Origin of the sequence: Micromonospora inyonensis (assembly GCF_900091415.1) — a bacterium.
GTDB lineage: Bacteria > Actinomycetota > Actinomycetes > Mycobacteriales > Micromonosporaceae > Micromonospora > Micromonospora inyonensis.
The window spans coordinates 1,132,819-1,361,268 of record NZ_FMHU01000001.1 but is presented as its reverse complement, the minus strand read 5'-3'; the positions used below and the strand labels follow the sequence as shown (position 1 = coordinate 1,361,268).

Annotated in this window: 205 protein-coding genes, 5 tRNA genes, 3 rRNA genes and 8 pseudogenes (2 of these 221 cut by a window edge); 126 read left to right on the top strand and 95 right to left on the bottom strand. The window is 70.5% G+C overall.

Annotated elements, in window-relative coordinates; translation table 11 throughout:
- A protein-coding gene (locus GA0074694_RS06160; protein WP_176737797.1) for an NYN domain-containing protein crosses the window boundary here: on the top strand, window positions 1-601 show its 3' portion. The gene continues 53 nt to the left of window position 1, outside the view; 601 of the gene's 654 nt are visible here — the last part of the coding sequence; its start codon lies beyond the left edge, outside the window; its stop codon occupies window positions 599-601.
- A gap of 159 nt (window positions 602-760) precedes the next feature.
- Here GA0074694_RS06160 and GA0074694_RS06155 read toward each other — a convergent pair whose 3' ends face one another.
- Genes GA0074694_RS06155 through GA0074694_RS06140 form a run of 4 tightly spaced genes read right to left on the bottom strand, consistent with a single transcriptional unit; the run spans window position 761 to window position 7,193 of the window.
- Window positions 761-4,174 (bottom strand): DEAD/DEAH box helicase family protein, encoded by a 3,414-nt coding sequence (locus tag GA0074694_RS06155; protein WP_091453753.1) that lies wholly within the window; start codon window positions 4,172-4,174, stop codon window positions 761-763.
- Window positions 4,175-4,215: 41 nt separating this feature from the next.
- A complete protein-coding gene (locus GA0074694_RS06150) occupies window positions 4,216-5,418 on the bottom strand; it encodes a restriction endonuclease subunit S (protein ID WP_091453750.1) in 1,203 nt (400 codons plus the stop codon).
- On the bottom strand, window positions 5,415-6,932 hold the full coding sequence (locus tag GA0074694_RS06145; protein ID WP_091458735.1) for a type I restriction-modification system subunit M: 1,518 nt from the start codon (window positions 6,930-6,932) through the stop codon (window positions 5,415-5,417). The genes GA0074694_RS06150 and GA0074694_RS06145 overlap by 4 nt, the downstream gene beginning before the upstream one ends.
- Window positions 6,933-6,974: 42 nt before the next feature.
- Window positions 6,975-7,193, bottom strand: coding sequence for a hypothetical protein (locus GA0074694_RS06140; protein WP_245714717.1), 219 nt, complete (start codon window positions 7,191-7,193; stop codon window positions 6,975-6,977).
- On the opposite strand from GA0074694_RS06140, the gene GA0074694_RS32625 reads away from it, so the two are divergent.
- From GA0074694_RS32625 to GA0074694_RS06120, 4 genes are all read left to right on the top strand, one after another.
- A complete protein-coding gene (locus GA0074694_RS32625) occupies window positions 7,089-7,370 on the top strand; it encodes a hypothetical protein (RefSeq protein WP_245714757.1) in 282 nt (93 codons plus the stop codon). The two genes, GA0074694_RS06140 and GA0074694_RS32625, sit on opposite strands and share 105 nt — an antisense overlap.
- 794 nt (window positions 7,371-8,164) lie before the next feature.
- On the top strand, window positions 8,165-8,422 hold the full coding sequence (locus GA0074694_RS06130) for a winged helix-turn-helix domain-containing protein (protein WP_245714560.1): 258 nt from the start codon (window positions 8,165-8,167) through the stop codon (window positions 8,420-8,422).
- Between the two features lie 172 nt (window positions 8,423-8,594).
- Complete coding sequence (locus GA0074694_RS06125) at window positions 8,595-8,789, top strand: DUF397 domain-containing protein (protein ID WP_091453738.1); 195 nt, start codon at window positions 8,595-8,597, stop codon at window positions 8,787-8,789.
- Between the two features lie 102 nt (window positions 8,790-8,891).
- On the top strand, window positions 8,892-9,734 hold the full coding sequence (locus GA0074694_RS06120; protein ID WP_091453604.1) for an IS5 family transposase: 843 nt from the start codon (window positions 8,892-8,894) through the stop codon (window positions 9,732-9,734).
- Window positions 9,735-10,265: 531 nt separating this feature from the next.
- Here the strand turns inward: GA0074694_RS06120 and GA0074694_RS06115 are convergent.
- Window positions 10,266-10,568 carry a type II toxin-antitoxin system PemK/MazF family toxin gene (locus tag GA0074694_RS06115; RefSeq protein ID WP_281189695.1) on the bottom strand — a complete coding sequence of 101 codons (303 nt, stop codon included), beginning with the start codon at window positions 10,566-10,568 and terminating at the stop codon, window positions 10,266-10,268.
- A 26-nt stretch (window positions 10,569-10,594) separates the two neighbouring features.
- Window positions 10,595-11,014: a hypothetical protein gene (locus GA0074694_RS32620; protein ID WP_245714559.1), complete on the bottom strand. Its 420-nt coding sequence runs from the start codon at window positions 11,012-11,014 to the stop codon at window positions 10,595-10,597.
- Between the two features lie 97 nt (window positions 11,015-11,111).
- Between GA0074694_RS32620 and GA0074694_RS06105 the strand changes: the two genes are divergently transcribed.
- The gene (locus tag GA0074694_RS06105) at window positions 11,112-11,303 is read left to right on the top strand and encodes a hypothetical protein (RefSeq protein ID WP_091453732.1); all 192 of its coding nucleotides are present in this window, start codon (window positions 11,112-11,114) and stop codon (window positions 11,301-11,303) included.
- Window positions 11,304-11,319: 16 nt separating this feature from the next.
- Here the strand turns inward: GA0074694_RS06105 and GA0074694_RS32615 are convergent, their stop codons facing one another.
- From GA0074694_RS32615 to GA0074694_RS06075, 6 genes are read right to left on the bottom strand one after another with little or no spacing between them, the layout of a single operon-like run.
- A complete protein-coding gene (locus GA0074694_RS32615) occupies window positions 11,320-11,541 on the bottom strand; it encodes a type II toxin-antitoxin system Phd/YefM family antitoxin (protein WP_245714558.1) in 222 nt (73 codons plus the stop codon).
- Between the two features lie 34 nt (window positions 11,542-11,575).
- Window positions 11,576-12,301 (bottom strand): CDP-alcohol phosphatidyltransferase family protein, encoded by a 726-nt coding sequence (locus GA0074694_RS06095; protein WP_091458730.1) that lies wholly within the window; start codon window positions 12,299-12,301, stop codon window positions 11,576-11,578.
- Window positions 12,276-13,343 (bottom strand): iron-containing alcohol dehydrogenase family protein, encoded by a 1,068-nt coding sequence (locus tag GA0074694_RS06090; protein ID WP_091453728.1) that lies wholly within the window; start codon window positions 13,341-13,343, stop codon window positions 12,276-12,278. Before GA0074694_RS06090 ends, GA0074694_RS06095 begins: the two co-directional genes overlap by 26 nt.
- Window positions 13,331-14,062, bottom strand: a complete 732-nt coding sequence (locus GA0074694_RS06085; RefSeq protein WP_091453723.1) for a phosphocholine cytidylyltransferase family protein — start codon at window positions 14,060-14,062, stop codon at window positions 13,331-13,333. The genes GA0074694_RS06090 and GA0074694_RS06085 overlap by 13 nt, the downstream gene beginning before the upstream one ends.
- Window positions 14,063-14,121: 59 nt before the next feature.
- On the bottom strand, window positions 14,122-14,895 hold the full coding sequence (locus GA0074694_RS06080; RefSeq protein ID WP_091453718.1) for a helix-turn-helix domain-containing protein: 774 nt from the start codon (window positions 14,893-14,895) through the stop codon (window positions 14,122-14,124).
- Entirely contained in the window at window positions 14,892-15,341 is a 450-nt protein-coding gene (locus tag GA0074694_RS06075; protein ID WP_091453713.1) for an NUDIX hydrolase, read from the bottom strand. The genes GA0074694_RS06080 and GA0074694_RS06075 overlap by 4 nt, the downstream gene beginning before the upstream one ends.
- A 141-nt stretch (window positions 15,342-15,482) precedes the next feature.
- Here GA0074694_RS06075 and GA0074694_RS06070 point away from each other — a divergent pair, with 141 nt between their 5' ends.
- The 3 genes from GA0074694_RS06070 (at window position 15,483) to corA (ending at window position 18,629) form a co-directional block, all read left to right on the top strand.
- Window positions 15,483-15,923: an ester cyclase gene (locus GA0074694_RS06070; RefSeq protein ID WP_091453710.1), complete on the top strand. Its 441-nt coding sequence runs from the start codon at window positions 15,483-15,485 to the stop codon at window positions 15,921-15,923.
- Between the two features lie 97 nt (window positions 15,924-16,020).
- Window positions 16,021-17,115 (top strand): aminotransferase-like domain-containing protein, encoded by a 1,095-nt coding sequence (locus GA0074694_RS06065; protein WP_091453705.1) that lies wholly within the window; start codon window positions 16,021-16,023, stop codon window positions 17,113-17,115.
- Between the two features lie 365 nt (window positions 17,116-17,480).
- Window positions 17,481-18,629: a magnesium/cobalt transporter CorA gene (corA, locus tag GA0074694_RS06060; protein WP_091453701.1), complete on the top strand. Its 1,149-nt coding sequence runs from the start codon at window positions 17,481-17,483 to the stop codon at window positions 18,627-18,629.
- 100 nt (window positions 18,630-18,729) lie between these two features.
- Here the strand turns inward: corA and GA0074694_RS06055 are convergent, their stop codons facing one another.
- Window positions 18,730-19,482 (bottom strand): hypothetical protein, encoded by a 753-nt coding sequence (locus tag GA0074694_RS06055; RefSeq protein ID WP_091453697.1) that lies wholly within the window; start codon window positions 19,480-19,482, stop codon window positions 18,730-18,732.
- Window positions 19,483-19,566: 84 nt separating this feature from the next.
- Between GA0074694_RS06055 and GA0074694_RS06050 the strand changes: the two genes are divergently transcribed.
- A complete protein-coding gene (locus tag GA0074694_RS06050; protein WP_091453693.1) occupies window positions 19,567-20,097 on the top strand; it encodes a peptidylprolyl isomerase in 531 nt (176 codons plus the stop codon).
- 68 nt (window positions 20,098-20,165) lie between these two features.
- A complete protein-coding gene (locus tag GA0074694_RS06045) occupies window positions 20,166-21,077 on the top strand; it encodes a rhomboid family intramembrane serine protease (RefSeq protein WP_091458728.1) in 912 nt (303 codons plus the stop codon).
- Here GA0074694_RS06045 and GA0074694_RS06040 read toward each other — a convergent pair.
- Window positions 21,074-21,277 carry a hypothetical protein gene (locus GA0074694_RS06040; RefSeq protein WP_091453688.1) on the bottom strand — a complete coding sequence of 68 codons (204 nt, stop codon included), beginning with the start codon at window positions 21,275-21,277 and terminating at the stop codon, window positions 21,074-21,076. The two genes, GA0074694_RS06045 and GA0074694_RS06040, sit on opposite strands and share 4 nt — an antisense overlap.
- Before the next feature lie 170 nt (window positions 21,278-21,447).
- Here GA0074694_RS06040 and GA0074694_RS06035 point away from each other — a divergent pair, with 170 nt between their 5' ends.
- From GA0074694_RS06035 to GA0074694_RS06020, 4 genes are all read left to right on the top strand, one after another.
- A complete protein-coding gene (locus tag GA0074694_RS06035; RefSeq protein WP_091453685.1) occupies window positions 21,448-22,620 on the top strand; it encodes a thiolase family protein in 1,173 nt (390 codons plus the stop codon).
- A gap of 146 nt (window positions 22,621-22,766) precedes the next feature.
- Window positions 22,767-23,306, top strand: coding sequence for a hypothetical protein (locus tag GA0074694_RS06030; protein ID WP_091453681.1), 540 nt, complete (start codon window positions 22,767-22,769; stop codon window positions 23,304-23,306).
- An 81-nt stretch (window positions 23,307-23,387) separates the two neighbouring features.
- A complete protein-coding gene (locus GA0074694_RS06025) occupies window positions 23,388-24,083 on the top strand; it encodes a response regulator transcription factor (protein WP_091453678.1) in 696 nt (231 codons plus the stop codon).
- Window positions 24,076-25,542, top strand: a complete 1,467-nt coding sequence (locus GA0074694_RS06020; protein WP_091453675.1) for a sensor histidine kinase — start codon at window positions 24,076-24,078, stop codon at window positions 25,540-25,542. Before GA0074694_RS06025 ends, GA0074694_RS06020 begins: the two co-directional genes overlap by 8 nt.
- 74 nt (window positions 25,543-25,616) lie before the next feature.
- Here the strand turns inward: GA0074694_RS06020 and GA0074694_RS06015 are convergent, their stop codons facing one another.
- The 4 genes from GA0074694_RS06015 to GA0074694_RS06000 all read right to left on the bottom strand — a co-directional run bounded on the left by GA0074694_RS06015 (window position 25,617) and on the right by GA0074694_RS06000 (window position 30,242).
- Window positions 25,617-26,936, bottom strand: coding sequence for an MFS transporter (locus GA0074694_RS06015; protein ID WP_091453672.1), 1,320 nt, complete (start codon window positions 26,934-26,936; stop codon window positions 25,617-25,619).
- Window positions 26,933-28,162: an ATP-grasp domain-containing protein gene (locus GA0074694_RS06010; protein ID WP_091453669.1), complete on the bottom strand. Its 1,230-nt coding sequence runs from the start codon at window positions 28,160-28,162 to the stop codon at window positions 26,933-26,935. Before GA0074694_RS06010 ends, GA0074694_RS06015 begins: the two co-directional genes overlap by 4 nt.
- The gene (locus GA0074694_RS06005; RefSeq protein WP_091458726.1) at window positions 28,159-29,211 is read right to left on the bottom strand and encodes a pyridoxal-phosphate dependent enzyme; all 1,053 of its coding nucleotides are present in this window, start codon (window positions 29,209-29,211) and stop codon (window positions 28,159-28,161) included. Before GA0074694_RS06005 ends, GA0074694_RS06010 begins: the two co-directional genes overlap by 4 nt.
- Window positions 29,212-29,501: 290 nt before the next feature.
- Window positions 29,502-30,242, bottom strand: coding sequence for a class I SAM-dependent methyltransferase (locus GA0074694_RS06000; protein ID WP_091453666.1), 741 nt, complete (start codon window positions 30,240-30,242; stop codon window positions 29,502-29,504).
- 328 nt (window positions 30,243-30,570) lie between these two features.
- Between GA0074694_RS06000 and GA0074694_RS05995 the strand changes: the two genes are divergently transcribed.
- On the top strand, window positions 30,571-31,266 hold the full coding sequence (locus GA0074694_RS05995; protein ID WP_091458722.1) for a glycosyltransferase family 2 protein: 696 nt from the start codon (window positions 30,571-30,573) through the stop codon (window positions 31,264-31,266).
- Window positions 31,267-31,317: 51 nt separating this feature from the next.
- Here GA0074694_RS05995 and GA0074694_RS05990 read toward each other — a convergent pair whose 3' ends face one another.
- Window positions 31,318-32,196, bottom strand: a complete 879-nt coding sequence (locus GA0074694_RS05990; protein WP_091458724.1) for a transketolase family protein — start codon at window positions 32,194-32,196, stop codon at window positions 31,318-31,320.
- A gap of 64 nt (window positions 32,197-32,260) precedes the next feature.
- On the bottom strand, window positions 32,261-32,968 hold the full coding sequence (locus GA0074694_RS05985) for a transketolase (RefSeq protein ID WP_091453662.1): 708 nt from the start codon (window positions 32,966-32,968) through the stop codon (window positions 32,261-32,263).
- Between the two features lie 47 nt (window positions 32,969-33,015).
- Between GA0074694_RS05985 and soxR the strand changes: the two genes are divergently transcribed.
- A complete protein-coding gene (gene soxR, locus GA0074694_RS05980; RefSeq protein ID WP_091453658.1) occupies window positions 33,016-33,456 on the top strand; it encodes a redox-sensitive transcriptional activator SoxR in 441 nt (146 codons plus the stop codon).
- Between the two features lie 114 nt (window positions 33,457-33,570).
- Here the strand turns inward: soxR and GA0074694_RS05975 are convergent, their stop codons facing one another.
- Both GA0074694_RS05975 and GA0074694_RS05970 read right to left on the bottom strand, forming a co-directional pair.
- Window positions 33,571-34,548 carry an NAD(P)H-quinone oxidoreductase gene (locus tag GA0074694_RS05975; RefSeq protein ID WP_091453656.1) on the bottom strand — a complete coding sequence of 326 codons (978 nt, stop codon included), beginning with the start codon at window positions 34,546-34,548 and terminating at the stop codon, window positions 33,571-33,573.
- A gap of 9 nt (window positions 34,549-34,557) precedes the next feature.
- Window positions 34,558-35,097: an AAA family ATPase gene (locus GA0074694_RS05970; protein ID WP_091453653.1), complete on the bottom strand. Its 540-nt coding sequence runs from the start codon at window positions 35,095-35,097 to the stop codon at window positions 34,558-34,560.
- 95 nt (window positions 35,098-35,192) lie between these two features.
- Between GA0074694_RS05970 and GA0074694_RS05965 the strand changes: the two genes are divergently transcribed.
- The 4 genes from GA0074694_RS05965 to GA0074694_RS05950 all read left to right on the top strand — a co-directional run bounded on the left by GA0074694_RS05965 (window position 35,193) and on the right by GA0074694_RS05950 (window position 38,900).
- Window positions 35,193-35,279, top strand: a tRNA-Ser gene (locus GA0074694_RS05965).
- Window positions 35,280-35,524: 245 nt separating this feature from the next.
- Complete coding sequence (locus GA0074694_RS05960) at window positions 35,525-35,920, top strand: MFS transporter (protein WP_091453650.1); 396 nt, start codon at window positions 35,525-35,527, stop codon at window positions 35,918-35,920.
- Between the two features lie 85 nt (window positions 35,921-36,005).
- Entirely contained in the window at window positions 36,006-38,267 is a 2,262-nt protein-coding gene (locus tag GA0074694_RS05955) for a catalase (protein ID WP_091453647.1), read from the top strand.
- 99 nt (window positions 38,268-38,366) lie between these two features.
- Window positions 38,367-38,900: a YbhB/YbcL family Raf kinase inhibitor-like protein gene (locus tag GA0074694_RS05950; RefSeq protein WP_091453646.1), complete on the top strand. Its 534-nt coding sequence runs from the start codon at window positions 38,367-38,369 to the stop codon at window positions 38,898-38,900.
- Window positions 38,901-38,990: 90 nt separating this feature from the next.
- On the opposite strand, the gene GA0074694_RS05945 is transcribed toward GA0074694_RS05950, so the two are convergent.
- Window positions 38,991-39,704: a class I SAM-dependent methyltransferase gene (locus tag GA0074694_RS05945; protein WP_091453642.1), complete on the bottom strand. Its 714-nt coding sequence runs from the start codon at window positions 39,702-39,704 to the stop codon at window positions 38,991-38,993.
- A 214-nt stretch (window positions 39,705-39,918) separates the two neighbouring features.
- On the opposite strand from GA0074694_RS05945, the gene GA0074694_RS05940 reads away from it, so the two are divergent.
- Window positions 39,919-41,769: a DUF6311 domain-containing protein gene (locus tag GA0074694_RS05940; protein WP_245714557.1), complete on the top strand. Its 1,851-nt coding sequence runs from the start codon at window positions 39,919-39,921 to the stop codon at window positions 41,767-41,769.
- 40 nt (window positions 41,770-41,809) lie between these two features.
- On the opposite strand, the gene GA0074694_RS05935 is transcribed toward GA0074694_RS05940, so the two are convergent.
- A complete protein-coding gene (locus GA0074694_RS05935; RefSeq protein WP_425413607.1) occupies window positions 41,810-42,529 on the bottom strand; it encodes an IucA/IucC family C-terminal-domain containing protein in 720 nt (239 codons plus the stop codon).
- Between the two features lie 343 nt (window positions 42,530-42,872).
- On the opposite strand from GA0074694_RS05935, the gene GA0074694_RS05930 reads away from it, so the two are divergent.
- Window positions 42,873-44,405 carry a peptide deformylase gene (locus GA0074694_RS05930; protein ID WP_091453633.1) on the top strand — a complete coding sequence of 511 codons (1,533 nt, stop codon included), beginning with the start codon at window positions 42,873-42,875 and terminating at the stop codon, window positions 44,403-44,405.
- Between the two features lie 77 nt (window positions 44,406-44,482).
- Here the strand turns inward: GA0074694_RS05930 and GA0074694_RS05925 are convergent.
- Window positions 44,483-45,597: pseudogene (locus GA0074694_RS05925) on the bottom strand (globin domain-containing protein).
- 155 nt (window positions 45,598-45,752) lie between these two features.
- Here GA0074694_RS05925 and GA0074694_RS05920 point away from each other — a divergent pair.
- Window positions 45,753-46,523, top strand: a complete 771-nt coding sequence (locus GA0074694_RS05920) for a CPBP family intramembrane glutamic endopeptidase (protein WP_091458720.1) — start codon at window positions 45,753-45,755, stop codon at window positions 46,521-46,523.
- Here the strand turns inward: GA0074694_RS05920 and GA0074694_RS05915 are convergent.
- Complete coding sequence (locus tag GA0074694_RS05915; RefSeq protein WP_245714556.1) at window positions 46,484-47,173, bottom strand: hypothetical protein; 690 nt, start codon at window positions 47,171-47,173, stop codon at window positions 46,484-46,486. The genes GA0074694_RS05920 and GA0074694_RS05915 overlap by 40 nt on opposite strands.
- Before the next feature lie 713 nt (window positions 47,174-47,886).
- On the opposite strand from GA0074694_RS05915, the gene GA0074694_RS05910 reads away from it, so the two are divergent.
- The 3 genes from GA0074694_RS05910 to GA0074694_RS05900 all read left to right on the top strand — a co-directional run bounded on the left by GA0074694_RS05910 (window position 47,887) and on the right by GA0074694_RS05900 (window position 49,626).
- Window positions 47,887-47,977: transfer RNA gene (locus GA0074694_RS05910), tRNA-Ser, on the top strand.
- A 35-nt stretch (window positions 47,978-48,012) separates the two neighbouring features.
- Window positions 48,013-48,085, top strand: a tRNA-Arg gene (locus GA0074694_RS05905).
- Between the two features lie 326 nt (window positions 48,086-48,411).
- Window positions 48,412-49,626, top strand: coding sequence for a tyrosine-type recombinase/integrase (locus GA0074694_RS05900; protein ID WP_245714555.1), 1,215 nt, complete (start codon window positions 48,412-48,414; stop codon window positions 49,624-49,626).
- 95 nt (window positions 49,627-49,721) lie between these two features.
- Here GA0074694_RS05900 and GA0074694_RS05895 read toward each other — a convergent pair whose 3' ends face one another.
- The 3 genes from GA0074694_RS05895 to GA0074694_RS05885 all read right to left on the bottom strand — a co-directional run bounded on the left by GA0074694_RS05895 (window position 49,722) and on the right by GA0074694_RS05885 (window position 52,229).
- Window positions 49,722-50,084 (bottom strand): tyrosine-type recombinase/integrase, encoded by a 363-nt coding sequence (locus GA0074694_RS05895; protein WP_425413606.1) that lies wholly within the window; start codon window positions 50,082-50,084, stop codon window positions 49,722-49,724.
- Window positions 50,085-50,500: 416 nt separating this feature from the next.
- Complete coding sequence (locus tag GA0074694_RS05890; protein ID WP_091458715.1) at window positions 50,501-51,748, bottom strand: IS4 family transposase; 1,248 nt, start codon at window positions 51,746-51,748, stop codon at window positions 50,501-50,503.
- A 265-nt stretch (window positions 51,749-52,013) separates the two neighbouring features.
- Window positions 52,014-52,229 (bottom strand): transposase, encoded by a 216-nt coding sequence (locus GA0074694_RS05885; RefSeq protein WP_091453626.1) that lies wholly within the window; start codon window positions 52,227-52,229, stop codon window positions 52,014-52,016.
- A gap of 172 nt (window positions 52,230-52,401) precedes the next feature.
- On the opposite strand from GA0074694_RS05885, the gene GA0074694_RS05880 reads away from it, so the two are divergent.
- From GA0074694_RS05880 to GA0074694_RS33545, 5 genes are all read left to right on the top strand, one after another.
- Complete coding sequence (locus GA0074694_RS05880; protein WP_091453604.1) at window positions 52,402-53,244, top strand: IS5 family transposase; 843 nt, start codon at window positions 52,402-52,404, stop codon at window positions 53,242-53,244.
- A gap of 148 nt (window positions 53,245-53,392) precedes the next feature.
- On the top strand, window positions 53,393-53,767 hold the full coding sequence (locus GA0074694_RS32170; protein WP_218105643.1) for a hypothetical protein: 375 nt from the start codon (window positions 53,393-53,395) through the stop codon (window positions 53,765-53,767).
- Window positions 53,768-53,788: 21 nt separating this feature from the next.
- Complete coding sequence (locus tag GA0074694_RS32165) at window positions 53,789-54,007, top strand: hypothetical protein (RefSeq protein ID WP_218105642.1); 219 nt, start codon at window positions 53,789-53,791, stop codon at window positions 54,005-54,007.
- A 52-nt stretch (window positions 54,008-54,059) separates the two neighbouring features.
- Window positions 54,060-55,430 (top strand): DDE-type integrase/transposase/recombinase, encoded by a 1,371-nt coding sequence (locus GA0074694_RS05870; RefSeq protein WP_218105641.1) that lies wholly within the window; start codon window positions 54,060-54,062, stop codon window positions 55,428-55,430.
- Window positions 55,427-56,239, top strand: coding sequence for an ExeA family protein (locus GA0074694_RS33545; protein ID WP_091453621.1), 813 nt, complete (start codon window positions 55,427-55,429; stop codon window positions 56,237-56,239). The genes GA0074694_RS05870 and GA0074694_RS33545 overlap by 4 nt, the downstream gene beginning before the upstream one ends.
- Before the next feature lie 125 nt (window positions 56,240-56,364).
- Here the strand turns inward: GA0074694_RS33545 and GA0074694_RS05860 are convergent, their stop codons facing one another.
- The gene (locus tag GA0074694_RS05860) at window positions 56,365-56,670 is read right to left on the bottom strand and encodes a hypothetical protein (protein WP_091453618.1); all 306 of its coding nucleotides are present in this window, start codon (window positions 56,668-56,670) and stop codon (window positions 56,365-56,367) included.
- 72 nt (window positions 56,671-56,742) lie between these two features.
- Window positions 56,743-58,452, bottom strand: a complete 1,710-nt coding sequence (locus tag GA0074694_RS05855) for a hypothetical protein (RefSeq protein WP_141713984.1) — start codon at window positions 58,450-58,452, stop codon at window positions 56,743-56,745.
- Between the two features lie 88 nt (window positions 58,453-58,540).
- On the opposite strand from GA0074694_RS05855, the gene GA0074694_RS05850 reads away from it, so the two are divergent.
- From GA0074694_RS05850 to GA0074694_RS05840, 3 genes are read left to right on the top strand one after another with little or no spacing between them, the layout of a single operon-like run.
- Complete coding sequence (locus tag GA0074694_RS05850; RefSeq protein ID WP_091453611.1) at window positions 58,541-59,752, top strand: hypothetical protein; 1,212 nt, start codon at window positions 58,541-58,543, stop codon at window positions 59,750-59,752.
- A complete protein-coding gene (locus GA0074694_RS05845; protein ID WP_218105640.1) occupies window positions 59,749-60,123 on the top strand; it encodes a hypothetical protein in 375 nt (124 codons plus the stop codon). The genes GA0074694_RS05850 and GA0074694_RS05845 overlap by 4 nt, the downstream gene beginning before the upstream one ends.
- Window positions 60,120-61,493 (top strand): DUF6880 family protein, encoded by a 1,374-nt coding sequence (locus tag GA0074694_RS05840; protein ID WP_091453607.1) that lies wholly within the window; start codon window positions 60,120-60,122, stop codon window positions 61,491-61,493. Before GA0074694_RS05845 ends, GA0074694_RS05840 begins: the two co-directional genes overlap by 4 nt.
- Window positions 61,494-61,513: 20 nt before the next feature.
- Here GA0074694_RS05840 and GA0074694_RS30730 read toward each other — a convergent pair whose 3' ends face one another.
- The 3 genes and pseudogenes from GA0074694_RS30730 to GA0074694_RS05830 all read right to left on the bottom strand — a co-directional run.
- Window positions 61,514-61,723, bottom strand: coding sequence for a hypothetical protein (locus GA0074694_RS30730; protein WP_141713983.1), 210 nt, complete (start codon window positions 61,721-61,723; stop codon window positions 61,514-61,516).
- A 240-nt stretch (window positions 61,724-61,963) separates the two neighbouring features.
- Entirely contained in the window at window positions 61,964-62,806 is an 843-nt protein-coding gene (locus tag GA0074694_RS05835; protein ID WP_091453604.1) for an IS5 family transposase, read from the bottom strand.
- 144 nt (window positions 62,807-62,950) lie between these two features.
- A pseudogene (locus tag GA0074694_RS05830) lies at window positions 62,951-63,331 on the bottom strand (fatty acid desaturase family protein); the annotation flags it as partial.
- A 288-nt stretch (window positions 63,332-63,619) separates the two neighbouring features.
- On the opposite strand from GA0074694_RS05830, the gene GA0074694_RS30725 reads away from it, so the two are divergent.
- The 3 genes from GA0074694_RS30725 (at window position 63,620) to GA0074694_RS05820 (ending at window position 64,855) form a co-directional block, all read left to right on the top strand.
- Window positions 63,620-63,874: a hypothetical protein gene (locus tag GA0074694_RS30725; RefSeq protein ID WP_141713982.1), complete on the top strand. Its 255-nt coding sequence runs from the start codon at window positions 63,620-63,622 to the stop codon at window positions 63,872-63,874.
- An 85-nt stretch (window positions 63,875-63,959) separates the two neighbouring features.
- Window positions 63,960-64,391, top strand: a complete 432-nt coding sequence (locus tag GA0074694_RS05825) for a phage holin family protein (RefSeq protein ID WP_091458711.1) — start codon at window positions 63,960-63,962, stop codon at window positions 64,389-64,391.
- Entirely contained in the window at window positions 64,388-64,855 is a 468-nt protein-coding gene (locus tag GA0074694_RS05820; RefSeq protein WP_091453594.1) for a DUF3618 domain-containing protein, read from the top strand. Before GA0074694_RS05825 ends, GA0074694_RS05820 begins: the two co-directional genes overlap by 4 nt.
- 179 nt (window positions 64,856-65,034) lie before the next feature.
- Here the strand turns inward: GA0074694_RS05820 and GA0074694_RS31475 are convergent, their stop codons facing one another.
- The 9 genes and pseudogenes from GA0074694_RS31475 to GA0074694_RS05775 form a co-directional block, all read right to left on the bottom strand.
- Window positions 65,035-65,247: a hypothetical protein gene (locus GA0074694_RS31475; protein WP_091453590.1), complete on the bottom strand. Its 213-nt coding sequence runs from the start codon at window positions 65,245-65,247 to the stop codon at window positions 65,035-65,037.
- Between the two features lie 489 nt (window positions 65,248-65,736).
- Window positions 65,737-66,078 carry an ArsR/SmtB family transcription factor gene (locus tag GA0074694_RS05810; protein WP_091453587.1) on the bottom strand — a complete coding sequence of 114 codons (342 nt, stop codon included), beginning with the start codon at window positions 66,076-66,078 and terminating at the stop codon, window positions 65,737-65,739.
- Window positions 66,079-66,703: 625 nt separating this feature from the next.
- Window positions 66,704-67,168, bottom strand: coding sequence for a dCMP deaminase (locus GA0074694_RS05805; protein ID WP_091453583.1), 465 nt, complete (start codon window positions 67,166-67,168; stop codon window positions 66,704-66,706).
- Window positions 67,165-67,858: pseudogene (locus tag GA0074694_RS05800) on the bottom strand (RibD family protein). Before GA0074694_RS05800 ends, GA0074694_RS05805 begins: the two are co-directional and overlap by 4 nt.
- 35 nt (window positions 67,859-67,893) lie before the next feature.
- Window positions 67,894-68,667, bottom strand: a complete 774-nt coding sequence (locus GA0074694_RS05795; protein WP_245714553.1) for a site-specific integrase — start codon at window positions 68,665-68,667, stop codon at window positions 67,894-67,896.
- A gap of 346 nt (window positions 68,668-69,013) precedes the next feature.
- Window positions 69,014-70,078 carry an integrase core domain-containing protein gene (locus GA0074694_RS05790; RefSeq protein WP_245714552.1) on the bottom strand — a complete coding sequence of 355 codons (1,065 nt, stop codon included), beginning with the start codon at window positions 70,076-70,078 and terminating at the stop codon, window positions 69,014-69,016.
- A 36-nt stretch (window positions 70,079-70,114) separates the two neighbouring features.
- Window positions 70,115-70,288, bottom strand: a complete 174-nt coding sequence (locus GA0074694_RS34095) for an integrase core domain-containing protein (protein ID WP_425413605.1) — start codon at window positions 70,286-70,288, stop codon at window positions 70,115-70,117.
- Window positions 70,207-71,121, bottom strand: coding sequence for a helix-turn-helix domain-containing protein (locus GA0074694_RS05780; protein ID WP_218105639.1), 915 nt, complete (start codon window positions 71,119-71,121; stop codon window positions 70,207-70,209). Before GA0074694_RS05780 ends, GA0074694_RS34095 begins: the two co-directional genes overlap by 82 nt.
- A 32-nt stretch (window positions 71,122-71,153) precedes the next feature.
- Window positions 71,154-71,651: pseudogene (locus tag GA0074694_RS05775) on the bottom strand (transposase); the annotation flags it as partial.
- Between the two features lie 150 nt (window positions 71,652-71,801).
- Here GA0074694_RS05775 and GA0074694_RS31470 point away from each other — a divergent pair.
- On the top strand, window positions 71,802-72,125 hold the full coding sequence (locus tag GA0074694_RS31470; protein ID WP_176737795.1) for a hypothetical protein: 324 nt from the start codon (window positions 71,802-71,804) through the stop codon (window positions 72,123-72,125).
- 362 nt (window positions 72,126-72,487) lie between these two features.
- On the opposite strand, the gene GA0074694_RS33540 is transcribed toward GA0074694_RS31470, so the two are convergent.
- Window positions 72,488-73,348: a hypothetical protein gene (locus GA0074694_RS33540; RefSeq protein ID WP_281189691.1), complete on the bottom strand. Its 861-nt coding sequence runs from the start codon at window positions 73,346-73,348 to the stop codon at window positions 72,488-72,490.
- 336 nt (window positions 73,349-73,684) lie between these two features.
- Between GA0074694_RS33540 and GA0074694_RS05755 the strand changes: the two genes are divergently transcribed.
- The 10 genes from GA0074694_RS05755 to GA0074694_RS05710 all read left to right on the top strand — a co-directional run bounded on the left by GA0074694_RS05755 (window position 73,685) and on the right by GA0074694_RS05710 (window position 94,734).
- Window positions 73,685-74,443: a class I SAM-dependent methyltransferase gene (locus tag GA0074694_RS05755; protein WP_091453571.1), complete on the top strand. Its 759-nt coding sequence runs from the start codon at window positions 73,685-73,687 to the stop codon at window positions 74,441-74,443.
- A gap of 93 nt (window positions 74,444-74,536) precedes the next feature.
- Complete coding sequence (locus GA0074694_RS05750; RefSeq protein WP_091453567.1) at window positions 74,537-78,487, top strand: non-ribosomal peptide synthetase; 3,951 nt, start codon at window positions 74,537-74,539, stop codon at window positions 78,485-78,487.
- Window positions 78,484-85,131 carry a type I polyketide synthase gene (locus tag GA0074694_RS05745; RefSeq protein WP_091453563.1) on the top strand — a complete coding sequence of 2,216 codons (6,648 nt, stop codon included), beginning with the start codon at window positions 78,484-78,486 and terminating at the stop codon, window positions 85,129-85,131. Before GA0074694_RS05750 ends, GA0074694_RS05745 begins: the two co-directional genes overlap by 4 nt.
- Before the next feature lie 31 nt (window positions 85,132-85,162).
- Window positions 85,163-86,719 carry an ABC transporter substrate-binding protein gene (locus GA0074694_RS05740; RefSeq protein WP_091453559.1) on the top strand — a complete coding sequence of 519 codons (1,557 nt, stop codon included), beginning with the start codon at window positions 85,163-85,165 and terminating at the stop codon, window positions 86,717-86,719.
- Window positions 86,716-87,672, top strand: coding sequence for an ABC transporter permease (locus tag GA0074694_RS05735; protein WP_091453556.1), 957 nt, complete (start codon window positions 86,716-86,718; stop codon window positions 87,670-87,672). Before GA0074694_RS05740 ends, GA0074694_RS05735 begins: the two co-directional genes overlap by 4 nt.
- Window positions 87,669-88,466: an ABC transporter permease gene (locus GA0074694_RS05730; protein WP_091458709.1), complete on the top strand. Its 798-nt coding sequence runs from the start codon at window positions 87,669-87,671 to the stop codon at window positions 88,464-88,466. Before GA0074694_RS05735 ends, GA0074694_RS05730 begins: the two co-directional genes overlap by 4 nt.
- Window positions 88,463-89,923: an ABC transporter ATP-binding protein gene (locus GA0074694_RS05725; protein ID WP_091453553.1), complete on the top strand. Its 1,461-nt coding sequence runs from the start codon at window positions 88,463-88,465 to the stop codon at window positions 89,921-89,923. Before GA0074694_RS05730 ends, GA0074694_RS05725 begins: the two co-directional genes overlap by 4 nt.
- Window positions 89,924-89,939: 16 nt before the next feature.
- Window positions 89,940-91,292, top strand: coding sequence for a class I SAM-dependent methyltransferase (locus GA0074694_RS05720; RefSeq protein WP_091458707.1), 1,353 nt, complete (start codon window positions 89,940-89,942; stop codon window positions 91,290-91,292).
- Window positions 91,289-92,719: a class I SAM-dependent methyltransferase gene (locus GA0074694_RS05715; RefSeq protein ID WP_091453550.1), complete on the top strand. Its 1,431-nt coding sequence runs from the start codon at window positions 91,289-91,291 to the stop codon at window positions 92,717-92,719. The genes GA0074694_RS05720 and GA0074694_RS05715 overlap by 4 nt, the downstream gene beginning before the upstream one ends.
- Complete coding sequence (locus GA0074694_RS05710; protein WP_091453546.1) at window positions 92,716-94,734, top strand: condensation domain-containing protein; 2,019 nt, start codon at window positions 92,716-92,718, stop codon at window positions 94,732-94,734. Before GA0074694_RS05715 ends, GA0074694_RS05710 begins: the two co-directional genes overlap by 4 nt.
- Before the next feature lie 83 nt (window positions 94,735-94,817).
- Here the strand turns inward: GA0074694_RS05710 and GA0074694_RS05705 are convergent, their stop codons facing one another.
- Window positions 94,818-95,738: an NAD(P)/FAD-dependent oxidoreductase gene (locus GA0074694_RS05705; RefSeq protein ID WP_091458705.1), complete on the bottom strand. Its 921-nt coding sequence runs from the start codon at window positions 95,736-95,738 to the stop codon at window positions 94,818-94,820.
- 102 nt (window positions 95,739-95,840) lie between these two features.
- On the opposite strand from GA0074694_RS05705, the pseudogene GA0074694_RS05700 reads away from it, so the two are divergent.
- Window positions 95,841-96,938, top strand: a pseudogene (locus GA0074694_RS05700) (saccharopine dehydrogenase NADP-binding domain-containing protein); the annotation flags it as partial.
- A 214-nt stretch (window positions 96,939-97,152) separates the two neighbouring features.
- The gene (locus tag GA0074694_RS05695; protein WP_091458703.1) at window positions 97,153-98,868 is read left to right on the top strand and encodes an IS1634 family transposase; all 1,716 of its coding nucleotides are present in this window, start codon (window positions 97,153-97,155) and stop codon (window positions 98,866-98,868) included.
- 114 nt (window positions 98,869-98,982) lie between these two features.
- On the opposite strand, the pseudogene GA0074694_RS05690 reads toward GA0074694_RS05695, so the two are convergent.
- A pseudogene (locus GA0074694_RS05690) lies at window positions 98,983-99,465 on the bottom strand (transposase family protein); the annotation flags it as partial.
- 404 nt (window positions 99,466-99,869) lie between these two features.
- Between GA0074694_RS05690 and GA0074694_RS05685 the strand changes: the two are divergent.
- The 3 genes and pseudogenes from GA0074694_RS05685 to GA0074694_RS05675 all read left to right on the top strand — a co-directional run bounded on the left by GA0074694_RS05685 (window position 99,870) and on the right by GA0074694_RS05675 (window position 114,593).
- Entirely contained in the window at window positions 99,870-112,940 is a 13,071-nt protein-coding gene (locus GA0074694_RS05685) for a hypothetical protein (protein WP_091453543.1), read from the top strand.
- Window positions 112,941-113,203: 263 nt separating this feature from the next.
- Window positions 113,204-113,607: pseudogene (locus GA0074694_RS32590) on the top strand (leucine zipper domain-containing protein); the annotation flags it as partial.
- Window positions 113,608-113,744: 137 nt separating this feature from the next.
- On the top strand, window positions 113,745-114,593 hold the full coding sequence (locus GA0074694_RS05675) for a formate/nitrite transporter family protein (protein ID WP_091453540.1): 849 nt from the start codon (window positions 113,745-113,747) through the stop codon (window positions 114,591-114,593).
- A 107-nt stretch (window positions 114,594-114,700) separates the two neighbouring features.
- On the opposite strand, the gene GA0074694_RS05670 is transcribed toward GA0074694_RS05675, so the two are convergent.
- Entirely contained in the window at window positions 114,701-118,180 is a 3,480-nt protein-coding gene (locus tag GA0074694_RS05670; RefSeq protein ID WP_091453537.1) for an AAA family ATPase, read from the bottom strand.
- 421 nt (window positions 118,181-118,601) lie between these two features.
- Here GA0074694_RS05670 and GA0074694_RS05660 point away from each other — a divergent pair, with 421 nt between their 5' ends.
- On the top strand, window positions 118,602-118,937 hold the full coding sequence (locus GA0074694_RS05660; protein ID WP_245714549.1) for an FCD domain-containing protein: 336 nt from the start codon (window positions 118,602-118,604) through the stop codon (window positions 118,935-118,937).
- Between the two features lie 184 nt (window positions 118,938-119,121).
- Window positions 119,122-121,719: a rifamycin-inactivating phosphotransferase gene (gene rph, locus GA0074694_RS05655; protein WP_091453526.1), complete on the top strand. Its 2,598-nt coding sequence runs from the start codon at window positions 119,122-119,124 to the stop codon at window positions 121,717-121,719.
- A gap of 8 nt (window positions 121,720-121,727) precedes the next feature.
- On the opposite strand, the gene GA0074694_RS05650 is transcribed toward rph, so the two are convergent.
- The gene (locus GA0074694_RS05650; RefSeq protein ID WP_091453522.1) at window positions 121,728-122,267 is read right to left on the bottom strand and encodes a YwiC-like family protein; all 540 of its coding nucleotides are present in this window, start codon (window positions 122,265-122,267) and stop codon (window positions 121,728-121,730) included.
- 168 nt (window positions 122,268-122,435) lie between these two features.
- Here GA0074694_RS05650 and GA0074694_RS05645 point away from each other — a divergent pair, with 168 nt between their 5' ends.
- The 4 genes from GA0074694_RS05645 (at window position 122,436) to GA0074694_RS05630 (ending at window position 125,647) form a co-directional block, all read left to right on the top strand.
- Window positions 122,436-122,954, top strand: a complete 519-nt coding sequence (locus GA0074694_RS05645; protein WP_091453519.1) for a toxin-antitoxin system HicB family antitoxin — start codon at window positions 122,436-122,438, stop codon at window positions 122,952-122,954.
- Window positions 122,955-122,977: 23 nt separating this feature from the next.
- Window positions 122,978-123,823 carry a DUF4097 family beta strand repeat-containing protein gene (locus tag GA0074694_RS05640; RefSeq protein WP_091453516.1) on the top strand — a complete coding sequence of 282 codons (846 nt, stop codon included), beginning with the start codon at window positions 122,978-122,980 and terminating at the stop codon, window positions 123,821-123,823.
- Window positions 123,824-123,899: 76 nt separating this feature from the next.
- Complete coding sequence (locus GA0074694_RS05635) at window positions 123,900-124,868, top strand: ATP-binding cassette domain-containing protein (RefSeq protein WP_091453513.1); 969 nt, start codon at window positions 123,900-123,902, stop codon at window positions 124,866-124,868.
- Window positions 124,865-125,647: an ABC transporter permease gene (locus GA0074694_RS05630; RefSeq protein WP_091453509.1), complete on the top strand. Its 783-nt coding sequence runs from the start codon at window positions 124,865-124,867 to the stop codon at window positions 125,645-125,647. Before GA0074694_RS05635 ends, GA0074694_RS05630 begins: the two co-directional genes overlap by 4 nt.
- A gap of 84 nt (window positions 125,648-125,731) precedes the next feature.
- Here the strand turns inward: GA0074694_RS05630 and GA0074694_RS05625 are convergent, their stop codons facing one another.
- Entirely contained in the window at window positions 125,732-125,914 is a 183-nt protein-coding gene (locus tag GA0074694_RS05625; RefSeq protein ID WP_091453505.1) for a DUF397 domain-containing protein, read from the bottom strand.
- A gap of 21 nt (window positions 125,915-125,935) precedes the next feature.
- Entirely contained in the window at window positions 125,936-126,814 is an 879-nt protein-coding gene (locus tag GA0074694_RS05620) for a helix-turn-helix domain-containing protein (protein WP_245714548.1), read from the bottom strand.
- Window positions 126,815-126,958: 144 nt separating this feature from the next.
- Between GA0074694_RS05620 and GA0074694_RS30715 the strand changes: the two genes are divergently transcribed.
- The 7 genes from GA0074694_RS30715 to GA0074694_RS05600 all read left to right on the top strand — a co-directional run bounded on the left by GA0074694_RS30715 (window position 126,959) and on the right by GA0074694_RS05600 (window position 129,289).
- Window positions 126,959-127,186 (top strand): hypothetical protein, encoded by a 228-nt coding sequence (locus GA0074694_RS30715; protein WP_141713980.1) that lies wholly within the window; start codon window positions 126,959-126,961, stop codon window positions 127,184-127,186.
- Window positions 127,183-127,350: a hypothetical protein gene (locus tag GA0074694_RS31465; RefSeq protein ID WP_176737794.1), complete on the top strand. Its 168-nt coding sequence runs from the start codon at window positions 127,183-127,185 to the stop codon at window positions 127,348-127,350. The genes GA0074694_RS30715 and GA0074694_RS31465 overlap by 4 nt, the downstream gene beginning before the upstream one ends.
- Window positions 127,347-127,595: a hypothetical protein gene (locus GA0074694_RS05615; protein WP_091453502.1), complete on the top strand. Its 249-nt coding sequence runs from the start codon at window positions 127,347-127,349 to the stop codon at window positions 127,593-127,595. The genes GA0074694_RS31465 and GA0074694_RS05615 overlap by 4 nt, the downstream gene beginning before the upstream one ends.
- Window positions 127,596-127,623: 28 nt before the next feature.
- On the top strand, window positions 127,624-127,842 hold the full coding sequence (locus GA0074694_RS30710; protein WP_141713979.1) for a hypothetical protein: 219 nt from the start codon (window positions 127,624-127,626) through the stop codon (window positions 127,840-127,842).
- Entirely contained in the window at window positions 127,839-128,075 is a 237-nt protein-coding gene (locus GA0074694_RS05610; protein ID WP_091453499.1) for a helix-hairpin-helix domain-containing protein, read from the top strand. The genes GA0074694_RS30710 and GA0074694_RS05610 overlap by 4 nt, the downstream gene beginning before the upstream one ends.
- A 181-nt stretch (window positions 128,076-128,256) precedes the next feature.
- Window positions 128,257-128,994, top strand: a complete 738-nt coding sequence (locus GA0074694_RS05605; protein WP_091453496.1) for an SDR family oxidoreductase — start codon at window positions 128,257-128,259, stop codon at window positions 128,992-128,994.
- On the top strand, window positions 128,984-129,289 hold the full coding sequence (locus GA0074694_RS05600; protein WP_245714547.1) for a hypothetical protein: 306 nt from the start codon (window positions 128,984-128,986) through the stop codon (window positions 129,287-129,289). The genes GA0074694_RS05605 and GA0074694_RS05600 overlap by 11 nt, the downstream gene beginning before the upstream one ends.
- Window positions 129,290-129,410: 121 nt before the next feature.
- On the opposite strand, the gene GA0074694_RS05595 is transcribed toward GA0074694_RS05600, so the two are convergent.
- Window positions 129,411-129,854 (bottom strand): septum formation initiator, encoded by a 444-nt coding sequence (locus GA0074694_RS05595; protein WP_091453491.1) that lies wholly within the window; start codon window positions 129,852-129,854, stop codon window positions 129,411-129,413.
- A 103-nt stretch (window positions 129,855-129,957) separates the two neighbouring features.
- Between GA0074694_RS05595 and GA0074694_RS05590 the strand changes: the two genes are divergently transcribed.
- The 5 genes from GA0074694_RS05590 (at window position 129,958) to GA0074694_RS05570 (ending at window position 133,616) form a co-directional block, all read left to right on the top strand.
- Complete coding sequence (locus GA0074694_RS05590; RefSeq protein WP_091453487.1) at window positions 129,958-130,653, top strand: response regulator transcription factor; 696 nt, start codon at window positions 129,958-129,960, stop codon at window positions 130,651-130,653.
- Window positions 130,650-131,957, top strand: coding sequence for a sensor histidine kinase (locus GA0074694_RS05585; RefSeq protein WP_091453484.1), 1,308 nt, complete (start codon window positions 130,650-130,652; stop codon window positions 131,955-131,957). The genes GA0074694_RS05590 and GA0074694_RS05585 overlap by 4 nt, the downstream gene beginning before the upstream one ends.
- Window positions 131,958-132,058: 101 nt before the next feature.
- Window positions 132,059-132,550, top strand: coding sequence for a PepSY domain-containing protein (locus GA0074694_RS05580; protein ID WP_091453480.1), 492 nt, complete (start codon window positions 132,059-132,061; stop codon window positions 132,548-132,550).
- 235 nt (window positions 132,551-132,785) lie between these two features.
- Window positions 132,786-133,127, top strand: a complete 342-nt coding sequence (locus GA0074694_RS05575) for an ArsR/SmtB family transcription factor (RefSeq protein ID WP_176737793.1) — start codon at window positions 132,786-132,788, stop codon at window positions 133,125-133,127.
- Between the two features lie 3 nt (window positions 133,128-133,130).
- Window positions 133,131-133,616: an SRPBCC family protein gene (locus tag GA0074694_RS05570; RefSeq protein ID WP_091453477.1), complete on the top strand. Its 486-nt coding sequence runs from the start codon at window positions 133,131-133,133 to the stop codon at window positions 133,614-133,616.
- Between the two features lie 104 nt (window positions 133,617-133,720).
- Here GA0074694_RS05570 and GA0074694_RS05565 read toward each other — a convergent pair whose 3' ends face one another.
- Window positions 133,721-134,683 carry a methyltransferase gene (locus GA0074694_RS05565; RefSeq protein WP_091453473.1) on the bottom strand — a complete coding sequence of 321 codons (963 nt, stop codon included), beginning with the start codon at window positions 134,681-134,683 and terminating at the stop codon, window positions 133,721-133,723.
- The gene (locus GA0074694_RS05560) at window positions 134,680-135,444 is read right to left on the bottom strand and encodes a PIG-L deacetylase family protein (protein ID WP_091453469.1); all 765 of its coding nucleotides are present in this window, start codon (window positions 135,442-135,444) and stop codon (window positions 134,680-134,682) included. Before GA0074694_RS05560 ends, GA0074694_RS05565 begins: the two co-directional genes overlap by 4 nt.
- A 411-nt stretch (window positions 135,445-135,855) precedes the next feature.
- Here GA0074694_RS05560 and rsmI point away from each other — a divergent pair, with 411 nt between their 5' ends.
- The 3 genes from rsmI (at window position 135,856) to GA0074694_RS32155 (ending at window position 142,673) form a co-directional block, all read left to right on the top strand.
- Complete coding sequence (gene rsmI, locus GA0074694_RS05555) at window positions 135,856-136,734, top strand: 16S rRNA (cytidine(1402)-2'-O)-methyltransferase (protein ID WP_176737792.1); 879 nt, start codon at window positions 135,856-135,858, stop codon at window positions 136,732-136,734.
- Window positions 136,735-137,262: 528 nt separating this feature from the next.
- Window positions 137,263-139,215 carry an FHA domain-containing protein gene (locus GA0074694_RS05550; RefSeq protein WP_141713978.1) on the top strand — a complete coding sequence of 651 codons (1,953 nt, stop codon included), beginning with the start codon at window positions 137,263-137,265 and terminating at the stop codon, window positions 139,213-139,215.
- A complete protein-coding gene (locus GA0074694_RS32155; protein ID WP_245714546.1) occupies window positions 139,212-142,673 on the top strand; it encodes an MFS transporter in 3,462 nt (1,153 codons plus the stop codon). The genes GA0074694_RS05550 and GA0074694_RS32155 overlap by 4 nt, the downstream gene beginning before the upstream one ends.
- A gap of 105 nt (window positions 142,674-142,778) precedes the next feature.
- Here the strand turns inward: GA0074694_RS32155 and queD are convergent, their stop codons facing one another.
- From queD to GA0074694_RS05525, 4 genes are all read right to left on the bottom strand, one after another.
- The gene (queD, locus tag GA0074694_RS05540) at window positions 142,779-143,135 is read right to left on the bottom strand and encodes a 6-carboxytetrahydropterin synthase QueD (protein ID WP_091453460.1); all 357 of its coding nucleotides are present in this window, start codon (window positions 143,133-143,135) and stop codon (window positions 142,779-142,781) included.
- Window positions 143,135-143,782: a 7-carboxy-7-deazaguanine synthase gene (gene queE, locus GA0074694_RS05535; RefSeq protein WP_091453456.1), complete on the bottom strand. Its 648-nt coding sequence runs from the start codon at window positions 143,780-143,782 to the stop codon at window positions 143,135-143,137. Before queE ends, queD begins: the two co-directional genes overlap by 1 nt.
- The gene (gene queC / locus GA0074694_RS05530) at window positions 143,779-144,492 is read right to left on the bottom strand and encodes a 7-cyano-7-deazaguanine synthase QueC (protein ID WP_245714545.1); all 714 of its coding nucleotides are present in this window, start codon (window positions 144,490-144,492) and stop codon (window positions 143,779-143,781) included. Before queC ends, queE begins: the two co-directional genes overlap by 4 nt.
- Window positions 144,493-144,636: 144 nt before the next feature.
- Window positions 144,637-146,016, bottom strand: coding sequence for a cation:proton antiporter domain-containing protein (locus tag GA0074694_RS05525; RefSeq protein ID WP_091453452.1), 1,380 nt, complete (start codon window positions 146,014-146,016; stop codon window positions 144,637-144,639).
- 622 nt (window positions 146,017-146,638) lie between these two features.
- Between GA0074694_RS05525 and GA0074694_RS05520 the strand changes: the two genes are divergently transcribed.
- The 6 genes from GA0074694_RS05520 to GA0074694_RS05495 all read left to right on the top strand — a co-directional run bounded on the left by GA0074694_RS05520 (window position 146,639) and on the right by GA0074694_RS05495 (window position 154,032).
- On the top strand, window positions 146,639-147,649 hold the full coding sequence (locus tag GA0074694_RS05520) for a zinc-dependent alcohol dehydrogenase (RefSeq protein WP_091453449.1): 1,011 nt from the start codon (window positions 146,639-146,641) through the stop codon (window positions 147,647-147,649).
- A gap of 272 nt (window positions 147,650-147,921) precedes the next feature.
- Window positions 147,922-149,328, top strand: a complete 1,407-nt coding sequence (locus tag GA0074694_RS05515; protein ID WP_091453446.1) for an MFS transporter — start codon at window positions 147,922-147,924, stop codon at window positions 149,326-149,328.
- Window positions 149,329-149,539: 211 nt separating this feature from the next.
- Entirely contained in the window at window positions 149,540-150,472 is a 933-nt protein-coding gene (locus GA0074694_RS05510) for a WD40 repeat domain-containing protein (protein ID WP_176737791.1), read from the top strand.
- Window positions 150,473-150,518: 46 nt separating this feature from the next.
- Window positions 150,519-151,031, top strand: coding sequence for a mycothiol transferase (locus GA0074694_RS05505; protein ID WP_091453441.1), 513 nt, complete (start codon window positions 150,519-150,521; stop codon window positions 151,029-151,031).
- 800 nt (window positions 151,032-151,831) lie between these two features.
- Window positions 151,832-153,187, top strand: coding sequence for an aminotransferase class III-fold pyridoxal phosphate-dependent enzyme (locus tag GA0074694_RS05500; RefSeq protein WP_091453439.1), 1,356 nt, complete (start codon window positions 151,832-151,834; stop codon window positions 153,185-153,187).
- Window positions 153,188-153,201: 14 nt separating this feature from the next.
- On the top strand, window positions 153,202-154,032 hold the full coding sequence (locus GA0074694_RS05495) for an APH(3') family aminoglycoside O-phosphotransferase (protein WP_091453436.1): 831 nt from the start codon (window positions 153,202-153,204) through the stop codon (window positions 154,030-154,032).
- A gap of 175 nt (window positions 154,033-154,207) precedes the next feature.
- Here GA0074694_RS05495 and queF read toward each other — a convergent pair whose 3' ends face one another.
- The 7 genes from queF to GA0074694_RS05460 form a co-directional block, all read right to left on the bottom strand.
- Window positions 154,208-154,579, bottom strand: coding sequence for a preQ(1) synthase (queF, locus tag GA0074694_RS05490; protein ID WP_091453433.1), 372 nt, complete (start codon window positions 154,577-154,579; stop codon window positions 154,208-154,210).
- A gap of 7 nt (window positions 154,580-154,586) precedes the next feature.
- The gene (locus GA0074694_RS05485; RefSeq protein WP_091453426.1) at window positions 154,587-155,843 is read right to left on the bottom strand and encodes a DegT/DnrJ/EryC1/StrS family aminotransferase; all 1,257 of its coding nucleotides are present in this window, start codon (window positions 155,841-155,843) and stop codon (window positions 154,587-154,589) included.
- Window positions 155,843-157,822 (bottom strand): B12-binding domain-containing radical SAM protein, encoded by a 1,980-nt coding sequence (locus tag GA0074694_RS05480; RefSeq protein WP_091453423.1) that lies wholly within the window; start codon window positions 157,820-157,822, stop codon window positions 155,843-155,845. Before GA0074694_RS05480 ends, GA0074694_RS05485 begins: the two co-directional genes overlap by 1 nt.
- Window position 157,823: 1 nt before the next feature.
- Entirely contained in the window at window positions 157,824-159,092 is a 1,269-nt protein-coding gene (locus GA0074694_RS05475; protein ID WP_091453418.1) for a glycosyltransferase family 4 protein, read from the bottom strand.
- Window positions 159,085-160,110: a Gfo/Idh/MocA family protein gene (locus GA0074694_RS05470; protein ID WP_141713977.1), complete on the bottom strand. Its 1,026-nt coding sequence runs from the start codon at window positions 160,108-160,110 to the stop codon at window positions 159,085-159,087. The genes GA0074694_RS05475 and GA0074694_RS05470 overlap by 8 nt, the downstream gene beginning before the upstream one ends.
- Window positions 160,103-161,305 (bottom strand): 2-deoxy-scyllo-inosose synthase, encoded by a 1,203-nt coding sequence (locus tag GA0074694_RS05465; protein ID WP_176737790.1) that lies wholly within the window; start codon window positions 161,303-161,305, stop codon window positions 160,103-160,105. Before GA0074694_RS05465 ends, GA0074694_RS05470 begins: the two co-directional genes overlap by 8 nt.
- A 116-nt stretch (window positions 161,306-161,421) precedes the next feature.
- Entirely contained in the window at window positions 161,422-162,684 is a 1,263-nt protein-coding gene (locus GA0074694_RS05460) for a DegT/DnrJ/EryC1/StrS aminotransferase family protein (RefSeq protein WP_091453406.1), read from the bottom strand.
- A gap of 292 nt (window positions 162,685-162,976) precedes the next feature.
- On the opposite strand from GA0074694_RS05460, the gene GA0074694_RS05455 reads away from it, so the two are divergent.
- The 5 genes from GA0074694_RS05455 to GA0074694_RS05435 all read left to right on the top strand — a co-directional run bounded on the left by GA0074694_RS05455 (window position 162,977) and on the right by GA0074694_RS05435 (window position 168,876).
- Entirely contained in the window at window positions 162,977-163,801 is an 825-nt protein-coding gene (locus tag GA0074694_RS05455) for an Rmt family 16S rRNA (guanine(1405)-N(7))-methyltransferase (RefSeq protein ID WP_091453403.1), read from the top strand.
- Between the two features lie 36 nt (window positions 163,802-163,837).
- Window positions 163,838-165,085 (top strand): glycosyltransferase family 4 protein, encoded by a 1,248-nt coding sequence (locus GA0074694_RS05450; protein WP_141713976.1) that lies wholly within the window; start codon window positions 163,838-163,840, stop codon window positions 165,083-165,085.
- A gap of 14 nt (window positions 165,086-165,099) precedes the next feature.
- The gene (locus GA0074694_RS05445) at window positions 165,100-165,894 is read left to right on the top strand and encodes an SDR family NAD(P)-dependent oxidoreductase (RefSeq protein ID WP_091453396.1); all 795 of its coding nucleotides are present in this window, start codon (window positions 165,100-165,102) and stop codon (window positions 165,892-165,894) included.
- A 172-nt stretch (window positions 165,895-166,066) separates the two neighbouring features.
- Window positions 166,067-167,608 (top strand): GMC oxidoreductase, encoded by a 1,542-nt coding sequence (locus GA0074694_RS05440; RefSeq protein WP_091453388.1) that lies wholly within the window; start codon window positions 166,067-166,069, stop codon window positions 167,606-167,608.
- Between the two features lie 14 nt (window positions 167,609-167,622).
- Window positions 167,623-168,876, top strand: coding sequence for an aminotransferase class III-fold pyridoxal phosphate-dependent enzyme (locus tag GA0074694_RS05435; RefSeq protein WP_091453385.1), 1,254 nt, complete (start codon window positions 167,623-167,625; stop codon window positions 168,874-168,876).
- Between the two features lie 13 nt (window positions 168,877-168,889).
- Here GA0074694_RS05435 and GA0074694_RS05430 read toward each other — a convergent pair whose 3' ends face one another.
- The 4 genes from GA0074694_RS05430 to GA0074694_RS34090 all read right to left on the bottom strand — a co-directional run bounded on the left by GA0074694_RS05430 (window position 168,890) and on the right by GA0074694_RS34090 (window position 172,374).
- Window positions 168,890-169,696 carry a class I SAM-dependent methyltransferase gene (locus GA0074694_RS05430; protein WP_091453382.1) on the bottom strand — a complete coding sequence of 269 codons (807 nt, stop codon included), beginning with the start codon at window positions 169,694-169,696 and terminating at the stop codon, window positions 168,890-168,892.
- A gap of 7 nt (window positions 169,697-169,703) precedes the next feature.
- Window positions 169,704-170,861: a tRNA-ribosyltransferase family protein gene (locus GA0074694_RS05425; protein WP_091453379.1), complete on the bottom strand. Its 1,158-nt coding sequence runs from the start codon at window positions 170,859-170,861 to the stop codon at window positions 169,704-169,706.
- 67 nt (window positions 170,862-170,928) lie between these two features.
- Window positions 170,929-172,008 carry a tryptophan--tRNA ligase gene (trpS, locus tag GA0074694_RS05420; protein WP_091453375.1) on the bottom strand — a complete coding sequence of 360 codons (1,080 nt, stop codon included), beginning with the start codon at window positions 172,006-172,008 and terminating at the stop codon, window positions 170,929-170,931.
- 93 nt (window positions 172,009-172,101) lie between these two features.
- Window positions 172,102-172,374 (bottom strand): hypothetical protein, encoded by a 273-nt coding sequence (locus tag GA0074694_RS34090; protein ID WP_091453371.1) that lies wholly within the window; start codon window positions 172,372-172,374, stop codon window positions 172,102-172,104.
- Here GA0074694_RS34090 and GA0074694_RS34085 point away from each other — a divergent pair.
- The 5 genes from GA0074694_RS34085 (at window position 172,373) to GA0074694_RS05390 (ending at window position 179,235) form a co-directional block, all read left to right on the top strand.
- On the top strand, window positions 172,373-172,654 hold the full coding sequence (locus tag GA0074694_RS34085; RefSeq protein WP_091453366.1) for an SCO4848 family membrane protein: 282 nt from the start codon (window positions 172,373-172,375) through the stop codon (window positions 172,652-172,654). The genes GA0074694_RS34090 and GA0074694_RS34085 overlap by 2 nt on opposite strands.
- A gap of 646 nt (window positions 172,655-173,300) precedes the next feature.
- A 16S ribosomal RNA gene (locus GA0074694_RS05405) occupies window positions 173,301-174,815 on the top strand.
- A 353-nt stretch (window positions 174,816-175,168) separates the two neighbouring features.
- Window positions 175,169-178,277: ribosomal RNA gene (locus tag GA0074694_RS05400) — 23S ribosomal RNA — on the top strand.
- 79 nt (window positions 178,278-178,356) lie between these two features.
- Window positions 178,357-178,473 (top strand): 5S ribosomal RNA (gene rrf / locus GA0074694_RS05395).
- Together the 16S, 23S and 5S rRNA genes form the textbook arrangement of a ribosomal RNA operon.
- Window positions 178,474-178,518: 45 nt before the next feature.
- Window positions 178,519-179,235 (top strand): NADPH-dependent F420 reductase, encoded by a 717-nt coding sequence (locus GA0074694_RS05390; RefSeq protein WP_342670924.1) that lies wholly within the window; start codon window positions 178,519-178,521, stop codon window positions 179,233-179,235.
- Window positions 179,236-179,364: 129 nt separating this feature from the next.
- On the opposite strand, the gene GA0074694_RS05385 is transcribed toward GA0074694_RS05390, so the two are convergent.
- Window positions 179,365-181,200 (bottom strand): VanW family protein, encoded by a 1,836-nt coding sequence (locus GA0074694_RS05385; protein ID WP_091458687.1) that lies wholly within the window; start codon window positions 181,198-181,200, stop codon window positions 179,365-179,367.
- Window positions 181,201-181,361: 161 nt separating this feature from the next.
- On the opposite strand from GA0074694_RS05385, the pseudogene nudC reads away from it, so the two are divergent.
- Together nudC and GA0074694_RS05375 are read left to right on the top strand one after the other, a co-directional pair.
- Window positions 181,362-182,282, top strand: a pseudogene (gene nudC, locus GA0074694_RS05380) (NAD(+) diphosphatase); the annotation flags it as partial.
- 262 nt (window positions 182,283-182,544) lie between these two features.
- Entirely contained in the window at window positions 182,545-183,066 is a 522-nt protein-coding gene (locus tag GA0074694_RS05375) for a hypothetical protein (protein WP_091453356.1), read from the top strand.
- 55 nt (window positions 183,067-183,121) lie between these two features.
- On the opposite strand, the gene GA0074694_RS05370 is transcribed toward GA0074694_RS05375, so the two are convergent.
- Together GA0074694_RS05370 and GA0074694_RS05365 are read right to left on the bottom strand one after the other, a co-directional pair.
- Complete coding sequence (locus GA0074694_RS05370; protein WP_091453352.1) at window positions 183,122-184,792, bottom strand: DUF885 domain-containing protein; 1,671 nt, start codon at window positions 184,790-184,792, stop codon at window positions 183,122-183,124.
- 86 nt (window positions 184,793-184,878) lie between these two features.
- Entirely contained in the window at window positions 184,879-185,478 is a 600-nt protein-coding gene (locus GA0074694_RS05365) for a Uma2 family endonuclease (RefSeq protein ID WP_091453349.1), read from the bottom strand.
- Window positions 185,479-185,594: 116 nt separating this feature from the next.
- On the opposite strand from GA0074694_RS05365, the gene GA0074694_RS05360 reads away from it, so the two are divergent.
- Window positions 185,595-186,566 (top strand): DMT family transporter, encoded by a 972-nt coding sequence (locus tag GA0074694_RS05360; protein ID WP_176737789.1) that lies wholly within the window; start codon window positions 185,595-185,597, stop codon window positions 186,564-186,566.
- A 71-nt stretch (window positions 186,567-186,637) separates the two neighbouring features.
- Here GA0074694_RS05360 and GA0074694_RS05355 read toward each other — a convergent pair whose 3' ends face one another.
- The 3 genes from GA0074694_RS05355 to GA0074694_RS05345 all read right to left on the bottom strand — a co-directional run bounded on the left by GA0074694_RS05355 (window position 186,638) and on the right by GA0074694_RS05345 (window position 191,630).
- Entirely contained in the window at window positions 186,638-187,711 is a 1,074-nt protein-coding gene (locus GA0074694_RS05355) for a PHP domain-containing protein (protein WP_091453342.1), read from the bottom strand.
- A 133-nt stretch (window positions 187,712-187,844) separates the two neighbouring features.
- On the bottom strand, window positions 187,845-190,733 hold the full coding sequence (locus GA0074694_RS05350) for a glycosyl hydrolase (RefSeq protein WP_091453339.1): 2,889 nt from the start codon (window positions 190,731-190,733) through the stop codon (window positions 187,845-187,847).
- 159 nt (window positions 190,734-190,892) lie between these two features.
- Window positions 190,893-191,630, bottom strand: a complete 738-nt coding sequence (locus GA0074694_RS05345; protein WP_091453336.1) for a M23 family metallopeptidase — start codon at window positions 191,628-191,630, stop codon at window positions 190,893-190,895.
- A gap of 66 nt (window positions 191,631-191,696) precedes the next feature.
- Between GA0074694_RS05345 and GA0074694_RS05340 the strand changes: the two genes are divergently transcribed.
- From GA0074694_RS05340 to GA0074694_RS05325, 4 genes are all read left to right on the top strand, one after another.
- Window positions 191,697-192,083 (top strand): hypothetical protein, encoded by a 387-nt coding sequence (locus GA0074694_RS05340; RefSeq protein ID WP_176737788.1) that lies wholly within the window; start codon window positions 191,697-191,699, stop codon window positions 192,081-192,083.
- A gap of 92 nt (window positions 192,084-192,175) precedes the next feature.
- Entirely contained in the window at window positions 192,176-192,343 is a 168-nt protein-coding gene (locus GA0074694_RS31450) for a hypothetical protein (protein ID WP_176737787.1), read from the top strand.
- A 192-nt stretch (window positions 192,344-192,535) separates the two neighbouring features.
- On the top strand, window positions 192,536-193,057 hold the full coding sequence (locus tag GA0074694_RS05330; RefSeq protein ID WP_091453327.1) for a tRNA adenosine deaminase-associated protein: 522 nt from the start codon (window positions 192,536-192,538) through the stop codon (window positions 193,055-193,057).
- Window positions 193,058-193,305: 248 nt separating this feature from the next.
- The gene (locus GA0074694_RS05325) at window positions 193,306-193,752 is read left to right on the top strand and encodes a nucleoside deaminase (protein ID WP_091458684.1); all 447 of its coding nucleotides are present in this window, start codon (window positions 193,306-193,308) and stop codon (window positions 193,750-193,752) included.
- 86 nt (window positions 193,753-193,838) lie between these two features.
- On the opposite strand, the gene deoD is transcribed toward GA0074694_RS05325, so the two are convergent.
- Entirely contained in the window at window positions 193,839-194,546 is a 708-nt protein-coding gene (deoD, locus tag GA0074694_RS05320) for a purine-nucleoside phosphorylase (protein ID WP_091453324.1), read from the bottom strand.
- Window positions 194,547-194,621: 75 nt separating this feature from the next.
- On the opposite strand from deoD, the gene GA0074694_RS05315 reads away from it, so the two are divergent.
- A tRNA-Ser gene (locus tag GA0074694_RS05315) sits at window positions 194,622-194,708 on the top strand.
- Window positions 194,709-194,784: 76 nt separating this feature from the next.
- Here GA0074694_RS05315 and GA0074694_RS05310 read toward each other — a convergent pair.
- The 12 genes from GA0074694_RS05310 to GA0074694_RS05255 all read right to left on the bottom strand — a co-directional run bounded on the left by GA0074694_RS05310 (window position 194,785) and on the right by GA0074694_RS05255 (window position 204,146).
- On the bottom strand, window positions 194,785-196,059 hold the full coding sequence (locus GA0074694_RS05310; RefSeq protein WP_091453320.1) for a tyrosine-type recombinase/integrase: 1,275 nt from the start codon (window positions 196,057-196,059) through the stop codon (window positions 194,785-194,787).
- A 14-nt stretch (window positions 196,060-196,073) separates the two neighbouring features.
- Window positions 196,074-196,277: a helix-turn-helix domain-containing protein gene (locus GA0074694_RS05305; RefSeq protein ID WP_091453317.1), complete on the bottom strand. Its 204-nt coding sequence runs from the start codon at window positions 196,275-196,277 to the stop codon at window positions 196,074-196,076.
- The gene (locus GA0074694_RS05300) at window positions 196,274-197,620 is read right to left on the bottom strand and encodes a DUF3631 domain-containing protein (protein WP_091453313.1); all 1,347 of its coding nucleotides are present in this window, start codon (window positions 197,618-197,620) and stop codon (window positions 196,274-196,276) included. Before GA0074694_RS05300 ends, GA0074694_RS05305 begins: the two co-directional genes overlap by 4 nt.
- Window positions 197,617-198,513, bottom strand: a complete 897-nt coding sequence (locus GA0074694_RS05295) for a bifunctional DNA primase/polymerase (RefSeq protein ID WP_091458680.1) — start codon at window positions 198,511-198,513, stop codon at window positions 197,617-197,619. The genes GA0074694_RS05300 and GA0074694_RS05295 overlap by 4 nt, the downstream gene beginning before the upstream one ends.
- A gap of 283 nt (window positions 198,514-198,796) precedes the next feature.
- Complete coding sequence (locus GA0074694_RS05290; RefSeq protein ID WP_091453310.1) at window positions 198,797-199,036, bottom strand: hypothetical protein; 240 nt, start codon at window positions 199,034-199,036, stop codon at window positions 198,797-198,799.
- 133 nt (window positions 199,037-199,169) lie between these two features.
- Window positions 199,170-201,125, bottom strand: a complete 1,956-nt coding sequence (locus GA0074694_RS05285) for an FtsK/SpoIIIE domain-containing protein (protein ID WP_245714544.1) — start codon at window positions 201,123-201,125, stop codon at window positions 199,170-199,172.
- Window positions 201,122-201,502 (bottom strand): hypothetical protein, encoded by a 381-nt coding sequence (locus tag GA0074694_RS05280; protein ID WP_091453307.1) that lies wholly within the window; start codon window positions 201,500-201,502, stop codon window positions 201,122-201,124. The genes GA0074694_RS05285 and GA0074694_RS05280 overlap by 4 nt, the downstream gene beginning before the upstream one ends.
- A 144-nt stretch (window positions 201,503-201,646) precedes the next feature.
- Window positions 201,647-202,111, bottom strand: a complete 465-nt coding sequence (locus GA0074694_RS05275) for a Pycsar system effector family protein (RefSeq protein WP_091453303.1) — start codon at window positions 202,109-202,111, stop codon at window positions 201,647-201,649.
- 89 nt (window positions 202,112-202,200) lie between these two features.
- Window positions 202,201-203,076 carry an ABC transporter permease gene (locus GA0074694_RS05270; RefSeq protein WP_091453300.1) on the bottom strand — a complete coding sequence of 292 codons (876 nt, stop codon included), beginning with the start codon at window positions 203,074-203,076 and terminating at the stop codon, window positions 202,201-202,203.
- Entirely contained in the window at window positions 203,076-203,414 is a 339-nt protein-coding gene (locus GA0074694_RS05265) for a hypothetical protein (protein ID WP_245714543.1), read from the bottom strand. The genes GA0074694_RS05270 and GA0074694_RS05265 overlap by 1 nt, the downstream gene beginning before the upstream one ends.
- A gap of 112 nt (window positions 203,415-203,526) precedes the next feature.
- Window positions 203,527-203,895 carry an RRQRL motif-containing zinc-binding protein gene (locus GA0074694_RS05260; protein ID WP_091453297.1) on the bottom strand — a complete coding sequence of 123 codons (369 nt, stop codon included), beginning with the start codon at window positions 203,893-203,895 and terminating at the stop codon, window positions 203,527-203,529.
- Window positions 203,895-204,146, bottom strand: a complete 252-nt coding sequence (locus tag GA0074694_RS05255; protein ID WP_091453293.1) for a DUF6284 family protein — start codon at window positions 204,144-204,146, stop codon at window positions 203,895-203,897. Before GA0074694_RS05255 ends, GA0074694_RS05260 begins: the two co-directional genes overlap by 1 nt.
- A 293-nt stretch (window positions 204,147-204,439) precedes the next feature.
- On the opposite strand from GA0074694_RS05255, the gene GA0074694_RS05250 reads away from it, so the two are divergent.
- From GA0074694_RS05250 to GA0074694_RS05240, 3 genes are all read left to right on the top strand, one after another.
- Window positions 204,440-204,664: a helix-turn-helix transcriptional regulator gene (locus GA0074694_RS05250; RefSeq protein ID WP_091453290.1), complete on the top strand. Its 225-nt coding sequence runs from the start codon at window positions 204,440-204,442 to the stop codon at window positions 204,662-204,664.
- 128 nt (window positions 204,665-204,792) lie between these two features.
- Window positions 204,793-205,959 carry a hypothetical protein gene (locus GA0074694_RS05245; protein WP_091453286.1) on the top strand — a complete coding sequence of 389 codons (1,167 nt, stop codon included), beginning with the start codon at window positions 204,793-204,795 and terminating at the stop codon, window positions 205,957-205,959.
- Window positions 205,960-205,963: 4 nt separating this feature from the next.
- Window positions 205,964-206,512, top strand: a complete 549-nt coding sequence (locus tag GA0074694_RS05240; RefSeq protein WP_091453284.1) for a cysteine hydrolase family protein — start codon at window positions 205,964-205,966, stop codon at window positions 206,510-206,512.
- On the opposite strand, the gene GA0074694_RS05235 is transcribed toward GA0074694_RS05240, so the two are convergent.
- The gene (locus tag GA0074694_RS05235) at window positions 206,509-207,162 is read right to left on the bottom strand and encodes a hypothetical protein (RefSeq protein ID WP_141713975.1); all 654 of its coding nucleotides are present in this window, start codon (window positions 207,160-207,162) and stop codon (window positions 206,509-206,511) included. The genes GA0074694_RS05240 and GA0074694_RS05235 overlap by 4 nt on opposite strands.
- Window positions 207,162-207,545 carry a hypothetical protein gene (locus GA0074694_RS30700; RefSeq protein ID WP_141713974.1) on the bottom strand — a complete coding sequence of 128 codons (384 nt, stop codon included), beginning with the start codon at window positions 207,543-207,545 and terminating at the stop codon, window positions 207,162-207,164. The genes GA0074694_RS05235 and GA0074694_RS30700 overlap by 1 nt, the downstream gene beginning before the upstream one ends.
- Before the next feature lie 275 nt (window positions 207,546-207,820).
- Here GA0074694_RS30700 and GA0074694_RS31445 point away from each other — a divergent pair.
- Window positions 207,821-207,906 (top strand) — tRNA-OTHER (locus GA0074694_RS31445).
- Between the two features lie 64 nt (window positions 207,907-207,970).
- On the opposite strand, the gene GA0074694_RS05230 is transcribed toward GA0074694_RS31445, so the two are convergent.
- On the bottom strand, window positions 207,971-208,564 hold the full coding sequence (locus tag GA0074694_RS05230) for a GNAT family N-acetyltransferase (protein WP_091453278.1): 594 nt from the start codon (window positions 208,562-208,564) through the stop codon (window positions 207,971-207,973).
- 297 nt (window positions 208,565-208,861) lie between these two features.
- Here GA0074694_RS05230 and GA0074694_RS05225 point away from each other — a divergent pair, with 297 nt between their 5' ends.
- Complete coding sequence (locus tag GA0074694_RS05225) at window positions 208,862-210,100, top strand: cytochrome P450 (RefSeq protein ID WP_091453276.1); 1,239 nt, start codon at window positions 208,862-208,864, stop codon at window positions 210,098-210,100.
- A gap of 13 nt (window positions 210,101-210,113) precedes the next feature.
- Here the strand turns inward: GA0074694_RS05225 and GA0074694_RS05220 are convergent, their stop codons facing one another.
- From GA0074694_RS05220 to GA0074694_RS05210, 3 genes are all read right to left on the bottom strand, one after another.
- Entirely contained in the window at window positions 210,114-210,614 is a 501-nt protein-coding gene (locus tag GA0074694_RS05220) for a hypothetical protein (protein ID WP_425413604.1), read from the bottom strand.
- A gap of 32 nt (window positions 210,615-210,646) precedes the next feature.
- Window positions 210,647-211,261: a hypothetical protein gene (locus tag GA0074694_RS05215; protein WP_091453270.1), complete on the bottom strand. Its 615-nt coding sequence runs from the start codon at window positions 211,259-211,261 to the stop codon at window positions 210,647-210,649.
- A 190-nt stretch (window positions 211,262-211,451) separates the two neighbouring features.
- Window positions 211,452-212,420 (bottom strand): NAD-dependent epimerase/dehydratase family protein, encoded by a 969-nt coding sequence (locus tag GA0074694_RS05210; RefSeq protein ID WP_091453267.1) that lies wholly within the window; start codon window positions 212,418-212,420, stop codon window positions 211,452-211,454.
- 424 nt (window positions 212,421-212,844) lie between these two features.
- On the opposite strand from GA0074694_RS05210, the gene GA0074694_RS05205 reads away from it, so the two are divergent.
- Complete coding sequence (locus GA0074694_RS05205; protein WP_091453264.1) at window positions 212,845-214,644, top strand: NAD(P)/FAD-dependent oxidoreductase; 1,800 nt, start codon at window positions 212,845-212,847, stop codon at window positions 214,642-214,644.
- A gap of 494 nt (window positions 214,645-215,138) precedes the next feature.
- Here the strand turns inward: GA0074694_RS05205 and GA0074694_RS05200 are convergent, their stop codons facing one another.
- Both GA0074694_RS05200 and GA0074694_RS05195 read right to left on the bottom strand, forming a co-directional pair.
- The gene (locus GA0074694_RS05200) at window positions 215,139-216,275 is read right to left on the bottom strand and encodes a tyrosine-type recombinase/integrase (protein ID WP_141713972.1); all 1,137 of its coding nucleotides are present in this window, start codon (window positions 216,273-216,275) and stop codon (window positions 215,139-215,141) included.
- Between the two features lie 66 nt (window positions 216,276-216,341).
- Window positions 216,342-216,818, bottom strand: coding sequence for a hypothetical protein (locus GA0074694_RS05195; protein ID WP_091453258.1), 477 nt, complete (start codon window positions 216,816-216,818; stop codon window positions 216,342-216,344).
- A gap of 235 nt (window positions 216,819-217,053) precedes the next feature.
- Between GA0074694_RS05195 and GA0074694_RS05190 the strand changes: the two genes are divergently transcribed.
- The 21 genes from GA0074694_RS05190 to GA0074694_RS31440 form a co-directional block, all read left to right on the top strand.
- Complete coding sequence (locus GA0074694_RS05190) at window positions 217,054-217,380, top strand: hypothetical protein (RefSeq protein WP_141713971.1); 327 nt, start codon at window positions 217,054-217,056, stop codon at window positions 217,378-217,380.
- Entirely contained in the window at window positions 217,377-217,634 is a 258-nt protein-coding gene (locus GA0074694_RS05185) for a MerR family transcriptional regulator (RefSeq protein ID WP_091453250.1), read from the top strand. Before GA0074694_RS05190 ends, GA0074694_RS05185 begins: the two co-directional genes overlap by 4 nt.
- Window positions 217,631-217,903 carry a hypothetical protein gene (locus GA0074694_RS05180; protein ID WP_091453247.1) on the top strand — a complete coding sequence of 91 codons (273 nt, stop codon included), beginning with the start codon at window positions 217,631-217,633 and terminating at the stop codon, window positions 217,901-217,903. The genes GA0074694_RS05185 and GA0074694_RS05180 overlap by 4 nt, the downstream gene beginning before the upstream one ends.
- A gap of 182 nt (window positions 217,904-218,085) precedes the next feature.
- A complete protein-coding gene (locus tag GA0074694_RS05175) occupies window positions 218,086-218,865 on the top strand; it encodes a hypothetical protein (RefSeq protein ID WP_141713970.1) in 780 nt (259 codons plus the stop codon).
- The gene (locus tag GA0074694_RS05170; protein ID WP_091453235.1) at window positions 218,862-219,299 is read left to right on the top strand and encodes a hypothetical protein; all 438 of its coding nucleotides are present in this window, start codon (window positions 218,862-218,864) and stop codon (window positions 219,297-219,299) included. The genes GA0074694_RS05175 and GA0074694_RS05170 overlap by 4 nt, the downstream gene beginning before the upstream one ends.
- Window positions 219,296-219,739 carry a hypothetical protein gene (locus tag GA0074694_RS05165; RefSeq protein ID WP_091453232.1) on the top strand — a complete coding sequence of 148 codons (444 nt, stop codon included), beginning with the start codon at window positions 219,296-219,298 and terminating at the stop codon, window positions 219,737-219,739. Before GA0074694_RS05170 ends, GA0074694_RS05165 begins: the two co-directional genes overlap by 4 nt.
- Window positions 219,732-219,971 (top strand): DUF6011 domain-containing protein, encoded by a 240-nt coding sequence (locus GA0074694_RS05160; RefSeq protein WP_141713969.1) that lies wholly within the window; start codon window positions 219,732-219,734, stop codon window positions 219,969-219,971. Before GA0074694_RS05165 ends, GA0074694_RS05160 begins: the two co-directional genes overlap by 8 nt.
- Window positions 219,968-220,192: a hypothetical protein gene (locus tag GA0074694_RS05155; RefSeq protein ID WP_091453227.1), complete on the top strand. Its 225-nt coding sequence runs from the start codon at window positions 219,968-219,970 to the stop codon at window positions 220,190-220,192. The genes GA0074694_RS05160 and GA0074694_RS05155 overlap by 4 nt, the downstream gene beginning before the upstream one ends.
- Window positions 220,189-220,428 carry a hypothetical protein gene (locus GA0074694_RS05150; protein WP_091453224.1) on the top strand — a complete coding sequence of 80 codons (240 nt, stop codon included), beginning with the start codon at window positions 220,189-220,191 and terminating at the stop codon, window positions 220,426-220,428. Before GA0074694_RS05155 ends, GA0074694_RS05150 begins: the two co-directional genes overlap by 4 nt.
- Window positions 220,425-221,810: a hypothetical protein gene (locus GA0074694_RS05145; RefSeq protein WP_091453221.1), complete on the top strand. Its 1,386-nt coding sequence runs from the start codon at window positions 220,425-220,427 to the stop codon at window positions 221,808-221,810. Before GA0074694_RS05150 ends, GA0074694_RS05145 begins: the two co-directional genes overlap by 4 nt.
- 4 nt (window positions 221,811-221,814) lie before the next feature.
- Window positions 221,815-222,003, top strand: a complete 189-nt coding sequence (locus GA0074694_RS30695; RefSeq protein WP_141713968.1) for a hypothetical protein — start codon at window positions 221,815-221,817, stop codon at window positions 222,001-222,003.
- On the top strand, window positions 222,000-222,203 hold the full coding sequence (locus tag GA0074694_RS05140; protein WP_091453217.1) for a hypothetical protein: 204 nt from the start codon (window positions 222,000-222,002) through the stop codon (window positions 222,201-222,203). Before GA0074694_RS30695 ends, GA0074694_RS05140 begins: the two co-directional genes overlap by 4 nt.
- Window positions 222,200-222,580 (top strand): hypothetical protein, encoded by a 381-nt coding sequence (locus GA0074694_RS05135; RefSeq protein WP_091453214.1) that lies wholly within the window; start codon window positions 222,200-222,202, stop codon window positions 222,578-222,580. The genes GA0074694_RS05140 and GA0074694_RS05135 overlap by 4 nt, the downstream gene beginning before the upstream one ends.
- Window positions 222,580-222,867, top strand: a complete 288-nt coding sequence (locus tag GA0074694_RS05130; RefSeq protein WP_091453211.1) for a hypothetical protein — start codon at window positions 222,580-222,582, stop codon at window positions 222,865-222,867. Before GA0074694_RS05135 ends, GA0074694_RS05130 begins: the two co-directional genes overlap by 1 nt.
- 122 nt (window positions 222,868-222,989) lie before the next feature.
- Window positions 222,990-224,036: an HNH endonuclease gene (locus GA0074694_RS05125; protein ID WP_141713966.1), complete on the top strand. Its 1,047-nt coding sequence runs from the start codon at window positions 222,990-222,992 to the stop codon at window positions 224,034-224,036.
- A gap of 119 nt (window positions 224,037-224,155) precedes the next feature.
- Window positions 224,156-225,082, top strand: coding sequence for a hypothetical protein (locus GA0074694_RS05120; protein ID WP_141713965.1), 927 nt, complete (start codon window positions 224,156-224,158; stop codon window positions 225,080-225,082).
- 221 nt (window positions 225,083-225,303) lie between these two features.
- The gene (locus GA0074694_RS05115; protein ID WP_091453204.1) at window positions 225,304-225,609 is read left to right on the top strand and encodes a hypothetical protein; all 306 of its coding nucleotides are present in this window, start codon (window positions 225,304-225,306) and stop codon (window positions 225,607-225,609) included.
- A gap of 129 nt (window positions 225,610-225,738) precedes the next feature.
- A complete protein-coding gene (locus GA0074694_RS05110; RefSeq protein WP_176737786.1) occupies window positions 225,739-226,293 on the top strand; it encodes a helix-turn-helix domain-containing protein in 555 nt (184 codons plus the stop codon).
- Window positions 226,268-227,905 (top strand): hypothetical protein, encoded by a 1,638-nt coding sequence (locus GA0074694_RS05105; RefSeq protein WP_091453198.1) that lies wholly within the window; start codon window positions 226,268-226,270, stop codon window positions 227,903-227,905. The genes GA0074694_RS05110 and GA0074694_RS05105 overlap by 26 nt, the downstream gene beginning before the upstream one ends.
- Window positions 227,906-227,915: 10 nt before the next feature.
- Window positions 227,916-228,173 carry a hypothetical protein gene (locus GA0074694_RS05100; RefSeq protein ID WP_091453196.1) on the top strand — a complete coding sequence of 86 codons (258 nt, stop codon included), beginning with the start codon at window positions 227,916-227,918 and terminating at the stop codon, window positions 228,171-228,173.
- Window positions 228,170-228,450, top strand: the beginning of a protein-coding gene (locus tag GA0074694_RS31440; protein WP_176737785.1) for a hypothetical protein. Its footprint extends 2,587 nt past the window's final position; 281 of the gene's 2,868 nt are visible here — the first part of the coding sequence; the start codon lies at window positions 228,170-228,172; its stop codon lies beyond the right edge, outside the window. The genes GA0074694_RS05100 and GA0074694_RS31440 overlap by 4 nt, the downstream gene beginning before the upstream one ends.

The following is a 228,450-nucleotide window of genomic DNA, read 5'->3' as shown; positions in this document are numbered from 1 at the left end:
GAACAAGTACGGGCGCAAGCACATGTGGCTCGACGTCATCGAGTTGGTGCGCCAGCTCCGTCCGAAGGACGACGTCAAGCGCGTTCGCTACTTCTCCGCGATCGTGAAGGGCGAACCGGCGGCGGCTCAGAACCAACTCGACTACATCGAGGCGCTCAAGACGCGTAACGGCGTGCTCCTCGACGTTCATCTGGGCCGGTTCAAGGACCGCACAATCCGTGACTGCCGCCGTTGCGGCCAGCCCTACACCTGTCGCTGCGGTCGGACCTTCACGAGCTTCGAGGAGAAGGGAACTGATGTCGCCCTGGGCGCAATGATGGTCGCCGACGCTGCTCTCGGTGTCGCCGACACCACTCTCCTCATCAGCGCGGACACGGACCTCATCCCGGCGCTGGTCGCCGTCCGGCACGTCAGTCCCCAGCAACGGATCTACCTGGCCATGCCGCCTGGTAACACCAGGGCCTCGCGTTACCAGGCAGCCATTGGCGGCCTTGTGGCCTTCCCCATCGCGGAGACTGCACTACGGCGCGCCCAACTGCCCGCTATCGTGGCCCACTCGACAACTGGACGGTCCTACACCCGCCCCGCCAAGTGGTCTTGAAAAAGCGGCCACGATCCAACGTTGCAGGGCGCCAGAGGACAGGCACGGCAGAGTGAACTCACGAGGCGGCATCCTGGGCCCTCCTGCTACTCGGATGCGCCAGGATGCCGCACTTCGCGCCGAACGGACGCCCTACCGGCCGATCCGGAGGCTGTCGCGCTACGCCACCTCCCGGGCGGGGGCGGCGGTGTCCCGTACGGAGTCGAGGATCGCGATCAGGCGGTCCACGTCGGCGGACGGGAAGATCGACTCTGGGTCGGGCGCGATGTCGCTGAACGGGGACTCGTAGATCCGGTGGGGCTCCATGACGCCGTTCTGGGTCAGGTGGGCGATGATCAGCTCGATGAAGTGGAGCTGGTTCCCGGTGAGGGTGCGGCCGGTCAGGAACTCGCTGAACGCCTCGTTGGCCGCCTCCCGGTCGAGCCCGACCAGCGAGCGGATGAAGAGCCCCAGCCCGTTGGCCGAGTCGCGGGCCTGTTCGATGTCCTCGGCGCGGCCACCGCTGGCCACCAGCATCCGTTCCAGCTCGTCCAGGTCGGTGGGGGAGAGCGGCCTGTTCCGGCGGAGCTTCTGCAACGCCAGGTGGTCCTCGTGGGCGCGCAGGTACATGCGGGCCTTGGCCTGGAACCGCTCGAAGTTCGTACCGATGCTGATGTCGTCCAGCGAGACGACCGAGATCTCCCCCAACTCGTCGCTGAAGTCGGTGTAGACGATGGCCCGCTTCGCCCGCTCGATCAGCCGCACCAGCCCGCGCAGGCGGCGACGCATCAGCTCCAGCATCGGCAGGGTCACGTCCCGCCACCACTCGTCCCCGGCCACCTCGTCGAGGAGCCGCTGCTGCTCCCGGACGGCCGGGATGCTGGTCTGCTCCAGCAGCGTCGAGGCGATCAGCTGCACCTGCTGGCGCAGCTTGTCGTAGTCGGCGACGACCTCGAACTGGCCGAGCTGGAGGCGCAGCACCAGCAGGTCGAACCGCTTGGCCGCCTCGTCCTCGTCCAGCTTGGCGGTGGGCAGGCCGGCGAGGTTGCCGCCGATCTCCGCCACCGCTTCGGGGGTGAGCCGGTGCCAGCGCGTGAAGTCGAGGTAGTGCTCCACCAGCTTCCGCCTGGGGCGTACGGCGAAGTTGTCGAGGTGGATGGTCTCCACCCGGCCGTGCAGGTCGCGGGCCAGGTCCCAGCGCAGGCCCGCCTCGCTCTGCGTCCCGTCGGCCTCCGTCTCCGGGCCGGCGTCGGCGGGGAGCCGTTGGTCGAGGCGACAGATGAGGTCGAGCTGGGCCTTGAACAGCCGTTCGGTCAGCGACTGGCCCAGCCTCCGCTCCGCCTGCTCCGGGTTCTGGTTGAAGAACTCGAAGTTCCGGCAGAAGTCGAAGACGAGGAAGTCCTTCTTGTGCTGGCCGGGGCCGTAGAGGTCCGGGCAGAGCCGGGTGCCCCGACCGATCATCTGGAGGAACTTCGACTTCGACCGTACGGGCTTGCAGAAGACCAGGTTGACGACCTCGGGCACGTCGATGCCGGTGTCCAGCATGTCGACCGAGATCGCGATGTGCGGATCCTTCTCCGACTGCGAGAAGTCGTCGATGAGGCTCTGCGCGTACTCGGTCCTGTAGGTGATGACCCGGGCGCGGTGGCCGGCGTGGTTCGGGTACGCGTGGTCGAACCGCTCCTGGATGAAGTCGGCGTGGAACTGGTTCCGGGCGAAGATGATCGTCTTGCCGATCCGGTCCCCACCCGCCACCCGGTGACCGTGGGTCATCAGCGTCTTCAGGACGTTGTCCACGGTCTCCTTGTTGAACATCCACTTGTTGAGCGCGTCCGCGTCGACGGTGTCCGGCGGCCCGTCGTCACCCCAGTCGAGCGAGTCCCACTCCTCCTTCTCCTCCTCGCTGAGGTCGTCGTAGCGGATGCCGCGCCACTGGAAGTCGGTCTCGACGGAGAACGCGCGCGGCGGGACGAGGTACCCCTCCTTGACGGCCTCGTCGAGGTCGTAGTGGTCCGTGGGCACGCCGTCCTCAAGGTGGAACAGGCTGTAGGTGTTGCGGTCGATCTCGTTGCGCGGGGTCGCGGTGAGCCCGACCAGGAGGCTGTCGAACCAGGAGAAGATCGCCCGGTACTTCTGGTACACCGACCGGTGCGCCTCGTCGATGATGACCAGGTCGAAGTAGCCAGGCCCGAAGCGCCGTCCGCCACTCACCGTCTGGTTGATCAGGCCCATCATGGTCGGGTACGTCGAGACGTACACCCGGCCTTCGGCGTCCTTCTCGGTGACCAGGTTGACCGTGGCCGCGCTGGGCAGGTGCGCCTTGAACGCGTTGACCGCCTGGTTGACCAGCGCGTTACGGTCGGCGAGGAAGAGCACCCGCTTGACCCAGTTGGCCCGCATCAGCAGGTCGACCAGGGCGATGACGGTCCGGGTCTTGCCGGCCCCGGTGGCCATCACCACGAGTGCCTGCCGCTGCCGGTCCCGCTCGAACGCCTCGCCGATCTTCCGGATCGCCCGCTGCTGGTAGTGCCGCCCGACGATCTCCGACTTGATCTCTACGCCCGCGAGCGGCTTCCGCGTGGTCCGCCGCTGGATCAGTAGCTGGAGCTCGTCCTTGGTGTAGAAGCCCTGCACCGGGCGGGGCGGATAGGTCGTGTCGTCCCAGAGCCAGGTGTCGTAGCCGTTGGTGTAGAAGATGACCGGCCGCTGGCCGTACCGCTGCTCCAGACAGTCGGCGTAGAGCTTGGCCTGCTGCTGGCCGACGGTGGCGTCCCGCCGGGCGCGCTTGGCCTCGATCACCGCGAGCGGCTTGCCGTCGTCACCCCAGAGCACGTAGTCGACGAAGCCGGTGCCGGTGGCGTTGGGCATGCCGGTCACCGGGAACTCGCGGTCCTCCGGGCCGTCGAGCCGCCAGCCGGCCTCGGCGAGCAGCAGGTCGATGAAGAGATCGCGGGTCTGCGCCTCGTCGTAGTCGTGCTCGTCGGGGCGGGTTTCGTTGGCGGCCTTCGCGGCGGCGACCTCGGCGCGCAGCTTCGCCAGCTCGGCGTCGAGGGTGGCGGACCGCTCCCGCTCGGCAGCCAGCGCCGCGTCCTGGGCGGCGAGCTTGTCGGCGAGCGCCTTCAGTTCGGCCTGGCTCCGCTGCCGCACCTGGGAGGAGTCCTGCTGCGCGATCAGATTCGGGTCGAAGGCGAGGGCGTTCGGCGGGACCTGCGCCTGGTCGCGGGTGTAGTGCCGGGCGATCCAGTACGTGACGTGGAACAGCTCCCGCAGGACCGGCAACGAGTGGTCCTTCGTCACCGGGGTCCGCTCGTGCACGGCCCGATTGCCCTGCTTGCGGATGATGTCCATCTTGGCCTGGATGGTGTTGCCCACCAGGTTGCGCAGCGTCGGCTCGTGGATCTTCGCCGATAGATCGTTCCGGTACGGCCGCCGAAGTGTCGCGTCGGCGTCGAAGAGCCAGCCCAGCGCGAGTTCGAGGGTGCGCCGGGCGTAGAAACACGAGCCCCGCGGGTCGGCGACGGCCAGTCGCTCGGCCCGCAGGGCCTCGTCAAGCAGGTCGGGCCACTCGGCCCGCAGGAACGCGAAGTTGCTCACGACGTCAACCCCTACAGTGGACAGCCGCCGAGCATCTCACATCAGAGCAGCCCCCGGAAAGCCCGATCCTGCAACGACGCAAACAGCGCGTCCAACTCCGCCAAGCTTGCCCGATGTGCCGCCTTTAGGCGTTCCACGCCTCGAAGGCGTTCGACGAAAGCTTGCTGCAGAGCGAGTGGCGGCAGCACGATGGGCATGGCCTTGATGATTTCCATATTCAGCCCCGCCATGATCGCCCCCTTCGCTGACTGCAGAAGGTAACGCTGAGCGGTTGGGTGCGTCAGAAAATATTGATGAAGAAACTCGGGCAGACAGCGGCCAGGGTCCAGCGTGATGCAGCATAGGTGCTTGGTGTTGATGGCCCGTGGGATGTCATCTGGGACCACGGCGCAACGGCCGCAAGTTCCCATGATGGTAATCAGGACATCGCCGGGATGTACGGTAAACCGCGCAAGCTGCTCGTACTTCTCCTCGCTAATGAATCTCCTCTTGCCCCAGCGGAATTCATTATCAACCGCGTTGTCGATTCCAAGAACGGCAACACCTTGGTTGAGAAACTCGCTGTGCAGCAATTGGCTGCCGAACGGGCCGGTACGTATCGAACCCTTGCGCTGCTGGGCCACATCAGCAACCGCAACTGTCGGCCATTCGTTCGATGCTTCGCCCGCAAACATGTCGAGAAATATTGATTGAGTAAGGTTGTTTAGGTGGACTAGGGTCTCACGGCGCTTGGCGCGCAGTTCGTCCGCTCGATCGAGTACCTCCCCGATCCTCTGCTGCTCGCATATCTCAGGCATGGGGATGGAGAGACTGGCCAGAAAAGCTGCGGGCACTCGCCGTTGCCCTGCGCTGCCGGTCATTCGTTGCTCGCCGGCTATGCGAACTATTGGTCTTCTTAGGAAATGGAGGAGGTAGCGCGAATCGATCTGCGAACGGTTGGGTTTAATTACGTGGAACTCGGTTGAGCCAACGCCGATCGCTTGACGAATGGTGGCCTGCGCAATCTTCCCGTTCTCAAAGCAGGGCGTAATCTTGGCGACGAGGATGTCCCCATTGGCGAAGATTGTATAGCCTTTGCTCACATCACCGAAAAGCCGATCCTCGCCCCTCTCTGTGGATCCGGTCTGTGCGTTGACTGCGGACATTGGAATGAAGGAGATGGGTTCATCGGTTGCGGGACGAGCGGCGGGCTTTGGGTTGATAGCCGCGACGTCGGCGAGCTTGGAAAGTTGCAATGTCTTCATCCGAGCATTGCCTTCAAGTTGGAGATGCCCTGCCCAATATCAGACTCAAGGCGCTCTAGGTCCATCAGGATAGCTAGCGGAGCCCGGTACTCGACCTCCTCATGCACAATCTCCTTGTACTGGCTAAGGCTGAGGTTATAGCTCTTCTCCACGATGTCGGCCTTCGGCACGCAGAAGCTTTGTTTCGTCCGTGCCCGTTGCAACTCGTCACCGTCCCGCTGGAACCAGCGTGCCAAAGCGTCCGGGAGGTTGTTCTTCGCATGCTCCTCCTCGGCCAGCGCCATGTCAGGTAGCGGCCCGAGCTTTTCTGCTGGCAGCAACGGAACTCGCTTGTCGTCGAGACTCCAACCGTCGGCGGTTACCTCGTAGAACCACACGTTGTCAGTGCCGCCGCTATTGGTTTTGGTGAAAAGCAGGATAGCGGTGGAGACACCCGAATAGGGCCTGAAGGTGCCGCTCGGCAGCTTGACTACCCCGTCAAGCTTGTGGTCCTCAATCAAGATCCGCCGAAGTTCTTTGTGTGCCCTACTCGGCCCGGAGAGCACGCCGTCTGGGACGATCACGGCTGCCCGGCCGCCGGGCTTGAGGAGTCGGAGGAAGAGCGCGAGGAAGAGCAGCTCCGTCTGCTTGGTCTTGACGATCTGCTGGAGGTCCTTGGATGTGCTCTCGTAGTCGAGGCTGCCCTTGAACGGTGGATTGGCCAGGATTAGCGAATATTTATCCGACTCGTCGCTGACGTTCTCGGCGAGTGAGTCGCGGTAGTGGATGACCGGGTTCTCGATGCCGTGCAGCAGCATGTTCATGCTGCCGATCCGCAGCATCATGCCGTCGAAGTCGAAGCCGTGGAACATGCTCTCGTGGAAGTGCGTCCGCTGCTTTACATCGAGCAGTGCGTTCGGATGCACGCGCCGGACGTACTCGCCGGCCTCGACGAGGAAGCCGGCGGTGCCGCAGGCCGGGTCGCAGATCTCGTCGGTGGGCGTCGGTGCCATCATCTCGACCATCAGTTGGATGATGTGCCGTGACGTGCGGAACTGGCCATTGTGACCAGCCGTGGCGATCTTGCTGAGCATGTACTCGTAGAGATCGCCCTTGGTGTCCCGGTCCGCCATTGGGATCTGATCGATCATGTCGACCACGCGGGCGAGTAGCGCCGCGCTGGGGATGGTGAACCGGGCGTCCCGCATGTGCTGTGAGTAGGTCGACCCGTCGCTACCGAGCTGCTGGAGGTACGGAAACACCTTGTGAGCGACGATCTTGTACACCGTCTCCGGGTCGCGGTCCTTGAAGCTGGACCATCGGAGCTCTTCCTGATTCGGGCCGAACCTGAACGTGACCTGTGCGTTCGGGAAGCGCTCCGCCTTCTTCCTCTCCCGCGTCTCGATCTCGTCCAGCCGCTTGATGAAGAGTAGGTAGGTGATCTGCTCGATCACCTCCAGCGGGTTCGAGATGCCGCCCGACCAGAAGGCATCCCAGACGCGGTCGATCTTGCTCTTCAGTTCACCGGTTATCACGTGCCTCGTCCCCATGGCGTCGCGTCAGCTTGGCTCCACAGGCTAGCCCCTGTCCCGGCGAACCAGCGGAGGCTGTCCGGAAGGACGTGAGCCGACCTGACGACCACCCCGCCGAGGAACTGGGGCAGGAGTGGAGACCTTCCGCAGGCCGGCTTGTTGGACGAAGAGCTCTCGTCGAGTGACGGCGTCGCCCTTCTTGTTCAACTGGTACCCGTCGAGCCAGAGCCAGCCGTCGAACGTCGGTCGGTCGAGGACGCGGATGAGGCGGAACATGATCGGCTTCACGAACTGAACGCTGGCGGCGCGAGTGAGGTGGAGCAGGTCGCCAGCTTTGAGCTGTGCTACCGCTGGCGGAACCGGTACCACGCCGTGATCCGCGTTCGCGCGATCTGGACGTCCTGGCACCAGCCGCTGTCCGTGCAGTGCGGGCAGCGGTGATGCCGGTGGTATTCGAGCACGTACCAGGCGGTCTGAATCAGGAGCGGAGTCCGTCTCGCCGTCATGACCACAACCCCGCCCGGTATTCCCCGGCGAGGGTCAGCAACGGCCGCTCGGGCAGGTAGGTCACGGGCGCGACCCCGATCGCCCGGTACGCGCCTGCCCGCTTCCGATAGATCGTCGCGCCCAAGCGGCCGAGTGGGCTGGCTTGGCGGTTCCTGAGCGGCCAGAACTGCTGGGGCATCTTCCGCCACGCCCACCAGTTCGCAATCCGACGGCCAATCGGCGGAAGGTCAGGGTGCAGCACGACGCTACCGGCTTGCCCGTAGTTCACACCCCGCCAGCTACGCCCACAGCGAGGTAACCTGAAGCCGGCTCGTCGCCGACTCGCCTGACGGCTGCTGTCCGGGTGTGGGCGCATCCCGCGACCGCCGCAGCCGGGACAGCTCAACACTGATCCGCACTGGCGACACCAGCGTGACTTGACCTTGAACAAGAACAGGCCGGCAGCGAAGCCGAGTAGCGCCACTACGCCCAGAACGAGAAATGAGATCAATTTCCACTGCCTTCCTGGTCTCTGGAGGTCAAGTCCGGTTGATGAGTGGCGCAGCCATAACTGATTTCCGTCATGCGGGTGTCACCTGCCCGTGGGAACAGGCGAGTCGCCTGTTCCCACGGGCAGAGACGCGCTGGGTCCGCGTTTGCCGAACGAAGGACCGCTGCCTGACTCATGTTAGAGACCTTTAGTACCCAAGGCAATGTTGGTCTTGAAGCGGGGTAGGTGGCGTGGTCCGATGGAGGTGCCGAACGAAGGAACTTCCAACATGCCCATACCGACTGGCGGCTACCGCGAGGTAGCCGAGGACATCGCCGCGCGGATCAAGAGCGGCGAGTATGCCCCCGGTGACCGTCTACCGACGTACCGGGAGCTTTCCGACCTTTACCGGGTCAGCGTCACGACCGTGCAGCGAGCGGTGATCATCTTGCAGGACCGTGGCCTGGTCGTCGGGCTGCAAGGCCGGGGCCTGTGGGTAGCGGAACGGCAGGGGTGAGATTGTGCCCCTTCCTGAGGCAGCGCCAAGGGGCGGGCCGAAAACGCATTTTGGCAGCGCGCCGCCGCTCCGGCAGCCACACCCAGAGCCCGTCGCGCAGCACCGCCTCAGCCGGTTCACTCCGGACGATCAAGGATCGGATCAACGAACTTCGAGAGGTAGGCAAGACGGGATGACCCCTCGCGACCTGAGCCACGCAAAGTGGCGGAAGAGTAGCCGCTCCAGCGCCAACGGCCAGTGCGTCGACGTCGCGGACAACATCCCCGGTGCGGTCGCCGTCCGAGACAGCAAGGACAGGAGCGGCCCGGTGCTGGCCTTCGGCGCTGAGGACTGGCGCAGGTTCGTTGACTTCCTGAAGTACCACTAAGAGGTCGCGCGGAATGGTGGGTTGATCGGCGCGCCTGAACGGATGCAGGCACAGAACTGGTGATCATGAAGTTGCTGACGCTCCGTGATCACGGGAGGTTCTGTGCCTGCCATCCCAGCATGGCTGATCGAGCCGTTGTGGGTCCAGTTCGCCGCGCTGCTCCCCGATCGGCCGACCTACCAACCGACACATCCGCTGGGCTGTCACCGCAAGCGGATCGATGACCGCATCGTGTTCGACAAGCTGGTCCAGGTGTTGCGGTTCGGCTGCGCCTACGAGGCGATCGCCGATGCCACCTGTTCGGCCACCACGATCCGCGGCCGCCGTGACGAGTGGATAGAGCTTGGGGTGTTCGCCCAGCTCAAACAGATCGCCCTGGACGCCTACGACCGGCTCGTCGGCCTGGTCCTCGACGACATCGCCGTGGACGGCTGCATCACCAAGGCTCCCGGCGGCGGCGAGGCCGCCGGACGCTCACCGGTCGACCGGGGCAAGCAGGGCATGAAACGCTCGTTGATGGTCGACGGCTACGGCATCCCCCTCGGCCGGGTCCTGGCCGGCGCGAACCGACACGACTCACCCCTGCTCGGCCCCACCCTCGACCACCTCGACGACCTCGGCCCACTACCCCAGGCCATCACGGTGCACCTCGACGCCGGATACGACTCCCAGGTCACCCGCGCCCTGCTGGCCGAGCGCGGCCTGACCGGTGAGATCGCCCACAAGGGCGACAAGGCGCCCATCCAGGCGAGCCAACGGTGGCACGTCGAACGGACGAACAGCTGGCACAACGCGTTCAACCGGCTGCAACGCTGCTACGAACGAACAGAGAAGGTCATCGACGCCTTCTTCGACCTCGCCGACGCGATCATCACCGTCCGCAGCCTCATCCGGCGTGCATGGACCCTCTACCGGTGGAACAACCGACCCGCCCGCCGCCGATGATCAACAACCATTCCGCGCGACCTCTAACGCAACCAGGGAGGCGAGGCCATGGCGGAGATGAAGCCACGAGCGGCCAAGGGCGGCGCGGCTCTTGCCGCTTCTGGGAAGGGGATGGCGCGGAGTCGAGCGACCAAGCGTGCGGCAGCACCCGACAACGGGGCGCTGACCAGGAGCGGAGTTACCCTCACTCCCCAGTTGGAGGCAGAGCTGACGGCGGAGGCGGAGGCGGGTTACGACGTCGGCAAGCTGATGCCTCGCCGGGTGGGTAGGCCCTCTCTCTTCGGAGGGCGGCACCTCCCACAGGCTCAGCATTCGCGTCGACGACCAGACGTATCAAATGCTCCAAAAGGTGGCAATGCTGACGAATCGCCGGCCGAGTGAGCTCGTCAGGGAAGTACTGCAGGCCGCGTACCCGGTAAGCCGGTCTTGACCTGCATCCGGCCACGCCGCGCCCCTCCACCGTGGTCACGTCCGCGCAGGTGGTGTAGGTCTTGCGGAACACGGTCAGCAGTATGATCCGCCTGTCCTTGATCAGAGTCCGAGGATCTGTCGGACGCGCTCCTCGACGCGGCGGAGCTCGGCGGGTGCCAGCCGACCGAGGCGTCGACGTAGGCGGGGCTTGTCGACCGTGTGCAGGTCCGTGCAGTTCACGTATGACTGGTCGTATTTGGTCAGGCCAGCCTCCGGCCCGATCGGAACGTGGGTGACGGACGGTCCGGCGGTGCCGGTGACCAGCGCGACCGTGACTGACGAGAGCGGTTGGGCGATGCGGTTGACGGTCAGTACGACTGCGGGATGCGGCCCGATCGGCTGAGGCATCGCGCACACCCACACCTCACCTCGCAGGGCCGTGGCGACGCCTACCACTGGGTGTCGTCCGCCGCCTGGAGTTCGGCCTCGGTGGCGGGGGCAACGCCGGCGGGCAGGGGAGCCTGCTCACCTTCGTAGAAGGCACGGATCTCGTCCGCTGCCTGTGCCTCCGCTGCTTCCCGAACGAGGAGGCGGAGACCTTCCCGCAGGGCTTCGGAGGTGGAGCCCAGGTTCAGGTGCCGTACCACCATCTCCAGGTCGGCCACCTCGTCCGGCTGGAGGCGGACCTGGGCGATCTTCGTGCGGGAAGTCGGGTTCTTCGTCTCTGATCGCGCCGGACGGGCCTTAACCTGCTTGTTGCGTTTTCCCCCGGCGCCGGTCACGGCGCGCCGTGGCGTGGCCGCGTCCTTGGCCGACTTGCCTTCCTTTCCGCTGGTGCCGACTGGCGACTCTTGTCGTACAGGTGTCATACACCGATTGTGGTGCGCTCCGGCCGGCCCGTCAAACTTCCCTCGCCTACCTGACCTGCCCGGATACTTCCCCCACCACGTGGACCACACTCTGCATATGGAACGCATCGGTGTCCGGGAGCTGGATCAGAACACGCGCCAAGTGCTGAGGCTGGACAAGCTGGTGACTGCGGGCCGCGCCGTCGCCCCGACCAACGGTGGTCCAGTTCCGCTCCCGCCCAAGCTCGGGGACGAGAATGAGGACGTGGCCGCCATGCTCGCGGTCGGGCGGACCGAGGAGCGCTGGTGATTCATCCTGCGACGTCTCACCTGCGGGCGTCGGGGTGGATCAGGTCGTGCGTCTCCCCACCCCCGTTGCGCAGCTCCTCTACGGCTTCGTTCAGGCGGTGCGCGTTGGCGGGGCTGGCCATCAGATAGGCCGTCTCCTTCAGTGACGCGTACGTCAGCTCGACGTCGTACGCCTCTGCGGCCCCGGGCTCGGCCATGCGCCGGTCACGCATGACCGACCAGTTCATTCGGTCACTCACGACCTGGCCCTCCTTTGCTACGTGGTGCGCCTGATCAGCGCAACGAAGCATGGGCCGAGAAGGCGATGCTGGCCAGCAGGAAGCCGCCGTTGACCACGGTGAACGCGACTACCACCCAGAACGTCAGCGCTGGCGCGAAGGTCAGGACCAGGCCGGCCAGGAAGATCACCGCGCCGTAGTCGCGGACCAGCTTCACCAGGCGTACCGGCAGCGAGGTCGAGGTGACCATGCTGGCGGCGTTCGGCCCGGTCTGCATCACCGAGGTGACCAGGTTGACCATCCAGGTGCCGGCGAAGGCGGCCACCAGCCAGACCGGCGTTCCCGGGCGCTGTGCCACCGCCACCGTGCCCAGCGCGGTCACCAGGGCGATCTGGGCGGCCACGTCGCAGAGCACGTCCACCCGTGCGCCGGCCGCACTGCCCTGACCGGTCACCCGGGCGAGCTGACCGTCGGCACAGTCCAGGGCGTACGCCACCTGCCAGCCGACCAGCGCGACCAGCCCGACCACCCAGGCCGGTACGGACCCGGCGGCGACCCGGTCGGCGAGCGCCACCACGGTCACCGAGGCGGCCAGGCCGAGCACCAGGTTCATGATGGTCAGCGCGGTGGGGCGCAGGCCCAGTCGCTGGGCGACCAGCGCGAACACCGCGCCCAGCCACTGGCTGACCGACTCGCTGAACAGTCCGCCGCCCCGGTTGACCCGGTGGAAGTCGGCGACGGTGGGACGGGACGATTCAGTCAAGGTGGTCGCGGAGTGCACCGGCGTAGTCTGCCAGCCGCTCCCGCGTCTCGGTAGGCGACATCGCCAGGTGTTCGAGGATGGTGTAGCGGTCCGGCCGGGTGCGGGGCGCGTACTGCACCGCCTCGACGAACTGCTCGTCGGTCAGGCCCAGCCCGGCCGGGTCGACGGCCAGGCCGTGCCGGTGCAGGCAGCCGGCGAGCTGGGCGAAGCGCTCCGGCTCGTCGCGCAGGAAGGTGCAGAACAGCGCGCCGAGGCCGACCTGCTCGCCGTGCGAGGCGGTGCCCGGAAAGAGCCGGTCGATGGCGTGCGAGATCTCGTGGTCCCCGCCGCTCGCCGGACGGGTCGAACCGGCCACCGAGCTGGCGATGCCACCCAGGATCAGCGCCTCGGCGAGGGTGGTGAGGAAACCGTCGTCGGTGATCGTTCCGGGGTGGTTGACCAGCGCCTCCGCCCCGGTGCGGGCCAGGGTCACCGCCAGCCCGTCGACCGGCTCGTCGCGTACCCGGTGGGCCAGTTCCCAGTCGGCGCAGGCGCTGATGTTGCTCACCGCGTCCCCGATGCCGGCCTGGGTCTGCCGGTCCGGCCCGTTCTCCACGAAGTCCAGGTCGACGATGACCGCGATCGGCATGTGCACCCCGTACGAGCCCTTGCCGCCCTCGTGGTCCAGGGAAGCGGTCGGTGAGGCGATGCCGTCGTTGGCGAGGCTGGTCGCCACGGTCACCATCGGCATGCCGTACCGGGTGGCGGCGTACTTGGCGGTGTCGATGGTCTTGCCGCCGCCGATGCCGACCACCGCGTCGTAGTGGCGCGAGCGGAGCCGGTCGCCCAGCTCGTTCGCGGCGTCGATGGTGCCCCCGGTGACCGTGAACATGTCGGCGGAGCCCAGGCTGGGTTGGCACAGGTTGGCGATCTTCTCGCCCTGGCCGGGGCCGACCACCACCGCCACGTCACCCCCGGCGGAGATCCGCCGGTCCGCCAGCAGCGGGCCCAGGTCGGCCACCGCGCCCCGCCGGACCTCGATCACCAGGGGCGTGTTGACCGTACGGGCTAGTAGTGGCACGCGATCTCCCGCGCGCGGGCCAGGTCGTCGTGGTTGTCGACCTCCACCCAGGCGACGTCGCCGATCGAGGCGGCCCGGACCTCGCCCCCACGCTCGGCGAACTCCTGGTAGCCGTCCTCGTAGTAGAGGTTCGGGTCGCGCCGCCAGGTCGTCTCCAGGGCGTCGGCGAGCGCGTCGGCCACCTGCGGCTCGATCAGGGTCGCGCCGATGTACTCCCCGTACGCCTCGGTCGGGTCCATCAGCTTGGTGATCCGGGTGAGCTGGCCGGTGGCGTCGAAGGTGGTCTTCATCTCCTCGTCGGCGAGCTTCTTGACCGTGTCGACGGCGAGCAGGATGCCCGGACCGCGCTGGGCGAGCAGGGTCCGCTCCACGTCGACCGGGTGCACGGTGTCCCCGTTGACCAGCAGGACGCCGCGGGCGAAGTGCTCCCGGGCCAGCCAGAGCGAGTACGCGTTGTTCCACTCCTCGGCCCTGTCGTTGTGCACGAGGGTGATCGTGACGCCGTACTTCTCCTCCAGGGCCCGCTGCCGGGTGACGACCGCGTCGGCGGCGTAGCCGACCACGATCACGATCTCGGTCAGCCCCACCTCGGCCAGGTTGCGCAGCGCGATGTCGAGGATGGTCGTCTCCCCGTCCACCGGCACCAACGCCTTCGGCAGGGTGTCGGTGTACGGGCGCAGCCGGCGCCCCGCTCCGGCCGCGAGCACCATCCCGATCATCGGCGACATCCTCCCTGTTACGACTGGCGTCCCCGCTGGAGGATAGTCGGGGCGGACGGTCAGCCGGGCAGCGCGGCCAGGTCGGCGAGCACGGCCAGCCGCTCGTCGGGGGCCAGCACGGTGTACGGGCCGGCGGCCCGGCGGTCGGTCTCCTGCTCGATCGCCAGCCGCTCCGGCCCGTCCGGCAGGGTGCTCACGCTGGCGGCGGTGTGCCCGGCCGCGGTCCACGCCGCGGCGTGCGCGTCGGACCGGTGGTAGCGCAACGTGCCCAGCCGGTTGAGCAGCAGCACGCCCGGCGGGGTGCCGTCCGGCTCGTACGGCGGGGCCATCGCGCGGAACGCCTCGCTGGGCGCGGTGTCGTCGTTCTCCTCGACCACCACCAGCGCGTACGCCAGCAGCCGGCCGAGCGTCTCCACCAGCCGGAGCACCCGCTCGTCGTGCCCGGCCCACAGCTCCTCGGTGACCTCGCCGTGCACCTGGTAGATCTCGGCGAGGAAGGCGCCACCCCGGTCGGTGGCCGAGAAGGCGCCGTCGGGTCGCCGGTGGATCATGCCGTGCGCCACCTGCTTGTCCAGGGCGCGCTGGCAGGTGGCCGGATCCCGGTACCGGGTCACCGCGGTGAACCCGGCCGCCGTGACGGTGCCCCCGGGCGCGGCGAGCCGGGTGCGGAACTCCACCAGGAAACCGGTGGCAGCCGGCCCGCCGTACCGCTGGCTCAGCTCGGCGCCGCCGCCCTCACGGCCGGCGAGCATGCCGGCGACGAAGACCCGGTCCATCGCCGGGGCGACCAGCCCCGCGAACCGGTGCGGCGGGAGCTCTACCCCGTCGCTCACAGCCCGATCGAACGTAGGGCGGCGAACGCGTTCTCCGCGATCTGCCGGATCAGCCCGTCGTTGACGTCACGGTGCTCGTCCAGCACCGCCATCTCCTGCTCGGTGATCCACCGGAACTCGGTGTGCTTTCCCGCCTCCAGTCGGGGGCGGTCGAGGTCACCGTCGACCCGGACCAGGAAGTCGGTCTCCACCCGCTCGATGCCGTCGTTGCCCGTGTAGCGGTACTCGCCGACGAGACCGAGCACGTGCGAGACGGTCCAGCCGGTCTCCTCGAAGACCTCCCGGCGTAGCGCGTCCTCGACCTCCTCGCCCGGCTCCAGATGACCGCCCGCAATGTCCCAGGTGTTCGGGAAAAGCCGTCGTTCCGGGGACCGGCGCTGGATGAAGAGGCGGCCCTGGTCGTCGACGATCAGTGCGCCTGCGCAGCGTAGAGGCTCGGTGGACACGCCTTGACCCTAGCGAGGGATCAGCGTTCCGGCGACGCCCGGACGGCTCGGCCGGAGTCCGGGGTGTGGGCCGGAAATCGAGGGGTAGAGATAGCTGGTGGGTGCGGGGACAAACCGGTACCGCGCCGCCGGGAGGTCGCCATGCGTAGCGCCAGGGAACTCGTCGAGTCGCAGTACGCGATGCTCCGGCAGCGGGACCTCGCCCGGCTGCCCGAGCTGTACGCGGACGACGCCTTCTACTCGATGCCGGGGTTGACGGTGCGCCCGATCGAACTGCCGGCATTGCTGCGGGCCTGGTCGGGGGCCTTCCCCGACCTGCGTTCCGAGTTGACCGGGCTGGTCGAGACGGCCGGTGGGGTGGTGGTCGAACAGCGGATGACCGGTACGCACACCGGCGCGCTGCACACCGCCCTCGGGGCGGTCGCGCCGACCGGCCGCGCGGTGAGCTGGGACGTGGTCGACGTGGTCCGGGCCCGGCACGGCCTGATCGCCTCCTGGCGCTCCTACTTCGACCAGGGCCTGCTCCTGACCGACCTGGGCTGGCGGCCCGAACCGGCCGCCGACGCCACGCTCGCCGCCTGAGCTGGTCGGGGGCAGATCACCCGTCCCGGTGGCTCAGGATGCGGACATCGTCGTGCCGTCCGCGATCGGCCACCGGCCGCCCGTACGCTCAGTAGCCATGACCGCCGAGCAGCTGATCTCCTTCGCCCGTGGCGCTCCCTCGCTGGACATCGTCGATGTCGAGGGGCTCAAGGCCGCCGCCGTCCGCGCCTTCGACGTCGACCCCGCCGGGGTGACGGCGTACGGCACCTCCGTCGGTTACCCGCCCCTGCGGAAGTGGATCGCCGACAAGCACGGCGTGGCACCGGAACAGGTCCTGGTCACCAACGGCTCGCTCCAGGCCGACGCGTTCCTCTTCGACCACCTGGTCCGCCCCGGTGACGCCGTCGTGGTGGAGCGGCCGACGTACGACCGGACGCTGCTGAACCTCCAGCGTCAGGGCAGCGAGTTGCACGCGGTGACCATCCAGCCGGACGGCCTGGACACCGCCGAGCTGCGCAAGCTGCTGGAGTCCGGGGTGCGCCCCCGGCTGGCCCACGTCATCCCGAACTACCAGAACCCGGCCGGTGTCACGCTCTCCCTCGAGAAGCGTCGTGAGCTGCTCGACCTGGCCGCCGAGTACGGGTTCACGATCTTCGAGGACGACCCGTACGCCGACATCCGGTTCCGGGGCGAACCGCTGCCGTCGATGCTCTCGATGGACACCCGGGGTGTCGTGGTGCACGCCTCCAGCTTCACCAAGACGGTCTGCCCGGGGGTGCGGGTCGGCTACCTGGTGGGGCCGGCCGACCTGATCGCCGACATCGCGAAGAAGGCGACCAACCTCTACATCTCCCCCGGCATGGTCTCCGAGGCGATCGTGCACCAGTTCTGCGTCTCCGGTGACATCGAGCGTTCGATCCGGACGGTCAGCACCGCGCTCGGCGAGCGGGCCCGGGTGCTGGCCGAGTCGCTGCGCCGGCACATCCCCGAGGCGCGCTTCGTCGAGCCGGACGGGGGCTACTTCCTCTGGGTCGAGCTGCCGGAGGACGTCGAGGTGGACCGGCTCGCCCCGGCGGCGGCGGAGCGCGGCGTCGCGGTGGTGAAGGGAAGCGACTTCGTCCTCGGTGGCGGCCGGCACGCGCTCCGGCTGGCCTTCTCGGCGGTGACCGCGGACCGGATCGACGAGGGTGTCCGGCGGCTGGCGGAGGCCATGGCCGCCGTCCGGGGCTGATGGCTGCCTGCTACGCCAGGTCTCTGTCAGATATTTGACAATAGCTAACCTTGGGCCGGCTCGGGTCTCCCCCTCCGCCGGCCCGCAGCCCACAATGCTGCGAGCGTCCTTCACGTCGAACGGCCTGGTAGGCCCCGGTGCGGTCGTCCGCACCCCCGGCGTGACGGGCCTCGTGAGCACCATCCCCCGCCCCCGCAGGCGTCGGGTGGGCCGTGTCGCACCTCACCCCCTTCGAGGCGGCCGGCCCGCCCGACGCCGCCCCCGTACCCGGTCGGTGCCCGCTCCGGTTCCGCGTGACCGGCCCGGCACGTGCCGGCGGCGTACCCTCGAGCGCGCAGCGGCCGTGGGTGGGAGGAGGCACCGTCATGTCTGACCGGACCGATCGGGCCCGGAACACACCACTCGGCGCCGGCCGGGTCCTCCGCCCCCGGGCGTGGGCGGCCCCCGTCCGGGCGATGAGCCGGATCCTGAACACGGAGGACGCTCCCCGTCCGCCCCGGGACACCGGCCCGGACCGCAACGCCGTGGTCGACTGCGCCCTCTACGTCGAGGGGATCCGGCAGCCGGGCGACTGGAACTACACCGACGCGCTCACCGCGGCCCGCCGCCAGCCGCACGCCTTCGTCTGGCTGGGACTGCACGAGCCGGGCCTGCGGGAGATGACCGGCATCGCGGCCACGTACGGGTTGCACGAACTCGCCGTCGAGGACGCGGTCAAGGCCCAGCAGCGGCCGAAGCTGGAGCAGTTCGGCGAGGTCAGCTTCCTGGTGCTGCGTACCGCCCGGTACTGCGAGCACACCGAGCTGACCGAGACCTCCGAGGTGGTCGAGACCGGCCAGGTGATGCTCTTCATCGGGCCCGACTTCGTGATCAGCGTCCGGCACGGGGACGCCTGCCGTCTCGCGCCCGTCCGGGCCGACCTGGAGAGCACCCGCGACCTGCTGCTGCACGGCCCGTGGGCGGTGGCGTACGCGGTCACCGACCGGGTGGTGGACCTCTACCTGGAGGTCGCCGACCAGGTCGAGGACGACCTGGACGTGCTGGAGGCGGAGGTCTTCGACCGGCAGAGCCACGGTCGGATCCAGCGGATCTACCAGATGAAGCGGGAACTGGTCGAGTTCAAGCGGGCGGTGGTGCCGTTGCAGCGACCGCTGATGACGCTCACCGCCCAGGTCAACCGGGAGGTGCCGAAGGAGATCCGGCGCTACTTCCGGGACGTGCAGGACCATCTCAGCCGCACCGTCGAGCAGGTCAACTCCTACGACGACCTGCTGAACTCGATCCTCCAGGCGCGACTGGCCCAGGTCACCGTCGACCAGAACAACGACATGCGCAAGATCGCCGCCTGGGCCGCGATCGCCGCCGTGTGGACCGCCATCGCGGGCATCTACGGCATGAACTTCGAGAACATGCCCGAGCTGAAGATGACGTACGGCTATCCGGTCGTCCTGGCCCTGATGCTGGGCATCTCGATGGCCCTCTACCGCTGGTTCCGCCGCAACGGCTGGCTCTGACCCGTACCGCGACGGGGAGCGCCGGCGGTGCGGGGTGCTACCCCCCGCCTCGCCGGCGCCGCTTCCCGACGGCCGCGGCCACGCGCCGTCCGCTCGGGCGTCAGTGACGACCGCCGCTGGAGCTGTTGGTGCCCCCCATCGCCGTGCTGATGTCGTCGGCCGGACGACCCGAGACGTCCCGGGCCCCCTCGGCGACCGACGGCACCTTGTTGTTCGGGGTGACCGGCTTCGTGGTGGCGGCGTTGCCCGCACCGGCCACCGCCGAGCTGCCGGCCCCGGTCGGTCCGCCGGCGGACGCCGGGCCGGTGGCCGTGGTCGGGGTCCGCACCTCGATGGTCTCCACCTCGTCGCGCATCGGCTCCAGGGTGCGGTTCGGGTCGTACTCGGACCACTCCTGCTGGTCCCGACGACGACGCATCGCCATCGCGCCGGCCACCCCGGCCACCGCCCCGGCCGCGAGCAGACCGGTCATCAGGCCGCCGCGCCGACGGGCCTTCTGCTTCTTCTGCAGCTTCATCATCCGCATGTTCTTCGCCTTAGCCTTCCGGGCCATCGTGCCGGCCTGCGACGCGCCGCCACGGGCGGCCACGGCCAGCGGAGCGAGGGTGCCGACCGTCGAACCCCAGCCCCGGAGGGCGGAGTCGCGGACCACCACCACCCGGGGTGCCATCGCACCCCGGGCCGCCTGCACCCGGGGGCCGACGGAGTGGCCGACACCCCGGGACGCGTACGTGGCCGCCTGCATCAGGTGACCGACGCCCCGGTTGAGCTCGGCCCTGGCCAGCTGCCCCTGGGACTTACGCCGCCCGATTCCAAACACGGTCCCACCTCCTGGGAGTTGTTCCTTCGTCATCCTCCACCTTCGGATGCCTCCGCACTGCCAGATCGGGCACATGGGAGGATCCGCATGGAACTGACCGACGAGTGAGGAGTACCCGTGGCCGAGGCTGTCTACGCCACCTTGCACACCAACCATGGCCCGATCCGGCTGGAGCTCTTCTCCAACCACGCCCCGAAGACCGTCCGCAACTTCGTGGAGCTGGCCGAGGGCACCCGGGAGTACACCGACCCGCGCACCGGCCAGCCGGGCAGCGGGCCGTACTACGACGGCACCATCTCGCACCGCGTGATCAGCGGCTTCATGATCCAGATGGGTGACCCGACCGGCACCGGTCGCGGCGGGCCGGGCTACAAGTTCGCCGACGAGTTCCACCCCGAGCTGCGCTTCGACCGCCCGTATCTGCTGGCCATGGCGAACGCCGGACCGGGCACCAACGGCTCGCAGTTCTTCATCACCGTGGGCCCGACGCCGCACCTGAACAACCGGCACACCATCTTCGGCCAGGTGGCGGACGAGGACTCCGCGAAGGTCGTCGACTCGATCGCCACCACGCCCACCGGCCCGAGCGACCGGCCCCTCTCCGACGTCGTGATCGAGCGGGTCCAGATCGAGCGCTCCCCGGCCTGATCTCCCGTACGAGGTACCTTTGCTCGCATGACTGAGCGTGGCAGGTGCGCGGACGGGAGGGCGAGACCGTGAGCGAGTCACCGCCGACCACCCCCGTCTGCTACCGGCACCCCGGTCGGGAGACGTACGTCCGGTGCACCCGCTGCGACCGTCCGATCTGTCCCGAGTGCATGCGGGACGCCTCCGTGGGCCACCAGTGCCCGGAGTGTGTGAGCGAGGGCCGACGTTCGGTGCGACCGGCGCGCACCGCCTTCGGCGGCGGTGCCGCCGGTCGCCAGGGCTACGTGACCAAGGCCCTGATCTCGCTGAACGTGCTGATGATGCTGCTCTCCATCGCCTCCGACCGGGGCGGTGACTCCGCTGCCGGCGGTTCCGGCTTCGGCGGGTTGATGGGTGGCAGCACCCCGCTGACCGAGTGGGGCGCGGTGCTCGGCCGGGCGCTCTTCCCGGACGGCACCATCCAGGGGGTCGCCGAGGGCGAGTGGTACCGCCTGCTCACCGCGATGTTCCTGCACTACGGCGTGGTGCACCTGCTGCTCAACATGTGGGCCCTGTGGGTGCTCGGCCGCTCTCTGGAGGCGGCCCTCGGGCCGTTGCGCTTCCTGGCGCTCTACCTGATCGCCGGGTTGGGCGGCAACGTCGCGGCCTACTTCTTCAGCGCGCCCAACGCCGCCACGGCCGGTGCCTCCACCGCCGTCTTCGGCCTCTTCGCCGCGCTCTTCGTGATCATGCGCCGGCTCGGCCGGGACACCTCGGCCGTGGTGCCCATCCTGGTGGTCAACCTGGTGTTCACCTTCGCCGTGCCGGGCATCTCCATCGCCGGGCACCTGGGCGGCCTGGTCGCCGGGGCGCTGATGGCTCTGGTCCTGGCCTACGCCCCCCGGATGCGCCGCTCGACCTTCCAGGCCGCCGGCGGCGTGGTCATCATGGTGGCCCTGCTCGCCCTCGTCCTCGTGCGCACCGCTGACCTGCTTCCCTAGGGCTGACCGCCCGTACCGGCGGGGCCGGGGCGGTGCGCGTCCAGGAACGGGGCCAGGAGCGTGGCGACCTCGGCCGGGTCCGCGTCGAGGTCGTGCCGGCTGAGCAGCCCGAGCGCCACCAGTGTCCCGGCCCCGGCCAGCTTGACCAGCGGTAGTTTCACCGGTACGCGCCACTGCCGGTGGAAGGACCCTGGGTGCATCCGTCCAGCATGCCCGAGCGGGGTGGACGTCGCGACGCCACCGGGCCCCGTACGACGAACCGACCGCCGGACCCGTACGACCAAGCCCGGAGGCGACCGGTCACCCGGGGCGGACGGTGGGTCGTCGCGCGACGTAGGATCGAGGAATCTGAGGTTACCGGGGAGTAGACATGAGTGACGCGGTTATCGTCGGCGCGGTACGCACCCCCGTCGGGCGGCGCAAGGGCAGCCTGGCCGGTGTCCACCCGGTGGACCTCTCGGCGCACGTGCTCCGTGCCCTCGCCGAGCGGACGGGCATCGCCCCGGCCGACGTCGACGACGTGGTCTGGGGGTGCGTGTCCCAGGTGGGCGAGCAGTCCTGGAACGTCGCCCGCAACGCCGTCCTCGCCGCCGGCTGGCCCGAGTCGGTCCCCGGCACCACCCTCGACCGGCAGTGCGGGTCGAGCCAGCAGGCGCTGCACTTCGCCGCCGCCACCGTTCTCTCCGGTCAGGCCGACCTGGTCGTCGCCGGGGGAGTCGAGTCGATGACCCGGGTGCCGATGGGGGCCAGTGTGGCCGGGGGCATGCCCTTCAGCGACCAGCTCCGTGAGCGCTACCGGGGTGTCGAGGGCTTCGCCGACGACGAGCCGCTGCCGTTCAACCAGGGCGTCGGCGCGGAGCTGATCGCCGCGCGCTGGCGCTTCTCCCGCAGTCAGCTCGACGAGTTCGCCCTGGCCAGCCACGAGAAGGCCGCCGCCGCCCAGGACGCCGGGGCGTTCGACGCGGAACTGGCCCCGGTGGCGCTGGCCGACGGGGGCAAGTTCACCGCCGACGAGGGCATCCGCCGGGACACGTCGCTGGAGAAGCTCGGCGAGCTGAAGACCCCGTTCCGCGCCGACGGCGTGGTCACCGCCGGGTCCGCCTCGCAGATCTCCGACGGCGCGGCGGCGCTCGCCGTCACCACCTCCGAGTGGGCCAGCCGGCACGGCCTGCGTCCGCTGGCCCGCGTCCACACCGCCGTCGTCGCCGCCGACGACCCGGTCACCATGCTCACCGCGCCCATCCCGGCCACCGCGAAGGCGCTGCGCCGCGCGGGGCTGGGCATCGAGGAGATCGGGGTGTACGAGGCGAACGAGGCGTTCGCCCCGGTGCCCCTGGCCTGGCTGGCGGAGACCGAGGCCGACCCGGAGCGGCTGAACCCGCGCGGCGGGGCGATCGCCCTCGGCCACCCGCTCGGCGCGTCCGGTGCCCGGATCATGACCACGATGCTCCAGCACATGCGGGACAACGGCATCCGCTACGGCCTGCAGACCATGTGCGAGGGCGGCGGCATGGCCAACGCCACGATCGTCGAACTGCTCTAGCCGGCTCCGCGGCACGTCCACGCACACCACCGTCACGTCCGCCGCGGCGTCGCACCGGCTGTCCGATCCCGCCCGGTGTCGGACAGCCGGTGTGCCGCACCGTCGCGTGGAATTTCCGGACCACCCGGTGCGTCGTTGGTCAGCGCATGGACGTCTTCGATCGAACGTTCCTGCCCGCCGCCGCCGAGACCGGGCTCGCCGTGCAGACGGTCAGCCGGCACATGCCCGTCTTCCGTCGCTGCGTCCGGGCGGACGACGCGACGATCCTGGTCGCCCGCTGCACCCGCCCGGACCGTCCGGTGTCCGGGGAGTACCTGCTGCTGATGACCTACCAGCGACTGGTCGTCACCCGGCAGAGCCCGCTGCTGCACCGGCTCCACCTGCACCTGAACACCGAGCTGCGGCACCTGAGCAACGTCACCTGGAACCCGGATCCCCGGCTCCAGCGGGTGGAACTCTCCGCCACCGCGATCGACGGGGCGCGGGAGCGGTTCCTGATCCGGACGGACCACCCGAAGCAGGTGTGGCAGATCGACACTCTGCTCGACCACGCCTTCCGGTCCCGGTTGCGGCTGCCCCGGGCGGTCACCGCCGCCGGGGCGCCCGTCGCCGGCCACCAACCCGCCAACGGCAGACCCACCCCGGGCCGGCCCGTCACCGGCCGACGTCCCGCCGGACGGGGCTGACCCACCGCCGGGCGCGGGTCCTTACCGAACCCGAACACAACCTGTGGCGATCCACGCCGGACGGTCAGGAATCATGGCCCGGTGAGCGTCGACGCACCGCACCACCGTGGACTCGTCCTCGTGGTCGAGGACGAACCCGCCATCGCCGACCTGGTCCGGCTCTATCTGGCCCGGGACGGGTTCGGCGTCCACGTCGAACGGGACGGCCCGACCGGGCTGGCCGCCGCCCGCCGCCTCCGACCGGTCGCCTGCGTGCTGGACATCGCCCTGCCCGGCCTGGCCGGGACCGAGGTCTGCCGCCGGCTGCGGGAGGCCGGCGACTGGACACCGGTCATCTTCCTCACCGCCCGGGACGACGAGGTGGACCGGATTCTCGGCCTGGAACTCGGGGCCGACGACTATGTGACCAAGCCGTTCAGTCCGCGTGAGCTGGTCGCCCGGGTCCGGGCGGTGCTGCGGCGCGCGGCCGGGGTGCCGGACGGGGCGGAGCGGCCCCGGCAGGTGGGCACGGTCACCCTCGACCCGGCCCGGCGCACGGTCACCGTCTCCGGCACGCCCGTCCAGCTCACCTCGATCGAGTTCGACCTGCTCGCCCACCTGATGGCCCGCCCCGGACGGGTCTTCACCCGTGAGGAACTGCTCGCCGGGGTCTGGGGTTACGCGGCGCACGCCGGCACCCGGACCGTCGACGTGCACGTGGCGCAGGTCCGGGCCAAGCTCGGCGACGTCCGCGTGATCCGTACCCACCGGGGCGTGGGATACGCCGCCGATGGCTGACCGCCCCGCCGGCCCGCCCGGCGTGGACCAGCCGACCGGGGCGCTGCCGACGGTGACCGCGACCGGGCCGCGCCGATTCCGGCCCGGTCGTACCCTGACCGCCCGCGCGGTGCTGGTCACCTGCGCGGTGGCACTGGTGTCGGTGCTGGTCACCGCAGTGGTGGCGGTGCCGCTGGCGGTCCGCAACGCCCAGCGGCAGGCGCAGCACACGCTGGCCGCGCAGGCGCAGATGACCGTCGAGGTGCTCCGGTTCCGGCTGAACCGGGGCCGTCCGACCGACGACGAACGGCTGCTGCGCCTGTTGGCCAACCAGGACGTCGAGGCGTACCTGATCCGGGACGGGCGGGTCGACCGGCCCGGCCTGCCCCCGCAGGTGGTCGAGCGGGTCGCCGCCGGCCGGGACGTCTCCGTCCGGCGGTTCGTCGACGGCCGGCCGGCCCTGGTCGAGGGGCGCGCGCTCGGCGACGGCAACGGGGTGGTGCTCACCCGGTCCCGGGTCACCGGGCTCTGGCGGCAGGTGCTCCTGAGCATCTGGGTTCCGCTGCTCGCCGGGCTGGCCGCCGGGCTGGTCGCCGGCTGGCTGCTGGCCCGCCGCCTGGCCCGCCCGATCCGGCAGGCGGCCACCGCCGCCGCCTGGCTCAGCGCCGGGGACCGCGCGGTACGGCTACCGGTCGAACCGCCTGACGAGGTCGCCGAGCTGGCGCACGCGCTCAACGGGCTGGCCGAGGCGCTCGCCACCAGTGAGGGACGGCAACGGGAGTTCCTGCTCTCCGTCTCGCACGAGCTGCGTACCCCGTTGACCGCCGTCCGGGGGTACGCCGAGGCACTCGCCGACGGTGTGCTCGGCCCCGACCAGGCGGCGCAGACCGGGCGGACCATGCTGGCCGAGGCGGAGCACCTGGACCGCCTGGTCAGCGACCTGCTCGCGTTGGCCCGGCTGGAGGCGGCCGACTTTCCACTCGACCCGGTCCCGGTGGACCTCGTCCAGCTCGTCGCCGCGGCGGCGGACACCTGGTCGGCCCGGTGCGCGGCGGTCGGCCTGCCGTTCCGGGTCGAGGTGCCCGCCGGGCCGGTTCCGGTGTACACCGATCCGGGGCGGATCCGGCAGGTGGTCGACGGGTTGCTGGAGAACGCGCTGCGGGTCGTACCCCCGGGGGCGCCGGTGGTGCTCGCGGCCCGGCCGGCGGGTGTGGACCCGGTGACGGGCGGGGTGGTCGAGGTCCGGGACGGCGGGCCGGGCTTCACCGACGACGACCTGGCGGTGGTGTTCGAGCGGGGCGCCCTGCACCGGCGGTACCGGGGGATCCGGAAGGTCGGCAGCGGGCTGGGACTGGCGTTGGCCGCCGGGCTGGTGCGGCGGCTCGGCGGCACGATCACCGCCGGGCACGCCCCGGAGGGCGGCGCGACGTTCACCGTCAGGCTGCCCGGAGTGCCGCACCGGACCCGGCCATCGGTGTGACCCCGTCTGGTGGGGTGGTAGCAGGGGACCCCTGCTCACCACCAGGCGGTAACAGGGGTCCCCTGCTACCACCCTCAGCCGGACTGCGGCGGCCCGCCGCCCACCGACGCCGTGGCCCGGGGCGCCCCGTGGCCCGGCGACCGGGCGGGTGGCCCCGGCGGTGGTCGGGTGCCCTGCAACCACCGCGCCAGGACGATCACCAGCGGCGGGAGCAGCAGGCACTGGGCGGCCACGGCCAACCAGAACCACCCGGCGTTGCCGAGCCGGTCGAGGTACTGGTAGCCGATACCCCCGACGACGCCACTGACCAGTGCGCCGATGCCGGCGGCGAGCCGTTGCTGGCCGAAGACCACGGCGGGTGACCGGTCGGACATCTCCAGCGCCACGAGGTCGTTCTTGAGGAACAGCACGATCTCGCCGAGGCAGATGAGCAACGCGCCGGCCAGGAGCGCCGCCGGGTGGGCGACGGCGAGCACGGCCATGCCGGTGCCGATGGTGGCGAAGCCGACGCGCATCGCCTGGGGGTAGCGCAGCCGGCCGATCCAGTTCGACAGCGCCGGCTGGAGTACGACGACTGCCGCCGAGTACGCCATCAGCACGACGCCGTACCAGGTGGCCGAGGTTCGGGGCACCGCGTACACGGCGAGGAAGTGCTGGAAGAACATGAACAGGTAGAGGCTGAGCGCGGTGATGGCGAACGGCAGCACCGGTAGGCCGTCCAGCACCCGACGAGGCCGTTCGACCCGCGCGCCCGCCCGTGTGGTCCCGTCGGCGGGTTCGGCGTCGCCTCCGTCCGGCACGTCCCCGGCATCCCCGCCGGGCGGTTCGGGCGGCAGCCGGAAATGGCCGGCGGCAACCACCACGAACAGGCCGGTTACCAGGGCGAACAGCGTTGTGGAGGCGGTCATGACGAACGGTCCGGCGGCGAGCGGGCCGAGCGCGATGCCGGCGTTGAACGCCGACCCGCTGGCGGCGAGCAGCATGGGCCGGCGTTGCGGGTCGGCCCGGTGGATCAGGTACGCCTTGTTCGCCGGCAGGTAGAGCGCGGCACCGCAGCTGGTCAGCCCGAGGGCGACGACGGCCACGGCCGGCCAGCGCAGGCCGGGAACGAAGCCGGCGAACCCGACGGTGCGAACGACCAGCGCGAGCAGCATGGTGCGGCGTAGCCCGACCCGCTCGGCGACGGCGGCGCCGACGATGCCGCCGGCGAACTGGATCAGCGAGGCGACCGCGAGCACCACGCCGACGAGCGGTAGTCCGAGGCCGAGGCGTTGGTGCAGCAGGACGGACATGAACGGCAGGACGGCGAAGCTGGCCAGCGGGATGAGGAAGGAGCTGGCCAGCAGGAACCGCTGTGGCACGGTGAACGCCCCGAGGCCGGGAAGGCGGCTCACGGGCCGTCGCTGATCATCGGGCGTACCGCCCCGGCGGCGCTCAGCACCCGGTGCAGGGCGAGTTCGGCGGTGGGACCCTCGGCGAGCACGAAACCGATGCAGGCGCGCTGGTCGGTGAGGTGCTCGATGCGCTGGCCGGAGCGCGCTGTCGGGTACCACCGGGGCGTGCCCGGGAAGTCGGTCAGCGCGTCCAGGCCCCGTACGTCGGTCAGCGCACCGGCCCGGTCGGCGTAGACCGGGGCGAACGCGACCGCCGGTGCGGAGTCCGGGGCGTGTTCGGGGAGCGCGGGCGGCTGCCCGAGCGCCATCCGGACCAGCCCTTCGTACACGTTGGCGTCGAGCCGGCGGCACAGTGCCTCGCCGACCAGCGCCCCGCCGATCCGGCCGTTGATCTCGATCAGCTCCGGCCCGTCGCTGGTGAGCACGAACTCCACGTGGGCGAAGCCCTGCTCGTAGCCGACGGCGGCCAGGACGCTCGCCACCCACTCGGCGAGGGCGGCCAGGTCGGGTTCCGGGAGGGCGACCGGGTACGCGGAGGCCTCTTCCCGGACGAGGGGTTCGCGGGAGACCTGCCGGCTGAGGACGCCGAGCAGGCGGGTCCGGCCAGCCCAGGTGAGGGTCTCGGCGCTGTAGAGCGGGCCGGCGAAGAAGGGCTCGACGACGAGCCGGCCGGTGAGCTGTCGGGTCCCGGCGGCGGCGAGCGCGGCGCTAAGGTCCGCGCGGGTACGGGCGATCCACACGTTCCGGGACGAGGTGCCGGCCGAGTCCTTCACCACCAGCGGCAGCCCGACCTGTTCCCGCAGCGCGTCGACGATCCGCTCGCGGTCCGACCCGCCGGGTACGTCGACCGCGGTGGTCCGGCTGAGGCCCCGCTGGTGCAACAGTGCCCGCACCCGCTGCTTGTCCCGCAGCAGACGCCAGGTGTCGACCGGGGTGCCGGGCAGGCCGAACTCGGCCAGCAGGCCGGCTCCGGTGACGCCCCACGTGTCGGTGGAGTTGATCATCCCGTGCAGGTCGGGGATCTTGCTGAGGGCGGTGGCGCAGGCGGCGGCGTCGTAGGTGTCGACGTCGACGACGTCGAGCGCGTCGGGCCGCAGCCGGGACAACTCGTAGCGGTACCAGCCCCGGTCGTGGGTGAGCAGGCAGAGGCGTTCGCCGGCACGGTCGGCGGCGTCGACGAGCCGGCCCAGCCCGAAGGTGAGGGCCTCCAGCAGGACGATGGTCATCGGTTGCTCTCCGTTCCGGTCTTGCGCCAGGGTTGGCGTCGCCATTCGAGTACCGACCAGGGCAGCGCGAGCTCGGCCAGCGAGGTGATCTCCAGCGGTCGGGTGCGGGTGGGGTCGATCGCCTCGGCGTGCCGGGCGAAGACCCGCTCGACGTAGCGGTGACCGGTGTCCGCGCCGATCACCAGATGCATCCGGTCCGGGTGCCGCCGGGCCTCCCACCCGGCGGCGAGATATGTCGCTCCGGTCGAGAGGCCGGCGAACACGGCATGCCCGCGCAGCAGGTGGACCGCGCCGCCCATGGCGTGCCGGAAGTCGATCCAGTGGATCGTGTCGTACAGCTCGTGGTGCACGTTGTCGAACCAGACCGAGCTGCCGATGCCGGCGATGATCGCCTCGGGGTCGGCGAACCGGTCGGCGCCGAAGGTCACGCTGCCGAAGGGCTGGATGCCGACCAGCCGGACCCCACGGCCGAGCCCGCGCAGCGCCTCGGTCATCCCGCCCGTGGAGGAACCGGTGCCGACCGAGCCCACCACGGTCAGGTCGGCGTCGGGCAGCGCGTCGGCGATCAGGCCGGCCAGCTCGTGGTAGCCGAGGTAGTGCACCGGGTCGTGGTACTGACGCATCCAGTGCAGATCCGGGTTCTCGGCCAGCAGCTGGCGTACCCGGGCGACCCGTCGTTGCTGGTCGAGACCCAGGTTCGCGGAGGGGGGCATCTGGTCGACGGTGGCGCCGAGGATCTCCAGTTGGGCCCGCATCGTGGCGTCCACGGTGGTCGACGCGACGATGTGGCAGCGCAGCCCGTAGCGGTGACAGGCCAGGGCCAGGGCCAGGGCGTAGATGCCGCTGGAAGAGTCGACGAGGGTCTGTCCGGGCCGGATGGTGCCGGCGTCCAGCAGGGCGCGTACGGCACCGAGTGCGGCGTACACCTTCATCGTCTCGAACCGGGCGAGGATGACGTTGTCGGCGAGCCGGATCAGGGCCGGCGTCTTCAGTGCGTCGGTGACGTGGTCGTGGATCACCAGCGGGGTTCGGGTGCGGGTGCGGAGCATCGTCACAACCCTTCGATGGTGGTGGGGGCCGGCCGGCACCGGCTCGGTGGCGGGTACGGCGAGGTCGTGGAGGGTTTGCGAAAGCGGCCGAGCGGTTACCGCGACCGGCGAATCCATGTCCCGGACCAGTGGCGCGGTGGGTGGCGGACCGGGGGCGGTCACGAGTGGCGACCGGTCCCGCAGTCGTGGCGGCGGGCCGGTGGGATCCGCCGGAGGGCACGGTATGTCCGGCCGGGTTCTCGATCAGGTCGACGGTCGACGTCGTCGCACCGGCCCGGCGGCGGGAAGCCTCAGCGGGGACGCGTTCCCCGTACGATCAGCCGCTTCGCGTGGTTGTCGTAGGTGCTGCCGTCGAACCCGCCGAAGCACTCGATGTCGACGAAGCCGGCCTGTTCGAGCATCGCGCGCATCTCGGCGGCACTGTAGACGAACGAGACGATCGAGGCCTGGTGCACGGCACCGTCCCGGACCAGGGTCCAGTCGGTCCGCAGCCGGGTCCAGTCGTCGAGGACGGTGTCCCGCATGAACGCCACCCCGTCGGGGAGGTCCACCGCCTGCGGGCGGCCGACCCAACTCGCGAGCACCTCCTTGCCGAGCAGGTCCATCAGGATCTGCCCGCCCGGCACCAGACTCTCGTGGGCGTTGCGGAGGACCTGGAGGTTCCGCTCCGGTTCCGCGAAGTACCCGAAGGACGTGTACATGTTGATCACGACGTCGAACTCGCCCGGACGGACGTAGTCGCCCATGTCGCCCTGTTCCAGCCGGGCCTCGACTCCGGCTTCGGCGCAGACCGAGGCCGCCCTGTCGAGCATCTCCTGGTTCAGGTCGACACCGGTGACGGCGTGCCCGCGCCGGGCCAGGGGCACCACGTACAGGCCGGGGCCGCAGCACAGGTCGAGCACCCGGGTGCCCGGGGTGAACTTGAGCAGCGGTGAGTCGGCGACATTGGCCTCGGCCTCGACGGCCCGGCGCTCGGAGAACATCAGCTCCCCGAAACCTGACCAGAGTCCGTCGTTCTCGTACCACCGCATCGGTCGTACCCCTCTCCGCCGACGTGACAACTGACAGTGAAGTGCGTCGATATGCTACGCATGATGCGCTGCGGGATACCAGATCTGTGACATTACCCTCACGCAACGGAGTCGCGCCGCCGTCGATACCGCGTCCGCGTCGATCCCGCGTCAGCGCTGCGTGACGCCTCGGTCACGCAGTACCCACCACTGTCGCATCCATGCCGAGCAATTTCCGCCGGGTCGGGGTGACGGAGGGTGCCGGGCGCTTGACGCCGCGCCGATGCTGGCCGGCCGGGTCGACACGCTACGCTGTCCCCGACGTACAGTCGCCCCCGTGGAGAAGCCCGTGAAGCTGTCGATCCTCATGCCGGTCTTCAACGAGGAGGAACGCATCGCGGACGCCCTCAAACAGGCGTTGGCGGTCGAGTACCCGTGCGACATCGAGCTGCTCGTGGTCGACGACGGCAGCCGGGACGGGACAGCCGAGGTCCTCAGCCGGGTCGACGACGCCCGGCTGCGGGTGATCACCCATCCCCGCAACGCGGGCAAGGGCGCGGCCATCCGGACGGCGGTGGCCCACGCCGAGGGCGACTACATGGTCATCCTCGACGCGGACCTGGAGTACGACCCGCAGGACATCCCGAGGCTGCTCGCCCCGGTGCTCGACGGTCGCGCCGAGGTGGTCTACGGCAATCGCACCTTCGGCAGCCACAGCGCCTACAGCTTCTGGTACGTGATGGGCAACAAGGGCGTCACCACGGCCGCGAACGTGCTCTTCAACTCGTACATCGGGGATCTGGAAACCTGCTTCAAGCTCATGCCCGTCGAGCTGTACCGCTCGCTCGACGTGCGGTCCCGGGGGTTCGGCATGGAGGCGGAGGTGACCGGCAAGTTGCTACGCCGCCGGATCCGCCCGTACGAGGTGCCGATCAGCTACCGGGCCCGGGGGCGCGAGGAGGGCAAGAAGATCACCTGGAAGGACGGCGTCGAGGCGCTCTGGATCCTGGGCCGGGAGCGTACCCGCCGCCGCCCCCGGCCCTGACCGCGACACCACGCCGCCCCCGGCCCTGACCGCGACACCACGCCGCCGGCCTCAGCCCAGGAACGCGTCGACCGAACGGCGCAGCCCGGCCGCGTCCAGCCCGTGCCAGCGGCTGTGGTCGTCCGCCGTGCCGTAGCGGCGAAGGTCCTGCCGGCCGACCCCGAGCGCCAGCAGCCGGTGCGGCCGGTCGGCGAGGGCCTCGCTGACCATCCGGCTCGACGTGCCGGCCAGGTAGGGCTCCACCAGGATCACCTCGGTGCCGGCGAGTGCCCGCAACCCCGCGGTGTCGAAGGGGCGCGGCCGGTGGGTGTACGCCACCGTCACGTCCCGCCCGGCCACCGCTGCCAGGCTCTCGTCCAGCAACGGCCCGACCGCCACCAGCAGCGGCGCGCCCGGTCCCGCGTCCCGGACCACCCGCAGCGAACCGTCGCCGCCGTACGGCCGGCTGTTCGCCATCGTCGACAGGCGCAGGTACACCGCCCCGTCACCGGCCACTGCGGCGCGCAGCAGCGGCGGCACCTCGTCGGGGTGCCCCGGCACGTGCACGGTCCAGCCGTGCAGCGTGTCGATCAGCGCCACGTCCGCCGGGGAGAGATGGGTCCGCCCGGCCTCCGGCCGGTCGTAGGAGGCCCCGACGCTGACCAGCACCGCGGTCACGTCCTGGTGGTCGAGGTCCAGCTTGATCTGCTCGTACGCCCGCTCGACGAGGAACGGGGCGTAGGTGTGCACCACCGGGCGGAGCCCGGCCAGGGCCAGCCCGCCGGCCACGCCCACCATCAACTGCTCCCGGATGCCCACGTTGACCACCCGGTCCGGGTGTCGTCGGGACGCCTCGGAGAAGCTGTCCGCCGAGATGTCGGCGAGCACCACGGCGGTCCGCGGATCCTCGGCCAGCAGCTCGTACGCGGTGTCGACGAAGCGGTCCCGCATCACGGTCTCCGCCTCAGTCATGGTCGCCTCGACCACGGTCTGCTCGGCCACTGTCGTCACAGCTTCACTCCTTCTCGCCGACGACCGCGACGACGACGTGCGGCCGGTGGTGGTCGTGCCCGGTCAGGGCGGCGTACAGGGCGTCGTGGTCGTTCCCGTCGACAGTCGACGCCCGCCAGCCGTTGACGGTGAACCGGGTCGCGATCCCGCCGGGCCAGCCGTGCGTGGCGGACCGGTTGTCCACCACGATCCCGGTCAGCCCGGCCAGCCCGGTCGCGCCCGCGTACGCGATCGCCTCGTGGTTCGAGCCCTCGTCGAGTTCGGCGTCGCCGAGCAGGACGTACACCCTCGGGGTGAGCAGTCCCTGGGCCCGCAGGCCGAGTACGGTGCCCACGCCCAGGCCGAGCCCGTGCCCGAGCGACCCGGCCCCGATCTCGACACCGGGCACCAGGACCCGGTCCGGATGGCCGCCGAGGCGGCTCGCCGGGCCGTAGGCGTCGTCCAGCCACTCCGGCGGGATGAACCCCTTCGCGGCCAGGACGGCGTAGTAGCCCGCGACGGCATGCCCCTTCGACAGGAGGAACCGGTCCCGGTCCGGGTCGTCCGGCCGGTCGGGGGAGATCCGTAGGATCCGGTCGTAGAGCACCCAGAGGACATCGATGGTGGAGTACACGTTCGGCCCGAAGTCGTCCTCCTGGGCTGCGGCGGCCCGACGCAGCAGCGGCGCGACCGGCCCCGGGACGACGGGGGCGCTGGCGATGGTGACGGTCATACCGTTAGCCTGCAAGTTGAAGCTCACTTCAACTCAAGGGCGATGTGATGCAGGAGTCACTCACCATCGGTCAGCTCTCCGCCCGTAGCGGCGTGGCCCCCTCGGCCCTGCGCTACTACGAGCGGCTCGGCCTCATCCACGCCGAACGCACCGGCGGAAACCAACGCCGGTACGCCCGCGCCGAACTGCGTCGGGTGGCGTTCATCCGGATCGCCCAGCAGGTCGGCGTGTCCCTGGACGAGATCCGGGACGCACTGGACTCATTGCCCGACGGTCGTACCCCCAGCGCACAGGACTGGGCCCGGATCTCCGCCGCCTGGCGCAGCCGGTTGGACGAGAAGATCCGACTGATCAGCAGGCTGCGGGACGACCTGACCGGCTGCATCGGGTGTGGCTGCCTGTCGTTGCAGCGCTGCACCCTCAACAACCCGTCCGACAAGCTCGCCGGTGAGGGACCGGGCGCACGCCTGCTCCAACCCCGCCCCTGAAGTGGTTGCCGTGTAGTTCAGGTGGTTGCCGCGTCGCTGAGGTGGTTGCAGGGGCCCCCTCCTCATCAAAATGCGGTAACAGGGGACCCCTGCTACCACCTCACCCCGTGACCGTCAGCCGGTGACCAGCAGCACCTTGCCCAGGTGGTCGCTGGACTCCACCAGCCGGTGCGCCCCGGCCGCGTCGGACATCGGCATCCGCCGGTCCACCACCGGGCGGATCCGGCCCGACTCCACCAGCGGCCAGACCTGCTCCCGTACGCCCTGGACGACGGCCGCCTTCTCGGCGAGCGGACGGGACCGCAGTGCCGTCGCGGTCACCGAAGCCCGCTTGACCAGCAGCGTGCCGAGGTCGAGTTCGGCCTTCCGCCCGCCCTGCATGCCGATCACCACCAAACGGCCGCCGGTCGCCAGCGCCGCCACGTTCCGGCCGAGGTAGGCCGCGCCCATGATGTCGAGGATCACGTCCGCGCCCCGACCGTCGGTCACCCGGCGGACCTCCTCGACGAAGTCCTGCTCCCGGTAGTCGACGGTGTGCGCCGCACCCAGCTCGCGCAGCCGGGCGTGCTTGGCGGCGCGGGCGGTCACCACCACGGTCGCGCCGAGCGCCGCGCCGAGCTGGATGGCGAACGTGCCGATGCCACTGCCACCGCCGTGCACCAGCAGCGTCTCGCCCGCCGCCAGCCGGGCGATCTGCACGACGTTCGACCACACCGTGCAGGCCACCTCGGGCAGCGCGGCGGCGTCGACCGGGTCGACCCCGGCCGGCACCGGGAGCAACTGCCCGGCCGGTACGGCGACCCGCTCGGCGTACCCGCCGCCGGTCAGCAGCGCGCAGACCTCCTGACCGGCCCGCCAGCCGGTCACGTCGGGGGCGGTCGCGGCGACGACCCCGGCGCACTCCAGACCCGGGTACGCCGACGCTCCCGGCGGGGGCGGGTAATGCCCCTGCCGTTGCAGCAGGTCGGCCCGGTTGACCGCGCTGGCCCGCACGTCGACGATCACCTCACCGGGGCCGGGCTCCGGGTCGGGCACCTCGGTCCAGCGCAGGGCTTCGGGTCCACCGGGTACCGGGATCGTGATCGCGTGCATGAACCTGTCTTACCCGATCCGTCCCTCGACCCACGCCCGGGTGAGGATCTCCGTCACGGTCTGTTCCGGGGTCTGGTCGGAGGTATCCAGCCAGAGCCCGATCCGGGGCGTGTCGGCCCGGAACCCGGCGTCCAGGTCGGCGACCGGCCAGTCGCCGTACCCCTTCTTGGGCCGGTCCCGCTCGCGGACGGCGACCACCTCCGGGCGGGGTGCGAGCACCACGACCGCCAGCGGTCGGTGCCGGATCCGGTCGACCATCGCCGCCAGTTCCGGGCCGAGGATCACGTCCTGGCAGACCACGGTGAAGCCGGCGGCAGCGTACGTGTCGGCGGCCGAGGCGGCGAGGTCGTACCGGAGCCGGAGCTGCCGCCACGCCTCCTCCGACGGTGTGGCGGTCATCTCCTCCCGGCCCCTGACCACCATCCGGCGGAAGACGTCGCCGCGCAGGTGCACCGCGCGCGGCAGCCGGCGGGCCAGCAGCTCGGACACTGTGGACTTGCCGACCGCCATGATCCCGGTGACCAGTACCACGGACGGGGTGTCCCACATGCCGCGATGATCCCACGTTCGGGCGGGACGCCGACTCGCGACGCCGCCCGGTCATGGCAGACTAGGCGGGTCGCGTACCCCTCGGGGACGCGTCGGGAGGGTTCGCCTAGTGGCCGATGGCGCTGGTCTTGAAAACCGGTAGGGCAGCGATGTCCTCGTGGGTTCGAATCCCACACCCTCCGCCTCCCGAGCAGCACAAATGCCCCTGGGCCGGCACCGACACCGGTCGGGAGGCGGGTCTGCCAGCGAATCCGTCTCCCGTCATCCCACCCTCCTCCTGGCCGGTGCGGGGCTGAGCCGATCCTGGTCAGGCATCTTCTCCGGCGTCCGGGGCGGTGCGAGCGACGGCCGCTGCGGAATCGTGGATCACCGCCCGGGGGGAGAAAGCGACCGACAATTTCTTCCCATTATTCGGTGGAGCACCCGGGTGGCGAACATCGTCTTCGGCGCGAGCTTCATGGCCATGCCCCTCGCCCACGGGGTGCCGGGGATCGGCGCGTTACTCGCGGTCAACCTCGCTGCGGCGGTCTGGACCGCCGTCGTGGCGGCGACCTATCGCCAACGCGTGGGCGACCGGTCCCATCTCGGCCGCGTGAGCAGCGTCCTGCGGCTCGGCGTGGGGATCGCCTCGATCATCGGCGCGGGTGCCGCAGGGCTGATCGGTGACGCGATACCGCTCGACGGTCTCTTCTTCGGGCTGGGCCTGCTGGTGGTTCTCGTGTGTGGATCGGCGGTCCGAAGGCCCCGGCGCCACGGTTCGCCACCAGGTGACGCACCCGTCGGTTCGGAGGACCGCGTGCGTCCGCCAGGAGTCATGCGTTGACCTGGACAAACCCGATCGTTTCGCCGGGTTCTCCGGGGGTAGGGCGAAGGGGCCTGCCCACCGCGCTCCACGGAGGAACTTGTAGATGGATCCCCGCAAGCCTGCCAAGGCCGTCAAGCATGTCGTCGAGGCCGCCGCCGGGAAGGTGACCGACGCCCTGACTCCCGACATTCCCGGCGCGCCGGGTAGCGCCCCGCCGACCGTCGAGGAACCGACGACGCCCCGCGACCCGCTGCCGCCGAAACCGGAGCAGGGCACGCCGGACACCCGTACGCCGACCGGGGCGGCGACCGGCGTGCCCCCGGTCGCGAAGGGCCAACAGGGCGCCCACCTCACCACCGCTCAGGGCGCACGGCTGCGCGACACGGACCATTCGCTCAAGGCCGGTCCGCGTGGTCCGGTCCTGCTCCAGGACCACCACCTGCGCGAGAAGATCACCCACTTCGACCACGAGCGCATCCCTGAGCGCGTCGTGCACGCGCGGGGGGCCGGGGCGCACGGCGTGTTCACCGGCTACGGCAGCGCCGAGGGAGTCACGAAGGCCGGCTTCCTCGCCAAGGGGAAGGAGACTCCCGTCTTCGTCCGGTTCTCCACCGTCCTCGGCTCGCGTGGATCGGCCGACACGGTCCGCGACACCCGGGGCTTCGCGACGAAGTTCTACACCGACGAGGGCACCTTCGACCTGGTCGCCAACAACATCCCGGTCTTCTTCATCCAGGACGCCATCAAGTTCCCCGACGTCATCCACGCCGGCAAGCCGCACCCGGACCGGGAGATCCCGCAGGCGCAGAGCGCGCACGACACCTTCTGGGACTTCGTCTCCCTGCACACCGAGGCGCAGCACCACACGATCTGGAACATGTCCGACCGGGGCATCCCGCGCTCGTACCGGATGATGGAGGGTTTCGGGGTCCACACGTTCCGCCTGGTCAATGCCGCCGGGGAGACCGCGCTGGTCAAGTTCCACTGGAAGCCCAAGCTGGGCGTGCACTCCCTGACCTGGGAGGAGGCACAGCTGCTCGCCGGGATCGACCCGGACTTCCACCGCCGGGACCTGTACGACGCGATCGAGGCCGGCGCGTTCCCCGAGTGGGAACTCGGCATCCAGGTCTTCCCGGACACCCCGGAGGAGACCTTCGCCGGCATCGACCTGCTCGACCCGACGAAGATCGTGCCGGAGGAACTCGCGCCGGTGCAGGCGATCGGCCGGCTGGTCCTCAACCGGACCCCGACCAACTTCTTCGCCGAGGTCGAGCAGGTCGCCTTCCACCCCGGACACCTGCCGCCGGGCATCGACGTCACCAACGACCCGCTGTTGCAGGGCCGGCTCTTCTCGTACATCGACACGCAGCTGACCCGGCTGGGCGGGCCGAACTTCCCGCAGATCCCGATCAACCGCCCGCACGCGCCGGTCAACGACATGCTGCGCGACGGCTTCCACCAGCAGGCCGTCCACGCCGGGGTGGCGCCGTACCGGCCGAACTCGCTCGACGGCGGCAACCCCTTCCCCGCGGGTGTCGAGCAGGGGGTGTTCGTGGACGTCCCGGTGACCGTCGCGGAGGCGCCCAAGGTACGTGCGAACCCGATTTCCTTCGACGACCACTTCAGCCAGGCCCGGCTGTTCTGGCTGAGCATGTCGCCGGTGGAGAAGGAGCACATCATCCGCGCCTACACCTTCGAACTGGGCAAGTGCTACCACCAGGCGATCCGGGAACGGCAGCTGCAGAGCCTGGCCAACATCGACCCGGTGCTCTGCGTGGAGGTCGCCACCGGTCTCGGCCTTCCCGCGCCGCAGCCGGGCGTGCCGCTCGCCGACGTCGCGCCCAGCCCGGTGCTCTCCCAGGTCGGCCGGGAGTGGCCGGCCGACGGCCGGACGGTCGGCATCGTCGTCGACGCCGCCAGCGACCTCGACGGTGTCGCCGAGGTACGCCGGGCGGCCCTCGGTGCCGGCATGGTGCCGCTGCTCATCGCCCCGCACGGCGGCACGGTGGGCGACCTGCCCGTGCAGCGGACCTTCGCCACCGGGCGTTCCGTCGAGTTCGACGTCCTCCTGCTGGCCGGGGCACCGACGCCGGCACCGGACGCGATCCCGGCGCGCGACGACAAGGCGGGCGCGGCCGACTCGGTGACCGTGGATCCACGGGTGCTGCTCCTGGTCGAGGAGACCTGGCGGCACGCCAAGGCGATCGGCGCGTGGGGCGACGGGATCACCGTGCTGCGACAGGCGCGGGTCAGCGGCACCCCCGGCGTGGTGACCGGCGACTCCGGGCCCGAGGTCTTCGCCGCCGTCGGGCAGTTGGCAGCCGCGCACCGGGTGTGGGACCGGTTCCCCGCCTCGGTGGCCTGAACCGGCCGTCCGTGGCAAGGGCGGGGCCAGCCGTCGGGGCGCGGGCCGCAGCGGGGTAGGAAGATGACGGAAAGGCACCTTCAGTGAGAGGGATCACCGATGACCCTGGAACGACCGATCGCCCCGGACCCGTACGAGCTGCTGCCGACCGTGGGGTCGTTCACCCTGACCAGTGACGACGTGCCCAACGGCGAACCGATGGACGTCGCGTACGCGCACGACAGCGTCGGTGGTGGCAACCTGTCGCCGCAGCTCGCCTGGGCCGACTTCCCGGCCGGGACGAAGAGCTTCGTGGTCACCTGCTTCGACCCGGACGCCCCCACCGGCAGCGGTTTCTGGCACTGGGTGCTGGTCAACCTGCCGGCCTCGGTGACCGAGCTGCCCCGGGGTGTGGTCGAGAGCGACCTCGGCGGGGCGTTCAGCGTCCGCAACGACTACGGTCAGCACGGGTACGGCGGGGCCGCTCCGCCCGCCGGGGACCGCCCGCACCGGTACGTCTTCGCGGTGCACGCGCTGGACGTGGAGAACCTGGACGTCACGCCGGACGCCACGCCCGCGTACGTCGGGTTCAACCTGGCCTTCCACACCCTGGCCCGGGCGGTGATCCGCCCGACGTACCAGGTCAGGGTGTAGCCACCGGCGAGCGGAAGGGCCGCGTACCCGACAACGGGCGCGGCCCTTCGTGGTGGAGCCAGGCGGATCCGCCCCCGGGCGAACCGGCGGTCAGCCGGGGACGCGGGCGACGGCGAACACCGACTGGCCGAACGGCGGCCGGACGAGCTGCTCGGCGGCCTTGGTCACCGGCAGGACGGTGGTGTCGTAGACCTTGACCATCGGACCCTCCTTCGGCATCAACCGGAAGACCTTGGTGGCCATGAAGTAACCGATCAGGCCGAGCGCGTTGGCGTAGTGGATCCGCTCCACCCGCAGGCCGGCGCCGGTCATCGCCGCTCCGAGGGTCCGCTTGGTGTACCGGCGGACGTGGCCGGTGGCGATGTCGGCCGGGCTCATCGCGAACTGGAACGCCGGCACGATGATGATCACGGCGCCGCCCGGCCGGACCAGGTCCCGCATGCTGCGGAGCGCGTCGACATCCTCCTCGATGTGCTCGAGGACGTTGTACGAGACCGCCGCGCTGTACTCGCCGCCGATCTCGTCGTGCGGCAGGAGCATCTGCCGTACCTCGATGGTGGGGTGGTCGGCCAGGCGCTCCTTCAGCGCGACGAGCCGGTCGGGATCCGCCTCGGTGGCGGTGAAGCGGGGCAGGTGTGGTGCCCACTCCAGGGCGTAGTCCCCGAGCCCGCTGCCGATCTCGATGGGGTTGTCGCCGAGGTACGGCAGGGCGAGCTCGACGAACCAGCGGCGGTGGTTGACGGCTGTGGCCAGGCCCTCCAGCACCTCGGACTGCACGCGCTGGTCCCCAAGGATTTCTGCCATGCGTCGATTCCCTCACCATATGACTCGACCTGCACCCGGACCCGACAGAGTCAACCACCTGCGTCGTCGGTGGGGAAATCAGGCCACCGGCGGTGACCGAATACGGTTTCGATCGGGGGTGCGGGATCTGCTACCGGGCGAACCGGGCACATACTACGCCGGAACTCCGAAACGCACACCTTGCCGCCCTGCGCTGGCTACGCTCTGAATTGTCATGACTACTCCGGAGTCGGAGGTCGGTCGGGAGTGGTTCCTCCGCCCGGTGTCCTCCAGTGCGGCACGGCGGGACGACCCGGGTGGGCCGGCTGAGGGTGTGCGCCTGGCAGGCCGCCGGCTGCCGGACGCCGTCGCGGTGGCGAGCTTCGTGCTGTTGGCCTTCTGGGTGACCGTGCGATTCTGGACACACCCCGATCACGAGAGCCGGGTGAATCCCACCGATCAGGCCCAGTTCGAGTGGATGATGGCGCACGGCGCACGAGTGGTGACCGATTTCGCCTACCCGTTCGGTTCGGACCGGATGAATGTGCCGGAGGGCGTCAACCTCATGGCAAATACGTCCGTATTATCCGTTTCATTGCCAATGACCCCGGTCACCGTGCTGCTCGGGCCGCGAGCCGCCTTTCTGCTCTTTCTCACCGGCGCGATGATCGCCACCGGCACGGCCTGGTACCTCGTCATCTCCCGGGTGCTGATCCGGTCCCGCCTCGCGGCCTGGGTGGGGGCGACGTTCTGCGCCTTCTCCCCCGCGATGGTCTCGCACGCCAACGCCCACCCGAACATCGTCGCCCAGTACGTGGTCCCGCTGATCGTGTGGCGGACGCTGGCGCTGCGCGAACCGGGCCGGTGGACGCGCAACGGCCTGTTCCTCGGGCTCCTGATCATCTGGCAGGCGTTCCTCAACCTGGAGATCCTGCTGATGACCGCGGTGGGGCTCGGGGTGGTGGTCGCCGTGCTGGTCGTCCGCCGGCCCGACCTGCGGCGGTACGCGCGGCCCTTCCTCGCCGGACTCGGTGTCGCCGCCGGGCTCGCGCTCGTCGTGCTGGCGTACCCGCTCTACGTCCAGCTCTTCGGTCCCGGCGCGTACGAGGGCCTCTCCCGGCTGATCCGGGGCTACCGCAGCGACGTCGCCTCCTTCTTCGCGTGGCCCGGCGAGTCGCTGGCCGGGGATCCCCGTGACACCGAGCGGCTGGCGAAGAACCCGACCGAGGAGAACGCCTTCTTCGGTTGGCCGTTGGCGGTGCTGGTGCCCGCCCTGGTCTGGTGGATGCGGGACCGCGCCGAGGTGCTCGGTCTCGCCGCCGTCGGCCTGCTGTTCGCGCTGCTCTCCCTCGGACGTGAGATCCGCTACAACGGCCGGGACACCGGTGTCCCCGCGCCCTGGGGAGCGCTGGAGAACCTGCCGATCCTGCACTCGGTGGTGCCCACCCGGTGGGCACTCGGGCTGACCCCGGTCGTCGGCCTGCTCCTGGCGTACGGCGTCGCCCGTGTCCACGAGCTGGTCCGTCGTCATCCCACCGCCCGGCGGCAGATCCGGTTCGGCGCGGTCACCGTGCTGGCGATGGCGCTGCTGCCGTTGCTGCCCACCCCGCTGCCGACGGCCCGGCTGGATCCGGTGCCCGAGTTCGTCACCTCCGGCGCGTGGCGCCCGTACCTGGCCGGCGGGCGGAGCCTGGTCACCCTGCCGCTGCCCGACACCGACTACGCCGACCCGCTGCGCTGGTCCGCGGTGACCGGCCTGGAGATGCCGATCGCCCGGGGCTACTTCCTCGGCCCGGACCGGCGGCCGGACGCACCCGAGGGGCGGATCGCCCTGTTCGGGGCCACGCCCCGCCCGACCAGCAGCTTCTTCGCCACCGTCCGACGCACCGGTGCGGTGCCGCCGATCACCCCGCAGGACCGGGTGGCGGCCGTCGACGACCTGCGGTACTGGCGGGCCGGCGCGGTGGTGCTCGCCTCCCACCGGCACGAGGACGCCCTCCGGCGCGGGATGACCGAACTCAGCGGCGTCGAGCCGGTCCGCACCGGCGGGGTGTGGCTCTGGGACGTCCGCCCCCTGGTCGACTGACCGACCGGCGGCCGGCCCGGTCGGAGAGCGGTCGGGCCGGTCAGGGGCGGACGCAGCAGCCCTGGCAGTACTTCGGCTTCGGCAGGGTGAACGCCAGGCAGCAGGTGCGGCGCTGGACGGTGGGCTGACCCGACGCGCCGGGCACCAGGTCGACCAGGTCCCGGACGCCGAGCGCGCCGAGCACGGTGTCGACCGACTCCACCGCCGAGCCGGGCAGCGCGTCGGCGGCGCGCAGGATCCCGTGGGCGACGCCGGAGGCGACCGAGCCGAGCAGCGTACGGGCACCGATGCGGACCTCGGCCTGGATCGCCCTGATCAGCGGGTCGAGGTGGGCGTCGAGCAGCGACGCCCGGAGCAGCTTGAGGAGTTCGGCCTCGTCGGCGACCACCCGCACCTCGGGCGGGGCGGCCAGGGCCAGCGGGTCGGTCGGCAGCACCGCGACGGTCGTCGACCGGCGCAGCCCGAGCGTGACCAGGGGGCGGTGGTCCTCGAAGTGGAGCAGCACGTCGGCCGGGTCGAGCAGGGGCACCCGGCGCGCGGACGCCCAGCCGAGCACCGCCGGCAGCGCCGCCCAGTAGCTGTACGACTTCCAGGCCAGGGCAGCGCAGGCGTGCGGCGTGCCGCCCCAACGGTGGGCGGCTGCGGTCAGGAGGGCGGGCAGGTGGGTGCCGTCCACCAGGGTGGTGGCCGGGGACCAGCCGTACTCGTCGTCCACCAGCAGGCCGGGAGCGAGCCCGGGGAGGTCGTCGGTGCCGAACATCGCCCGCAGCGTCGTGGTGACCGGCGCGAGCGGCGCGACGACGGCACGGGGTGGGATCACCGCAGTCACTGTCGCGCCTCCCTCGCCCTGGCCTGCCGTATGAGCTAAGGCTAACCTAACTCTCGCCGTAGGGGGAGTGGTGGACGCACTGTCGTGTGCCATCGGTGGTGCCCGGCTGATACCCGGGGGTGCCAGCCGGAAACCCCTGCGACAAGGAGGGCATACCGGGCGCGCTGAGAACGGCTCGGCGGGTGTTGTCAAGGTCAGAGTCGGCAACGTGCCACTTCTGTGCGAAACCCGCCCGCCAAACGTGAAACTGATACTCCCGGCCATGAGGAAGCTGATGACGACCTCGCCCCTCGAACGGGCCGTCGACTCGTTCGCAGCCGAGCTCGGTCGGCACCGGAATGAGCGAGGGCTGTCCAAGAAGCAGCTCGCCACCCTGATGGGGTTCGACCCGTCGTACGTCAGCCACGTCGAGAGCCGCCGGCACCGCCCCACCGAGGACTTCGCCCGGCGCGCCGAGGCCGTCCTGGAGGCCGGCGGAGCGATCTGGCAGCGCTTCCGTGAGTACGACGACCTGCGGCACGCCCGCACCGCCCCACCGCACCGCGACCCGCCCGTCCCGGGCCAGTGGATGCCACCCGGCACGGGCCTGATCGTCGAGCACGAGTTCGCCAACCTGACCTACCGCGACGGCGTCTACCACTGCGTCGTCCGGCGCGCCCTCTACAACGCCGGCACCGAGCCGGTCACCCGCTACCTGGCCCGGGTGGCCGTCGACCGCTACCCGAACGATCCCGGCCGCTCCAACCGGCACCACCGGGACCACCCCCTCACCTTCGCCGAGCTGCAGCTGCGGGCATACCGGGACGACGGGGGCGAACGGGAGCCGATGCACTGGCGGGCCAAGCACGACCGGGACGCGTTCAAGGAATTCTGGCTCCTCTTCGAGAACGCCGACGGGCGCTTCCCGCTCTACCCCGGCGACCGGGCCACCATCGAGTACGAGTACTGCGTCGGGCAGGAGAAGTGGGGGCGCTGGTTCCAGCGCGCCGTCCGGGTGCCGACCCGGGCGCTCGACGTGCGGCTGGACCTGCCCGCCGTGCTCGAACCGCAGGTCTGGGGCTTGGAGACCTCGCTCTCGGCGGAGGAGGGGCCGCTGCGCACCCCGGTGCAGCGCCACGACGAGGACGGCCGGGCGATCTTCGACTGGGCGACGGAGAACCCGCCGCTCAACGCCCGTTACCGGCTCCAGTGGCGGTTCCGCAACCCGCCCGCCCCGGCCACGCCGAGCGGGGTGACGGCCGACCCGGCCCGTCCCCGGCCGAGCGATCGGATGCGGGCCGCCGGCATCGTCCAGCGCGGTGCCGACCTGCTCCGCCAACCCGTCCGGCAGTTCGACCTGCCCGAGGAGGGGCCGGTCGCCCGGGACGTGGTGGAACGGCTGATCGCCGCCCTCACCGAACTCGACGAACTGCACCGGTTCAACCGGGGCATCGGACTGGCCGCGCCCCAGCTCGGGCTCAGCTGCGCGGCGGCCGTGGTACGCCCGCCGGACCGCAGCGCCGAGCCGGTGGTGCTGCTCAACCCCCGGGTGGTCGACTCCTCCCCGGACACCGACGAACAGTACGAGGGCTGCCTCTCCTTCTTCGACCACCGGGGTCTCGTCCCCCGGTCGCTGCGGCTCGACGTGGAACACGCCCGCGTCGACGGAACCCGGCTGATCACGTCCTTCGAGTTCGGCATGGCCCGGCTGGTCGCCCACGAGATCGACCACCTGAAGGGGCGGCTCTACGTCGACCGGATGGCACCGGGCGTGCCGCTGGTGCCGGTCGAGAAGTACCGCGAGACCAGCCACGCCTGGCGCTACTGACCCGGCCGCCCGACGGGGTGCCGGGTCGCGTGCCCCAGGGGGCGGGGGCACGCGACCCGGCGTGGGGGGAGGAATGTCTAGAGGTTGCCGAAGGTGTCGTACCGGACGTGCTGCGGCGGCACCTGGTCGGCAGCGAGCGCCCGCAAAGTGGCCCGGACCATTCCGGCCGACCCGGAGACGAAGCAGTCGTGCGACGTCCACGGCCCGTAGCGGGTGACCACGTCGGAGATGTCGCCCTGCTCGCCGTCGAAGTCCGGGTCCGCGCTGCACGCCGGTGTCACCGACAACCACGGGTGCACGGCGACCAGCTCCTGCAACCCGGCCAGGGCGTACAGGTTGTCAGCGTGCCGGGCGCCGTAGAAGACGTGCACCCAACGGGTCCGGTTGTAGGTGGTCAACTCCTCGACCAGCGCCTTCACCGGGGCCAGCCCGACCCCGCCGGCCACGCAGAGGACGTCCCGCTCCGAGGAGCGGTCCAGGGTCATGCCGCCCATCGGCGCGGCGATCCGCAGCAGGTCGCCCGGCCTGACCCGGCGGACCAGGGCACCGGAGACCCAGCCGGCGCCGGGCGTCCGGACGTGGAACTCCAGGACGTTGTCGTCGTTCGGGGCGTTCGCGACGGAGTACGTCCGCCACACCCGGGGGTGGTACCGGGGGGCCTCGATGCTGACGTACTGACCCGCCCGGTACGGCAGTGGATGTTGCAGGGCCCGGACGGTCAGCACGGCGGTGTCCGGGCCGTACCGTTGGTGGGTCAGCACCTCGGCGTGCCAGAACGGAGGATTCTCGTCGGCCGCCGCGCCGGCCTGCATCTTCTCCGTGATCGCCGCGTACGCGTCCCGCCATGCCTGGTCGTACTCCAGGTTCCAGCCGTCCCCCCGGCGGTGCGCAGCGCGTCCAGCAGGGCGACCCCCATGGTGGCGTAGTTGTCGGCGGTGACGTGGTACTTCCGGTGGTCCCGGCCGAGGGCCCGCAGGTACTCGTCGAAGCTCTCCGGGTCACCGACGGCCTGGATGGCGGCGACGATCGCGTCGAGGATGCGGTCACCCTGGCCGCGCATCTGCACCGGGAAGAGCTTCCGCAGGTCGGGGTCGAGGAGGAACAGGCGGGCGTAGAAGTAGTCGCTGAGCCGCTCCCGGTCCCCCTCGACCAGGGCCCAGCTCTCCTTCAACAGCCGCGCGAAGTTCTCCATCGGCGCTCCCCTCGGCGAGACGGTGGATCGGGCAGGACCCAGCATGACCACGGAGCGTCGAGGGTGGTCGCACAGAATGTGCGATCGATTCGCGCTGGTCGGTACGACCTGCGGCGGCGGTGCCGTCCGGGACGGCGATCGGGCACAGTGGTGCGGTGACGGTTGAGCTCACCCGCCCGGTGTCCCACCGGGTCCTCGGCACCGAGACGCTGCTGGTGCTCGGGCTGTCGCTCGGGCAGTCCGCGGTCTACGCGATGGTCTCCCTGACCGCCAAGCTGACCGCCGAGGGGGGACTGTCCCGGCAGACCGCCGCGCTGAACACCTCCGCGTCACCCCGGCCGTACCTGGACCTGACGTACCAGGTGCTCGGCATCGCCTTCGCGCTGGTGCCGGTGCTGCTCGCCGTACACCTGCTCAACCGGGAGCCGGGCGACGCCGGACGGACCCTCGGTCTCGACGCCCGACAACCCGGCCTTGACCTGGCCCGAGGCGCCGGCCTGGCGGCGCTGATCGGCCTGCCCGGCCTGGCGCTGTTCTGGGCCGCCGCGCAGCTCGGGCTCAACGCCACGCTCGTGCCGGCCGCGCTGCCCGAGCTGTGGTGGACGGTGCCGGTGCTGATCCTCGCCGCCGTGCAGAACGCCGTGCTGGAGGAGGTGATCGTGGTCGGCTACCTGACCACCCGGTTACGGCAGCTCCAGTGGCGGCTCGGCGCGGTGATCGCCACCAGTGCGCTGATCCGCGGTTCCTACCACCTCTACCAGGGCTTCGGCGCGTTCGTCGGGAACGCGGTGATGGGCGTGATCTTCAGCCTCTTCTTCCTGCGGACCCGCCGCGTGATGCCGCTGGTCGTCGCGCACACGCTGCTCGACGTCGTGGCGTTCGTCGGCTACTCCCTGCTGCCCCGGGAGTGGTTCGACTGGCTCTGAGGCCAGCGGAGCTTCGGCTGGCGGTAGGCCGCGACCGCCCGGGCGGCCAGCCGCTCGACGGCAGCCGAGTTCCCGGCCGCCGTGGCGAGCACCGCCGCGCCGGGCAGCAGCCGCGACGCCAGCCGCAGCGCCAACCAGCCGGCTGCCTGCGCGGTGAGCGGAGCGGCCAGCCGCCACGCGGCTTCGGCCACCCGACCCCACGGCGGCTCGCCGTCGCCGGTCTCTGCGCGAGCGGCGGCGAGAGCCGTCCGGGCGCTCCCCGCGTCCGGGTGGACCCGGGTCAGCACCAGCAGTTCGACTGCCCGTTCCGGGTCGACCGGATCGCGGCCGTGCGCCGCCGCCAGGTGCAGCACCAGCCCGGACTGCGTCCAGAGCACCGCCGCCAGCTCGGCCAGGGGAGCGAAGAGACCGGCCACCGCGGCGGTCGCCCCACCCCACGCCGCCGTGCGGACGAACCGCCGGGTGGCGAGCCGGGCCAGGCCCGCAGAACCGATCTTCGGGTACGTCTCACGCAGCGCGGCCGTCCAGGCGGCGGCCTGCGGCCCGATCCGCTCCACCGCCGCCAGCGCCAGCAACTCCGGCGCGAAGGCCGGCTGCGCCAGAATCCGCTCCAGATCGACGGTACGGCCGGTCGACGGCCTGCCGGACACGTCGGAAGCCGGTGGCTCCGGCTTCGCCTCTGCCGTCGCGGCCCGGTCCGCCGGCTCCGGTGCCGTCTCCTCGGCGGCCTCCGCCTTTTTCGTGTTCCGCCGCGGGCTGACGGTCTGCTGTGCGGGTGCCTTCCTGGCAGCGACCTTCTTCGGAGCGGTCTTTCGCGCAGTGCCAACGGCTTGCTCCGCAGCGCCTGCGGTGTGTTTCACGTCACCTTCGGTGGGCCCGGCCGGGGGAGCGGGTGCCGGCTGCTCCGGCACCGCGCCCGCGCGCCGGCCAGTCCCGACGACCTTCTGGCGTGGCGCCCGGCGGGGAGGCGTGGTCGGCTCCTGGTCGACGGCTGGACCGCCCGTGTCCGGAGGCTGGAACAGCACCGTGGGAGCTGCCGCCTTCCGCCGTGACCGCCCCCGGGGTGGCTCCTCCGGCTGGTCCGCCCCCGGGACGGGGTCGGTCGGGCTGGGCGGCGCGGTGAAGGTCGGTTGGGGAGAACGGCCGCGACGTGTCGCTGCACGTGGCTCGCGGCGAGGCGGGTCGCTCGGCGGCTGCTCCTGCATATCGACGAAGCGTAGTCCCGATGGCAGCGGCGCGCAGCGTGAAAACGCTGGTCAGCGGCGAGGGACGGAAGGTCGACGCGGCGGGAGGGGGAAGTCGCTTTGCTCCCTGCCGGGGCGGGGCTGTATTCTCGGGCGGCGGTGGTCTGCTGGGCCACCGGGGAGACTTCGCCTAGTCTGGTCTATGGCGCCGCACTGCTAATGCGGTTGGGGTCTTAAAGCCCCTCCCGGGTTCGAATCCCGGAGTCTCCGCGCGAAGGCCGGGTGTGTAGACTGGCCGAGCACCAGCGCCCGTAGCTCAACGGATAGAGCATCTGACTACGGATCAGAAGGTTAGGGGTTCGAGTCCCTTCGGGCGCGCAAGTTTGACCAGGCAATATTTATGATTGCCGCTGACCTTCGGGTCGGTGTGGGTCGCATGTGGGTCACGTCTGTGACCCACATGTCGGGCCTGGTGGGGCCATGTTGACCTGGGCTTTCGGGGTTGATGCGCAGCGGATTCGCGGACGGATGATGCGGATCCGCCTCTTTGTCTGAGCTCATGATCCACCCGGTTGATGATCATGGTTTGCCTGCTGTCTAGCCTGTCCGGGTGTCTTGGGGGATGGGTGGCTAGGGCCAACGAGGCGGGCCTGGTGTACCGGCGGTGCGGCTGTCGGTGCGGGCAGACCGGTCGCCAGTTGGGTGTGCGGTGCGAGCGTCTGGCCGAGGTCGACCACGGCCGTTGGTACTTCGCCGTGCAGTTGACTGGTATTGATGAGCGGCGTGTCCGGGTGCGTCGCGGTGGTTTCGCCAGCCGGGCGGAGGCCGAGCGGGCCTGCTGGGTGCTGCGGCAGGTGCCGGGGCACGAGGCGGCGGGGATGTGGACGCTGAGGCGCTGGCTGGAGTTCTGGTTGTCGGAGAACGAGGGGCGGCTGCGTCCCTCGACCATGGTCAACTACCGCGGCCTGGTGAACGACTACCTCATTCCGCAGTTGGGTCACGTGCGGATGCGGAAGTTGCGTACCCGGGATGCGCAGCGGGCGATGGACCGGATCTCGCACCGCCACGTCCGAGGTGGGCGGCTGATTTCTGCGGGCACGCTGAACGGTATCCGTGCGGTGCTGCGAAGCGCGTTGTCCGCGGCGCGGCGGCAGGGGGTGATCGACCGGAATCCCGGTCGAGGGCTGCGGCTGCCGAACGGGGCGCGTCCACGGGCGGTGGTGTGGGACGCGGAGCGGGAGAAGGCCTGGAACGACACGGGAGTGCGGCCTCGGGTGGCGGTGTGGGGGCTGCATCAGGTCGGCCGGTTCCTGGAGGCCGTGCAGAGCGATCCGCTGTTCGCGTTGTGGTGGCTGGTGGCGTTGCGAGGGCCGCGCCGGGGTGAGATCGCCGGGTTGCGCTGGGAGGACATCAACCTGGTGGATGGCGAGTTGACCATCCGGGAGCAGGTGGTTGTCGTGCGTGGGGTGGAGCGGTTGGGTCCGCCGAAGTCGGCGGCCGGGGTGCGGACCTTGGCTTTGGACGAGTTCAGTGTGCGGTTGCTGACGGATCTGTGGCATCGGCAACGCCGGAGGTTCGGTTGGGTCGACCCGAAGCAGCGGGTGTTCCTGCACGAGGATGGGCGGCCGGTACGTCCGGACTGGCTTACCCGCCGCTTCGCGAAGCTGGTCAAGAACGTGGATCTGCCGCCGGTCCGTCTGCATGACCTGCGGCACGGCGCCGCCGGGATCGCCTCGGCCGCCGGGGTGGGCCTGAAGCAGATCCAGGAGGACATGGGCCATCACACCCCGTTGACCACGATCGAGACCTACATCTGCGTGTTCAAGCAGATAGCCAAGCAGGCGGTACGGGCGTCGGCGGAGCTTCTTCTACAGCATGTACGGGTCAGGGCGTCGCTGGCGGGGGCCTACCAGGCCTGATCTTCGAAGGCGGGTCGCTCCGGGTTGATGGCCTGCCTGGGAGCAGGAGAAGCGTTCCTGTTTCCCGGGCAGGCCGCCCGGTGGGCGAGGGTTGGTCAGCGAGCTCTGCGGGTGCGGCGGCCCGAGGACTTCGGCTGCATGTCGGTGTTGTCCTCGGCTCTTGGCGGCATCTGCTGGTCCCGTTTTGAGATGGACTCCGTCTTCGCGGTTTTGGCCGGGCGTCGCTTCCCGCTGTCGCGACGCTTGGCGGGCGGTCGCGTCTCGGCGCCGGGTGTGCCGGCGTTGAGGACGAGGCGGGCGGTTGCTTCGGCGGCCTTGTGTTGGGTGGCGGGGAGGCTGGTGGTGTAGGTGTCGGCGGTGATCCGGATCGTGGCGTGGCCGAGCTGATGTTGAATGGTCTTGAGGTCGGCACCGGCGGTGTGGGCGAGGGTGGCAGCACCGTGGCGAAGGTCGTGCAGCCGGATCGGCGGCAGCCCGGCCCGGTCGACCAGGAGCCAATGCCACGTAGCCTAAATTTGATCATGTTGTTGTGCTGGTCGTTTGTGCCCGGACGGGCTTCCGGCGGGTGTGGTGCGGCGGGCGGGTCAGCGTGTCCGGGCTGTGGTGTTGACGCCGGCTGGCTGGGCGGGTCTGGCCGGGTGTTTCTGGTAGTCCTTTCTGGCTGGTGGCGGCGGGCGGGTCCGCCGGTGGTGGGGGTTTGAGGCCCCAGAACCGGATGGTCGCTGGGCCGTCGTGGCGGATGCTGGCCGGTTCGTGGTGTTTCTTGACGCGGTAGCTGTTGTGGCGGGCTCGTTTGACCGCCCGGGGGCAGCTGCGGTGCCGGCGGGGCGGTAGCGGCTTGCGGCCCAGCTCGGCGAGTGCGTGGGGTAGGTGGTCAGTCCAGTCTCCAGGGGGGAATGCCCGCCGTCCCGGTGGCGGTACGGCGGGCGATTCGCAGCGCGCGGGTGAAGCTGATCCGGTCGGGGTCGAGGTCGGCGGCTTCGGCCGCGCGGGTGATCAACGCGGCGAGGGCGTGGTGGACGATCAGCCAGGCCCAGATTTCCTGGTAGGCCAGCTCCGGCAGCCTTGAGCGCAGCAGACGGCCCGGGCCGCGTAGGTGCGTCTTGAGCTGGTCGTTGCTGGTCTCTTCTTCCCAGCGCAGGTGGTAGGCCTCGGCCAGCTCGTCCGCGTGGGCCTCGGCCGGGTCGAGGACGGTGGTCAGCAGCACGATCAGCTCGCCGGTGCCGTCGCCGTCGCGGTCGGGCACGTCGTACTCGACCACTCGTACCAGATACGCCAGCTCAGGGGCCAGATCCTGCCCAGCGCGGGCAGCGGCGACGACGCGGTCCCGGCGGGCGCCGCGGATCTTCGGGTTGATCACCACGGACACATACGTGCCGTCGGCCAGCACCCGCACGACCGGCAGCCGCAGCCCGGTCGGCGCCCGCCACAGCAACGCCGCCCCGGTGCCCGCCGCAGCAGACCAGGCGTCGAAGGAGTAGAACCCCCGGTCGGCGGTCAGCAGCTCATCGCGGCGCAGCCGCGGGTACAGCCGCATCGCCAATGTCTGCTCCCCGGTGCCATAGCCGGACACCTCCCCGGCCAGGAACGCGTGCGTGCCGCACTCGGCCAACGCCACCACCCGCGCCTTCGGATACGCCGACCGGTTGCCCCCCGAGCCGGCGTAGCCGAACTCGGCGGCGTTACCCGGCGTGTCCGGCAGGTCCACATCGAAGCCGTCAATAGCAAGGACTCGCCACCGCCGCAGCCACGCCCCCCGCGTATCAGTCGTGCCCACCGGCTGCACCACCGACTCGAAAATCTCCTCCATGACCGGCGCGCCCAGCCGCTGCCGCGCCTGACTGATCCCCGACGCGGTCGGCACCGACCAAGCGGCGTCCCAGCAGCCGAACCGGGTCAACGCCCCGGTGACCTTCGTGGCGACCTCTTCGTAGTCATCCTCACCGAACAGGCACAACGCCATCGTCAGATAGGCCACCACATGCGGCGGAAGCTTCCCATCCGACCGCCTGGCCCCAACCCCAAACCGGGCCACCGCCGCGTCCACCGCATCCCGCGGCACCGCGGACACCAGCACCCCCAACGACACCTGATCCGCCGTCACCGCCACCGTCTCGGACATGACCGGCAAGCACACCAGCACCCGACCTGCCGGTCACGCCACCACGCCGACCATCCACAAAGACCCAGCACAACAACATGATCAAATTAGGCTACGTGGCATTGCGCCTAGGGCGTGCTCGGCCTGGCCGACAAGCACGGCCCCGAGCGGCTGGAGTTGGCCTGCGCCAAGGCGATCACGGCAGGTGACCCGTCCTACCGCATGATTGCTAGCGGACACTGAAAAATGGCTCTGACACGAACTTGGTGATCGTTATCCGTTGATGTCAGTCGTTGAGGAGGATTCGGCGGCGGAGGAGGTCGGGGTTGGCCCGGCCATACATCGCCCTTTTGATCATTCTGATGCGGTTCACGGCGCCTTCGACCGCGCCGGAGCTCCAGGTCATGGTCAGACCAGCGGTGACAGCGGTCCAGTCCTTGCGTAGCCCGTTGGCGAACGAGCGGATCTCGGGAGTGGATCCTTGTTCTGCCTGTTGACCCATGCATCGAGGCGGGCGCCACCCCGGGTGCGGACCAGGTCGGTGAAGCTGCGGGCTAGATTAACTGGCCTTAGAGGTCGCGCGGAATGGTGGGTTGATCGGCGCGCCTGAACGGATGCAGGCACAGAACTGGTGATCATGAAGTTGCTGACGCTCCGTGATCACGGGAGGTTCTGTGCCTGCCATTCCAGCATGGCTGATCGAGCCGTTGTGGGTCCAGTTCGCCGCGCTGCTCCCCGATCGGCCGACCTACCAACCGACACATCCGCTGGGCTGTCACCGCAAGCGGATCGATGACCGCATCGTGTTCGACAAGCTGGTCCAGGTGTTGCGGTTCGGCTGCGCCTACGAGGCGATCGCCGATGCCACCTGTTCGGCCACCACGATCCGCGGCCGCCGTGACGAGTGGATAGAGCTTGGGGTGTTCGCCCAGCTCAAACAGATCGCCCTGGACGCCTACGACCGGCTCGTCGGCCTGGTCCTCGACGACATCGCCGTGGACGGCTGCATCACCAAGGCTCCCGGCGGCGGCGAGGCCGCCGGACGCTCACCGGTCGACCGGGGCAAGCAGGGCATGAAACGCTCGTTGATGGTCGACGGCTACGGCATCCCCCTCGGCCGGGTCCTGGCCGGCGCGAACCGACACGACTCACCCCTGCTCGGCCCCACCCTCGACCACCTCGACGACCTCGGCCCACTACCCCAGGCCATCACGGTGCACCTCGACGCCGGATACGACTCCCAGGTCACCCGCGCCCTGCTGGCCGAGCGCGGCCTGACCGGTGAGATCGCCCACAAGGGCGACAAGGCGCCCATCCAGGCGAGCCAACGGTGGCACGTCGAACGGACGAACAGCTGGCACAACGCGTTCAACCGGCTGCAACGCTGCTACGAACGAACAGAGAAGGTCATCGACGCCTTCTTCGACCTCGCCGACGCGATCATCACCGTCCGCAGCCTCATCCGGCGTGCATGGACCCTCTACCGGTGGAACAACCGACCCGCCCGCCGCCGATGATCAACAACCATTCCGCGCGACCTCCTAGTGGGGTTGCGCTTGTTCGTGCGCGTCATCACCGTGAGGACGTTGATGCGGGTAGCGGCCCTCCCGGTGTTCCTTGGCCAGGCGCTCGGGAGGGCCGCTTGAGGTGCGGAGGCACCGGGTGATGACGGTAAACGACGATCCGGTTGGGGTCGAACGGCAGTTGGTGGTGGGTGAGCTGCGCTGTCCGGGTTGCGCGGGCCGGTTGGCGGGGTGGGGATGGGCGCGGCCGCGTCTGATCCGGGTTGAGTCGGGCGGCCGCTGGCTGGTGCGGCCTCGGCGTGCCTGCTGCACGAGGTGCGCGGCGACGCACGTGCTGCTGCCGGTCGGCGTGCTGGTGCGGCGGGCGGATGCTGTCGGTGTGGTCGGCCGCGCGGTGCAGGCCAAGGCGGCCGGGTTGAGTGCCCGCCCGGTCGCGGTGCTGGTGGACCGGCCGCTGGGGACGGTGAGGGGCTGGTTGCGGCGGTTCGGCGGGCGGGCCGAGCGGGTCCGGGCGTGATTTACCCGGCTGCTGGTCGCGGTGGCGGTCGATCCGCAGATTCCCGACCCGACCGGTTCGCTGTTTGCTGACGCGGTGGCCGCGATCACCGCCGCGGGGCGGGCGGTGGCGGGCCGGTTCGTGCTGCGCGAGGTGACGGCGTGGCAGGTGGCCGGCGCGGTTTCAGGCGGGCGTCTGTTGTCCCCGGACTGGCCACCGGAGTGGATCAACACGAGTTCGCCCTGGTCAGTAGCCATGTGAGGGGGCAGCGTCAGCACTTGTCGATCTTCACGGCGAGTGTTGAGGAGGTTTGTTGTTGACTACCGCGGATGATGAGGTCCGGGTGCGGGCCGACCGCGCCCGAAAGATCGCGTTGTGGCGGTATCAGCTGATCCGGGAGGCGGCTGATCCGGCGTATTCCAGCCGCCAGCGCGGGCGGATGGTGCGTGACCTGGCCGAGCGGGAGCATCCGGGGCCGTTCGGGACGCCGGTGCGGGTGGCCCGGGCGACCTTGGACCGGTGGATCACCGCGTGGCGCCGCGGTGGGTTCGACGCCCTGGTGCCCAGCCCTCGGCAGGCCACCCCGCGCACCCCGGCCGAGATCCTGGACATGGCCGCGGCGTTGAAGCGGGAGAACCCTGACCGGACCGCCGCGCAGGTGGCCCGGATCCTGCACAAGCACCTCGGGTGGGCACCGTCGGAGTCGACGGTGCTGCGGCACTTGAACCGCCTGGAACTGATGGGCCCGCCCGCCACGGCGGTGACCGTGTTCGGCCGGTTCGAGGCTGCCCGCCCCAACGAGTTGTGGGTCGGCGACGCCCTGCACGGCCCGCACGTCGGCGGGCGCAAGACCTACCTGTTCGCGTTCCTCGACGATCACAGCCGGCTGCTGGTCGGGCACCGGTTCGGATATGCCGAAGACACCGTCCGTCTGGCGGCCGCACTGCGCCCGGCCCTGGCCTCGCGTGGTGTCCCAGAGTCGATCTACGTGGACAACGGCAGCGCGTTCGTCGACGCGTGGCTGCTGCGGGCCTGCGCCAAGCTGGGCGTCAAGCTCGTGCACTCCACCCCGGGCCGCCCGCAGGGCCGCGGGAAGATCGAACGCTTCTTCCGGACGGTCCGTGACCAGTTCCTCGTCGAGCTATCCACACCCGACAGTGGTCTGCTGGCGCCGGATCTGGCCAGTCTCAACAGGTTGTTCACCGCCTGGACCGAGACCGGATACCACCGCACCACACATTCAGAGACCGGGCAGACACCCCTTCACCGCTGGCAGACCGCCGATCCGCCCCGGCTGCCCAGCCCGGCCGCGCTGCGGGAGGCGTTCCTCTGGGAAGCCGCCCGCACCGTCACCAAGACAGCCACCGTCTCCCTGCACGGCAACACCTACCAGGTCGACGCCGGCCTGGTCGGGCGGCGGGTCGAGCTCGTGTTCGACCCCTTCGACCTGACCAACATCGAGGTCCGGCTGGCCGGCAAACCCATGGGCCTGGCGATCCCGCACCACATCGGCCGCCACGCCCACCCCAAGGCCAAACCCGAAACGGCTGACCAGGCACCACCGCCGTCAGGGATCGGCTACCTGAAGCTCATCGACGCCGCGCACCAGGCCGAACTCGCCAACCGCGTCAACTACACCGCCCTGACCGTCACCAGCACCCCCGGAGAGGACACCCACCGATGATCGACCGCCTCCAGGCACACTACGGCTTCACCCGCATGCCGTTCGGCCGCGACCTCGCCCCCGGCATGCTGCACCGGCACGGCTCCCACGCCGAAGCCGTCGCCCGCATCAGCTGGTGCGTCGAACAACGCGTCCTCGGCGTGGTCACCGGCGAAGTCGGCGCCGGAAAAACCGTCGCCGTCCGCGCCGCCCTCGCAGCCCTCGACCAGGTCCGGCACACCATCATCTGCCTCGGCAACCCCACCACCGGCGCCCGCGGCATCCACCACGCCATCGTCACCGCCCTCGGCGGCGTCCCCCACCCCCACATGGCCATCCTCGTCCCCCAAGCCGCCGAAGCCCTCGCAACCGAACACGCCGAACGCGGCCGCACCCCCGTCCTCGTCATCGACGAAGCCCACCTGCTCACCCACAACCAACTCGAAGGCATCCGCATGCTCACCAACCACGACCTCGACCGCTGGTCACCCTTCGCCTGCCTACTCGTCGGCCAACCCACCCTGCGCCGCAGGATCAAACTCGGCGTCCTGGCCGCCCTCGACCAACGCATCGGCCTGCGCTACACGATGTCCGGCATGACCGGCGACGAGACCACCGCCTACCTGCGCCACCACCTACGCCTGGCCGGCCGCGACGACCCCCTGTTCTCCGACGACGCCGCCACCGCCATCCACCAAGCCAGCCGCGGCTACCCCCGAGCCATCAACAACCTCGCCATCCAAGCCCTCATCGCCGCGTTCGCCGACGACAAAGCCATCGTCGACGAATCCTCCACCCGCGCCGCGATCAGCGAGGTCACGGCCGAATAGACGCATCACAATGAGGACCACGACGTCACCATGACGACCAGCCCGTCACCATGGTGACCAACTGCCCCGCCCGGCACCCCCGGCGGGGCATTCTTCTGCCTACCCGTCCTCACCACGAACGACGGCTACATCCTCATCGAAAATGCCGGGCAACAGTCGAGGAGCCAGCCTAGTGCCGCGGCCGGGTCACTGCCGATCTGTTCCCGGGTGTCCGGCGCCTCGTCGTCGGCGTCGACTTCGCCGATGTCGATCATCGTGCCGTCGTCGAACGCTTGGACGGCGGTGTCGAGCAGGAGCGGGATGTGCTGCACCGTCACCTCGGCGGTCACGCTCCGGGCGTACCGGTATCCGGCCCGGCCCCGATCGGAGCGGCTGGCGGCTGGCGGCGGCTGCGGCGCGGGCAGGTCGAACAGGGTCAGGTCGTCGGACATCGGGCTCCCATACAGTTCACGGGTACGTCCGCTTCGGTCCAGGAAGGGCAGGCGGTGATGTTCGCTGTGGCGTCACCGGGTGACCGGCCGGCCGACGGATTCCAGGGCCGCGGCGTACGCTGCCGGGTCTGCGGCGTCGCAGTGTTGCCACACTTGCGCCAGCCGCCTGATCACCTGCTGCCGGGGTACCCCGGTCGCGCTCAACCGTCCGGCGACCTGCCAGACCTGAGCCGGCTCGTCGGCCCACAGTTGCTCGACGACTGTGACGCAGGCTGGCATGACGTCCGGCCCGGTGCCGTGCAACGCCTGTTCGATCGTCGTGAGTGCCTTGCGGTGCGAGGGGTCGGCCGCGTCGTAGTCGTCGACGTCGATCGTGGTCGACGACCCGCGTCGCCTGGGGTCGGGGCGCTCGAACGTGATCCCACCGCGGTGCCCGGGTTCTGGTACCGCGAACCAGCGCCGGTCCAGCGTCGTCTGGATGTCGTCGCCACCCGCCCGGTGAGCCGGTAGATCAGCCACATAGGGGAAGTGCGGGTTGACCCGCCGTTCGCTGCTCATCCGCTCGAACATCACCTGAACCAGGACCATCCGCCGCCGCAGGCGCAGCCGGGCCCGCCACGACAGCTCCCCGGACGCGGCAACCCAGGCGACCCACGCCTTGGCCACCCTCCGGGCGCTGCGCAGGACCACCTTCGGGGCGATCAAGGTACGCGGTAGGACCTCGCCGAACAGCCTGGTGGCGGTGATCGGCCCGATCCGGTCGGGTGGAAACCCGAGCACCTCGACGCTCGCGTCCACGACGCGTTCGACGAACATCCGGTCGGTCGCCGGGTGGCTCCACCCGTGCGGGTGCGCGGCGAGGAATGCCTCGACCAGCTCGGTACGGCGGCTGGCCGGCCACGCTTCGGCCAGCGTGGCGGGTGCCGCCTGCGCCGACGGTGCCTGGGACGCCGGCTCGCCGGCGGAAATGCCGAGCATCCGGCAGGTCAGCAGCGGCAGGTAGGCGTAGCACAGTTCGTCCGGCTCCGGCCCGCTGCGCAGCGTCGGGCGTTCTCGGGCACGCGATGTCTCGATCGCCGCCAGGACCAGGCTGCGGGCCCGCTGCGCGCCGATCGATTCGACCCGGCCACGGCCGGGCTTCCCGCGTCGCAGATCCGCGATGGTCCGATCGAGGTTGGCCGGCTGGGACACCATGGCGATCGCCGACACCACGCCGTGGAATGCCAGGTCGATCGTGACGGTGAGCCCGTGCCTGCGGTGGCCGTCCGCGTGCGCGAACTCGCAGAACACCTGGCTGCACTCGCCGAACTCGTCGGTCCACAGCCAGCACTGCCCGACCGTGGCTTTGCCCAGCAGGCCGGTCCAGGGCGGCAGCGGCGCCTCGGCCGCGGCGGTGGCGCCCTGACGCCTGCCGGCCCGGCCGGTCACCCGGCCGGCCGCCGCACCAGCTGCCCCGGCGACCTCGCGGGGACCCACCGCCGCGATCGCGGTCAGCAGGACCGCGCAGCCGGCACGGCCGTCTCGCTCGGCCTCGTCGATGAGGTCCAGCAGCAGCACGGTGAACACCTCGTCGGTCGGCACATCGCTGCGCATCGCCGAGATGTTGGAAGCCACCCAGACCTCGGCGTCCAACGCGTCCGCAGCCGCCAGCAACGCGGCGCTGTCGGCAATCGCGGCGGCGTACGCCGCGCGTGCCTCGGGAACGCGCAGCCGCCTGCCGGGGCCACCCCGACCGGGGCGCTGCGCCGGCAGCCCTCGGCGGCTGCCCTCTCGTCCGCCCATCCGGGCGAGCATGCCATGCGGCGCGCCGCGACCGGCAGCCGGCCCACCGGCCACGAGGACACATCGAGCGCTCTGACAGAATCGCCAGGTGAACCAGGGCATCCCGGGCTCCTCCGTCACCGCCGCCGACGACGATCTGCTCCACCGCAGCGCGCCGTTGAAGGCGGCACTCGTCGCCTTCGGGCAGAGCCAACGCTTCACCGGCGAGTTCCGTTCGGCCTACGCCAACCGGTTCGGCACAGCCAAGCCCGGCAACCAGGTCGACTACATCAACTTTCTGGACCGCTTCGTGCTGGAACACCGTTCCAGCGACGGCCGTACGGTCGTGGAACAGTTCGTCGCGTCCCGGCCCGACCTGCCGGAGGCCCAACGCGCCATGCTTCGCTGCTGGGTGACGGTCGTGGAGGGCATCTTCGAGGTCGAACGTCATGACGGCGACGCCGCCGTCATGGTCAACCTGGCCGACGAACTCACCTACCGGGTTCGCTCCAACGCGGGTCCGCAGTTACTCGAACAGCTCACCCCCGAAACGATCCTGTGGGCCAGATTGGTGCCGCTCGGCGAGGACTGGCTGCTGTCCGGGGCGCTCAACGCCGCACCGCTCGAAGCTCGCCGCGAGATGTGCCGGGCCGCGGCCGAGATGGCCAGCACCTGCCCGGCCGCGGTGTTCCGCAACCCGGACAAGATCGCCCTCGGCTGGGAGCTTCACCACCGGCTCCGCGGGCACTTCATCGAGTTCTTCGGTGCCGACCTGGCCATCGTCACCGGGCACGAACTCGCCGACCGGATGGCCGGGTTCTGGAACCACCACGCCACCCGGATCAGTGCTCTCCACAGACCGGCGTCCCAGGACGCCCCCGACGAAGAGCAGCCACCCTCGGTACCCCGGATGTCGATATCACCCGATCTTGAACAGGCCGAGACCGTCGGCGTCATGTTCGACGAGGTCGACGGGCTGTGGTTCCTGCCGGAGTACCGGCTCATACAGGAGGTGTTCGCCGACCCAGCCCTGATCACCGGTCGCCGCTACCGGGAGGCGGTCAGCGGGTACCTCAAGAGCCAGACCCTTCCCCCGATCGCGCTACGCAGGCTGGCCGAGCAGGATCCCGACCGGGCCGGCCGGGTCTTCGCCCGGCTGTTGGGCAAGCCCCGCTTCACCTGGCAGCGCGACGGCGAGGCGCTGCTGCGGCGGTACAAGGCGGGTTTCTTCGACCGAACTCCGCTACCCGGCGTCACCCCGCTGAGCAACCGTCAACGGGCATTCCTACGACCTCGCAGCGACGTGGAGGGACTCGGATGACGAGCATGGCGGACTTCACCGGCCGGTGGCGGATCGTATCGATGGAGTTGTGGGACACCGACGCCATCGACCTGGTGGCGCCCGCGTTCATCGAGTTCGACCGCGACCGGACCGGGCGGTTCGGGTTCATCGTCGTCGATGGGTGGATGGACTGCCGCGAGACGACCCGCGACGGGCGGCCCTGCGTCGAGTTCACCTGGGAGGGCAGCGACGAGGGCGACCAGGTCACCGGTCGTGGCTGGGCAAGCCTCGCCGACGACGGCACGCTCGATGGGTGGATCTTCTTCCACCTCGGCGACGACTCGGGCTTCCACGCGGCCCGCGCCGAACCCGAGCCGACCAGCACCCGTTCCCGCCGGAGGTCCCGGTGAGCACCAAGAGCAACCACCCGGATCCCGTGGAAGCCGAGATCGAACACGCCCTCGACCCGGGCCGGTTCGTGTCCGACCGCGGCTGCTTCCGGTTCGTCGACGGCCTCGAACAGGTCACGGCGACCGTCGGCCAGCTCGTCGCCGACGATGCCGAACGGGCTGCCACCCTGTACGAGACGTTCCTGGCCGGGTGCTATGAGAAGGCCGAGGAGGTCGACGACTCCAGCGGCAGCTTCGGCATGTTCGCCCAGAGCCTGATCAGCGGCTGGATCACCGCCCGCCAGGCCGCGCAGGCGTCCCCGCAGCAGACTACGGCCCGGCTGCTGGCCTGGATGGACGACGACCAGTACGGCTTCTGCCACCGGCTGGAACACCAGATCGCCACCGTCTTCGACGAGGCCGGCCTCGCGGCGTTCATCGACCAGATCCGCAGCCGGTTCGAGGCCGCCGATCAGGCAACTCCGGCCTCCGTCGGGTCGGACCAAGCCGACCGGGACGCGCGCCGGCGACGGGCCGAGACGACACGGTGGGCCGAGGTGCTGCGGTCGCTGTATGCCGCCGGAGGAGACCTCGACGCGTACGTCGAACTCGCCGAACGCACGGGCCTGACCGCCGACGATTGCCTCACGGTTGCGAACCTGCTGGTCTCCCGGGGCGACCCGGCCCAGGCGCTGGCCTGGGTGGAGCGTGGCCTGCAACTCGACGCCGAGCGGCCGTACCCGTCCTTCGCCGCGCACAGCCTCACCGAGCTCAAGCCGCGGCTCCTGGCCGACCTGGGTCACGGCGATCAGGCGCTGGAGACGGCCTGGGCCGACTACCGCAAGCACCCCGACCGGTACTCCTACGACCACCTGATGACGTTCGTCCCGCACGCTGAGCGCCCCGGCTGGCACGACCGAGCCATCACCGAGGCGCTGGACGGCGACCGCTACCTGCCCGCGGTGATCGAGCTGCTGCTGCACACCGACGAGACTGGACGCCTCGGGCAACTGGCCGCCCGCACCTCCGACAGCTCATGGGAGGGCGTCGGCCACCACGCGGCAGAACAGGCCGGTACCGCGCTGGAACCGGGCCACCCCGGTGAGGCCGCCCGGATCTGGCGGGCCGCGGGCATGCGTATCCTGGAGGCCGGCAAGAGCAAGTACTACGACGCCGCGCTGCGGTACTTCGACCACGCCAAGCGCTGCTACCAGCAGGCAGACCAGCCAGACCAGTGGCAGCAGGTCGTCGATGAGGTGTATGCGCAGCACGGCCGCAAGACGAGCTTCCTGCCAGGCTTCGATGCGGTGGTGACCGGAACCGACCCGACCCCACAGCCGTCCTTCCTCGATCAGGCGAAGGCCCGCTGGGGTCGACATGTCTCCGAATGATCAACTCGGCGCCGAACGCGCTACACGCCTTCCACCGGCAGCGCCGCTATCCTGCGCTGGTCGGCGACGGCCAGGCTCGATCCGGCACGTTCGATGATGTCAGTGACCGTGTGGCGCAGTCCGCAGGGCAGGATCAGGCGGTCGTCGACGGTGAGGTCGTACCCGCGGCCGCTACCAATTCGTCGGACAAGGTTTGCCCCTGGAGTACCGCTGGTCGTGACCGTCGGCATCCCGGTTAGCCCTGCCCGTCGGCGGCTCGGGATGCCCGCGTGGTGCTCCGGTGGTGCTCGAATGTTCCGTACCGAACCAGCACTACCGCAACTGTTCCAGCACTACGGCGACTTCCCGCCTGTCCGACCCCGTCACCTGATCGAGTGAACCGCCCGGACCAGGGCATACAAAAAGCTCCCCGACCGGACGGAGAGCTTGCCAATTGATACTCCTTAGAGGTCGCGCGGAATGGTTGTTGATCATCGGCGGCGGGCGGGTCGGTTGTTCCACCGGTAGAGGGTCCATGCACGCCGGATGAGGCTGCGGACGGTGATGATCGCGTCGGCGAGGTCGAAGAAGGCGTCGATGACCTTCTCTGTTCGTTCGTAGCAGCGTTGCAGCCGGTTGAACGCGTTGTGCCAGCTGTTCGTCCGTTCGACGTGCCACCGTTGGCTCGCCTGGATGGGCGCCTTGTCGCCCTTGTGGGCGATCTCACCGGTCAGGCCGCGCTCGGCCAGCAGGGCGCGGGTGACCTGGGAGTCGTATCCGGCGTCGAGGTGCACCGTGATGGCCTGGGGTAGTGGGCCGAGGTCGTCGAGGTGGTCGAGGGTGGGGCCGAGCAGGGGTGAGTCGTGTCGGTTCGCGCCGGCCAGGACCCGGCCGAGGGGGATGCCGTAGCCGTCGACCATCAACGAGCGTTTCATGCCCTGCTTGCCCCGGTCGACCGGTGAGCGTCCGGCGGCCTCGCCGCCGCCGGGAGCCTTGGTGATGCAGCCGTCCACGGCGATGTCGTCGAGGACCAGGCCGACGAGCCGGTCGTAGGCGTCCAGGGCGATCTGTTTGAGCTGGGCGAACACCCCAAGCTCTATCCACTCGTCACGGCGGCCGCGGATCGTGGTGGCCGAACAGGTGGCATCGGCGATCGCCTCGTAGGCGCAGCCGAACCGCAACACCTGGACCAGCTTGTCGAACACGATGCGGTCATCGATCCGCTTGCGGTGACAGCCCAGCGGATGTGTCGGTTGGTAGGTCGGCCGATCGGGGAGCAGCGCGGCGAACTGGACCCACAACGGCTCGATCAGCCATGCTGGGATGGCAGGCACAGAACCTCCCGTGATCACGGAGCGTCAGCAACTTCATGATCACCAGTTCTGTGCCTGCATCCGTTCAGGCGCGCCGATCAACCCACCATTCCGCGCGACCTCTAAACCCATGTCCAGGATCAGGGGTCAAGCTCCGCCTTCGGTGTTCGGATGGGCGTGGTGGCGGTTGTGCTTGTCCACCCACCAGCCGTAACTGATCCCGGTCAGCAGGTTGCCACAGATCAGACCGACCACGTCGTTCGCCAGCCGGGAGCGGAAGATCTGCCGATGTCCGGCGTCGTGACCGAGAAACGCGAGCTGCGCGAACAGCACTGCGGCGGTGGCGGCGGTGGCGGTCTGCCACCACGACTGCCCGAGCCGGACGAACATCACGCCCACTACCCCGAGGCAACCCAGCAGCACCGTTATCCGCATCGCGTAGCGGCCGGGCCGCCGGTCGAGGAGACCCGCGCCTCGGACCAGGCGTGAGAGGTCTGCGTAGTCACTGCCCCGCTCGCTGCGGGCGCCAAGATCCGTATCGCTCACCCTCGCTACTCCTGTACTCCACGCTGGCCGGCTCTGCCGGTTCTGCCGTCGGCCGGTCGCCAGGGGCGGTCCTTGTGTCGTGCCGCAGGGGGCAAACCAGCGGATCGCTGCTCCTGGTGCCAGTCTTACCCGCCGCCGTCCCTGCTCACGGAGAAACGACAGCTGGCCCGGCGGCCGAGAGGCAGATGGCGCTCGCGTTTTATGCGAGTCCGCCGATTAGGCACCTGGTAGCGGCGACAGAGTCCGACAATCAGGACCATGCAGGTTCGTTGGATTCAGGGAGCAGTGATGGCACGTAGGAGAAACTCTGCCGTCCGGCAAGCGCTCATTCTTGCTTTCGCGGCCGGGGCGCTGAGCGGCGTAGCGAGCACGCTGACCCTGCGCCGTCGCCGCGTCGGCGGCATCCGGTCGGAAGATGTCCACGGTCCCCTCATGGGGGACGTCGCCGGGCCGCTGGGCGAGACCACGGTCCCGCCCCTCGGGGGACGAATCGACGCCCCTCCGCAGGGAGCAGTCGGCATACCCGCGACCAACAACGGCTGACACCGCCGGTTCCGGGCAGCGCCACTGGCCGGTCAGCCATCGTGAGCGCTTCAGGCATCCGGCGTGAAAAGAGATGGGGGTATTGATGGCCGAACGTTCCGGCGGCGGTCCCGGCGCCGCTTCTACTGACACGCCGGTCGCCGAGTTGGTGCAGCGCGCCACGGAGCAGATCACCCGGCTGGTGCGCGACGAGTTGACGATGGCGCGGGCGGAGATGACCGCGAAGGGCAAACGAGCGGGCGTCGGCGCGGGGCTGCTCGGCGGAAGCGCCGCACTCGGTCTCTACGCCGGCGGTACTGCCGTCGCCACGCTCGTGTTGGCGTTGGGAGCGGTCATGCCCGACGCGCTGGCTGCCCTGATCGTCACCGTAGTTCTGGCCATCGCCGCCGCGATCGCGGGGCAACGCGGCAAGAAGCAGGTCAGCAAGGCCATGCCGGCCACACCGACAGCGACCCGGGACAGCGTACGCGCGGACGCCGAGGCGATACGCGGCGCGGCGACTCGGAGGCAGCCATGACGGCGGGAAGCGGTGACCTGGACAAGACCCGACAGAACGTTCAACGGACCCGCGCAGAGCTCGGCGAAACCGTCGCTGCCCTGGCCACCAAGACCGACGTCAAGACCCGCTTGCGGACCAAGGCCACCAGCGCGGCCGGCGGACTCCGGCAGCGCCTCACCCAGGCCGGCCAGTCGACGAAGACCACAGCGACCCAACTGGCCCGCACGGCGAGCCAGAAGGCCTCCCAACGCATCAAGCCCGTCACGCAGAAAGCCCAAAAAGCCACCACTGCGGTACGCGGCGCGGCGAAAGCCGGCGCGCAGACCACCGGCAAGGCGGAATCCGCCCTGGTCACCACCGCCCGCGGGGCGGCAACGAAGATCGGCGGCTCGGTACGTGGGAAACCGCTACCGGTTCTCGCCGCCGCCGGCACTGCGGTCACCCTCGCGGTCGTCGTCTACCGACGCCGTCGGCGCCACTGACCAGCAGCCCAGCGGCCAGCAACTCGCTGTCCTGCCAGGCCTGCAGGTGCACAGCGATCGGGTGGCGCAACAGGGCAAGCCGGAGGGAGATGTAGGTGAGGGCGGGTGGTCCACCGACCCGCCCGCCCTCACCGATCTCCCAGTAGCGACAGGAGCCACCGCTGTTGGGCTCCTGACCGTCACCGCCGTCGGCGGCTGGGCTGCGGGATGTTTGTCTCGATCTCTTCGTGACCGACATGCCCATCGATCGGCTGATCCTGGACCACCTCGTCCTTGGTCAGCCGGACACGTTCGACGGGCCCGCTGCCCTGCGACCGTGCGTCACCGGTATCGCCCGATCCGGCGATACAGGCGGAGGTGTACGCGGGGACCTCAAGGTCAGCGTGCCGCATCCGCCCGGGGATCGCCGGATCCGAGGGGGTGGTTCGCGATGATTACCGCCGTTCGTCCTCGTCCATAGCGTGGACCTGTCCAGCGCGAACCTGACCGACGCCAGGGAGCTCGCGGACCTGGCTTGCGCCAAGACCAATGACAGCATCTGATCGCCCGAGGGGATGGCCCGGCCGGCGCGTGCCGGACGGCACCGGCTGAGCCTGAACGATGTGGTCAACCGCAGGAAGACCCGGTTCGGGGACGACCCGACAGCCTGGCCGAAGTAGAAGATGCCGATCATGACGGCGTGCAGCTGTCCGATGGTCTGGACCTGCGACCAAGCGATCAGGAGCCCGGGGGCGGTGATCGAACCGAGGATCATAACACCAGGCGATGCGGGCTGCTGCGGCCAGGACGACAGTGAGGCCAGGCAACCGCCGCCTCGGTCTGCATCCGCTGGTGGCCGATCAGCATCAGGCTGCGAGGCCAAGGGCTGAGATTGTCACGTGTCAGCGGGTTCTCCGTGCTGATCGTTTGCGTGGTGGGGTCAGGAGATCTGCGATCGTCGCGATTGCGCTGGGCACCAGCCGGTAGTACACCCAGACACCGCGCTTCTCCCGTTCCAGCAAGCCTGCCTCGGTGAGGATGCGCAGGTGGTGACTGACCGTGGGCTGCGAGAGCCCGAGCGGTGCAGTCAGGTCAGAGACGGATGCCTCGCCCTCGGGGGCCGACTGGATCAGGCTGAGCAGCCGCAGCCGGGCGGGGTCCGCGAAGGCCTTCAGGACCCCCGCGAGCCGCTCGGCATCGGCACGTTTGATCGGCTCGCCAGCGAGCGGCGATATTTGCGGCATAGTAGTTCGAGTCGATACAGGTCCCACATATGCCATCCTTCCACCAGCAGAATCCACCCATGCGCATATCGGCGATACACGATGTCTGGTGTTGGAGATGCTGCTCGGCGGCTGCTCGGACGTCGGAAAACTGGCGCGAACGTACCGGGGCGCAGCCGGATTTCACGGATATCGCGAGACCACTTCATTGTGCTCGTGATCCACGACTCCGCCGGAGACTTGACCGAACCTGAGGAACCCGTCCCCAGCGTGGCCGTCGACAGCGACTGGGACACCATGCTCGACACCGCCCTGGCCGAACTAGGCCTCCCCACGCGACCGACCCCGGTGGCTGATGTACCGAGCTGGAACAGTCGAGTAGAACGAGGGACCCGCGGGCCGGCGCGTAGTCGTCCCGGTGTCGGGCGGCTCGCCTGGCGGAACCCTGCCTTTCCGAGGGCATGCAGCTGCGAGCCGGCTGTGTCGGCGGCGATGAGGGTGATCCCCTACCTGCCTGGCGGCGTCGCGGTACTCGGCCAGCGCGGAGCGCTGGCCGGTGACGTCGACGTGCTACACGCCGTCCTTGCGGTCTCTGCGGCCGATCCAGACTGCGCAATATCGCGTGCCGGGTCCGTCGGCGCTCCGGCTACCCGCCGATGCCGGGGAGGTGTGCGTTGATCGCTCTGACCTGGTCGGCGAGTTCGGGTATCTCGATGACCTCTGCGCCCGCCGTTTGTAGGAGTTCAACGCCGTGGCAGGTGACGAAGAGGGGTGGCTCGCGGAGGGCGAGGACGACTCGGGTGATCCCGGCGGCGATGATCAGCTCCGCGCAGGGGCGTGGACGGGACTTCCGGACGCTGCACGGTTCCAGTGATGTGTAGATCGTCGAGCCGGACAGGTCGAAGCTGGTGTCGGCGAGTTTGGCGAGGGCGGATTCCTCGGCGTGGACGTGGGAGTCGGTCTCCCGGGAGAAGCCTCGGCTGACCTCGTGTCCATGACGGTCGACGATGATGGCGCCGACGGCGTACGCGGTTTCCACGGCTGGGCAGAGGTGTGACAGGTCGATCGCGGCTTGCAGCCACTGCCGGTCGACGTGTTGCTGGTCGGTCATGCCTGGCCGCACCGGGGGGAGAGGGCGTAGCGCAGAAGGACGACGTCGCCGAGTTGGCGTGTCTCGACGAGTCGGGCCCGATTGTTGGGGTTCCAGGGGTAGGAGCCGTCGTTGACGAAGCGGGGTGCCGTCGAGTCGCCGACGAAGAAGGGCGCGATGACGAGGTGTAGTTCGTCCGCGAGTCCGGCGGCGAGGAACTGGGTGTGGATGGTGCCGCCACCTTCGATCATCAGCCGTTGGATGCCACGGGGACGCCAGGTCTTCCACGACACGCCGTGGGTCGGCCGGGTTGCCTGCGTCCACGACCGTGGCTACGCCGGCGAGCCGTTCCTGTGCCTTGTCCCACCCAGGGGTGGCGCAGTACACGATCTTCTCGGTGTCGCCGGCGCGGAAGAACTGCGCGTCCGGGTCGAGGTCTCCCTGGCCGGTCAAGGTGACCTTCGTTGGCGAGGCGGGCAGACCGCGTGCGATCCGCGAGTCACGGCGGGCCTGGGACCGAACGAGCAGCCGAGGGTTGTCCTTCCTGATGGTGTTGGCTCCGACGAGAATCGCGTCGCACTCGGCGCGTACGGCGTCGACGCGGTCGAAGTCGGCGTCATTGGACAGCAGCAGCCTCGCCGCGGTGGTGTCGTCCAGGTAGCCGTCGATGGACGTGGCGCAGCTCAGCAGGACGTATGGCCGCCTACTCACGGGGAAAGCTCCTCAGGTCGGTGGAGATGATCTGCTCAACGAGCTTGGTGAAATCCTCCGCCCCGGCGCAGGCCGCGAGCGCGGCGAACATGTCCCCGGGAAGCCATGACCGCAGGCTTACGTCGGCCCGCATACGGTCCATGACGTCGCGGGCTGTCCCGCCGCTTGCAGCGAAAGGCAGCATCTGCGGTGCGCTTGTCTAGGGCGACGGGTCGGCGTCCGGCGGCGGTTTTCGGCTCCCCCTCGACGACCTGATAGCCGGCAGTGGTGCGGTTGCGCTCGACGTACAGCACGCCGCGGTCGAGGTCGACCTCGGTCCACCGTAGCCCGCATACCTCGCCGCGGCGCAGGCCGCGCAGGGCGGTGAGCCACCAGAACGCGAACAGCGGGTCGTCGACCACGGTGTCGAGAAACGCGCCGAGCTGCTCGGCGGTCCACACGGCCACTGTCGGGTGCTCGCCGGTGGTCTGCCAGGCGCGGACGCGGTCGTCAGTCCAGACCTGGGCGTGGGGTTTGCGGTAGCCGGCGACGGTGATGCACCGGGCCGGGTTGCTCTCGATCAGTTCCTGTTTGACGGCGAGGTTGAGGGCTGCGCGCAGGGTGGTGCGTAGGTGCTGCATCGCGGAGGCGGACTGGGGTAGTCCTTTGGTGTTGGTGGTCTGGGCGATCTGGTCGAAGACGGTGCGCAGCAGTTGGGCGTCGAGGTCGGCGAGGCGGTACTGGCCGAGGTGGGGGATCAGGACGCGTTCGACGTCGCGGGTGTAGTGCAGGCGGGTGGTGTTTGCCCGCGACGAGTGAGACGAGATCACCAAACTGTGCTCAAGTGCTGAGCCACCTGATGCACCCACCGACCCGCTGCGCCCGGCCCCCGTGCCGGGCGAGGATCGCAACAACGAGGTCGGCTCGGGGATGTTCATCGCGCTGGCGTGGCTGCGCCCGGCCCCCGCTCGCCGGGCGAGGATCGCAACGAGGCTTTGGGTCCGTGCAGGTTCGCTGGCTGGGCGAAGGCTGTGCCCGGCCCCGCGTCGGGCGAGGATCACAACAGTGCGACGATGGGCGCGGAGCCGCGCTGCGACGGCCCGGCGGGAAGGTCTCTCACCCTGTACCGTGCCAAAACTCGTTCAGTGGCTTTGACCTGGCATTTTGAAGATCATTTCATGCCGCCCGGTGGTACTCGTTGGTCACCCCGCTGAGTCGTCGTCGGCGTCGTACGGGCTTGTCCATGGGGATTCTGGCGGCCGGGTCGTGGTTGGGTGGCCGCTGCTGCCGCCCTTGATGCGGCCGGTGGTCGTTGAAATGGTCGACGTACTCGCCGACTACGGCCAGCGCGTGCCGCTCGTTGTAGATCAACACGTGGTCGGTGCATTCGTCGCGGAGGCTGCGGCCCCAGCGCTCGATGAAGCAGTTGGCCCGCGGGGTGCGGGGCGGGGTCTTGACCACGGTGATGCCTTCAGCGGCGAAGACGTGATCGAAGGCGGCGGTGTACTTGCCGTCGCGGTCGCGGATGAGAAACCGGAACCGGTTGGCACGCTCGCCCAGCTCCATAGCGAGGTTACGGGCCTGCTGGACCACCCACTGCCCAGTGGGGTGCGCGGTGACGCCAAGAAGGTGGACCCGTCGGGTGGACACCTCCATGACCACCAGCGCGTACAGGCGCCGCAGCAGGATCGTGTCGAGGTGAAAGAAGTCGATGGGCAGAAGGCCAGTGGCCTGGTTGCGCAGGAAGGTGCGCCAGTTGGTGTCTGGCTGGCGGGGCGGCGGGCCGACCCGCCAGCCGGCCAGGATCCGTCGGATCGTGCCCGCTCCGATCCGATGGCCGAGCCGCTGTAGTTCGCCTTTGATTCTGCGGTGTCCCCATCGCGGGTTCTCTCTGGCCAGCCGTAGCACCATGTCCCGGATCTCGTCGCTGACTGGTGGTCGGCCGGGTCGGTTGGGGTAGGTCCAGTGGCGTCGTACCAGGCGGCGGTGCCAGTTCAGCAACGTGGCCGGGGTGACGATCCGATGTTCCCGTATCCGGCGGGGCAGCAGGCGGGCCAGGGCGGACAGGACCGCCCGGTCCGGCCAGGACAGCCGCAGCCGGCCGGAAACCTGCCGGCGGAGCACCGCTACCTCATGCCGCAGCGCGAGAACCTCGACCAGCAACGCCCTGTCGCCCCGGATCAACAACCCCAGTCCGCTGAACAGGCTGATCATTCCCAGGTACAGCATCCGCACGGTCATACCAGAGATCATCAGCCCGAGCCGAGAACTCCCGGCTCACAGCATGTGCGACGAGTTATGGCACGGCACACGCTGCTGCCGGCCTTGGTGTGGCCGGTGGTCGTTGAAGTGGTCCACGTACTCGCTGACTACGGCCAGCGCGTGTCGCTCGTTGTAGAGCAACACGTGGCCGATGCATTCGTCGCGGAGGTTGCGGCCCCAACGTTCGATGAAGCAGTTCGCTCGTGGAGTGCGGGGCGGGGTCTTGACCACTGTGATGCCTTCGGCGGCGAAGACGTGATCAAAGGCGGTTGGGTACTTGCCGTCGCGGTCGCGGATAAGAAGCCGGAACTGGCTGGCACCCTCACCCCGGTCCATGAGGAGGTTACGGGCCTGCTGGACCACCCACTGTCCGGTGGGTGCGCGGTAATACCGAGCAGGTGAACCTTCCGGGTGGACACGTCCATGACCACCAGCGCGTAGAGGCGTCGCAGCAGGATCGTGTCGAGGTGGAAGAAGTCGATCGCTGACAAGCCGGCGGCCTGGGTGCGCGGGAACGTTCGCCAGTCGGTGTCCTGCTGGCGGGGCGGCGGGCCGACACGTCGGTGGGCCAGGATCCTGCGGATCGTGCCGGCTCCGACCCGATAGCCCAGCCGCTGCAACTCGCCCTGGATTCGGCGGTGCCCCCACCGCGGATTCTCGCGGGCCAGCCGCAGCACCAGGTCCCGGATCTCGTCGCTGACCGGTGGCCGGCCGGGTCGGTTCGGGTAGGTCCAGCGGCGTCGTACCAGCCGCCGGTGCCAGGCCAGCAACGTCGCCGGAGTGACGATTTGGTGTCCCCGTATCCGGCGGGGCAGCAGGCGCGCCAGGGCGGACAGGATCGCCCGGTCCGGCCAGGACAGTCGCGGCCGGCCCCGAGCCTGGCGGCGGAGCACCGCCACCTCAGGCCGCAGCGCGAGGACCTCGACCAGCAGCACTTTGTCGCTGCGGATCAGTAGCCCCAGACCGCTGAACAGGCGGATCATTCCCAAGTACAGCAACCGCACGACCATACCGGCGATCATCAGCCCGAGCCGATAAAACCGAGCTCACAGCATGTGCGATGAGTTCTGGCACGGTACAAGAGCACGATCGTCGCGTCGATGTCCAGGACCAGACCGTCGACCCGCCGGCCGGCCACCATCGGCTGCGGCAGGTCACCGCGGGTGTCGGCGTGCTGGGCCCAGGCGATCTCGCGGGCTCGGGCCCGCGCGGCCCGCAGCTCGGCCAGCATCGGCTCGTCCAGTCGGGACAGCAGCCGCCAGGCGGTCGGGTCGGAGGCGACCGGCCCGAACAGGGCGGGCTGGTCCCGCAGCACCGCGAGATCAGCGATGGCCTCGCCGCCGTCGGCGAGCATCACCGCCAGGTCCACGGTGACACGGCCCGGATCGTGCCCGCCCTGCCGCTGCCGCATTCCTGCCAAGGCCTCACCGAACGCGCTGGTCAGCCCGGTCACGTCGGCCAGATCCGCAAGCAGGCGGGCACCGACGTGGCCCACCACGCCCCGTCCACCACCGGTGACCGCGATCTTCGGACGTGTTGCGGTAGCCTTCACCCAGCACGTGCCTTCCGTGACAGGAACATCGGACCCTCAGCAAGTCCCATTTTCCCTGATCAGAGAGGCACTTCTTTGCTTCCTGCCCACCCTGTGACCGCCCTTAACGAAGGGCCGAGGCTAGGCTGCCACGTTGAGAAAGAACTTTTCGTGATCGCCACCCGGGGCGCCGAACTGGCAGTTGACTACCCCACCGCCACCGTTGGTGGAGGCCGTAACCCCGAAGCCGACCAGGCGCAAAAACGAATTCGGAAACAACGTCGACTCGAAGGAGAACGAACCACCTGCCTGCGGGAGAAGCTTGAACGTCTCGTGGGTACCCACGTGGACCTGGCAGTTGACGGTTCCACCGCCCGGCCCCCGGGGATCTGCGGCAACTCGGCGGCGTCCATGCGCAGATACACGTTCGAAAAGGTCGCCGACGCGAAGGCGAACGAGCCGTCGGCCTGCGGGAGAACCTTGAACTTCTCGTAAGGTCCCGCGCCAAATTGGCAGTTGACGACCCCACTGCCAGACCCGTTCCAGGTCGTCACCCCGGTGCCGTCCATGCGCAGATACACGTTCGGAAAGGTCGTCGACAGGATCGTGATCGGTGTGTTTCCGGGCGCCGCGAGATCCGCCACTGACAACGGCATGAGAGGTCCTCTCCTTCTTCGGGAATTCTTACTCACGATAGTCGTACCGTCACGGAGAGATGAACCCTGGCGTTTGGCGAAGGGCGAACGTAACGACGATGGTGGACGGATGTGACAATACCGAAATGCAACACCATGCCGGGATTCTCCGAGCGGCGAGGACTGGCGGTTCCGGTTGGCCAGAGCCGAGGGCGAGCGCGATCAGCGTCGCGTCTTTTCCACCAGTTCCTCGCGCATGCTGCGGCCCCATCGTTCGACGAAACAGTTCGCCTTCGGTGTGCGCGGCGGTGTCTTCACCACCTGTACGCCCTCATCGGCGAGTGCGGCGTCGAACGATGCGGCGTATTTGGTGTCGCGATCGCGGATCATGAACCGGAAGTCGCTGGTGCGTTCTCCGAGGTCCATGAGCAGGTTGCGGGCCTGCTGGGTCACCCACGCCTGGGTCGGGTGCTCGGTCACGCCGAGCAGGTGGACCCGGCGGGTGGCGATCTCCATGACGACCAGCACGTACAGGCGGCGCAGCCATACGGTATCGACGTGGAAGAAGTCGGCGGCCAGCAGGCCGGTGGCCTGGGCACGCAGGAATGTCCGCCAGGTGGTGTCGGTGTCGCGAGGTGCGGGGCCGAGGCGGCCACGGGCCAGGACTCGGCGGATGGTGCCGAGACCGACGCGGTGGCCCAGTCCGAGCAGCTCTTGTGGCCCCAGCGGGGGTTGTCCCGGGCCATTCGGCGGATGAGCTGGCGGGTCTCGTCGCTGACGGGCGGTCGGCCGCCGCGGTGGGGGTAGGTCCAGCGACGTTGGACCAGCCGGCGGTGCCAGGCCAGCAGGGTCGCCGGGGCCACGATCCGGTGTGCGCGCACCGCACGGGGCAGCCGCCGGGCCAGCGCGGATCGCCCGGTCTGGCCAGGACAGGCGTGGTCGGCCGTGGACCTGGCGGCGCAGCACCGCGACCTCATGGCGAAGGGCCAGCAGTTCCGCGAGCACGACGTTGTCACTTCGGGCCGCGCGCAGCAGGGCGTCGAGCACGCGGATCGTGACCAGATAGATCAATCGAAACACCATGGTCACGAAGGTGCACCGAACTCACGAAGCCCTAGCTCACAGCAGGTGCGACAGGTATTGGCACCGTACAGGCTCTCGAAGTGCAGCCAGGCGTGTAGCAGGCTGGATGCGTCGTTGTCGCGTCGTCCGTTGTACCAGTGCCGGGCCTCGGTGACCCTACTTCCCCGGGTTCGTCGCGCTGTCCAAGCGAACAGGTCTTCGAACTTGGCTACGAAGTGCACTGGCTTCAGTGTTGGTCGATACGTCCAGACCGGCGTCCAGACCTCGGACGTCCACGCCCCTCGCCATTTCCGGGAACGATTGTCATAATCGGTGGACCTTCGAGTAGAGGAAGACATGGACGATCCGTACGCACGATCAGCCGAGTACATGGACATCCTCATCGCCGACGCCTGGGGGCTCTTCGCTCCCGGACTCGTCGAGGCCCTGAGTGGCCTCAGTGGCGAGACCGACGTCACCGTGGACCTGGGCGCCGGCACGGGACGCGGAGTGGAGACGATCTGTGCCGCCCTACCTGACAACTCACCGGTCCTTGCCGTCGAGCCCTCGCCCACCCTCCGCGCGGTGCTCCTCGCCCGAGCGCACGGTGACGCGCACCTGCGGGCGCGCGTCACCGTCTCACCGACCGACGCGCTGAACACCCCGCTCCCTGAGCGCATACGGGCGCTGGTGGCCATGAACATGATCGGGCACCTGTCGCCGGACGACCGGCGGGAGCTGTGGCGGCGGATCGTACCCCGGCTGATTCCCGGAGGTCGTGTGATCCTCAACCTCTCCCCGCCGACGCGCCCGGTCGGTATCACCAGAAGCCGGATGGCCAGCAGCAGCGTGGGCGACTTGACCTACGAAGGCTGGGCGAGCGCCGAGGTCGCGGGTGAACACCGGGTCAGGTGGCACATGACCTACCTCGTCCAACGGGCGGAAGGGCGGCCGGTGTCCGAAGTGACCGTGGACTACGACTGGTGGGTCATGGACGAGGCGGAGCTCAGCAAGGAGCTCACCGAGCACGGGCTGACCACGCGGCAAGTCGGCCATCCCGACGCCGGGCTGTACGTCGCGATCCGTACCGGGGGGCAACTTCGACACCAAGATTGAAACGGCTTTCATTTTCAACTATGGTTCCCGGTGCGCCGCCCGCCGTCCTCCCGGCGGAACGCTCCACACTGCCATCGCAGCTACGGAGACCGGATGAACCTGCCCCTGAAGCCCGAAGCAGCCCTCGACGACGTACTCGACTGCATCGCCGAGGTGCTCGGCACGGACCCAGGGCTGCTTGACGCGGAAACAGCGCTGACGGCCCTGGGTCTGGAGTCGTTCACTGCCGTACGGCTCCGCCGCCGGATCCGGGAGCGCACCGGACACGACCTTCCGCTGACGGCATTTCTCGACAACGCAACCGCACTGGACCTCGCCCGGCACTTGTCGGCGCCCGCCGGGCAACTGCTCAGCACTCCTGCCACCAGCCGGCAGCCGGAGGACCCGTCGGTCTTTCCCTTGACTCCGGTTCAGGAGTCCTACCTTGTCGGGCGGGAGTCTGGTCTGGTTCTCGGCGGGGTGGCGACCTTCTACTACTACGAATTCGACCGGGGCAGCGACGACGCGGCCGCGGACCTCCAGCGGCTCGAAGTCGCCTGGAACCGACTGGTCGACCACCACCCGATGCTGCGGATGGTGGTCGACCAGCGTGGCCGCGGGCAGATCCTGCCCTCAGTCGGTCCGTACCGCATCGGCGTCACCGATCTGCGCGACGCGGCGCCCACACAGGTGGCCGAGATGCTGGCCATGGTCCGGTACGACCGCTCCCACCAGGTACGCGCCGCCGGCCAGTGGCCGTTGTTCGACCTGCACGCGGCGTTTCTGCCCGACGGCCGCACGCGCCTCTTCGTCGGGGTCGACGTGCTGGTCACCGACATGGCCGGCTGGATGCTGCTCATGCGTCAGTGGGGACAACTCGTCGCCGACCTCGCCGCGTCCCTGCCCGAACCTCCCGCTGACTTCACCGACCTGCTGCGCGCCCGGGCGGTCGATTCGGAGTGGACCGAGCGGCGCGAGCGCGACCGGGCCTACTGGGCGGCCCGCGGTCCGGAGCTTCCTCCGGCGCCAGGCCTGCCGGTGACCCGCGCCGCCGACTCCACCGAGCCTCCCCGCTTCGCCCGGCACGCCGGCGGGCTCGACGCCGAAACTTGGCGGACGCTACGCACCCGGTGCGGCGAGCACGGGGTGACGCCAACGGCGGCCCTGCTGGCCGCGTTCGCGGTGGTCCTCGGGCGGTGGGGCGCCGGCGACCAGGTGTGCCTGAACACCACACTCTTCGACCGACCGGAGAGCCCCGAGGGTATCGACCTGGTGGTGGGCGACTTCACCACCACCGCCCTGGTGGGTACCCCGAGATTCGACCCGGCCTCGTGGAGCGGGTTCGCCGGGTACGCGACGGATCTCAACCGCCGGTTCTGGGAGGACCTGGACCACCGGTCGGTCTCCGGGGTGGAGGTGCTGCGGCAGCTCGGCCACGCCTCCGGCGCGCCGCCCTACCCGGTGGTGTTCACGAGTGGGGTGGGACTCGCCGGCGACGCGGCAGCCCCCGCGAGTTGGCTCGGCGAGGAGGTCTTCGGCGTCTCGCAGACCCCTCAGGTGCTGCTGGACCACATCGTGTGGGACGAGGGCGGTTCGCTTCGGGTCGCCTGGGACGCGGTCGTCGGCGCCTTTCCCGAGGGCTACCTGCGCGGCATGCTCGACGCGTACCTCCGGCTGCTGCACCGGCTCACCGAGGCCGCTGCCTGGAAGGACCCGAGCCTTGCCTGGGACCCCTTCGTCCTTCCGGTGGAGCCCCTGGACGTCGAGCCCTTCCCCGATAGCGGTCCGCTGCTGCACGATCCGGTGTCCAACGCCGCCCGCCGCGTGCCTGAGTACCCGGCCCTGTATGCGGGCGGCTCGGCGACCTCGCACAGGCGGCTGGCCGAGAACGTCGCGGCGACCGCCGCCGCTCTGGTCACGGCCGGTGTCCGGGCCGGCGATCTGGTCGCGGTGGCCGGTGAGAAGGGACCGGCCCAGATCGCCGCGGTCCTGGCCGTCAACGCCGTCGGCGCGGGCTACCTGCCGGTCGAGCCATCCTGGCCCGACGCCCGCGTGGCCGCGATCTGCGCGCGTGCCGGAGTGCGGCACGCGCTGGTCGGCCGGGGCGTACGGACCGGGTGGCCCGGGGGCGTCATACCGCACCGCCTGACCGCGTCCGGGCGGCCCAGCGCCCGAGCAGGGGAAGTCGTGTCCGGGCCGGCCACGCCGCCGCAGTCGCGACCCGACCCCGACGCCACCGCGTACGTCATCTTCACCTCCGGATCCACCGGCCAGCCGAAGGGCGTCGAGATCGAGCACCGGGCCGCGCGCGCCACCATCGACGACATCGTCGACCGTTTCGGCGTCAACTCCGGTGACCGGGTGCTGGCCCTGTCCGCGCTCAGCTTCGACCTCTCCGTCTTCGACATCTACGGTGTTCTCGGCGCCGGTGGCGCGCTGGTCCTGCCCGACCCGGTTCGACAGCGTGATCCGCAACACTGGCTGGAACTCGCCGAACGGCACGGTGTCACGGTCTGGAACACGGCCCCCGCGCTGTTGGAGATGCTCGTCGAGTACGCCGAGATCGAGCCGGAGGCGGCCGGTCGGGCCCTGCGCACCCTACGGCTGGTGATGCTCTCCGGCGACTGGATCCCGCTGACCCTCCCCGACCGGCTGCGTCGGCTCGCTCCGCAGGCACGGGTGATGAGCCTGGGCGGCGCGACCGAGGCGTCCATCTGGTCGATCACCTACCCGGTGGCGGATGTCGACCCGCAGTGGCGGAGCATTCCCTACGGCCGGGCACTGCGGGGCCAGTCCTTCCACATCCTCGACCCGGACGGTGGCCCGTGCCCGGTGGGCGAGCCGGGCGAGCTGTTCATCGGCGGCGATGGGCTCGCCCGGGGATACATCGGCGATCCGGAGCAGACGGCGCACCGCTTCGCCCGGCACCCGGTGCTGGGCGAGCGACTGTACCGCACAGGAGACCTGGGACGCTGGCGGGACGACGGGAACATCGAGTTCCTGGGACGCGTCGACCGGCAGGTGAAGATCCGCGGACACCGGATCGAACTCGGCGAAATCGAGGCCACGCTCAGTCGGCATTCGGGCCTGCGGCAGTGCGTCGTGGCCGCAGTGGCCGGCCCGGATGAGCGGCCCCGCCTGGCCGCGTACGTGGTGCCCAAGGCGGGACATGCCGCACCGCCGGCCGGTGAACTGGCCGAGACGCTGCGCGAACGGTTGCCCGACTACATGGTCCCGAGCAGGTTCCTCGTGCTGGAGTCGCTGCCGGTCACCCCGAACGGCAAGATCGACCACGCGGCGCTGCCGAACCCGTACCGGATCGAGGATGCCCCGCCGGTCACCCAACCGCCGCAACCCGCAGCCACGCCGCCCGCGCCCGCCCCGAACGGCCCGGACTGGGTCGGCCCGGCGATCGCCGAGGCGGCGGCGCTCGGCCTGGAGACCGCACTCGTCGTACGTCCGGGACGGCTCTCACCGGCGCGGGCCCTCGTCGCGTCGGCACGCTGGCTCGAGCGGGTCCACGCCGGGAGTAGCGCACACGCCGTCACCCTGGTCGAACGGATTCCCGCCGATGGTCTCATCGAACTCGCGTACCGACACACTGATCCGTCGCCGGCCGCTGACACCTCCCCGGTCCCGCAACCCGCCACGGTTACGCAACCGGCAGCTGCGGCCCCGGAACGGCCCGAGCCGGAGCCCGCAGGTCACCAGGTCGCCGGAGGGATGCATCCGGCGGACCCCGCCATCACCGATGCGGTCATCGCGGTCCTCACCGACCTGACCGGAGAATTAGTGCGGCCGGACAGCACGTTCGCCGCGGTGGGCGCGACCTCGCTCACGCTCGTGCTCACCTACCGCAGGCTGCACGAGAGCATCGCCCCGCGACTCGCACTCGCGGACGTGTTCGGCCATGCCACGGTCGCCTCCCTCGCCGCACACATCACCGCCCTGGCCGCCACGCAAGACCCACGAACACACGAGCCGGCGGACACTTCGGCGCCACCATCGGCCCGACGCTCGTCCCGGCTGGCCGCCCGTACCCGAGCTCAGGAGGTCGACCGGTGAGCGGGGCGGACAACCCGGCCGAATCGTCGATCGCCGTCACCGCTCTGGACTGTCGCTTCCCCGGCGCGCCCGACACCCCCGCGTTCTGGGACCTGCTGGTGTCCGAACGGCACGGCCTCACCCGGCACATCCCCGAGGACCTCGCCGAGCGAGGGGTACCCCGCCGGTTGCGCGAGCATCCCGCGTACGTCCCGGTCGGCGGCGTCATCGACGGCCAGGACCAGTTCGATCCCGAGCCGTTCGGGCTCAGCGACGCCGAGGCCGCGCTCATGGATCCGCAGCAGCGGCTGTTCCTGGAAGCGTGCTGGCGTGCCCTGGAAGCCGCCGGGCACGGCAACGGGATCGGGGCCGGAGCCGTCGGGGTGTTCGCCGGGGCGGCACACAGCGACTATCTGATGCGTAACCTGGCCCACCGCTACACCTCGTCCGCCAGTGACCCGGTCGGCAGTCTCCAGACGGCGATGGCGACCGTCGGGGACTACCTTCCCCTTCAGGTCGCTCACCGCCTCGGGCTGACCGGGCCGGCGATCGCCGTCAACACCACCTGCTCCACCTCGCTGGTCGCCGTGCACCTGGCCGCCCAGTCGTTGCTGGCCGGCGAGTGCGACACCGCGCTGGCCGGAGGCGCGTCGCTGATCGTGCCTCAGGGCCTGGGATACCTGTACGTTCCGGACGGCATCTTCTCCATCGACGGCCGGGTACGCACGTTCTCCGCCGACGGCACCGGGATCGTTCACTCCCAGGGGGTCGGTGTCGCGGTCCTGCGTCGGCTCGCCGACGCTCTCGCCGACGGCGATCCGGTGCTGGCGGTGCTGTACGGCTCGGCGGTCAACAACGACGGCGCGGACAAGACCGGCTTCACCGCACCGTCCCCGCGCGGCCAGGCACGCGTGATCGCCGAGGCGCTGGCCGTGGCCGGCGTGGACGCCCGCCAGGTCAGCTACGTCGAGGCGCACGGCACCGCGACCCGTCTCGGCGACGTCGTGGAGGTCGGCGCGCTGCGCCGGGTGTTCGGCTCCACGGGCCCGGCCTGGTGCGCCCTCGGCTCGGTGAAGAGCAACATCGGGCACGCCAACTCGGCTGCCGGCATCGCCGGGTTCGCCAAGACCGTGCTCGCCCTGCACCACGGGATCCTTCCGGCCTCCCTGGACGCCGAGCCGCTCAACCCGGAACTGCACCTGGACGGCTCACCGTTCACCGTCGCCGGCCGGACCACGGACTGGCCCGGGCCGCGGTACGCGGGCGTCAGCTCGTTCGGCATCGGCGGTACGAACTGCCACGTCGTGCTGGGCAGCGCACCCGCCGGGCGCGCCCCCGCCCCCGACCCGCGCCCGCAGTTGGTGCTGCTGTCCGCCAGCAGTGACAAGGCCCTGGCCACCAGCGTCGCGGCAACCGCCGACGCACTGGACAGCACGGCGGCCGCGCCGGCCGACGTCGCGTACACCCTGCACGAGGGACGCCCGGCCCGGCCTTGTCGCGCCGCGGCGGTCGTCACCGGCGAACGCGCCGCCGACCGGGCTGCCCTGCACACCGCGGCCCGCCGCGCGGTGGGCGCCACCGCCCCCCGGGTCGTGCTCGCGTTCCCCGGCGGCGGTGCCCAGTACCCGGGCATGGGCCGCGAGCTCATGGCCGACGAGCCGGAGTTCGCCCACACCGTACGGGAGTGCGCGGCACTGTTCGACGAACCCGGCCAGCCCCGGCTGGTCGAGCTGATCCAGGCCGACCGCGCCGACCCGGCCGCGCTGCGGCTCGCCCGCGACCCGGCGTATGGCCTGCCCGCGCTGTTCACCGTGTCCCTCGCCACCGCCCGGGTCCTCATCCGGTGGGGCGTACGACCGGACGTGGTGGTCGGCCACAGCCTCGGTGAGTACGTCGCGGCGGTGGTGGCCGGCGCGCTGCCGGTAGCGGACGCGGCGGCCCTGGTGCGGGTCCGCTCCCGTGGTATGTCCCGGACCGCCGGACAGGGCGCGATGCTGGCCGTGCCACTGGCCGAACCCGCGGTCACGGCGCTGCTGGCCGACCACCCCGAACTGGACTTGGCCGCCGTCAACGCACCCGACTCCTGCGTGGTCTCCGGGCCCGAACCCGCGGTGGCCGCGCTGGAGGCACGGCTGGCCGCGGACGGCCTGGAACCCACCCGGCTGCGGCTGGACGCCGCCGCCCACTCCCGACTCGTGGATCCCGTCCTACCCGAACTACGGGCCGCCGCCTCGAGGGTGGACGCGCAAACCCCGCTGGTGCCGCTGGCCACCACCCTCACCGGCAAATTCCTCACGTCCGCGCCCGACGCCGACCACTGGGTACCGCACCTGCGGTCGGTGGTGCGCTTCTCCGACGCGCTGACGACGGCCATCGGTAACTGGCCGGCCGTCGTCGTGCAGGCCGGACCCGGCGGCGGTTTGCTGCAACTCGCCCGCCGGCACCGGACGGCGAACCTCGTGGCGACCATCGCCACGTTTCCGGAGCCGGACGAGCCCGGCGGCGAACGGGCGGCACTGCTGACCGCCGCCGGTGAACTCTGGACCCGGGGGGTGGGGATCATCGCCGGGGCTCTGCACCGGCCCGGTCGGCGGCGGGTGGCGCTGCCCGGCCACCCGTTCGACCGGCGCCCGCTGTGGATCGACCAGCCCGAGCCGGACGCCGGATCCGCGACGGATGCGCCGGACGAGGACGAACCCTTCCAACTGCCGGTCTGGCAGCGCGTACCGGCGCCGGACGGCCCACCGGTCGTCACCGGTCGCTGGCTGCTGGACGGCCCCGACGACGACCCTCTGGTCGAGGCGGTGCGGGCACACCTGTCCGCCGCCGGCGCCCGGGTGACCGACCGGGCCGAGGTCGCCGCCGACCCGACGGTCCCGTGCGCCGGTGTGCTCGTCCTCGACCTCGCCCCGGACGGCGACGACCCCGCCGGGCGGGTGGTCGAGACGGTCCTGCGCCACGCCGAACTGGCCCGCCTCACCGCCACCTGGGCACACGACACCTGCCTGCTGCACGTCACCCGGGCCGTCCAGCAGGTGGAGAGCGCGGACCGGCCGAATCCGGCCGGCGCCGCCGGTACCGCCGTACCCCGGATCCTGGCGCAGGAATTCCCCGGCCTGCGGTGGCGCACCATCGACCTGCCGACGGCCGGGTCGCCGGCCGATCTGGCCCGTCGGGTCGCGCAGGAGGCGACGGACCTGACGGCCGGCGGGCGTGCCGGGGCGGAGGTGGCACTGCGCGGCACACAGCGCTGGCTGCGCACCCTGAACCCGTGGCGCCCCCGCACCAACGGACCGGAGGACCGGACGGACGCGGGCACCGCCCTGCTCATCGGCGGGCTGGGCGACGTCGGTCTCACCATGGCCGAACACCTGGCCGAGCGGGGTTGGCAGGTCGTCGTCACCGGCCGTACCGGCCTCGTACCGGACCCGCCGCCGGGCAGCCCGGCGGCCGAGCGGGTCGCGGCGATCCGACGGTTGACCGAGCGGGGTCTGCCGGTGGAGGTACGGGCGATCGACGCCGGGGACCCTACGGCCACAGCGGCGCTGCTGCGCGATGTCGTCGACCGGTTCGGCCGCGTGGACCTCGTGGTACACGGCGCGGGCGTGGTCGCCTCGACGGCGGTCGTCCCGCTGCGGGCCGTCGACCCCGAGGTGGCACATGGCCACGCGCGGGCCAAAGTCTCGGCCGCCGTGGCCCTGCGGCGGGCCCTGGCGGACCTGCCCGAGGGCACCCGCCCGGCCACCGTGCTGCTGATGTCGTCGGCGACGACCCTTGTCGGCGGCCTGGGCCTGGCCCCGTACGCCGCCGCCAACCGCTACCTCGACGCGCTCGCGGAACGGCTGGGCGCGCACGGCGGTACGGTCTGGCTCAGCGTGGCCTGGGACGGCTGGCGGGTCGGTCCGGGCGGCGCTGAGCGGGCCGTCGCGTCCCGTCACTCGATCGGGCGGCGGGACGGCATGCGGTCGCTGGACCGGCTGCTCGCCCTGGCTGGTCGCGGGCGTGCCCCCGCACTGGTCGCGGTTTCCCCCGCCGATTTGCGCCCCCGCCTCGTCGGCGGGACGACCGAGGTACAGCGACCCGCCGCGCCCATCGGACGGGACGTCCCGGCGGAGGGCGCTGACCCCCGTGGGAACGCGGAGGCGACCCTCGCCAGGATCTGGTCGGAGCTGCTCGGGTTCGAGGTGTCCGACCGGGACGCCGACTTCTTCGCCCTCGGTGGGCACTCACTGCTCGCCACCCGCATGTTGGCCCGGCTCCGCGACGAGCACGGCGTCCAACTGCGCCTGCAGGACCTGTTGGCCCGACCGACCGTCGCGTCGCTGGCGGTGCTCCTGGCCGGAGCGGACGGGCCGGGCCCGGCGGGTGACGCCGGCCCGTCCGCCGACGCCGACACGCACGTCGGGACGGAGTTTGAGGACGCCGGACCAGACGCGGAGGGGCCACGGGAGTTCCCGCTGACCCGGGTACAGCACGCATATTGGGTCGGCGGGTCCGGCGGCTACCGCCTGGGTGACGTGCCCTGCTCGTTCCACTTGGAACACGACTGCCCAGGGCTGGACGTGGGCCGGTACGAGGACGCGTGGAACGCCGTGATCGCCCGGCATCCGATGCTCCGCGCGATCATCACCCCCGAAGGCCGAAACCGGATTCTCGACCGGGTGCCCCGCTATCGCATCCGGGTGCGGGACCTGTCCACGCTCGACGAAGCCACGCGACAGGAGAAGCTCGCCCGGATCAGAGCGGAGATGGTCGGGCGGGAACCACGTCCGGGTCGCTGGCCGCTGGTCGACATCCGCGCCGCCCGGCTTCCCGGGGGGACCGTACGTCTCTTCGTCAACGTCGACGTGCTCGTCTGCGACACCGCCAGCTTTCTGCTCTGGGACCGCGAGGTCCGCGCCCGGTACGAGGATCCGGCCGCCCGGCTGCCCCGGGTGGGTACGACCTTCGCGGCGTGTGTCGCGGCGTTGGAGCAGCGGGCGCGGGGTCCGGAACGAAACCGGGCGGCGGACTATTGGCGGAGTCGGCTCGACCGCCTGCCCGGGGCGCCCGCGCTGCCGGTCCGTCCGGCACCACCGGGGACCCGGCCCCGGTTCGCGCGGCGCGCCGCCCGGCTGGAGCCGCCACAGTGGCAGGCGCTCCGGGCGGAAGCCGCCCGTCGGGGCCTCACCCCGACCGCGGTCCTACTCGCGGCGTACGCGGACGCGCTGGCCGCCTGGTCCGGGCAGGGACGGTTCGCCATCACCCTGACCCTGTTCGACCGGCCGCGGGTGCATCCAGACGTCGACCTGGTCGTTGGGGATTTCACGTCGCTGCTGCTGCACGAGGTCGACCGGTCGCGCCCCGGGACGTTCGCCGGGGACGCGGCCGAGGCGCAGCGGACTCTCTTCCGCGACCTGGACCATCGCGAGTTCTCCGCGCTCGAACTGTTGGCGGAGAAGTCCGCGCGCAGCGGCCGGACCGAGTCGGTACCCGTGGTGTTCACCAGCGCGCTGGGGCTGACCGACGCGCTCGGCGGCGAGCATGACCTGGACTGGATGGGCACACCCGTGTACGGGGTGAGCAGCACGCCGCAGACCTGGCTCGACCACCAGGTGATCGAGCAGCACGGCGCCCTGCTCCTGCAGTGGGACGTGTTGGCGGACGTCCTGCCCGCCGACGAGGCGGACCAGGTGTTCGCCGCGTACGTCGACCGGGTCCGGCGACTGGCAGGCACGGCCGAGGAGTGGCAGGCGCCACGGCCCGCACGGTCGGCCGTGGCCGGGCAACCGGCCGAAGCCGCGACGGGCCGGGGTGAGACCGCGCTGCTGCTGCGTGCCGGCGCCGCCAAGCCGCCGCTGTTCCTGATCCACCCGTCCGGCGGGGACGTGCTCTGTTATGGCGAACTCGTCCGGCTGCTCACCGACGACCGGCCGGTGGTCGGCCTGACCGACCCGGCCCTCACCGGCGGTGTCGAGCCGGAGGACATTCCGGCGCTGGCCGAGCACTACCTGGACGCGGTGCGCACGTACCAGCCGCACGGCCCGTACCTGCTCGGCGGTTGGTCGATGGGCGGCACCCTGGCCCACGAGATGGCCTGTGTGCTGGAACGGCGTGGCGGAAGCAGCGCCCTGCTGTTCATGGTCGACTCCAACACGCCGGACCGGATCAGGGCCCTGCACGGCCCGGGAGTTCCGGGCGCGGTCGCCGCGCTGCGCTACCTGCACTCGCTCGAGGCGTTTCTCGACCTGGATTTCGGACTCGGCCCGGCCGAGGAAGCCGAGCTGCTCGGCGGCACCGGCGACGAAGTCCGCGCCTACGTCACCGAACGGCTGCGTCACGCCGGCCTGCTCAACGCACGGGACAGCGCCGACCTCCGGCTGCGGGTCTTCGAACGTCACCTGCGGACGCTCGGCGAACACCGTGCGGGTCACCTGAGCGATCCCGACACCCGGCTGCTCCTCATCCGGGCGGCGCTGCCGTCACCGCGCAACAGCGGCGTCGGCATGGGTGTCGACGACGCGCCCGACCTGCCGGTCCTCGGCTGGCGCGGGCACGTGCGCGGCCCGGTGCACGAGGTCGTCGTCGAGGGGCACCACTACTCGCTGCTCACCGGGGACGCCGCCAAGACGATCGCCGGCCACCTGGACCAGGCACTCGCGGCACTGCCGAACACGCTCCGATAACCGCTTCCCCTCTCAGCCCATGGAAGAACCGATGCACATCGCTGTCCAGTCCCGCCTATCCCGGCGCAGACTGCTGCCCCTCGCCATCGCCGCCGCCCTGCTGGTGGGCGGGTGCGGCGCCGACACCACGACCGGCGGTTCCGCCGGCGAGTCCGGCACGCCGGTCGACGGCGGCACCCTGCGCTACGTCGTACCGGGGTCTCCGGCCACCGCCAGCAACGACCCGCACGGCGGACTCGGCAACGAGTCGGACCTCATGCGCTTCGCGCTGACCTACGACGTGCTGACCGTCCCCGGCGCCGACGGCATCCCGCAGCCGCGCCTCGCCCGATCGTGGAAGCCGAACCAGACCCTGGACCGGTGGACGTTCCACCTACGCGACAACGCCACATTCACCGACGGCCAACCGGTACTCGCCAAGGACGTGCTCTACTCGCTGACCCGGATCGCGAACAAGGCCGCCGAGAACTACGGCCGGCTGGCCGACTTCGACATGGCCGCCGCCAGCGCACCCGACGACCACACGGTGATCCTGGCGACCCGGGCACCGATGGCCGAAGCCCCGAAGGCGCTGGAATCCATCAGCTTCGTGGTCCCCGACGGCAGCACCGACTTCTCCAAGCCCGTGCACGGCTCGGGGCCGTTCCGGGTGACCGGGACCGACGCCCAGACCGCCGTGCTCGTCCGCAACGACCACTGGTGGGGCGAGCGACCCCACCTGGACCGGATCGAGATCCGGGCGGTCGCCGACCCGCAGGCCCGTGCCGTCGCCGTCACCTCCGGCCAAGCGGACGTCGCCGGCAGCGTCAGCCCGGCGGCCGTCAAGGCCGCCGAGGCCGGCGGTGGAGTGCAGGTCGTACGCCGCAAGGGCGTCACCGAGTATCCGATCATCATGCGCCTGGACAGCGCGCCGTTCAGCGATCCGAGGGTACGTGAGGCGTTCCGACTCGCCGCCGACCGGCAGGCACTCGTCGACACGGTGTTCCTCGGTTACGGCCAGATCGCCAACGACCTGCCCACCCCGTACGACCCGTCGTACCCGAAGGGACTGACCCAACGCACCCGGGACATGGACCGGGCCAGGGATCTGCTCAAGCAGGCTGGGCACGCGGACGGGCTGAGGCTGACCCTGCACACCACGACGTCGTACCCCGGCATGGACACCACGGCCACCCTGTACGCCAAGCAGCTCGCCGACATCGGGGTGCGGGTCGAGGTGAAGCTCGAGCCGGCCGACACCTACTGGACCGCCATCTACGCCAAGAAGAACTTCTACGTGGGCTACTACGGCGGCATCTCCTTCCCCGACCTGGTACGCGTCGGGCTGTTGGCCGCCGCCCCGACCAACGAGACCGCCTGGCGCAGCGCCCCGTTCGACGCCGAGTTCAACGCCGCCATGGGCATCCTCGACCCGGCCGAGCGCAACGCCCGGCTCGCCCGCATCCAGCAGGACCTGTGGCGCGACGGCGGGTACGTGGTGTGGGGCGTCGGAGACGGGCTGGACCTGATCGCGCCCGGTGTGCACGACCTGCCCGACGGTCCCGGCTTCCAGCGGATGTTCATCGAACGTGCCTGGAAGGCGAAGTGATCGCACGCCGCCTCGCCCGCACGGCGCTGCTGGCACTGGCGGCCACCGCAGTGGTCTTCGCCGCCACCGAGGCGCTACCGGGAGACGCGGGGACCCTCCGGGACGCCGGGCGGGCGTCACCGGAGCAGGTCGCGCGGGCGCGCGAGCAACTCGGCCTGGACGAGCCGCTGGTCATGCGGTATCTGCGGTGGCTGGGTGGGCTGCTCCAGGGCGACCTGGGCCGGTCGCTGAGCAGCGGCCGACCGGTGAGCGACCTGCTCGGCCAGCGTCTGCCCGCCACCATCAGCCTGGTCGCCGCCGCGCTGGCGGTGACCGTGCTGCTGACCACGGCCGGCCTGGTCGTCACGCATCTGTGTCGGGGCCGGGGCGGAACGCTCGCTGCCGGTCTCGCCGCGGTGCCGCAGGCCGTCTACGCGGCGGCTCTCGGCGCGTTGCTGTCCGGGATGTTGGGATGGCTGCCCGCCGTGTCCCTGCTGCCACTGGGTGGCCACCCGTGGCAGGAGCCTCGGATGCTCCTTCTGCCGGCGCTGGCCCTCGCGCTGCCGTCGGCCGCGTTCGCCGGCACGCTGCTGCGCGGAGTGCTGACCGACACCCTGCGCCGGCCGCACGTCGTCGACGCGTACCGGCGCGGCCTGCCACCGGCACTGGTGCTGCGCCGCCACGTGCTGCCGTTCCTGGCCGTGCCCGCGATTCAGGTGCTTGCCCTGACCGCCGGGTGGCTCGCGGCCGGAACCGCCCTGGTGGAAACTGTGTACGGCTTTCCCGGCCTCGGTGGGCTACTCGTGTCGGCGGTGGCGGTGCGGGACGTGCCGGTGGTGCAGGGCGCGGCCCTGATGCCGGTGGTGGCCGTGCTGGTCGGGATGCTGCTCGCCGATCTCGCCGCCGCGGCGGTGCACCGGACTGCTCGTCCCGCCGCTGCCCGCTGCACCGCAGCGTTGGGCGGTACTCACTGATGCGGCTGCGCTGGGACATGGTCACCCCGGTCGCGGCGCTGGCGGTGGTCGCGCTGGCCCTGCTCGGCCGGCACCTCGCCCCAAACGACCCGGAACAGCCGGTGGCCGTGCCCTGGTCCGCGCCGTCGACGCGGCTGCCGCTCGGCGCCGACGCGCTGGGCCGCGACGTGCTGTCCCGGGTGGTGGCCGGCGGCGCGAACCTGCTCGGGGTCGCCCTCACCGCCGCGGCGGCGGCCCTCCTGATCGGAGTGGCGTTCGGGCTGCTCGCAGGTTGGTGGCCGGCGCGGGCGGGCCGGGTCGTGCGGTGGCTCGGGGACCTGTTGCTTGCCGTACCCGCCCTGATCCTCGCCCTGGTGCTGGCGGTGGCACTGCCCGGCGCGACGGCGGTCGTGGTCGCCTCCGTGGTGAGCGGCGCGCCGCTCACCGCCCGGGTCGTGGCCGGGCAGTGCGGCACCATCCGGGGCAGCGGCTACCTGCACGCCGCCGTCGAACGCGGTGAACGCGGGCCCGTCATCTTGGTACGGGAACTCCTGCCGGCGTTGAGCGGCCTGGTGGCGGCCGACGCCGGTCTGCGGCTGATCACCGCCCTGCAACTGGCGACCACGCTGGCGGTCCTCGGGTTCGGTCCGCAGCCGCCGGATGCCGACTGGGCGCTGATGCTGAGCGAGAACCTGCCCGGCGTCGCGCTCAATCCCGCCGCGCTGCTGGCGCCCGCCGTGCCGTTGGCGCTGTGCGCGCTGCTCTTCGCCGCCGCGGCACGCGCTGCGGGACGTCGGTTGGAAGGCGTGGCATGAGTGGGGAACCACTGGTGGTGACCGGGCTGACGGTGCGTCGCCTCGCCGATGGCCAGACCGTGCTGCCCCCCACGGACCTCCGGCTGGGGCCCGGTGAGGTGCTCGCGGTCACCGGGGCTTCCGGGGTGGGCAAGAGCAGCCTGCTGCACGCCCTGCTGGACACCCTGCCTCCGGGTCTGGTCCGCGCCGCAGGGACGGTGCGGTGGCGCGGCCAGCCGGTCCCGGCGGGCCGGCCAGCCCGCCGTTGGCGGCGGACGCGCTGCGGATACGTGGGTCAGGACCCGGCCCTGGCGCTGAACCCGCTCTGGTCGGTCGAGCGTCTGGTGGGCGAGCAGTTGACCGGCTCCCGGGCGGAGCGGGCACAGCACGTCCGTGAGGTTCTCGACCTGCTCGGCCTGCCCGCTGAACTCGCAAGCCGTCGGGTCGGCGAGCTCTCCGGCGGCCAGGCCCAACGGGTCGCACTGGCCCGGGCCCTTGCCGCCGAGCCGGACGTCCTGCTGCTCGACGAGCCGACCTCGGCCCTCGACCAGGGCACGCGCCACCGGGTCGTCGAGGCGGTACGAGCCCGGCGGAACGGAAGCACCCTGCTGGTAACCCACGACCCGTACCTCGTCTCCGCCCTCGCCGACCGGGTGGTGGACCTGACCCCGCCCCGCACTCGAGTGCCGTCCCCGATTTCGGGCGCGGGCGTCGGGACCCTCGTCGCGGATGGGTCCGGCGGCGGCGGTGACCGGGCGCTCCGGTTGGCCGTGCGCGGCCTGCGGGTGACCCGGCCGGACGGTGCGCCGCTGCTGGAGAACGTGCACCTGAACCTGACGTCCGGGTCCTGGACCGCGGTCATCGGGCCGTCGGGCAGCGGCAAGACGAGCCTGCTGTACGCGATTGCCGGTCGCCGTCCCGCCCGGCAGGGCCAACTGCTGCTGGGAGGGCGTCCACTGCCCGCAGATGTGCGGCAGCGTGACCAGGACCAGCGACAGGCCGTCCAGCTCGTCGGCCAGCATCCGGCCGGAGAACTCAACCCGGCGCACCGCGTCGGCAACGCCGTGGCCCGTCCGCTGGCGGTGTTGCACGGCCTGCGTCGCCGCGACCGGATCAAGGCGGCATCGGGCCTCCTCGACGAGGTCGGGCTCGCCGCCGAGTTCGCGCGCCGACGCCCGGACGCGCTCTCCGGCGGCCAACGGCAACGGGTCGCCCTGGCCCGGGCCCTGGCCGCGCGACCCGAGGTGCTGCTACTCGACGAACCGACCTCGGCGCTCGACCAGGCATCCGCCGCCGGACTGCTGGACCTGATCGAGCGGCTGCGAGCGGACGGCCTGGCCATCCTGTCGGTCACCCACGATCCCGCCGTGACAGCTCACGCCGACCAGGTACTGCAGCTGCGGGACCACCGGCTCGTCGCCAGCGATGGTCCACGCACCGACACCGACGATCGAATGGAGGAATCCGGTGCCCGCTGAAGCGACCGCCGATCCGATGCTGGCCCACGTCGCCGAACACCCGTGGGTCGCCGACGCGCGTGCCACACCGGACGGCGTGATCGTCGTGTGGCCGGACCCCGCCGCCACCACGGCCGGGCCGCGACCCGGGCCGCTGCTGCGGGAGCATCTCGACCACTGGGCCGAGGTCTACGACTGGGTGTACCAGGACGCGCTCGGACGGCACTCGGACGACCTGGACCTGTCCGGCTGGCGGGCCTCGGACACCGGCCTTCCCCTGCCCGTCGAGCACATGCGGGACTGGCTCGCCCGTACCGTCGGCCTTGCTCTGGCCCACCAGCCGAAACGCGTATTGGAGATCGGCTGCGGCACCGGCCTGCTCGCGCACCGTCTGCACCCGCACCTGCGCGGCTACGTGGGCACGGACGTGGCGCGCGCGGCGGTGCAGCGGCTCGGGGACGCGGGCCTGCCGCGTACCGCGTTCGTCCAGGCCGCCGCGCACGAGACGACAGCCGACACGGTACGGGCGGCCATGGACGCCATCTTCGGCCCGGGCGTCGCCCCGGACTGCGTACTGCTGAACTCCGTCACCCAGTGCTTCCCCGGATTGGACTACCTGGGCGAGGTGCTGCGTCAGGCACTGGCCACGGTTTCCGACGGCGGCACGGTGATCGTCGGCGACATCCGGCACAGCGGTCTGCTGACCGAGCACTTCACCTGGCTGGAGCGGGCCCGAGACCCCGGTTCCGGTGAGAGCGACCTCGATGCCCGGGTACGGGCGGCGATCGCGGCGGACGAGGAGCTGTCCTTCGCCCCCCAGGCCGTCGCCGCCGTCCTGGCCGCGCAGGACCGGCCGGTGCGGGTGAGCCTGCACGCGCGCACGATGGCGGAGGACTCAGAGCTGACGCGGTACCGCTACGACCTCGTCGTGCACGTCGGTCCCGGGATGTCGGACGTGGCGGCACCGGTGCGGACGATCTCCTGGTCGGAGCAGCCCGGCCCGGACCTGGCCGCGACGCTACGGACGACGCTGGCCGACCGGCCGGTCGTCGTGTCCAACATCCCCAACGCGCTGTTGCGGGACACCCCGACGGCGGTCACGCCGTACGCCCTGCGTCAGGCGGTACACGGGCTGGACGCGGCGGTGTTGCTGGACGCGTACGACCCGTGTCTCCTGGCCGTCGCCGCGCCCGCCGCCTGCGGGGTCCTAAGTGTGGAAGTGTTGTCCGACGCCGATCGCGCGGCCGGGCCGGATGCCCACGAACCGCTCGCCGGGTTCGTCCGCCGCAGGCTGCCTGAGGTACTGCGTGACCACCTACGGCGGCGAGCGCCGGGCAGCAGGCCGCCCAGGATCGTGGTGGCCGACGCCGGCGATCGGGGAACGCGGTGAGCGCCCCGCCGTTCGACGCCCTGTCGGATCTGCCCGGGGTGGGCGCGTGGCAGTGGGTTCCGGGACCCGGGCGGGGCACATTGCTGGTCGCCGGTCCCGCCGCCGGCACCACCGGGCGGGTGGATCCGGACGTGAATCGGCGGGCCGCCGCCGAAGGAGAGGCGGCATCCGCCGCCGGGGACGCGGCCGTAGCCGGGGCGGACCTGTCCGCCCTCCCCCCACTGACCCGTCTGTTGGACGAGGTCGCACTGCTCTCGATGGCCCGGGTGCTGGACCGGGCGCGGCTCTTCCGGGACGGAGCGGCCCACGACACGGCACAGGTGCTGAGCGTGCTGGGCGTCGCGCCGCGGCATGCCTGGATCGTGCGCCGGTGGCTGGCCACGCTGTTCGCCGAGGGACGGCTCGGCCACGACGCGCGGACCGGTAGGTACCACGATCTCGTCGCGCCGGACCGCGTCGGGTACGCCCGGGCCCGGCGGGAACTCGACGAGGCGCGTCGCGGCTTGGGCTATCCCCCCTCGATGACCCGGTTCTTCCTGGCTACGGCCGACCGGCTGCCGGCCCTGCTACGGGACGAGGCCGGGGTGCAGGAGCTGCTGTTCCCGGATGGTTCCACCGACACGGCCGAGGGGAACTACCGGGACAACCTGCCCAGCCGTTGGGCCAACCACGCGGCGGCGGCGATGATCGCCGGCTACTCGCGAACCGCCCGGTCGGACGGTCCGCTGCGGATCCTGGAGGTGGGCGCCGGGATCGGGGCGACCACCCGGCCGGTCCTCGATGCACTGGCCGACGCCAAGATCGAGTACCTGTTCACCGACGTGTCGCGCTTCTTCCTCACCTCGGCGCGGACGCTCCTCGGTGACCGTCCGGGGCTGCGGTTCGGCCTGTTCGACGTCAACCTGCCGCCGGCCGGCCCGGAATTCACGCCCGGGTCCCGGGACGTCATCCTGGCCGCGAACGTCCTGCACAACGCCCGCCACGTCGGTCGGGCCCTGGCGGCGCTACGGGAACTGCTCTCCCCCGACGGGCTGCTGGTGCTCGTCGAGTCCTGTCGCGAGCACTACCAGGCGCTCACCTCTATGTACCTGCTCATGTCACCCGCCGTCGACGAACGGCGGTGGTTCACCGACCTGCGGGCCGGACAGGACCAGGTGTTCCTCAGCGCGGCGGCGTGGGCCGACCAGTTGGATGCGGCCGGATTCGATCCACTGCCGGTCCTGCCCGGTAACGGCCACCCGCTGGCGGACGCGGGCCAGCGGGTGATCGCCGGTCGGGTCCGGTCCGGTGTCCCACGCCCGGATCCGGTGCTCGTCGCAGCGACCCTCGCGGCCAGGATGCCGCCGGCCGATTGTCCCGAACGGGTCCACGCCGTGGACCGCGTCATTCCCGCCCCGCTCACCGCCACGATGGGAGAACCTCGTTGACCGACTCCTCCGGCCTCAACCCACCGACCGAACTCATCGACGCCGTACGTGCCGTCTGGGCCAATGTGCTGGACCTCGACGTGATCTCAGTACCGGCCGACGCCAGCTTCCTCAGCCTCGGCGGCGATTCCGTCCTGACGGTACGGATGGCAGCGCTGGTCCGGCAGCGGCTCGGTGCCGCCCTGGCCCTGGCCGACGTCCGCGTCGAGCACAGTGCGGCCCAGCTGGCCACCCTCATTCACGAGCGAGGTACCGCCACGGGTGCGCTGCGCCCGCTGCCGCTCGAGCTGGCACGCCGGGACGACCCCGAGGCCCCCTTCCCTCTCCTCCCGCTTCAGCAGGGTTACTTCGTCGGCCAGCAGGACGGATGGGAACTGTCCTACCGGTCAGCTCACCACTACGTGGACATCGGCCTGGAGGACATCGAGGTCGACGAGATTGCCGAAGCGTTGCAGGACGCCCTGGAACGGCTCGCCGAGCACCAGGCGGTGCTACGCGCGCGGATCCTGCCCGACGGACGGCAGCGGATCCTGCCGCTGGACGACCCGGAAGCCGTACCGGTGCTGCGGGTAACCGACCTCAGCGCCGCCGGTGCGGACGAGATCGCCGAGACGCTGGCCACGATCCGCCACGAGATGAGCATCGATGGCCCCGACCCGACTCAGGGGTGTGGTCTGGACATGCGGCTGACCCTGCTTCCGGGGGCCAAGGCACGGCTGCACTCCTCGACCAGCCTGATGATCATTGACGGCTGGTCGTCGGGAGTGTTCTACCGGGACCTGTTCGCCCTGGTCAGCGACCAGAACGCGATGCTCGCACCGATGGATGTCGATTTCGGCGACTACGCCGTGACCCTGGACGGGTTGTCCGGGACCGACCAGTGGCAGGCCGACCGCGACTGGTGGTGGGACCGGCTCGACGACCTGCCGCTCCCTCCAGCCCTGCCGCTGGCCGCCGACCCGGCGGCCGTCCGTCCGATCCTGATGGGCGCACGGCAGGCCGTGCTGGACGCGGACCGGTGGGCCACGCTGCGGGGTCACTGTGCCCAGCACGGCGTCACGCCGTCCGCCGCCATGTTCGCCGTGTTCTCCACGGCACTGGCCCGGGCCTGCGGACATCGACGGTTCCTGCTCAACACCCTGCAACTGAACCGCCTTCCGCTGCACCCCGACGTGCCCCGGCTCGTCGGCGCCTTCTCCTCCACCATGCTGGTACCGGTGGAGTTACCCGAATCGGCGGCCTTCTCCGACCTTGCGATCCACGCCCAGCGGGACATCGGGGAGGCCATGGCGCACAACCTGGTGACCGGGGTGGAGGTGTCCCGCGAGCTGGGGCGGCGTCGCAACACCCGGCGGCCGGTGGCACCGGTGGTCTTCCAGAGCACGCTGGGCGTCGACGCTGCTCTCGGCAGTGAGGTACCCCGTACCGCCGGACCGTTGGGCTCCATCGACCTGGCCAGCCACTACCAACAGTTGCGGACGCCGCAGGTGGCGCTCGAGGTCCGGCTGTTCGAGCTGCGCGACGAGCTCGTGGTGGTGTTCTCCCTGGTGGAGGAACTCTTCGAGGCCTCGGACGTGGACCGGATGTTCGGGGACGTCATGGCCATGATCGAGTCTCTGGTCGACGCGGAGGCATGGTCGGTGCCGGTCGCCCTGCCGGGCCCCTTGGACGCGCCCGAGCAGGTGCGGTCGCGCACCCGCCTGTCCGTGCCGACCGCACCAACCGCGACCGCCGATGAGCCCGGGCCGCCGCGTGACGATCTTGAACGGACGATCGTGCGCCACTGGACTGCGCTGCTCGGCTGCGGGGTGCCGGACCGCGCCGCGGACTTCTTCGGGCTCGGTGGGGACTCGCTGCTCGCGGTACGCATGCTCGGTGCCCTTGCCCGGGAGGAGGTCGGACGGGTGACGCCACGTCGGTTCCTCGAACGTCCCAGCGTGGCGGGACTCGCCAGCGCCGTCCGCGAGACGGCCGAAACCGCCGCTCATGGCGACAACGTCGGCATCGGATCGTGAAAAAGCCGTGGCGGGGCGAGGTGCCCCGCCACGGCCGCTCAACCATCCCCGCCGTGCCGCCGCCACGGCTGGTCCGCCGCCGTTCAGCCAGTCAGTCCGGCATCCTCCCGGAACAGCTCCTGGTCCAGCCAGGTCGCGGCACGCGCGCCGTCGGCCGCGCCCGTGACGACGAACGTCAGCGCGTCGGGCAACGCGGCCAGGCGGGCGGTGTCCCCGGCCGCGTACACACCGGGCACGGAGGTCCGTTGAAACTCGTCCACGCGTACGCAGCCGTCCGGCAGCAGCTCACACCCGAGCTGCTCGGCCAGGGCGGAGTGCTGGCGGGTGGGTGCCCGGTGGTAGATGGCCTGCCGTTCGAGCACCGTGCCGTCGGCGAAGACCAGCCTCAGGTCACCCTCGTCCCCCTCGATCCGGGTGACGGGCGCCTCGCGTACGGAGATGCCGGCGGCGGCGAGTCGGCCCGCGGCGGGTTCGGGGACGGGGCGCCCGTTCGTGCAGACGACGACGTCGTCGCTGAACCGGTCAGCGACATACAGCGCCTGCATGACCTGCGGCAGTTCGTGGCCGAGGACGGCGAGCGTCATGCCCCGGGTTTCCCAACCGTGGCAGAACGGGCAGTGGAAGACGCCGCGCCCGAACCGTTCGGCGAGCCCGTCAACGGAGTCGGTGAGGTCGACCTGCCCCGTTGCCAGCACCAGCTTGCGGGACCGGTGCGTCTGGCCGTCGGTCAGCGTCGCGACGAACCCGCCGTCGGTACGCGTGACGCCGTCGACTCGGCCCTCCCGCCATTCCACACTCGGGTACGCCGACAGCTCGTCCCGGCCCAGCTTGCGCAGCTCGGCGGGGGAGAAGCCGTCCCGACTGAGAAACATGTGCATCTCGGCCGCCGGCGCGTTGCGAGGGCTGCCACTGTCCACAACCAGCACCCGCCGACGCTGTCGGCCCGATACCAGAGCGGCGTTGAGCCCGGCTGGCCCTCCGCCCACCACGATGACGTCGTACACGGCATCCTCCTTGCCGGCCATGCCGGCACTCATTGTCCGAACGAAAATGACAATGAGTATCATCTAGCGAGTTGGCCAGTGTCCAGCGAAGGGGCCCACACGATGAGGGACACCACGACCATCGGCATCCTCGGAGGCTACGGAGCCGTTGGTAGCGCGGTCGCGCGCCGCCTGCACCAGAGCACGGCCGCCTCGCTCCTCATTGCCGGACGCGACCTCGGGCGGGCCGAGGAACTTGTCCGCTCGCTGGATACGGGCAGCGCCCTCGCCGAGCCCGTGGCGGTCGACCTCGCCGACCCGGCCGCGCTCGACCGGTTCGCGGCCCGGTGCGGCCTCCTCGTCAACTGCGCCGGTCCGTCGTACCGGGTTCTCGACACCGTTGCCCGAGCGGCGCTGCACAACGGCACCGACTACGTCGACGCTGCCGGGGACGATCCCACGTTCCTGCGCCTGAGCAGCGGCGGTGGCGCCCACGAATGGCTGGCGGCCGGACGGATCGCCCTGCTGTCCGCCGGGGCCCTCCCGGGCCTGTCCGGACTCCTGCCGCGTCACCTGGCCAACATCGCCGGACAGGCCACCCGGCTCGACGCCTACCTCGGCGGGGTGGCGCCGCTGACCCCGGCCGCGGCTGGGGACGTACTGCTCAGTCGCGGACCCGAGCACGGCACGCCTGGAGCCAGTTGGCGAGACGGCACCGTCCGGGAACGGAGCCTCGTACCCCGACGAGGCCTGTCACTTGCCGCCTTTCCCCGGCCGGTGGACGCCTTTCCTTTCCTGTCCACCGAGGCCGTCCGGCTCGTTCGCGCGCTCCGGCTCAGCCAGGTGAACTGGTATACCGCGTTCGGGGGCGACCGGCTCCCCGAGCAACTGGCCCTGTCCTGGGCGCTGCGAGACACGAACACCTCCGACCTGGTCAGTGCTGCGGCCGAGGACGTACGGCGACACGGCACGTGGTACGGCCAGGAGTTCCACCTCTGGAACGGGGACGATGCCGAGGCGCCGGCGGCCGTCCTGTCGCTGACCTGCGACGACTCCTACGAACTCAGCGGATTCCTGGCGGCTGCAGCCACGAACGCGGTACTCGCGGGCGAGATACCCGAAGGAGTGCACTTCGCGGCCAACGTGCTCAAGCCCACCAAGATCTTCCAGGCCCTCTCCGTGGATCCGGCGGCGAAGATCAGCATTGACGAACCGGCCGTTCAGCTCGGTGCGGTCAGCGGCCTCGACCAGATCCCGGCCGCCGAGCTCGTCATCGAGGACGGCCACCGGCCGTCCACCGATGCCGCGGTACAGCGCGGCGAGCTTGAGCTGGCGACCGAACCGCACGCCGCCGTGCCCGACGTCGATGACCGGCAGGTCGGCCGGTAGCCCGAGCCGGGGTCCGATCCAGGTGACGGCGATCGTGCCCCAGCTCGTGCACCAGACGAGGCCCGCGTCGCCAGCGAGTTCTCTTAAGACCCGTGATGGGCAGACGATCCGCTACCTGCAGCTGGCCCACAATGGGTGGGATCCGGTGGCGAAGGCGTCCAAGACGCGGGTGCTGTACTCGTTCGGCCGTGAGGACCAGCTCGACATCGCCGGGGTCCGCCGCCTGGTCGATGCGCTGTCACGGCTGCTGGATCCGGCCGACGCCCTCGCCGCGGCCGCGCCGGCGGGGTTGTCGTTCGTCGAGTCACGGCCGCTGGGCGGGGCGTGGTTGCTCGACGGCCTGTGGCGGTGGCTGCGCATCGACAAGATCCTGCAGCCGCTGGTGGGTTCCGCCCGCCGCGAGGTCGACGTGGAACGGGTGCTGTTCGCGCTGGTCGCGAACCGGGCCCTGGCGCCGTCGTCGAAGCTGGCCGCGTCCGAGTGGGTCTGCCAGGACGTGCACCTGCCCGGCCTGCCGCACGTCACCGACGATGCCTGCTACCGGGCGATGGACCAGCTCATCGAGGTGGAGCCCGCGCTGACCCGGGGCGTCTACGACCAGATCGCCGACCTGCTCAACCTGGAAGTCGACCTACTGTTCTTCGACACGACCAGCACCTACTTCGAACTCGACGAGGCCGACGAGCCGCTGTGGCGCGACGAGCGGGGCACGGTCGTGGCCGAAGGCGACCCGGTGGCGGTCAAGCAGGCCGGGTTCCGCACTCACGGCAAGAGCAAGGACTCCCGCGACGACCTGCCCCAGGTCGTGGTCGGCATGGCCGTCACCCGCACCGGCATCCCGGTGCGGGTGTGGTGCTGGCCGGGCAACACCAGCGACTCGGCGCTGATCCGCCAGGTCAAGACCGACATGCGCGAGTGGAGCCTCGCCCGCGTCGTCTGGGTCGCCGACCGTGGCTTCGCCTCCGCCGAGAACAGAAGGTTCCTGCAGCAGGGCGCAGGCGGCTACATCCTCGGCGAGAAGCTGCGCGCCGGCACCGCCGAGGCCGACGTCGCCCTGGCCCGGCAGGGCCGCTACGCCACCGTCGCCGACAACCTGCAGGTCAAGGAAGTCAACATCGGCGGAGACGACCGGTTCGTGATCTGCTTCAACCCCGACGCCGCCCAACGCGACGCCGCCGTGCGTGAACGGCTGATCGCCCAGCTCACCGACAAGATCGACGGTTCGGACACGCTGAGCGCCACGAAACGCGCCGAGCTGCGCGGGGTGATCTCCACCAAGCCTGGCCTGAACCGCTACCTCCGTGTCACCCCCGGTGGGCTGCTGCGCATCTACGCCGCCGCAGTCAAGGCCGAGCAGCGCCTGGACGGCAAGTACCTGCTGCGCTGCTCCGACCCCAAGCTCTCCGCCGAGGACATCGCCCTGGGCTACAAGCAACTCCTCGAGGTCGAACGCGGCTGGCGCGACATGAAGACCACCCTCGACCTGCGGCCGGTGTTCCACCGCCGCGAGGACCGCATCCGCGCCCACATCCTGCTCTGCTGGCTGGCGCTGCTGCTCATCCGCGTCGCCGAAACCGGCACCGGCCACACCTGGGGCAAGATCCGCGCAGATGTCGAGCGGCTGCACGTCGGCGTGTTCACCGGCCCCGCCGGCACCTTCTGCCAGCGCACCGAGCTGTCGCAGCCCCAGAAGGCCCTGTTCGCCAAGCTGAAGATCACCGAGCCGCCCCGCGTCATCAACGCGACACCCGCAACCGCCTGACCAGCACGAACACCACGGCCTAGTGACATGCCATGTCACCGGGCCTGCCGACGTTTGCCCAGCTCAAGCCCCATATTCGCGGACTATATCGAAGCGAAGCTGCGGAACGCAGGCCAGGCTGATCACGCGGGGTGTCCGCCCGGTGGGCAACGGGATGCGTAGCAGGGCGCGCAGGGCCGTGTGACGGGACAGACCCATGGCGAGTGTCGCCAGCAGACGGGCTCCTGCCCGGCCCGCTAACTCCTTGACCGCGGCCTTGACGTGCCGGGACAGGCGGGCCGTGCGTCGCTGGTATCGCTCCAGCACCCCGGGAACCTGTTCGCGGAAGGTGTGGCGGCAGCCGCGCGTCGGGCACACCAGACGCCGCACCCGCACGCGGACCACCACCCGACGCCCGTCGACCGGAACGTCGGCCACCGTCCGCCAGTGATAGCCGTGGACCCGTTCCGACGAGGCCCCGCACGTCGGGCAGACCGCGGTGTCCTGCGGCGTCGGGGCCCGCACCACGATCCGCTCGCCCTCGTCGGCCACGTCCGCTACGACCAGCGGAGAAAGACCCGAAAACACCGTCCGCGCAAGCTCATCGACATCCTTCACGCCAGTGTCGACGACCCTCACGACTCTCCGTCACCACCGAATGTGAGACAGGGCCGAAATCCTACGCAGTCCCGGGTGGTGAACCCACTGCCAGGATTCAGTCGTGGGGTAACGGGGGGGTGGTGGGATGAGCGCGTTGAGTGATGAGGAGCTGTTGGTCGAGGTGTGTGCGGCCCTGGATTTCAGGGCGAGGCGGTGGGCCTCTGTCGTTGTGTCTGGGTGAAACGGAGGCCATCGGTTCCGAGCTGGTTGCGGACATGAGTGGCGGTGCGCGGGGCTGCTTCGCGTGGGAACGAGATGGCCGACGGCCGAGGCGTTGGTGCGCTGCTGGGTGATTGGCATTGAGTGCCCCTGGTGGGGGTGGGGAGGGGGCGTTGGCGGTGGCTGAGGCCGCGGTTCCTTCCGTGGGTCTCAGTGAGTCGTCGAAGCAGGCCCTGGAGGCGTTCACCGGGATGCGGTTGCACCGGTCGAATCTGCCGGTGTTGGCGTACGACCTGAACGCGTTGGAGGTGCTGGCGGATCGGGTGCGGACCCTGTTGGTTCCGGAGCTGGCCCAGGTGATCAAGGTGGTTGGGGCGGCGGGGGAGGGTGAGGTCTTCGACCGGTTCGTGGCGCAGACGGCTCCGTTCGTGGAGTTGTTGGACGGGGTCGCCGATGTGAAGGTCGGCGTGGCTCAGGCGATGCGGGGCTTCCTGAACCAGATGGAGCTGACGGATCGTCAGGCGCTGGTCATGTTCGTCTTCATGATGACGGAGTTGGCGGTCGCGTTCGCGATGGCGTTTGTCCTGCCGGTGGAGGCGGCGGCGCACATCGTGAAGGTTCGGACGATCATCCAGACGATCCTGCGGTCGTCGATGGTGCGGGCGGCGGCGAGCAGCACGGCGATCCAGATGTTGTTCATGCCGGGGTCGTCGTTGTTGGCGCAGATCAGCATGTTGGCTGATGGTCTGGTGCCGGGGGTCGACTGGGGGCAGGTCGGTAAGCAGGCGTTGTACGGGTTGGCGGTGGCGGGTGTGACCACGGCGGCCGGGCCGGCGTTGGGCCGGTTCGCCGGGGTCGTGGGTGGTGGTCTGGCGAAGTTCGAAGTGTCGGATGCCACGCGTGACCTGTTGACCAGCCTGTTGATGGTGCCGGTGTCGGAGGTCGGCCTGGAGGTGGTCGGCGACGTCGCCGCCAGCTACATCGTCGACGGGACCTACGACCCCGGTGGTCTCGGTATGGCCGTGATTTCCGGGGCGTTGTCGGGGTCGGGTGAGTTGGGCGCGTCCGGGGCCGGGGCCGCTGCGCGTCGCGTGGCTGTCGGTTTGGGGTTCAATCCGACCCGGTCCCGGTGGAACATGCCCGCCGGTACCGGTTTCACCGCCGACGGCAGGCCGGTCGCTCCGGTCACTCCGGCACCGTCCACGTATCAGCCGGAGGTCGACGATCCGGCGGGTGCGGGCTCTGGCGGGCCGGGCCCGGTGCCCGTCCCGCTGGTGTCGGCACCGTCGCTGTCGCCACCGGCGCCTGCGGCGCCTGAACCGATGCCGGTGCGGTCGTGGTCGGTGCCGGACCTGCCGGTGCCGTCGTGGTCCGTGCCGAGCTTCTCGGTGCCGCTGGTGCCGGTGCCGGAGTGGGTAGCGGTCGCTGGTGCGCTGGTGGTGGAGCAGTGGCAGCGGTTCCAGCGGGAACTGGTGGACCACTATGGTGGACTGCTGGCCGGGATGGGGCAGGCGCGGCAGTTCCTGGCCGCGCTTCCCGTGTCGGTTGAGCGGGTGTTCGCCGGGTGGGTCGACGCCCGGCGGGGTGATCGGGCTGTTGCGGCTTTCCTGTCCGCGGTCGGTCTGCCCGCTGCCGCGTTGACCGAGGGGTATCTGACGGGTGTCCGGCAGCGGGCGGTGGCCCGGGTGGTCGAGGCGTTGGCGTTCTCCGGTGGGCGGATCCCGGCCGAGGTGCGGGCGCGGCAGGTGATCGCCGGGCTGCCGGCGGAGTTCGACCGGCAGGCGCTGCGCTCGCTCGCGCACCTGGCCGTTCAACACCACATCGACCAGTACCTCGCCGCCGGCCTACCCACAGGCCCCGGCACGCCGACAGGCGCTGGGGCGGTGGTGCCGTCCGCTGGCGTGCTCAGGGCGGTCGAGGGCGGCGTGTGGAGCCAGGTGGACCGTGGGGTCGATGTGATCCTCGGTGCCCCTGCCGTGCTGCCGGGTGTGGTGGCGGGTCCCGACGCCGGGCAGGTCAGTGCCGTGGCGAGGGTGGTCCGGCAGGCGGTTACCGACCTGTCCGCCCGTTTCTCGGCCGTGACGGTCCCCGGTGTCACCGGACCGGCCGCCGGTGTGGCTACCGTCGATGTCGAGGAAGGCGGGCGTGTCGGCGGGCCGACGGTGCCGGTGATGTCCGAGCGGCACACCGCGGCGGCGGCTGGTCTGGCGCAGGCCCAGTTCACCGCGTTGGCCCGCCGGTACGGTGTCGATCCGGCCGGTCATGCGGCGTTGGTCACCTCGTTCCAGCGGGAGTGGGTGGACGGGTACCACAAGGTGCTCGTGTCGGCCGGCGGGAGCGTGACGCCCGGGACGGCGGATGTGGTCGGGGCCCTCGGTACGGTGCCGGGTGGTGTCAGCTCCCGTGTCGGTGGCATGTCGATCGTCGACGTCGTCAGCGTCGGTGATACGGCGTCGGTCAGTGACGTGTCTGTGGCAAGCGGTGGAGTGTTCAGCCCCGATCTCGGCTCCCGGGACACGGATTCGACCGGTTTCAGGGATACGGGTTCGATCAGTGATGTGTCGTTGCTGGACGAGTCGATCAGTGCCGACTCTGGCGGTCTCGGCGAGCGGGCCGTCGCGGCGACTGGGCCGGCCGTGGAACGAATCCACGATCTCGCCAGCGGCGGCTACGGCCGTGCCAGCGACGCTCAGCTGCGCCGGCTCGCTGCGGACCTCGGTATCCAGGCGGCGTCGCCGGACGGGGTCCTGCCGCGGCTGTTCGAGGTGTCCAGGGATGTCGTCATGGCGGACACGTTCAGCGGCGTGTACTTCGCCGACCCGGTGGTGGCGGATCTGGACGCGGCGGCGGATCGCACGGCGGCGCAGGCGCTGCCGTCGGTGGAGGGATGGTTCACCATCGCCGGGCACCGGAACCTGGCCGAGCGGCTGGCCGACGATCCGGTGCGTCAGGCCTTGTTCCTCCGGATGATCACCGCCTCGCCCGCCTGGCAACACGCCGTCGCGCAGGCGCAACAGCGGGGCGGCGGCATACCCGATATCTTGCTGGTCTGGTGCGACGCGGCATGGCGGGGACCGGGGCAGGCCACCTCCTTCGGTGGATGGTTGCGCACCCAGCTCCGTGCCCGGCGGCTGATGTCGTCCACGCACGAGGTGGACCAGATACCCGGCGAGCTGCGGCCACACGGGGACGAGCCGGTGCGGTCGGTGTTGTTCTCGGATGGTTCGGTGGAGTTGTTCGGGCCGGATCTGGTGGAGGCGGTACGGACCGCGGACATCGTCGAGAACGGTCAGGAACCCGGCGTGCGCTGGCCGGATCAGGAGGACTTCGCCGCCGCTGGCGGCCGGCACCGGTGGGCCGGCAACACCTCAGGCGGGCAGTCGCCCGATCCAGCGGAAGGCGGCGACCCGTCTGGTCCTGACCCGGTGTCCGCTGCCCAGTGGGTGTGGGGCCCGTCGCGGGATCCAGGGGCGCAGTTGCCGGGTGAGGACCTGTCCTGGCTGGACCACGGGGGTATGCCCGGGCCGCTGGACGACCCGGGCGCCCTCACGGCGTCGTCCTGGCCGGTGGAGGGGGCGGGACCGGCGGGGCCGGTTCCCGGCATTGGTGTGACCGACGGGCACGGTGCTGCGATGTCCACCGACTTCGACCAGCCGAGCATCGACAATCAGGCCGGCGACGGCAGCGGGAACCTCGGCGACTGGGCCACCTACCAGGAGCCGGACATGGACTGGCAACCATCCCTCGCACCCTCCCCGGCGGTGACCCGCACCGACGCCGGCACTCTCCACGCCGGCGACACCCTCCATCACCCGGCCTACGAGCCACCCACCACCCTCGCCCCACTCCACCCCGACCAACCCCAACCCACTGCGGGCAGTCGGTGGGTGCGCGACCCGGATGAGGCCCGGAGGCTGTTCGAGCAGCACGTCGGCCACATCGCCCCCACAACACCGCAGCGGAAACAGCTGCGGAAATTGTGGAACGCCCTGATCGACCGTATGGACGACAACGGGATCATCACCGCCAGCGGGTCAGACCTCGCCGAGGCGACATCCGCGCAGCAGTCGACGGTGCATCACCGGATCGGGGTATTGCGCGACCGTGGTCTGCTGCAGCTGGTGCAGGAAGGTCGCGGTGGCGGGGCGGCGCGGTACGGGGTGAGCGATCCGGGTCAGCCCCGGCAAGCACCACTGCCGGCCCTTCCCGAAGGCAGCCAGTGGCTGCGCGACCCGGATGAGGCCCGGGCGCTGTTCGACCAGCACGCCGGCCACATCGCCACCACAACACCGCAGCGGGAACAGCTGCGGCAGTTGTGGAACGCCCTGATCGACCGGATGGACGACAACGGGATCATCACCGCCAGCGGGTCAGACCTCGCCGAGGCGACATCCACACTGCGGCCGACGGTGCATGCCCGGATCGGGGCATTGCTGCGCGGCAGTGCTCTGCTGCAGCTGGTGCAGGAAGGTCGCGGTGGCGGGGCGGCGCGGTACGGGGTGAGCGATCCGGGTCAGCCCCGGCAAGCACCACTGCCGGCCCTTCCCGCGGACAGCCGGTGGGTGCGCGACCCGGATGAGGCCCGGGCGCTGTTCGACCAGCACGCCGACCACATCGCCACCACAACACGGCAGCGGGAACAGCTGCGGCAGTTGTGGAACGCCCTGATCGACCGGATGGACGACGACGGGACCATCACCGCCAGCGAGCCAGACCTCGCCGAGGCGACATCCACACCTAAGCCGACGGTGCATAACCGGATCGGGGCATTGCGCGGCAGTGCTCTGCTGCAGCTGGTCCAGGATAGTCACGGTCGCGTGGCGGCACGGTACGGGGTGAGCGATCCGGGTCAGCCCCGGCAAGCACCACTGCCGGCCCCTCCCGAAGGCGGCCAGTGGCTGCGCGACCCGGGCGAGGCCCGGGCGCTGTTCGACCAGCACGCCGGCCACATCGCCACCACAACACCGCAGCGGGAACAGCTGCGGCAGTTGTGGAACGCCCTGATCGACCGGATGGACGACAACGGGATCATCACCGCCAGCGTGTCAGCCCTCGCCGAGGCGACATCCACACCGCGGCCGACGGTGCATCGCCGGATCGGGGCATTGCGCGGCAGTGCTCTGCTGCAGCTGGTCCAGGAAGGCCACGCTGGCGGGGCGGCGCGGTACCGGGTGAGCGATCCGGGTCAGCCCCGGCAAGCACCGCTGCCGGGCCCTGCCCTCGGACCGGACCGCCCGCAGGGTGAGGACCTGTCCTGGCTGGACCACGGGGCTACGGTGCCGATGTCCGGGCCTGCACCTGCCCCGCCTGCGGGCACGGGTCTGCCAGGGCTGCCCAGGCCGTTGGACGACCCGGACGCCCCCACCGCGTCGTCCTGGCCGGCGGGGTGGGCGCAACCGGGGTGGCCGGTACCCGGCATGGGCGTGACCGACGGGCACGGTGCGGCGATGTCCACCGACTTCGACCAGCCGGGCATCGACGATCAGTCCAGCGACGGCGGGAACCTCGGCGACTGGGCCAGCGAGGGCGGGAACCTCGGCGACTGGGCCACCTACGAGGTGGACCCAGCCGGTTCGCTCGATGTGGACCCGGCCGATTTGCTCTACCTGTTTGAGGCCGTGGGCGCGGAACCCGACCCCGCGCCGCAACCGATGGATCCGCCCCGGCCGCAGGCCCCGCCCGGCCCATCATGGTCGCCGCCCAACGGCGACCAGCCCAGCCAGTCCCCAGGGACTCAGTCGTTCCCGCCCGGACCGGGCATGCAGGATCCGGCACCTCAGTCGCCGATGTCCGGGCTGGTACCTGCCTCGCCGGCGGGTACGGGTCTGCCAGGGCTGCCCGGGCCGTTGGACGACCCGGACGTCCCCACCGCGTCGTCCTGGCCGGCGGTGGCCCGCACCGACGCCGGCACTGTTCACGCCGGCGACACCCTCCATCACCCGGCCGACGAGCCACCCACCACGCCCGCCTCGCTGCACCCCGACCAACCCCAACCCCAACCCGCTGCGGACAGCCGGTGGGTGCGCGACCCGGGCGAGGCCCGGGCGCTGTTCGACCAGCACGCCGGCCACATCGCCCCCACAACACGGCAGCGGGAACAGCTGCGGCAGTTGTGGAACGCCCTGATCGACCGGATGGACGACAACGGGATCATCACCGCCAGCGAGTCAGACCTCGCCGAGGCGACATCCGCGCCGCAGCCGACGGTGCATGACCGGATCGGGGTATTGCGCGACCGTGGTCTGCTGCAGCGGGTCCGGGAAAGTCACGGTCGCGTGGCGGCACGGTACGGGGTGAGCGATCCGGGTCAGCCCCAGCAAGCACCACTGCCGGCCCTTCCCGCGGACAGCCGGTGGGTGCGCGACCCGGATGAGGCCCGGGCGCTGTTCGACCAGCACGCCGGCCACATCGCCCCCACAACACGGCAGCGGGAGCAGCTGCGGCAGTTGTGGAACGCCCTGATCGACCATATGGACGACGACGGGACCATCACCGCCAGCGTGTCAGCCCTCGCCGAGGCGACATCCACACCGCAGCGGACGGTGCATCGCCGGATGCGGGCATTGCGCGGCAGTGCTCTGCTGCGGCTGGTCCAGGAAGGTCGCGGTGGCGGGGCGGCGCGGTACGGGGTGAGCGATCCGGGTCAGCCCCGGCAAGCACCACGGCAGGCCCTTCCCGAAGGCGGCCAGTGGCTGCGCGACCCGGGCGGGGCCCGGGCGCTGTTCGACCAGCACGCCGGCCACATCGCCCCCACAACACGGCAGCGGGAACAGCTGCGGCAGTTGTGGAACGCCCTGATCGACCGGATGGACGACAACGGGATCATCACCGCCAGCGAGTCAGACCTCGCCGAGGCGACATCCACACCGCAGCCGACGGTGCATGACCGGATCGGGGTATTGCGCGACCGTGGTCTGCTGCAGCGGGTCCGGGAAGGTCGCGGTCGCGTGGCGGCGCGGTACGGGGTGAGCGATCCGGGTCAGCCCCGGCAAGCACCGCTGCCGGGCCCTGCCCTCGGACCGGACCGCCCGCAGGGTGAGGACCTGTCCTGGCTGGACCACGGGGCTACGGTGCCGATGTCCGGGCCTGCACCTGCCTCGCCGGCGGGCACGGGTCTGCCAGGGCTGCCCGGGCCGTTGGACGACCCGGACGCCCCCACCGCGTCGTCCTGGCCGGCGGGGTGGGCGCAACCGGGGTGGCCGGTACCCGGCATGGGCGTGACCGACGGGCACGGTGCGGCGATGTCCACCGACTTCGACCAGCCGGGCATCGACGATCAGTCCAGCGACGGCGGGAACCTCGGCGACTGGGCCGGCGAGGGCGGGAACCTCGGCGACTGGGCCACCTACGAGGTGGACCCAGCCGGTTCGCTCGATGTGGACCCGGCCGATCTGCTCTATCCGTTTGAGGCCGTGGGCACGGAACCCGACCCCGCGCCGCAACCGATGGATCCGCCCCGGCCGCAGGCCCCGCCCGGCCCGACATCATGGTCGCCGCCCAACGGCGACCAGCCCAGCCAGTCCCCAGGGACTCAGTCGTTCCCGCCCGGACCGGGCATGCAGGATCCGGCACCTCAGTCGCCGATGTCCGGGCTGGTACCTGCCTCGCCGGCGGGTACGGGTCTGCCAGGGCTGCCCGGGCCGTTGGACGACCCGGACGCCCCCACCGCGTCGTCCTGGCCGGCGGGGTGGGCGGAACCGGGGTGGCCGGTACCCGGCATGGGCGTGACCGACGGGCACGGTGCGGCGATGTCCACCGACTTCGACCAGCCGGGCATCGACGATCAGGCCAGCGACGGCGGGAACCTCGGCGACTGGGCCAGCGAGGGCGGGAACCTCGGCGACTGGGCCACCTACGAGGTGGACCCAGCCCGTTCGCTCGATGTGGACCCGGCCGATCTGCTCTACCTGCTTGAGGCCGTGGGCACGGAACCCGACCCCGCGCCGCAACCGATGGATCCGCCCCGGCCGCAGGCCCCGCCCGGCCCGACATCATGGTCGCCGCCCAACGGCGACCAGCCCAGCCAGTCCCCAGGAACTCAGTCGTTCCCGCCCGGACCGGGCATGCAGGATCCGGCACCTCAGTCGCCGATGTCCGGGCTGGTACCTGCCTCGCCGGCGGGCACGGGTCTGCCAGGGCTGCCCGGGCCGTTGGACGACCCGGACGCCCCCACCGCGTCGTCCTGGCCGGCGGGGTGGGCGCAACCGGGGTGGCCGGTACCCGGCATGGGCGTGACCGACGGGCACGGTGCGGCGATGTCCACCGACTTCGACCAGCCGGGCATCGACGATCAGGCCAGCGACGGCGGGAACCTCGGCGACTGGGCCACCTACGAGGTGGACCCAGCCGGTTCGCTCGATGTGGACCCGGCCGATCTGCTCTATCCGTTTGAGGCCGTGGGCGCGGAACCCGACCCCGCGCCGCAACCGATGGATCCGCCCCGGCCGCAGGCCCCGCCCGGCCCGACATCATGGTCGCCGCCCAACGGCGACCAGCCCAGCCAGTTCCCAGGGACTCAGTCGTTCCCGCCCGGACCGGGCATGCAGGATCCGGCACCTCAGTCGCCGATGTCCGGGCTGGTACCTGCCCCGCCGGCGGGCACGGGTCTGCCAGGGCTGCCCAGGCCGTTGGACAACCCGGACGTCCCCACCGCGTCGTCCTGGCCGGCGGTGGCCCGCACCGACGCCGGCACTGTTCACGCCGGCGACACCCTCCATCACCCGGCCGACGAGCCACCCACCACGCCCGCCTCGCTGCACCCCGACCAACCCCAACCCCAACCCCAACCCGCTGCGGGCAGCCGGTGGGTGCGCGACCCGGGCGAGGCCCGGGCGCTGTTCGACCAGCACGCCGACCACATCGCCACCACAACACCGCAGCGGGAACAGCTGCGGCAGTTGTGGAACGCCCTGATCGACCGGATGGACGACAACGGGATCATCACCGCCAGCGAGTCAGACCTCGCCGAGGCGACATCCGCGCCGCAGCCGACGGTGCATGACCGGATCGGGGTATTGCGCGGCAGTGGTCTGCTGCAGCGGGTCCGGGAAAGTCACGGTCGCGGGGCGGCACGGTACGGGGTGAGCGATCCGGGTCAGCCCCAGCAAGCACCACTGCCGGCCCTTCCCGCGGACAGCCGGTGGGTGCGCGACCCGGATGAGGCCCGGGCGCTGTTCGACCAGCACGCCGACCACATCGCCTCCACAACACGGCAGCGGGAGCAGCTGCGGCAGTTGTGGAACGCCCTGATCGACCATATGGACGACGACGGGACCATCACCGCCAGCGTGTCAGCCCTCGCCGAGGCGACATCCACACCGCAGCGGACGGTGCATCGCCGGATGCGGGCATTGCGCGGCAGTGCTCTGCTGCGGCTGGTCCAGGAAGGTCGCGGTGGCGGGGCGGCGCGGTACGGGGTGAGCGATCCGGGTCAGCCCCGGCAAGCACCACGGCAGGCCCTTCCCGAAGGCGGCCAGTGGCTGCGCGACCCGGGCGGGGCCCGGGCGCTGTTCGACCAGCACGCCGGCCACATCGCCCCCACAACACCGCAGCGGGAACAGCTGCGGCAGTTGTGGAACGCCCTGATCGACCGGATGGACGACAACGGGATCATCACCGCCAGCGAGTCAGACCTCGCCGAGGCGACATCCACACCGCAGCCGACGGTGCATGACCGGATCGGGGTATTGCGCGACCGTGGTCTGCTGCAGCGGGTCCGGGAAGGTCGCGGTCGCGTGGCGGCGCGGTACGGGGTGAGCGATCCGGGTCAGCCCCGGCAAGCACCGCTGCCGGGCCCTGCCCTCGGACCGGACCGCCCGCAGGGTGAGGACCTGTCCTGGCTGGACCACGGGGCTACGGTGCCGATGTCCGGGCCTGCACCTGCCCCGCCGGCGGGCACGGGTCTGCCAGGGCTGCCCAGGCCGTTGGACGACCCGGACGCCCCCACCGCGTCGTCCTGGCCGGCGGGGTGGGCGCAACCGGGGTGGCCGGTACCCGGCATGGGCGTGACCGACGGGCACGGTGCGGCGATGTCCACCGACTTCGACCAGCCGGGCATCGACGATCAGGCCAGCGACGGCGGGAACCTCGGCGACTGGGCCAGCGAGGGCGGGAACCTCGGCGACTGGGCCACCTACGAGGTGGACCCAGCCCGTTCGCTCGATGTGGACCCGGCCGATCTGCTCTACCTGCTTGAGGCCGTGGGCACGGAACCCGACCCCGCGCCGCAACCGATGGATCCGCCCCGGCCGCAGGCCCCGCCCGGCCCGACATCATGGTCGCCGCCCAACGGCGACCAGCCCAGCCAGTCCCCAGGGACTCAGTCGTTCCCGCCCGGACCGGGCATGCAGGATCCGGCACCTCAGTCGCCGATGTCCGGGCTGGTACCTGCCTCGCCGGCGGGCACGGGTCTGCCAGGGCTGCCCGGGCCGTTGGACGACCCGGACGCCCCCACCGCGTCGTCCTGGCCGGCGGGGTGGGCGGAACCGGGGTGGCCGGTACCCGGCATGGGCGTGACCGACGGGCACGGTGCGGCGATGTCCACCGACTTCGACCAGCCGGGCATCGACGATCAGGCCAGCGACGGCGGGAACCTCGGCGACTGGGCCGGCGAGGGCGGGAACCTCGGCGACTGGGCCACCTACGAGGTGGACGCAGCCGGTTCGCTCGATGTGGACCCGGCCGATCTGCTCTATCTGCTTGAGGCCGTGGGCGCGGAACCCGACCCCGGGCCGCAACCGATGGATCCGCCCCGGCCGCAGGCCCCGCCCGGCCCATCATGGTCGCCGCCCAACGGCGACCAGCCCAGCCAGTCCCCAGGAACTCAGTCGTTCCCGCCCGGACCGGGCATGCAGGATCCGGCACCTCAGTCGCCGATGTCCGGGCTGGTACCTGCCTCGCCGGCGGGTACGGGTCTGCCAGGGCTGCCCGGGCCGTTGGACGACCCGGACGCCCCCACCGCGTCGTCCTGGCCGGCGGGGTGGGCGGAACCGGGGTGGGCGGAACCGGGGTGGCCGGTACCCGGCATGGGCGTGACCGACGGGCACGGTGCGGCGATGTCCACCGACTTCGACCAACCGGGCATCGACGATCAGGCCAGCGACGGCGGGAACCTCGGCGACTGGGCCACCTACGAGGTGGACCCAGCCCGTTCGCTCGATGTGGACCCGGCCGATCTGCTCTACCTGCTTGAGGCCGTGGGCACGGAACCCGACCCCGCGCCGCAACCGATGGATCCGCCCCGGCCGCAGGCCCCGCCCGGCCCGACATCATGGTCGCCGCCCAACGGCGACCAGCCCAGCCAGTCCCCAGGGACTCAGTCGTTCCCGCCCGGACCGGGCATGCAGGATCCGGCACCTCAGTCGCCGATGTCCGGGCTGGTACCTGCCCCGCCGGCGGGCACGGGTCTGCCAGGGCTGCCCGGGCCGTTGGACGACCCGGACGCCCCCACCGCGTCGTCCTGGCCGGCGGTGGCCCGCACCGACGCCGGCACTGTTCACGCCGGCGACACCCTCCATCACCCGGCCGACGAGCCACCCACCACGCCCGCCTCGCCGCAACCCGACCAACCCCAACCCCAACCCCAACCCGCTGCGGGCAGCCGGCGGGTGCGCGACCCGGGCGAGGCCCGGGCGCTGTTCGACCAGCACGCCGGCCACATCGCCACCACAACACCGCAGCGGGAACAGCTGCGGCAGTTGTGGAACGCCCTGATCGACCGGATGGACGACAACGGGATCATCACCGCCAGCGAGTCAGACCTCGCCGAGGCGACATCCACACTGCAGCCGACGGTGCATGCCCGGATCGGGGTATTGCGCGACCGTGGTCTGCTGCAGCGGGTCCGAGAAGGTCGCGGTGGCGTGGCGGCGCGGTACGGGGTGAGCGATCCGGGTCAGCCCCGGCAAGCACCACTGCCGGCCCCTCCCGCGGACAGCCGGTGGGTGCGCGACCCGGATGAGGCCCGGGCGCTGTTCGACCAGCACGCCGGCCACATCGCCACCACAACACCGCAGCGGGAACAGCTGCGGCAGTTGTGGAACGCCCTGATCGACCGGATGGACGACAACGGGATCATCACCGCCAGCGAGTCAGACCTCGCCGAGGCGACATCCGCGCAGCAGTCGACGGTGCATCGCCGGATCGGGGCATTGCTGCGCGGCAGTGCTCTGCTGCAGCTGGTCCAGGAAGGTCACGGTCGCGGGGCGGCGCGGTACGGGGTGAGCGATCCGGGTCAGCCCCGGCAAGCACCGCTGCCGGCCCCTCCCGAAGGCAGCCGATGGCTGCGCGACCCGGGCGAGGCCCGGGCGCTGTTCGACCAGCACGCCGACCACATCGCCACCACAACACCGCAGCGGGAACAGCTGCAGCAGTTGTGGAACGCCCTCATCGACCGGATGGACGACAACGGGATCATCACCGCCAGCGAGTCAGACCTCGCCGAGGCGACATCCGCGCAGCAGCCGACGGTGCATCACCGGATCGGGGTATTGCGCGACCGTGGTCTGCTGCAGCGGGTCCAGGAAAGTCGCGGTGGCGGGGCGGCGCGGTACGGGGTGAGCGATCCGGGTCAGCCCCGGCAAGCACCACTGCCGGCCCCTCCCGAAGGCAGCCAGTGGCTGCGCGACCCGGATGGGGCCCGGGCGCTGTTCGACCAGCACGCCGGCCGCATCGCCACCACAACACGGCAGCGGGAACAGCTGCGGCAGTTGTGGAACGCCCTGATCGACCGGATGGACGACAACGGGATCATCACCGCCAGCGAGTCAGACCTCGCCGAGGCGACATCCGCGCAGCAGTCGACGGTGCATCGCCGGATCGGGGCATTGCTGCGCGGCAGTGCTCTGCTGCAGCTGGTCCAGGAAGGTCACGGTCGCGGGGCGGCGCGGTACGGGGTGAGCGATCCGGGTCAGCCCCGGCAAGCACCGCTGCCGGCCCCTCCCGAAGGCAGCCGATGGCTGCGCGACCCGGGCGAGGCCCGGGCGCTGTTCGACCAGCACGCCGGCCACATCGCCACCACAACACCGCAGCGGGAACAGCTGCGGCAGTTGTGGAACGCCCTGATCGACCGGATGGACGACAACGGGATCATCACCGCCAGCGAGCCAGACCTCGCCGAGGCGACATCCACACTGCAGCCGACGGTGCATGCCCGGATCGGGGTATTGCGCGGCAGTGGTCTGCTGCAGCGGGTCCGAGAAGGTCGCGGTGGCGTGGCGGCGCGGTACGGGGTGAGCGATCCGGGTCAGCCCCGGCGGAACGTGTCAAGGGATTGAGGCCAGCGGGAGTTGATACTCCAACGTCACTTGGCTTCGCTGTGGGCGTGGCGTGGGCATGAGGACGGCCACCGCGCTGATCATCGATGGTTTGTGAGGACAACCGAAGATCGCGCGATGGCCGCGGGCCACAGCCTAGATGTACTGCCCAGGGAGGTTGGTTGAGGTCGTGTGACGACACGGTCTGAATCTGCTGGATGACGAAGGCCTCCGGTTGTGGAGTGGAGCTGTCTAGGAACCGCTCCGCCAACCAGGAGGCCTTCGTGTCCCACGCTAACGCCGCTTTGACTCCTCGCGCACGTCTTCGCCTGGCGCGTCTGATCGTCGATGAGGGGTGGCCGATCGCCCGGGCCTCGGAGCGCTATGACGTGTCCTGGCCAACGGCGAAACGGTGGGCGGTGCGCTACGCCGAGCTCGGAGCGGCGGGGATGGGCGACCGGTCGTCGCGGCCGCACCGCAGCCCCAGGTCAACCGGCTGTCCCACATCGACCGGCGAACCGGCGAACCCATCCGCCGCTACGAACACGACCAGCCCGGCGACATGCTGCACATCGACGTCAAGAAACTCGGCCAGATCCCCGACGGCGGCGGATGGCGCTACGTGGGCCGAGCCCAGGGAAAACACAACCGCGAGGCCACCGCCCGCCGCACCGGCGCCCGTAACCATCTCTGGCAGCCGCGAGTACCTCGATGTCCGCGCAGTATTACGGGGACGAGATCCACAGTGCCGAGACCGAGCGGGCACTCCGGACCCCGGAACCACCGGCAGGTGCCTGGCCGCCCACACCAGAAGGACCAACGTCCATGTCCTACGTGACCCCGGCAGAATTCGTCGCGAAGATGATCGACGCAGGCGAGGCCAAAGTGTTCATATCCACCCGGGACACGGTGATCCGCGCCTACATGGCCGGCGCCATCCTCGCGCTCGCCGCGGCGTTCGCGGTCACCGTCACCGTGGAGACGGGTCAACCCCTGGTCGGGGCCCTCCTCGTCCCCGTCGGGTTCTGCCTGCTGTACCTGCTCGGGTTCGACCTTCTGGCCGGTGTGTTCACCCTTGTTCCCCTCGCGCTGATCGACAGGCGGCCGGGCGTCCGGCTGGGCTCGGTCCTGCGCAACTGGGGCCTGGTCTTCGTCGGCAACCTCGCCGGGTCGCTCACCGTCGCGCTCATGATGGCCGTGATCCTGACCTTCGCCTTCAGCGTGGACCCGAACGAGGTGGGCCAGTGGCTCGGCGCGATCGGCGCGTCGCGGACGGTCGGGTACGCCGACCACGGTGCCGCCGGGATGCTGACCCTCTTCATCCGCGGCGTCCTGTGCAACTGGATGGTCTCCACGGGCGTCGTCGCCGCGACGATCTCGACGTCGGTGTCGGGCAAGGTGATCGGCATGTGGATGCCGATCCTGGTCTTCTTCTACATGGGCTTCGAGCACTCGGTGGTGAACATGTTCCTGTTCCCGGCCGGCCTGATGCTCGGCGGTGACTTCTCGATCGCCGACTACCTGGTGTGGAACGAGATCCCCACCGTGGTCGGCAACCTGGTCGGCGGCCTGGTCTTCGTCGGGCTCGCCCTGTACGCGACGCACGCTCGCACCGGGGCGACCCGGAACCGCCCGCATCCCGGGAAGTCGGTCAACCGGAAGGTGAACGCGTGACGGGATCGCCTGCCTCTCCGGAGGTCACCGACGCGAAGCGGACCCGCTGATCCGAGCGGGGGATGGCCGGGGTCCAACCGCGCGCCGCCGCACCGGAATCCTGACGATCACAGGTACTGGCCGATCGCGTGCGGTGTGTCCTGGTCGCCGAACTCGGTCGGCAGATCCTCCACCAGCAGCTTCCGGATGACCTCCGCTGGCGCCTCGGTCAGCTCGATGATCCGTGCTGCCTGTTTCGCGATGGTCGCCTCCAGCAGGTTGCGCACGGTGCGGCCGTTGCCGAACGACGACCCTCGGGAGAGGCGGGCCAGCGCCGTACGCGCCCGGTCCCGTACGTCGTCGGCGAGCTGGTAGCCGGCGTCGTCGGCGAGGACGGTGAAGATCTGCACCAGTTCGTCGAGGTCGTAGTCGGGGAACTCGAGGATCTTCGGAAAACGAGAGGCCAGGCCGCTGTTCGCGTCGAGGAACTGCCGCATCTCACGGTCGTAGCCGGCCGCGATCACCACCAGGTCGTCGCGATGGTCCTCCATCAGCTTGAGCAGCGTGGCGATGGCCTCGTGGCCGTAGTCCCTCGGCGAGTCGGACATCGACAACGAGTACGCCTCGTCGATGAAGAGCACGCCACCGAGTGCCCGCTCGAACGCCGCGTGGACGCGCGGACCGGTTTGCCCGATGTACTGGCCGATCAGGTCCGCCCTGGTCACCTCGACCAGATGACCGGAACCCAGCAATCCGAGGTCGGCGTAGATCCGGGCGATCATCCGAGCCACTGTGGTCTTCGCGGTGCCCGGATTGCCGATGAACACCATGTGCCGGGATCCTCCGCCCACCGCGAGCCCGGCCCGGGTCCGCAGGCTTTCCGCCCGAGCCTCCGCGACCAGCAGCCGCACCTGCGCCTTGACGTCGCGTAGCCCGATGAGCGCGTCCAGTTCCGCCATCGGGTCGCCTTTGCGGGCGGGCGCGAGCACGATGGACGCCGGTGCCGTGATGTCCTCCACCAGCAGCTCGGCCAGCTGCTCGACCGTGGGTGTGGCCGACCGGCTGATCCGCAACGCCTGGTGCGACGCGGACTCGTCGACGAGGTTGCGGACCACCCAGGCATTGTCGAAGCCGGCGACGCGCGGCATTCGCGTGACCAGGTTCCGGACCCGGTCGAGCACGGCGTCGGCGGGCGTGAACCCGGACGCCTTGGCCTCTTTCTCGAAGAGCCGCACCAGCTCGTCATCGGTGAAGTCGACGAAATTGAAGGTGTTCGGAAACCGTGCCGCCAGGCCGACCTCGCTGGACAGGAAGTCCGCGACGTCCTTGGGGTGCCCGGCGATGATGACCACCAGCTCCTCGCGGTGCTCCTCGATCATCCTGGTCAGCGTGGCGACAGCCTCGCGCGAGGCGGGGCTCTCCTGGACCGCCCGGCCGACGTTGACCATCAGGATGCCACCGAGCGCGTTGGTCACGGCAGCGGTCGCCTTGGCGCCGTTGAGCAGCTCTGCCCTGGCCACCTCGACCACGTGGCCGGAGCCCAGCACGCCGTACGTGGCGTAGATCTGGCCGATGATTCTGGCGATGGTCGTCTTCCCGGTGCCCGGGTTTCCCGCGAACACCATGTGCCGCCGGTTGCGGGCTGGTGGCAGCCCGGACTCGCGGCGCAACGCCTCGACCCTGGCCTCGGCGTTCAGCCGGACGACACGTTGCTTGACCGGGGACAATCCGACCATGTCGTCGAGGAGGCTGACGGCAGCCCGCTCCGCGTGATCGCCCGGGGCACCGGCGGGCCGGGCCGGCCGGGACAGGGCGGCGGGCCGCGCTGGTCTCGGAGCATCGGCGAGGGCGGAGACGAGCGGGTTGATGACGGCGGGCCGGGGCTGGCCGAGCGTTCGCAGGCCACGTAGGTATCTCAGACAGAAGAAGAGCCCGCTCGTCACGTCCTTGTGCGGGCCCGGCCAGCCGTTCAACGCGGTGGCGCAGCTCCACTCCAGTCCCACCCAGATGCGCGCGGTCTCCGCCTCGCCCGCGATGATCGCGCGGTCCAGCCACGCGAATACCCCCCTGTACCAGGTCTCGTAGTCGAAGCGGGGCTTGAGCTTGTCGAACGCGCGGAGGATGGCGTGGTAACCGTCCTGGCCCAGCCCGGTCGTGGCGATGACCGCGGGCACCGGCCTGCCGAGCTTCAGCAGCATGGTGGCGACCAGCTCGTCGAAGCTGCCGGCCTCGGGGCCCACGGTGTCCACCAACCGCTGATGGGTGGCACGGAGGCCGGTCAGGGCCCAGGAGAGGTAGTCGGCTGGCCCGGCGTAGTCGGGGAGGGTGGCGCGCTCCGCGTCACCGAGCAGGGTCGATCGCCACTGGGTGGCGAGTTGCTGCCTCGACCCCGTCCGGTGTTGTCCGAGCAGCGATGGATCCTCGGCTGTCCGGGCGTACAGCGCGGCCAGCGCGTGTCCGCGCTCCGCGAACGGTGGCGCCTCGACGAGCACCTGGAGGCAGTCGCGGTAGTAGCGGATGATGCGTTCCCGGCGCTCCGGGCTGTCGGAGTCCGCGAAGAGGCGTCCGGGTGGGGCCGGTACGACCTGGGTCTGCCAGGTCGCCTCCGGGTCCGTTGTCGGAGTCAGTGGTGACTGTAGGTGGTCGGCTACCAGGAGATCGCCGAGCCGCCACAGCGAGCCCGACGCACTCGTGGACGCGCCGAGCGCGCCCTGCGCCAGCCACTTCACCTCCTCGACCGCCAGCGACGTGCCGGGCCTGAGTCGTGGCGCCTTGGCGGGCAGGTCGGTGAGCCCTTCGCGCGAGGCGATGGACATCAGTCGTGCGCGCGTGTCCGCGAGCCACCCCTCGGGCGGCACCCATGGCCTGGTCGGCCCGAACACGTTGAGGTGCGGCGATCCGGTCAGCAACGGCACCAGGTCGTCCGGCAGATCGATCCGGGCGCTGGTCGGCCGCGGGGCGGTCGGGGCGGGACCTGGCCTGCCCGGCGGCGGTGCCTGATCATGATGGTCCCGGTTCCGCCGCCGGAGCGCGGTCAGCAGCGTGTCGCCCTTGTCGATCTCCACCTGTCCGGAGTCGGAGATGCCGGCCCGGCCGGAGCGGACCAGCTGGGCGACGCGGGCGAAGAAGTCCGCCACCGACACCGCGACGACGGCACGGAAGTCGTCATCCGAACCCACGTTGATCACCTGGCCCACGGTGCCGCCGGGCTCGGGGGCCAGGTCCACGGCGAAGCCGTTGCCGCCGCCGTCCGCGGTGAACTGGACCCAGCCGGATTTCCAGTACCTGGCCGATACCGCGTCCGGGTCCAGTGACGTGATGGCCTCGTGGTGGTCGTCGTCAGGGTCGTCCAACCCGGCTACGATCTCGTCCCACGACCGGCGTGCCGAGATGACCTGTTCGATGCTGAGCAGTTCGTTGTCCAGGAGCGGCCCGCTGCCGATCACGGCGTACACCTCGGCCAACCCAGCGGGAAGATCCTCGCCGAAAGCGGCGCGGTAGCTGGCGAGGTGGCGCGTGGTGGCGGGCGGGGCAAACCCGGCCCGTGACGCGCTCGCCCGGCCGTGAAAGGCGACGAGCGTCGATAGATGCTGATGCATCCCGGGCATTCACGGACCTCCGATTCCCCGGCGCAGCCTAGCGTGGGGCGTCCAGCCGCCCCGGCGTCCGAGCGGGGCGGGGCTGGACCGGCGGCGCTGGCGAGCGCACCGCTCGATCTTCGTGGCGCATCCGGCGGCTCTCGATCGGCGTACGGATCGACGCCGGAGGACGTGGATCTCCGGACCTACTCCGGCGTCGGCCGCCACGGCGACCGTGGGTGGGTGGGTACCGCGGCCTCGGCCACCTGGACTCCGTAGGTCGGGCGCCCGACGGGGACCGGTCCGAGGCAGGTGTGGCCGGTCAGGTGGCACCAGGCCGGTAGATCGAGTGGCGCGGCCGGGTCGGTGGCGATCAGATGGATGATCGTGCCTGCGGGCACGGTGTGGACCAGCCGCCGAGGCGCTGGCCGAGCGGCTGCGGGACTCGATCGTGGCGCAACGGGAGGCATTCCAAGCGCGGGACGTCCGGCGTTTCATCGGGCTGACGATCGGCTTCCACCGCGCCTTCGTGGAAGCCGCAGGCAACGACATCCTGCTCGAGTTGAATGATCGACTGGCCGACTGGCAGCGGTTCCTCCTGTTCAGCAAGGGCGACCGCCTCCTGGCCCGGTGCGATGACATCGTCGCCGAACACGAGAACCTCGTCGAGCGCCTGCGTACCGGTGACACTGCCGGGTTCACCGACGCGCTGCGGCAGCATCTGGTCGACAACTACGTCCCGCAGCCTCCGCCGGGCTTCGGGCGCGGGGCGCAGACCACGGGGTGACCGTCGACGTCGGTGGTCGGGCGACCTCGCCGTCCTGCGCTTTCTGCGCGGCAAAAAGAAAAGGCAAGGAGATCGCACTCCCTGCCACTTCTAACGTATACCGCACCCGGGGGCTTGCGGCAAGGCCCGGGTCCTGCCGCAGAATCGGCGGCCGTACCGAGCCCGGCGAGAAATTGGGGTTGCAATGATCGATCAGTACGTGGTGGGCCTGCACGAGGTCGACGAGACGCAGGTCGCGGTCGTCGGCGGCAAGGGCGCGCACCTGGGGGCGCTTTCGCGGATCGACGGCATCCGTGTGCCGGCCGGCTTCTGCGTGACGACGGACGCCTTCCGGCGGATCATGGCGGAATCGCCGTCGGTCGACGATCGGCTCGACCAGCTCTCGCGCCTGGACCCGGATGATCGGAAAGCGGTCCGTGCACTCAGCGCGGAGATCCGCCGGAGCATCGAGGAAACCACTGTTCCGGGCGATCTCGCGGCGGCGATCACCCACGCTCTTGCCGGATTCGGCGAGCAGGCCGGCTACGCCGTGCGGTCCAGCGCGACGGCAGAGGACCTGCCGACGGCTTCCTTCGCGGGCCAGCAGGACACCTACCTGAACGTCGTGGGCCCGGCCGCGATCCTGGCGCACGTCAGCCGGTGCTGGGCCTCGCTGTTCACCGAGCGGGCCGTGACCTACCGCCAGCGCAACGGCATCGACCATCGGGCGGTCCACATGGCCGTGGTCGTGCAGCAGATGGTCCTCCCGGATGCGGCCGGCATCCTGTTCACGGCCGATCCCGTCACGGGCAACCGGAAGGTCGTCTCCGTGGAGGCCAGCTTCGGCCTCGGCGAGGCCCTGGTCTCCGGCCTGGTGAACGCGGACGTGTTCACGGTGCGCGACGGCGAGGTCGTCGCCCGGACGGTCGCCACCAAGCAGCGGGCCGTCCACGCCCTGCCGACCGGCGGGACGCAGGAAGTGGCGATCGACCCGCAGCGGCAGCAGCAACCGGCGCTGACGGATGCGCAGGTCGTACGGCTCGCGCAACTCGGCCGGCGGATCGAAGCGCACTTCGGTCGCCCGCAGGACATCGAATGGTGCCTGGTCGACGATGACGTCCGGATCGTGCAGAGCCGGCCGATCACCACGCTGTTTCCCGTCCCGGTGGCCCACGACCGAGAGAACCACGTCTACCTCTCCGTCGGTCACCAGCAGATGATGACCGACCCGATGAAGCCGCTGGGGCTCTCCATGTGGCAGTTGACGGCCATGGCGCCGATGCACGAGGCCGGCGGGCGGCTGTTCGTCGACGCCACCCGGCACCTGGCCTCGCCCGCGGGCCGGGCCGGCTTCCTGGAGATGGTGGGGAGGTCCGATCCGTTGATGAGGGACGCGCTGGAAACCGTCCTCGACCGCCCCGGCTTCGTCCCGGCGCTCCCGGCCGGCGAGCCCGGCGGCCTACCGGTTCTGGGCGCACCCGCCCCGATCGAGACCGATCCGGCCATCGTCACCGAGCTGATCGAGCGTACCCAGGCGTCCATCGCCGCCCTGCGGCGCGACATCCGGACGAAGACCGGACCGGCGCTGTTCGACTTCCTGCTGGAGGCATTCCAGGAGCACAAGCGGGCCCTCGCTGATCCACTGAGCGTGCAGGCGATCATGGCGGGGATGGAGGCCACCTGGTGGCTCAACGACAAGCTGTGGGAATGGCTGGGCGAGAGGAACGCGGCCGACACCCTCACGCTGTCCGCCCCCGGCAACGTCACGTCGGAGATGGGGCTGGCGCTCCTCGACGTCGCCGACGTGATCCGCCCGCAACCCGAGGTGGTGACGTTCCTGGAGGGCGTCGAGGACGACGGCTTCCTGGACGAGCTGCCGAAGCTCGCGGGCGGGGCGGAAGCCCGCGACGCCATCAGGGCCTACCTCGACCGGTACGGCATGCGCTGCGTCGGCGAGATCGACATCACCCGACCACGGTGGAGCGAACGCCCCACCACGCTCGTGCCCGTGATCCTCGACAACGTCCGGCTCTTCGCGCCGGGTGCCGCCAGGCGGCGCTTCGAGCAGGGACGGCAGGAGGCGGAGAGGAAGACGCAGGAGGTGCTCGGACGCCTGCGGGCCCTGCCCGACGGGGAGCGGAAGGCCACCGAGACCAAGCGGATGATCGACCGGGTCCGGACCTTCATCGGTTACCGGGAGTACCCGAAGTACGGCATCGTCAGCCGCTACTTCGTCTACAAGCAGGCCCTGCTGGAGGAAGCCGGGCGCCTCGTGCGGGCCCACGTGCTGCGCGAGAGGGAGGACGTCTTCTTCCTCACGTTCCAGGAGTTCCACGACGTCGTGCGTACGCACCGGGTGGACGACCGGCTCATCCGCCAGCGCAGGGACGCGTTCCGGTCGTACCAGGCGCTCACGCCGCCCCGGCTGCTCACGTCGGACGGCGAGGCCGTCGCCGGGTCGTACCGCCGCGACGACGTGCCGGCCGGTGCGCTGGTCGGCCTACCGGTCTCCGCCGGGACCGTCGAGGGGAGGGCCCGGGTCGTCCTGGACATGGCGGAGGCCGATCTCGAAGCGGGCGACATCCTGGTCACGGCCTACACGGACCCCAGCTGGACGCCCCTGTTCGTCGCCGTCGCGGGCCTGGTGACGGAGGTGGGTGGCCTGATGACCCATGGTGCGGTGATCGCCCGGGAGTACGGCCTGCCGGCCGTCGTGAGCGTGGAGCAGGCCACCCGGCTGATCCGGGACGGGCAGCGGATCCGCGTCCACGGAACCGACGGGTACGTCGAGATCCTGCCGTGACCGACCGCTCACGCGGTCACGGCGGCGAGGAGCACGAGAGCGGAGGTGCCGATCTCGACGATGCCGACGTGCTTCGGGGCCAGCCGGTACCGGGGCAGGGCGGCGGCGCGGGCGAGGAGGACGGCGAACACCACTGCGAGCGTGACGCCGAGGCTGGCCGCCCCGGCGAACGCGAGCACGTGGTAGATCACCGAGAGGCGGTGGAAGGCCGGATTGTCCCGCTCGCGGATCATCGTCTTGACGTACAGGACCGTGCCGGTGAAGTAGCGGAGAACGGCGACGAAGGCCAGCGTGGCCTGGCTGATTTCGGCACCGGTGACCGTGGCGGCGACGAGCACCATGACGCAGTTCTGCACCACCGAGGCGAGGTCGTTGACCAGGGCCCGCTCACGCCGCAGCCGGGCGTAGCCGGCAAGCCAGGCGACGAGCAGTGGGAGGTGCAGCCACCGGAACCCGGCGACGAGGACACCGGCGAGCCAGGGGACGAGCAGCATGGCCCAGGCACCGTGCTGCGGTGGGATGTACTTCCGTGCCGTCCGGCGACGCATCGGACCGGAGCCACCGCCTCCGCCGGGCGGCTCACGACCGCCGCCCGGCAGCCGGTGCCGACATCCGGACGACGCAGGCCGTCGGCGCGCCGAAGGGCTCCAGCTTTCTGACATCACGGTGATGCCATACGGTTGCGTGTGGCATCACCGTGATGTCATAGTGGCGTCATGGAACTGCGCCCCTACATCGACGCCTTGCGCCACGAGCTTGCGCTCGCCGCCGCAACCGGCGGCGATGACGCCCGTGAGCTGGCCGAGCGGCTCACCGCGCCGCTCGAGTCCGCAGCCAGGCTCGCCCTGCTCGACGCCCTCTCCGAAGCGGCAGCCGAGATCACCCGCGATCTCGCGCCCGGCTCGGTCGACCTGCGGCTGCGTAACCGTGAGCCCAGCTTCGTCGTGACGCCGCCGCCCGCCGACCCGTGGACCGACCAGTCAGCCGCTTCGCCGCCGCCGCCCGGTCCGGCACCGGCACCGACCCCGGGTGAGGACGAGGCGACCGTGCGGATCAGCCTGCGCCTGCCGGAACACCTGAAGAACCGCGTCGAGCAGGCTGCCGCCCGCGCCGGCGTCTCGATCAACACCTGGCTGATCCGGGCCGCGGCCGCCGCGGCCGACAGCGACGCCGGGCGTCCCGCGACCGGGAGCGCGACCAGCGGCGGCCAGCGCTACACCGGCTGGGTCCGCTGACCCCCGACAGAACGGAGAAGCCCATGCCCACCTTCGACACTCCCGGACCCATCACCGCCTCTGTCGACCTCGCCGCCGGTGACCTGCGGGTGGTCGCGAGCGAACGGCCGGACACCGTCGTGCACGTACGCCCGGGGGACGACGCCGAGAACCGGGACGTGCGGGCCGCCGAGCAGACCCACGTGGAATTCGCGTCCGGCACCCTGACCGTGCGCGGCCCCCGCCAGCCCGGCCTCGGCATCTTCGGCAAGGTCGGTGCCGTCGACGTGCTCGTCGAACTGCCGGCCGGCTCCGCCCTGGAGGTCAAGCTCGGCGTCGGTGGGGTCCGCTGCACCGGGGTGCTGGGTGGCTGCCGGCTGCGCAGCGGCGCCGGTGACCTCCAGGTCGAGCAGGCCGCGAGCCTGTCGGGGACGACCGGAATGGGGCTGGTGGCCGCCGAGACCGTCACCGGTGACGTCAAGCTGACCACCGGCTCGGGCAAGCTCCAGGTGCAGTCGGTCGCCGGGCCGGCCGTGCTCAAGAACGGCAACGGCGAGACCTGGGTCGGTCACGCCGGCAGCGACGTGCAGATCCGCTCCGCCAACGGCGACATCGCGGCCGACCACGTCGCCGCCTCGATCACCGCGAACACCGCCAGCGGCGACATCCGCGTCCGCGAGCTGGTGCGCGGCTCGGCGACGCTGCGCAGCGCGGCCGGCCGCATCGAGGTCGGCATCCGGACGGGCACCGCGGCCCGGCTCGACGTGCACACCCAGTACGGCAAGGTCCGCAACGAGATGACGACCACCGACGGCCCCGCCGAGACCGACGAGCAGGCCGAGGTGCGTGCGCGTACCGCCTTCGGCGACATCCTGATCCACCGCTCCTGACCCACCCCGCCGTCCCGGCCGGCGCTCGTGCCCCGGCCGGCGATGGCCCCTGCCCGGAAACCGCCAGGAGGCGTTCGTGACTACCACAGTGACCACCCGCCCCGCCGTATCGGTGGCCGGCCTGCGCAAGACCTTCGGCGCGAAGGTGGTCCTCGACGGCATCGACCTGACCGTCACCGAAGGCACCGTCTTCGCCCTGCTCGGCCCGAACGGCGCTGGCAAGACGACCATGGTGCGGATCCTCGCCACCCTGCTGCCGCCGGACGGCGGCTCGATCCGCGTCGCCGGGCACGACCTGGCCCGGGAAGCCGACCGGGTGCGTGCGGCGATCGGCCTGACCGGCCAGTTCGCGGCCGTCGACCGCCTGCTCACCGTGCAGGAGAACCTGCGGCTGATGGCCGACCTGCACCGGCTCGGTCGGGCCGAGGGCGGCCGGCGGGTGGCCCGGCTGATCGAGCGCTTCGATCTCGGCGAGTCGGCGCGGAAGCCGGTGTCGCTGCTCTCCGGCGGTCAGCAACGCCGCCTGGACCTGGCGATGACCCTGGTCGGCGATCCCCGGTTGATCTTCCTCGACGAGCCCACCGCCGGCCTCGACCCGCGCAGCCGGCACGCGATGTGGCAGATTGTCCGGGAGCTGGTCGCCGAGGGCGTCACGGTTTTTCTCACCACCCAGTACCTGGAGGAGGCGGATCAGCTCGCCGATCGGATCGCGGTGCTGGACCAGGGCCGCATCGTGGTCGAGGGCGCACCGGACGAACTCAAACGCCGGATCCCCGGTGGGCACCTGCTGCTGCGCTTCGCCGACCCGGTCACGTTGCGCGCGGCGGCGGCCGTGCTGGACACGGCACACCGCGACGACGACGCGCTGACCCTCCAGGTGCCCAGCGGCGGCGACGTCGCCTCGTTGCGCGCCGTGCTGGGCACGCTCGACCGGGTCCGGGCCGAGCCTGACCACCTGACGATCCACACCCCGGACCTGGACGACGTGTTCTTCGCCTTCACCGGCGCGCCCGCCACCACCGCGACCTCCGAGGAAACCCGATGACCACCATGGCCCACGCCCTCACCGACTCCCGGACCATGCTGCGCCGGCAACTGCTGCACCTGCGGCGTTACCCGTCGCTGACCGGGTTGCTGATCGGTATGCCAGTGGTCTTCCTGCTGCTCTTCGCCTACGTCTTCGGTGGCACGCTCGGCGCCGGCATCGGCGGCGACCGCTCCGCGTACGTGAACTACCTGGCCCCGGGCATGCTGCTCTTCACCATGGCCGGGGCCGCCGCCGGCACCGCCATCTCGGTGGCGACGGACATGACCGAGGGCATCGTCGACCGGTTCCGCAGCATGGCCATCTCCCGGGGCTCGCTGCTGACCGGGCACGTGCTCGGCAGCCTGGTGCAGGACTTCCTGGCGGTGGTCGCCGTGCTCGGCGTCGCCCTGCTCATCGGCTTCCGCCCGAACGCCACCGCGATCGAGTGGCTCGCCGTGCTCGGCGTGCTGACCGCGACCGCGTTCGCGCTGACCTGGTTCGCCGTCGCGCTCGGGATGGTCGCCGACAGCGTCGAGACGGCCAGCAACACGCCCATGTTCCTGAGCCTGCTGCCGTTCCTGGGCAGCGGGTTCGTGCCCACGGAGACGATGCCGGCCGGGTTGCGTACCTTCGCGGAGTACCAGCCGTTCACGCCGATCATCGAGACGTTGCGCGGGCTGCTGCTCGGCTCCGGGATCGGCACCAGCGCGATCCTCGCGCTCGCCTGGTGCGCCGGGATCTCGCTGGTGTCGTACCTGTGGGCCAAGCGCAGGTACAACCAGCGGGTGGCCCGTTAGGACGGGCCGCCCCGGCCCGACCGTCGGCGACGGCAGGTGCCCCCGGCTCCCGAGAGGGAAGCCGGGGCACTGCGATGTCGCCGGCTAGTTGGTCTTGAGGGAGTTGACGAAGCTGCGCCAGTCCGGCGCGGCGAACGCGAGGACCGGGCCGCTCTTGTCCTTGCTGTCCCGGACGGCGACGGTGCCTTGAAGAGCCGCCACTTCGACACACTGGCCGTTGGCATCGCTTCGGCTGCTCTTGCGCCACACGGCGCGTGACCGGTCCATTGCCGCACCCTCTCCTTCGCTCTACGTCATGTCCTTGGCGATGGCGGCGATCAGGTCGCGGGACTTGTTGACGCTGAGCGCTGCCGCGTGCAGGTGGGTATAGGTCAGCGTAACGCGCCGCAAGTCGTCCTCCCGTTCGAGATAGGCGTCCCCGGCCTGGCTGACCACGTATACGACCGGACTGTGGATGTCCTCGGGAAACTCCAGGATCGAGAAGGAGCCCACCGTGCCGGGGTGCCATCCCTCGCTGAACGGCAAGACTTGAAGCTCGATGTTCGGCCGGTCACTCATCTCGATCAGGTGGTGAAGCTGACGTCGCATGACGTCGGGGCCACCGGTCTGGCGACGCAGCACGCCCTCGTCCACGATCCCCCAGAACTTCAGTGCCGGCTCTTCGGTCAGGCAAGTCTGCCTGGTCATCCGCACCTCAACTCGGCGGCGCGCCTCCTCGGTCTGACCCGGCCATGCGGCACTGGTGATCGCGTAGGCGTACGCCTCCGTCTGGAGCAGGCCCGGCACGACGGCCAGCTCGAAATTCCGTACCGCCGTCGCTGCGGACTCCAGCCCGATGTACATGCTGTACGGGTTCGGAAGCTGCCCGAACTTCGCCCACCAACCGCGCTCCTTGCCCTGGCGCTGGAGTTCAAGAGCGGTGTGCCGGGCTCGCTCGTCCTCGACGCCGTACCGCGTCAGCATCACGATCACGTCGGCGCGGCTGACGCCTACTGCGCCTGATTCGATCTTGTAGATCTTCGACTCCGAGCAGCCCAACTCTGCCGCGATCTCCTTGTGCGAGACCTTCGCCGCCTCGCGGAGTCGGTGTAGCTCCCGGCCGAGTTGCCATCGCGCGATCGTCGGGCCGCTTGCCCTCGCCACGTCTACCTCCAGGGTCGTGAACACCGTCAGTGTTCTCCTCTCCACTTTCGAGATCAAGGCACGAAGAGCCAGTCGCCAACGTCCACGGAAATCTTCCATGGAACTCTAGACTTCCCAGATAAGTTTCGTCACTCTTGGTTTGTAAGTCACTATGCTCCGGGAGGGCCGATGGCTCGGCATGCGAAGAACCCGACGTACCCCGGTCTGTTGTGGAGGCTCTGGCCGTTCAGGAGCCGCCGCCGTCGTACGCCCCCGCTCGATCGGGTGGGGCCGGCCACCGCCTACCCGGAGCGGGCCGGGGCGTACCGCGCGGTGGGGGTTGCTCGGGTGGTCTATCCGCCGGAACGGCCGCTCCTGACCCTCGCCGGGGAGTACCGGGCGGGGCTGTGGGCGTGAACGAGAGGCGTGACGTGCCGTTCCTGGTGCAGATGTCCTGGGCGGTGCTCGACTACCACCGCGTCCAGCGGTGCCGGCGGTGCCATCCGGACGGCTGGTGTCCTCGGGTGGCGGTGGCACGTGCCCGGATCCTGGCGTGGCGGCGGGTGAAGGACCGGTGGTGAGCGCGTTCCGGGCCGGTGACCTGCTCCACGTCACCCGCGCGGCCAGCGTTCAGTTCGTCAGGCCGATCATGTTCCGCCTTATCCGTGTGCTCGACCGGCCGACGTTCGACGGATGGCTGTGGCTCGACGGGTACCAGGTGAACAAGAAGGGTGACGCCGTCGCCCGGCGAGAGGTCTTCGTCCAGCCGGCCGGGCTCCGGAAGCTGCCCCCTGTCGCCCCTGCTTCTCGGCGGGCCGGTCGGTAGCGGTGCCCACCTGACCCGGAACGGCGTCATGGAACCAGAATGGCTCTACGGCTCGCCGTTCAGCGACATCGCGCCGGAACCTGAATCGAATCTTCCGTTCGCCGACGTGGACCGGCTGATCACGATCCTCAACACGACTCGCGCACGGCCCCTTCGTACGGTGCAGGGGGAAACGGGCATCCAAGAACGCCATTGGTTGTGCGAGTGGTGGTTCCCGACACACCGCCGGGCTAGGGTGATCGCGTGAGTACCCGCCACCTGCCGGCGCAGATCGGCGATCTGCCCCCGATCGGACGGCCCGCCAACGGCGCCCTGCTCGCGGCCAGCGTCACGACGCTCGCCCAGGTGGCGACCTGGCGCCGCCGCGACCTGCTGGCCCTGCACGGGGTCGGGCCGAAGGCGGTCGCCATCCTGGATGCCGCGCTGGCCGAGCACGGCCTCGCCTTCGCCGACAGCCCCGCTGGCCGCGCCCACCCCTGACCGAGGGAGGGACAGGTGGAACCAGCCTCCGTCCCCGGTGGCCGGTGACCACCGCGTCGGGCTCCGGCAGGAGTCGAAGCGGCAGCCGGGGACGGCTACCCGCCGACGTCTCTGTTTGATCTAATCCGGTGTCCGGAGCGCCTTCGCCGCGACGGGCCCCTCAGGATCAGGAGAGCCAGTCATGACCGTCCCGCAGCGTGTCGCGATCGTCACCGGTGGATCCCAGGGCATCGGTCGCCAGATCGTGAAACGGTTGGCCGCGGACGGCTACGCGGTGGTGCTGAACTACGCCACCAGCAAGGTCGAGGCGGAGCAGACCGTGGCCGAGATCGCCGCCGCCGGTGGAGACGCCGTCGCGGTGCAGGCCGACGTCGCCGACGAGTTCGCGGTGGCCAGACTCTTCGACACCGCCGAGCAGACCTACGGCGGAATCGACGTCGTCGTGAACTCGGCCGGGAACGTGGTCCACGCCCCCATCGTCGAGCTGGACCTCGCGGATCTGGACCGGGTGCACCGGACGAACGTCCGCGGCACCTTCGTGGTCGACCAGCAGGCGGCCCGCCGGGTCCGGCCCGGAGGCGCGATCATCAACATCTCCAGTACGACGCCCAAGCTGTCCCTGCCCACCTACTCCGCCTATGCCGCCAGCAAGGCCGCGGTGGACGCGATCACCCTGATCCTGGCCCGGGAGCTGGGGGAACGCGACATCACCGTGAACGCCGTCGCACCCGGGGCCACCGCCACCGCCCTTTTCCTCGACGGCAAGGACGAGCAGGCCGTCGCCCGGATGGCGGCGATGTCGCCGATGAACCGGCTCGGCGAGCCGGCCGACACCGCCGACGTGGTGGCCTTCCTCGTCAGTCCGGCCGGGCGGTGGATCAACGGCCAGGTGCTGTACGTCAACGGCGGTGCCGCCTGACACTCCGCGTGTCCCTGGGCGGGTCGTCGCGGGACGTGCTAAGCGGGTCAGCGGCTGTGCCATCACCATCACCGCCGGCACCGAGGTCGGTCACTCCGACGGCACGTACAGCCACTGGAACGGCTACAAGGTCGACATCGCCCTGAGCACCTGCATCCAGAACTACATCTCGTCGCACTTCGCCTACGTCGGGTACATCTCCGGCTTCGGCTACCAGTACCGGTCAGCGTCCGGAAACCTGTACACCAAGGAAGGCAGCCACTGGGACATCCTGTATTACACCTGCGGCTGCTGATCCGCCACACGTCGGCCGGCACCGGTCACCGGTGCCGGTCCGGTGCAACTGCGCGGCAGCGCCACCGGGTACGCCGTCCGGACCGGGTGGGTCAGCCTGCGCCGAGACCACGGGCGGAACCTCAGTCGTCGGTCTCGGCCACCGGTTCGCCGCCGACGCAACGCAGCTTCAGTTCGTGCTCACCGGACGGCCCGACGAAGCTCACCTCGACGTCGTCGTCCGGGCCCCGGTCGGCCTCGCCCACCCGGTAGTCCTGCGCCGGCGCCCAGGAGACCAGCCGTACGCCGTCCGGCCCGCACTCGGCCACCGCGCTGCCCCCGGTGGTCGCGAAGACCCGCTGTACGCCCGACCGCGCGGACGCGGTCGGCGGCGGCGCACCGGGGGTGGCGGAAGCTGCCGACGGCTCCGGCGCGGCCAGCGCCCGCTCGACCTCCTCCTGACTGCGCACGCCGCCCGGGGTGCCGGTGATGCTCTCCCCGACCAGGCGGATCGCGGCCACCCCGACCAGGGTGAGCAGCACGGCGGTGACCAACCAGCCGGCGACGGCGAGGAACGGACGGCGCATGCCCCGACTATCCCCGATCGAAGGTTGGCGGAAGCACCGGACGACGATAAGGGAGGGTTAACGACCGGGCCGGCGCCGGTAGGAGGGGATTAGCCTGCCAGGTGTGCCCCGCCTGCTGCTGATCGAGGACGATCTGACCATCCGGACCCCGCTGGTCCGGGCGCTGCGGGACCGGGGGCACGCGGTGGCGGCCGCGTCGACGGCGATGGACGGGCTGCGCGACGCGCTGGAGAACCGGCCCGACCTGGTCGTGCTCGACCTCGGCCTGCCCGACCTCGACGGTCGGGAACTGCTGCGGATGCTGCGCGCGGTCAGCCCGGTGCCGGTGATCGTGGCCACCGCCCGTGACGACGAGACCGAGATCGTCCGGGTCCTCGACGCGGGTGCGGACGACTACGTGGTGAAGCCGTTCACCGCCGCCCAGCTCGACGCTCGGGTCCGGGCGGTGCTGCGCCGCGGCGGCTCGGCAGCCGGGGCGGACGACCCGACGCTGGTCGTGGGCGGGCTGCGGGTCGACCCGCGTGCCCGCCAGGTGACCCTGGACGGCCAGCCGGTCGAGCTGACCCCGCGCGAGTTCGACCTGCTGCACCATCTGGCCGCCCGCCCCGGCGAGGTGGTCACCAAGCGCGAGCTGATGACCGAGGTCTGGCAGATCCCGTACGGCGGTGCGGACAAGACCGTCGACGTGCACCTGTCGTGGCTGCGCCGGAAGCTGGGGGAGAACGCCCAGCAGCCCCGCTACCTGCACACCGTCCGAGGGGTGGGGGTACGGCTGGCTCCTCCGGAGGAGGCCGGGTGAGGGCGCGCCTGGCCCTGCTGGCCGCCGCGGTCAGCGTGCTCACCCTGGTCGCCTTCCTGGTGCCGCTCGCGTTGCTGGTCCGCACCGTCGCCGAGGACCGGGCCACCGTCCGGGCGACCGCCGACGCGCAGAGCCTGGTGCCGGTGGTGGGCACCGCCGATCCGGCGACGATCCGGCTGACCGTCGAGCGGCTCGCCGTCGAGTCCGGCCGACCGGTCAGCGTCTTCCTGCCCGACGGCACGGTGCTCGGCACGCCGGCACCCCGTACCCCGGCGGTGGCCCTGGCGGCGCGCGGCCAGAGCCTCACCGCGGAGTCGGCGGAGGGACGCGAGGTGGTGATCGCGGTGCAGGGCCGGCCGGACGGCACCGGCGTGATCCGGACGGTGGTGCCGGGCGCGGAGCTGACCGCCGGGGTGGGCCGTGCCTGGCTGGTCCTGGCCCTGCTCGGCGGGTTGCTGGTGGTGATCAGTCTGGTGGTGGCCGACCGGCTGGCCCACACCCTGGTCCGACCGATCAGCGAACTCTCCGCCGTGTCGCACCGCCTCGCCAACGCCGATCTCGACGCCCGGGTGACCCCCGCCGGTCCGACCGAGCTGCGCGAGGTGGCCGGTGCCCTCAACCACCTGGCCGGCCGCATCCAGGAGCTGCTCGGCCAGGAACGCGAGCAGGTGGCCGACCTGTCGCACCGGCTCCGGACCCCGCTGACCGCGTTGCGGCTGGAGGCCGAGTCGCTGGGCGACCCGCAGGACGCGGCCCGGATCACCAGCGCCGTCGACGGGCTGGAGCGGGCGGTGACCGGCCTGATCCGCCAGGCCCGGCGGCAGCGGCCGGCGGTCGGCCCGGTGGGGTGCGACGCGGCGGCGGTGGTCGCCGACCGGGTGCAGTTCTGGTCGGTGCTGGCCGAGGACACTGGCCGGACGGTCCACCGCGAGCTGGCGTCCGGGCCGTTGCCGGTCGCGGTGCCCGCCGAGGACCTGGCCGCGGCGGTCGACGCGCTGCTCGGCAACGTGTTCGCGCACACCCCGGACGGCACCCCGTTCACCGTGCGGCTCGCCCCTACGGGCGCGAAGCGCTCCGGGTCGTCCGGGGAGGTGCTGCTCACGGTGGCCGACGAGGGGCCGGGCATGCCGCCGGACACGGTCCGCCGGGGAGCCAGCACGGCCGGCTCGACCGGTCTCGGACTGGACATCGCCCGCCGGGCCGCCGAGGTCGGGGGCGGGCGACTGGAGTTGCGGAGCGGCCGGACCGGCGGAGCCGAGGTGTTGCTCCGGCTCGCGCCACCAGCGGCTCCGTCGGGCACCTGACCCCGGCCGGAGCCTTAACCGGGCCTTAGCGTCGGTACAGCGCGCCGCTATCCCGGTTCGGCCGATCCTCGTAGGCAGAACCCGAGGAAAGGTGCATCGAGATGAAGCACAAGTCCCTGATCACGGGCACCCTGGGGGGTGCGGCGGTGCTGGCGGTGGCCGGAGCGGTGATCGGCACCGCTGCCGCCGCCGACGAGCGGAGCGGTCGTACCACCCTGACCGCGGCGACCACGGCCCCGACGGCCCCCGCCACCCCGAGCGGCACCCCCGCCACCCCCACCGCCCCGGCGGCGACCGGTGTGCCCACCACATCGTCCGGTGGCACCACCACCCCGGCGACCGGGAACGCGGTGGACGAGAAGCGCGCCGGGGAGATCGCGTTGGCCCGCGCCGGAGGCGGCCGGATCGTGGAGGTCGAGGCGGAGGAGGAGCACGGCCGTCAGGTGTGGAGCGTCGAGATCGTGAACGGGGGGACGGAGCACGAGATCGACGTGGACCGGACCAACGGCAGCGTGGTCAAGGCCGAGCAGGAGCCGGTCGACGACGATGACGACCGCGACGACGATGACGATGACGATCGCGACGACGACTGACCGACGCTGACCGGGCCGGTGTGGCGACGAGCCACACCGGTCGACGCGGGCCCCGCTCCCTCGGCGAGCGGGGCCCGTTCTCGTACGTGGGCCCGCGTGGCCGGCGCACGTCGCCCCGCCGCGCCGATCGTTCTCCAGGAGGAAACCCCGGTGCGGCGGGCCGCTGCCATCGTCAGGACAGCGCCGGAGACGTGACCCTTGACAACGTACAACCAAGTGGTTGTATATTGGGGTGGTGACCGACGAGAGCGAGGACCGGGCGGACGCCATGTTCCAGGCGCTCGCCGACCGCACCCGACGTGACATCCTGCGTCGCGTGCTGGCCGGGGAGCACTCCGTCACCGCGCTCGCGGCGAAGTACGACATGAGCTTCGCCGCGGTGCAGAAGCACGTGGCCGTGCTCGAGAAGGCCGGTCTGCTGACCAAGCGACGCAGCGGTCGCGAGCAGCTGGCCAGCGGCGACGTGGCGGCGGTGCGGTCGGTGGCGTCCATGCTCACCGAACTCGAACAGGTCTGGCGTGGCCGCATCGCCCGCATCGATGCACTCATCGCAGCCGATTTCGACCAGGAGGACTGACCCATGCCCGTGACCGACGTCCGGCACGATCTCGACAACCTGACCCTGACCATCACCGCGGACTTCGCCGCCCCCGTGGAGCGGGTCTGGCAGGTCTACGCCGACCCCCGCCAGCTGGAGAAGGTGTGGGGGCCGCCGACCTACCCGGCGACGGTGGTCGACCACGACCTCACGCCCGGTGGCCGGGTGACGTACTACATGACCGGTCCGGAGGGCGACAAGCACGCCGGATACTGGCTGGTCAAGAGCGTGGAGGAGCCTCGGGGCTTCTCCTTCGACGACGGCTTCGCCGACCTGGACTTCAACCCGAACCCGGACCTGCCGGTCTCCGGGAACGTCTACACCTTCACCGAGCACGACGGCGGCACGCGCGCGACCTACGTCTCCACCTACCCCTCGGCCGAGGCCCTGCAGCAGGTGCTGGACATGGGCGTGGTGGAGGGTGCCTCGGGGGCGATCAACCAGATCGACGAACTGCTCGCCTCCTGACCAGTGGCGGACCGGGGCCACGGCGGCCCCGGTCCCACTGACGGTCGGCACCGCCGGTGCGGTCGGGTGTCGACCGACCAGCGCACCTCGTCGGGGTGCCCTCCTCAGGCGAGTTGCTGCTCCGTCGCGCCGAGCAGCGAGTCCGGGTCCTCCTCGTAGAGGTCGTGGTACGGCCACTCGGTCTCGGTGAGCCCCACCGGGCCGGGCGCGATCACCAGCCAGCCCCGCTTCCACTCGCCCCCGTCGCCCGTGGCGCGCCGCTGCGAGGTGAAGATGTGCACCCGCAGCCCGTTCTCGGTCAGCCCGAGCCAGTCGCCGAGCCGGTCCCGGAAGGGGTTGCCCGGGTAGTCGTTCATGGCGAGGTTGACCTCGACCACGCCACCGGACTCCAGCTTCCGGGGCACGTCGCGGAAGAACGTCTCCAGGATCGGCTCACCGGCTTCGAGCAGGTCGACGAACTCGCTGCCCTCCTCGTTCGTCGGCGAGTTGAAGACGATCCGCGAGAACCGCCCCTCGGCCGGCTCGAACATGTCGCCCTCGCGGAAGGTGACGTTCGTCAGGCCGTTGAGGGCGGCGTTGAGGCGGGACAGCGCCACCGCGCGCGGGTTGACGTCCACCCCGAGGACCGACTCGTACCGGTCGGCGAGCACCAGGGAGAGCACCCCGGAGCCGCACCCCATGTCCAGGGCGCGCGCGCCGCCACGCCGGAGCATCAGCCGGATCAGCAGGTCCGCCTCCCAGAGCGGGTCGACGTACCACCGGTGCTGCACATCCTCCTCGACGTCCGGGTCGCTGAGCACCACCACGCCGTGCATCTGGTGGCCGCGCAGCGGCGAGGAGAAGGTGGCACCGTCGTCGACGGCCATGCCGCTGTCGAGCAGCGCCCGCCGGCCCTCCACGCCGATCTCCCCGGTCAGCGCGTCCGGGTCGACCGGGGTGCCGGAGAGCAGGTCGGCGAGGGGGGTCGGCTCGGCTCGGCCGACCACCTTCCGCAGGGCGTCGCCGAGCTGTCGAAGTGCCGCCGCGTCGACGCGCTCCGGCTGGATGGTCGAGCCTCCGACGATCATGCGCTACTCCCGAGAGTTGGTTCCAGGCCGGGGATCAGGGCGGACACCGGCCAGAAGACCTCCTGGCGCAACGGTCCCTCCCAGGCCATGAAGTGGGGATGGTCCACGGAGAGACCGGCCAGTTGCGAGGCGTGACAGCGAAGCATAGCGATCTTCAACCGCATCGTGGAGTCGTCCAGACGGGTGACCCGAGGACTGGTCGCGTCGACGAGGTGGGCCAGGGCGGTGAGGTGCGGCTCCCACCGGTCGGTGGCGGGCCGGTCCCCGTCGGCGGCGTCCCAGCCGGAGCCGAACGCGTACGGGCAGTCGGCGTAGAAGGTGACGGCGCGGCCCGTTCCGGCGGCTGCGGCCAGCACCGCGTCCCGGGTGCCGACGTGGTCCGGGTGGCTGCCGATCCCCAGTGGAGCCCAGACCCGTACGTCGGGCCGGAAGAGCGGGGCCAGCGCCGCGACCACCGCCGCGGACGGGAAGTCGGTCCGGTACGGCGCGTCCGGGACGGGCAGGTGGGTCACCCGGTTGCCGGCGAGCGCGGCGGCGGCACGGTCCTCTGCGGCACGTCCCACAGCGGCGGCGGGGCCGGACTCGAAACCGCAGAGGCGGTCCCACTCGTCGTCGCCATCTTCGGTCGGCGGTCCACCACAGACGGTGACCAGAAGCACGGACCGTCCCCTGCGCAGCACCGAAGCGACCGAGAGGGCGCCGTCGTCGAAATGCGGCGAAACGACGATGTCCGTTATTGTCGGGTGATCCGGGTCAGGCATTCGTCGCCCTTTCGCGCGATTGCGGCGGAAGTAAGACGGGCTCCGTTTCGGGGAAAATGCCGGGCGCGGTTTTGTCTGGGCGGTATTGGCCTGCCCAACGGAGTTCGATCTTAGTTATGCGCCGATAGGGTGTCAAGTATTGTATTGGTGACATTGAGTAGCCGGAATGGGTTGGGTGTGCCCGTCCGCTGATTTTGCGGCCCGGTCGCCAGGGCGTCGATTGCCAGTCGTGCCGTGGTGCTGATGACGGGAAATGACCGGTGGGTCCGGAAACGGCCGTGGCCGGCGGGGTGGCGGTGGGGGGCGGGGCGCTGGCGATAGAGTTGGCCGTGACGACACGGGGGGCGACGGGTGGCAGAGGCGGACGGAACGCGACGGTCGGGGGCTGCCGATCCCGGCACCCTCTACCTGGTGCCCACCCCCATCGGCAATCCCGGTGACATCACCCTCCGGGCGATCGAGGTCCTCGGCCGGGTCGGCGTCGTCGCCTCCGAGGACACCCGGCACACCCGCCGCCTGCTGCAGTCCCTCGAGATCGACACCCGCCTGCTGAGCTACCACGACCACAACGAGGAGTCGCGCAGTCGGCATCTGCTGGGGATGCTCCGCGACGGCACGGACGTCGCGCTTGTCTCCGACGCGGGGACGCCGCTGGTCAACGACCCGGGCTACCGGCTGGTGGCGGCGGCCGTCGAGGCCGACGTGCCGGTCCGCCCGCTGCCCGGCGCGACCGCCTCGGTGACCGCGCTGATCGGTTCCGGCCTACCGAACCACCAGTTCCACTACGTCGGGTTCCTACCTCGGAGGGAGGCGGCGCGGCGGAGCGCGTTGACCGCGCTGCGGTCGACCGTGGCCACCCTGGTCTTCTTCGAGGCACCCCACCGGATCGTGGCGATGCTCGAGGACGTCCGGGCGGTGCTCGGCGACCGACCGGCGGCGCTGGCCCGGAACCTCACCAAGGACGACGAGGAGTTCCTCCGGGGTCCACTGTCCGACCTGATCGCCGGGCTCGACGCGGAGGCGGTGGTCCGAGGGCAGTTCACCGTGGTCGTCGCCGGCGCCCCCGGGGAGCCCGCGGACGAGGACGAGGCGCTGGCCCACCGACTCACCGAGACATTGGTGCGGCACGGCGTCGAGCCCCGGCTCGTCCGGGAGGTGGTCCGGGAGGTGACCGGACTACCCCGCAACTGGGTGTACGAGCAGGTGCGCCTGGCGGCGCAGCAGGGGAGCGCGGGCACCACGGAGCAATCCGCCCGCGCCGGTCGTTCCGGAGCCCGAACCAGCGGATAGAGCCTCCCGATGGGAGCCGCGGCAACGTATTGCTCGCGGGGTTGTCACCACAAGTGATTCCGCTGCTGCATGATGCCGGAGCCGTCGGAAATAAGGGAAGTGTCCGACGCGTCCACGTGACTGACCGGGCAAGTGGCCAATTCCGGACCGCCTCGGTCGTCCGTCAGTCGCCCATGTGGACGGTCTACGATCCCGCTGTTAAAGTCGGTGCCAGGTGTTGCCTCGTATGTTGGGTGGCGATGCGATAGACCGGCAGCGATGCGATCGGCCAGCGGCGAGCAAGCTGGCCGTTGACGTGCACGCGGCCGGGGTCGGCCACGCCACTCGCACCTACCGCGCCACACGCGCGTGGACCCGCGACTGTTGGTTCAGGCCTCCGTGAATGCACCCGAATCTGGGATCTGGTCAGCGGCAACCCGCTTGACAGTTTAGCTAGCATTGATCTAGCCGAATGGCGACCATTCTCGCCGTATTCGGCGGTCGACTGCCTGGCATTTATCCGTCACTCTCAAGAGTTGAGGAAAGGTCATGAAGAACCTTCGATTAGCTTCCCTGGTCAAGCGTGCGTCGCGCAGCAGTGCGCCAGCGGTGCTTGACCCGACGAAGCAGTCCCGGGCACCGCGCGGCACGAAGGTGGAGGTCGACTGGACGGGGATTCAGAACCCCGACTTCGTCGCCCTCGGGCTTGGCGCGACCAGCATGATGTCGTTGCTGTGGTCGGTGGCTCACGGTCGCCAGTGCGTCGGCGTCGAGCTGCGCGGCGACCCGTCCCTGGGTGTGCACTGGAACATCCGTGAGGACTTCTGGCACCACCTGGGCCTGATCGACCAGCTCATGCTGGAGCGGTACGGCGAGGAGGGCATCCCCCGCAAGGGTGACGGCCAGCTCTTCAGGCTCCGCGAGACCTTCCACAGCCCGGTCACGGAGCCCGGCGACGTGTACGCCGACGAGTGCATCGCCGGTGTCGAGGAGGCCCACGTCTCGGGCCTCATCCACTACACCGAGTTCATCGACGACCGCTACGTGGACGGCAAGCCGCAGCGGGTGCTCACCGTCCTCAATCCGTCGAAGCCGCCGGCCGAACACGACCCCGCCAAGATCGGTCGCGACATGGTGACCGTGCTCGACGGCCCGTCGACGTTCCAGGCCGGTGCCTCCGAGGTGCTGGTCATGCTGCGTCGCTACCTGGAGATGATCCAGGACATGGACATCGCCCGCGGTGTCACGCCGCGGGTCCGGCTCTTCCTGTCGCACCGGGTCGCCGTCGGTGACGAGGGCGACGGGGACGGTTTCCTCAAGTGGATGCGCCAGGAGGACGGCTTCGTCAGCCTCCCGGACGGACGTAAGCGCCTCATCATCGAGGAGGTCCAGGAGCTCGACTACCGGGGCCGGTACCGCCGGATCCGCAAGCCCGGCTCGCCACTGATCGACCTGGGCGTCCCCGAGCTGTTCATGATCGCGCAGGGCTTCGACAGCAGCGACGCGGACCGGCTCGGCTTCCGGCAGGAGGAGGTCGAGGTCGACCACCACGACGGCCGCGGCCCGGTGGTGGCCCAGGCGGACTACCTCGCCGGCTTCCTCGAGTTGCACGTCGGTGCCCGGCTCCGCCGCCGGATCGCCTCCGAGTTCGACCGCGAGGGCAACGAGTACTGGGTCCGCCAGATCGCGGTGGGCCACGAGGACGACCCCGAGGTGGGCTGGATCCTCGTCCAGGTGCCGGACTTCAAGACCTTCGACCCGATCCTGGCCGGCCTCGTCCCGCCGGGTACCCCGAAGCGGTCGAAGGAGTACCTCAACGCGTACCAGCAGTTGTTGCGGGAGTACTACCTGGAGCAGGTCTCCCTGATCACCGAGTTGCCCGTGTCGGACCTCGAGCGGGTCCAGAGCCCGTACGGCCCGAAGTTGTTCAGCCTGGTCGAGAAGTGCGGCGCGGACGCCCTGGTCGCCGCGAACGGCGTGGTCGCCGGGGACTCCTTCGGCAACGGCCACTTCATGACCAGCGGTGGCGCGGTCACCGGCATGGTGGGGCACGCCTCCCGCGTGCACCAGTACTGGGAGCGCCGTGACGAGGGGGTCAGCCCGCAGCAGGCGATCCGCGAGCTGGCCGACCAGATCAAGGTGGACACCCTCGGCTGGCTCCAGGTCAGCTCCCAGGAGTTCAGCCAGGCCGTGCCGATCAACTTCGGTGAGGAGCGGATCCGGGAGATCGAGAAGCAGACCGGGCGTTCGTCCGGCGAGCGGGCCACCACGATCGACGCCACGCGCCGGCACCGGCACTCGCTCGTTCCGCTGGATCCGTCCGACTGGCGGCGGCTCGCGGTGCGCAGTGGGCGGCTGCACACCAGCGACCTGCCGCCGATCCTCGAGACCCATCCGGCCGAGCGGCCGATGATGTGCGGCGCCGCCGACGCGGACATGGCCGCCGAGGGTTCCGCGCAGATGCGGGAGCCCGTCGGTATCGGGGCGGGTTCGGCGTCGTGACCGTTCTGCACAGCACCCCCCGAGGCGACTCCTACGGCGCCTCGGGGGAGACGGTCGTCCTGCGCGACACCGCGCACCCGTTGCGGAGCCTGCGGGAGCGTCAGCTCGCGCTGATCGTGCTCTGCGTGGGCATCCTGATCTCCGTGATCGACGGCTCCGCGGTGTACGTCGCCCTGCCGTCCATCCAGGAGGGCCTGGGGTTCTCCCAGGCCAACCTGGCCTGGGTGGTGAACGCCTATCTCATCCCCTTCGGCGGGTTGCTGCTCCTCGCCGGCCGGCTGGGTGACCTGATCGGCACCAAGCGGGTCTTCCTCAGTGGGCTCAGCGTCTTCACTGTCGCCTCGATGGTCTGCGGCCTGGCGACCGATCAGGCGGTGCTGGTCGGTGCCCGGTTCGTGCAGGGCGTCGGTGGTGCGCTGACCACCGCGGTCGTGCTCAGCATGGTCGTGAACATGTTCCCGAAGCCCCGGGAGCAGGCGCGCGCGCTCGGTTTCTACGCCTTCGTGGCGGCCTCGGGGTCCGCGATCGGCCAACTCGCCGGCGCGGCGCTCACCGCGTCGCTGAGCTGGCACTGGATCTTCTTCGTCAACGCCCCGATCGGGCTGGTCACCATCCTGATGGGCGCCCGGCTGCTGGACAACGTCCGGGACGCCAAGGCCGGCAAGGGGATCGACTGGATCGGCGCGGTGGCCCTGGTCGGCTCGCTGATGCTGACGGTCTACACCATCGTGCAGGCCGACAGCGGCGCGGGCCGGACGGCGCTCCTCGGCGGCGTGGCGCTGCTGCTGATGGTCGGATTCGTCCTGTGGCAGCGGCGTACCTCCAATCCGCTGGTTCCGGCGAGCGTCCTCCGGGCCCGCAACGTCGCCTGGTCCAACGTCGTCCTCGCGTTGATGATCGCCGGGCCGACGGCGATGTTCTTCCTCTGCGCGCTCTACCTGCAGAACGTCCTCGGCTTCTCGGTCTACGAGCTGGGCTTCGCGTTCGTGCCGGCCGCACTCGCCATCGGGATCGGCTCGCTGAAGGTCGCTCCGCGGTTGATCCGGAAGAACGACGCCAAGGTGCTGCTCGTCCCGGCCATGGCGCTGATGGCACTCGGCCTGCTGCTGCTCGCCCGGATCCCGGCCGACGGCAGCTACTGGGTCGACGTGCTCCCGGCCATCCTGCTCATCGGGATCGGCTCGGGTCTGGCGACGCCGCCGGTGCTGCGGATCGCCCTCGCCGACGCCACGCTCGATGACAGCGGGATCCGATCCGGTCTGCTGAACACCACCCAGCAGATCGGCTCGGCACTCGGTCTGGCAGTGCTGGCTCCGGTGGCGGCGAACGTCGCCGAGTCGGCGCTGGCCGAGGGCGAGGCGGCCGCGGTGGCCCTCACCGAGGGCTTCCAGATGGCGTTCCTGGTGGGCTTCGGCACGATGGTGGCCGCCATCGTGCTCGCCATCTTCGCCGTGCAGAGCGAGGTGCCGAAGACGGCACCCCAGTCGCTCGACGAGACGACCACCGCGCCGGACCTCCGGAAGGTCGACCAGACCGGTGCGGCGGACCCGGACTTCCTCGCTGTCGGTCTCGGCGGGGCGAACATGATGGCGATGCTGTGGTCGATCGCCATGGGTCGACGGGTGGTCGGCGTCGAGCTGCGGGGCGACCCGTACCTCACCCTGACCCAGTGGAAGGTCAGCGCGGACATCTACCACCATCTGGCGGTCATCGACCGGCTGATGACGGAACGGTACGGCGACGAGGGGATCCCCCGGACCTTCACGGGCGAGCGGTTCCTCCTGCACGAGCTCTTCTACAAGCTGGACCCCGAGGACGGCGCGGAGGCCCGGGCGGACGAGATCCTCTTCGGGTGGGCCGACTCCTGTCTGGGCGGTCACGTCCGGATCGCGGAGGTCGTCGACGACCGGTGGGTGGACGGCAAGCCGCACCGGACGGTCACCGAGATCCGTCCCCCGGCCCCGTCGATGGAGCACGGGCCGGAGACCGTCGGCCGCAGCATGGACGATGTTCTCGCCGAGTCGCCGGCCTTCCAGTGCAACGCCGAGGACCTGCTGATCATGCTTCGGCGGTACCTGGAGGGGATCGAGCGGATGGACCTCGCCGCCGGTCGGGAGCCGCGGTGCCGGATCTTCAGGTACCACCGGGTGGCGCACCCGAGCCGGCCGGCCGGCTGGCGGCGCTGGCTGGGCCGGGACGACGAGACGGTGGAGGACGGCTTCTCCCGGGACGCGGACGGCCGGGTGCGGGTCCGGATCGAGGCGGTCCGGGAGATCGACGAGAAGGGCACCTACCGGCGGATCCGGGTACGGGGCAGCGAGCTGGTCGACCTGGGCACGCCTGGGCTGATCTCGATCGCGGAGGGCGTGGACAGCGTCGACGCCAAGCGGCTCGGCTTCATCCAGGATCTGGTGAGGATCGACCACGGGGACGGTCGTGGCCCGGTCGTGGCGCAGGCCGACTACGTCGTCGGGCTGATCGCCGTCTACGTCGGCGCCACCTCGCGGCAGCGGATCGCCTCGGACTTCGACAAGCAGGGCAACGAGTACTGGATCCGGCAGATGACCCTCGGGCACGACGGATTCAGCGAGAGCGGTTGGACGATCCTGGAGGTGCCGGACTACCGGACCTTCGACCCCGTCCAGGCGGGCATGGTGCCCCCGGGCACCAGCCAGAGTTCGGTCGAGTACTTCGGCGCGCACCGGTACCTGATCCGGGACTACTTCCTCGACCAGGTCTCCCTGCTCACCGAGATCCCGCGCCGGGAGCTCGCCCGTACCCTCATCCTCGCCACTCCCAAGCTGGTCAGCAACGTGGAGAAGATCGGCAGGGACGCGCTGGTGGCGCCGAACTGCGTGGTCGCTGGCGACTCGTTCGGCACCGGCAGCTTCCTGAACAGCGGGGGCTCCATCACCGGCATGGTCGGGCACGCCGCCCGGGTGTACCGGTACTGGCAGGCCCGTGACGAGGGGGTCAGCCACGAGGAGGCGGTCCGGCAGCTCGCGGACAGCATCCGGGAGGACACCCTGGCCTGGCAGCGGGTCAGCGAGGCGGACTTCGCCCAGCCGGGGCACGTCAGGGCGGGCACCGACCCGCAGGACGGGAAGCGACTCGACCCGGTGGCCCGGGAGAAGGTCCTGGAGGCGACGCGGCGGCATCGCCGGGCCGTCGCCAGGATCAGCAACAGGCTGGACGACTTCGGCCGGCTGAACGTCTTCCCGGGGCGGTTGCAGCTCGTCGGTCTGCAGCCGCTGCAGCCCACGCCGCCGGAACTGCGCACGGAGCAGACGGACGGCCCGGTCCGTCTGTGGCCGAACATCACCGATGGGGCGATGCCGGGTACGTCCATGGCGGACGACTCCATGATGTCGATGGCGGGCTCCGACGCGTCGATGGCGACCGACGGGCAGGCCGTCATGGTCGGCTCGGAGGAGCGGGTCGGCGACATGCGGATGTGACCAGGTACGAAGAGGGGCCGTGCCAGCGTGGCACGGCCCCTCTTCGTATGTCCTTCTCGCCGCCGTCAGATCACCGCTGCCGACCCGACCCCGCCACGCTCAGGGTCAGCCCTCGCCCCGGTACACGCAGCCGGAGGTGCAGGTCTCCCGGACCGACACCGCCGACAACGGCAACCGGTCGGCCAACCGGTGCCAGATCCAGCGGGCCAGCACCTCGCTGGTCGGGTTCTCCAGCCCCGGCACATCGTTGAGGTAGTAGTGGTCGAGTTCGTCCCGTACCGGCTCGAACGCCCGCTTGAGGTCGCCGAAGTCCATCACCCAACCGGTGCGGGGGTCGACGTCACCGCTGACGTGCACGGCCACCCGGTACGAGTGGCCGTGCAGCCGGGCGCACTTGTGCCCCTCGGGCACGTTCGGCAGTCGGTGCGCGGCCTCGAAGGTGAACTCCCGGAAGATCTCCATCAGGCGATTCCAATGTACTTGTGGGTCTGCAGGCTCAACCGCCACTGCGGGTGCTCCAGGCAGTACCGCACCGCGGCCTCGGTGTTGGCGGCCCGGTTCGGGCCGTCCATGGGTTGGAGCATGAAGTGCGTGAAGTCGAGGTGCTCGAAGCGTCCCGGCTCCGCCCCCGGCTGCGGGTAGACCAGCTTCAGGTCGTCGCCCCGGGTGAGTACCAGGTCGGCGCCGGCCTTGGGGCTGACGCAGACCCAGTCGAGGCCGGGGGGTGCCGGACGCGTGCCGTTGGTCTCCACCGCGACCTCGAAGCCCGCCTCGTGCAGGGCGGTCACGGCCGCCTCGTCGAGTTGCAGCAGCGGTTCCCCGCCGGTGCACACCACGTACGGGCGGCTGCGCGGGTGGTCCCCGCCCCGCCAGGCGGCGGCGACTGCCGCAGCCAGGTCGGCGGCGGTGGCGAAGCGGCCCCCGCCGGGTCCGTCGGTGCCGACGAAGTCGGTGTCGCAGAACCGGCAGACTGCCCGGTGCCGGTCCTCTTTTCGCCCGGTCCAGAGGTTGCAGCTGGTGAAGCGGCAGAAGACGGCGGGTCGGCCGGCGTGCGTGCCCTCGCCCTGGAGGGTGTAGAAGATCTCCTTGATCCGGTACACGCCGGTCATCCGGTCGGGGACAGGGCGGGGTCGGTGAGCCCGAGTTCGGCGAAGCCGCGCCCGCGCAGCAGGCAGGAGTCGCAGGTACCGCAGGCCCGGCCGTCGACCGGGTCGTAGCAGCTGTGCGTCCAGCCGTAGTCGACGCCGAGTTCCAGGCCTCGGCGGATGGTCTCGGCCTTGGTGAGCTGGATCAGCGGGGTGTGGATCCGCAGCCGCTGCCGTCCTTCGACGCCGGCCCTGGTGGCGAGGTTGGCCATCGTCTCGTACGCGGCGACGTACTCCGGCCGGCAGTCCGGGTAGCCGCTGTAGTCCAGCGCGCTCACCCCGATGAAGATGTCCGAGGCGTCCAGGGTCTCCGCCCAGGCCAGGGCGAACGACAGGAAGATCGTGTTGCGGGCCGGCACGTAGGTGACCGGGATCTCGTCGCCCAGCTCGTCGGCGGAGGCGTGGTGCGGGACGGCGAGCGTGTCGTCGGTCAGTGCCGAGCCACCGAAGACCCGCAGGTCGATGTCGGCGACCACGTGCCGGGTCGCGCCGAGCGCCTTGGCCACCCGGGCGGCGGCCTCCAGCTCGACGGTGTGCCGCTGGCCGTAGCGGAAGCTGAGCGCGTGTGCCTCGTATCCCTCGTGTACCGCCATGGCGAGCACCGTGGCGGAGTCGAGCCCACCGCTGAGCAGCACCACGGCCTTGCGCTTCCCGGTCGGCACGCGCCACACCACCCTTCCACCTCGTCGGCGGGCACGGACGTACCCGGCGGTAAGCCTACTCAGCGTTCAGGCGTACGCCCGGGTCAGGGCGTGGCCCTGCGGCACGCGACACACCGGCGGCGGGCATCCCCGTCGCCGGTGTGTCGCGGCCGTCGCTCAGGACTTGCCGGACGGCACCTCGTGCCCGGTGGGGGCAGAGTCCGCGGCGTCACCCTGCGCGGGCGCGCGCCGGGTGGTGGTCGCCCCGAACGGCACGGTGACGGATGGGATGCCGAACAGGCCCCCCGGCGCCCGGGGCAGCCCCTTGGGCAGCAGCGGCACCGCCATGGCCGTGGTGAGGAGGGCCATCAGCACCATCATGGTGAACATCTCGCCGTCCAGCACCCCCAGGGAGAGACCGATGTTGAGGATCACCAGCTCGGTCAGGCCCCGGGTGTTCATGAGCAGCCCGACCGCGTAGGACTCCTGCCAGTTCATGCCGGACAACCTGGCGGCGAAGCCTGCGGCGACGAGCTTGCCGATGCAGGCGGCGACCATGATGATCGCCAGCTCGCCCAGACCGGTCCAACCGAGGGCGCCGATGTTGACGTTGAGCCCGGTGACGATGAAGAAGATCGGCAGCAGCAGGCGGGTGGCGCTCTCCAGCGGGATGTGCAGGGACTCGGCGAGCAACGCCCGTGGCTCCCGGGGCATCACCAGACCGAAGGCGAAGGCCCCGAAGACCGCGTGGACCCCGATCCACGACGTGGCATAGGCGGAGAGGAACGCCCCGGCGGCGATCAGCGGGACGAGGAAGGGCGAGGCCGTGCCGCCCCGGATGAGCCGGGCGACGAGCCGGCGGAGCAGCGGCCGGACCCCGAATACCATCAGCGCCACGTAGAGCAGGAAGAGCCCGAGGACGGCCACCAGCGTGCCGGTACCGCCACCGCCGGCCCCGAAGATGACCACGATGAAGGCCAGCAGGGTCCAGGCCATCACGTCGTCCAGCGCGGCGGCGGCCAGGGAGAGGGCTCCGACCCGGGTCCGGGCCAGGCCGGTCTCGGTGAGGAGCCGGGCCAGCACCGGGAACGCGGTGATCGACATCGCGATGCCCAGGAACGCGGCGAAATAGCCGAAGGAGACCCTCTCCCCGTCGACCACGTCGTGCCGGTCGTAGAGCAGCGCGGCCGCGCCGATACCGAGCGTGAACGCGAGGGCGATCGCGGAGAGCGATACCGAGGCGACCGACCCGGAGCGGCGCTTGAGCAGTTGACCGTTGAACTCCCAGCCGACCAGGAACATGAAGAGCAGCAGTCCCACCTGGGAGATCATCGAGAGGTGGGGGCGGAGCTCGGCCGGGAAGAGGAAGCCGGTGACGTCTCCGGGCAGCAGCCCGAGGAGGCTCGGTCCGAGCACGATGCCAGCGGTGATCTCACCGATGACCGGGGGTTGCTTGAGCCGACGGAACAGCATGATCAGCAGTGAGCCGACGATCAGCACGATGGCGATGTCGGCGACGACGATGGCGACCTTGAGGTCGGAGTGTACGGAGTTCATCTGGATCCTTGAACTGGTCAGCATGGACGCCGGTCGTGTTGTGGTGGGCTCCGGACACGGACCATCGTCGCGTCTGCCGGGAGAACGCGGGAAGCGGTCCGGGAGAGGGTTCGTCGTTCCGCCGGGAGCACACGAGCACAGGCGTCGTGAAGGAGTAAGGGTCGCTCAGGTGTCGACGTCCCGGTGGTGGCTCTCCGGTCACCGGTCGCGGCGACTCACCCGGTCGGTACCGGGCCCCGCTCCCGCCCCTGGGCATAGACCATCACCAGATGGCCGAAAGGTGGTGCGGAGATGGACGGGCCGGAAATGCGACGCGACGGCGGCAGTGGAGAACGGCGTTTTCGAGACGCGGCACGACGACAGTTCTCGTGATGTCTACCGCCACACCCCCAAACGTGTCCGACGACCGCGGGCGCGACCTCGACACAGCCAAGCCCCGATGCTGGAGGACGTCACCGGAGAACCGGCCGTCAAATCTCCCAGAGGTTGGAGGATCCTTTCGGGACGATAGTCGGCAATGGATGCTCCGTCAAGATGGAAAATCCAGAGCGGAACTGTTGAGCCCTGATCAACCGGCCTCTAAGGTGTCCGGAGAACAACTCACAGCCGCGTGGGGGGACGAATGCGGGCTCTACAGTTCCATGGCGGACACAAGGCTCAGATCATCGACACTCCCCGCCCGGAGGCACCTCCCGGATGGGGCGTCGTCAAGGTGCACTACTGCTGCCTCTGCGGCAGTGACCTCTGGCTCTATCGAGGAAAGTGGCACGGCAACCGGTACCCCATCGTGCCGGGCCACGAGTGGGCCGGCGTGGTGGACTCCGCCCCGAAGGGGTACGAGTCCTGGGTCGGGCGGCCGGTCACCGGCGACCTGATCGTCGGCTGCCAGACCTGCGGGCCCTGCCGGGACGGGCTGCCGGTGATGTGCGAGAACCTGATCGAGATCGGCTTCACGGTCGACGGCGGCTGCGCCTCCTACGTGGCCGTACCGATGACCAACCTCTACCCGCTCCCCGAGGGGATGGACCTCGCCGCGGCGAGCCAGACCGAGCCGCTCGCCGTGGCGCTGCACGCGGTGGACCGGATCAACCTGCGGCCCGCCGAGCGGGTCGCGGTGCTCGGCGCGGGTGGCATCGGCCAGCTCATCCTCCAGTCCGCCAAGGCGACCGGGGCCACGGTCACCCTCGCCACGGATCTGGTCGCCGAGCGACGCAAGATCGCTGAGGAGAGCGGTGCCGCGGTTGCGGTGCACCCCAGTGAGCTGCCCGAGCTCACCAGCTACGCGGACAAGGTGGACGTCGTGTTCGAGGCTTCCGGCGACCCGGAGTCCGTGGTCCGCGCGCTCGACCTGGTCCGCCCCGGCGGTCGGGTCTGCCTGGTCGGCTACCAGGTGGGCGCCGAACACGCGCTGGAGACCGCCCGCCTGCCGCTGTCGTACGCCAGCCTGGTCGGCGTCATGGGGCCCGGCGGCAAGTACCGGGAGGCCGTCGACCTGCTCGCGAACGGCGCGATCGACACCCGGCCGATCCTTACCGACATCGTCACCCTGGACGACTACGGCCCGGCCATCGACCGCGCGATCAACCGGACCGACGGCACCGTCCGGGTCGTCTTCGACCTGCGCGGGGAGTAGCCGCCGTACGAGTCGGAGCGCGGTGCCGCCGTCCGAGCGGCGGCACCGCGTCGCCGGCCACCCGCCGACCGGGGGCGTCCGTCACCGGCCGTTCGCCGGTCGACCTCGGGCGACCGCCGGGACGAAACACGGCCGGCCCGGCAGGAAACGCCGTACCGGCCGGAACAATCGTTGACAGTGGACGGACGGGCCGATGTTCGGCCTTCGGACGGACACGCCGAAACGCATATATTGGCCGATCCTGATTCCGACCATGATGAGTGAGGCTGTCCATGTCTGACACGGCCAAACAGGCGACCGGCGCGGCGCGCCAGCAGCCCGACGCGGCGGGCCCCCGTAAGCCCGGACTCGTGCTGGCACTTCTGGCCGCCTGCGCGTTGATGATCGTCCTCGACTCGACGGTGGTGTACGTCGCGCTGCCGCAGATCCAGCAGAGTCTCGAGATGAGCGCCACCGCACTGGTCTGGGTGGTCAACGCCTACGCGCTGGCCTTCGGCGGCCTGATGCTGCTCGGCGGTCGGGCCGGTGACATCGTCGGCCAGCGGCGGGTGCTCCTCGTCGGGCTGGTGATCTTCGGTGTCGCCTCGCTGCTGTGCGGCCTGGCCCCCTCCCCGGAGGTGCTGATCGCCGCGCGCGCCCTGCAGGGCGTCGGGGCGGCGCTGGTCGCACCGACGTCGCTCTCGCTGATTCCGATCAACTTCACCGACGACGCGGCCCGGAACAAGGCGATCGGCGTCTACACCGGCATCGCCGCCGCCGGCGGTACGCTCGGCCTGATCATCGGTGGGGTGCTCAGCGACGCCGCCTCCTGGCGCTGGGTCTTCTTCATCAACGTCCCCGTGGTCGCGCTGGTGCTCCTGCTCGCGCCGGGTGCGGTCAAGGAGAGCCAGCCGCAGCGCGGCTCGTTCGACGTCGTCGGGGCGGTGACCTCGACCGGCGCGATGGTCGCCCTGGTGTACGCCCTGGTCCGCACCTCGACCGAGGGTTGGGGCGACCCGGTCGTCCTGGTCTGCCTCGCCGTGGCGGCGGTCCTCTTCACCGTCCTGCTCCTGGCCGAGCGGCGGGCCCGGCAGCCGCTGCTGCCGCTGCGGCTCTTCACCGATCGGGTACGGGCCAGCGGCTTCGTCACCCTGCTGTTCTTCCCGGCCGCCTTCGCCGGTTTGTTCTTCTTCCTCACCCAGTACTTCCAGGGGGTGTGGAGCTACTCCGCGCTGCGCACCGGCTTCGCCTTCGTTCCGGCGGCGATCCTGGTCCTGGTCGCCGCGGTGCTGACCGGTCAGTTGGTGCCGAAGCTCGGCCCGAGCGTCGTGGCCGGGATCGGCGCGGTGCTCACCACCGTCGCGATGCTCTGGCTCACCCAGCTCTCCGCCGACGGCGGCTACGCGACCTCGCTGCTCGGTCCGCTGGTGCTCGGCGGCTTCGGCGCCGGACTGATCTACGCCTCGGTCACCGCCTCGATCATGTCGAACGTGGCGCCGGAGGTGACGGGCGCGGCCTCCAGCGTGCTGCAGGCCGTCCAGCAGATCGGTCCGGCGCTCGGCCTGGCCGTGCTGGTCACCGCAGCGGGTACGCCCGCCGACCCGGTCGAGGGGATGCGCCGGGCGTTCTGGGTGGCCGCCGTCATCGCCGCCCTGCCGGCCGTCCTCGCGCTGTTCAACCGCCGGGCACGTACCAGCTGACGTGCCGACGGGGTGGCCGTCCGTCAGGTCCCGGAACCCGGCGGACGGCGCACCGCATCCGGACCGGTCACCCGACCGTTCCCACCGCCGGGACGGGACCCGCCCCGGCACCTGATCCCGGCCGTCCAGAGCGCGGCGACGCGTGACCTGGCGAGTTCCCCGGGCCACCCCCTGACCCCCACACCCCCACGTGGAGAAACGGAGCAGACAGGTGGAGTCGACAGCAGCCCCCACCCAGCCGTCCCTGGTGCTGACCGGGCACCGGGAGGGCGTGATCGGCGCGGTCTTCCACCCCGACGATCACCTGGTCGCCACCAGCGGCGAGGACGGCACCATCCGTCTCTGGGACGCGACCACCGGTGAGCAGGTCGGCGAGACGCTCACCGGGCACACCGACACGATCTGGCTCGTGGCGTTCCACCCCGAGGGTCGCCTGTTGGCCAGCGCCAGCGAGGACCGGACCGCCCGGATCTGGGACGTGACCACCGGCAGGCAGGTCGGGGAGCCCCTCGTCGGACACACGGCCGGGGTCTACGGCGTGGCCTTCCACCCGGACGGGACCCTGCTGGCCACCGGCAGCGCGGACCACACCGTCCGGCTGTGGAAGGTGCCCGGCGGCGAGCCGGTGGGTGAGCCCCTCACCGCGAGCACCGACGAGATCGACGGGGTGGCCTTCCATCCGGACGGCCATCTGGTCGCCTCGACCGGCGACGCGGTGCGCCTCTACGACACCGCGACCGGCCAACCGGTCGGCAACCCGCTCGTCGGGCACACGAAGGGCGCGGTCAGCGTGGCCTTCAGCCCGGACGGGCGATTGTTGGCCAGCGGGTCCGACGACCTGACCGTCCGGATCTGGGACCACGCGGCGGGCGGGTCGGCGGTCGACCCGCTGGTCGGGCACACCGACGCCGTCGACGGGGTCACCTTCCACCCCGGCGGCCGGCTGCTGGTCAGCGCGGGCGAGGACTGCACGGTGCGGGTCTGGGACGTGGCCAGCGGGAAGCAGGTCGGAGAGCTGGAAACCGGACACACCGCTCCGGTGTGGAACATGGGCTTCGACCGCACCGGCTCGCGGATCGCCACCGCCAGCCAGGATGGAACGGCCCGCATCCTGCCCTTCCCGGCGTACCCTGCTGCCGGGTGACGGCCGCCGTTCCCCACCCAACTCAGTTATTGAAAGGGACAACCCCATGACCTGGACCGCCCCTGCCGTCGACCGGAGGCCAGACCCGGCCCTGGGCGACGAGCGTGCCGTACTGGCCGGCTGGCTCGACTACCATCGGGACACCCTGCTGTTCAAGTGCTCGGGCCTGACCGATGCGCAGCTCAAGACCAACAGCATCCCGGTGACCAACCTGACCCTGCTCGGGCTGGTGCGTCACATGACCGAGCTGGAGCGCTGGCTGCGTACGCTCTTCACCGGCGAGACGGCCGAGGACCCGTACTCCACCGAGGAGCGTCCGGACGCCGCCTTCGACGACGTGGCCGCGGCCGACGTGGTGGCCGACTTCGACCTCTTCCGGCAGGAGGTGGAGCTGACCCGCAAGGCGTTCTCGCTGCGCGACCTCGGCGACACCTACGAGGACGAGGGCGAGGTGCTCAACCTCCGGACCACGGTGGTGCACATCCTCGAGGAGTACGCCCGGCACAACGGTCACGCCGACCTGATCCGGCAGACGATCGACGGCGCGACCGGCACCTGACCGACGGAGCCGTTCCGCACCGGCCGCCGCCCGGCCGGTGCGGAACGGGGCCAGCGCCCCCGCCCACGGACGATCGGGACGTCGCACGCCGGCTCGTACGACGAACCTGCGCCGGCGGCCGCGACATTCGTGCGGGGAATTTCCGCCTTCCGAACGGTCTGGGCCGGGTGTGCGCGAAACGCGGCACACCACAGGGACCGTGGAGCCCAATCGTGAATGGTTGCCGGGCCGAGGCCGACAATCGGCGGCCAGCGGCGAAACTACGGAAATCGCCCGGCGTGGTTGCTGACCGTTCATTCTGCTCTCCCCATTTAATTCAGCTGGTCGAGGGCGGCCAGGTGCCGAGCTGGTCGGGCCGGCCGCCGGTTGTCCGCAGCCGCCGACCCCGCTTCGAGCCGGCGCCCGGAGGTGGCCCCGCACGGCGGTTGGCCTGCCCAGCGGTCGCCCGGCCGGCTGGCGTCCGCCCCGGTCGTCGACACCACGTTGAGTGAGGCCGGACAGGCTGCAGTCGCGCTCTCCGGTGTGGCTGGAGCGCCCCGGTTCGACGGTTTGGAAACGTATGACCGGCGGTTACTCCGCCCTGTCCGGGCGATGCGACGGTGCGTTTAACCACGAAGCGTCAAGAGCTTTTCGGCCATACCGAGCATAGTTGCGGTGCTATATGCTGACGATCGCGGTGTCCTTTGGGGATCGCCGGTAGCGACCGCCCGGCAACGGGTCGGGCAGGTCGGACGGCTCGGCACGCAATCCGCGGCACCCCCGGGCAAGATCATCAATCGCCGAGAGAAGGTAGCCAGGACATGGATTCTGCCAACTTGACGAACCGCGGGCTGATCGAGCGGGCCCGGCGGGCGACCGCGGCGGAGAAGTACGACGTCCAGACCCGGTTCTCCTCCATGATCCAGTCGGGGGAGGGCGCGTGGATCACCGACGTCGAGGGCAACCGTATGGTCGACCTCACGGCCTCCAGTGGCACCATCATCCTGGGCCACCGGCACCCTGCGGTCGTCGAGGCGATCATCCGGCAGATCCGGGACTACGGCACGGCGTTCGCCTCGACGCTGTCGGTGCCGCGGGTGGAGTTGGCAGAGCGGCTGTGCGAGCGGTACGCGTGCGCGGAGAAGGTCGTGTTCCACCGGACCGGCACCGAGGGTACGGCCATGGCGGTGCGGATGGCGCGGGCGGCGACCGGTCGCGAGTTGATTCTGAGCTGCGGCTACCACGGGTGGCACGAGTGGCAGTTGGCGTCGGAGACGTTCGGGTATCAGCAGACCTCCGGCGTGGTGGGGTTCGGCTACAACGAGAAGGCTCTGGAGAAGATGCTGGAGGCATTCGGCGACGAGGTCGCCGGGGTGCTCGTCTCGCCGGAGCTGCTCTACTTCGACCTTGACTTCTACCGCCGGATGGCCGCCACGTGCGCCCGGTACGACGTGCCGTTCATGCTGGACGAGGTGTACACCGGGCTCCGGGCGGGGCCGAAGGGCGTGCACGGGTTGGACGTGCCGGCCGACCTGGTGGTGATGAGCAAGGGGCTGGCGAACGGCCACGCGCTGGCGGCCATCATGGGCCGTCGGGATCTGATCGACGCGTACGACGTGGCGGGTATCCAGGGAACCTACACGCGGGAGGTGCCGCCGATGGCGGCGGCGCTGGCGGTGCTGGACGTGTTGGACACGCCCGGCGTCTACGAGCACGCGGAGCGGATGGGCCGCCTGCTGGCGGACGGGATGGGGGAGATCCTGACGGCGGAGGGGATCGCCAACCGGGTGGGTGGCCCGGCGTTGATGTTCGACGTGGTGCTGCCGAACGACGACCTGGGCTGGGAGATCTACCAGGCGGCGCACGAGTACGGGGTGTACTTCGAGGACAGCGGGACGCAGCTGGTGACGACGGCGTTCGACGAGGCCGCGGTGGATCACGTGCTGACGGCGTTCCGGAAGGCGACGCGTCAGGTGATCGCGGATCGCCCGGACATCGCTCCGACCTCGGGTGGCGAGATCACCCAGGAGCGGTGGTTGGACTTCGCGGAGTGGGCGTTCGGCGGGTTGCTGCGGGACGACGAGCGGACCAACGCGATGATCGACGAGACGATCGAGAAGGTCGTCAACCGGGATCGCAGCATCAAGGCCATCCTGATCCCCGACCCCGCCAGCTGACGACCGGCGAGGAGATGGAACCAGGACTTGCGATGGTGGCAGCGGCGCCGATTCCGGTGGCCGGTTGGGGTGACCGGGACGACCCGTGGGAGTGCCTGGGCGAACGCTCGTCCGGCGCGACGGTCTACCGCGTGGGGGAGAAGGCGTCCTTCTACGTGAAGACCACCCTGCCCCGGCACCCCGACGACCCCCGGTTCAACCCGGTCAAGGAGGCCGAGCGGCTCCGGTGGCTGGCCGACCGGGGGCTGCCCGTTCCCGAGGTCGTGGCGCTGGGTGCCAACGACGACCTTCAGTGGGTGGTCACCCGGACGCTGCCCGGGCGGCCGGCCGCCCGGCACTGGCGGCCGGAGGAGCGCTGGCGGGTGATCGAGGTGGTGGCCGACGCCGCGCGGCGGCTGCACGACCTGCCCGTGGCCGAGTGTCCCTTCGAACGGCGGCTGCCCGACCTGATCCACGAGGCGAAGTCGTCGATCGAGCTGGGCGCAATCGACCTGGCGGACGTGGACACCGCGCACGAGGGCTGGACGGCCCAGCAGCTCTGGGACAAGCTGAGCCGGAAGGTGCCTCCGCCCGAGGACGACCTCGTCGTCTGCCACGGCGACCTGTGCCTGGACAACGTGCTGATCGATCCCGACACGCTGGAGCTGGCCGGCATCATCGACGTCGATCGGCTCGGCGTCTCCGACCGGTGGTTCGATCTCGCTCTGGCGCTGTACAACATCGGCGAGGACGACGTCTGGGGCTACGGGCCGGCGCACAGTGAGCACTTCCTCCGGCGGTACGGCTGCCCCACCGTCGACGAGTACAAGCTGGCCTACTTCCAGCTGCTCGACGAGTTCCTCTGAGCTGATCCGGGCGGGTCGTTGCCTTCGGCTGCCGATCCGCCCGCGTGTGGCAGATCTCGGTGTGACGCGGTCCTACCGGATCGGCTGATCGCCGGTGGAGGGCGCGAAACGGCGGTGGCCGGTGGTTCCTCCGGGAACCACCGGCCACCGCCGTTCTGCGAGCCCGCCCGGGGGGTCAGCGCTGGTACGTGCTCGACGCCGCCAGTGCGATGCCGCCCCGGACGTTGAAGTCGACCGTGACCTTGAGGAAGACCGGCTCGAGAGCCGCCACCAGGTCGTCGCGCATCTTCGTCGCCAGGTGCTCGTGGAAGATCCCCTCGTCCCGGAAGGTCTCCAGGTAGAGCTTGAGACTCTTGGTCTCCACTCCCCGGTCACCCGGCCGGTAGTCGATCCGGATGGTCGCCCAGTCCGGCTGCCCGGTGATGGGGCAGCGGCAGGTGAACTCCCGGCAGTCGATGGTGATCTCCTGCGAGCTGTCGGTGATCGGGAATGTTTCGAGGGATCGGTCGGGCGGGGTGTCCGCCCGACCGAGCTTCGTCAGAGCCATGAACCGATCATAGGCTCTTCTTCAGCGCCCCCAGATTTTCCCGGACCTTGACCACGGCATCCAGCATGTCCTGGACGTCCTCCGGCTCCACCGAGAGCAGGGAGTGGTGGATCCAGACCGCCTCGTCGAAGGCCACCCGCTCCGCCACCGGCAGGTGGAACGCGTCCGGGGAGATCTTCTCGCCGTACCGCTCCCGGATCGCCGGCCAGTCGTCGGCGGTGATGTGGAACAGCTCGTCGCGGTGCAGCGGCGGGTAGAAGGTGTTCCCTTCGAACTCCACCCCCTCGGCGAGGATCGCCTCCAGCACCTTGTCCCGGTGCAGCCCGTCCCAGGCCTCGGTGTCGAACCGGAAGAGCAGTTCGTACCGCTGCCGCCGGGTGACCCGCGGGTCCTCGGGCAGCGGGATGAACCCGCCGATCTCGGTCAGCCCCTTGGTCAGCAGCTCCGCCATCGCGGTCCGCTGCCGGTCGAGGTCGTCGTACTGGTCGAGCTGACCGAGCAGGACGGCCGCCTGCATCTCGGTGGCCCGGTGGTTCCAGCCGAAGACCCGGCCCGGGAACTTGTCGTACGGGGCCTCCTTGCGGCCGACGTGCGCCAGGGACATGGCCCGGTGGAACGTCTCCTCGGTGGCGGTGACCAGGAAGCCACCCTCGCCGGAGGTCATGATCTTGCTGGTCTCGAAGCTGTAGCTGCCGGCGTCGCCGATGGTGCCGACGCACCGGCCGCGCCACTCCGCGAAGTGGGCGTGCGCGCAGTCCTCGATCAGCAGCAGGTCGTGCCGGCGGCAGATGTCCAGCAGCGCGTCCATGTCGGCGACCTGGTTGCCCAGGTGCACCACCATGATCGCCCTGGTCCGGTCGGTGATCGCCTCCTCGACCTTCACCGGGTCGATGCACCAGTTGTCGTCGGAGATGTCCGCCAGCACCGGCACGGCGTTGACGTGCACGATGCCGGCGACCGTCCCGATCCAGGTGAAGGCGGTGGTGATCACCTCATCGCCGGCATGGATCCCGAGCGCGCGCAGCGCCATCGAGAGCGTCACCGTGCCGTTGGCCGCCAGGAGGCCGTACTTCGCCCCGAGCTTGCCGGTGAACCGCTCGGCGAACTGCTGGTGCAGGGTGTTCGGGAAGGGGATGCCGCCGAGGTTGCGGGACTCGATGACGCCGCGGAGCCGCTCCACGTCCGCCGGGCCGACGTGCGGCCACTCCGGCCAGGGCCGCTGCCGGACCGGGTCGCCACCGAGAATGGCCAGTTTCTCCGTCATCAGCGGCTACCTGCCCCGGCGAGGGCCCCGAGGGCGATGTCCGGGTCGATCTCGAAGACCGTGCCCTTGTTGGTCATGTCGGTCCACTGCTGCTGGACCTTGTAGCCGATGGGCACCAGGCCCTCGAACGGCAGGTTGTTGTGCTTCACCCAGTAGTTCTCCAATGCGAAGGAGCCGGCCCGCAGGCTCAGTCGGTAGACCGAGTCGTCCGGGGCCACGCGGCTCCGCTCCTGCTCCACGTCCACCTCACGGGCACCCTTGAACCGCTGCATGGTGCGGACCAGGATGTCCCGGTACACCTCCTGCGCCTCCTCGTCGCTGTAGCCGGCGCGACGGGTGAAGTGCAGGTTGTGGTGGAAGCTCTGCTGTTCGTCGTCCTCGATGTGGATGCCGTACTCGTCCGGGCGGAGCTGGATCGGCGAGTTCCGCTCGACGATGAAGTCGGCGATCTGGTACGTCACCGTGTCGTGGTACTCACTGAGGAACTCGTAGAGCTCCTCGGCCTCGTTCCGTTCCTCGGTGGGCAGGCCGACGATGGTCATCAGGAACGGCTTGTAGCCCAGTTCCCGGCTGTCCTGGAGCAGCCGGTGGACGACGTCCATCCGGTTGCCCTTCCGGACCAGGTCGAGCAGGCGCTCGTTCGCCGTCTCCAAACCGAAGCGGAGCGTGCCCTGCGAGTCGCGCATCTTGGTCAGGACGGCCTTGTCGATGTTGCCCTCGAACCGGACGTCCACCTCCCAGAACAGCTCCGGGCGCTTCTTCTCGATGAAGAAGTCGGCGAGCTCGACCAGGCGCTTGGCCGGGAAGACCGCGTCGGCGAAGTCGAAGTGCACGACGTCGGGGAACTGCTCCAGGAAGCTGTCGATGTCCTTCTGGATGTTCTCGGTGCTGCGCTCCCGGTAGCTCCACGGCGCGAAGTTGGTGATCGCGTTGCAGAACGAGCACTTCATGTAGTAGCAGGAACGCGAACCCTGGAGCACCAGGCTGCCCTGGCCCTCCCGGAACGTGGTGTACAGCGACAGGTCGAAGTCGCTGTAGTCCGGGGTCGGGATCTGGTTCATGTCGGCGACCCAGGAGATGTCACCGCTGCGCTCGTAGGTGCCGTCCTCGGTCCGCCAGTGGGTGTTCGGGACGTTCTCCCGGGGCTTCGACATCTCCAGCAGCAGCTTGCGGCCGACCGGCTTGGTGTCGAGCACGCTCTGCTCCGACATCGGCTTGCAACCGCCGGGGATGCCGACCGGACGCTCGCCGCGGGACAGCGCCTCGGCCATCTTCAGCAGCGGCTCCTCGCCCTCCCGGACGACCAGCGCGTCGATCAGGTCGCCCAGCTCGGGGCAGGCCTCCAGACGCGGGATGAGCATGTCCGCGAAGGAGGTCACCCAGGGGCCGCCCCAGCAGATGTAGAGGTCCGGGTTCTCCTGCTTCATCAGGTAGCCCAGGGTCAGCGCGGGGATGACCTGGTTGTAACCCATGATCGAGAAGCCCATCATGCCCAGCTCGGCGGCCTGGCCGGCGACCTTCTCGTGGTAGAAGGCGTGGTAGATGTTCGCGTCCGGGTCCCGGACCAGCTTCGCGACGCGCTCCGGCTCGTCCCGCAGGATCGACAGGAACTCACAGTACGAGAACGGGAACGGCGGGTCCCAGATGGAGAGGCTCTCCGGGGCCACCTGGCACTGCTGCTGCAGTTCCCACTGCTCGAAGTTCGTCTCGGTGAAGTAGTTGCCGGTGATGTGGTTCAGGAAGAACTGCTTGATGAAGGGCTGGGTGAACTCGTGGCTGTTCTCCGGGCCCTGCACCTGCTCGATCTCGACCCGGTTGAGCAGGTACTCGTTGAAGTCCGCGTTCAGGTCCAGGCCACGGGCCGGCATGCCCTTGTCGCGAAGATAGGCCGTGAGCGTCGCCACCGAGATCGGCGGGGTCTCCGCCAACAGCGACGGTGGAAAGGCGACACCGGTGACGATCTTGTTAGTGACGGTCATCTCAGGACTCCTCCATGAGGGATAGGTAGATCGCCTCCAGACGTTCACCGGCCGAGGCCAGCGAGTACTCCCGCTGAGGAATCGGCTCGGCGGCGTCCGCCAGGCGACGGGCCAGGTCCGGATCGTCGAGAACCATCTCGATGGCGTCGGCGAGCTTCGGAGGGTCGAAGGGCGGCACCAGCACGCCGGTCTTCATGTGCTCGACCAGCTTGTGTACGCCGCTGACGTCGTGCGCCACGACCGGGCGCTTCATCATCATGTACTCGAGCACGACGACGCCCAGCTCCTCGTACTGCGAGGGCAGGACGGCGAGCGTCGAGAGCGAGATGATCGACGGGATGTACTCGGGGAGCAGGAAGCCGGTGATGACCAGCTTGTCGGCGACGCCGAGCTGCCGCGCCAGCGCCTCGATGTCACCGCGCTGCGGTCCGTCACCGGCGATCAGGAACCGGCAGTCCCGCCGCTTGGCAATCTCGGCGGCGGCCTTGACGAACCAGTCGACGCCCTTCTCCGAGGAGATCCGGCCCACGTAGAGGACGGTCGGCTTGTCGTCGGTCAGCCCGAACCGCTGCCGCAGTTCCTCCCGGCGCTCCGGCGTGTCGTGCCCGACGAAGTTGTCGGTGACCAGGTGTGCCAACCGGTGCACCCGGTCGTCCGGCACGTGCAGCTCGTCCCGGATGCGCTCGCGGACCTTGTCGCTGAGGGTCAGCACCGCACCGGAGTGCTGGATGACGTACTTCTCCGCCGACTTGGCCACCGGGTCGGCCACCCGCTCGAACACCGTGGTCGGGTGCTGGGTGAGTGACCGGCATGAGTAGATGTGCGACACGATCGGCACGTCGAGGACCTGCGCCGCGGCGTACGCGTACGCCGGGGCCGAGCCGGATCCGTCGCAGTGCGCGTGCACGATCCCGATCTCCCGCTTGAGTTGCTCCTTGTTACGCACCACGTAGAGCAGGCTGGCCTTCGCCCACGCCCCGACCAGGCCGAAGTAACCCTCCAGCTTGGACGGGATCGGCAACACCGGCAGGCGCCGGGCGTGCACGGTGACGTTCGGCGCGATCTGGAGGTCCTTCGGGACGCCGGGTGGGGCCATGGTGAGGACCCGTTGCGGGAAGCCCCGCCGGCCCATCTCCGTCACGATCGCGTGGCCCAACACGTGCATGCCGCCCATCGGGTCGAACCGTGGCTTCCACAGCTTCTGGTGGTCGGCGTAGAGGAAGAACGGTGTCATCGAGAGGACGCCCCGGGGGGCACGGTTGTCAGGCATTCGTCTCCACTTTCCGTCCGTCCGCCGCGCTGCGGTAGGCCGCCTCGAGCGCCTCGACGATCGCGACCGCGTCGTCCGGGGTGTGCTCCATCGGCCGGCCCTCGAGCACCGCGTCCACGACCTGACGGTCCTGGTGCACGTATCCGCTGTTGCGGATCCACTCCCACTCAGGACGCAGCCACCCCTGGTTGGGCTCCCACACCGCGCCGAACTTGGTGTTGGTGTACACCTCGACGCCCATGCCCTGCCAGAGGTCGGCGGTGACCAGACCCTCCGTGCCGATCACCTCGACCGTGAGCTGTTCACCACCGGGGCAGACCCAGGAGACGTCGCACTGACCGATCGCGCCGTCGGCGAACTCGATCAGGACGACGCCCTGGTCCTCGACGTCCCCCGCGGCGCTGAGCTGGCGGGTGCAGGCGGCGACGGACCGGATGGCCGGCTTGCCGAGCATCCAGCGGCACAGCTCCACGGCGTGCCAGCCGAGGTCGGTGAGGGCACCGCCACCGGCGGTCGCCTTCGACCGGAACCAGTCGGTGTCCGGGCCGGACGTCCGGAACGCCACCCGGACGGAGTGGACGGTGCCCAGCGCGTCCCGGTCCGCAGCCAGTTCGCGGGCCCGGACGAACTTCGGCGCGTAGACGAAGTTGCCACCGTGCGCGAGCGTCACCCCGCGTTCGCGGGCTGCGGCGGCCAACTGCCGGGCGTGCCCGGTGGAGAGCACGAGCGGCTTCTCCACCAGGACGTGCCGGCCTGCGGCGATCACCCGCGCCGCGATCGGTTCGTGGGTGGCGGCCGGAGTGGCCACCACCACGAGGCGGACCGCGTCGTCAGCCAGCGCCTCGTCGAGGGTCGCGGTGGCACGTGCGCCGAAGCGGGTGGCGAGTTCCGTGCCGACGCGCTCGTCGCGGTCCACCACCCAGCGCAGATCCACCCGGGGATCGGCGGTGAGGACCTCGGCGTGCACGCCACCCATGAACCCGCCCCCGACGACGGCGACACCCAGACGCTCAACCATCGGCAGCACCCACCGTGTCCGGCACCCGCTCGCCCTGAGCCGCTGCCACCAGCTCGAAGTTCGGCATCTCCGGGCAGGCGATCTCGTTGATGACCTCGCCGACCAGGGCCATCGGGACGGAGACCAGTGGACGGCCGTCCTGCCACAGTGGCTGGCCCAGTCCACCGAGGAGGACCATCGCGCTGCTCTCGGCCGGGTCGCTGAGGTAGCCGCGCTTGTTGTCGAACCGCAACCGGTGCATCACCTCGTCAAGGTCGACCTCCTCGGGGATGGTCACCATCGCGCCCGCCCGGGTCAGCAGCTCCCGGTGCAGTGCGACGGCCCGGTCGTCGAGGTGACCCAGCCGGCGGGACACCTCGGCGGCCACCACCATGCCGAGGCCGATCGCCTGGCCGTGGGAGAGCCCACCGGAGGCGGTGTACTCGATGGCGTGCCCGACCGTGTGGCCGTACTCCAGCACGAGGCCGGCGCGGCACTCGTGCATGTCGTCCTCGGTCACCGAGGCCTTCGCCAGGATGCTCTCCGAGATGATCTGGTACATGGTCTCGTCGTCGTAGCAGCCGTCCTGCCGCAGCGACGTCCGGAGCATCTCGATCATGCTGGGCCGGATGGCCAGCGAGTTCTTGACGACCTCGCAGAGACCGGAGACCGTCTCCCGGAACGGCAGGCTCCGCAGCATGGCGGTGTCGGCCAGGACGGACTCCGGCGCGTAGAACGTGCCGACCAGGTTCTTGCCCACGCTGGCGTTGACCGCCTGCTTGAGGGAGAGGACCGAGTCGGACATCGCGATGAGCGACGTCGGGACGTGGACGAGACGGATCCCGCGGAAGAGCAGTGCGGCCATCAACCCCGCGATGTTGCCGATCACGCCGCCACCGACGGCGACCACCACCGAGGCGCGGTCCGCGCCGAGCTGGAGCGCCGACTCGGCCAGCGTGCTGACGGCCTGGAGATCCTTGTACGGCTCACCGGCTCGGTGGATGAGCAGGTTCGCCGGAACCCGTGGGGAGAGACGTTCGACCAGTTCCGCGCCGAACAGTGGACCGGTGTTGCTGTCGCAGACGATCAGGAGTCGACTGGCCGACATCGCGACCAGGTCCTCCACGATGGCACCGAGACAATCGGTGCCGAGCCGGAACGGATACCGAACCGCGCCCAGGCGTATCTCGACCTCCATACGCTTACCCTTCGTCACGGGTCCTTACAACCCTTGGATGGGGCCCTTCCCAACGGGAGCCCCGGGGTCGGGGCTCCCGATCGCAACTGCCGGGGCCGGGGTCGATGGGGAGCCTCCCCGTCCGGCCCTGGTGGTCAGCCGCGCAGTTCTCGGTGATTCGTGAACACCTTCTCGAAGGCGCGGACGATGTCCTTCATGTCCGACTCGTCGCCCAGCAGCGCCGAGTGGTGGATCGTGACGACCCGTTGACCGGCGTCCTCGGCGACCGGCAGCGAGTGGCCGGTCAGGTCGAGTCCCGGGACGCCGTTGAACCGCGACCGGGTGGCGGGCCGGTAGAGCCGGTTGTGGTTCATCGGGGGGTAGCTGGCGTAGATGGCCGCGCCGGAGAGCTCGGCGGCGACCGCCGGGGCGATCCGCTCGACGCCGATCTGCCCGATCTCGTCGTCGGAGATCCGACCGGCCCACTCGTAGTAGGTGCGCTCGGTGGTGCCGGGCGAGGAGACCTGGGGCTGGATGCCGATCGCGCCGAGACCCTCGTCGAGCAGGGCCGCGTTGGCCCGCCGCCGCTCGTTCTGCTCGTCGAGCAGTTCGAGCTGGCCGAGCAGGAGCGCCGCCTGGAACTCCGACAGGCACCGGTTGCTGCCCATCAGCTCCGCGGTCTGGGCCAGCTCCATCTCCCCGACGGCGGGCTCGTCCGGCGTGTAGGTGCGGCCGTCCGCCCGCAGGTGCTCGGCCCGGCGGGAGAGTACGGGGTCCCCGGTGATGACGGCACCGCCCTCGCCGCTGGTGAGCACCTTGCTGTGCTGCATGCTGAAGGTGCCGAAGGCGCCGAAGGTGCCCACCCGACGGTCGCGGTAGCGCGCGCCGTGCGCCTGCGCGCAGTCCTCGATCAGCGGGATGCCGTGCCGCTCGGCGATCGCGGTCAACGCGTCCAGGTCCGCCACGGCGGAGTAGAGGTGGACCACGACGATGGCTGCGGTCCGCGAAGTGATCGCCCGCTCGACGGCCGCCGGGTCGAGGCAGAGGGTCCGCGGGTCCACGTCGACCGGGACGGGGACCGCGTTGACCCCGGTGACGGTGGATGCGTTGGCGACCCAGGTCAGGCCCGGGATGATAACCTCGTCACCGGCACCGACCCCGCACGCCTCGAGCGCGACCATGAGGCTGGCCGTCCCGCTGGAGGTCGGCACGCAGTGCCCGATCCCGTGGAACTCGGCGAATGCCGCCGCGAATCGTCGCTCGAAGCTCTGCTTCCCCTGGTATGGCCCGCTGATGGCCCAGCGACCGGAATGGAGAACCTCATTCAGTGCGTCGAGGGCGCCGGGCGCAGGAGCGGGCCACAACGGCCACTGCTGCGAACGTATCGGGGAACCACCATTGACAGCAAGAAGGGTCACTTTCACGTCCTTCCCAGGCCAGACTGCGGCAACCGGTAGATCGCGGGCTCGGCCAAGTGTGCCAGACGCAATCACCAGTGTCGACGTGCAAAAACCGGCCAAGCCGGGCTTGCGGGACACGGCGACCAATATGGACGCTGCCCGGTACCGGTCGCGGGTGCTCCAGATTTACCCCGTAATGCCCCAGCAACAACCCACAGTAGACAGACCAATAGCTCTTGGTATGCGGGCCGGTGTATCGGCGGGGAATATTTCCGCTTCGCTACCGGTTCAGGATCCTTCGGAGGACTCGATGACGACATCTACGGGCGACGACCGTATCGACCAGATTCAGCAGGCCATCACCAAGAGCCGGCGCTACCAGACGGTGGCCCCGGCCACCGTGCGTCGCCTGGCCCGGGCCGCCCTGGTCGCCTCGCGGGGGGACGTGCCGGACGCGGTGAAGCGCACGAAGCGCGGGCTGCACGAGATCTACGGCGCCTTTCTGCCGCCCAGTGCGCCTAACTACACAGCGTTGCTGCGGCACCTCGACGCCGCAGTGGAGGCCGGTGACGACGAGGCGGTCCGTTCGTCCCTGTCTCGCGCGATGTCGGTGCACATGTCCACCCGAGAGCGGCTGCCGCACCTCGACGAGTTCTACCGGGAGATCTTCCGTCACGTGCCACGGCCGAACACGTTGCGTGACCTGGCGTGTGGCCTCAACCCGCTGGCCGTGCCCTGGATGGGCCTGTCCGACGAGACCGTCTACGTCGCCTCCGACATCGACGCCCGCCTGATGGACTTCGTGGGCGCTGCCCTGACGAGGCTGGGGGTGGCGCACCGTACGAGCGTGGTCGACCTCCTTGAGGCCCGCCTTGACGAGCCGGCCGACGTCACGCTATTGCTGAAGACGCTCCCCTGTCTGGAGACTCAGCAACGAGGCTCCGGCTGGGAAGTGATTGACATTGTCAACTCGCCGATTATCGTGGTAACCTTCCCGACCAAGTCTCTCGGTCAGCGATCGAAGGGGATGTTTCAGAACTATTCACAGAGTTTTGAGTCCCAGGCTAGCGAACGATCGTGCCGCATTCAGCGACTGGAGATCGGCAACGAGCTGATTTACGTTATTCACAAATAGCTTTTCGCCACTCTTCCGGGAGAATCGGATGGCGTCGTGCGTGTACTTCGGTTGACTCCCTTCTTCCACCACGACTACGTCGACCACTGGCCGGCCGAGTTCGATCCGGTGGGCGGTATGCAGGTGCAGATCCTGGCGTTGTCCCGCAGCCTGGCCAGGGCGGGCGTCGACCAGCTCGTGCTGACCCTGGGCTTTCCCGGCCTGCCGCCGACGAAGCAGATCGAGCCGGGGTTGACCGTCCGCATCGCCCGGATGTCCCTGCCCCAAATCCGCTCCGAGATCACCGGCCTGGTCGGGTTGGGTCAGGCGTGGCTGATCGGAACCATCCGGGAGTGCCTCCGGCTGCGTCGCGGCGACTGGCGGCCCGACCTCGTCCACGTGCACGCCGACGGTCAGATCTGGCCGCTGGTCGCGGGTCGGATCGCCGCCCGGATCCTGGGCGTGCCGTACGTGCTCACCCTGCACTGTTCCCGGCTCTCCGTCTACCAGCCCATGTCGACGGTGGACGCCATGGCACACCGCCTCGTCACGCAGGCGGAACGGCAGGCGCTGCGCTCCGCCACCCGGGTCACCACCCTGACCGCCCGGACCGCCGACGTGGTGAGCGCCGCGACCGGCCTGGACCGGTCCGCCATCGTGGTCAACCCGGACGCGGTCGACATCACCCTGGCGACGGAGGCCGAGACGACGGCGTTCGCCCAGCGGTACGGCCTGACCGGCCGCCGCCCCCTGATCGGGTACATCGGCCGGGTCGCCCACGAGAAAGGCTGGCCGGACCTGCTCCGACTGGCCGAACTCCTGGACGACCTCTCCCCGACCTTCCTCGTCGTCGGGGACGGCCCGCAGCGGGAGCGGATGGAGAAGGAGATCGCCGAGATTGGCCGCGCCCACCAGTTCGTGGTCACCGGCTTCCTGCCGCACGACCAGGTGCCGGCCGCGCTCGCCCTGGTGGACACCCTGGTCATGCCCTCGATCCACGAGGAACTCGGCGGCAGCGCGATCGAAGCGATCATGGCGGGCACCCCGGTTGCCGCCTACGCGGTCGGAGGACTGCGCAGCACCATCGGCTCGGCCTGCCCCGACCTGCTCACCGAGCCCGGCGACGTGCGCGGACTCGCCGAGGTCGTCCGGCGTGTGCTGGCCGACCGGGATGCGGTGGTCGCCCAGATCCACGCCGCGCAGACCACCACCGCCAGCACCTTCGACGTCGCCGCCACCCGGGACCGGATGCTGGACTGCTACCGCGCCGCCCTCACCGGGGCCGGGGCGGCGAGCGGGAAGTGACCGGGCAGCGGAGTATGAACACCGCCCCGGCGAGCCCGGACACCACGCCGGCCGGAGGTCACGTCCTGGTGACCGGTGGAAACCGGGGCCTCGGCCTGGCCACCGCGACCCTCCTGGCCGACGCCGGCTGGTCCGTCCTGCTCGGGTGCCGCGACGACCGGCGGGGTGCGGCGGCCGCCACGGCGCTGCGTCGCCGGGGCGGCCGGGCCGTCCACGTACCCCTGGACGTGACCTCTCCGCCGAGCATCGCGGCCGCGGCCGACCTGGTCGCCGACCACACCGGCGGGCGCCTCGCCGGTCTGGTCAACAACGCCGGGGTCTTCCTCGACGAACGCGACGCCGACCTGGAGAGCGTGACCGCCGAGGCCGTCCACGAGCTGCTCACCGTCAACGCCGTCGGCCCCCTGCTGGTGACCCGGGCCGTGCTCCCCCTGCTGCGGGCGGCGGGCGGGGCCGCCGTGGTCAACGTGACCGCGGACGACGCCGATCCGGCCACCGCCGACGGGGAGGCGACCGGCTACCGGATGTCCAAGGCCGCGCTGAACATCATGACCGTCAACCTGGCCGTCGCCCTGCGCGAACAGGACATCGTCGTCAACGCGGTCGATCCGGGCTGGATCCCCACCGACATGGGCGGCCCGGAGGCACCCGACGACACCTCGGCCGCCGCCCGGCTGGTGGCCTGGGCCGTCACGGCCGCCCGCCGGCACGGGACCACCGGCCAGGTGCTCACCGTCCGGCAACCCCCCGACGCGCTGCGGGCCGAGCCCGTGACCGTCGGCGCACCCCCGCACGGCCAACCCCAGTGACCGGTCGGTCCCGTCGGGACCCCAAGCGGCCGGCCGGCACGCAGACCCAACCCGGGAGGTTCTCATCAGCGTTTCCGCCGACCTCAGTACCGGTCACGAGGACGTCACGGCCCGGCTGCGGTACGGCCCGGAGCCGACCGCCGACGACACCGCCCGTGTCGCCGACGTCTGTGTGATCGGCAGCGGCGCCTCCGGTGCGATCACCGCGTGGGCCCTGCAACGTGCCGGTCTCGACGTCGTGGTCGTCGAACAGGGACCCTTCGTGGATCCCTGGGTGAGCTACGACGACGTCGAGACGATCGCCGAGACCGCCTGGATCCGTCAGGACAGCGGCGTCTGGGAGAAGAGCGGCAACCCCTGGTCCACCTGCAACGTCGGTGGAGGAACGGTCTTCTTCGGCGGCGCGGCCTTCCGCTACCGCCCGGTCGACTTCGACGCCGAGGCCCGGCTGGGCCGCTCCGACCTGCCGCTGCGCTGGCCGTGGACGGTGGAGGAGATCGACCCCTACTACGCGCTGGTGGAGTCGGCGCTCGGCATCGCCGGTGGCGGGCACGACCCGAGCCTGCCGAGCGACCCCGCGTACCCGATGCCGCCGGTCGAGACCACTGCGGAGGGCGCGGTGATCGCGGCCGCGGCCCGGTCCCTCGGCCTGAATCCCTTCCCGACCCCGCTGGCCATCGCCTCCGAGCCCTACCAGGGGCGGCTGGCGTGCGCCGGGAAGCGCCCGTGCATCTCCAACCGGTGCGACCGGGGAGCCAAGGGTGACGCGGTCACCGTCTTCCTCGACCCGGCGCGCAAGGCCGGACTGCGCCTCTTCGCCGGCCTGAAGGCCGTACGGCTGCTCCGCCGGGACGCCACCAGCGTCGACGGGGTCGAGTGCGTCCGGGTGGACAACGGCAACCGGCACGTCATCCGGGCCCGCCACGTGGTCGTCGCCGGCAACGCCATCCAGAGCGCCGCCCTGCTGCTGCGCTCCACCGACGACCTGAGCCCACAGGGCCTGGGCAACGGCCACGACATGGTCGGCCGGGGCCTGTGCTTCAAGATGAGCGGGTACGTCCAGGGCTACCGGCGGACCGACGTGCCGACGACCTCGCGCGAGGACCGGGTCACCGGTCCCGGCCCCTTCTCCACCGCCGCGATCACCGACTACTACACCGCCGACGACGCGCCCGGCGGCCTCGGTGGGCTGATCATCGAGTCCCAACCGGAGGAGTCCCTCCGGCTGCGCCCCGACGAGCAGATCATCCGCCTCGAGTGCCTGGTGCCCGACCAGCCCCGGGCCGACAACCGGGTGACCCTCGGCCGGGGCGTCGACCGGTTCGGCCTGCCGGACGTGGTCATGGACTACTCGCCCCACCCCCGGGACCGGGCCCGCCTGGAGTACCTCCAGCGGCGGGCCGAGGAGATCCTGCGGGCCGCCGGCTGTGAGCTGACCTGGCGCGAATCGTCGTACTTCTGGATGGGCAGCACCCACCTGCACGGCACCTGCCGCGCCGGCACCAACCCCCGGACCTCGGTCACCGACCCGGACGGGCGGGTGCACGGCCTGACCAACCTGATGGTGGTCGACGGCGGCGTCATGCCCTACCCGGGCGGCGTCAACCCCACCCTCACCATCCAGTCCCTCGCCCTGCGGATGGCCCACCAGCTGCTGCGCCGGGAGTTCGGTATCGAACCCGACCTCTCCTCCCCACCTGTCGGAACAGAGTGAATCGAGCGGAGTGCATGACCATCGACATCGGCGCCGGCAAGCTGCTGGCCCAGGAACCCACCTGCCCCCGGGACGCCGACGGACGTCCCCGGGTCTTCATCGAGGGATCGGGCGCGTACCTGACCGACCCGGACGGCCGGCGGTGGATCGACTTCGACAACGCCCGTGGCTCGGTCATCCTCGGTCACGGTGACGAGGAGGTCGCCGAGGCGATCGCCCGCGCCGCCCGGGGCCGCTCCGGGGTGGGCACCGCCTGGAGCCCGGTGCTCGACTCCCTGCTCGGCCAGTTGCAGGAGGTGTGCGGCGGCGACGTGGTCGGTCTCTACCGCACCGGCACCGCCGCCCTGCGCTCGGTGACCTGCGCCGTCCGGGACGCCCGGGAACGGTCGATCATCCTCAGCTCCGGCTACCACGGGTACGACCCGATGTGGCACTGCGACGAGCCCTTCGCCCCCAACCAGCACGGCGTCGTCGAGTTCCTCTTCGACCTCGACGTGCTCGCCGAGTGGCTCAGCCGCCCGGAGCAGGTGGCCGCGGTGGTCGTCTCCCCGGACCACATGCACCTCGGCGAGCGCTGGTACACCGAGTTCACCCGGCTGACGAAGGAGGCGGACGTCCCGGTCATCGCCGACGAGGTCAAGGTCGGCCTCCGCTACCGGGCCGGGCTCTCCACCCACCTGCTCGACCCGGCCGTCTGGATCGTGGCGAAGTGCCTGGCCAACGGCTCCCCGGTCGCGGCGGTGGGCGGGGACGCCCACCTGCTCGCCGCGCTGGAGGACGTTTCGTTCACCTCGTACTTCGAGCCGACCGCGCTCGCCGCCGCGACCACCACCCTGCGGCGGATGGCGACCGGACAGCCGCAGCAGGCCATCCGGGCCGCGGGTGACCGGTTCATCGCCCACACCCGCGCGGCGTTCGTCGGCGCCGGCGTCCCGATCGACCTCGCCGGCAACGGCAACCTCTTCCAGTTCGTCTGCGCCGACGACGAGGTGCAGGACGCCTTCCACGCCGCCGCGGCGGACGAGGGGCTGCTCTTCTTCGAGGGCGACAACCAGACCCCCTCGACGGCGTTCACCGACGAGGTGGTCGAGGACGCGTGCGGACGGATCGACCGGGTGGCCGCCACGCTCGCCGGCCGCTTCACCGGCCGCGAACTCACCGAGGAGTCCTGGTACGCCAGCGCCTGGGGGGCGATGGACGGTCTGGCCGACCGGCCGCGTACCCGGGAGGAGACCACCGCGATCGTCGAGCGCCTCTGGGAGGACTGAGGCACCCCGGCGGTCACCCCTTGTCGATCGCCACCAGGTCCTCCGACGGCAGAGTGGCCCGCGACCAGCGCCAACCCCGGTCGCGGGCCAACTCGGCCAGTTCCTCGACGTGGCGCGGCACGAAGACCGCCGCCCGGCCGTTCATGGCCCGGGTGGGGAACGACACCACCACGTGCCGGCACGCCAGCCGGTCGACCAGCGCCAGCCCCGCGCCGGGCCGGCGTCCCTCCATGCAGTGGTACGTCTTGAGCAGCAGCGCCAGGTCCGCGCTCACCTGGTGACCGTCGGTGAGCACCTCCTCGTGCCGGATCTCGCTCTCCGGGTAGGTCCGGGCCAAAAACGCGTTGCCCAGCGCCACGAACGTCGCGTTGAAGTCGTAGCCCACGTAGCGGGCGTCGCTCACCTCCCGCATCCAGGGCAGGGTGAACGGGTTCAGCGCGCACGCGATGTCGGCCACCGTCTCCGGTGGCGGCACCAGCCCGAACAGGGTCGGGTAGAAGGCGTCCAGGTCGGGCAGGCGCTCGGCGGTGGAGAAGTGCCCGGCCAGCACCTGCCGGCACCACTCCCGCCGGGCCTGCGGGTCGTCGAGATCGGCCCGGTCCAGCGCCCGGCGCAACGCCGCCGGCCGGGCGGTGAGCAGGTGCAGGGCGGCGACCTTGTGCAGCCGGGCCCGGACCAGCCGTTCCAGCTCGGCGGCGTCGCCGGTGGCCCGCCCCTCCCGCCGGACCAGGTCGGCGATGGTCTCCGGGTGGACGTCCCGGTACTTCGCCGCCGAGGTGAGCCGGACGATCACCTTCTCGACAGCCGGCGACACCGTCACCGCTCGCTCACCCCACCCGGGCCGGCTCGCCGAGACCGGGCCGGGCCATCCGTCCCGCCCGGATCATCTCCAGCAGGCGGGTGTAGAAGCGCAGGTTGTGCAGGGTGGCGAGCCGGTCCGCCAGGCCGTCCTTGACCCGGAAGAGGTGGTGCAGGTAACTGCGGCTGTACCGCCGGCAGGTCGGACAGTCGCAGGTGGCGCAGATCGGCTCGTCCTTGCGGGAGTTCTCCTCGTCCAGGATGTAGACGTTCTGGTAGAAGCTCCGGTCCGGGGTCAGCAGCCGGTCGGCGATCTCCGGCACGAACGAGTAGAGCCGGCCGTGCCGCGCGTCCCGGGTCGGGATGGTGCAGTCGAAGACCCAGCGCATGTCCAGCTCGCAGAGGGAGACCAGGTGCTCGGGCCGGCCCACCCCGAGGGCGAACAGCGGCGCGTCCGGCGGGGTGATCCGGGAGAGCAGGGCGAACATCTCCCGCTCCAGCTCACCCTCGGCGCTCAGTGGCCAACCCCCGAAGCCGAACCCCTGCGCCCCGGATTCGACCAGGGCGTCCACACAACGCTGCCGCAGCTCCGGGTCGGTGCCGCCCTGCACCACCCCGACCAGCAGCGGCGGCTCGCCCGACCGCCGCTGCCGGCACTGGAGGTCGTACGCCTTCCGGGCCTGCCGGAACCAGCGGATCGTGCGCTCGGTGGAGGCGAGCTGCTCGGCGGGGGAGTCCTCCGGGCCGGTGCAGTCGTCGAGGGCGACCACCACGTCCGAGCGGAGCCCGAACTGCCACTCGATGACCTTCTCCGGGGTCAGCACGATCTTCTTGGCGGTCGGTGACTCCTGGAAGGTCACCCCGTTGGACCGGATCGCACCCGTCTTGCCCTGCTTCCGGATCAGGGAGAGGACCTGGAACCCGCCGGAGTCCGAGACGATCACGCCGTCCCAGGCCATGAAGCGGTGCAGCCCGCCGGCCCGCCGGATGGTCTGGAGCCCGGGACGCTGCGCCAGGTGCATCGCGTTGACCATCACCGCCTGGATCCCCACCGTCGTCAGGTCCTGGGTGTCGACCGCCCGGACCGAGGCCCGGGTCCCGTCGGGCAGGAAGGTGGGCAGGACGACCGACCCGTGTGCGGTGTCCAGGGAGGGGCCCGCCGGGGCGGTAGAATCCGCGGAGGTCATCAGGTACGCAGCTCCTCGGCAGCGGGCAGACGGATTCTCCAGGATACGTGCCCCGACGGGCCTGGCCTCACGCGCCGCCCGTGCCGACGGTGGCCGGTGCGTCGGCCTTCCGCCGGGACCGCTCGGCCCGTCGGCGGATCTGCTGGTACGCGGCGGTCAGCCCCATCGCCCGGCGTACCTCGGCGAGGGTCTGCCGGACCTCCTGCCGGGTCCGTTCGGTGCCGTCGGCGATCAGCTGGTCGACCAGCCCGCGCTCGGCCGCGAAGCGGGCCCGGCGTTCCCGCATCGGGTCGAGGAACCGGTTGAGCGCCACCGTGAGCCGCTCCTTGACCTCGACGTCACCCACCCGGCCGGCCCGGTAGCGCTCCTTCAGCTCGTCGACCTCGGCCCGGTCCGGGTTGAACACGTCGTGGTAGGCGAAGACCGGGTTCCCCTCCACGGTCCCCGGCACGTCGGCCCGTACCCGCTTCGGATCGGTGTACATCCCCAGCACCTTGCGCCGCACCACCGCCGGCTCGTCGGAGAGTGCGATGGCGTTGCCGAGACTCTTGCTCATCTTGGCGCGGCCGTCCGTGCCGACCAGCACCGGCGTCTCGGCGTGGATCATCTCCGGCACGGGGAGCACCTCGCCGTAGAGGTGGTTGAACCGGCGGGCCACCTCCCGGGTCACCTCGACGTGCGGGGCGTTGTCCCGGCCCACCGGCACGACACCGGCCCGGACGCAGAGGATGTCCGCCGCCTGGAGGACGGGATAGCCGAGCAGTCCGTACGGCATCTCCTCCTTGCCGGCGTCCCGGGCCATCTCCTTCAGCGACGGCACCCGCTCCAACCTCGGCACCGTCACCAGGTTCTGGAAGAGCGTGTTCAGGTCCCCGACCTCGGGGACCGCGGACTGGAGGTAGAACGTGGCCCGGTCCGGCTCGACCCCGGCGGCGAGGATGTCGAGCACCATCTCCCGGGCGTTGCCGGCCACCCGGGAGATGTCCTCGCGGGTGTTCCTGGTGGTGAGCATGTGCAGGTCGGCGATGATGAAGAAGCTCTCGTAGCGCTGGTGCAACCGGACCCGGTTGGCGATGCTGCCCACGTAGTGGCCGAGGTGCAGTCGCCCCGTCGGGCGGTCACCGGTGAGCATCCGTGCAGCGGACATGGTGGTAGGCCTCTCGTGTCGTACGGATGGAGGGTTCGCGTGCGCGCGTCGACGCGGGGCGGAACGCCCCGGTCGGTGTTCAGCAGGGTCGGCTCAGAGAGCCGACTGCCATCGCGCGCCGTCGCGGAACCGCAGCCCGCGGGCACGGAGGACGTCCAGGAGGCGTTCACGCCCATCCCCGGACCTGGTCGCCGGCGTGTGCGGCACGGCATCGCCCGGCAGGTCGACGCTCACGTCGACGCCCACCGGCGGGAAGCTGCTCGCCCGGACCACGGATCCACGGTAACCCGGTGCGCGGGGAGGCGGGGGCCGGGCCGGCGTGACCAGGGCCGGTGTGACTGCGGCGCTGGCATACTCGTCGGCCATGGTGTTGTCCCGTGGATGGTCGTTATTCCTCGTCGGCGTCGGGTTCTGGACCTGGGCGATCTGGCCGAGGTTCGCGGTGGCCATCTGGAACGACCCCCGGGCGTGGTCGTCCGGGACGGTCGGCGAGGGCGACGGCACCGGGTTCCTCTGGATCCATGCGCTACTCATCGCCGCGTCCCTGACCATCGGTACGACGGTCGGCGCGCTGGGTGTCCGGGGTCTGCTCGCCCAGCGGCGTGCCAGGAAACGTGGTGACAACCCTTCTGACCAGGCGGTATAGCCAGACATCGACGATGTGACGCGGGCCGCTACCCCCCCGATTTGACGTTCAAACCCTCGGACGCGTAACTTTCTCTCTGCCAGCGCGGAACGGACGAAACAGGGCAAAGCACCTGGGAGTCCGAAGCCGGGCGGTACGAGGCAGGAGGGGTTCACTCCTCCGGCATCGGGATCCGGGTGGTGCTCCACCGGATCGACCGAGGGGTCGATTTGGCGGGGCGGAACCGGCCGGGTAAGGTTCACGACCGGCAGGGCACCGGGCGAGCGAGCGGGAGACCGCAGCGGCCGGCCTGCCGAATCCGATGAGCAAAGCGCAGCGGTTCGCCGCTGCCTGCGGTCAGCGGAGCCAAACCGTACCAAGCACGACAGACCGGGACACACGGTTTGACACGGCGGAAACGGTGAGGTAACGTAGTAGAAGTGCCCGGCGCGAGAGCGGCGGGAGTGGGAACGGATTGCCCCGGATGGCGCCTGGTGAGGGTTCCGGATGGTGTGTGGTTGTTCTTTGAGAACTCAACAGGGTGCTTGATAAGCCAGTGCCAATTATGATTTATACCCCGGACTGGCTGGGCATGCTTCGGTGTGTCTGGTTGGTTGGGATTCCTTTGGCAACACTTTTGTTGCCGGGACGATTGTTCAACAAGTTTTTGTTGGAGAGTTTGATCCTGGCTCAGGACGAACGCTGGCGGCGTGCTTAACACATGCAAGTCGAGCGGAAAGGCCCTTCGGGGTACTCGAGCGGCGAACGGGTGAGTAACACGTGAGCAACCTGCCCTAGGCTTTGGGATAACCCCGGGAAACCGGGGCTAATACCGAATAGGACCGTCGATCGCATGATCGTTGGTGGAAAGTTTTTCGGCCTGGGATGGGCTCGCGGCCTATCAGCTTGTTGGTGGGGTGATGGCCTACCAAGGCGACGACGGGTAGCCGGCCTGAGAGGGCGACCGGCCACACTGGGACTGAGACACGGCCCAGACTCCTACGGGAGGCAGCAGTGGGGAATATTGCACAATGGGCGGAAGCCTGATGCAGCGACGCCGCGTGAGGGATGACGGCCTTCGGGTTGTAAACCTCTTTCAGCAGGGACGAAGCGTAAGTGACGGTACCTGCAGAAGAAGCGCCGGCCAACTACGTGCCAGCAGCCGCGGTAAGACGTAGGGCGCGAGCGTTGTCCGGATTTATTGGGCGTAAAGAGCTCGTAGGCGGCTTGTCGCGTCGACTGTGAAAACCCGCAGCTCAACTGCGGGCCTGCAGTCGATACGGGCAGGCTAGAGTTCGGTAGGGGAGACTGGAATTCCTGGTGTAGCGGTGAAATGCGCAGATATCAGGAGGAACACCGGTGGCGAAGGCGGGTCTCTGGGCCGATACTGACGCTGAGGAGCGAAAGCGTGGGGAGCGAACAGGATTAGATACCCTGGTAGTCCACGCTGTAAACGTTGGGCGCTAGGTGTGGGGAGCCTCTCCGGTTCTCTGTGCCGCAGCTAACGCATTAAGCGCCCCGCCTGGGGAGTACGGCCGCAAGGCTAAAACTCAAAGGAATTGACGGGGGCCCGCACAAGCGGCGGAGCATGCGGATTAATTCGATGCAACGCGAAGAACCTTACCTGGGTTTGACATGGCCGCAAAACCGGCAGAGATGTCGGGTCCTTCGGGGGCGGTCACAGGTGGTGCATGGCTGTCGTCAGCTCGTGTCGTGAGATGTTGGGTTAAGTCCCGCAACGAGCGCAACCCTCGTTCGATGTTGCCAGCGCGTTATGGCGGGGACTCATCGAAGACTGCCGGGGTCAACTCGGAGGAAGGTGGGGATGACGTCAAGTCATCATGCCCCTTATGTCCAGGGCTTCACGCATGCTACAATGGCCGGTACAATGGGCTGCGATACCGTGAGGTGGAGCGAATCCCAAAAAGCCGGTCTCAGTTCGGATCGGGGTCTGCAACTCGACCCCGTGAAGTCGGAGTCGCTAGTAATCGCAGATCAGCAACGCTGCGGTGAATACGTTCCCGGGCCTTGTACACACCGCCCGTCACGTCACGAAAGTCGGCAACACCCGAAGCCGGTGGCCCAACCCTTGTGGAGGGAGCCGTCGAAGGTGGGGCTGGCGATTGGGACGAAGTCGTAACAAGGTAGCCGTACCGGAAGGTGCGGCTGGATCACCTCCTTTCTAAGGAGCACCTTCCACCGAAGGGTGGTAAGGAGCCCGCGACCTGCGAATGTCGGGTCGGGGTGCTCGATGGCGGAGACACTGGTGAGTTTTTCCCTGGCAACGGCCGGAATCTTCTAGTACGCATCTCTTCGGGGGTGGTGGAACGGGGGTTGTGGTGCGGCTGGGGAGGGGCGGATGGCACCCTGTTGGGTCCTGAAGGAACAACCCGTGGTGGTTGGTTCTTCTAGGCGATTACTGCCAGGCATGACCTGGTCTCGCAAACCGGATCCGTGTGGGTTTAGGTGTGGGATGTGGTGGGTTGTGGGTTGGTCGTTGGTTGAGAATTGCACAGTGGACGCGAGCATCTTTGTGGTCAAGTTGTCAAGGGCGAACGGTGGATGCCTTGGCACCAGGAGCCGATGAAGGACGTGGGAGGCCGCGATAGGCCTGGGGGAGCTGTCAACCAAGCTGTGATCCCAGGGTGTCCGAATGGGGAAACCTGGCATCAGTCATGTGATGTCACCTGCACCTGAACACATAGGGTGTATGGGGGGAACGCGGGGAAGTGAAACATCTCAGTACCCGTAGGAAGAGAAAACAAATAGTGATTCCGTGAGTAGTGGCGAGCGAAAGCGGATTGAGGCTAAACCGGCTGCGTGTGATACCTGTCAGGGGTTGCGTGGTCGGGGTTGTGGGACCCTGCTGAACATGCTGACACGTGTTCGAGGAGTTATAAAGTCAGTGGCTAGCCGAACAGTCTGGAAAGGCTGACCGTAGGCGGTGAGAGTCCGGTAGGTGAAAGTTGCTGACCTTCTGTGGGTGTTCCCGAGTAGCGGCGGACTCCTGAAATCTGCCGTGAATCTGCCAGGACCACCTGGTAAGCCTAAATACTTCCTGGTGACCGATAGCGGACAAGTACCGTGAGGGAATGGTGAAAAGTACCCCGGGAGGGGAGTGAAATAGTACCTGAAACCGTTCGCCTACAATCCGTCGGAGCCTTGCGGGGTGACGGCGTGCCTTTTGAAGAATGAGCCTGCGAGTTAGTGGCATGTGGCGAGGTTAACCCGTGTGGGGGAGCCGTAGCGAAAGCGAGTCTGAATAGGGCGTTTTTAGTCGCATGCTCTAGACCCGAAGCGGAGTGATCTAGCCATGGGCAGGCTGAAGCGCGGGTAAGACCGCGTGGAGGGCCGAACCCACCAACGTTGAAAAGTTGGGGGATGACCTGTGGTTAGGGGTGAAAGGCCAATCAAACTCCGTGATAGCTGGTTCTCCCCGAAATGCATTTAGGTGCAGCGTCGCGTGTTTCTTGCCGGAGGTAGAGCACTGGATGGTCTAGGGGGCCCACAAGCTTACCGAAATCAGCCAAACTCCGAATGCCGGTAAGTGAGAGCGCGGCAGTGAGACTGCGGGGGATAAGCTTCGTAGTCGAGAGGGAAACAGCCCAGATCACCAGCTAAGGCCCCTAAGCGTGTGCTAAGTGGAAAAGGATGTGGGGTCGCATAGACAACCAGGAGGTTGGCTTAGAAGCAGCCACCCTTTAAAGAGTGCGTAATAGCTCACTGGTCAAGTGGTTCCGCGCCGACAATGTAGCGGGGCTCAAGCACACCGCCGAAGCTGTGGCATTCACATTTTTACTTCGCCAGGCCTTGATGTCTGGTGCAGGTGTGTGGATGGGTAGGGGAGCGTCGTGCCGGGGGTGAAGCATCCGAGTGATCGAGGTGTGGACGCGGCACGAGTGAGAATGCAGGCATGAGTAGCGAAAGAAGGGTGAGAAACCCTTCCGCCGGATGACCAAGGGTTCCAGGGCCAGGCTAATCCGCCCTGGGTGAGTCGGGACCTAAGGCGAGGCCGAGAGGCGTAGTCGATGGACAACGGGTTGATATTCCCGTACCCGCGAAAGAGCGTCCCTGATGAACCTCGTTGTGCTAACCACCCGAGCCTGGTGAGGTCTTCGGACTGATCTGGGGGAGCGTGGGAACCTGGCGGGTAGTAGTCAAGCGATGGGGTGACGCAGGAAGGTAGCTGAGCCCGGCCGGTGGTTGTGCCGGGGTAAGCGTGTAGGCCGCACCATAGGCAAATCCGTGGTGCATGGGGCTGAGACGTGATGCCGAGCCGATTCAGGTGAAGTCAGTGATCCTATGCTGCCGAGAAAAGCCTCTAGCGAGTTCTTAGCGGCCCGTACCCCAAACCGACACAGGTGGTCAGGTAGAGAATACCGAGGCGATCGGGCGAACTGTGGTTAAGGAACTCGGCAAATTGCCCCCGTAACTTAGGGAGAAGGGGGGCCGGAGACGTGAAGCCCCGCGCGGGTGGAGCGTTGTATGGCCGCAGAGAGCAGGGGGAAGCGACTGTTTACTAAAAACACAGGTCCATGCGAAGAAGTAATTCGATGTATATGGACTGACGCCTGCCCGGTGCTGGAACGTTAAGGGGACCTGTTAGCTCTTCGGGGCGAAGCGGAGAACTTAAGCGCCAGTAAACGGCGGTGGTAACTATAACCATCCTAAGGTAGCGAAATTCCTTGTCGGGTAAGTTCCGACCTGCACGAATGGCGTAACGACTTCCCCACTGTCTCAACCACAGGCCCGGCGAAATTGCAGTACGAGTAAAGATGCTCGTTACGCGCGGCAGGACGGAAAGACCCCGGGACCTTTACTATAGCTTGACATTGGTATCCGAATTAGCTTGTGTAGGATAGGTGGGAGCCGGTGAAGTCCGTACGCCAGTACGGGTGGAGGCAATCTTGAAATACCACTCTGGTTGATTTGGGTATCTAACTTCGGACCGTTATCCGGTTCAGGGACAGTGTCTGGTGGGTAGTTTAACTGGGGCGGTTGCCTCCTAAAAGGTAACGGAGGCGCCCAAAGGTTCCCTCAGCCTGGTTGGCAATCAGGTGTTGAGTGCAAGTACACAAGGGAGCTTGACTGTGAGACTGACAGGTCGAGCAGGGACGAAAGTCGGGACTAGTGATCCGGCACTTGCGAGTGGAAGCGGTGTCGCTCAACGGATAAAAGGTACCCCGGGGATAACAGGCTGATCTTCCCCAAGAGTCCATATCGACGGGATGGTTTGGCACCTCGATGTCGGCTCGTCGCATCCTGGGGCTGTAGCAGGTCCCAAGGGTTGGGCTGTTCGCCCATTAAAGCGGTACGCGAGCTGGGTTTAGAACGTCGTGAGACAGTTCGGTCCCTATCCGCCGTGCGCGTAGGATACTTGAGAAGGGCTGTCCCTAGTACGAGAGGACCGGGACGGACGAACCTCTGGTGTGCCAGTTGTCCCGCCAGGGGCACGGCTGGTTAGCTACGTTCGGAAGGGATAACCGCTGAAAGCATCTAAGCGGGAAGCTCGCTTCAAGATGAGGTATCCCACCATCTTCGGATGGGTAAGGCCCCCAGCTAGACGACTGGGTTGATAGGCCGGAAATGTAAGCCCGGTAACGGGTTCAGTTGACCGGTACTAATAGGCCGAGGACTTGACTACATACTTTTTGCTTCGCGTCCACTGTGTGATTCACGGCTAACGAACGACCTGGACCGGTTGTTTGATATGTCGATAGTGTTACGGCGGTCATGGCGGAGGGGAAACGCCCGGTTACATTCCGAACCCGGAAGCTAAGCCCTCCAGCGCCGATGGTACTGCACTCGGGAGGGTGTGGGAGAGTAGGACACCGCCGGACTTCTTTCAACGAGGGCCACCCCGATATCGGGGTGGCCCTCGTTGTATTTCTGGGGGAATCAGCCCGATCCTGCGGGGTACCTGCTCTCTGTCCCGACCCGGACCGCCGGATTGGCGGAGGCAGGAGAGTGCGCTCATGAGGATCGGCATCATCGGCTCGGGCCAGATCGGTGGCACCCTGACCCGACGGCTGCAAGACCTGGGCCACGACGTGACGGTGGCGAACTCGCGTGGACCCGAATCGCTGCGGGACCTGGCCGCCGAGACCGGGGCGACGCCGGGCACCGTGGAACAGGCGGCACGGAGCGCGGACCTCGTGGTGGTGGCCGTACCGCTGAAGGCCGTGCCGCAGCTGCCCGCCGCAGCGTTCGAGGGCCGGGTGGTCGTCGACGCCAACAACTACTACCCCCAGCGGGACGGGGACGTCCCGGAGATCGCGGACCTGAGCCTCACCTCGAGCCGGTGGACGGCCGACCGCCTCAAGGGTGCCCGGGTGGTCAAAGCCTTCAACAACATCCAGGCGCGGCACCTGTCGGAGAAGGGCCGCCCGGCCGGCACCCCGGACCGGATCGCCCTGCCGGTGGCCGGGGACGACCCGGAGGCCAAGCGGATCGTGATGGAGGTCGTCGACGCGCTGGGGTTCGACCCGGTGGACGCCGGAACCCTCGACGGGAGCTGGCGGCAGCAGCCGGACACGCCCGTCTACGGCACCGACCTGGATGCCGAGGGCGTACGGCAGGGGCTGGCCGAGGTGCGGCCCTGAGGCGTACCCGTCGCACCCGGGCCCGACGCGTCGAGCCGCGGTGGAACGACGCGGCACCGTACTCCGGAAAGGAATGCGCCCCGCTGGCCAGCTGGCCAGCGGGGCGTCTCGGTGCGGGCGCCGGGGGCGCTACGGCCCGCAGACGAAGCGCGGCTCGGCCTGGTAGGTCCAGGTGAACTTCTCCCGCTTCACGACCTTGCCGTCCTTACGGAAGATCCGGTAGGCGTCCTGGGTGAAGCCGTCGATGCCGTTGGTGGCGATGCAGGACGGGCCGGGCTCCAAGCGGATGATCTTCGGCTTGGTGATGTTCCGCCGGGGGCTGTACTCGGTCTTCACGCTGTCGTAGATCTTGGTGCCCCAGATCGCCACGGTCACCGACCCCGAGGTGTACGAGGTGTCGATCATGACCCCGTGCGGGGTGTTGTTGCGGAACTTGAAGTCGAGGTCCGGGTAGAAGATCGTCGACTCGATGACCGCCGGGTACCGGCTGAACCAGTACGAGTGCGGCTTGTGCTCCACGTCCTCCAGGCCCGCGTAGTAGATGGCGTTGAACAGGGTGGTGGTGAACTGGGACGTCCCGCCGCCGACGCCGGGCACGAGCTTTCCGTTGAGGATGACCGGCGCGTCGTGGTAGCCCTGCTTGTAGCTGCGCTCGCCGGTGTGGCCGTTGAGGGAGAAGGTCTCGCCCGGCTTCACCACCGTCCCGTCGACGTCCTTGGCGATCTGGACGATGTTCTTGCTGCGCGGCGAGGAGAGACCACCGGTGAAATAGGTCGTGAAGCTGGACACCTTCTCCCTGATGCCGAACTGCGTGACCTCCTCGGTGGTCAGGTCGGCGTCGACCGGCTTGAGCACGCCGTTGATCGTGCGCCCGTCGGCCTTCGGCAGGACGGCGAGCAGGTCGCGGCTCAGGGCGGCGTCGTCGAGGCGTCGGCCCGGACGGCTCGGCACGGCCGTCGGCTTCCCTCCGGTCAGCGTCATCGCGGCGTCCCGGGGTTCCACCTCGATGGCGGCCAGCTTGTCGCCCAGGGCGGTCCGGAGCTTCTTGACGTCGAGCTTCGGGGTGAGCTTGCCGGCCTTGTCGGCGGGGAAGCTCAGGCTCCGCGCGATCGCGTTCGCCGGGATGGTCACCGACCCCTTCTCGGTGGTCAGCGTCACCGGTGCGGCGACCGCGGGCGCGGCCAGCTCGGTCACCAGACGGTCGACCTCCTCGGCGGTGGTCGCCGGGTGCTTCTCGACCAGCGCCACGGTCACCGGCTCACCGCTCAGCCAGCCCTCACGTAGCGCCTCGGCGGAGTTCTGCGCGTCGAGGGTGAGGGCGGGCTTCGGGTGGACCTTCTTCGGGGTGGTGCCGCTGTAGGTGATCTTCGGCATGGTCATCCTGCGCCCCTGGGGGCCGACCGCCGTTTCCAGGGTGGCCTCCAACCGGACCGCGTCGACCGTCACCACCGGCTCGACCGTACGGGAGCCGAAGAGGCGGCTGAGCGGGGCGGCCTGGGTCCCGACGGCCGCCTCGACGGTCGCGTCCACGTCCACCGTCAGGCCGACGTCGGCCGGCTTGATCTCGGTGGTCCGGTCGCCGATGCGTACCGGCACCGGGGCGGCGAGTGTCACGGCCCGGCGGTCCAGTTCGGCCCGGAGCGCCCGGGCCGCGTCGGCCCGGCTCATGCCGCCCAGCTCGGTGCCGAGGACCGTGGTCCCGCGCGGGACCTCGCCGGCGTACGCGTAACCGCCCGCGCCCGCACCGACCGCGAGCAGCACGGTCACCACCCCGGCGGTGAGCACGGCCCGTCGCCGGCGTCCTCTCCGGGGCGCGGCCGGGTCCGGTGCGGAACCGGCGGAGTCCGGCCCGGCGGTCCCCCGGGGCGGCTCGGCTTCGGTGGCGGGCCAGGTGACCGCGGTGACCTGGACGGTCGGCCGGTCGTCGGCGGGAGGCAGCTTGTCGCCGTACAGAGTCACAGGCAGAACCTCGATCGGACGTACCACGGGGGGAGCGGGGAACTCCCTGGTGAACAACTACGGTAACCAACGCGGAGGGGCCGCCGGCAGTGCGGCGTCACCACGAAGGTGGGCACGCGTGTCGCCCCGGGTCGTGCCGGTGCGGTCGGTCGTGGCACGGTGACGGGGTGCGGAGCGACGGCGGGTTGGCGTACGGCGGCGGATGGTGGGACCGGGCCGGGACGCGGCGCGACGAACCGGAGTGGCTGGGGTCGCTGCTGACCGCACCGGACACCGGGCTGGTGGCGCTCTGGCGGGACCGTTGTCTGGTGACGGACGGGGATACCCGGCCGGTACGGATCCTGGCCGTGGACGCCGCCGCGCTGCTGGCCGAAGCCGGTGAGGTGGTCTTCCTCGGTCTCGACGACCCGGTCGACGGCGTACCCGGCGTCTCTCCGGTCGACGGCGTACCCGGCGTCTCTCCGGTCGACGGGGTAGTCGACGTCACTCCGGCCAGCGGTGGGCGAGCGATCTTCGCGGTGGACCTCTCCCCGCTGACCGAGGAGCGCGCGTTGGCCCTGGCGGGCGCGGGCGCCTCGGTGGACGTACGGGCGATCGTGGGGACGCTGGACGCGGCGGAGGCGGCTCTCCAGGCGTACGCGAGGGGCCTGCTGTACTGGCACCGGCACCAGCGGTTCTGCGGCGGCTGCGGGGCGGCGACGCTCCCGGCGGCGGGTGGGCACGTGCGGCGCTGTGCCGGTACGGACTGCGGTCGACTGCTCTTCCCCCGGATCGAGCCGGCGGTCATCGTGCTGGTCGAGACACCCGGCCCGCCCGCCCATTGCCTCCTCGCCCGGCACGCCGGCGCGGGGCCGGACGGCTGGTCGACGCTGGCCGGGTTCGTCGAGGTGGGCGAGAGCCTGGAGGACGCGGTGCGTCGGGAACTGGTCGAGGAGGCTGGGGTCCCGGTGGCGGAGATGTCGTACCAGGGTTCCCAAGCCTGGCCCTTCCCGGCTGGGCTGATGGTGGGGTTCCGGGCGGTCGCGGCGTCGGACCGGGTTCGGGCGGACGGGGTGGAGTTGCTGGAGGCCCGGTGGTTCTCCGACGCCCGGCCCGTCTGCCACCCCGACTCCCGGTGACGCCCCCACACCTGATCCCGGTACGGCCCGCCCCACCACTTCCGACGCGTCGCACGGCGACCTGGTCAGCGACATCGTCGGGGGGATCGGAGACCTCACCGGCGACGAAGACCGGGAACAGCCGACCCCGACCCCGACCCCGATCCCGGCCACGGCGACGCCGGGCGTCACCCCCGACCGGTCGCCCACGGCGTCACCCGCCCCGGCCACGACGTCCGCCCCGCCGGCCTGCGTGACTCCCACGCCCGACGAGCCCGAGCAACCCGGGCCGGTCGAGCCGGGCAAGCCGCTGCCCCGGATCGGCGCCGAGCCGGGACAACCCACGGTGGGCACGCCGTCGAAGCTCACCGGCTCGAAGGTGGTGATGACCGGGATCCGGTTCGAGGGGGTCGTCGACCTGAAGACCGTCGACGGCACCCTGCGGGCGTTGAAGTTCAGCATGCGTCGGGCGGTCACCGACGACTTCGCGCTCCAGTCCACCGGCGCCGGTGGACGTCCGCTGCGGTACGTCACCGACCAGCTCACCGTCGACGGCGACGTGGCCTTCTACGCCACTCGGTTCACCGGCCGGATCTCCCTGCTCGGCGGCCCCGGCCTGGTCACCGTCACGCTCACCCCGGACCTGCCCTTTCCGGACGGCATCCCGGTCACCGCGCCACAGCTGATCTTCCAGGACCCGGTGATGGACCTGGCCCTCGTCGACTGTGACGTGCTCACCACCGGCGACAGCCCGCTCCGGCTGACCCTGCCCTGAGTCCAGCGGCGGCCGGGCCGGACGGCTCCGCCCGGTCCGGTCGCCCCTCGCTTCGTCAGAGCCGGGCGAGCGCCCGGCGCAGCGGGTCGAGCCCGAGCGCGCCCAGGTCCAGCGCCTGCCGGTGGAACTCCTTGAGGTCGAAGTCGGCACCCTTGCGGGTCTTCGCCTCGTCCCGGGCCTGGAGCCAGATCCGCTCGCCGACCTTGTACGACGGGGCCTGCCCCGGCCAGCCCAGGTAGCGGTTCAGCTCGAAGCGCAGGTTCTCGTCCGGCACCCGGCAGTGCGCGCGCATGAACTCCCAGCCCAGCTCGGGCGTCCAGCGCTCGCCCGGGTGGAAGCCGAACGGATTGTCCCGGGGGATCTCCAGCTCCAGGTGCATGCCGATGTCGACGATGACCCGGGCCGCCCGGAACGCCTGCGCGTCGAGCATGCCGAGCCGGTCACCCGGATCCTCCAGGTAGCCCAGATCCTCCATCAGGCGCTCGGCGTAGAGGGCCCAGCCCTCGCCGTGCCCGGAGACCCAGCAGAGCAGCCGCTGCCAGCGGTTGAGCAGCTCGGCCCGGACGGCGGTCTGCCCGACCTGGAGGTGATGACCCGGCACGCCCTCGTGGTAGACGGTGGTCACCTCGCGCCAGGTGGAGAAGTCGGTGACGCCCTGCGGCACGGCCCACCACATCCGGCCCGGTCGGGAGAAGTCCTCGCTGGGGCCGGTGTAGTAGATGCCGCCGTCGCTGGTCGGGGCGAGGCAGCACTCGATACGGCGTACCTGCTCGGGGATGTCGAAGTGGGTGCCGTGCAGCTCGCCGACGGCCTTGTCGGCGAGCGCCTGCATCCAGTCCCGGAACGCCTCCTTGCCCTGGATCGTGCGGGCCGGGTCGGCGTCCAGCAGGGCCACCGCCTCGTCGACGGTCGCCCCGGGGCCGACGATCCGGGCCGCCGCCGTCCGCATGTCGGCCTCGAGGCGGGCCAGCTCCTCGAAACCCCAGGCGTACGTCTCGTCCAGGTCGATCTTCGCGCCGAGGAAGTACTGCGAGGCCAGTTCGTAGCGTTCCCGGCCGGCCGCCTGCTTCTCCCGCCCCCGGGGGGCCAGTTCGGTGCGGAGGAACTGACCGAACCCGGCGGTCGCCGCGGTGGCCGCCGCCGCGCCCCGGCGCAGGTCCGCGCCGAGCGTGCCGTCGGCACCGAGCCGCTCGACCAGGCCGTGGAAGAAGTTGTCGCCGCCCGGGTCGGTCCATACGTCGCACTGTTTGGCGACCTCGATCATCTGCGCACGGGAGGAGACGTGGCCGGCGTCGGCCGCCTCGCGCAGCGTGGTCTTGTAACCGTCGAGCGCGCCCGCGAACTGGTGGAGCCGGGCGGCGACGTTCGCCACCGCCTGCTCGCCCTCGGTCGGCATCAGGTCGAAGACCGCGCGGATGTCGTGCAGCCCGCTGGCGATCACGTTGATCGCGCTGGTCTCCTCGCCCGCGTCGTAGCGGGCCAGGGTCAGGCCCAGCCGCTCCTGCATGGCCTCCTTGGCGGTCCGCTCCGCCAGGGTGTCCGGCTCGATGACGTCCAGCTCGGCCAGGGTGCGCCGGTCCAGCTCGGCGCGGGCGGCGTAGCCGTCCGGCGACAGGTCGTCGAGCCGGTCGTCGTGGCCGGCGATGCCGGTGTACGTGGCGCCGGCCGGGTTGAGTTCGGCCCACTCCACCACGTACCGGTTTGCGAGGTCGTCGATTCGTCCCACGGGGGAACCCTACGTGACCGGCTGCCTGAGCTGTCGACCTTCTTTCCGGCGTGCCGAGGTGGCGGTCGGGTCGGCTCTCCGGGCACTCAGGGCAGCAGCTCGGCCGGGTCCAGGGCGATCGGGAACGGCGCGTCGACCGTCAGCCGCTCGCCGCCGACCGCCTTGGCGACCGGGGCGTACCCGCCGGCCGTGTCGAGGGCGAAGAACTCGACCGAGGCACTGCGCAACCGCCGGACGATCTCCACCCGCATGAAGTACGGCACGCCACCCTCGGCGCACCGGCGCGGCTTGTCGACGCAGTCCTGCCGACGGCTGCCCGGCGAGACGAACTCCACCGCCATCGTGCAGAGCGGGGCCGGGACCCAGCGGTCCTCCTCGTCGGTGGCCGGCAGGGTGTGCAGGACCGTGACGTCGGGCTGGATCCACCGCTGCGGGCCGAAGGTGAGGTTCACCTGCCCGTACACGTAGAAGCCGGCGGCCTCGACGGCGGGCGCCAGGAGCCGGGCGAACCTGATCTCGCCGAAACTGTTGCTGCCTACTTCCGCGGGGGTCATGACCAGCCTTCCGTCGATGCACTCGTAGCGCGCCTGGGGCAGCTCCGGGAGCGGGAGGTAACGGTCGGCGAGCGTGGTCGTCCACATTCCGTCGAGATCGACGAGCGGGTCGAACTGCATCGGCATGGCCATCGGTCGCCACCTCCTCGGCTGGTCAACGCCACCACTGTAGGCAGGTTGCGGTGACGCGCGACATGGCGACCGGATATCGCCGGACAATGTCGGGGGGTTGCGGCAGAGTGTCAGGAGTGACACCGGATTCCACCCCTGACCGGGCACCCCTGCGCAGTTGGCTGCCCGGGTTCGTGCTGCTCGCCGCGATCTGGGGCTCCAGTTTCCTGTTCATCAAGATCGGGATCCGGGAGCTGCATCCGGTCTACGTCACCCTGGGGCGGGTCGGCACCGGGGCGCTGACCCTCCTCGTGGTGCTCGCCGTGCTCCGTGACCGGCTTCCCCGCGACCGTCGGCTCTGGCTGCACCTCACGGTGGTGGCCGCGTTCGGTGTGGCGCTCCCGTTCACCCTCTTCGGCTACGGCGAGCAGCGGATCCCGTCGATGCTCGCCGGCATCTGGAACGCCACCACGCCGCTGGTCGTCCTGCCGCTGGCGGTGCTGGTGTTCCGGACCGAGCGGTTGACCGCGCGCCGGGCCGTCGGCCTCGGGCTGGGCTTCGCCGGGGTGCTGGTGGTGCTCGGCGTCTGGCAGGGCGTCGGCGGTGCCACCTTCACCGGGCAGCTGATGTGCTTCGGTGCGGCGGCCTGCTACGGACTGGCCGTCCCGTACCAGAAGCGGTTCGTCGCCGGCCGTGCGGTGTCCGGGCTGGCCCTGTCGGCGGCGCAGCTGCTGCTCGCCACCGTCCAGCTGGCGGTGGTGGCACCGCTGGTGGCCGGGGCGCCGCCCGTGCCCACCGCGCTCTCCTGGGACGTGGTGGCCAGCGTGTTGGCGCTGGGAGCCTTCGGCACTGGGCTGGCCTTCGTGATCAACATGCACAACATCCGGGTGATCGGCGCGAGCGCGGCGTCCACGGTGACCTACCTGATCCCGGTCTTCGCGGTGCTCATCGGCGCGCTGGTCCTCGACGAGACGCCCACCTGGCACCAGCCGGTCGGGGCGCTGGTCGTGCTGCTCGGGGTGGCGGTGTCGCAGGGGTTCCTCCGCTGGCCGGGGCGGCCGGAGACCATGACGGCGCGCGCCGTCCCCACCGTGGCCGCCCGGAACTGATCCCGGCCGCTCCGTCGCGTCCGTCGCCGGTCCGGTGCGCCGGCTGGTCGGGGCGGGCCACCGCGAACCTCCTAGGCGTCGCCGTGGCTCCGTGCCCAGGCGATCAGCTCGTCGGCCGACCGGGTGTTCACCACCCGGTCGACGGTCACCCCGCACCGGGCGGCCCGTTCGCAGCCGAACCGCTGCCAGTCGAGCTGGCCCGGGGCGTGCGCGTCGGTGTTCACCGCGAAGACGCAGCCGGCCTCCAGGGCACGCCGGATCAGGCGTTTCGGCGGGTCCTGCCGTTCCGGCCGTGAGTTGATCTCGACGGCCTTGCCGTGTTCGGCACAGGCGGCGAAGACGGCGTCGGCGTCGAAGTCGCTCTCCGCCCGGGTCCGCGGCCGGTGCGCCCGGTCGCCCGGACCCTTCACTCCGGCCGGACGGGACGACACCATCCGCCCGGTGCAGTGACCGAGGATGTCCAGGTGCGGGTTGGCGACGGCGGTGAGCATCCGCCGGGTCATCCTCGCCCGGTCGTCGTTCAGGCCGCTGTGCACCGAGCCGACCACGACGTCCAGCCGGGCCAGCAGTTCCTCGGACTGGTCGAGCGAGCCGTCGGCGAGGATGTCCACCTCGATCCCGGTGAGGACGCGGAACCCCTCCGGCAGCGCGTCGTTGAGTTGCGCCACGTGGTCGAGTTGACGGCGCAGCCGGTCGGCGGTCAGCCCCCGTGCCACCTTCAGCCGGGGCGAGTGATCGGTCAGCACCAGGTACTCGTGGCCCAGCTCGACCGCGGCGAGGGTCATCTCCTCGATCGGCGACCCGCCGTCGGACCAGTCGGAGTGGGTGTGACAGTCGCCGCGCAACGCCGTACGCAGGTCGGTGGCGGCCGCGTCCAGGTCGGTGCCCTCGGTGGCGGCCAGCCGGCGCAGGTAGACCGGCTCCTCGCCGGCCAGCGACTCGACCACGCAGCGGGCCGTGACGTCACCGACCCCGGTCAGCTCGGTGAGCTTCCCGGTGCGGGCCCGCTCGGTCAGCTCCCCGGTCGGCAGCGCGGCGAGGGTGGTGGCCGCGGAACGGAACGCGCGTACCCGGTAGGTGGCCTCGTTCGCCCGTTCCAGCAGGAACGCGATGCGGCGCAGGTCGGCGACGGGATCCCGGCTCACGTGGTCGAACCTACGCCCCCGTCCCGCGTTCCGCCGCTTCCCCGGCCGACTCGCGGCCAGGATCTTCCGTACGACGCCGGCGGGGGCCGTCGTGGGTTGCGGACCACGACGGCCCCCGCTCGGTGGAGGCGGGTCAGGCGTGGGGAAGCCGGAGGACCGACTGGTTGCCCACGCCGAGGGTGGTCGGGCTGTTGCCGATGGCCGACCAGACCTCCAGCTTGACGGTGCCGTTGCGCAGGTTGCCGTGCGCGCCGGTGGCCGTCAGGAGGCCCTGGTTCTGGGTGTAGTGCTCGTACCCGGGGACCGGGTCGGTGGCGAAGTAGCGGTAGGTCTCCACCCGGTCCCAGGTGCCGTCACCGGTCAGGTCGTACGAGGCGCGCAGTTGCACGCCGTTGCCGACCGCCGAGCCGGCGTCGAGGAAGAGGTCGAAGCTGCCGGTGCCACTCTGGTAGGTGAGGTCGAGGCCGGTCGCGGTGAAGACCAGGGCGTTGTTCGGCCGGCCGTCGTAGTTGCCGTTGGCGGCGGCCACCGTGGCGGTGGCCGAGGTGCCGGCACCCGCGAGACCGCCCCCGGCGAGCAGGTAGCGGATCGGGGAGTCGGGCGCGCCGGTCGGGGTCGGGGTGGCCGTGGGCGTCGCGGTGGGCGTCGTGGTCGGCGTGGGGCTCGGGTCCGCCCCGCCGCCCGCGTTGCCACCGCTCCAGGTGTACGCCCCGGTGGTGGCCGTCTTGCCCGCCGGCACCGCGAGGCTGGTCCCGTTCGAGAACCGGACGGTGATCGGCGACGACGTGATGTTGCTCGCCACGTAGGTGCGGGCACCGTTACGGACGAACACCGCCGCCAGCGGGTGGTCCGCCGTCACCGCCCGGTCGACGTTGCCCAGCGCGGCGAGGTTGCGTACCCAGTGGAAGGTGTGCGCCCGGCTCTCGCCCTCCTCGGGGGTGTAGCCGGGATTGGCGCGGAGCTTGGCCAGGGCCGCGTCCGGGTCGCCGAGGGCGAGGAACTGCCACAGGATGTCCTGCCACACCGTCGGCTCGCCGCCGTTGTTGCGGACCAGTTCCGCGTAGTTCGTCGAGTTGTACGCGGGCCGGTAACCCATGTACAGGTGGCCACCGGTGACCGGCAGCATGTTGATGCCCTGGATCATCTCCGGATCGGCGCTGAACCAGGTGGCGTACGCGCCGCCGTCGCCCCACACCATGCCGACCGTGGAGTGGCCGAACGCGGCGGGGAAGTTCTCGTTGTCCACGTCGAACCAGTACTCGTTGATCGCCGCCGCCTGGGTGGTGTACATCCAGATGCCGGCGTCCCGGACGGCCGCGTCGCCGGTGGCCTGACCCCACTGGATCAGCGCGTTGGCGAAGTTCATGCCCTCCGACGAGGACTCCTGGTTGTTGCCGGAGGCGAACGAGCCGTGCCCGGAGGCCCAGTCGTGGCCGGCGTAGATGTCGAAGTCACGCAGGTACGGGAAGCGGGTGTCGCTGCGCACGTAGTTGTTGGCGTCCCGGATCAGCAGGTCGACCATGCCGCCGTACTGGTCGTCGCGGGCCCAGGTCGGGTCGAACTTGGCCAGCGTTGCGGCGGCGGCTATGTAGTACCCGTAGTGGAAGTGGTGGTCGTTGAGTTCCTGGTCGGATCCGTACGACGCCGGGTAGCCGATCAGCGTGCCCCAGTTCCGGTCGTAGTAGAAGACCCGCTCGGTCTTGCCCGTCGAGGCGGTGAACCAGTCGGTGAGGGTGGAGCGGATGGCGTTCAGCGCGGCGGTGCGGGTCTCCGTGTCGCCGACCAGGTCGGCGATCTCGGCGATCCGGGCGGCCCGGCCGAGGCCCTTGCCGGTCCAGTAGGTGTCGTTGCCGCGCCGGTCCATCGGGTTCGCCCGGACGGCGGCGAGGTGGTTGCGCAGGGTGGTCAGGTCCGTGCCGCTGCCGGTGGCGACGGCGGGCAGTTCGGGCAGCACCCCCTGGAAGCGCATCGAGGTCTGGAACTGGGTGACGCCGGTGAGCACCCTCATCCGGCCCCGGGCCGACGGGTAGGTCTGGGCGATCGGGGTGGACCCGGTCAGCGACTTCCAGTGGTGCGGGTAGAGGCTGACCACGGTGCGGTTGGCGCTGCCCTCGCGGGCGGTGGTGGTGAAGGCGTACGTCGTCCGGACCGTGCTGGTGGCCTGGTCGTACGTGTAGGAGACACGGGTGCCGGTGACGTGGGCGTGCGCGACCTGGCCGTAGGTGGCGGCCAGCGAGGCACGGGCCGTCGAGTCGGAGGTCTGCGGCAGCAGGGCGAGCGAGAAGTAGCCCCGGCCGGCCAGGTTGGACGAGATGCGGGTGCCGCTGACCGTCCAGGTCGCACCGGTCGGGGCGTACGCGACGTAGTCGTGGCCGCGGACGGTGAAGCCGATGGTGCCGCCGCTGTGCGACCAGACGGTGGGGCTGCCGCCGGTCACGTTGACCACCGCGTCACCGCCGCCGGTCTGGAGGTAGGCGAAGGGCAGGCCGTGGCCGATGGTGGCCCGCAGGGTGCGCGCGCCGTCGGTCCAGTACGGGCTGACCGTCCAGTCGGTCCAGCCGTCGACCTTGACGTTCGGTGCGGCGAGCCCGGCGACCCCGACCCGGATGTCCTCCTGATACGGGTACTTGAACTCGCCGACGCCGGTCGCGGTGCCGGTGATGGTGGGGGTGGAGGTGGCCGAGAAGCCGAGGCCGTCTATGAGCGTGTTGAACGAGATCGGGTGTGCGTGCAGCGGCTCGCTGAACGCGCAGTTGGTCTTCTTCCACAGCAGCGACGACCACCAGTCGTTGGTGGGCACCGGGCCGGTGGGGGCGTTGGTGGTGACGAACTGGCGGGGGTTGGTGGACATCTGCCCACAGCCGGCGGGCAGGGGGCCGACCGGATCGGTGGTGTAGCTGCCCCGGCCGACGGTTGCGGCCTCGGCGGGGGTGGTGACGCTGACAGCCAGGCCGCCGACGAGGACGGCCAGGGCTGTCGCGGCGGCCAGCACCAGTGGGCGGTGGGGGACGGGAGGTTTCATCGGGCCTCCATCGCACGCCCGGCGCCGGTTTGGCCGGCTTGTGACGTGCTTGCCAGAAACGGGGGGAAAGCGTGCCGTGAGAGCGCTCTCTCGCTCGGACGGTAGCCGACACGGCAACAGTCGTCAATGTGTCCGTCCGGTTAAAACCTGAGTGGAGGGTCAGTTCGCCGAGGTGGGGGCGGATGGGCAGCCGTGCTTGCGGTGCCAGGCGCGCACCTCGGCGGCGGGCTCCCGGTCCACCCCACGCCGCCAGGCGTCGAGATAGCGCGCCGGCCAGACCACGCCCCGCCGGATCCACCAACCGTCCCGGTCCGGGCAGGGCGGCGAGATGCCGAAGTGCAGGTGACAGACGTTGTTCGCGTTACCCGTCCGTCCCACCAGACCGAGCTGCTGCCCGGCCCGGACGCGGACCCCCGCGTCCACCCCGTCGGCCACCACGCTCAGGTGGGAGCCGTAGTACCGCACGCCGTCGTCGCCGAGCAGCGAGACGGAGAGCCCGCCGTTGTACGGCCCCCTCGGCCCCTTCGGGTCGAAGCGGTCCACCCGGCTCACCTCGAGGATCTCGCCGTCGGTCACCGCGACCACCGGCTCGCCGCAGTCGGCGAAGATGTCCGTGCCCGGGTACGCCGAGTGGGTCGGGTGGTAGCCGACCTTGCGCGACCGTACCGGGAAGACGTACCGCAGGCCGGTGCGCGACGGCGCGGGACGGGCGCTCGGCGACCCGGTCGCCTCCGGCTGCGCCGGCGTGGCGGGCCCGGTCGGCGACCACGACCCGGCCGGCGCGGACGTCGGCGGAGCCGCCCCCGGCCGGGTGGTCGCACACCCGGCCACCAGCAGCGGTACGAGCAGCAGCAGGACCGGCCGCGTGGGCCCACACCCGATCAGTCGCGGCAGCACCCGACCATCCTGACAGACCACTACGGTGGGGGAGGGGCCGCCGGGCCCGGGGAGGAGGAGACGCTGATGACCTGGCAACCCGGACCGCCGCCCCCGCCGGGCGTGGGGTACCCGGTGGGGCGTACCCCGTCGGGCCTCTTTCCCTCCGGACGCCCCGTGCGCCCGACCTACCGCGAGCCGCACCCGATCACTGCGGGTGGCGTCGCCACCGGCGGCGCGGTCACCGCGGCATGGCTGCTCCTCTTCGGCCTGCTCGGCGGGGACCTGCGCGGCTACGCCTGGTGGACGGTGGGCGCCGGCGTGGCGGCCTGGGCCGTCGCCCTGGTGCTGGTCCGCTTCGGTGACCGGGGCGTCGGCACCGGCGTGGCGATCGTCACCGCCGGTGGCTGGAGCATCGCCGCGGCCATGGTGGTGGCGCGCTGGGCCGGCAGCGGGAACTGGCCGCTCTGGTGAGGGGTCGTTCTGGTTGAGCAGTGCGTGGCCGCGCCGCTGCGCACCGAAGCGCGCCTTGACGTATGCGACAGGGCTGGTCCACCCTCGGCGGTATGGCCTGGACCACTCCGCGGCTCGACCCCGACCGCAGCCGCCGTCGCCTGCAGCTCCTCGCGGAACTCGCCGGGGCCAGAGCGGTCCGCCAGCAGGAGCGACCGCAGCGGGTACGCAGGGAGCAGTTGCGCCAGCTCATCGCCATCCGCCGTCGGGTCACCGGCTGACCTGTCGCCCGCCGTCGGGTCGTCGGCTGACAACCGCCGCCCGCCGTCGGGTCGCCGGCTGGACCGGCCCGACTCGACTTTCCCGAGGGATTGACCGCCTCATCGGGGCGTTGACCGGCCGCCCGCCGACGCGACCGGCTACCGTGCACGCGTAACAGGTCGGCACCCGGTGCCGGGTAGTCAGGGGGGACAGTGTCGTACTTCGCCGCGGCCGCGGTACGGGACTCGGACGGCTGGACCGCCGCCGAGGTGAACCTTCGGGGTGTCACGGATCTCGACGAGGTGGCCGAGCGCCTCCGGGACGTCGAGCCCGACGCCGGCCTGTCCCTGCTCTTCGTCGAGGCCGACGACGCGTACCTGGTGGTGCTGCGCCTGGACGAGGGGGAGGACCTGAGGGTCTTCGGCTCCGACTCGGCGTACGCCGAGGAGTCCCGGCTCGGGTCGGTGCTGGTCGGCGACCTCAAGGCACCCGACCTGGACGACGTCGGCGACGTACGGCGGACGGCCGGCGGTGGCGCGGAGACCGACCAGCCGGCGGTCGACCCCGAGGCCGATCCGGTCGGGGACGCCGACCTCCTCGCCGACCTGGGTATCCCCGCGCAGCGGTTGATCGCCCTCTGCACCCGGGAGGGCATGCTCCCCGCCGACGTCACCGCCGAGGTGTGCCAGGTGCTCGGCTGCTTCGACGAGGTCGAGGAGCTGCGCGAGGTGTGAACGGGTCACCTCCTGACGCCGGTGGGCCACCTCTCCCCGGCGACTCCCCGAGTCCCGCCGACTCCCTGCGTGCGGGCGACCCCCTGCCTGGCTCGGCCGGTGGGCCAGCCGATGTCACCGATCCCGCGCTGGAGACCGTCCGGCCGGGCCAGCCCACCCCCGGGTACGTCGGTCGGATCGGACCGGGGCCGGAGGAGGGGCTGGCGGACCCGGGCGGGGTCGGCCGGCGGCAGCGGCACGAGCTGTGGATGCGCCGCGCCCTGACGGTCGCCGTCACCGGCCCGGACACCCCGACCGCGACTCCCGCCGGCCCGGACGACGTTCCGGTCGGTGCGGTGCTCTACGGGCCGGACGGGGCCGAGGTGGCCGTCGGGCGCAACGAGCGGGAACTGACCGGCGACCCGACCGCGCACGCCGAGGTGCTGGCCCTGCGTCGGGGGGCGCAGCGGCTCGGGCGCTGGCGACTGGACGGCTGCACGCTGGTGGTGACCCTGGAACCCTGCACGATGTGCGCGGGCGCGCTGGTGCTGGCCCGGGTGTCGACGGTGGTGTTCGGGGCCTGGGAGCCGAAGACCGGGGCGGCCGGCTCGCTCTGGGACGTGCTGCGCGACCGCCGGCTCAACCACCGTCCCGAGGTGTACGGCGGCGTCCTCGAGACGGAGTCCGCCGCCCTGCTGCGCGCCTTCTTCCGCTGAGGGGGGCGCGCTGCGTCGCGTGGTAGCAGGGCACCCTTGTTACCGGATTCTGGGTAGGAAGGGCCCCCTGCAACCACACGAGGCAGTCAGGCGACGATCGTGTCCAGGGCGATCTCGACCATCTGGGAGAAGGTCTGCTCCCGCTCGGCGGAGCTGGTCTTCTCGCCGGTCTTGATGTGGTCGCTGACGGTCAGCACGGTGAGGGCGCGGGCCTTGAACCGGGCGGCGATGGTGTAGAGCGCCGCCGACTCCATCTCCACCGCCAGGACGCCGTAGTCGGCGAGCCGGTCGTAGAGGTCCGGTCGGTCGGTGTAGAAGGCGTCCGCCGCCAGCACCGGCCCGACCCGCATCGGTACGCCACGCCGCTCGGCGTTCTCGACCGAGGCACGCAGCAGCCCGAAGTCGGCGACCGGGGCGTAGTCGATCAGCCCGTCGAAGCGGACCCGGTTCATGTTCGAGTCGGTGGCCGACCCGTTCGCGGCGATCACGTCCCGCAGCTTCAGGTCCTCGCTGAGCGCGCCGCAGGAGCCGATCCGGATCAGCGACCGGACGCCGTACTCGTTGATCAGTTCGTGGGCGTAGATCGAGGCCGACGGCATGCCCATGCCGGAGCCCTGGACAGACACCTTGACGCCGTTCCAGCGGCCGGTGAAGCCCAGCATGCCCCGGACCGTCGAGTAGCACGTGGCGTCCTCGAGGTAGGTCTCCGCGATCCACTTGGCCCGCAGCGGGTCGCCCGGCAGCAGGACCCGTTCGGCGATCTCTCCCGGCTTCGCGCCGATGTGCACACTCATGACAGGGATCCTGCCAGGCCGTCCGGGGGCATGCCGGTTCGGCGTCCGGGCCGCTGGTCCTGTACCCTTCTCGGCGGTGGCGTGTCCGAGTGGCCTAAGGAGCACGCCTCGAAAGCGTGTGAGGGTTTACGCCCTCCGCGGGTTCAAATCCCGCCGCCACCGCTCGTGAACAGCGAGAACGCCCGGTCGGTCCGCGAGGATCGCACCGGGCGTTCCGCTTGTGGTCTCAGTTCTGGTCTCAGTTGGCGTTCTGGCCGGTGCCGTTCGCCTCCGTTCGGCCCGGTGCGTCGCCCTGGTCGTCACGCTCGGTCGGGCCGTCCCAGAGCAGACCGCCGACCCGCTTCGCGATGTCTCGGCGTACCTGTCCGGTGAGGTGCTGATAGCGGGTTGCCATCGCCGAGTTCGACCAGCCCATGATGCCCATCACCGCCCGTTCCGCGACGCCGAGGATCAGCAGCACCGTGGCGGCGGTGTGCCGGGCGTCGTGTAGTCGGCCGTCGCGCAGCCCGGCCAGATTGAGCAGCCGCTTCCACTCGTCGTAGTCGGTGCGCGGGTTGACTGGTTCGCCGGTCGGGGTGGCGAATAGCCATCCTCCGTCGGTCCAGAGCTGGGCGGCGGTGGCGCGTTCCTCCTCCTGCTCCCGGCGGTGCCGCCGGAGCAGCTCCACCAGTTCGTCGGGCAGGCCGATGGTTCGGCGACCGGCGCGCGACTTGGTCTCCGCAGTCTCGGCGCGGGTCGGCTGCCGATCGGGGCAGTGCCCTCCGAACTTCCGTCCGCAGGGCTCGGTGCACCCGTGCCGCCACCGGGGGCGTTGTCGGCCGCGCCGAACGACCAGCGCTCCGGCGTCGAGGTCGACATCGGCCCACTTGAGCCCGAGCGCTTCGCCCTGGCGCAGACCGAGGGCCAGGGCCACCGCCCACCGCGCGCTGTTCCGTCGCCCTCGGGTCGCGGCGAGCAGGCGGCGCACCTCTTCGACGGTGTACGGCTCGATCTCGTCGTCATTGAGGCGGGGCGGCTTAGCCAGCGTCGCCGGATTACGCGACAGGTGGCCGCGCCGTACCGCCTCGTTGAGCGCCGTACGGATGGTCCGGTGCGCCTGGTGGGCGGTAGCCGCTGCGCTTCCCTTCTCCTGCATCCGGACGTAGAAGCGTTCCAGGTGCTCCGGCTCCAGGCGGTCGAGCCGGTGCGCGCCGATACCGGGGACGAGGTGCCGGTACACGGCCACCCGGTAGCCGGCGATGGTGTTCTCTCGCACTGACGGCGCGGCGATGTTCTCGACCCAGTGGGTCAGCCAGGTCTTGACCGTCCAGCGCTGGCCCGGCTTCCGGACGGTGCCGTTGTCGCGCTCCCGTTCAAGCTGGCGAACCTTCTTGGTGACCACCGCTTCGGTCTTGCCACGGACGTGCCGCCGGTCCGGCTTGCCGTCGTCCTGGACGCCGACGGTGACCCGGCCGTGCCAGCTTCCGTCACTGCCCTTGTAGATGCTGGAAGCGCCGTTGGGTTTGCGTGCCAAGGTTGCTGATCTCCTCAGGCGGCCGGGGTGAGGGGCTGGTCGAGCAGGCTGCTCACGTAGTCGTCGAGGCAGCGGACGGGGACACGCCGGAGGCGGCCGATAGTGACGGTGCGGATGTCGCCGTTCTTGATGAGGGCGTACATGGTGGTGCGGCCGATGCCGAGTCGGTGGGCGGCTTCCTCGATGGTCAGCACGAGTCGGTGATCGGCGGTGGTCACGGCTTCCTCCCGGTGGCGCTGAGTTGGCGGATGGCGGGTTGGGCAGGGGTATCCGTCCCATCCGTCCCAAGCTCGTTTTTCCTGCTCAGGGCCGGGACGGATTGGTGTGCTGGGACGCTTCGATCCGTCCCAGGGGCGGTGTCGGTGCGGGTGGCCGGGACGGTTTGATCCGTCCCAGGGGTGCAATGCGTCCCAGGGCTGACCTGCGGAAACGAGGTTGGGACGCTTGGGACGGTTGGGGGTGCCGTCGGCGGTGGGCAGTAGCGGGTCCAGGCGTCGGTGAAGGCGTCTCGGGTGTAGCCCTTGGCCTGGCCGACGGGGAAGCGGACGTTGCCGGAGGTGATTCCGAACTCGCGGAGCAGGTCGCCGAGCTTCTTGCCGGTGAGCCCTGCCGGGCCGGAGCCGGCCCAGGGCGCTTCGTCGTCGTCGTTGAGCACCTTGAGAAGTTGGGTGGTGGCGACGGCGGGCGGGTCGCCGAGGGCAGTGAACGCGGTACGGATGTCAGCGAGCAGCCGGATACGGGTCGACACGTTCGCCGACTCGTCGGCTTCAGCGGTGAGGATCGTGACGGCGTGCCGGGCACGTGCCGGCCAGGTTCCCCCGGCCAGGTCGGCGACGGCCACCAGGGGTTCCCACGTGTCGGCGGCGCGGTCCTCGACCGGCATGGGTGGTTCCGCGGCTTCGAGGGTGGCGAGGTTCGCGCCGAGCCATCCGGCGAGTTGCTGAGCGACGGCGCGCAGGGCGGGGCCGTCGCGGCGGTGCCGGTACGGGGCGACGGTCTCCCCCGGTGCCCGGCGGCGCATCCGGATCACGACGGCGCGGTCTTCGATAGTGTCGGGCATCGCGCCGATGCCGGCGAGTGCCGCCATGGCGAAGGTGGGGATCTTCTCCAGCTTCTGCGTGCCGGCGTCCCACCGGATGGCGGGTCGGTTGCGTTGGTGTCCGGCGTTGAGCAGGCCGCGTAGGTCTTCGTTGGCGTCGGCGTTCTTGCCGCCGAAGATGGTGTCGGCTTCGTCTACGAGCAGGGTGGGTGGGTGGCCGGTGCCGATGGCCCGGTAGACGGCGGCGGGTGAGGCGTTGACAGTGATCAGCGGGTCGTGGCAGCAGCCTTCGACCACGTCGAGCAGGCGGGATTTCCCGCACCGCTTTTCGGGTGCCCGGATCACGAGACGGGGCGCGTGCGCCCACGCGGCTTGGGCGTGGGTCGCGGCGATCCACAGCGCGACGGCGTCGACGGCTTCGGGTGAGGGCAGGATGACGTACTTGGTGAGGCAGTCGTGCAGGGCGTCGAGGATGGTTGCGCCGTTGTGGGGCTGGCCGGTGGTGTTGGTCGGTGGGTTCATGCGGCGAGTCCTTCGGCGCGGAAGCCACCACGAATGGCGGCACGGATGTCCCGGTCGGTTTGCTCCGCCCGACGTCCGGCGGTGATGAGGGCGGTTATGGCGTCGTCGTGGCTGATCGCGTCGGCGGCGACCATGCGGGCCACGCCACGGGCCGCGCCGTAGAGGGTCGTGCGGCGGCTGCCCTCGGGGGCGTCAGCGACCGCTTGCAGGTGCGAGGCAAGAAGCCGATCAGGATGGGAGATGCCCCCCACCGGGCGGGTGCTGGTCGGTTCGTGTGGCGTGGCCGGGGTCGGTGCCGGCGGGGCCGGTCGGCAGGCGTCAAGCAGCGCGGGGGGCATCTCCTCCATCGCCCTGCCCGGTGCCCACCGGTAGGGGCGGCCGGTGCGCGGGTGCACTGACGGCGGGAGCACGACGTACCCGCCATCGGCCTTCACGTCGATGCCGGGGCCGAGCCCTTGGCCGGGCTTGCCCTGGCTGCACTGCACCGTGCCGCCGGGATGCTGGTAGTACAGGTGCAGACCACCGGACCCGGTCGCCACGTACGTGGTGCGCGGTAGCAGGCCACGGCCGATCAGGTCGTTCATGGTGTCGCGCCCGCCGTGGGCGGGGTCGACGTCGACCACCACCGTGCCGGAGGCGGCACCGGTGCGTAGGGCAAGTTGCCCGGTGGGCACGGCGTCGAGGATCGCGGCGATTCGGTCGGGGTTGGTGGTGGCGGCGTAGAAGCCGTGGCAGGTCAGGCAGGGGCAGGCTTCCCGGTCGTGGGCGGGGTCGGCGTCAGCGCAGGACGTGCAGTTGGCGACGGGTCGCTTGGACCGGCCGAGCATGAATACCGGCCACCTTCGGGCGGCGTAGTCGAGGGCGGCGGCGAGCAGTGGAGACGGGTCGGGCATGGGGCTCCTGTCCGGTGCGTGGATGGGGAGCGGGTTGGGTTCGGGTCGGCCGGCGAGCGCGGCCGGGGTGTGGTCGGGGCAGCGGGGGCCTTGGATGTAGCGGCGGACCCGGTCGGGGTTGTGGCAGTAGCGCCGGTCAACGCCGATCCAGTGCCCGCACCGGGTGCCAGGCGGAGTCATCGGCCGGGTCGCTCCTTCCCGGTGTGGCGGGCGGTGGCCAGCGCCGGGCGGCGGCAGGCCACCAGGGGGTGAGCGCGCGGAGCGCGCCGCTCTGCTCTTCGGGTCAGCGGCGGTGGGTGATCAGCGCCCACACGACGAAGCCGGCGACGGCGATCACGAGGGTGGCGGTGCCGGCGAGTCCGGTGAGGTCGCGGAGAAGCCAGCCGGTGACGCGGGCGCGGGCTAGGGCGGCGTCGGCGTGCCACGCGACGCGCTCGAAGCGACGGCCGAGCGGTATACCGAGGGTGATGCCGAGGATGGTGCCAAGGGCGAGCGTGATCAGGGCGATGGTGGCGGTGTTCACGGGTTGGCTCCGTTCCGGGGCAGGGTCGGGTGGCCGTGGATTCCACGTGGATTCCACGGCGGGTTTGTCTAGGTGGGGGCCGTGGAATCGGTGTGGATTCCACGTGGATTCCACGGCCCCCAAAGGACGCTGGTTAGGCGGTGCGGAGGATGCGGTAGCGGCCGTTGCGGTTGACGGCCATCAGCAGGGGTTGGTTACCGGCGGTGAGTTCGGCGAGGGCCTTGGAGAGCCACTTGGCGGTGTAGCCGGTCGCGGCGAGCACGTCGCCCAGGTCGGCCGGTCGTACCTCGGTCTGTCCCTGGTCGGCGAGCGCGGTGATGTGCTCCCGCAGGATCGTGCGGGCCTGTTCGGGGCTGGTCGGCTTGGGCAGGGCGAGGGTGAACCGGCGCGGCGTCGGGGTGGTGTCGAGTTCCTTGGAGGGGTCGACGTCGTCGGGCGGGTCGGTGGGGTTGACGCCGGGGCGGGTAGCCATCGCGGGTACCTCCTGCTCTGCGTCGCCCTCGGCGGCCGGCGCAGGGCGGGGGCCGGGTGAGGGCTTGGCGGTGTCGGTGGGCATGACGGGGGCCAGGGCCTTGGCCGTGACGGGGTCGAGCTGCTGCCGCACGGTGGCCCAGCCGGCGACGGCGGCGGCCAGGTCGCCGCGGTGGGCGAGTTCCGACCGGCAGGGGATCGGCCACCGGGCGGTGGGGATGCCGGGCGACTCGATGTACAGGTAGCCCGGCTTGGCGCTACCCCAGGACTCGGGTGCCGCTCCGGCGTCGACCGTCTCGGCGGACAGGGCAAGGGTCGGGTCGTCGCGGCTGTCGATGCCGAAGCAGACGTTTGTGGCGAACTGCGAACGCAGTGACGTTGGCGCGCGGTCGTGCGTCCACCGCTGCTGCGACAGGACGAGGGAGATGCCGGCCGAGCGGGCGCGTTCGGCGACCTGCACGAGAGCCGGATGGCCGGACCAGGCGGCGGATTCCTCCACCCACACCATTAGGTGCGACAGCGAACAGCCCGGCATCCACTCCGTCAGGTCTTCCCGACCCAATGCCTCGGTGCGGGCGGGGATGACCTTCTCGGCGAGGACGTCGAAGAACGCCTCAGCGTGTTCGTCCTCGGTGACCAGCAGGGCAAGGCCGTCCTTGACCGGCTTGACGGTCTGGTCGCGCTTGACGGTGTCGACCACCACCAGCGCGCCGTCGGAGCGGGTCAGGTAGTCGGTCATCACGACCAAGGCCCATTCGGTCTTGCCGGATCCGGTCATGCCGGTCGCGCGGACGTGGGTGGCGGGGCGGACGCCGGGCCGGCCGGTCAACCACAGCGCGACCTGCTCTCCGTCCTCGGCGATCCCGAACCGCAACGGGGCGTCCCCCACGGAACGGCCGGGGGCGGACGGGCCGGCCCACTCGATGGTGTCGCGGAGCTGGTCGACCGGCACCACCTCGATCCGCCCGGTGCGGACGCTGTCGGGGTCGCGGTGGACCCGCACCGCCGACGGGGCGACGTCGAGGGCGGAGGCGATCGATTCGCGGGAGCCTTCCACCTCCGACAGCGTCTCGCCGGGCGGCATCGTGATGGTGGCTTTGACCTTCGCGCCGTCGACCTTCGGCCGTCCGATCCGGGCGTCCCGCAGGGCGGCGACGGCCTCGGCGAGTCCGCCCCCGGTGGTGGCGGTGGTGGGCTGTTCGTCGGGGTTGGCCTTGGCCATCAGCCGCATGACCGCGACCGCGACGGACGCGGCGACGGTGCCGCCGGCCCACAGGTCCAGCCAGGGGCGTTCCCAGGGTGCGCCGATGGTGGCGCCCAACGCCCACGCCGACCCTCCGGCGGTGAGCAGGGTCGCGACCCGCTGCCGGATCACCCCACGGGCACGGCCAGCCGCCCACGTGAGCGCGGTCAGCCCACCACCAGCGGCGGTGATGCCGGCAGCGGCCCACGGGTTCGACCCCCACCAGTGGTGCGACGCGGCGGCAGCCGGCCAGGCGAGCGCGCACCCGGCGGGGCAGACGATGTAGGGCAGGGCGGCCGAGCGGAGGTCGACGCTGTAGGACATCGGCGGTAGACCGCCGTTGCGGGGCATTCGGTTGGAGCGGGGCCGCTTCATCGGCCACCCCCATCGGTGAACCGGAAGTCAGCCTTCCGGGGCCGGTGGCCGACGGCCTCCAGTTCGGGGAGGTAGACGGCCTCGAAGCGGGTCGACGCCGTGACGATGTACTGCGACGCGACAACGAGGGCGTCGGAGGCGTGGGTGATGGGCTTGGCGACCTGGCGGGCACGCGCCCTACCGGTCAACCCACCGATGACCACCCCGCCGGACACGGCACGCAGCCGGGCGTCCAACTCGGAAGCGGTCACGCCCAACTCGACGGCGGCGGCGTGCAGGATGCGGCGGGTCTCGTTGAACCAGTGCGAAAGCGCGACGTTGTCGGTGAGGGCGTCGGCACCGGTGAAGATGCCACGCTGATCGTGGTTGCCTGCCATGCTGATGGTTCTCCTTCACGGGAGGGCCGGGCGCGGGTCGTTTCCTAGGCGCAGCCGCGCCCGGCGCAAAGCGGTGGGTGGGCCGGTCGGCCCCCGCACCCATCGGCCCGGTGAGCGGGTCGACGGGCACGGCCGGGGAACCGGTCAACCGAGGATCAGCGCGAGCAGCGCGGTGGCGGCGGTGCCCACCAGCCCGACTAGCAGCAGGTCGACGGCGGCGCGGACCCGCCGGTACTTGGCGAGGGTGGCGGCGGACAGCCACACCAGCTCGTGCGCCCGGTACGCGGCCAGGTCGAGCGGTCGCATGGTGGCGTCGGTCATCAGGTCACCCGGTGCGGCGGTGGCGTAGCGGACCAGCCCGTGATTGCCGCCGAGCGACGGCCGCACCGCGCAGGCCAGCAGCCCGACCGCCACGCCGATCACGGCGACAGTCACCGCGCCGACGGCCAGGGCGGGACCGGGTAGACCAGCACGGGCGAGCACGGCCAGGCCGACGGTGAGGGCGGTGCCGGCGATGGTGAGCAGGGTGGAGGCTTTCGCGTCCACGCGGACGAGTTCGGCGCGGACGGTGGTCAACTCTGTCGTCAGGAACGTGGTGTCTGGCACCATCGAAGGTCTCGCCTTCCTATTGCTGGTGGGTGGAGGGCCGGCGGCACGGCGCGGGTTTCCAGGCCATAGGGCCGTGCCGCCGGGCAGAGCTACTGATCGGCGTGCGCCAGGTGCGCGAGGGCCGCGCCCATGCCGAGCACGGCCACCGGTAGGCACGCCACGAGGGTCGTGATCCACCACGGGGCCGCGGTGACCCCGGCAGCGATTAGCAGGTGATAGGCGACCTGTCCGAGTGCGCCGATCGCGAGGGAACCGAGGGCGGACCACTTGGCGAACCGGGCCGCCCGGACCGGGACCCGTCCGGACAGCCACACGTAGAGGGCGAACGCCCCGTACGTCTCCACGCCGATCGGGAGGGTGATGGCGGTGTCGATGACCCACCCAGACCCGATACCGGGCAGCAGGTTCACCTTCCCGAACCCGGTCAGCTTCCCGAGCCCGACCCAGCCGCCCCAGATCGCGACGAACGCCGGCAGGGCGAGCAGGATCACGGGCCACACCACCGCCCGGCGGGACGGCTTCGGACCGATCTTCGTGACCGGGCCTTCGACCGGCGTGACCTGCTCCGACGGCTCGACCGGGGCGACAGCCACCACCGGCGCGACGGCCTCCGGGGTGGGGGGCGGGTCCGGTGCGGGCTGCTCGGTCCGGTCGACGGTGGCCGGGTCCGCCTCGGTGGTGTCGACGGTCGGGGCGGGGTCGACCGGGAACAGCGTCGGACGGTCGGCGAGACTGCCCCGGACCACCAGAGCGGCATGCATCCGGTCCGACCGGGCCTGCTGGTCGCGTTCCTCGCGCAGCAGGGTCAGCAGTTCGTTGGCCTTCTCCGACCCGATCCGGAACCGCTTCATCAACCGGTTCCGCGACGGCAGACCACCCAACTCGTGGGTGAGCTTGCGGGCTGCCGGCAGCAGGTCTTCCACCGGCTGCGGGTAACGGGTGCCGTTGATCGTGGGAGCGGTCATCAGGCCACCGCCAGACCGGTCAGCGCGGTCACCGTCGCCTGGTCCATCGGCGGCAGGTCGACGGGCTCGACGGCGTCGGCGTAGATCTCCCAGCCGTGCCACGTCGGGTAGGCGTTCATCGACCGAACCGAGCGGCCCTCGTGGTCGGTGCGCTCCCGCTCGGCGACGAGCAGGTCGGGCGTGTTCAGGCCGGCGGCGTCGAGCCAGGCACGCAGTTCCGCGACCGTGGCGAACGTGAAGGCCATGGAACTGCCGTCGCTATGCACACGGATAGCGGTCGGGGCGGCGAGTAACAGCAGCTCAGCCATCACCGCGCGGTAGCTCTTGCGGTCGGTCATCGCAGGGTCTCCTTCATCCTCGGTGCGGGCTTGTTCAGGGCGTGGCCGATGGCGAACGGGGCGAGCATCACGGCCGGGCCGCCGAGCAGGATCAGCAGCAACAACAGCAGGGTCATGGGGTGTCTCCGTAGGCGCAGAGGGTGCACTCGCCGAGCGAGCGCGGGATCACGTACGGGCGCACCGTGCGGCACGTCGGGCACGTCTTACGGGCCGTCAGCGCCGCGCGGACGGCGCCCAGTTGGGCGGGGGTGGCGGTGCGCTTGGGGCGGGCCAGGTCGACCCGGTACAGGTAGGCGGTCCGGGTGCCGCCGATGCCGCGCCAGAGGATCTGCGCGGCCACTGGTTGACCACCGGGGCGTAGGCCGGTGGCGCGGAGTTGGCGGCGGGTGGCGTAGCCGGGTGGTGCGCCGTGCCACCAGTAGGTGGGGATGCCGTACCGCGACCCGTCCGGGTCGTGGTAGGCGGCGCGAATGCGGGACATCAGGCCGCGTGACGCGACGTGACCGGGGTGTGCCGGCCGAGGTCGGCGGCGGTGCGGGTGACGCGGGCGGCGGCGCGGCGGACGCGTCGCCAGTCCAGCGGGGATGGGCCGCCGTGGTCGACGGCGTTGAGCAGGGTGATCTCGGCGTCGAGCAGGTCCAGCTCGGCCGCGATCAGCGGCCATTCGACCTCGATCGCCGCCAGGTCGGCGGCGGTCGGCTCGATGGCGAAGGGAACAAGGCGCTTCCGCAAGGGAACCTCCGGGGTGAGTGGATGTAGAAGGGATTTCCTCGGGTGCGGCCGAAACTGCCGCCCGAGGTGGTGCTGTAGATGCGCGTGAATCGCCGCTCGGCGATCGACGCGCGTTGGTTCCAGTCGCTGTGGAGTTGAGAACGAACGACCTGATCCGGCGTCCCATGGGCGTGCGGCAACGACGTGCCACCGTTCCCCGGGCCATCCGGCCGGCTACAACTTGGCGTTGTATTCGGACGCTACAGCGTGACGTTGTACTCGCGCAAGCACCCTTACCGCGTAGGCTTGTACTGATGACCGCTGCTGATCTCCCCACCGACTGGTGGACCACCGAGCACGTACGGACCTACCTGGCGTCGGTAGGTGCCCCGATCAGCCGCGCGACCTGGGCTTCCTACGTGTCGCGCGGCCAGGCTCCCGCGCCCGACCGGATGTTCGGCCGGTCGCCGGCGTGGCAGCCGCAGACCATCCGGAAGTGGCAGGCCGAGAGGCCGCGCCGAGGCACCCCCGCCAGTTAGGTCGGATCATCTGGTGCCTCCTGTCCTCGGCTCAGGTCTGCGGCGGCACCTTGCTCGCCTGCCAATGAGACTGCCCGTGAATCGGCGTTACGGGCAGGTCCTACGCACGGACACGAAGGACACGGGGCATGTCCACTGAGGTCCCCCGGCAGTTCAAGCCCAATCTCGTGCTGGTCAACCGCCGGAAGGCGGCCGGCTGGGAGTCACGGAAGCGCGCGGCGCGGGAGCTGCACCGCCTCGGCCTACAGCAGGGCATCCGGGAGACGCCGACCGTCGAGGCCATCGAGAAAGCGATGTACCGGCACGAGACCGGGCGGGTGGCCGTCACCGACGCGATCTACCGGCAGCTCTACTGCCTGGCGTACGACGCGAAGCCACATGACCTGTTCGGGGAGCTGACCAGCGGAACCGAGGAACGCCCACACTTCTCCGTGCGGTCACACAAGTTCGTGCCGGCGTTCGTCGGTGCTGAAGGCGCAGCCCTGATCCAGGACAACGCCGGATGCACCCCGGCCGAGGATCAGTGGTACACCTGCTCCTCCGCTCCCGTCGAGCACCCGGAGGGCGAATGCACCCTCTACGTCTGGCCGTGCGGGTCGGTCGTCTTCCACCTGGTCGAGACCATGCAGTTGTCGACCATCGCGTCTCTCGCGTTCTGGCGAAAGGTGTCGTACGGCGACAACATCAAGTGGGCAGCCGACTATCTCGCCCGTTTCGTGTCCAGCATCGACGAAACCGCGCTGTACGTCTTCGGGGCACACTGGCTGACCGAGCCAGCCTGGCCGGTCGAGCTGGTCGAGCCCGCGTTACGCATCATGGCGACGCCCTCGGTGCTGCTACACCGTGACCGCCCGATGGACGATGAGCACCTGGCCCACGCCGAGCTGATCGAGCAGTCGCTACTCTCCGAGGCATACGACCACGGCGGCATCGAATCCTTCGGCGTACGCGGCATCTCGTCGGGATACGCCTCATGGTCTGGCGTCGTGTATCACCCGATCGCGGCAGGGCGGTCCCTGATGGAGCCCGAGCTTGTCGCTTGCGAACTCGCGGTGCAATCCATGTGGGCCTTCACCGATGCAATAACCCGTCAGATCGAGCAGGGCTCGGATCCAGAGGTGCCCCCGGAGTATGGTTGGCGATACCTGCGGGGCGTCCGCTCGCGGTTGACGACTTCTCGACCACGAGAAACCGGCCAACATCAAGCGATGCGTCGAGCGATCTTGAGAACAAGCGACCTCATGCCAGCACTAGAGCAAGCCATTGAAACCCTCCGCGAGACGGGACGAGGTTGAGGTAATGACGGCGGATCGACCGGTCCTGGTAGTAACCGACATGCAGAATGGATTCGTTCGAGAGCAGTCGGCGCATGTCGTACCTATTGTTGTGGACCTCGTCCACCGCTGGCAGGCTGCCGGTGGTGACACTCTATTTACTCGGTATTTGAACTATCCAGACAGCCCGTTCGAACGTTTCTTCGGATGGCGACGCCTGCAGTCACCGCCCGAAACTGACATCATTTCAGAACTGCAGTGCTACGCCGAACGCGGAGCCGTACTCGACAAGACCATCTACAGCCCGTTCACGATAGACGGCATCAAAATGTTCGAGCAGCGAGGCTGGAAGGAATTCTATTTCTGTGGCATCGCAACAGAGAGTTGCGTGCTAAAGGGTGCGGTCGACGCCTTTGAGCGGAACCTTACCCCATGGCTTATAGCCGATGCATCAGCCAGTCATGCTGGGCCAGCGGCACACGATGCGGGCCTACTGGTTGCACGTCGGTTCATCGGCCCCAACCAGGTAATCGGACTGAGCGAAATCCCTTGCACGCTGGTCGGCGAGCATTAGCGCTGACTGAGGACCACCATCAACACCATTCCCGCCACCAAACCCCACAGAAAGGCCCAGAAGGTTGGTTTCCAGTTTACGACAATTTGCGCCGGAGGTGGAGACACCACTCCCTTGATGCGGTCCGCCTGTGCCATGATTTCACTAATTCTCGCGTCGAGTTGATCGAATACTTCATGGTCACGGTACGAGCCGAGCCCCTTCTGCAGGCCGTCAGACGCTTCCTGCAGGCTAGCTACCACGGTTTCCACTCTTGAGGTCACCTGACTTAGGCCCTGAGTGCCAGTGTCGGCAGCCGTGCCTAGGTCTTTAGCCGCTTCTAGGAACATCCAGGCAACGTCTTCATTGATCTTCCGGCTCGCGTCAGAGAGCATGTAAGCGACGTCCTCGTTGATGTTACGCGCCGCGACTTCAAGCGCGTACACCACTTCGGGAGAAACCACCCCGTCCCGCAATGCCTTCTGAAGCAAAGCAGCTAACGCAGGCGCCTCTTTTGAAAGCCTCCTTAAAACCTCCTTTGTCGTGTCATCGAGGTGCTGAATGATATTTCCATGCATATCTCGCCCGACGAAAATGCCGTCACGCTCATTCCGCTGCACAACAAATGCGGACGCTTCACTCTCGTCGGGCGGGAATTCGGATATCGTCATTACTTTCGGTCGAACTCGCCAATATTGCCACTCATGTCGCGGCCAATAAATATGCCCGACCCTTCATTTCTTTGCACCCCAATGACCATTGCCCCCGATTCGCTGGATCGAGAGGCCAGGTCATTGATGACTTGAAGAGCCTCGGGATGTTCCGCTACATGAGAAGCCAAAAGAATTGCCCATCGCGCCTTGACGTCCGCTTCGTTCGCTTGGCCTCGTGAAAGCGCAATAGCGTCGCTCTCCACAGAGCGCAGGGAAAGAGACTGCTCTTCCTTGCTCCCGGCCTTGAAGATCTTTCCCACCCAACCGCGCACGGCGTCGACCTGGCCGTTCAGCGAGTAGGCGACGAGGCTTCCAGCCGCGCCGGTGATGATCTCGGCCATCCCTGGGTCAAGCACTAGGACTCTCCTCGTCCGCCACTGACAAGCTCACTGTTCTCCACAAGGGAGGCTGCTTGACTCTAGGCGAGTGCTATGACACCTAGAGCGCTACCGGCGCTGTCCGATCAAGGACAGCCGGGCCTGACCACTTCGTCTCGGCGAGAAAGCGTGCCGGGAGCGCTCGGTAGATGGGTGGTCTCAGTCGTGGTCTCATTCGTCGGCGTACGGGGCCGTTCGCGAGGGGCCGCAGGGGAGGAGAAGCCCTGGTCACGTACGGGGGTGGCGGTAGCTGTACACCGGATCGCAGACCTCGAAAGCGTGTGAGGGTTTACGCCCTCCGCGGGTTCAAATCCCGCCGCCACCGCTCGTGAACAGCGCGAACGCCCGGTCGGTCCGCGAGGATCGCACCGGGCGTTCCGCTTCCCGTTTCAGTGCCGGTCTCGGTCGGGTTCCAGGTCGGTGTCGGGCACCTGCACCTGTCCCGTCACCGCGAAACCGAGCCGCTGGTAGAACCGCACGTTCTGCGCCGACGACGTCTCCAGCACGGTCGGCAGGCGAGCGCGGTCCGCCTCCGCCAGGCCGGGCCGCAACACCCGGCCGCCCAGCCCCCGTCCCTGGTCGGCCCGGCGTACGCCGACGGTGGCCAGCAGGACGGCCGGCTCGGCCGACCGCAGCGGCGCGCAGGTGGCGTCGGCGGCGAGCATCGCCGGGTGTCGGTCACCGGCCAGCTCGGCGCCCCGGGCCGCCACACCGGCCCAGACCTCGTCCGGGACGGGCCGGTCCGGTCGCAGCCAGACCGCCACTGCGGCCGGTCGGCCGTCGGACCCCAGCGCCGCCCAGACGTCACCGTAGGGCAGTCCGACCGCGTCGACGGTCTGGGCGAACATCGCCTCCAGCCGCTCCCGGTGCCGGTCCGCCGCCACCGTCCAGGCCGTCCAGGGGTAGTCGTCGAAGGCGTCGGCGAGCACGGCAGCCGCCTCGGCGGTCAGCTCCGGCCCGATTCGGCGTACCTCGAACTCCATACCGTCCTCCCGTGCTCGTCGACCAGTGGCCCGGCTCGCGGTGCGCGATCATCGCACGTCGTCCGGGGCTACGCCCGGGAATTCGAGGTCGCTCCGGTGAGAAGGGATGGTGATGCCGCCTCGGGCGCGCCGCCCGGCGGCTCGACCGCCACGTCGCCTCCGCCGGCCGGGAGCGGCGGTCGGCTTCGGTGGTCTTCGATGTTGCCTTCGGTATCCATCGATGCGATCTTTGTGTCCAGCCGACCGGTGCTACCGGCTGTCACTGTCGAGGCACGCTCCGAGAGGGGTACGACACCGATGACCGTCGCCGACCCGGAGGCCGGTATCCGCCTCCGTCACCCGTTCCATGTCGACGCCGACGGAGTGAACCGGCCGCCCGGCCCGGACAAGCACCCCAACTACGGGCGGTTCGCGGCCACCGGCTCCGGGGGGGGGCGGGTGGTCCGGCAGGTCTGCGGCGAGTCCGTCCCGGCCCTGCTGATCTGCCGGTACGCGGACGTGCGGGAGGTGCTGCGGCGGCAGGACGTCTTCTCCCGGTCCGCTGCCAGGGCGGCCGATCCGGTCGACGTGACCGGGACGATGCTCGGGATGGACGGGGTCGAGCACGCCCGGGTCCGGGGCACGGTCAAGGACCTCTTCACCCGCCCGGCGGTGGCCGGGCTGCGCGGCCGGATCGAGGCCGAGGCGGCTGCCCAGCTCGCCACCCTGCGGGGCCGGGACGGGCGGGCCGACCTGCTCCGGGACTTCGCCATCCCGTTCACCCTGCACGTCGTATGCGATCTGCTCGGCCTCCCGCAGCAGGGCCGGGCGCAGTTCCGCCGCTGGGGTGACATGTTCCTGGCCGACAGCGATCTGACCCGCGACGAGGCTGCCCGCGCTGCCGAGGAGATGGGCGGATACCTGTGGGGGCAGATCGAGCGACGCCGGGGCTGCCCGGCCGGCGACCTGCTGACGCGGATCGCCGAGACCGCCGCCGACCAGCCGGTGGACGTCCAGATCAAGCTGCCGGTCTCGCTGGTGGTGGGGGGCTGGGAGACCGCCGCCAGCTCCATCGCCACCTTCCTGTACGTGCTCCGGACGCGTCCGTACCAGGGGTACGCCTCCGGCTGGGAGTACCTCTTCGACCATCCCGGGAAGCTGGATTCCGCGATCACCGAGCTGGAACGGCTGCACTCCACCACGAACGCCGACGACATGCCGCGCCGGGCGCTGGCCGACGTGGAGCTGCCCAGCGGTGCGCGGCTCACCGCAGGGGACGTCGTGATCCCCTCGCACGACGCCGCCAACCGGGATCCACGGGTCTTCCCGGACCCGGAGCGGATGGACTTCGACCGCGACCCCAATCCGCACCTCTCCTTCGGGTACGGCCCGCACTTCTGCGTCGGAGCGCACCTGGGTGCGTTGGAGGTGCGGACCGCGATCGGGTTGCTCCTGCGCGAACTGCCCAATCTGCGGCTCGCGGTACCCGCCGACGAGGTGCGCTGGAAGGCGGGGCACGCGATCCTCGGGCCGGAGGAGCTGCCGATCGAGTGGTGACGGGAGGCGGGGTTCAGCAGGGGCCGTGCCCCTCGTCGAAGAGACGCTGCGCGTAGTCGGCGTAACCGGCGATCGTCTTGCGGACCGTCCGTCCGTCGTGGAGGAAGAGGTACGCGCGGTCGCCCCGCTGGGCGAGCAGTCCGTCGAAGCGGTACGTCCCCTCTGGAGCGTCGAGGCGGGTCAGCGACGGGAAGCGGGAGCGCAGGTCGCCGACCGGCGTCCCGACGGTGACCCCCTCCGGGGTGCGGACCGGCGCGCTGACCCAGAGCAGCACCAGCCGGTCGTCCCGGAAGACCGGGCTGGCCGTCTCCTGTCCGACCAGCGCCGGACCGCAGGATTCGGGCGTCTCCTGGAGCATGCCCCGCTCCACCAGCTCCCGCTGGCTGTCGCCGAACTCGACTCCGGCGAGCCCGTGCAGGTCGACCACCTCGTCGGTGACCGGCTCCACCGGTCTCGCCGGGCCTACCGTCTCTTGTGGATGGACGCCGCTGCCGGCGACCGAGGCTGCGGCCAGCAACGCCGCGATGAACAAGAATTGCCGAAAAGTCATGAAATCCCCCAGTCCCCAACGGCCTCGGGTCGCCAAGGTTGCTGGTCTGCGGCGTTTTGCCGGTGTTCCCACTCTTCGGCCAGCTCATCCCAGTAGTCGGCGGACAGGCGGCGCCGCCCGTGCGCCAACCAGCCCTCGGTGCTCCCCTCCAGATGCAGGCCCAGCTCGGCGAAGGGGTCGATCCAGCGTCCCGGCTCCACACCGATGCGGACCAGTGCGGCGTTGATCGGCCACTCGGCGCGGGGGCGGTCGAGGGCGGCGTCGAACCACGGCCCCCAGGCCACGGCGCCGTCCAGCCACACCACCGCCGCCTGGTGCCCGGCCCCGCCGGAGAACTCCGCCTCCAGGTACGCGACCGGGCCCTGCCGTGACCAGCGGGCGAACACCTCGATGAGCGCGGCCGAGAGGACCAGGTGGAACGGCCGCTGTGGGCCCGGCTCCTCGACGGCGAAGTCGGGCAGCGCCCCCGTCAGCTCCTCCACCAGTTGCGGGGTGACCGGCAGCAGGGCGAAGTCCTGCCGCAGCGCGGCCAGGACGGCGTGGTCGAGTTCGGCGGTCTGCTCCGCCAGCAGCTCGACGTCGGCCACGATCGCCCTGAGCTGGTAGCTCATGGGGTACGGCGAACGGCCGGCCCGGAGGCGTCGATGATCACGGCGTCAGTAAACCGCATCCGGGCGTACCCGGTGACCCAGCGTGAGGTCGGCGGAGCGGGAGGGTTGCTCCGGAGTCCCTGTCGAGCTGCCCCATTCGTGCTACCGGCGGGCGGGCCGGACACCAGGCCCGCCGGGCCGGGAGCCGGGATCAGGCGGCGAGGGCGCGGTCGTCGGCGTCGAAGTCCGCCGCAGCGTCCGTCGGCGGATGGTCCAGGTGCCAGCGCACCGAGCGGGCCACCGCCGCCACTGGATCCATCGGCCGCCAGCCCAGCAGCCGGCCGGCCTTGCCGCTGTCGACCAGCACGTGCTGGGCCAGCCGCCGGGTCAACCACAGGTCGTCCGGCACCTGCTCGTCGGGCACCCGGACCAGCTGGGCCTCGTGCCCGGCCGCGTCCAGGATCAACCGCAACCAGCCCCGCACCGGGTACGTCACCGGCTCGCCCAGGTTGAACAGCTCACCCCGGGCGGCCTCCGGCCGGTCGAGAGCGGCGAGCACCGCGTCGGCCGCGTCGTCCACGTGCAGGCGGGTGATCAGGGCGTCGCCCGCGCCGACCGGTATCCGGACACGCCCCGCCCGGACCCGCCGCAGCACGAGCTCCTCCCGCCGTTGCTGGTCGTGCCGGCCGTAGACCATGCCGAGCCGGAGCACGGTGCCACCCCGGGCCAGGTACGCCGGCTCGACGTCGAGCTTGTCGTAGTCGTCCAGCCCGGAACCCTGCCCCCGGTACGGGAACCGCCCCCGGCGCAGCGGCGCCTCCTCGGTGACCGGTGCCGGCAGCGGCGTGTCGTCGTCGGCGAGGAGCAGTTCCCAGGCCCGGTAGACGTCGACGCTGGAGAGCAGCACCAGCGGCACGTCGGGCAGGTGCGGCAGGACCGACTCGGCGTCCGCGCGGGTCAGCGCGTACGAGTCGACCACGGCGTCCGGCGCGAACCGGCGTACCCGGTCGGCGACCTCGGCGAACTCGCGCCGGTCGACGTGCAGGTGCCCGCAGTCGGGGAGGTCGTCGGGCTCGGTGCGGCCCCGGTGGACCACCACGACCTCGTCGCCCCGCCCGACCAGGCGCTCGACCACCCGCCGCCCGATGAACTCCGTACCGCCCAGCACCAGGACCCGCATACGGCCAGCCGATCACGCGGGCCGGGGGCGTGTCCGCCGCTTCGCGTACGGCAGAACACGACCCCGACGCCGTCCGGATGCCGCGCGACATCGGCTGCGCTGGGCGGCCCCCCAGTCCACCTGTGCCACGTTCCTCGACCCGGAGCCACGAGAAGGGGTCGTTGATCCACTGGAGCGGGTACGGGTTCGGGGAGGTCTGGCCGGATTAGCGGCGCATGTAATTTGTTGGATCAGACATAAAGTCGTAGGTCGATGTTGCTATATTGTCGGCGGCGGAAATCAGGAAGTGGACGTGATCCATTCCAGGGCGATTCCGCCATCCCAGAATATGGGCACGGCATATGCGCTCCCCGGGCGCCCTTTCCCCTTCCGGCACCGCAGCACCCGGCACATACCGTGTTCCAGCGAACGAAAGGTCAGACACGTGCGGGAGTACTACGACGTCGTGATCATGGGCGGTGGCCCGGCCGGGTCCACCCTCGGTGCCCTGCTCGCCCAGCGCACCGATCTGCGAATTGCGATCTTCGACAGGGAGGTGTTTCCCCGCGAGCACATCGGTGAGTCCTTTGCCCATCCCGTTGTTCCGGCGCTTCAGGAGAGCGGTGCGCTGGCCAAGGTTCTCGCCAGCCCGTGCTGGGTGAAGAAGTTCGGTGGCATTTTCTCCTGGGACCCGGGCCGGCCCAGCATCGCCCGCTTCGACGATGTGCTGTTCGAGCGGGACGGGGTGCACCGGTGGACGATGCATGTCGACCGGGCGGAGTTCGACCACATCCTGCTGGACCACGTGGCGGATGTGGGTGTGGACGTGTTCCAGGGTGTGGCGGTGACGGCGTACGAGCCGGACGGGCGCGGGGGCCTGGTGCGGCTGGGCGACGACCGGACGGTGCGTGCGGGTTGTTTCGTGGACGCGTCGGGGCGGCAGAGCAACGTGTCGGCGGCCCGCAACAAGCGCGGTTGGCTGTCGAACTTCAAGAACATCGCGATCTGGCAGCACTTCACCAACTGCGGTCAGACCCAGAACCTCGTCGCGGACTGGAACATATTCACCGCGGACAACCTCTCCCCGATCGGTTGCTTCGCCTTCCGTGACGGCTGGTGCTGGTACATCCCGGTTCCGAAGGTCATCGATGGCCGGCGGGTCCTGACCCATTCGATCGGCATCGTGACGAACCCGGCCGTGCTCCGGGAACCGGGTCGTGACTTCACCGACCAGGAGACCTTCCTGGAAACGGTGCGCCAGGTGCCGTACCTGAAGGAGTTGATCGGTGATGCGGTGCCGGTCGCCGGCAACATGTTGACCGCCACCAACTACTCCCGGGTCAGCGAGGAGTTCACCGACTACGACGAGCGGCACCTGCTTGTCGGCGACGCCGCGTTCTTCGTCGACCCGCTGTTCTCCTCGGGGGTCGCGGTGGCCCTGACCCAGGCGGCGACCGCCGCCCTGCTGTTGCAGAAGACGACCGACGGCAGTCTCGACGAGGACGATCAGCGTCAACTGTGGCAGGACTACAACGCCAAGTGGCACGGCACCGCTGAGACGTTCGCGTTGATGATCGACCAGTGGTACCACGCGATCGCGAAGAACAACCCGGGCAGCATCTACTGGAACACCCGCGGCACGGGCATCGACCTCGGCATCCGCGAGCAGACCTTCGACGCTCTGCTCAACACGGCGTTCCAGCCGGCGTTGCTGGAGGTCATGACGCACGGCAGTCGGAAGATCGAGGACCTGGACGCGGCCGGCCCGTACCTGGCGGCGAGTGCTCTCGCCGAGCCGGCGGGCCTGACCGATGACGCGGTCGTCGCGCTGGCCCCCACTGCGGCGATCCGCGACAGTGTCACGTTCGTGGTGCCGGGCTTCAAGGCCACCAACCCACCGGCGAACGTTCAACTCCCGCCCGCGATCCTCGACGGGATGACGGACTACTGGCGAAATCCGATCACCAACGCCGCCTCGGTGCCGTCGCCACTGCGGGACACGATCCCGTGCCGGCGGATCTACTCCACCGACGATCCCCACGGCGTCACCATCGACGCCGATCCCCGCCGGGACGGCGTGGACGAACTGTGGAACCTGCTGAGCGGCGGCCCCGTCAAGTACGGCGAGATCGCACCCCGCCTCAGCCCGCCGCAGACGCGACTGGTGAAGCGGATGTGCGTGACCGGCTTCCTCCAGGTCAATCCGGCGACCCGACCACCGACGGCCCCGCCGCAGTCAAGCTGATCGCCGAGAACGACTCGCTGCTGCCCGAACGAGAGGACCATCCCCTCGACGAGGCCCACACGCAGGCGCTCGCCGAACGCCTGGCCCACTGTGCCAGCGTCGGCTTGCTCGACGCCGACGATCCTCGACTTGCCGCTGACCACCTCCACGCTCTCACTACGCTCCGGGTGCTCCACGAGCCCATCCGGCGGCGCGCGGACGCCGAGCACGTTCAGTGGATCATGACCGTGACCGGTCCTCGCCCTGACGTGGACTCGTCTCGTAGGCCGTCGACCAGGCACCCGGACGGGGGCGGATGGCGGCTCGTCGCGTGGCACCTGAGACGGAGGCGACCCCGAAGACGGTCGAAGGCCGGTCCCCGGTGGGGCCGGCCTTCGCGTGCGTGCTGCTCAGAGCGGAGGATACGAGATTCGAACTTGTTTATGGCCCCAGGTCAGAGCCTTGCGACCTGGCTGACCAGGGGTTTCGGCGGGGTGGACGGGGGTTCGCGGGGGTCAAGCGGGGACCGGTTCCCCTACGTTCCCCCTAAAGTCGACCTTGCGCATTGCGGCCTCCACTGCCGCCACAACGCCCTCGTCGACCTCCGGTAGGAGGTGGCCGTACCGCTGGTCGGTGAATCCGATGTCCTTGTGGCCGATCCGCCGGCTGATCGCCGACAGCGGCACGTTCGCCGCGATGAGCCACGCTACGTGCGTGTGCCTCAGGTCGTGCAGTCGCAGTCCGGGGAACCCGGCGGCCTCGCGCACGAACCACCAAATCTCGTAGAACTCCTTGCGGCGGATGAGTCCACCCTTCGGGCCCGTGAACACGCGGTCGTCGGACCTCTTACCGTCGAGCAGGGGGCGCAGCACCTCGGCGATGTCGTGCTGAAAGGTCACGTGCCGCTTGCCGCGTTTGGTCTTCGGTGTCTGGTCGATGGGCCGGCCGCTGACCTCGACCGTCTGGAGCCGGACGTGCAGGCGGTTCCGCACCAGGTCGATGTCCCGCTTCCGCAACCCCATCGCTTCGCTCCAGCGCAGGCCGGTCGCCATGAACAGGAGGATCAGCGGGCGCCAATGCTCCGGAGTCGCCTGGATGACGCGATCGGCTTCCTCCGGCGTGAGGAACAGCATCTCGTCCCGGTCGTCGTCCTCCTCAGGCAGCAGCGTGTGTTCGCACGGGTTGTGGCGGATGTACTTGTGCGTGATGGCGGCGGCCATGATCACGTACAGCTGACCGTGGGCATTACGCACCGTCTTGTTTGCCAGTGGCCGCGGCTTCTTGACCCGGGTGCGCCCGTCGAGCAGGTCGTTTGTCCAACGCTGCACGATGAGTGGCTGTTCCGAAAGCTCGCCCAGGCGCAGGTGCCCGAGCATCGACACGATGTACCGGTTGATCACGCCTTCGATGCTGTTCCGGCTGGTCTCCTTGAGGGCGCGCCTGTAGGCCGGCCACCAGGTGGCCACCCAGTCAGCCAGGGTGAGTTCCCCGCCGCGTGGCACCAGAGCGTCGCCGCGCAGCGCGTCTGCCTTCATGATCGTCATGGCGTTCTGGGCGGCGCTCTTCGTCTCGTACCCGCTGGCGAGGGTGATCTTCTCGCCGGCGAGGAGCTCGCGGATCCGCCAGGTACGCCCGTTCTTCTCGATCCACATGGAATCTCCCCAGGGCATGGGTGGGTGAGCCGCGGCCGGGGCCTGCGGCGGTGAAAGGGGTTGGTGCTACGCGCTGCGGCGCGCCTGCTCGATGCGGTAACCCAGCTCCCGCATCCGGCGCTGCTTATCGCGCTCGCGCTGCTCCACGATTAGCCGCTCGTCGGCGGCACGCATCTCCTCCAGCTGCTGGAGGATCTCCGCCTTGATCTCGTCGTCTAGCTCCGACTCCAGGACCTGGCGCTGTTCCTCGTCGATCTCTTCGTCTGAGGGCCTGTACGGCATCTGCTCGACGGCATAGAACCCGACGCGAATGAGCAGTTCCATCTGGTCCCGGCCGTACGCCTCGGCAACGGCACGGACGTTGGCTTCCTTGACGTCCACGTCCCGGCGCAGCCAGGTGTCGACGGTGCGCACGCTCACACCGACCTTGGCCGCGAATCGGGTCTTGGCGCCGTGAGTCTTCCGATGGAGTTCGGCCTCTTCGGCGAGGAGCTCGCGGACCACCTCCACCCAAGCCTGTCGGTTGACCTCGCCCGTCGCCACGACGTGATCGTAGCGGGAACGCGTTTCCTTGCGTAGCTGCCAGCCGGGCCGCAGTGTGCGGGGTTCAAGAAGATCAATCTTGCCTGCTTGTTGGCGTCTCTTCGCCCGTGCGGCCTGTCGTGAGGTCAGTCCTCGTTGTGCCATGTCGGACAGAGTAACCGGAAACGCGTTGCCGGATCAGTCGTCCGAACGGGTGAGTTGTCGGCAACGCACTTCCGGAGTAACGTCCCTGGACGTGAAAACGGAAACACGTTTACGGAATCACTTGGCGATACCGGAAACGCGTCACCACTGCTACGTCAAGCCGGTGCCCTTCCGGCTTGCCCTCCTCACGCTGGTCGGCCGCGACAAGGGGCCGGCAGCCGGCCGACTGCTCGGCATGGAGGGCAAGACCATTGATCGGGCCCTCGACGGGGGAGTGGTTTCCGAGGCGCTGATGGCGAACGCCTTGGCCGCGTTTGACTTGAACGCCGACAAGCTCGCCCGCGTCGGGCTGGCGGTCAGCTTCGACCAGTTTTTCAAGTGGGCCGCGCCGGCCGACGACACCGAGGCCGCAGCGTGAGCAGCCGCGACCTGGAGGTGTTCACCTTCGCCGAGCTGGCCGCGCTGTGGAAGACCGGTGAGGACTGGCTCCGCAAAGGCGTCTCCGCCCGGACGTTCCCGCACCACCGCATCGCCAACGAGATCCGCTTCACCCACGAAGACGCTGCCGAGATCCTGGCCAGCCGCGCGGTGAAGCCGGCAAGTGTCCCCACCCCCGACGAGGTCGCCGCGAGGCGCGCCGAAGTCGGCCGATCCAAAGGAGTTGCAGCATGACCGGACCCGAGACCGGCGGCCCCCCGACCAAGTCGGGGATCGACCTCACCCTGCGCGTCCCCGGCCAGCAGGTGGCCGAGCGCATCCGCCTGGAGGCGACGGCGTGGAGCGCCGGCGCCAACAGCACCTCAGCCGCTCCCCTGTCGGCCGAGAAGCGGTCGGACAACTACCAGCGGCAGAACGATCGGCGCGGGCTGACCGCCGCCCAGCGGCGACGGGACGCGAAAAAGCAGCGGCGCGCAGCGTTCCGCCTGGCCATCGCCGAATGACCCACCTTGTGCAGCTGTGCCGGGTCGCGTCTGCGGCCCGGCCCGGCCGGCGGGTGATCGCCCTCGTGGTGCTCGGCCTCTTGGCCTCGAGCACCAGCAGCAGCAAGAAGGCCACGGCCGCTGTCACGGCCGTGGCCCGGAATCCCGACCAGGCCCAACCTCCACGAAGGGACCACAGCGAGATGACCAACCCTACCGCCGCCCCCGGGGCGGCCGAGACTCCGGCCACCCGGCCGGAGACGGGGGCGGCACCCGTCGACGTCGCCGCCCCCGTCCAGACGACTCCGGCCCGCCGGGACTCTGACCCCACCTCGGGGCCCAGCGTCGCTACGACCGGCGGGCCGGAGCGCCTCACCCTGCCGACCTGTGGTGGCCCCGCCACGTTGCGGGTGGAGATCCGCGACGAGGCGTCCAGCACAGTGGCCGCCGCGGTGATGGTGTGCAGCGGGGACCTCGACGGTGTGCTGGACGCGATCCAGGCCGCCGGGCGGGAGTCGGAGACGTGGGCGGGCGTCGACCCGCCGGGCGTGTGCGGGTTGTGGGTGGACGGTTCCGCGGTCCCGGCGGCCACGCCGTCCGGGATGCCGGGCCCGCTGCCGGCGGCCGCGCCGGTGCCGGTCGCCGGCCAGATGGTGGCGCAGCCGGCCCGGGTGCGGATGAGCCGGGCGCGGGTGCTGCGGTTGATCTCGGACCTGACCGCCGCCGTCGACCGGCCGGCGCTGCCCGCCCCCGAGAGCGTGCGGTTCTTGGCTGGGACCGAGACGGTCGTGATCACGTGCCGCACGGTGGCCGAGGCCGCCGGGTGGGCGGACGAGGTCGGCGCGGCCGCGACGGCCGTCGAGCAGCAGACGATCGTCGACGGCCAGCAGACGCACCTCTACAGCGCGTGTGCGCTGTGGCGGGGTAGCCGTCTGGTCGTCACCGCGTCGGTGCCGCTGCGGGCGGTGGGAGCGGCGGCATGAGGGCCGGGATCGTGCAGGGCGTGGCCCTGGCCGCGCCGGAGGTGGCCGGGTTGCTGCTGGTGGCCCTGGCCCCGGCGGGGATCTGGTGGTGGGCGCACCGGCCCGACCGGGGCTGGCCGCGCCGTACCCGGCTCGGCGGCCCGACGTCCACGAGGCCCTCGCTGCCGGTGGGGCCTGTGCTGACCGTGGCCGCCGGCGTGGTGCTCATCGTGTCCGCGCTCGCCGCCGCGTGGCCGGGCGACGCCGGACCCCGTACCTGGTCGCTGATCGTCGTGCTGGTCCTCGCGTGGCTGGGCGCGGCCGCGGTCTGCGTCGCTGTGTCCGATCGCCGGGCCCGCACGGCCCGACACCGAGCGCAGCGCGCCGCGTCCACCCCACTGCATCGGCGCGGTCGCGCCGTCGACCACCTCATCATCCCGGAGGCCCACCGATGATCGACGTCAGCACCTACGTGGTCAGCGTCCTGGTCGCTCTGTCCGGCGGCGGGCTGTTCGCCGCCGTGATGGTCGCTCTCGCTGCCCGTACCCGGCAGCTCGACGAGCGGGACCAGTCGGCCCAGGCGTACCGGGCCCTGGCCGCGCTCGCGCACCGTATGGTTTCGCCGGACCGTCGGGAGGCGTTACGGGCCGGCGCGGCCGGGATCTGGACGGCGTGGCAGCCGGACAGCCCGCCGGCGATCGACCCGCCGCCGGAGCGAGCGTCGGCGTATGTTCACCGGTTGCTCGACGTGCTGGCCGGCGGGCCGCTGGACCTCTCCGGCGTGTGGGTGCCCGCCGATGTGCGGGGCCGGCTCCGGTCCGCCCTCGCCGGCCCGGACGCCGTCCCGCCGACGTGGAAACGGACGGCGACACGGCCGGGTGCCGGCGATGGCTGAGCCGACCCCGGTGTGGTGCATCGACTGCGACCGCGAGCTTCACACCCCGGAGTCCCGCGCGCGCCGGGTCGGTGCAGGCTGCTGGCGTAAGCGCAAGGCGGCCGCCCGCGCCGCCGCCGTCCAGGCCGTGTCGGCCACCCTGCCCGGCATGTCCGGGCGGGGTGGCCGCCCCGGGCCCGGACAGGAACCGATCGACGGCCTCGGTGCCCTCGTCGACGGGTCGGTCCGGTGATCCGCCGCCGGCATCCGCTGGTGCCGGACCCGGACCTCGGACGCGACCACGCCGGCCGGGCGACCTGCCGCACCTGCCGCATGGTCGGCAGGGCCGGCGACGCCCGCCACTCGGACCCGGCCGCCCCGCCCCGGCCGCTGCCGGACGCGCTGGTGGAGGCCGCGCGGGAGCGTGACGCCGCGATCTTGGGCGAGCGGGACCACGGGGAGGACGCGTGGTGACCGGCACCGGGGCCGACTGGCCCGGTCGGGTTCTGCGCCGGCCGCCGGTCCCGGCCGCCGACCCGCCCACCCTCGTCCAGCCGGCCGCCGGCCGGCACCGCGCCGGCGACGACGCCCACCGCGACCCGGGCGGCTGGTGGTGGCCAGCCGGCTGGCGACCGGCCACCCCCGTTGACGCCCCGACCCTGCGCCTCGACCCGGCGGCCGTCGCGCGCACCAGAGGGGAGAACCGGTGAACGCCGTGGTGGAGATCCGCTCGACGGTGCCGGTCGCGCGGGCCCGCGCCGACCGGATCCGGCAGGGCTTGCAGGACTGGCTGGAGACGGTCCAGGAAATCGCGCTCGCGTGGGAGCGCGGCGATTGGGAGGTCCTCGGCTACGCGTCGTGGGAGGCGTACGTCGACGAGGAGATCGGCGCGCGGCTGAGGCTGACCGAGGTCCACCGCCGCCAGGCCGTCACCGCGCTGCGGCTGGTCGGCATGTCCACCCGCGCGATCGGCACCGCCCTCGGGATCAGCCACTCCACCGCCGCCCGGGACGTCGCGTCTGTCTCAGCTGAGACAGACGCGCTCCCCGCTACGGTCATGTCGCTGGACGGCCGCCAGCGGCCAGCAACCCGCCCGACCCCGGCCGTCGAGCCCGACCGCTGGTCGTGGCAGTGCTTTGGCTGCGGAAAGTGGTTCGAGGGCACGAAGAACACCTGCCCGCGCTGTGGTGGTTCCGGCACCAACCGGCGGCCCATCGCAGAGCCAGCCGACGAGTGCGACACCCACCCCAACGTCGACGACCAGGACGAGCTGGCCGGCCTCGGCGAGCAGTACGAGACCGACCCGGCGGCGCGCATCGCGGCGGTCGCCGAGGTTGCGCCGGAGTTCGTGCGTCGTGTCGACGCGGTCCTCCCGGCGGGCCCGGCCGACGACGACGAGGTGTGGATCGCGATCGCGCGCCGGGGAATTGAGGCGCACGACCCGCCGCCCGGTGCCGAGTTCACCGTGTGCCGCAGGTCGACGCGTAACGGTCTGATCGTGACCGCCCGGCAGGCCCGGGAGCGGCACGACGCGAAGTGGTGCCCCCGGTGCTGGCCCGCCGCGCCCGTGGCCGCCGTCGACGTCCCCGCCGCCCCTGCACTGCCTTCCCCGCCGGTGCCCGCCGTCGTCGTCGACGTCGTCGACGAGCCCCGCGTGTCCGCTCCGTCGCCGACTTCCCCCGGCGACGGGGCGGACGCCCCCACCGTCGACCGTCCGCAGCTGACGCTGACGCAGATCGCCCGCCTCCGGGCCGCCCTCCGGCACGCCCAGCAGTGGTGCGTCGAGCCGCGCGAGTACGAGCTGCCGTTCGCCCCGCCGCCCGGGGTGGCCCCGCTGGCCCGGGCCGAGCTGGTCGCCGTGCAGTGGCACCGCGACGGCTACCTCAGCGTCCGCTACCTCTCCGACGGCGGCCGCTACGACGTGCACAGCGTGGAGCTCTACGTCGCCGGCGTCGACCAGGCCCTCGACGTGCTGTGCGCGCTCGGCCTGCTGCCGGCGGACCTGTCGACCCTGTACGCCGCCGGCGTCCGGGCCGGGCTCCGCGCCGGCGACGCGCTCGACGGCCAGCTCGTCGAGGACGGGCCACGGTGACGCGATGCAGCCCGGAGTGTGGATCGGCGCGAGCATCCTGCTCGGCCGGCCGGTGCCCGTCGACGAGCGGTACCCGCACATCTGCGGGATCACCCTCACCGGTCGGGCCACCGGCCGCAAGCGGGTCCGGCTACAGCCGCGTGACTGCGCTGCCTGCGCCACCCTGCGCGCCACCCGGGGTGACCCGTCATGACGCGGCAGGACCTGCTCGACGCCCTGCTGACCGAGCGATACGGCCCTCCTCCCTTGCCGCCGGCCGAGCCGCCCCACCCGGTCGAGCAGGCCCTGGCGAAGCGGGCAGCGCTGGAGGACGACGCTGCGCGCCGGATCCGGCGACGCCGGCGGCACCTGGCCCTGCTCGACGCCGGCGATCAGGAAGAGCCGGCGGCGTGACGCACAACCCGAACAGCACGATCGGAGACACCCTCATGCAGACCACCCTCGGCCCCGAACACGTCGAGCTGCTCGTAGCGATCAGGCAGGGCCGCGTGCACAGCGACCCCCGCTACACCCGGCCGGACTTCGAGAAGCTGCCCGACCCGCCGTTCGGCCTGCGCCGCGCCGGCCGGCGGCTCGGTCCGCTCATGGCGGCCCGCCTGGTTCGGCTCGCCGAGGACGCCGACGACCGGGACGGCGTGCGCCTCTACCAGCTGACCGAACGCGGCGAGGAGGTGCTGGCCGAGGCCCTCCGCCAGGAGGCAGCTGCGAACGCGGACGACACCACGGCGGTCATCGGCGCTGGCGTTCCGGCCGGCTCGGCGGGTGCGTGATGCAGCGCGGCTACCGGGGCAGGCCGAAGTGGGAGACCGACGTCGCTGTTCGCGAGGTCCGCACCCCGGAGGAGGCCGTCGAGCGGGCCCGCAAGGGCCGCGCGCTCGTCGACGCCGCCCTCGCCGGGCAGGCCCCGCCCGAGGTCACCGAGAAGCCGGCGGCCCGGGTCGCCGGCTACGAGATGGTGGCCTGCTGCGTCTGCTACACGCCCGTCTGGGGCCTGCCGGGCTCACGGTGCGACACCTGCCCGCCCGACGCTCCACCAGACATGTCGTTCGCCCGCTGACCTGCAAACAGCCCCTACACGCCCGCCCGGCGCGGCCACCGGAACCGGTGGCCGCGCCTCGCCATACCGGGAGAGCCATAGATGTTGATCATTAGTTGTCGTGTCCCGAAAGGACGCCGCTAATGCCTTGGGGGCGCATCGACGACCGGCTGGCCATGTCCGTCAAGGTCCGTGGCCTGGCCGACCCCGGTGCTACCGGGCTGCGGGCGAAGAAGCAGCGCGCCGAGGCGCTCGGCGTGTGGACCCAGCTGCTGTCGTGGGTGTCCGGCGAACGGTCCGACGGGTTCCTCACCGCCGACATCCTCGACCTGTTCGGCTGGGACGAGGCCAACGAGCGGCTCATGCGCGCCCGGTACGGCCGGGCGCCGCTGCTGCACCGCCGCGACGACGGCGAGCGGTGCGAGTGCATGAACGGCCGGACGTGGGTCGACGACTGGGATTACTTGATCCACGACTACCTCGACCGCAACCCGTCCCGGTCGGAGAACGACGTCCACAAGGCCAAGGCCAAGGAGCTGAAGAACTCCGCCCTGAAGGCGGCCGTCCGGGCCCGCGACCGCGACGTGTGCCGCTACTGCGGCAACTTCTGCCCCTTCTCCGACCGGGTCTCCGACGCCGGCCTCACTTACGACCACGTCGACCCCGAGATCGCCGACGGCCTGTCCAACCTCGTAGTGGCCTGCCGCGGCTGCAACCGCCGCAAGTCCAAGCGCACCCCCGAGGCCGCCGGCATGGTGCTGCGTCCCGCGCCCGGCGAGCAGCCACCCGCATCCGGACCAACGTCAGACCTGAGTCCGGACCTAGGTCCGGACTCAGGTCCCGACCCAGGTCCGCACTCAGGTCCCGATCCAGGTCCCCCACCCACCGAAACGCCTGCCACCAGCGGCAACAGCGCACCCGTCTGCCTTCCGACCAGCGCCGTCACCAGCGTCCCGACTCAGGTCGCGTCGTCTCCCGGGACGGGACGGGGCGGGTCGGGCACCGCTCCCTCACTAGGTCCCCCACGCCCCGGACCACCTACCGCCCACCGCATCGGACCCCCGACCACACCCCGAGGCCCCCTGCACGGATCCCCGTACCTCCGCACCTCCCGGCCCCTTCCCGAACACCACGCCGGACATCCACCGCAGCCCGACCCCGAGCACCAGGACCGCACGGAGCACCCATGACCAGACGTCCCTCCCCGCCCGCAACCTGCTCCACCTGTGCCTGGTGCACCCGCCCGGACCCGACCGGCGGAAACGTCTGCCAGCCCTGCTATGCCCCCGTCCACCGAGCAGTGCGGGACATGGCACGCGACGCCACCGAGCCGGTCGTCAACATCGCCCGGCAGGCTCGCTACGGCGACCGGGACGGCCCTCGCTCGACCGAGCCGCCTATCCCGGTCGACCTGGACGCCTCGGCCGCCGCGTGGGCCGCCGCGCACGTCGTGGTGACCTGGATGGACCACATCGCCCGCACCCGGGGCGTCCCGCTGCCGACGCGGCAGCCCCGCCCGGTCGGGCCGCTGTGCGCCGGTGCCGGGTGGGCCGCTGCGCCGGGCCGGTGCGGTCACCCGTCGTGCGACGCGATCCGCCACGACCGTCCGGAGCACCCGGTGGCGGCCGCCGCCCGGTTCGTCGCCGCGCACCTCGGCTGGCTGCGCCGGACCCCGGACGCCACCGCCGCCGGCGAAGAGCTGCTCGGCGCGGCGGCCGCCATGGCCCGGCTGATCGAGAACCCGGCCGACCGGTGGTTCGCTGGTGTCTGCGCCGAGCCCCTCGCCGACGACCCGGCGCAGCACTGCACCACCGACCTGTACGCCTGGCCCGGCGTGACGTGGGTCCGCTGCCCCGGCTGCCAGACCACCCACCAGACCGGACCCCGCATCCGCTGGCTGCTCGACGAGGCCCGCGACGTCCGGGGCACGGCCACCCAGCTGGCCCACGCCGCCGTCCGTCTCGGCCGGCACTGCACCGCCGGACAACTGCGTGCACTGGTCCAGCGCGGCCGGCTGCGGGTGGCCACCGTGCCGGTGGTGCCGTTCGGCGCGGAAGGCCCGGCGGCCGCCGACGTCGACGAGTGGCGTCGGCCGCGATACCGGTTCGGTGACGTCCTGGACCTGCTCGACCAGATCGCCGAACAGAAGCGCGTCGACGAGGCCGATCGGGCACGCCGAGCAGCGGAGAGAGCGAAGAGGATCGAGGTCGGAGAGGTCGAGGTCACCCCGGCTTGATCACGCTGTGAGCAGGGCGTACGCTCCACTGCCAGTAGGACCAGTGCGTCCACAGGATGACAGACCAGCAGCCCCGCACCGACCCAGTTGGTGCGGGGCTGCTGCGTACTCCTGGACAGGGCGGCCACCTCCCGGTGGGCGCCTGGTGGGCGAGCCCAAGGGACAGACCATCGCGTCTGCACCGACGAGCCAACCGCCCTGTCCAGGCCAGCCCGCAGCCCATGGGGAGCGTGCACGTGGTCGCCCGGTCAGCAGGCCGCAAGGGCCGACGCCATCGCAGAGCGAAGGTCGACCTGCAGGCAGCCACCACCACGTGCTGGTTGTGTGGCCATGGTGGTGCGTACGAGCTGGACCACGACCCACCTCGCAAGGTGCTGCTGCGTCTGGGCCTGGACCCGGACGACCCTCGCTTCCACAAGGCGGCGCACGGTTCGTCGTGTCGGTGCCCGACGTGTGGCCAGTGCTGCAACCAGGTCAAGGGCGACCGGGCGGCGCGGCGGTCCCGGATGGTGCGCGACTGGAACTGACCACCCGCCCCCGGGGGTGAAGTCCGTGGGGGGACACGCGGGAGGTCCCAGGGCCGGCAGCCCCCTTTTTCTCTCCCCGAAAGGGCGTGACCTGCGGAAATGGTCAAGGCGACACAGGATCAGACGCCCGTGATCGGTGCGTCGATCAACGCGGTGATACGCGATCGGATCCGGGATCTGCGGGATCGGTCCGGCATGGGCCGGGACGAGCTGGCCGAGCGGGCACGGCAGTACGGGGCGCCGGAGTCGTTCACCGCGAACGTGGTCGGCTTCTTGGAACGTGGCCGCCGGGGCCTGACGTTGGAAGAGCTGCTCGCGCTCGCCGGCGCGCTTGAGGTGACGCCGCTGGAGCTGCTCGGCGACCAGGCCGCCGTGCTGGTCGGCGAGGGCCAGGTGGAAGCGCCGGTCTGTCCGAGCTGCGGCGGTGAGGCGGGCCAGCTGGAGAAGACGGTCCGCGCCGACGTCGACCAGCTCGGCGAGCTGGGTCCGTTGGAGGAGACGCTGACGAAGACGGCGGTGCGGCTGGCTGCCGAGATCGACCGGCTCAGCGGAGAGGGCATTAAGGAGCTGCCGAAGCTGACCCGGGAGCTGCGCTCGGCCGTCGAGCAGATCCTGAACGGGCGGCGCGCGGTGGACCCGGACGACGAGGAAGACGACCTTGACGATCTCGGCACCCCCGATTGATCGTGAGTACGCCGATCGGGTCCGCGAGGTCTACGGGCTGACCTGCCTGCCCCGGTGGGGCACCCGTCGCAACTTCGACCGGCCGACCCTGGGTGGGAAGGCCGCCAAGGTCGCGAAGGCGCTCGGTACGCCGTACATGCCGTGGCAGCGGTACACCGCTGACATTGGCCTGGAGATCGATCTCGACAGCGGCCTGTTGGCGTACCGGGGTGTGGACCTGACGGTGCCGCGCCAGTCTGGGAAGACCACCACGGTGCTGTCGATCGCGGTGCACCGGGGCAACGCGTGGCCGAGGCAGCGGATCCTCTACGGCGCGCAGACCGGCACCGCAGCCAGGGAGAAATGGGAGGACGAGCACCTCCCGATCTTGGAAGAGGCCCGGTCGCTGCGGGGCAAGTACCGGGTCCGCAAGGCCAACGGCCGTGAGGCCATCATCTGGACGAAGACCCGGTCGCTGCACACCCTGACGACGAACAAGGAGCAGTCCGGCCACGGCAAGACCTTGGACCTGGCGCTGCTCGACGAGTACTTCGCCCAGGTGGACTACCGGCTGGACCAGTCCACCGGGCCGGCGATGATCACCCGGCCGAACGCGCAGAAGTGGCGGCTGTCGACGGCCGGCACGAGCCGGTCGGTGCCGTTCAACGCGATGCGCAAACGCGGGCGGGCCGCTGTCGAGCAGGGCCGGCAGAGCAAGATCGCCTATCTGGACTGGTGCGCGCTGCCGGGCATGGACCGGACCGACCCGGCCGTGTGGCGCACGTGCATGCCGGCGCTGTGCCCGGCCCCGGTGCGCGGGTTCTGCCGCTGCTCGAAGGAGTGGCGGCACACGGTCACCGACGACGCGATCTTCGGCGAGCTGGAGTCCATGGCCGCCGACCTGTCGGAGTTCGACCGCGCGTACCTGAACATCGCCCGGGAGGACGGCGAGGTCGACCGGGACCCGCTGGTGCCCACCCCGGAGGAGTGGGAGCTGCTCGGCGACGCCGAGAGCATCGGCGGGGACGTCGTGGCCATCGGCATCGACATCACCCCGAAGCGCGACCACGCGGCGATCGTCGCGTGCGGCTTCGACGCGTTCGGCTTGCCCCGGATCGTGGTTCTGGAGCACGGCGAGGGCACCGAGTGGCTCCGGGAAAGCATCGAGAAGTGGCACGCGAAGCTGAAGCCGGTCGCGTGGGTGCTCGACGAGAAGTCACCGGCCGCGACGCTGGTCCTGCCGATGGACCGCCTCGGGATCCACCGGATGAAGGAACGCCGCGAGGACTGGCAACGCGGTCACCTGTGGATCCCGACCGTCCCGCAGTACGGGGCCGCGTGCGGGGACTTCGTCGACATCGTCCGCCAGGGCCAACTGGTGCACCTGGAACAGCCGGAGCTGGCCGTCGCGGTCGACGGCGCGGCGAGCCGGCCGCTGGGCGACGGACTGTGGGCGTGGGCCCGGAAGATCGCCTCGGCGGACATCTCCCCGCTGGTCGCCGCGTCGCTGGCCCTGGCCGCGCTGCTGCGCTATCAGGACCTGGCCACCCCGCAGACCGTGGTGGCCGCCGCTCGTACCGCGCCGAACCCGGCCGGGGACATGTACCGCCCGACCGGGCGCCTGGGCATCTGAGGAGGACCCGATGCGGATCACGGTGAGCATCCCGAGCGTGCAGGCCCCCACGCTGGTGTCGAACCTGCTGGGCGTGGCCGGCCTACTCGGCCTGATCGTGTCCGTCGGGGCGCTGGCCGGCTCGTGGTGGTGGTCGACGCTGACCGGTTCGCTTGTCGCGATCGGGCTGGCGTACGTGACGCACGCCCACACGCAGGCCGAGGCGGCCCGCCAGGCCGGCGAGCAGGCCGGTGAGGCCGTTCCGCTGCGTGTGGCGGGTTCGGCATGAGGTCGTGGTTGTTCCCGCCCCTCGCACCAGTGCGGGCGGCGGAGGCGACGTCGCAGCAGGTGATGGCGACCGGGGCGGCCGGCGCGGCGTTCTCTGTCGACCCGGTCGACGGGGAGCGCGGGTGGCGGCCGGCCGGCACGGGCGGGCACCGGGAGGTGCCGTGGTGGACCACCGAGCGGGCCCGGATCCACTCGGTGGCGTCGTACCGCTCCAACCCGATGGCCCGCGCGATCATCGACACGTACACGGCGTTCTGCGTCGGCGACTCGGGTGTCAG

Bases quoted from the DNA above. Each gene is read 5' to 3' on its own strand.
- GA0074694_RS05605 (WP_091453496.1), top strand. From the start codon at position 128,257: ATGACCGTCCCGCAGCGTGTCGCGATCGTCACCGGTGGATCCCAGGGC.
- GA0074694_RS30725 (WP_141713982.1), top strand. From the start codon at position 63,620: ATGGCACGTAGGAGAAACTCTGCCGTCCGGCAAGCGCTCATTCTTGCT.
- GA0074694_RS06040 (WP_091453688.1), bottom strand. From the start codon at position 21,277: ATGCACCCAGGGTCCTTCCACCGGCAGTGGCGCGTACCGGTGAAACTA.
- GA0074694_RS05930 (WP_091453633.1), top strand. From the start codon at position 42,873: ATGACGACCTCGCCCCTCGAACGGGCCGTCGACTCGTTCGCAGCCGAG.
- GA0074694_RS06005 (WP_091458726.1), bottom strand. From the start codon at position 29,211: ATGCTCCGCACCCGCACCCGAACCCCGCTGGTGATCCACGACCACGTC.
- GA0074694_RS05240 (WP_091453284.1), top strand. From the start codon at position 205,964: ATGACGGCGGATCGACCGGTCCTGGTAGTAACCGACATGCAGAATGGA.
- GA0074694_RS32620 (WP_245714559.1), bottom strand. From the start codon at position 11,014: ATGACACCTGTACGACAAGAGTCGCCAGTCGGCACCAGCGGAAAGGAA.
- GA0074694_RS05845 (WP_218105640.1), top strand. From the start codon at position 59,749: ATGACGAGCATGGCGGACTTCACCGGCCGGTGGCGGATCGTATCGATG.
- GA0074694_RS05455 (WP_091453403.1), top strand. From the start codon at position 162,977: ATGACGACATCTACGGGCGACGACCGTATCGACCAGATTCAGCAGGCC.
- GA0074694_RS05215 (WP_091453270.1), bottom strand. From the start codon at position 211,261: ATGAGCTACCAGCTCAGGGCGATCGTGGCCGACGTCGAGCTGCTGGCG.
- GA0074694_RS30695 (WP_141713968.1), top strand. From the start codon at position 221,815: ATGCAGCCCGGAGTGTGGATCGGCGCGAGCATCCTGCTCGGCCGGCCG.
- GA0074694_RS06000 (WP_091453666.1), bottom strand. From the start codon at position 30,242: ATGCGGTGGTACGAGAACGACGGACTCTGGTCAGGTTTCGGGGAGCTG.
- GA0074694_RS05325 (WP_091458684.1), top strand. From the start codon at position 193,306: ATGCGCCGCGCCCTGACGGTCGCCGTCACCGGCCCGGACACCCCGACC.
- GA0074694_RS05550 (WP_141713978.1), top strand. From the start codon at position 137,263: ATGAAGAACCTTCGATTAGCTTCCCTGGTCAAGCGTGCGTCGCGCAGC.
- GA0074694_RS05295 (WP_091458680.1), bottom strand. From the start codon at position 198,513: ATGCCCGACCCGTCTCCACTGCTCGCCGCCGCCCTCGACTACGCCGCC.
- GA0074694_RS05560 (WP_091453469.1), bottom strand. From the start codon at position 135,444: ATGCCTGACCCGGATCACCCGACAATAACGGACATCGTCGTTTCGCCG.
- GA0074694_RS05515 (WP_091453446.1), top strand. From the start codon at position 147,922: ATGTCTGACACGGCCAAACAGGCGACCGGCGCGGCGCGCCAGCAGCCC.
- GA0074694_RS05175 (WP_141713970.1), top strand. From the start codon at position 218,086: ATGACCAACCCTACCGCCGCCCCCGGGGCGGCCGAGACTCCGGCCACC.
- GA0074694_RS06065 (WP_091453705.1), top strand. From the start codon at position 16,021: ATGACCGCCGAGCAGCTGATCTCCTTCGCCCGTGGCGCTCCCTCGCTG.
- GA0074694_RS05235 (WP_141713975.1), bottom strand. From the start codon at position 207,162: ATGACGATATCCGAATTCCCGCCCGACGAGAGTGAAGCGTCCGCATTT.
- GA0074694_RS05265 (WP_245714543.1), bottom strand. From the start codon at position 203,414: ATGACCGACCGCAAGAGCTACCGCGCGGTGATGGCTGAGCTGCTGTTA.
- GA0074694_RS05475 (WP_091453418.1), bottom strand. From the start codon at position 159,092: ATGCCTGACAACCGTGCCCCCCGGGGCGTCCTCTCGATGACACCGTTC.
- GA0074694_RS05935 (WP_425413607.1), bottom strand. From the start codon at position 42,529: ATGTTCGGCACCGACGACCTCCCCGGGCTCGCTCCCGGCCTGCTGGTG.
- GA0074694_RS06010 (WP_091453669.1), bottom strand. From the start codon at position 28,162: ATGACCATCGTCCTGCTGGAGGCCCTCACCTTCGGGCTGGGCCGGCTC.
- GA0074694_RS06055 (WP_091453697.1), bottom strand. From the start codon at position 19,482: ATGACGAAGGAACAACTCCCAGGAGGTGGGACCGTGTTTGGAATCGGG.
- GA0074694_RS06070 (WP_091453710.1), top strand. From the start codon at position 15,483: ATGCGTAGCGCCAGGGAACTCGTCGAGTCGCAGTACGCGATGCTCCGG.
- GA0074694_RS05125 (WP_141713966.1), top strand. From the start codon at position 222,990: ATGCCTTGGGGGCGCATCGACGACCGGCTGGCCATGTCCGTCAAGGTC.
- GA0074694_RS05365 (WP_091453349.1), bottom strand. From the start codon at position 185,478: ATGGCCATGCCGATGCAGTTCGACCCGCTCGTCGATCTCGACGGAATG.
- GA0074694_RS06130 (WP_245714560.1), top strand. From the start codon at position 8,165: ATGGAGGTGCCGAACGAAGGAACTTCCAACATGCCCATACCGACTGGC.
- GA0074694_RS05445 (WP_091453396.1), top strand. From the start codon at position 165,100: ATGAACACCGCCCCGGCGAGCCCGGACACCACGCCGGCCGGAGGTCAC.
- GA0074694_RS05580 (WP_091453480.1), top strand. From the start codon at position 132,059: ATGAAGCACAAGTCCCTGATCACGGGCACCCTGGGGGGTGCGGCGGTG.
- GA0074694_RS05630 (WP_091453509.1), top strand. From the start codon at position 124,865: ATGACCACCATGGCCCACGCCCTCACCGACTCCCGGACCATGCTGCGC.
- GA0074694_RS05480 (WP_091453423.1), bottom strand. From the start codon at position 157,822: ATGACCGTCACTAACAAGATCGTCACCGGTGTCGCCTTTCCACCGTCG.
- GA0074694_RS34090 (WP_091453371.1), bottom strand. From the start codon at position 172,374: ATGGCCGACGAGTATGCCAGCGCCGCAGTCACACCGGCCCTGGTCACG.
- GA0074694_RS05100 (WP_091453196.1), top strand. From the start codon at position 227,916: ATGCGGATCACGGTGAGCATCCCGAGCGTGCAGGCCCCCACGCTGGTG.
- GA0074694_RS30730 (WP_141713983.1), bottom strand. From the start codon at position 61,723: ATGCCGACGGTCACGACCAGCGGTACTCCAGGGGCAAACCTTGTCCGA.
- GA0074694_RS05750 (WP_091453567.1), top strand. From the start codon at position 74,537: ATGAACCTGCCCCTGAAGCCCGAAGCAGCCCTCGACGACGTACTCGAC.
- GA0074694_RS05280 (WP_091453307.1), bottom strand. From the start codon at position 201,502: ATGGCAGGCAACCACGATCAGCGTGGCATCTTCACCGGTGCCGACGCC.
- GA0074694_RS05940 (WP_245714557.1), top strand. From the start codon at position 39,919: ATGACTACTCCGGAGTCGGAGGTCGGTCGGGAGTGGTTCCTCCGCCCG.
- GA0074694_RS05425 (WP_091453379.1), bottom strand. From the start codon at position 170,861: ATGACCTCCGCGGATTCTACCGCCCCGGCGGGCCCCTCCCTGGACACC.
- GA0074694_RS05970 (WP_091453653.1), bottom strand. From the start codon at position 35,097: ATGTGGGACACCCCGTCCGTGGTACTGGTCACCGGGATCATGGCGGTC.
- GA0074694_RS05230 (WP_091453278.1), bottom strand. From the start codon at position 208,564: ATGGAGTTCGAGGTACGCCGAATCGGGCCGGAGCTGACCGCCGAGGCG.
- GA0074694_RS05435 (WP_091453385.1), top strand. From the start codon at position 167,623: ATGACCATCGACATCGGCGCCGGCAAGCTGCTGGCCCAGGAACCCACC.
- GA0074694_RS05350 (WP_091453339.1), bottom strand. From the start codon at position 190,733: ATGAAACCTCCCGTCCCCCACCGCCCACTGGTGCTGGCCGCCGCGACA.
- soxR (WP_091453658.1), top strand. From the start codon at position 33,016: ATGCAGGAGTCACTCACCATCGGTCAGCTCTCCGCCCGTAGCGGCGTG.
- GA0074694_RS05340 (WP_176737788.1), top strand. From the start codon at position 191,697: ATGACCTGGCAACCCGGACCGCCGCCCCCGCCGGGCGTGGGGTACCCG.
- GA0074694_RS33540 (WP_281189691.1), bottom strand. From the start codon at position 73,348: ATGGTGTTTCGATTGATCTATCTGGTCACGATCCGCGTGCTCGACGCC.
- GA0074694_RS05890 (WP_091458715.1), bottom strand. From the start codon at position 51,748: ATGTCCGAGACGGTGGCGGTGACGGCGGATCAGGTGTCGTTGGGGGTG.
- GA0074694_RS05810 (WP_091453587.1), bottom strand. From the start codon at position 66,078: ATGCCGCAAATATCGCCGCTCGCTGGCGAGCCGATCAAACGTGCCGAT.
- GA0074694_RS05485 (WP_091453426.1), bottom strand. From the start codon at position 155,843: ATGACGGAGAAACTGGCCATTCTCGGTGGCGACCCGGTCCGGCAGCGG.
- rph (WP_091453526.1), top strand. From the start codon at position 119,122: ATGATCGATCAGTACGTGGTGGGCCTGCACGAGGTCGACGAGACGCAG.
- GA0074694_RS05860 (WP_091453618.1), bottom strand. From the start codon at position 56,670: ATGTCCGACGACCTGACCCTGTTCGACCTGCCCGCGCCGCAGCCGCCG.
- GA0074694_RS05595 (WP_091453491.1), bottom strand. From the start codon at position 129,854: ATGCGCCGTCCGTTCCTCGCCGTCGCCGGCTGGTTGGTCACCGCCGTG.
- GA0074694_RS05165 (WP_091453232.1), top strand. From the start codon at position 219,296: ATGATCGACGTCAGCACCTACGTGGTCAGCGTCCTGGTCGCTCTGTCC.
- GA0074694_RS05520 (WP_091453449.1), top strand. From the start codon at position 146,639: ATGCGGGCTCTACAGTTCCATGGCGGACACAAGGCTCAGATCATCGAC.
- GA0074694_RS05640 (WP_091453516.1), top strand. From the start codon at position 122,978: ATGCCCACCTTCGACACTCCCGGACCCATCACCGCCTCTGTCGACCTC.
- GA0074694_RS05755 (WP_091453571.1), top strand. From the start codon at position 73,685: ATGGACGATCCGTACGCACGATCAGCCGAGTACATGGACATCCTCATC.
- GA0074694_RS05570 (WP_091453477.1), top strand. From the start codon at position 133,131: ATGCCCGTGACCGACGTCCGGCACGATCTCGACAACCTGACCCTGACC.
- GA0074694_RS30715 (WP_141713980.1), top strand. From the start codon at position 126,959: ATGGCTCGGCATGCGAAGAACCCGACGTACCCCGGTCTGTTGTGGAGG.
- corA (WP_091453701.1), top strand. From the start codon at position 17,481: ATGTCTGACCGGACCGATCGGGCCCGGAACACACCACTCGGCGCCGGC.
- GA0074694_RS06150 (WP_091453750.1), bottom strand. From the start codon at position 5,418: ATGAAGACATTGCAACTTTCCAAGCTCGCCGACGTCGCGGCTATCAAC.
- GA0074694_RS05275 (WP_091453303.1), bottom strand. From the start codon at position 202,111: ATGGTGCCAGACACCACGTTCCTGACGACAGAGTTGACCACCGTCCGC.
- GA0074694_RS05495 (WP_091453436.1), top strand. From the start codon at position 153,202: ATGGAACCAGGACTTGCGATGGTGGCAGCGGCGCCGATTCCGGTGGCC.
- GA0074694_RS05245 (WP_091453286.1), top strand. From the start codon at position 204,793: ATGTCCACTGAGGTCCCCCGGCAGTTCAAGCCCAATCTCGTGCTGGTC.
- deoD (WP_091453324.1), bottom strand. From the start codon at position 194,546: ATGAGTGTGCACATCGGCGCGAAGCCGGGAGAGATCGCCGAACGGGTC.
- GA0074694_RS05720 (WP_091458707.1), top strand. From the start codon at position 89,940: ATGCTGGCCCACGTCGCCGAACACCCGTGGGTCGCCGACGCGCGTGCC.
- GA0074694_RS31450 (WP_176737787.1), top strand. From the start codon at position 192,176: ATGGCCTGGACCACTCCGCGGCTCGACCCCGACCGCAGCCGCCGTCGC.
- GA0074694_RS31475 (WP_091453590.1), bottom strand. From the start codon at position 65,247: ATGCGGCACGCTGACCTTGAGGTCCCCGCGTACACCTCCGCCTGTATC.
- GA0074694_RS05805 (WP_091453583.1), bottom strand. From the start codon at position 67,168: ATGACCGACCAGCAACACGTCGACCGGCAGTGGCTGCAAGCCGCGATC.
- GA0074694_RS06030 (WP_091453681.1), top strand. From the start codon at position 22,767: ATGGACGTCTTCGATCGAACGTTCCTGCCCGCCGCCGCCGAGACCGGG.
- GA0074694_RS30700 (WP_141713974.1), bottom strand. From the start codon at position 207,545: ATGGCCGAGATCATCACCGGCGCGGCTGGAAGCCTCGTCGCCTACTCG.
- GA0074694_RS05950 (WP_091453646.1), top strand. From the start codon at position 38,367: ATGACCCTGGAACGACCGATCGCCCCGGACCCGTACGAGCTGCTGCCG.
- GA0074694_RS05670 (WP_091453537.1), bottom strand. From the start codon at position 118,180: ATGCCCGGGATGCATCAGCATCTATCGACGCTCGTCGCCTTTCACGGC.
- GA0074694_RS05140 (WP_091453217.1), top strand. From the start codon at position 222,000: ATGACGCGGCAGGACCTGCTCGACGCCCTGCTGACCGAGCGATACGGC.
- queD (WP_091453460.1), bottom strand. From the start codon at position 143,135: ATGGAGATCTTCCGGGAGTTCACCTTCGAGGCCGCGCACCGACTGCCG.
- GA0074694_RS05225 (WP_091453276.1), top strand. From the start codon at position 208,862: ATGACCGTCGCCGACCCGGAGGCCGGTATCCGCCTCCGTCACCCGTTC.
- GA0074694_RS06125 (WP_091453738.1), top strand. From the start codon at position 8,595: ATGACCCCTCGCGACCTGAGCCACGCAAAGTGGCGGAAGAGTAGCCGC.
- GA0074694_RS05955 (WP_091453647.1), top strand. From the start codon at position 36,006: ATGGATCCCCGCAAGCCTGCCAAGGCCGTCAAGCATGTCGTCGAGGCC.
- GA0074694_RS05260 (WP_091453297.1), bottom strand. From the start codon at position 203,895: ATGTCCCGCATTCGCGCCGCCTACCACGACCCGGACGGGTCGCGGTAC.
- GA0074694_RS06085 (WP_091453723.1), bottom strand. From the start codon at position 14,062: ATGATCGGGATGGTGCTCGCGGCCGGAGCGGGGCGCCGGCTGCGCCCG.
- GA0074694_RS05945 (WP_091453642.1), bottom strand. From the start codon at position 39,704: ATGGCAGAAATCCTTGGGGACCAGCGCGTGCAGTCCGAGGTGCTGGAG.
- GA0074694_RS05505 (WP_091453441.1), top strand. From the start codon at position 150,519: ATGACCTGGACCGCCCCTGCCGTCGACCGGAGGCCAGACCCGGCCCTG.
- GA0074694_RS05270 (WP_091453300.1), bottom strand. From the start codon at position 203,076: ATGACCGCTCCCACGATCAACGGCACCCGTTACCCGCAGCCGGTGGAA.
- GA0074694_RS05250 (WP_091453290.1), top strand. From the start codon at position 204,440: ATGACCGCTGCTGATCTCCCCACCGACTGGTGGACCACCGAGCACGTA.
- GA0074694_RS05170 (WP_091453235.1), top strand. From the start codon at position 218,862: ATGAGGGCCGGGATCGTGCAGGGCGTGGCCCTGGCCGCGCCGGAGGTG.
- GA0074694_RS05180 (WP_091453247.1), top strand. From the start codon at position 217,631: ATGACCGGACCCGAGACCGGCGGCCCCCCGACCAAGTCGGGGATCGAC.
- GA0074694_RS06035 (WP_091453685.1), top strand. From the start codon at position 21,448: ATGAGTGACGCGGTTATCGTCGGCGCGGTACGCACCCCCGTCGGGCGG.
- GA0074694_RS05975 (WP_091453656.1), bottom strand. From the start codon at position 34,548: ATGCACGCGATCACGATCCCGGTACCCGGTGGACCCGAAGCCCTGCGC.
- GA0074694_RS34085 (WP_091453366.1), top strand. From the start codon at position 172,373: ATGGTGTTGTCCCGTGGATGGTCGTTATTCCTCGTCGGCGTCGGGTTC.
- GA0074694_RS06020 (WP_091453675.1), top strand. From the start codon at position 24,076: ATGGCTGACCGCCCCGCCGGCCCGCCCGGCGTGGACCAGCCGACCGGG.
- GA0074694_RS05200 (WP_141713972.1), bottom strand. From the start codon at position 216,275: ATGTGGATCGAGAAGAACGGGCGTACCTGGCGGATCCGCGAGCTCCTC.
- GA0074694_RS05740 (WP_091453559.1), top strand. From the start codon at position 85,163: ATGCACATCGCTGTCCAGTCCCGCCTATCCCGGCGCAGACTGCTGCCC.
- GA0074694_RS05525 (WP_091453452.1), bottom strand. From the start codon at position 146,016: ATGAACTCCGTACACTCCGACCTCAAGGTCGCCATCGTCGTCGCCGAC.
- GA0074694_RS05985 (WP_091453662.1), bottom strand. From the start codon at position 32,968: ATGACCGTCACCATCGCCAGCGCCCCCGTCGTCCCGGGGCCGGTCGCG.
- GA0074694_RS05825 (WP_091458711.1), top strand. From the start codon at position 63,960: ATGGCCGAACGTTCCGGCGGCGGTCCCGGCGCCGCTTCTACTGACACG.
- GA0074694_RS05780 (WP_218105639.1), bottom strand. From the start codon at position 71,121: ATGATCGCCGGTATGGTCGTGCGGTTGCTGTACTTGGGAATGATCCGC.
- GA0074694_RS05160 (WP_141713969.1), top strand. From the start codon at position 219,732: ATGGCTGAGCCGACCCCGGTGTGGTGCATCGACTGCGACCGCGAGCTT.
- GA0074694_RS05130 (WP_091453211.1), top strand. From the start codon at position 222,580: ATGCAGCGCGGCTACCGGGGCAGGCCGAAGTGGGAGACCGACGTCGCT.
- GA0074694_RS05675 (WP_091453540.1), top strand. From the start codon at position 113,745: ATGTCCTACGTGACCCCGGCAGAATTCGTCGCGAAGATGATCGACGCA.
- trpS (WP_091453375.1), bottom strand. From the start codon at position 172,008: ATGTCCGCTGCACGGATGCTCACCGGTGACCGCCCGACGGGGCGACTG.
- GA0074694_RS30710 (WP_141713979.1), top strand. From the start codon at position 127,624: ATGGAACCAGAATGGCTCTACGGCTCGCCGTTCAGCGACATCGCGCCG.
- GA0074694_RS05650 (WP_091453522.1), bottom strand. From the start codon at position 122,267: ATGCGTCGCCGGACGGCACGGAAGTACATCCCACCGCAGCACGGTGCC.
- GA0074694_RS05885 (WP_091453626.1), bottom strand. From the start codon at position 52,229: ATGGGTCAACAGGCAGAACAAGGATCCACTCCCGAGATCCGCTCGTTC.
- GA0074694_RS05500 (WP_091453439.1), top strand. From the start codon at position 151,832: ATGGATTCTGCCAACTTGACGAACCGCGGGCTGATCGAGCGGGCCCGG.
- GA0074694_RS05645 (WP_091453519.1), top strand. From the start codon at position 122,436: ATGGAACTGCGCCCCTACATCGACGCCTTGCGCCACGAGCTTGCGCTC.
- GA0074694_RS05790 (WP_245714552.1), bottom strand. From the start codon at position 70,078: ATGACCGTGCGGATGCTGTACCTGGGAATGATCAGCCTGTTCAGCGGA.
- GA0074694_RS32170 (WP_218105643.1), top strand. From the start codon at position 53,393: ATGACGGTAAACGACGATCCGGTTGGGGTCGAACGGCAGTTGGTGGTG.
- GA0074694_RS05115 (WP_091453204.1), top strand. From the start codon at position 225,304: ATGGGGAGCGTGCACGTGGTCGCCCGGTCAGCAGGCCGCAAGGGCCGA.
- GA0074694_RS05120 (WP_141713965.1), top strand. From the start codon at position 224,156: ATGGCACGCGACGCCACCGAGCCGGTCGTCAACATCGCCCGGCAGGCT.
- GA0074694_RS06105 (WP_091453732.1), top strand. From the start codon at position 11,112: ATGGAACGCATCGGTGTCCGGGAGCTGGATCAGAACACGCGCCAAGTG.
- GA0074694_RS05300 (WP_091453313.1), bottom strand. From the start codon at position 197,620: ATGAACCCACCGACCAACACCACCGGCCAGCCCCACAACGGCGCAACC.
- GA0074694_RS05565 (WP_091453473.1), bottom strand. From the start codon at position 134,683: ATGATCGTCGGAGGCTCGACCATCCAGCCGGAGCGCGTCGACGCGGCG.
- GA0074694_RS05725 (WP_091453553.1), top strand. From the start codon at position 88,463: ATGAGTGGGGAACCACTGGTGGTGACCGGGCTGACGGTGCGTCGCCTC.
- queE (WP_091453456.1), bottom strand. From the start codon at position 143,782: ATGACCGGCGTGTACCGGATCAAGGAGATCTTCTACACCCTCCAGGGC.
- GA0074694_RS05990 (WP_091458724.1), bottom strand. From the start codon at position 32,196: ATGCGGGACCGCTTCGTCGACACCGCGTACGAGCTGCTGGCCGAGGAT.
- GA0074694_RS05820 (WP_091453594.1), top strand. From the start codon at position 64,388: ATGACGGCGGGAAGCGGTGACCTGGACAAGACCCGACAGAACGTTCAA.
- GA0074694_RS05285 (WP_245714544.1), bottom strand. From the start codon at position 201,125: ATGAAGCGGCCCCGCTCCAACCGAATGCCCCGCAACGGCGGTCTACCG.
- GA0074694_RS05855 (WP_141713984.1), bottom strand. From the start codon at position 58,452: ATGGGCGGACGAGAGGGCAGCCGCCGAGGGCTGCCGGCGCAGCGCCCC.
- GA0074694_RS05470 (WP_141713977.1), bottom strand. From the start codon at position 160,110: ATGGTTGAGCGTCTGGGTGTCGCCGTCGTCGGGGGCGGGTTCATGGGT.
- GA0074694_RS05625 (WP_091453505.1), bottom strand. From the start codon at position 125,914: ATGGACCGGTCACGCGCCGTGTGGCGCAAGAGCAGCCGAAGCGATGCC.
- queF (WP_091453433.1), bottom strand. From the start codon at position 154,579: ATGGCTCTGACGAAGCTCGGTCGGGCGGACACCCCGCCCGACCGATCC.
- GA0074694_RS33545 (WP_091453621.1), top strand. From the start codon at position 55,427: ATGATCGACCGCCTCCAGGCACACTACGGCTTCACCCGCATGCCGTTC.
- GA0074694_RS05210 (WP_091453267.1), bottom strand. From the start codon at position 212,420: ATGCGGGTCCTGGTGCTGGGCGGTACGGAGTTCATCGGGCGGCGGGTG.